214 protein-coding genes and 2 pseudogenes (2 of these 216 only partly in view) are annotated in these 226,882 nt (G+C 72.1%); 77 read left to right on the top strand and 139 right to left on the bottom strand.

The window, feature by feature from the left end; all coding sequences use genetic code 11:
• The 5 genes from pnuC to rpe all read right to left on the bottom strand — a co-directional run.
• On the bottom strand, positions 1–183 hold the start of the coding sequence (gene pnuC / locus AB0B14_RS09155) for a nicotinamide riboside transporter PnuC (protein WP_357522079.1). It extends 507 nt beyond the left edge of the window; 183 of the gene's 690 nt are visible here — the first part of the coding sequence; the start codon lies at positions 181–183; its stop codon lies off the left edge, out of view.
• Entirely contained in the window at positions 183–827 is a 645-nt protein-coding gene (locus AB0B14_RS09150) for a riboflavin synthase (protein WP_357069370.1), read from the bottom strand. Before AB0B14_RS09150 ends, pnuC begins: the two co-directional genes overlap by 1 nt.
• A 1-nt stretch (position 828) precedes the next feature.
• Entirely contained in the window at positions 829–1,890 is a 1,062-nt protein-coding gene (gene ribD, locus AB0B14_RS09145; protein WP_357069368.1) for a bifunctional diaminohydroxyphosphoribosylaminopyrimidine deaminase/5-amino-6-(5-phosphoribosylamino)uracil reductase RibD, read from the bottom strand.
• 444 nt (positions 1,891–2,334) lie between these two features.
• The gene (locus AB0B14_RS09140) at positions 2,335–3,291 is read right to left on the bottom strand and encodes a response regulator (protein WP_357069366.1); all 957 of its coding nucleotides are present in this window, start codon (positions 3,289–3,291) and stop codon (positions 2,335–2,337) included.
• 1 nt (position 3,292) lies between these two features.
• A complete protein-coding gene (rpe, locus tag AB0B14_RS09135) occupies positions 3,293–3,973 on the bottom strand; it encodes a ribulose-phosphate 3-epimerase (RefSeq protein ID WP_357069364.1) in 681 nt (226 codons plus the stop codon).
• A 254-nt stretch (positions 3,974–4,227) separates the two neighbouring features.
• On the opposite strand from rpe, the gene AB0B14_RS09130 reads away from it, so the two are divergent.
• Together AB0B14_RS09130 and AB0B14_RS09125 are read left to right on the top strand one after the other, a co-directional pair.
• Positions 4,228–5,118, top strand: a complete 891-nt coding sequence (locus tag AB0B14_RS09130; RefSeq protein ID WP_357069362.1) for a septum formation family protein — start codon at positions 4,228–4,230, stop codon at positions 5,116–5,118.
• Positions 5,119–5,364: 246 nt separating this feature from the next.
• Entirely contained in the window at positions 5,365–6,255 is an 891-nt protein-coding gene (locus tag AB0B14_RS09125) for a septum formation family protein (protein ID WP_357522077.1), read from the top strand.
• 45 nt (positions 6,256–6,300) lie between these two features.
• On the opposite strand, the gene AB0B14_RS09120 is transcribed toward AB0B14_RS09125, so the two are convergent.
• The 4 genes from AB0B14_RS09120 to AB0B14_RS09105 all read right to left on the bottom strand — a co-directional run bounded on the left by AB0B14_RS09120 (position 6,301) and on the right by AB0B14_RS09105 (position 11,894).
• A complete protein-coding gene (locus AB0B14_RS09120) occupies positions 6,301–7,779 on the bottom strand; it encodes a transcription antitermination factor NusB (protein ID WP_357522110.1) in 1,479 nt (492 codons plus the stop codon).
• Entirely contained in the window at positions 7,734–8,660 is a 927-nt protein-coding gene (gene fmt, locus AB0B14_RS09115; protein ID WP_357069456.1) for a methionyl-tRNA formyltransferase, read from the bottom strand. The genes AB0B14_RS09120 and fmt overlap by 46 nt, the downstream gene beginning before the upstream one ends.
• Before the next feature lie 5 nt (positions 8,661–8,665).
• Positions 8,666–9,223, bottom strand: a complete 558-nt coding sequence (gene def / locus AB0B14_RS09110) for a peptide deformylase (protein WP_357069358.1) — start codon at positions 9,221–9,223, stop codon at positions 8,666–8,668.
• Positions 9,224–9,404: 181 nt separating this feature from the next.
• Positions 9,405–11,894, bottom strand: coding sequence for a tetratricopeptide repeat protein (locus AB0B14_RS09105; RefSeq protein WP_357069356.1), 2,490 nt, complete (start codon positions 11,892–11,894; stop codon positions 9,405–9,407).
• A 253-nt stretch (positions 11,895–12,147) separates the two neighbouring features.
• Between AB0B14_RS09105 and AB0B14_RS09100 the strand changes: the two genes are divergently transcribed.
• The gene (locus AB0B14_RS09100; protein WP_357069354.1) at positions 12,148–13,428 is read left to right on the top strand and encodes a hypothetical protein; all 1,281 of its coding nucleotides are present in this window, start codon (positions 12,148–12,150) and stop codon (positions 13,426–13,428) included.
• 102 nt (positions 13,429–13,530) lie between these two features.
• Here the strand turns inward: AB0B14_RS09100 and AB0B14_RS09095 are convergent, their stop codons facing one another.
• From AB0B14_RS09095 to pyrR, 15 genes are all read right to left on the bottom strand, one after another.
• Complete coding sequence (locus AB0B14_RS09095) at positions 13,531–14,514, bottom strand: AAA family ATPase (protein WP_357069352.1); 984 nt, start codon at positions 14,512–14,514, stop codon at positions 13,531–13,533.
• A 254-nt stretch (positions 14,515–14,768) separates the two neighbouring features.
• Positions 14,769–16,748: a primosomal protein N' gene (locus AB0B14_RS09090; protein WP_357522108.1), complete on the bottom strand. Its 1,980-nt coding sequence runs from the start codon at positions 16,746–16,748 to the stop codon at positions 14,769–14,771.
• Positions 16,745–17,938: a methionine adenosyltransferase gene (metK, locus tag AB0B14_RS09085; RefSeq protein ID WP_357069348.1), complete on the bottom strand. Its 1,194-nt coding sequence runs from the start codon at positions 17,936–17,938 to the stop codon at positions 16,745–16,747. The genes AB0B14_RS09090 and metK overlap by 4 nt, the downstream gene beginning before the upstream one ends.
• A gap of 87 nt (positions 17,939–18,025) precedes the next feature.
• Positions 18,026–19,237, bottom strand: a complete 1,212-nt coding sequence (coaBC, locus tag AB0B14_RS09080; RefSeq protein WP_357522075.1) for a bifunctional phosphopantothenoylcysteine decarboxylase/phosphopantothenate--cysteine ligase CoaBC — start codon at positions 19,235–19,237, stop codon at positions 18,026–18,028.
• A gap of 14 nt (positions 19,238–19,251) precedes the next feature.
• On the bottom strand, positions 19,252–19,515 hold the full coding sequence (gene rpoZ, locus AB0B14_RS09075; protein ID WP_007075826.1) for a DNA-directed RNA polymerase subunit omega: 264 nt from the start codon (positions 19,513–19,515) through the stop codon (positions 19,252–19,254).
• 61 nt (positions 19,516–19,576) lie between these two features.
• Entirely contained in the window at positions 19,577–20,113 is a 537-nt protein-coding gene (locus tag AB0B14_RS09070; RefSeq protein ID WP_357069344.1) for a guanylate kinase, read from the bottom strand.
• Between the two features lie 25 nt (positions 20,114–20,138).
• Positions 20,139–20,456: an integration host factor, actinobacterial type gene (gene mihF, locus AB0B14_RS09065; protein WP_030335662.1), complete on the bottom strand. Its 318-nt coding sequence runs from the start codon at positions 20,454–20,456 to the stop codon at positions 20,139–20,141.
• 178 nt (positions 20,457–20,634) lie between these two features.
• Positions 20,635–21,471 (bottom strand): orotidine-5'-phosphate decarboxylase, encoded by an 837-nt coding sequence (gene pyrF / locus AB0B14_RS09060; protein WP_357069342.1) that lies wholly within the window; start codon positions 21,469–21,471, stop codon positions 20,635–20,637.
• Positions 21,472–21,535: 64 nt separating this feature from the next.
• Positions 21,536–22,810 (bottom strand): adenosylmethionine--8-amino-7-oxononanoate transaminase, encoded by a 1,275-nt coding sequence (locus AB0B14_RS09055; protein WP_357069340.1) that lies wholly within the window; start codon positions 22,808–22,810, stop codon positions 21,536–21,538.
• A gap of 256 nt (positions 22,811–23,066) precedes the next feature.
• Positions 23,067–24,125 (bottom strand): quinone-dependent dihydroorotate dehydrogenase, encoded by a 1,059-nt coding sequence (locus AB0B14_RS09050; protein ID WP_357522073.1) that lies wholly within the window; start codon positions 24,123–24,125, stop codon positions 23,067–23,069.
• Positions 24,122–27,469 (bottom strand): carbamoyl-phosphate synthase large subunit, encoded by a 3,348-nt coding sequence (gene carB, locus AB0B14_RS09045; protein WP_357522071.1) that lies wholly within the window; start codon positions 27,467–27,469, stop codon positions 24,122–24,124. Before carB ends, AB0B14_RS09050 begins: the two co-directional genes overlap by 4 nt.
• Positions 27,462–28,607: a glutamine-hydrolyzing carbamoyl-phosphate synthase small subunit gene (gene carA, locus AB0B14_RS09040; RefSeq protein ID WP_357522069.1), complete on the bottom strand. Its 1,146-nt coding sequence runs from the start codon at positions 28,605–28,607 to the stop codon at positions 27,462–27,464. Before carA ends, carB begins: the two co-directional genes overlap by 8 nt.
• Positions 28,607–29,938: a dihydroorotase gene (locus AB0B14_RS09035; protein WP_357522067.1), complete on the bottom strand. Its 1,332-nt coding sequence runs from the start codon at positions 29,936–29,938 to the stop codon at positions 28,607–28,609. Before AB0B14_RS09035 ends, carA begins: the two co-directional genes overlap by 1 nt.
• On the bottom strand, positions 29,935–30,861 hold the full coding sequence (locus AB0B14_RS09030; protein WP_357069330.1) for an aspartate carbamoyltransferase catalytic subunit: 927 nt from the start codon (positions 30,859–30,861) through the stop codon (positions 29,935–29,937). Before AB0B14_RS09030 ends, AB0B14_RS09035 begins: the two co-directional genes overlap by 4 nt.
• Positions 30,858–31,442 carry a bifunctional pyr operon transcriptional regulator/uracil phosphoribosyltransferase PyrR gene (gene pyrR / locus AB0B14_RS09025; protein WP_357069328.1) on the bottom strand — a complete coding sequence of 195 codons (585 nt, stop codon included), beginning with the start codon at positions 31,440–31,442 and terminating at the stop codon, positions 30,858–30,860. Before pyrR ends, AB0B14_RS09030 begins: the two co-directional genes overlap by 4 nt.
• Positions 31,443–31,730: 288 nt before the next feature.
• On the opposite strand from pyrR, the gene AB0B14_RS09020 reads away from it, so the two are divergent.
• Positions 31,731–32,219: a transcriptional regulator gene (locus tag AB0B14_RS09020; protein ID WP_007458348.1), complete on the top strand. Its 489-nt coding sequence runs from the start codon at positions 31,731–31,733 to the stop codon at positions 32,217–32,219.
• Between the two features lie 72 nt (positions 32,220–32,291).
• On the opposite strand, the gene nusB is transcribed toward AB0B14_RS09020, so the two are convergent.
• From nusB to AB0B14_RS08995, 5 genes are all read right to left on the bottom strand, one after another.
• Entirely contained in the window at positions 32,292–32,702 is a 411-nt protein-coding gene (nusB, locus tag AB0B14_RS09015) for a transcription antitermination factor NusB (RefSeq protein WP_184188983.1), read from the bottom strand.
• A gap of 23 nt (positions 32,703–32,725) precedes the next feature.
• On the bottom strand, positions 32,726–33,283 hold the full coding sequence (efp, locus tag AB0B14_RS09010; protein ID WP_210793018.1) for an elongation factor P: 558 nt from the start codon (positions 33,281–33,283) through the stop codon (positions 32,726–32,728).
• Positions 33,284–33,652: 369 nt separating this feature from the next.
• Positions 33,653–34,120: a type II 3-dehydroquinate dehydratase gene (gene aroQ, locus AB0B14_RS09005; RefSeq protein ID WP_357069326.1), complete on the bottom strand. Its 468-nt coding sequence runs from the start codon at positions 34,118–34,120 to the stop codon at positions 33,653–33,655.
• Positions 34,117–35,196, bottom strand: a complete 1,080-nt coding sequence (aroB, locus tag AB0B14_RS09000; RefSeq protein WP_357522065.1) for a 3-dehydroquinate synthase — start codon at positions 35,194–35,196, stop codon at positions 34,117–34,119. Before aroB ends, aroQ begins: the two co-directional genes overlap by 4 nt.
• 10 nt (positions 35,197–35,206) lie before the next feature.
• The gene (locus AB0B14_RS08995; RefSeq protein ID WP_357069322.1) at positions 35,207–36,205 is read right to left on the bottom strand and encodes a YafY family protein; all 999 of its coding nucleotides are present in this window, start codon (positions 36,203–36,205) and stop codon (positions 35,207–35,209) included.
• 80 nt (positions 36,206–36,285) lie between these two features.
• On the opposite strand from AB0B14_RS08995, the gene AB0B14_RS08990 reads away from it, so the two are divergent.
• Entirely contained in the window at positions 36,286–37,014 is a 729-nt protein-coding gene (locus AB0B14_RS08990) for an alpha/beta hydrolase (RefSeq protein ID WP_357069320.1), read from the top strand.
• 27 nt (positions 37,015–37,041) lie between these two features.
• Here the strand turns inward: AB0B14_RS08990 and AB0B14_RS08985 are convergent, their stop codons facing one another.
• The 22 genes from AB0B14_RS08985 to AB0B14_RS08880 form a co-directional block, all read right to left on the bottom strand.
• Positions 37,042–37,545 carry a shikimate kinase gene (locus tag AB0B14_RS08985; protein ID WP_357069318.1) on the bottom strand — a complete coding sequence of 168 codons (504 nt, stop codon included), beginning with the start codon at positions 37,543–37,545 and terminating at the stop codon, positions 37,042–37,044.
• Complete coding sequence (gene aroC / locus AB0B14_RS08980; RefSeq protein ID WP_357069316.1) at positions 37,545–38,723, bottom strand: chorismate synthase; 1,179 nt, start codon at positions 38,721–38,723, stop codon at positions 37,545–37,547. The genes AB0B14_RS08985 and aroC overlap by 1 nt, the downstream gene beginning before the upstream one ends.
• Positions 38,724–38,823: 100 nt before the next feature.
• Complete coding sequence (locus tag AB0B14_RS08975) at positions 38,824–39,747, bottom strand: glycosyltransferase family 2 protein (protein ID WP_357522063.1); 924 nt, start codon at positions 39,745–39,747, stop codon at positions 38,824–38,826.
• Positions 39,744–40,313 carry a glycosyltransferase gene (locus AB0B14_RS08970; RefSeq protein WP_357069453.1) on the bottom strand — a complete coding sequence of 190 codons (570 nt, stop codon included), beginning with the start codon at positions 40,311–40,313 and terminating at the stop codon, positions 39,744–39,746. Before AB0B14_RS08970 ends, AB0B14_RS08975 begins: the two co-directional genes overlap by 4 nt.
• 98 nt (positions 40,314–40,411) lie before the next feature.
• Positions 40,412–40,891 carry a UDP-N-acetylglucosamine--LPS N-acetylglucosamine transferase gene (locus AB0B14_RS08965; RefSeq protein WP_357069312.1) on the bottom strand — a complete coding sequence of 160 codons (480 nt, stop codon included), beginning with the start codon at positions 40,889–40,891 and terminating at the stop codon, positions 40,412–40,414.
• Between the two features lie 212 nt (positions 40,892–41,103).
• Positions 41,104–42,366, bottom strand: a complete 1,263-nt coding sequence (locus tag AB0B14_RS08960) for a hypothetical protein (RefSeq protein ID WP_357522061.1) — start codon at positions 42,364–42,366, stop codon at positions 41,104–41,106.
• Positions 42,363–43,265: a sulfotransferase domain-containing protein gene (locus tag AB0B14_RS08955; RefSeq protein ID WP_357069308.1), complete on the bottom strand. Its 903-nt coding sequence runs from the start codon at positions 43,263–43,265 to the stop codon at positions 42,363–42,365. The genes AB0B14_RS08960 and AB0B14_RS08955 overlap by 4 nt, the downstream gene beginning before the upstream one ends.
• Before the next feature lie 8 nt (positions 43,266–43,273).
• On the bottom strand, positions 43,274–44,902 hold the full coding sequence (locus AB0B14_RS08950) for a lipopolysaccharide biosynthesis protein (protein ID WP_357522059.1): 1,629 nt from the start codon (positions 44,900–44,902) through the stop codon (positions 43,274–43,276).
• Entirely contained in the window at positions 44,899–46,191 is a 1,293-nt protein-coding gene (locus AB0B14_RS08945; RefSeq protein WP_357522106.1) for an O-antigen ligase family protein, read from the bottom strand. The genes AB0B14_RS08950 and AB0B14_RS08945 overlap by 4 nt, the downstream gene beginning before the upstream one ends.
• 68 nt (positions 46,192–46,259) lie before the next feature.
• The gene (locus AB0B14_RS08940; protein WP_357522057.1) at positions 46,260–47,855 is read right to left on the bottom strand and encodes a lipopolysaccharide biosynthesis protein; all 1,596 of its coding nucleotides are present in this window, start codon (positions 47,853–47,855) and stop codon (positions 46,260–46,262) included.
• Entirely contained in the window at positions 47,848–48,375 is a 528-nt protein-coding gene (locus AB0B14_RS08935; protein WP_357522056.1) for an acyltransferase, read from the bottom strand. Before AB0B14_RS08935 ends, AB0B14_RS08940 begins: the two co-directional genes overlap by 8 nt.
• Before the next feature lie 119 nt (positions 48,376–48,494).
• Positions 48,495–50,432 carry a hypothetical protein gene (locus AB0B14_RS08930; RefSeq protein ID WP_357522054.1) on the bottom strand — a complete coding sequence of 646 codons (1,938 nt, stop codon included), beginning with the start codon at positions 50,430–50,432 and terminating at the stop codon, positions 48,495–48,497.
• 222 nt (positions 50,433–50,654) lie between these two features.
• A complete protein-coding gene (locus AB0B14_RS08925; protein WP_357069298.1) occupies positions 50,655–52,355 on the bottom strand; it encodes a glycosyl hydrolase in 1,701 nt (566 codons plus the stop codon).
• A 101-nt stretch (positions 52,356–52,456) separates the two neighbouring features.
• Positions 52,457–53,296: a shikimate dehydrogenase gene (locus tag AB0B14_RS08920; protein ID WP_357522052.1), complete on the bottom strand. Its 840-nt coding sequence runs from the start codon at positions 53,294–53,296 to the stop codon at positions 52,457–52,459.
• 53 nt (positions 53,297–53,349) lie between these two features.
• Positions 53,350–54,543 carry an endolytic transglycosylase MltG gene (gene mltG, locus AB0B14_RS08915; protein ID WP_357069294.1) on the bottom strand — a complete coding sequence of 398 codons (1,194 nt, stop codon included), beginning with the start codon at positions 54,541–54,543 and terminating at the stop codon, positions 53,350–53,352.
• A complete protein-coding gene (gene ruvX, locus AB0B14_RS08910) occupies positions 54,543–55,001 on the bottom strand; it encodes a Holliday junction resolvase RuvX (protein ID WP_357069292.1) in 459 nt (152 codons plus the stop codon). The genes mltG and ruvX overlap by 1 nt, the downstream gene beginning before the upstream one ends.
• Positions 55,002–55,073: 72 nt before the next feature.
• Complete coding sequence (alaS, locus tag AB0B14_RS08905; RefSeq protein ID WP_357522051.1) at positions 55,074–57,752, bottom strand: alanine--tRNA ligase; 2,679 nt, start codon at positions 57,750–57,752, stop codon at positions 55,074–55,076.
• Positions 57,749–58,054 (bottom strand): hypothetical protein, encoded by a 306-nt coding sequence (locus AB0B14_RS08900; protein ID WP_357069287.1) that lies wholly within the window; start codon positions 58,052–58,054, stop codon positions 57,749–57,751. Before AB0B14_RS08900 ends, alaS begins: the two co-directional genes overlap by 4 nt.
• 29 nt (positions 58,055–58,083) lie before the next feature.
• Positions 58,084–58,548, bottom strand: a complete 465-nt coding sequence (locus AB0B14_RS08895; RefSeq protein WP_357069285.1) for a DUF948 domain-containing protein — start codon at positions 58,546–58,548, stop codon at positions 58,084–58,086.
• A gap of 149 nt (positions 58,549–58,697) precedes the next feature.
• Entirely contained in the window at positions 58,698–59,387 is a 690-nt protein-coding gene (locus AB0B14_RS08890) for a hypothetical protein (protein WP_357522104.1), read from the bottom strand.
• Between the two features lie 2,495 nt (positions 59,388–61,882).
• On the bottom strand, positions 61,883–63,421 hold the full coding sequence (locus AB0B14_RS08885) for a replication-associated recombination protein A (protein WP_357522049.1): 1,539 nt from the start codon (positions 63,419–63,421) through the stop codon (positions 61,883–61,885).
• Between the two features lie 74 nt (positions 63,422–63,495).
• The gene (locus tag AB0B14_RS08880) at positions 63,496–63,717 is read right to left on the bottom strand and encodes a hypothetical protein (RefSeq protein ID WP_357069281.1); all 222 of its coding nucleotides are present in this window, start codon (positions 63,715–63,717) and stop codon (positions 63,496–63,498) included.
• Positions 63,718–63,857: 140 nt separating this feature from the next.
• On the opposite strand from AB0B14_RS08880, the gene AB0B14_RS08875 reads away from it, so the two are divergent.
• The gene (locus tag AB0B14_RS08875) at positions 63,858–64,598 is read left to right on the top strand and encodes a GNAT family N-acetyltransferase (RefSeq protein WP_357522047.1); all 741 of its coding nucleotides are present in this window, start codon (positions 63,858–63,860) and stop codon (positions 64,596–64,598) included.
• A gap of 36 nt (positions 64,599–64,634) precedes the next feature.
• Here AB0B14_RS08875 and AB0B14_RS08870 read toward each other — a convergent pair whose 3' ends face one another.
• The 4 genes from AB0B14_RS08870 to aspS all read right to left on the bottom strand — a co-directional run bounded on the left by AB0B14_RS08870 (position 64,635) and on the right by aspS (position 69,493).
• Positions 64,635–65,921, bottom strand: coding sequence for an MFS transporter (locus tag AB0B14_RS08870; protein WP_357069277.1), 1,287 nt, complete (start codon positions 65,919–65,921; stop codon positions 64,635–64,637).
• 173 nt (positions 65,922–66,094) lie between these two features.
• A complete protein-coding gene (locus AB0B14_RS08865) occupies positions 66,095–66,694 on the bottom strand; it encodes a helix-turn-helix domain-containing protein (protein WP_357069275.1) in 600 nt (199 codons plus the stop codon).
• 85 nt (positions 66,695–66,779) lie between these two features.
• The gene (locus AB0B14_RS08860; protein ID WP_357069447.1) at positions 66,780–67,592 is read right to left on the bottom strand and encodes a sugar nucleotide-binding protein; all 813 of its coding nucleotides are present in this window, start codon (positions 67,590–67,592) and stop codon (positions 66,780–66,782) included.
• Positions 67,593–67,687: 95 nt separating this feature from the next.
• Positions 67,688–69,493, bottom strand: coding sequence for an aspartate--tRNA ligase (gene aspS / locus AB0B14_RS08855; protein ID WP_357522045.1), 1,806 nt, complete (start codon positions 69,491–69,493; stop codon positions 67,688–67,690).
• Between the two features lie 155 nt (positions 69,494–69,648).
• Between aspS and AB0B14_RS08850 the strand changes: the two genes are divergently transcribed.
• Positions 69,649–70,356 (top strand): DUF998 domain-containing protein, encoded by a 708-nt coding sequence (locus AB0B14_RS08850; RefSeq protein WP_357069273.1) that lies wholly within the window; start codon positions 69,649–69,651, stop codon positions 70,354–70,356.
• A gap of 68 nt (positions 70,357–70,424) precedes the next feature.
• Here AB0B14_RS08850 and AB0B14_RS08845 read toward each other — a convergent pair whose 3' ends face one another.
• A complete protein-coding gene (locus tag AB0B14_RS08845) occupies positions 70,425–71,471 on the bottom strand; it encodes a S1 family peptidase (protein ID WP_357069271.1) in 1,047 nt (348 codons plus the stop codon).
• Between the two features lie 276 nt (positions 71,472–71,747).
• On the bottom strand, positions 71,748–72,224 hold the full coding sequence (locus tag AB0B14_RS08840; RefSeq protein ID WP_357522043.1) for a helix-turn-helix domain-containing protein: 477 nt from the start codon (positions 72,222–72,224) through the stop codon (positions 71,748–71,750).
• Between the two features lie 55 nt (positions 72,225–72,279).
• On the opposite strand from AB0B14_RS08840, the gene AB0B14_RS08835 reads away from it, so the two are divergent.
• Entirely contained in the window at positions 72,280–72,786 is a 507-nt protein-coding gene (locus AB0B14_RS08835; protein ID WP_357069267.1) for a PaaI family thioesterase, read from the top strand.
• A 191-nt stretch (positions 72,787–72,977) separates the two neighbouring features.
• On the opposite strand, the gene AB0B14_RS08830 is transcribed toward AB0B14_RS08835, so the two are convergent.
• From AB0B14_RS08830 to AB0B14_RS08820, 3 genes are all read right to left on the bottom strand, one after another.
• Positions 72,978–73,913 carry an acyl-ACP desaturase gene (locus AB0B14_RS08830; protein WP_357069444.1) on the bottom strand — a complete coding sequence of 312 codons (936 nt, stop codon included), beginning with the start codon at positions 73,911–73,913 and terminating at the stop codon, positions 72,978–72,980.
• A gap of 77 nt (positions 73,914–73,990) precedes the next feature.
• Complete coding sequence (hisS, locus tag AB0B14_RS08825; protein WP_357522041.1) at positions 73,991–75,319, bottom strand: histidine--tRNA ligase; 1,329 nt, start codon at positions 75,317–75,319, stop codon at positions 73,991–73,993.
• Between the two features lie 73 nt (positions 75,320–75,392).
• Positions 75,393–76,103 (bottom strand): MBL fold metallo-hydrolase, encoded by a 711-nt coding sequence (locus tag AB0B14_RS08820; protein WP_357522039.1) that lies wholly within the window; start codon positions 76,101–76,103, stop codon positions 75,393–75,395.
• 270 nt (positions 76,104–76,373) lie between these two features.
• Here AB0B14_RS08820 and AB0B14_RS08815 point away from each other — a divergent pair, with 270 nt between their 5' ends.
• Positions 76,374–77,258, top strand: a complete 885-nt coding sequence (locus tag AB0B14_RS08815) for a peptidylprolyl isomerase (protein WP_357069261.1) — start codon at positions 76,374–76,376, stop codon at positions 77,256–77,258.
• Between the two features lie 59 nt (positions 77,259–77,317).
• Complete coding sequence (locus AB0B14_RS08810) at positions 77,318–78,157, top strand: peptidylprolyl isomerase (protein ID WP_357069259.1); 840 nt, start codon at positions 77,318–77,320, stop codon at positions 78,155–78,157.
• A 66-nt stretch (positions 78,158–78,223) separates the two neighbouring features.
• Here AB0B14_RS08810 and AB0B14_RS08805 read toward each other — a convergent pair whose 3' ends face one another.
• The 8 genes from AB0B14_RS08805 to ruvC all read right to left on the bottom strand — a co-directional run bounded on the left by AB0B14_RS08805 (position 78,224) and on the right by ruvC (position 87,790).
• A complete protein-coding gene (locus AB0B14_RS08805) occupies positions 78,224–80,746 on the bottom strand; it encodes a bifunctional (p)ppGpp synthetase/guanosine-3',5'-bis(diphosphate) 3'-pyrophosphohydrolase (RefSeq protein WP_357069257.1) in 2,523 nt (840 codons plus the stop codon).
• 197 nt (positions 80,747–80,943) lie between these two features.
• Positions 80,944–81,510, bottom strand: coding sequence for an adenine phosphoribosyltransferase (locus tag AB0B14_RS08800; protein WP_357069255.1), 567 nt, complete (start codon positions 81,508–81,510; stop codon positions 80,944–80,946).
• 139 nt (positions 81,511–81,649) lie between these two features.
• Positions 81,650–82,843 carry a protein translocase subunit SecF gene (gene secF / locus AB0B14_RS08795; RefSeq protein WP_357069253.1) on the bottom strand — a complete coding sequence of 398 codons (1,194 nt, stop codon included), beginning with the start codon at positions 82,841–82,843 and terminating at the stop codon, positions 81,650–81,652.
• A 1-nt stretch (position 82,844) separates the two neighbouring features.
• A complete protein-coding gene (secD, locus tag AB0B14_RS08790; protein WP_357069251.1) occupies positions 82,845–84,752 on the bottom strand; it encodes a protein translocase subunit SecD in 1,908 nt (635 codons plus the stop codon).
• 276 nt (positions 84,753–85,028) lie between these two features.
• Complete coding sequence (gene yajC, locus AB0B14_RS08785; RefSeq protein ID WP_357069249.1) at positions 85,029–85,367, bottom strand: preprotein translocase subunit YajC; 339 nt, start codon at positions 85,365–85,367, stop codon at positions 85,029–85,031.
• Positions 85,368–85,507: 140 nt separating this feature from the next.
• Entirely contained in the window at positions 85,508–86,578 is a 1,071-nt protein-coding gene (gene ruvB, locus AB0B14_RS08780; protein ID WP_357522037.1) for a Holliday junction branch migration DNA helicase RuvB, read from the bottom strand.
• A gap of 85 nt (positions 86,579–86,663) precedes the next feature.
• Positions 86,664–87,266, bottom strand: a complete 603-nt coding sequence (gene ruvA, locus AB0B14_RS08775; protein WP_357069245.1) for a Holliday junction branch migration protein RuvA — start codon at positions 87,264–87,266, stop codon at positions 86,664–86,666.
• Entirely contained in the window at positions 87,263–87,790 is a 528-nt protein-coding gene (ruvC, locus tag AB0B14_RS08770) for a crossover junction endodeoxyribonuclease RuvC (protein ID WP_357069243.1), read from the bottom strand. Before ruvC ends, ruvA begins: the two co-directional genes overlap by 4 nt.
• 752 nt (positions 87,791–88,542) lie before the next feature.
• Here ruvC and AB0B14_RS08765 point away from each other — a divergent pair.
• Both AB0B14_RS08765 and AB0B14_RS08760 read left to right on the top strand, forming a co-directional pair.
• Positions 88,543–89,325: a 3-hydroxybutyrate dehydrogenase gene (locus AB0B14_RS08765; protein ID WP_357522035.1), complete on the top strand. Its 783-nt coding sequence runs from the start codon at positions 88,543–88,545 to the stop codon at positions 89,323–89,325.
• A 14-nt stretch (positions 89,326–89,339) separates the two neighbouring features.
• A complete protein-coding gene (locus AB0B14_RS08760; RefSeq protein ID WP_357069239.1) occupies positions 89,340–91,259 on the top strand; it encodes a helix-turn-helix domain-containing protein in 1,920 nt (639 codons plus the stop codon).
• Positions 91,260–91,376: 117 nt separating this feature from the next.
• On the opposite strand, the gene AB0B14_RS08755 is transcribed toward AB0B14_RS08760, so the two are convergent.
• The 3 genes from AB0B14_RS08755 to AB0B14_RS08745 all read right to left on the bottom strand — a co-directional run bounded on the left by AB0B14_RS08755 (position 91,377) and on the right by AB0B14_RS08745 (position 94,318).
• Positions 91,377–91,985, bottom strand: a complete 609-nt coding sequence (locus AB0B14_RS08755; protein WP_357069237.1) for a TetR/AcrR family transcriptional regulator — start codon at positions 91,983–91,985, stop codon at positions 91,377–91,379.
• An 11-nt stretch (positions 91,986–91,996) separates the two neighbouring features.
• Positions 91,997–93,565, bottom strand: coding sequence for an MFS transporter (locus tag AB0B14_RS08750; RefSeq protein WP_357069235.1), 1,569 nt, complete (start codon positions 93,563–93,565; stop codon positions 91,997–91,999).
• A gap of 81 nt (positions 93,566–93,646) precedes the next feature.
• Positions 93,647–94,318 (bottom strand): transcriptional regulator, encoded by a 672-nt coding sequence (locus AB0B14_RS08745; RefSeq protein ID WP_357069233.1) that lies wholly within the window; start codon positions 94,316–94,318, stop codon positions 93,647–93,649.
• Between the two features lie 179 nt (positions 94,319–94,497).
• On the opposite strand from AB0B14_RS08745, the gene AB0B14_RS08740 reads away from it, so the two are divergent.
• Complete coding sequence (locus AB0B14_RS08740; RefSeq protein ID WP_357069231.1) at positions 94,498–95,355, top strand: SPFH domain-containing protein; 858 nt, start codon at positions 94,498–94,500, stop codon at positions 95,353–95,355.
• A gap of 194 nt (positions 95,356–95,549) precedes the next feature.
• Positions 95,550–95,990, top strand: a complete 441-nt coding sequence (locus AB0B14_RS08735; protein ID WP_357069229.1) for a DUF5980 family protein — start codon at positions 95,550–95,552, stop codon at positions 95,988–95,990.
• An 83-nt stretch (positions 95,991–96,073) separates the two neighbouring features.
• Here AB0B14_RS08735 and AB0B14_RS08730 read toward each other — a convergent pair whose 3' ends face one another.
• A complete protein-coding gene (locus tag AB0B14_RS08730) occupies positions 96,074–97,348 on the bottom strand; it encodes an FAD-dependent monooxygenase (RefSeq protein WP_357522033.1) in 1,275 nt (424 codons plus the stop codon).
• Positions 97,341–97,904, bottom strand: a complete 564-nt coding sequence (locus tag AB0B14_RS08725; RefSeq protein ID WP_357069225.1) for a TetR/AcrR family transcriptional regulator — start codon at positions 97,902–97,904, stop codon at positions 97,341–97,343. Before AB0B14_RS08725 ends, AB0B14_RS08730 begins: the two co-directional genes overlap by 8 nt.
• Before the next feature lie 204 nt (positions 97,905–98,108).
• On the opposite strand from AB0B14_RS08725, the gene AB0B14_RS08720 reads away from it, so the two are divergent.
• Entirely contained in the window at positions 98,109–98,396 is a 288-nt protein-coding gene (locus AB0B14_RS08720; protein ID WP_357069223.1) for a hypothetical protein, read from the top strand.
• A 93-nt stretch (positions 98,397–98,489) separates the two neighbouring features.
• Here the strand turns inward: AB0B14_RS08720 and AB0B14_RS08715 are convergent, their stop codons facing one another.
• The 3 genes from AB0B14_RS08715 to AB0B14_RS08705 all read right to left on the bottom strand — a co-directional run bounded on the left by AB0B14_RS08715 (position 98,490) and on the right by AB0B14_RS08705 (position 101,868).
• The gene (locus tag AB0B14_RS08715; protein ID WP_357522031.1) at positions 98,490–99,656 is read right to left on the bottom strand and encodes an alcohol dehydrogenase catalytic domain-containing protein; all 1,167 of its coding nucleotides are present in this window, start codon (positions 99,654–99,656) and stop codon (positions 98,490–98,492) included.
• The gene (locus AB0B14_RS08710) at positions 99,653–101,107 is read right to left on the bottom strand and encodes an aldehyde dehydrogenase family protein (RefSeq protein ID WP_357522029.1); all 1,455 of its coding nucleotides are present in this window, start codon (positions 101,105–101,107) and stop codon (positions 99,653–99,655) included. The genes AB0B14_RS08715 and AB0B14_RS08710 overlap by 4 nt, the downstream gene beginning before the upstream one ends.
• A gap of 104 nt (positions 101,108–101,211) precedes the next feature.
• Positions 101,212–101,868 (bottom strand): TetR/AcrR family transcriptional regulator C-terminal domain-containing protein, encoded by a 657-nt coding sequence (locus tag AB0B14_RS08705; protein ID WP_357522027.1) that lies wholly within the window; start codon positions 101,866–101,868, stop codon positions 101,212–101,214.
• Positions 101,869–101,964: 96 nt separating this feature from the next.
• On the opposite strand from AB0B14_RS08705, the gene AB0B14_RS08700 reads away from it, so the two are divergent.
• Together AB0B14_RS08700 and AB0B14_RS08695 are read left to right on the top strand one after the other, a co-directional pair.
• Positions 101,965–103,137, top strand: a complete 1,173-nt coding sequence (locus tag AB0B14_RS08700; RefSeq protein WP_357522025.1) for an acyl-CoA dehydrogenase family protein — start codon at positions 101,965–101,967, stop codon at positions 103,135–103,137.
• Positions 103,138–103,224: 87 nt separating this feature from the next.
• Positions 103,225–103,740, top strand: a complete 516-nt coding sequence (locus AB0B14_RS08695; protein WP_357069213.1) for a peptidoglycan-binding domain-containing protein — start codon at positions 103,225–103,227, stop codon at positions 103,738–103,740.
• A 39-nt stretch (positions 103,741–103,779) separates the two neighbouring features.
• Here the strand turns inward: AB0B14_RS08695 and AB0B14_RS08690 are convergent, their stop codons facing one another.
• Positions 103,780–104,817: an aminotransferase class V-fold PLP-dependent enzyme gene (locus AB0B14_RS08690; RefSeq protein ID WP_357522023.1), complete on the bottom strand. Its 1,038-nt coding sequence runs from the start codon at positions 104,815–104,817 to the stop codon at positions 103,780–103,782.
• Positions 104,818–104,963: 146 nt separating this feature from the next.
• Between AB0B14_RS08690 and AB0B14_RS08685 the strand changes: the two genes are divergently transcribed.
• Positions 104,964–108,368: a COR domain-containing protein gene (locus tag AB0B14_RS08685; protein WP_357069209.1), complete on the top strand. Its 3,405-nt coding sequence runs from the start codon at positions 104,964–104,966 to the stop codon at positions 108,366–108,368.
• An 11-nt stretch (positions 108,369–108,379) separates the two neighbouring features.
• Here the strand turns inward: AB0B14_RS08685 and AB0B14_RS08680 are convergent, their stop codons facing one another.
• The gene (locus AB0B14_RS08680; protein WP_357069207.1) at positions 108,380–110,548 is read right to left on the bottom strand and encodes an FUSC family protein; all 2,169 of its coding nucleotides are present in this window, start codon (positions 110,546–110,548) and stop codon (positions 108,380–108,382) included.
• Positions 110,549–110,711: 163 nt separating this feature from the next.
• On the opposite strand from AB0B14_RS08680, the gene AB0B14_RS08675 reads away from it, so the two are divergent.
• Positions 110,712–111,584, top strand: a complete 873-nt coding sequence (locus AB0B14_RS08675) for a DUF4231 domain-containing protein (RefSeq protein ID WP_357069205.1) — start codon at positions 110,712–110,714, stop codon at positions 111,582–111,584.
• A gap of 25 nt (positions 111,585–111,609) precedes the next feature.
• Here the strand turns inward: AB0B14_RS08675 and AB0B14_RS08670 are convergent, their stop codons facing one another.
• The gene (locus AB0B14_RS08670; protein WP_357522021.1) at positions 111,610–113,436 is read right to left on the bottom strand and encodes an alpha-galactosidase; all 1,827 of its coding nucleotides are present in this window, start codon (positions 113,434–113,436) and stop codon (positions 111,610–111,612) included.
• Between the two features lie 81 nt (positions 113,437–113,517).
• Here AB0B14_RS08670 and AB0B14_RS08665 point away from each other — a divergent pair, with 81 nt between their 5' ends.
• Positions 113,518–113,928, top strand: coding sequence for a hypothetical protein (locus AB0B14_RS08665; protein ID WP_357522019.1), 411 nt, complete (start codon positions 113,518–113,520; stop codon positions 113,926–113,928).
• 14 nt (positions 113,929–113,942) lie between these two features.
• Here the strand turns inward: AB0B14_RS08665 and AB0B14_RS08660 are convergent, their stop codons facing one another.
• The 3 genes and pseudogenes from AB0B14_RS08660 to AB0B14_RS08650 form a co-directional block, all read right to left on the bottom strand.
• Entirely contained in the window at positions 113,943–114,116 is a 174-nt protein-coding gene (locus tag AB0B14_RS08660; protein WP_357069199.1) for a hypothetical protein, read from the bottom strand.
• A 320-nt stretch (positions 114,117–114,436) separates the two neighbouring features.
• Positions 114,437–114,649: pseudogene (locus tag AB0B14_RS08655) on the bottom strand (TilS substrate-binding domain-containing protein); the annotation flags it as partial.
• A 9-nt stretch (positions 114,650–114,658) separates the two neighbouring features.
• Entirely contained in the window at positions 114,659–116,038 is a 1,380-nt protein-coding gene (locus tag AB0B14_RS08650; RefSeq protein WP_357069197.1) for a cation:dicarboxylase symporter family transporter, read from the bottom strand.
• 100 nt (positions 116,039–116,138) lie between these two features.
• Between AB0B14_RS08650 and AB0B14_RS08645 the strand changes: the two genes are divergently transcribed.
• The 3 genes from AB0B14_RS08645 to abc-f all read left to right on the top strand — a co-directional run bounded on the left by AB0B14_RS08645 (position 116,139) and on the right by abc-f (position 120,304).
• Positions 116,139–117,722, top strand: coding sequence for a sensor histidine kinase (locus AB0B14_RS08645; protein WP_357069195.1), 1,584 nt, complete (start codon positions 116,139–116,141; stop codon positions 117,720–117,722).
• Positions 117,722–118,411 carry a response regulator gene (locus tag AB0B14_RS08640; RefSeq protein ID WP_357522017.1) on the top strand — a complete coding sequence of 230 codons (690 nt, stop codon included), beginning with the start codon at positions 117,722–117,724 and terminating at the stop codon, positions 118,409–118,411. Before AB0B14_RS08645 ends, AB0B14_RS08640 begins: the two co-directional genes overlap by 1 nt.
• A gap of 255 nt (positions 118,412–118,666) precedes the next feature.
• Entirely contained in the window at positions 118,667–120,304 is a 1,638-nt protein-coding gene (gene abc-f, locus AB0B14_RS08635; protein ID WP_357522015.1) for a ribosomal protection-like ABC-F family protein, read from the top strand.
• A gap of 57 nt (positions 120,305–120,361) precedes the next feature.
• On the opposite strand, the gene dnaE is transcribed toward abc-f, so the two are convergent.
• Positions 120,362–123,892 (bottom strand): DNA polymerase III subunit alpha, encoded by a 3,531-nt coding sequence (dnaE, locus tag AB0B14_RS08630; protein WP_357069189.1) that lies wholly within the window; start codon positions 123,890–123,892, stop codon positions 120,362–120,364.
• A 149-nt stretch (positions 123,893–124,041) separates the two neighbouring features.
• Here dnaE and AB0B14_RS08625 point away from each other — a divergent pair, with 149 nt between their 5' ends.
• The 3 genes from AB0B14_RS08625 to AB0B14_RS08615 all read left to right on the top strand — a co-directional run bounded on the left by AB0B14_RS08625 (position 124,042) and on the right by AB0B14_RS08615 (position 125,852).
• Positions 124,042–124,662 carry an L-threonylcarbamoyladenylate synthase gene (locus tag AB0B14_RS08625; protein WP_357069187.1) on the top strand — a complete coding sequence of 207 codons (621 nt, stop codon included), beginning with the start codon at positions 124,042–124,044 and terminating at the stop codon, positions 124,660–124,662.
• A 90-nt stretch (positions 124,663–124,752) separates the two neighbouring features.
• Complete coding sequence (locus AB0B14_RS08620) at positions 124,753–125,292, top strand: RNA polymerase sigma factor (protein ID WP_357069185.1); 540 nt, start codon at positions 124,753–124,755, stop codon at positions 125,290–125,292.
• Entirely contained in the window at positions 125,289–125,852 is a 564-nt protein-coding gene (locus tag AB0B14_RS08615) for a hypothetical protein (RefSeq protein ID WP_357069183.1), read from the top strand. Before AB0B14_RS08620 ends, AB0B14_RS08615 begins: the two co-directional genes overlap by 4 nt.
• A gap of 60 nt (positions 125,853–125,912) precedes the next feature.
• Here the strand turns inward: AB0B14_RS08615 and AB0B14_RS08610 are convergent, their stop codons facing one another.
• The 3 genes from AB0B14_RS08610 to AB0B14_RS08600 form a co-directional block, all read right to left on the bottom strand.
• Positions 125,913–126,245 carry a transcriptional regulator gene (locus AB0B14_RS08610; protein ID WP_357069181.1) on the bottom strand — a complete coding sequence of 111 codons (333 nt, stop codon included), beginning with the start codon at positions 126,243–126,245 and terminating at the stop codon, positions 125,913–125,915.
• Positions 126,242–126,976 (bottom strand): hypothetical protein, encoded by a 735-nt coding sequence (locus tag AB0B14_RS08605; protein WP_357522013.1) that lies wholly within the window; start codon positions 126,974–126,976, stop codon positions 126,242–126,244. Before AB0B14_RS08605 ends, AB0B14_RS08610 begins: the two co-directional genes overlap by 4 nt.
• A 76-nt stretch (positions 126,977–127,052) precedes the next feature.
• The gene (locus AB0B14_RS08600; RefSeq protein WP_357522011.1) at positions 127,053–127,319 is read right to left on the bottom strand and encodes a hypothetical protein; all 267 of its coding nucleotides are present in this window, start codon (positions 127,317–127,319) and stop codon (positions 127,053–127,055) included.
• Positions 127,320–127,349: 30 nt separating this feature from the next.
• On the opposite strand from AB0B14_RS08600, the gene AB0B14_RS08595 reads away from it, so the two are divergent.
• Positions 127,350–127,493 carry a hypothetical protein gene (locus tag AB0B14_RS08595; RefSeq protein WP_357069466.1) on the top strand — a complete coding sequence of 48 codons (144 nt, stop codon included), beginning with the start codon at positions 127,350–127,352 and terminating at the stop codon, positions 127,491–127,493.
• Positions 127,494–127,528: 35 nt separating this feature from the next.
• Here the strand turns inward: AB0B14_RS08595 and AB0B14_RS08590 are convergent, their stop codons facing one another.
• On the bottom strand, positions 127,529–129,094 hold the full coding sequence (locus AB0B14_RS08590) for a protein kinase (protein WP_357522009.1): 1,566 nt from the start codon (positions 129,092–129,094) through the stop codon (positions 127,529–127,531).
• Between the two features lie 120 nt (positions 129,095–129,214).
• Between AB0B14_RS08590 and AB0B14_RS08585 the strand changes: the two genes are divergently transcribed.
• The 7 genes from AB0B14_RS08585 (at position 129,215) to AB0B14_RS08555 (ending at position 135,434) form a co-directional block, all read left to right on the top strand.
• Positions 129,215–129,814, top strand: a complete 600-nt coding sequence (locus AB0B14_RS08585; protein ID WP_357069173.1) for a hypothetical protein — start codon at positions 129,215–129,217, stop codon at positions 129,812–129,814.
• 128 nt (positions 129,815–129,942) lie between these two features.
• Positions 129,943–130,284 (top strand): PadR family transcriptional regulator, encoded by a 342-nt coding sequence (locus AB0B14_RS08580; protein ID WP_110564981.1) that lies wholly within the window; start codon positions 129,943–129,945, stop codon positions 130,282–130,284.
• Positions 130,281–131,228: a permease prefix domain 1-containing protein gene (locus AB0B14_RS08575; RefSeq protein WP_357069171.1), complete on the top strand. Its 948-nt coding sequence runs from the start codon at positions 130,281–130,283 to the stop codon at positions 131,226–131,228. Before AB0B14_RS08580 ends, AB0B14_RS08575 begins: the two co-directional genes overlap by 4 nt.
• A 123-nt stretch (positions 131,229–131,351) precedes the next feature.
• Positions 131,352–132,686, top strand: a complete 1,335-nt coding sequence (locus tag AB0B14_RS08570) for a sensor histidine kinase (RefSeq protein ID WP_357522007.1) — start codon at positions 131,352–131,354, stop codon at positions 132,684–132,686.
• On the top strand, positions 132,683–133,402 hold the full coding sequence (locus AB0B14_RS08565) for a response regulator transcription factor (RefSeq protein WP_357069167.1): 720 nt from the start codon (positions 132,683–132,685) through the stop codon (positions 133,400–133,402). Before AB0B14_RS08570 ends, AB0B14_RS08565 begins: the two co-directional genes overlap by 4 nt.
• 80 nt (positions 133,403–133,482) lie before the next feature.
• Complete coding sequence (locus tag AB0B14_RS08560) at positions 133,483–134,376, top strand: ATP-binding cassette domain-containing protein (protein ID WP_357069165.1); 894 nt, start codon at positions 133,483–133,485, stop codon at positions 134,374–134,376.
• On the top strand, positions 134,373–135,434 hold the full coding sequence (locus AB0B14_RS08555; RefSeq protein WP_357069163.1) for an ABC transporter permease: 1,062 nt from the start codon (positions 134,373–134,375) through the stop codon (positions 135,432–135,434). Before AB0B14_RS08560 ends, AB0B14_RS08555 begins: the two co-directional genes overlap by 4 nt.
• Before the next feature lie 89 nt (positions 135,435–135,523).
• On the opposite strand, the gene AB0B14_RS08550 is transcribed toward AB0B14_RS08555, so the two are convergent.
• Positions 135,524–136,144 (bottom strand): DUF402 domain-containing protein, encoded by a 621-nt coding sequence (locus AB0B14_RS08550; RefSeq protein WP_357069161.1) that lies wholly within the window; start codon positions 136,142–136,144, stop codon positions 135,524–135,526.
• 459 nt (positions 136,145–136,603) lie between these two features.
• On the opposite strand from AB0B14_RS08550, the gene AB0B14_RS08545 reads away from it, so the two are divergent.
• Together AB0B14_RS08545 and AB0B14_RS08540 are read left to right on the top strand one after the other, a co-directional pair.
• The gene (locus AB0B14_RS08545; RefSeq protein ID WP_357522005.1) at positions 136,604–139,696 is read left to right on the top strand and encodes an RICIN domain-containing protein; all 3,093 of its coding nucleotides are present in this window, start codon (positions 136,604–136,606) and stop codon (positions 139,694–139,696) included.
• Positions 139,697–139,896: 200 nt separating this feature from the next.
• Positions 139,897–141,372 carry an RICIN domain-containing protein gene (locus AB0B14_RS08540; protein WP_357069157.1) on the top strand — a complete coding sequence of 492 codons (1,476 nt, stop codon included), beginning with the start codon at positions 139,897–139,899 and terminating at the stop codon, positions 141,370–141,372.
• A gap of 246 nt (positions 141,373–141,618) precedes the next feature.
• On the opposite strand, the gene AB0B14_RS08535 is transcribed toward AB0B14_RS08540, so the two are convergent.
• The 10 genes and pseudogenes from AB0B14_RS08535 to pgsA all read right to left on the bottom strand — a co-directional run bounded on the left by AB0B14_RS08535 (position 141,619) and on the right by pgsA (position 149,087).
• Positions 141,619–141,816 (bottom strand): DUF397 domain-containing protein, encoded by a 198-nt coding sequence (locus AB0B14_RS08535; RefSeq protein WP_357069155.1) that lies wholly within the window; start codon positions 141,814–141,816, stop codon positions 141,619–141,621.
• Positions 141,809–141,973, bottom strand: a pseudogene (locus AB0B14_RS08530) (Scr1 family TA system antitoxin-like transcriptional regulator); the annotation flags it as partial. The pseudogene AB0B14_RS08530 and the gene AB0B14_RS08535, both read right to left, overlap by 8 nt.
• 23 nt (positions 141,974–141,996) lie before the next feature.
• Positions 141,997–142,692, bottom strand: a complete 696-nt coding sequence (locus tag AB0B14_RS08525; RefSeq protein ID WP_357069153.1) for a class I SAM-dependent methyltransferase — start codon at positions 142,690–142,692, stop codon at positions 141,997–141,999.
• A 291-nt stretch (positions 142,693–142,983) separates the two neighbouring features.
• The gene (locus tag AB0B14_RS08520) at positions 142,984–143,736 is read right to left on the bottom strand and encodes a YebC/PmpR family DNA-binding transcriptional regulator (protein WP_357069151.1); all 753 of its coding nucleotides are present in this window, start codon (positions 143,734–143,736) and stop codon (positions 142,984–142,986) included.
• A 264-nt stretch (positions 143,737–144,000) separates the two neighbouring features.
• Positions 144,001–144,603: a pyridoxal 5'-phosphate synthase glutaminase subunit PdxT gene (gene pdxT / locus AB0B14_RS08515; protein WP_357069149.1), complete on the bottom strand. Its 603-nt coding sequence runs from the start codon at positions 144,601–144,603 to the stop codon at positions 144,001–144,003.
• Positions 144,604–144,605: 2 nt separating this feature from the next.
• Positions 144,606–145,523: a pyridoxal 5'-phosphate synthase lyase subunit PdxS gene (gene pdxS, locus AB0B14_RS08510; protein WP_357069147.1), complete on the bottom strand. Its 918-nt coding sequence runs from the start codon at positions 145,521–145,523 to the stop codon at positions 144,606–144,608.
• Positions 145,524–145,671: 148 nt separating this feature from the next.
• Complete coding sequence (locus AB0B14_RS08505) at positions 145,672–146,175, bottom strand: hypothetical protein (protein WP_357069145.1); 504 nt, start codon at positions 146,173–146,175, stop codon at positions 145,672–145,674.
• An 84-nt stretch (positions 146,176–146,259) separates the two neighbouring features.
• The gene (locus AB0B14_RS08500) at positions 146,260–147,420 is read right to left on the bottom strand and encodes a glycosyltransferase family 4 protein (protein ID WP_357069143.1); all 1,161 of its coding nucleotides are present in this window, start codon (positions 147,418–147,420) and stop codon (positions 146,260–146,262) included.
• A 58-nt stretch (positions 147,421–147,478) separates the two neighbouring features.
• Positions 147,479–148,411 (bottom strand): phosphatidylinositol mannoside acyltransferase, encoded by a 933-nt coding sequence (locus AB0B14_RS08495; RefSeq protein WP_357522003.1) that lies wholly within the window; start codon positions 148,409–148,411, stop codon positions 147,479–147,481.
• Positions 148,412–148,457: 46 nt separating this feature from the next.
• Positions 148,458–149,087, bottom strand: coding sequence for a phosphatidylinositol phosphate synthase (pgsA, locus tag AB0B14_RS08490; RefSeq protein WP_357069139.1), 630 nt, complete (start codon positions 149,085–149,087; stop codon positions 148,458–148,460).
• A gap of 250 nt (positions 149,088–149,337) precedes the next feature.
• Between pgsA and AB0B14_RS08485 the strand changes: the two genes are divergently transcribed.
• A complete protein-coding gene (locus AB0B14_RS08485) occupies positions 149,338–151,494 on the top strand; it encodes an elongation factor G-like protein EF-G2 (protein ID WP_357522001.1) in 2,157 nt (718 codons plus the stop codon).
• Positions 151,495–151,843: 349 nt separating this feature from the next.
• On the opposite strand, the gene AB0B14_RS08480 is transcribed toward AB0B14_RS08485, so the two are convergent.
• Positions 151,844–152,902 carry an aldo/keto reductase gene (locus AB0B14_RS08480; protein ID WP_357521998.1) on the bottom strand — a complete coding sequence of 353 codons (1,059 nt, stop codon included), beginning with the start codon at positions 152,900–152,902 and terminating at the stop codon, positions 151,844–151,846.
• 98 nt (positions 152,903–153,000) lie between these two features.
• On the opposite strand from AB0B14_RS08480, the gene AB0B14_RS08475 reads away from it, so the two are divergent.
• Positions 153,001–153,483 carry a hypothetical protein gene (locus AB0B14_RS08475; protein WP_357521996.1) on the top strand — a complete coding sequence of 161 codons (483 nt, stop codon included), beginning with the start codon at positions 153,001–153,003 and terminating at the stop codon, positions 153,481–153,483.
• Between the two features lie 48 nt (positions 153,484–153,531).
• Here AB0B14_RS08475 and AB0B14_RS08470 read toward each other — a convergent pair whose 3' ends face one another.
• Positions 153,532–154,044, bottom strand: coding sequence for an HIT domain-containing protein (locus AB0B14_RS08470; RefSeq protein WP_357069442.1), 513 nt, complete (start codon positions 154,042–154,044; stop codon positions 153,532–153,534).
• 177 nt (positions 154,045–154,221) lie between these two features.
• On the opposite strand from AB0B14_RS08470, the gene AB0B14_RS08465 reads away from it, so the two are divergent.
• Positions 154,222–154,950: a D-Ala-D-Ala carboxypeptidase family metallohydrolase gene (locus tag AB0B14_RS08465; protein ID WP_357521994.1), complete on the top strand. Its 729-nt coding sequence runs from the start codon at positions 154,222–154,224 to the stop codon at positions 154,948–154,950.
• 147 nt (positions 154,951–155,097) lie between these two features.
• Here AB0B14_RS08465 and thrS read toward each other — a convergent pair whose 3' ends face one another.
• Positions 155,098–157,107 carry a threonine--tRNA ligase gene (gene thrS / locus AB0B14_RS08460; protein ID WP_357069130.1) on the bottom strand — a complete coding sequence of 670 codons (2,010 nt, stop codon included), beginning with the start codon at positions 157,105–157,107 and terminating at the stop codon, positions 155,098–155,100.
• A 189-nt stretch (positions 157,108–157,296) separates the two neighbouring features.
• Between thrS and AB0B14_RS08455 the strand changes: the two genes are divergently transcribed.
• Entirely contained in the window at positions 157,297–158,283 is a 987-nt protein-coding gene (locus AB0B14_RS08455; RefSeq protein ID WP_357069128.1) for a DUF1775 domain-containing protein, read from the top strand.
• 192 nt (positions 158,284–158,475) lie between these two features.
• Here the strand turns inward: AB0B14_RS08455 and AB0B14_RS08450 are convergent, their stop codons facing one another.
• On the bottom strand, positions 158,476–159,396 hold the full coding sequence (locus AB0B14_RS08450) for an ADP-ribosylglycohydrolase family protein (protein ID WP_357069126.1): 921 nt from the start codon (positions 159,394–159,396) through the stop codon (positions 158,476–158,478).
• A 73-nt stretch (positions 159,397–159,469) separates the two neighbouring features.
• Between AB0B14_RS08450 and AB0B14_RS08445 the strand changes: the two genes are divergently transcribed.
• Together AB0B14_RS08445 and AB0B14_RS08440 are read left to right on the top strand one after the other, a co-directional pair.
• Positions 159,470–160,159 (top strand): response regulator transcription factor, encoded by a 690-nt coding sequence (locus tag AB0B14_RS08445; RefSeq protein WP_030489108.1) that lies wholly within the window; start codon positions 159,470–159,472, stop codon positions 160,157–160,159.
• Between the two features lie 29 nt (positions 160,160–160,188).
• A complete protein-coding gene (locus tag AB0B14_RS08440) occupies positions 160,189–161,592 on the top strand; it encodes a HAMP domain-containing sensor histidine kinase (RefSeq protein WP_357069124.1) in 1,404 nt (467 codons plus the stop codon).
• A gap of 292 nt (positions 161,593–161,884) precedes the next feature.
• Here AB0B14_RS08440 and AB0B14_RS08435 read toward each other — a convergent pair whose 3' ends face one another.
• Together AB0B14_RS08435 and AB0B14_RS08430 are read right to left on the bottom strand one after the other, a co-directional pair.
• The gene (locus AB0B14_RS08435) at positions 161,885–162,907 is read right to left on the bottom strand and encodes an adenosine deaminase (RefSeq protein WP_357069122.1); all 1,023 of its coding nucleotides are present in this window, start codon (positions 162,905–162,907) and stop codon (positions 161,885–161,887) included.
• Complete coding sequence (locus AB0B14_RS08430; protein ID WP_357069120.1) at positions 162,904–163,698, bottom strand: trans-aconitate 2-methyltransferase; 795 nt, start codon at positions 163,696–163,698, stop codon at positions 162,904–162,906. The genes AB0B14_RS08435 and AB0B14_RS08430 overlap by 4 nt, the downstream gene beginning before the upstream one ends.
• An 82-nt stretch (positions 163,699–163,780) precedes the next feature.
• On the opposite strand from AB0B14_RS08430, the gene AB0B14_RS08425 reads away from it, so the two are divergent.
• A complete protein-coding gene (locus AB0B14_RS08425) occupies positions 163,781–164,764 on the top strand; it encodes an aldo/keto reductase (RefSeq protein WP_357069118.1) in 984 nt (327 codons plus the stop codon).
• Between the two features lie 88 nt (positions 164,765–164,852).
• The gene (locus tag AB0B14_RS08420; RefSeq protein ID WP_357069116.1) at positions 164,853–165,047 is read left to right on the top strand and encodes a hypothetical protein; all 195 of its coding nucleotides are present in this window, start codon (positions 164,853–164,855) and stop codon (positions 165,045–165,047) included.
• 123 nt (positions 165,048–165,170) lie between these two features.
• Here the strand turns inward: AB0B14_RS08420 and AB0B14_RS08415 are convergent, their stop codons facing one another.
• From AB0B14_RS08415 to AB0B14_RS08385, 7 genes are all read right to left on the bottom strand, one after another.
• Positions 165,171–165,374 (bottom strand): cold-shock protein, encoded by a 204-nt coding sequence (locus AB0B14_RS08415; protein ID WP_030338233.1) that lies wholly within the window; start codon positions 165,372–165,374, stop codon positions 165,171–165,173.
• Positions 165,375–165,661: 287 nt separating this feature from the next.
• Positions 165,662–165,934 carry a DUF4235 domain-containing protein gene (locus tag AB0B14_RS08410; RefSeq protein WP_357069113.1) on the bottom strand — a complete coding sequence of 91 codons (273 nt, stop codon included), beginning with the start codon at positions 165,932–165,934 and terminating at the stop codon, positions 165,662–165,664.
• Positions 165,931–166,305, bottom strand: a complete 375-nt coding sequence (locus AB0B14_RS08405) for a DUF3618 domain-containing protein (protein WP_357521992.1) — start codon at positions 166,303–166,305, stop codon at positions 165,931–165,933. Before AB0B14_RS08405 ends, AB0B14_RS08410 begins: the two co-directional genes overlap by 4 nt.
• On the bottom strand, positions 166,302–166,736 hold the full coding sequence (locus AB0B14_RS08400; protein ID WP_357069109.1) for a phage holin family protein: 435 nt from the start codon (positions 166,734–166,736) through the stop codon (positions 166,302–166,304). Before AB0B14_RS08400 ends, AB0B14_RS08405 begins: the two co-directional genes overlap by 4 nt.
• 254 nt (positions 166,737–166,990) lie before the next feature.
• Positions 166,991–168,172 (bottom strand): mechanosensitive ion channel family protein, encoded by a 1,182-nt coding sequence (locus AB0B14_RS08395; protein WP_357069107.1) that lies wholly within the window; start codon positions 168,170–168,172, stop codon positions 166,991–166,993.
• A gap of 83 nt (positions 168,173–168,255) precedes the next feature.
• Positions 168,256–169,077 carry a DUF1206 domain-containing protein gene (locus AB0B14_RS08390; RefSeq protein WP_357069105.1) on the bottom strand — a complete coding sequence of 274 codons (822 nt, stop codon included), beginning with the start codon at positions 169,075–169,077 and terminating at the stop codon, positions 168,256–168,258.
• 60 nt (positions 169,078–169,137) lie between these two features.
• The gene (locus AB0B14_RS08385) at positions 169,138–169,503 is read right to left on the bottom strand and encodes a hypothetical protein (protein WP_357069103.1); all 366 of its coding nucleotides are present in this window, start codon (positions 169,501–169,503) and stop codon (positions 169,138–169,140) included.
• Positions 169,504–169,599: 96 nt separating this feature from the next.
• On the opposite strand from AB0B14_RS08385, the gene AB0B14_RS08380 reads away from it, so the two are divergent.
• Both AB0B14_RS08380 and AB0B14_RS08375 read left to right on the top strand, forming a co-directional pair.
• Positions 169,600–170,826: a cysteine desulfurase-like protein gene (locus AB0B14_RS08380; protein WP_357069101.1), complete on the top strand. Its 1,227-nt coding sequence runs from the start codon at positions 169,600–169,602 to the stop codon at positions 170,824–170,826.
• Positions 170,823–171,110: a GNAT family N-acetyltransferase gene (locus AB0B14_RS08375; protein WP_357069099.1), complete on the top strand. Its 288-nt coding sequence runs from the start codon at positions 170,823–170,825 to the stop codon at positions 171,108–171,110. The genes AB0B14_RS08380 and AB0B14_RS08375 overlap by 4 nt, the downstream gene beginning before the upstream one ends.
• A gap of 9 nt (positions 171,111–171,119) precedes the next feature.
• Here the strand turns inward: AB0B14_RS08375 and AB0B14_RS08370 are convergent, their stop codons facing one another.
• Complete coding sequence (locus tag AB0B14_RS08370; protein ID WP_357521990.1) at positions 171,120–172,610, bottom strand: glycoside hydrolase family 3 N-terminal domain-containing protein; 1,491 nt, start codon at positions 172,608–172,610, stop codon at positions 171,120–171,122.
• 216 nt (positions 172,611–172,826) lie between these two features.
• Between AB0B14_RS08370 and AB0B14_RS08365 the strand changes: the two genes are divergently transcribed.
• The 4 genes from AB0B14_RS08365 (at position 172,827) to AB0B14_RS08350 (ending at position 176,269) form a co-directional block, all read left to right on the top strand.
• Positions 172,827–172,952, top strand: a complete 126-nt coding sequence (locus AB0B14_RS08365) for a hypothetical protein (protein ID WP_255421242.1) — start codon at positions 172,827–172,829, stop codon at positions 172,950–172,952.
• Between the two features lie 88 nt (positions 172,953–173,040).
• A complete protein-coding gene (locus tag AB0B14_RS08360; protein ID WP_357069094.1) occupies positions 173,041–173,991 on the top strand; it encodes a TIGR03557 family F420-dependent LLM class oxidoreductase in 951 nt (316 codons plus the stop codon).
• A gap of 75 nt (positions 173,992–174,066) precedes the next feature.
• Complete coding sequence (locus AB0B14_RS08355; protein ID WP_357522102.1) at positions 174,067–175,698, top strand: RecQ family ATP-dependent DNA helicase; 1,632 nt, start codon at positions 174,067–174,069, stop codon at positions 175,696–175,698.
• Between the two features lie 67 nt (positions 175,699–175,765).
• Positions 175,766–176,269 carry a hypothetical protein gene (locus AB0B14_RS08350; RefSeq protein WP_357069092.1) on the top strand — a complete coding sequence of 168 codons (504 nt, stop codon included), beginning with the start codon at positions 175,766–175,768 and terminating at the stop codon, positions 176,267–176,269.
• Positions 176,270–176,393: 124 nt separating this feature from the next.
• Here AB0B14_RS08350 and AB0B14_RS08345 read toward each other — a convergent pair whose 3' ends face one another.
• Positions 176,394–178,016 carry an MFS transporter gene (locus tag AB0B14_RS08345; RefSeq protein WP_357069090.1) on the bottom strand — a complete coding sequence of 541 codons (1,623 nt, stop codon included), beginning with the start codon at positions 178,014–178,016 and terminating at the stop codon, positions 176,394–176,396.
• Positions 178,017–178,107: 91 nt separating this feature from the next.
• On the opposite strand from AB0B14_RS08345, the gene AB0B14_RS08340 reads away from it, so the two are divergent.
• Positions 178,108–178,872: a TetR/AcrR family transcriptional regulator gene (locus AB0B14_RS08340; protein ID WP_357069088.1), complete on the top strand. Its 765-nt coding sequence runs from the start codon at positions 178,108–178,110 to the stop codon at positions 178,870–178,872.
• A 13-nt stretch (positions 178,873–178,885) separates the two neighbouring features.
• Here AB0B14_RS08340 and AB0B14_RS08335 read toward each other — a convergent pair whose 3' ends face one another.
• The 8 genes from AB0B14_RS08335 to AB0B14_RS08300 are packed head-to-tail and all read right to left on the bottom strand — an operon-like array spanning position 178,886 to position 187,480.
• Entirely contained in the window at positions 178,886–179,869 is a 984-nt protein-coding gene (locus tag AB0B14_RS08335; RefSeq protein ID WP_357069086.1) for a DNA topoisomerase IB, read from the bottom strand.
• Positions 179,853–180,806: a glycosyltransferase family 9 protein gene (locus AB0B14_RS08330; RefSeq protein WP_357069083.1), complete on the bottom strand. Its 954-nt coding sequence runs from the start codon at positions 180,804–180,806 to the stop codon at positions 179,853–179,855. Before AB0B14_RS08330 ends, AB0B14_RS08335 begins: the two co-directional genes overlap by 17 nt.
• Positions 180,803–181,504, bottom strand: coding sequence for an SDR family oxidoreductase (locus tag AB0B14_RS08325; RefSeq protein ID WP_357069081.1), 702 nt, complete (start codon positions 181,502–181,504; stop codon positions 180,803–180,805). The genes AB0B14_RS08330 and AB0B14_RS08325 overlap by 4 nt, the downstream gene beginning before the upstream one ends.
• Positions 181,501–182,925: a PfkB family carbohydrate kinase gene (locus tag AB0B14_RS08320; RefSeq protein ID WP_357521988.1), complete on the bottom strand. Its 1,425-nt coding sequence runs from the start codon at positions 182,923–182,925 to the stop codon at positions 181,501–181,503. The genes AB0B14_RS08325 and AB0B14_RS08320 overlap by 4 nt, the downstream gene beginning before the upstream one ends.
• 16 nt (positions 182,926–182,941) lie before the next feature.
• Complete coding sequence (locus AB0B14_RS08315; RefSeq protein ID WP_357522100.1) at positions 182,942–183,634, bottom strand: SIS domain-containing protein; 693 nt, start codon at positions 183,632–183,634, stop codon at positions 182,942–182,944.
• Positions 183,631–184,848 (bottom strand): glycosyltransferase, encoded by a 1,218-nt coding sequence (locus AB0B14_RS08310; protein ID WP_357069077.1) that lies wholly within the window; start codon positions 184,846–184,848, stop codon positions 183,631–183,633. Before AB0B14_RS08310 ends, AB0B14_RS08315 begins: the two co-directional genes overlap by 4 nt.
• Positions 184,833–185,807: a glycosyltransferase gene (locus tag AB0B14_RS08305; RefSeq protein ID WP_357069075.1), complete on the bottom strand. Its 975-nt coding sequence runs from the start codon at positions 185,805–185,807 to the stop codon at positions 184,833–184,835. Before AB0B14_RS08305 ends, AB0B14_RS08310 begins: the two co-directional genes overlap by 16 nt.
• On the bottom strand, positions 185,804–187,480 hold the full coding sequence (locus AB0B14_RS08300; RefSeq protein ID WP_357069073.1) for an HAD-IIIA family hydrolase: 1,677 nt from the start codon (positions 187,478–187,480) through the stop codon (positions 185,804–185,806). The genes AB0B14_RS08305 and AB0B14_RS08300 overlap by 4 nt, the downstream gene beginning before the upstream one ends.
• Positions 187,481–187,634: 154 nt before the next feature.
• Here AB0B14_RS08300 and AB0B14_RS08295 point away from each other — a divergent pair, with 154 nt between their 5' ends.
• From AB0B14_RS08295 to AB0B14_RS08285, 3 genes are all read left to right on the top strand, one after another.
• Complete coding sequence (locus AB0B14_RS08295; protein WP_357069071.1) at positions 187,635–188,081, top strand: SRPBCC family protein; 447 nt, start codon at positions 187,635–187,637, stop codon at positions 188,079–188,081.
• The gene (locus AB0B14_RS08290) at positions 188,078–189,079 is read left to right on the top strand and encodes an SDR family oxidoreductase (RefSeq protein WP_357069069.1); all 1,002 of its coding nucleotides are present in this window, start codon (positions 188,078–188,080) and stop codon (positions 189,077–189,079) included. Before AB0B14_RS08295 ends, AB0B14_RS08290 begins: the two co-directional genes overlap by 4 nt.
• Positions 189,080–189,226: 147 nt before the next feature.
• Positions 189,227–189,994 (top strand): polyprenol monophosphomannose synthase, encoded by a 768-nt coding sequence (locus AB0B14_RS08285; protein WP_357069067.1) that lies wholly within the window; start codon positions 189,227–189,229, stop codon positions 189,992–189,994.
• 171 nt (positions 189,995–190,165) lie between these two features.
• Here the strand turns inward: AB0B14_RS08285 and AB0B14_RS08280 are convergent, their stop codons facing one another.
• Positions 190,166–191,773: an NAD(P)/FAD-dependent oxidoreductase gene (locus tag AB0B14_RS08280; RefSeq protein WP_357069065.1), complete on the bottom strand. Its 1,608-nt coding sequence runs from the start codon at positions 191,771–191,773 to the stop codon at positions 190,166–190,168.
• Positions 191,774–191,845: 72 nt separating this feature from the next.
• Between AB0B14_RS08280 and AB0B14_RS08275 the strand changes: the two genes are divergently transcribed.
• Positions 191,846–193,279, top strand: a complete 1,434-nt coding sequence (locus tag AB0B14_RS08275) for an aldehyde dehydrogenase family protein (protein ID WP_357521986.1) — start codon at positions 191,846–191,848, stop codon at positions 193,277–193,279.
• 70 nt (positions 193,280–193,349) lie between these two features.
• On the opposite strand, the gene AB0B14_RS08270 is transcribed toward AB0B14_RS08275, so the two are convergent.
• Complete coding sequence (locus tag AB0B14_RS08270; RefSeq protein WP_357069061.1) at positions 193,350–193,751, bottom strand: ChaB family protein; 402 nt, start codon at positions 193,749–193,751, stop codon at positions 193,350–193,352.
• Between the two features lie 178 nt (positions 193,752–193,929).
• On the opposite strand from AB0B14_RS08270, the gene AB0B14_RS08265 reads away from it, so the two are divergent.
• The 4 genes from AB0B14_RS08265 (at position 193,930) to AB0B14_RS08250 (ending at position 196,313) form a co-directional block, all read left to right on the top strand.
• Entirely contained in the window at positions 193,930–194,916 is a 987-nt protein-coding gene (locus AB0B14_RS08265; RefSeq protein ID WP_357069059.1) for a YihY/virulence factor BrkB family protein, read from the top strand.
• Positions 194,917–195,017: 101 nt separating this feature from the next.
• Positions 195,018–195,434: a DUF2795 domain-containing protein gene (locus AB0B14_RS08260; RefSeq protein WP_357069057.1), complete on the top strand. Its 417-nt coding sequence runs from the start codon at positions 195,018–195,020 to the stop codon at positions 195,432–195,434.
• A gap of 53 nt (positions 195,435–195,487) precedes the next feature.
• Entirely contained in the window at positions 195,488–195,949 is a 462-nt protein-coding gene (locus AB0B14_RS08255; protein WP_357069055.1) for an SRPBCC family protein, read from the top strand.
• A 103-nt stretch (positions 195,950–196,052) separates the two neighbouring features.
• Complete coding sequence (locus tag AB0B14_RS08250; protein ID WP_357069053.1) at positions 196,053–196,313, top strand: hypothetical protein; 261 nt, start codon at positions 196,053–196,055, stop codon at positions 196,311–196,313.
• Here the strand turns inward: AB0B14_RS08250 and AB0B14_RS08245 are convergent.
• On the bottom strand, positions 196,271–197,668 hold the full coding sequence (locus AB0B14_RS08245) for an MFS transporter (protein ID WP_357521984.1): 1,398 nt from the start codon (positions 197,666–197,668) through the stop codon (positions 196,271–196,273). The genes AB0B14_RS08250 and AB0B14_RS08245 overlap by 43 nt on opposite strands.
• 158 nt (positions 197,669–197,826) lie before the next feature.
• On the opposite strand from AB0B14_RS08245, the gene AB0B14_RS08240 reads away from it, so the two are divergent.
• A complete protein-coding gene (locus AB0B14_RS08240; RefSeq protein WP_357069049.1) occupies positions 197,827–198,036 on the top strand; it encodes a hypothetical protein in 210 nt (69 codons plus the stop codon).
• Here the strand turns inward: AB0B14_RS08240 and AB0B14_RS08235 are convergent.
• On the bottom strand, positions 198,033–198,482 hold the full coding sequence (locus AB0B14_RS08235) for a hypothetical protein (protein ID WP_357069047.1): 450 nt from the start codon (positions 198,480–198,482) through the stop codon (positions 198,033–198,035). The two genes, AB0B14_RS08240 and AB0B14_RS08235, sit on opposite strands and share 4 nt — an antisense overlap.
• Positions 198,483–198,644: 162 nt before the next feature.
• On the opposite strand from AB0B14_RS08235, the gene AB0B14_RS08230 reads away from it, so the two are divergent.
• Complete coding sequence (locus tag AB0B14_RS08230) at positions 198,645–198,998, top strand: DUF6401 family natural product biosynthesis protein (RefSeq protein WP_357069045.1); 354 nt, start codon at positions 198,645–198,647, stop codon at positions 198,996–198,998.
• Between the two features lie 72 nt (positions 198,999–199,070).
• On the opposite strand, the gene AB0B14_RS08225 is transcribed toward AB0B14_RS08230, so the two are convergent.
• Entirely contained in the window at positions 199,071–199,883 is an 813-nt protein-coding gene (locus tag AB0B14_RS08225) for a hypothetical protein (protein WP_357069043.1), read from the bottom strand.
• A 198-nt stretch (positions 199,884–200,081) separates the two neighbouring features.
• Between AB0B14_RS08225 and AB0B14_RS08220 the strand changes: the two genes are divergently transcribed.
• From AB0B14_RS08220 to AB0B14_RS08210, 3 genes are all read left to right on the top strand, one after another.
• Positions 200,082–202,220, top strand: coding sequence for a SpoIIE family protein phosphatase (locus AB0B14_RS08220; protein WP_357069041.1), 2,139 nt, complete (start codon positions 200,082–200,084; stop codon positions 202,218–202,220).
• Between the two features lie 26 nt (positions 202,221–202,246).
• Entirely contained in the window at positions 202,247–202,924 is a 678-nt protein-coding gene (locus AB0B14_RS08215; RefSeq protein WP_357069038.1) for an HAD family hydrolase, read from the top strand.
• A 106-nt stretch (positions 202,925–203,030) separates the two neighbouring features.
• The gene (locus AB0B14_RS08210; protein ID WP_357069036.1) at positions 203,031–204,326 is read left to right on the top strand and encodes a cation:proton antiporter; all 1,296 of its coding nucleotides are present in this window, start codon (positions 203,031–203,033) and stop codon (positions 204,324–204,326) included.
• A gap of 109 nt (positions 204,327–204,435) precedes the next feature.
• Here AB0B14_RS08210 and AB0B14_RS08205 read toward each other — a convergent pair whose 3' ends face one another.
• Positions 204,436–205,395, bottom strand: coding sequence for an FAD-dependent oxidoreductase (locus AB0B14_RS08205; RefSeq protein ID WP_357521982.1), 960 nt, complete (start codon positions 205,393–205,395; stop codon positions 204,436–204,438).
• Between the two features lie 79 nt (positions 205,396–205,474).
• On the opposite strand from AB0B14_RS08205, the gene AB0B14_RS08200 reads away from it, so the two are divergent.
• Positions 205,475–205,699 (top strand): DUF3072 domain-containing protein, encoded by a 225-nt coding sequence (locus tag AB0B14_RS08200; protein WP_357069032.1) that lies wholly within the window; start codon positions 205,475–205,477, stop codon positions 205,697–205,699.
• A 98-nt stretch (positions 205,700–205,797) separates the two neighbouring features.
• Here the strand turns inward: AB0B14_RS08200 and AB0B14_RS08195 are convergent, their stop codons facing one another.
• Both AB0B14_RS08195 and AB0B14_RS08190 read right to left on the bottom strand, forming a co-directional pair.
• Positions 205,798–206,298 carry a metallophosphoesterase gene (locus tag AB0B14_RS08195; RefSeq protein ID WP_357521980.1) on the bottom strand — a complete coding sequence of 167 codons (501 nt, stop codon included), beginning with the start codon at positions 206,296–206,298 and terminating at the stop codon, positions 205,798–205,800.
• Positions 206,299–206,379: 81 nt separating this feature from the next.
• Entirely contained in the window at positions 206,380–208,206 is a 1,827-nt protein-coding gene (locus AB0B14_RS08190) for a glycoside hydrolase family 15 protein (protein WP_357521978.1), read from the bottom strand.
• 110 nt (positions 208,207–208,316) lie between these two features.
• On the opposite strand from AB0B14_RS08190, the gene AB0B14_RS08185 reads away from it, so the two are divergent.
• Positions 208,317–208,904, top strand: a complete 588-nt coding sequence (locus AB0B14_RS08185; protein ID WP_357521976.1) for a general stress protein — start codon at positions 208,317–208,319, stop codon at positions 208,902–208,904.
• A 51-nt stretch (positions 208,905–208,955) separates the two neighbouring features.
• Here AB0B14_RS08185 and AB0B14_RS08180 read toward each other — a convergent pair whose 3' ends face one another.
• Positions 208,956–209,543 (bottom strand): DUF1684 domain-containing protein, encoded by a 588-nt coding sequence (locus tag AB0B14_RS08180; protein WP_357069436.1) that lies wholly within the window; start codon positions 209,541–209,543, stop codon positions 208,956–208,958.
• Positions 209,540–209,944 (bottom strand): helix-turn-helix domain-containing protein, encoded by a 405-nt coding sequence (locus tag AB0B14_RS08175; RefSeq protein WP_357069024.1) that lies wholly within the window; start codon positions 209,942–209,944, stop codon positions 209,540–209,542. Before AB0B14_RS08175 ends, AB0B14_RS08180 begins: the two co-directional genes overlap by 4 nt.
• A gap of 94 nt (positions 209,945–210,038) precedes the next feature.
• Between AB0B14_RS08175 and AB0B14_RS08170 the strand changes: the two genes are divergently transcribed.
• Both AB0B14_RS08170 and AB0B14_RS08165 read left to right on the top strand, forming a co-directional pair.
• On the top strand, positions 210,039–211,046 hold the full coding sequence (locus AB0B14_RS08170) for a hypothetical protein (RefSeq protein ID WP_357069022.1): 1,008 nt from the start codon (positions 210,039–210,041) through the stop codon (positions 211,044–211,046).
• The gene (locus tag AB0B14_RS08165) at positions 211,043–211,456 is read left to right on the top strand and encodes a VOC family protein (RefSeq protein WP_357069020.1); all 414 of its coding nucleotides are present in this window, start codon (positions 211,043–211,045) and stop codon (positions 211,454–211,456) included. The genes AB0B14_RS08170 and AB0B14_RS08165 overlap by 4 nt, the downstream gene beginning before the upstream one ends.
• Before the next feature lie 54 nt (positions 211,457–211,510).
• On the opposite strand, the gene AB0B14_RS08160 is transcribed toward AB0B14_RS08165, so the two are convergent.
• On the bottom strand, positions 211,511–212,080 hold the full coding sequence (locus tag AB0B14_RS08160; protein WP_357521974.1) for a TetR/AcrR family transcriptional regulator: 570 nt from the start codon (positions 212,078–212,080) through the stop codon (positions 211,511–211,513).
• 60 nt (positions 212,081–212,140) lie between these two features.
• Here AB0B14_RS08160 and AB0B14_RS08155 point away from each other — a divergent pair, with 60 nt between their 5' ends.
• Positions 212,141–212,629 carry an FBP domain-containing protein gene (locus tag AB0B14_RS08155; protein WP_357521972.1) on the top strand — a complete coding sequence of 163 codons (489 nt, stop codon included), beginning with the start codon at positions 212,141–212,143 and terminating at the stop codon, positions 212,627–212,629.
• A gap of 49 nt (positions 212,630–212,678) precedes the next feature.
• On the opposite strand, the gene AB0B14_RS08150 is transcribed toward AB0B14_RS08155, so the two are convergent.
• Positions 212,679–213,212, bottom strand: coding sequence for a GNAT family protein (locus tag AB0B14_RS08150; RefSeq protein WP_357521970.1), 534 nt, complete (start codon positions 213,210–213,212; stop codon positions 212,679–212,681).
• 158 nt (positions 213,213–213,370) lie between these two features.
• Between AB0B14_RS08150 and AB0B14_RS08145 the strand changes: the two genes are divergently transcribed.
• Both AB0B14_RS08145 and AB0B14_RS08140 read left to right on the top strand, forming a co-directional pair.
• Entirely contained in the window at positions 213,371–213,853 is a 483-nt protein-coding gene (locus AB0B14_RS08145) for a MarR family transcriptional regulator (RefSeq protein ID WP_357069011.1), read from the top strand.
• Between the two features lie 10 nt (positions 213,854–213,863).
• The gene (locus AB0B14_RS08140; RefSeq protein WP_357521968.1) at positions 213,864–214,850 is read left to right on the top strand and encodes a pirin family protein; all 987 of its coding nucleotides are present in this window, start codon (positions 213,864–213,866) and stop codon (positions 214,848–214,850) included.
• A 64-nt stretch (positions 214,851–214,914) separates the two neighbouring features.
• Here the strand turns inward: AB0B14_RS08140 and AB0B14_RS08135 are convergent, their stop codons facing one another.
• On the bottom strand, positions 214,915–215,043 hold the full coding sequence (locus AB0B14_RS08135) for a hypothetical protein (RefSeq protein ID WP_255508778.1): 129 nt from the start codon (positions 215,041–215,043) through the stop codon (positions 214,915–214,917).
• A 133-nt stretch (positions 215,044–215,176) separates the two neighbouring features.
• Between AB0B14_RS08135 and AB0B14_RS08130 the strand changes: the two genes are divergently transcribed.
• Positions 215,177–216,766, top strand: a complete 1,590-nt coding sequence (locus AB0B14_RS08130) for a phospholipase D-like domain-containing protein (protein ID WP_357521966.1) — start codon at positions 215,177–215,179, stop codon at positions 216,764–216,766.
• Here the strand turns inward: AB0B14_RS08130 and AB0B14_RS08125 are convergent.
• Positions 216,715–217,467 carry a hypothetical protein gene (locus AB0B14_RS08125; RefSeq protein WP_357521964.1) on the bottom strand — a complete coding sequence of 251 codons (753 nt, stop codon included), beginning with the start codon at positions 217,465–217,467 and terminating at the stop codon, positions 216,715–216,717. The genes AB0B14_RS08130 and AB0B14_RS08125 overlap by 52 nt on opposite strands.
• A gap of 373 nt (positions 217,468–217,840) precedes the next feature.
• Between AB0B14_RS08125 and AB0B14_RS08120 the strand changes: the two genes are divergently transcribed.
• A complete protein-coding gene (locus tag AB0B14_RS08120) occupies positions 217,841–218,665 on the top strand; it encodes a SigB/SigF/SigG family RNA polymerase sigma factor (protein ID WP_357069003.1) in 825 nt (274 codons plus the stop codon).
• A 108-nt stretch (positions 218,666–218,773) separates the two neighbouring features.
• Here AB0B14_RS08120 and AB0B14_RS08115 read toward each other — a convergent pair whose 3' ends face one another.
• Genes AB0B14_RS08115 through AB0B14_RS08105 form a run of 3 tightly spaced genes read right to left on the bottom strand, consistent with a single transcriptional unit; the run spans position 218,774 to position 221,538 of the window.
• Positions 218,774–219,364, bottom strand: coding sequence for a GNAT family N-acetyltransferase (locus AB0B14_RS08115; RefSeq protein ID WP_357069001.1), 591 nt, complete (start codon positions 219,362–219,364; stop codon positions 218,774–218,776).
• Entirely contained in the window at positions 219,361–220,866 is a 1,506-nt protein-coding gene (locus AB0B14_RS08110) for an APC family permease (protein WP_357068999.1), read from the bottom strand. Before AB0B14_RS08110 ends, AB0B14_RS08115 begins: the two co-directional genes overlap by 4 nt.
• Before the next feature lie 45 nt (positions 220,867–220,911).
• Positions 220,912–221,538 (bottom strand): GPP34 family phosphoprotein, encoded by a 627-nt coding sequence (locus AB0B14_RS08105; protein ID WP_357068997.1) that lies wholly within the window; start codon positions 221,536–221,538, stop codon positions 220,912–220,914.
• A gap of 184 nt (positions 221,539–221,722) precedes the next feature.
• Here AB0B14_RS08105 and AB0B14_RS08100 point away from each other — a divergent pair, with 184 nt between their 5' ends.
• From AB0B14_RS08100 to hrpB, 3 genes are read left to right on the top strand one after another with little or no spacing between them, the layout of a single operon-like run.
• On the top strand, positions 221,723–222,547 hold the full coding sequence (locus AB0B14_RS08100; RefSeq protein ID WP_357069434.1) for a helix-turn-helix transcriptional regulator: 825 nt from the start codon (positions 221,723–221,725) through the stop codon (positions 222,545–222,547).
• A gap of 41 nt (positions 222,548–222,588) precedes the next feature.
• Positions 222,589–222,789, top strand: a complete 201-nt coding sequence (locus AB0B14_RS08095; RefSeq protein ID WP_357068995.1) for a DUF397 domain-containing protein — start codon at positions 222,589–222,591, stop codon at positions 222,787–222,789.
• A 28-nt stretch (positions 222,790–222,817) separates the two neighbouring features.
• Complete coding sequence (hrpB, locus tag AB0B14_RS08090) at positions 222,818–225,331, top strand: ATP-dependent helicase HrpB (protein ID WP_357522098.1); 2,514 nt, start codon at positions 222,818–222,820, stop codon at positions 225,329–225,331.
• A gap of 9 nt (positions 225,332–225,340) precedes the next feature.
• Here the strand turns inward: hrpB and AB0B14_RS08085 are convergent, their stop codons facing one another.
• Positions 225,341–226,066, bottom strand: a complete 726-nt coding sequence (locus AB0B14_RS08085; protein WP_357068991.1) for a protein phosphatase 2C domain-containing protein — start codon at positions 226,064–226,066, stop codon at positions 225,341–225,343.
• 260 nt (positions 226,067–226,326) lie between these two features.
• Here AB0B14_RS08085 and AB0B14_RS08080 point away from each other — a divergent pair, with 260 nt between their 5' ends.
• On the top strand, positions 226,327–226,882 hold the beginning of the coding sequence (locus AB0B14_RS08080; protein ID WP_357521962.1) for a glycoside hydrolase family 9 protein. Its footprint extends 2,054 nt past the window's final position; only the first 556 of its 2,610 coding nucleotides appear in the window; it begins with the start codon at positions 226,327–226,329; the stop codon falls past the right edge of the window.

Below are 226,882 nucleotides of genomic sequence, written 5' to 3'. Positions count from 1 at the left end.
GCCGAGGAACACGGTGAACAGCAGCGCGTTGCCGATCATCCCGACCGGCCACGCCCAGACCAGCCGGCGCAGCCCGAGCAGCGCGGAGAACAGCCCGAACGCGTTGCCGACGATCTCCCGGGCCAGCACCGGCGAGCCGGCCACCTGCACCTGGGCGTCCAGCAGCCAACCGAGCGGGCCCATCAGGCCACCCCGCCCGTGCTCGAGGCCACCCCGGTGCCGTCGGTGCCGGTGAGCCGGTCGCCGAGCAACCGCTCGACGTACTTGGCCACCACGTCGACCTCCAGGTTGACCGGGTCGCCGACGCCCTTGGCGCCGAGCGTGGTCAGCTTGAGCGTGGTCGGGATCAACCCGACGGCGAACTCGTCCGCACCCACCTCGGCCACGGTCAGCGAGACCCCGTCGATGGTGATCGAGCCCTTCTCCACCACGTACCGGGACAGCGCGGCGGGCAGCCGGAACCGGACGGTTTCCCACTGCTCGGCCGGCTCCCGGGAGAGCAGCTCGCCGACACCGTCGACGTGGCCCTGCACCAGGTGCCCGCCGAGCCGGCTGCCGAGGGCGGCGGCCCGCTCCAGGTTGACCGGGTCGCCGGGGCGCAGCGCGCCCAGCGCGGAACGGCGCAGCGTCTCCCCCATCACGTCGGCGGTGAAGACACCGTCGGTGGCCTCCACGACGGTCAGGCAGACGCCGTTGACCGCGATGGAGTCGCCGTGCCGGGCGTCGGACGTGACGAGCGGACCGCGTACGGCGACAAGTGCGGAATCGCCCGCGGTCGCCGTCACCCGGACGATCTCGCCCAACTCCTCGATAATGCCGGTGAACATGTCAGCCCTCCCTTTTGCGGGGCAAAGCGGTGATCCGGAGATCCGGACCGATCTGCGTAACGTCGACGAACTCCAGATCGATGGCCTCGGCGATGGTGGTCACTCCCGCGTCGACCAGGGCGGTCGGGCCGGCGCCGAGCAACCGGGGCGCGACGTAGGAGACGATCTTGTCGACCAGGCCGGCCTTCAGGAACGCACCGGCCAGCCGGGGGCCGCCCTCCAGCAGCACCGCGCGGACCCCGCGCTGGTGCAGCGCCGCGAGCAGCGCCGACAGGTCGACCCGGCCGTCCGGGTCGGCGCCGACCTCGTCGGCCGTCGCGATCCACGTCCGCGCGGCGCCGTCGCGGACCCGGGCGTCAGCCGGGGTACGCCCCGAGCTGTCCACGACCACCCGCAGCGGCTGCCGGATGGCCAGGCTGCCGTCGCGCAGGTTGCGGGCGGTCAGCCGGGGGTCGTCGGCGAGCACGGTACCCACCCCGGCGAGCACCGCGTCGACGGTGCCGCGCAGGGCGTGCACGTCGATCCGGGCCGCCTCCGAGGTGATCCACATGCTGGTGCCGTCCGCCGCGGCGGAGCGCCCGTCGAGCGTGGCGGCGTACTTCCAGATCACGTACGGCCGGCCGCGGCGCATCGAGGTCAGCCAGGCGACGTTGCCGGCCTCGGCCTCCTCGCCGCGTACCCCCAGGTCGACCCGGACCCCGGCGGCGCGCAGCGTGGCGGCGCCGCCGGACGCGACCGGGTTGGGGTCGGGCACGGCGATGACCACCCGGGCGACCCCGGCCTGGACGAGCGCGGAACTGCAGGGGCCGGTGCGGCCGGTGTGGTCGCACGGTTCCAGAGTGACGACCGCGGTGCCGCCCTTGGCCCGCTGCCCGGCCTGCGCCAGGGCGACGATCTCGGCGTGCGGCCCGCCGGTGTACGCGTGGAAGCCCTCGCCCACGACCTGGCCGTCCTCGTCGAGCAGCACGCAGCCGACCACCGGGTTGGGACTGGTGGTGCCGAGCCCGCGTGCCGCCAATTCGATCGCACGCCGCATCGCCTCGTCGACGGAGACGCTGGCCATCGCCCTGCCCTGCCCTCTCACTCGCCGGTCCGCGCGCGGGCGGTCAGGGAGGCGGTGGCCATGGGGCCACGGGCAGGCGGCGGCGGATCCCGGGAACGGCGCGAGCCGCCCGCGGATTCCGGGAACGGCACAGCCGCCCCCGGAGGGTCGGCACGGCACGCTGAAGCCAGCGGCCGGCTCGAACCCGTCCGTCCCGCGCGCTGTCTCCCATCCGGACTGTCTGGGGGCGGACGAACCGCTCCCAACCGTCGGCCCCGGATTTTCACCAGGTCCACCGGGCGGCGTGAGCCGTCCGGGTCGCGGGCTGACCACGGTTGGACCGTGGATCACCGCCGGTTCGGAATTTCACCGAGTCCCGCCAGCGCGTGGTGGGTACAGGGCAGTCTTACACGCCGACGGGGGTGCGTCGCCACCCCGGCGAGCTACTTCACAGCGTCGTCATGCTCACGTGACACCACGGCGCCGGTCCACGGCGACGTACGACCCCGGTTGGCTCTTGGCCACCGTCTTCATCTCCGAGGCCACCGCGATCGCCTCCAGGGGGTCGGTGAACCGCTTGCCGTCGTCGGAGAGGGACACCCCGATGGAGAGCGTGACCAGGGCGGCGCGCCGGATGGTGCCGCGCCGGTCCTTCAGCTCGACGAAGCCGCGCTCACGGTCGGTCGCGTCGTAGAGCGTGTCGGCGGACTTCTCGAAGTCGACGACCGCACGGGACGTCAGGGGGCGGACCTGGTCCGGGGCGCAGACGATGACGAAGTCGTCGCCGCCGACGTGGCCGAGGAAGGCCGGCGGCAGCCCCACCGCCACCACCGCCCGGTGCAGGCTGCGGGCCAGCGCGGAGATGAAGTCGTCACCGCGGACGAAACCGTAGCGGTCGTTGACGCTCTTGAACCGGTCGATGTCGATGTAGCCGACCGCGTAGTCCACACCGTGGCGGACCCGGTCGCTGATCTCCCGCCGGATCCGGCTGTTGCCAGGCAGCCCGGTCAGCGGGGAGACCTCCCGGAACTCCTTGTTGCGGCGCAGCGTCGACGAGACCCGGGCCACCAGCTCGGCGGTGTCGAACGGCTTGACCAGGTAGTCGTCCGCGCCGGCGCTGAGCCCGTGCACCTTGTCGACGGTCATCCCCTTGGCCGTCAGCATGATCACCGGCAGGGCGGAGGTCATCGGGTCCGCGCGCAGCCGCCGGGTCAGCTCCAGCCCGTCGATGCGGGGCATCATGAGATCGACCACCGCCAGGTCCGGTCGCTGCCGCTCGATGACCTCGAGGGCCTCCTGCCCGTCGCTGGCGTGGATCACCTCGAAGCCGTGCAGCCGCAGGTTGAACTCGACGAAACGAGCGATGTCCTCGTCGTCGTCGACGACGAGGATGACGTCCTTGTGGTCGCCCTCGGGATCCACCTCAGACCTCGCGAGCCGCGCGTTCCGCCAGTGCCCGCAGGTGCCGTACCGCCTCCGCCGGGTCGGCCGCGCCGTACACGGCGGTGCCGGCCACGAACGCGTCGGCGCCGGCGGCGGCCGCCTGCTCGATGGTGTCCGCGGCGATCCCGCCGTCCACCTCGATGCGCAGCTCCAGGTGCCCGGCCGAGACGTGCCGGCGGGCGGCACGCACCTTGTCCAGCAGTTGGGGAATGAACCGCTGCCCGCCGAAACCGGCCTTGATCGTCATGATCAGCAGGGTGTCGAAGCTGGGCAGCAGGTCCAGGTACGGCTCGATCGGGGTGTCCCGGTCGATGGCCAGGCCAGCCTTCGCGCCGGCCGAGCGCAGGTCCTTGGCCAGCGCCACCGGGTCGTCGGACGCCTCCGCGTGGAAGGTGACGTTGTACGCCCCGGCGTCGGCGTAGCCGGGAGCCCACCGGCGCGGATCCTCGATCATCAGGTGCACGTCGAACGGCATCGCGGTGACCGCACGCAGGCTCTGCACCACCGGCAGACCGATGGTCAGGTTCGGCACGAAATGGTTGTCCATCACGTCGACGTGCAACCAGTCCGCGGCGTCCTCGACGGCACGGACCTCTTCGGCGAGGTGGGCGAAATCGGCGGCCAGGATGCTCGGCGCGACGATCGGCGGCGGTACGGTCACGGGGCCAGTGTACGAATGTGGCCACCCATCATCCGCATCGCGGCACCAACTCCGACGCGTTGTGATGCGACAGTGACCGGTGGTGCAGAATTGGTCGCTCCGGACTGCCGAATCCGGACGAACAGACATGAGTGGCTGGCCGATCGACGGAAACGCGACGACACTCCAAGCGGGACGGTGCCGAACGGGGCACGCCCGGCGGGGTCTCGCCGCGGGACGCGGTGACCGGCCGTCAGCTCCCGGAAGGGCGGACGATGCGACGGTGGCTCCCAGCGCTGGTGCTGGCCGGCGTCACGATGATGCTGCTGGCGGGCTGCGCGCCGGCCCGGGGCGCGGACGGTGATCTCACCGACGACTGGCCGGCACTGCGGGACCCGACGCCGTTCACCCCCGCCACCGACACCTGCCTGCCCCGGATCACCGCGGTCGTGCAGGCCAGCACCTACGAGACAGTGGACTGCGCGCGCAACCACCTGGCCGAGGCCATCCACGTCGGCGCCTTCGTCGGGCCCGACGCGCTGACCGAGACCCGACCCGAACCGGGGTCGTCGGCGCTGCGCACGGCCCGCGCCGAGTGCGACCAACGGGCCCGGGAGGTGCTCGGCGGCGACTGGCACACGGCCCGGCTCACGCTGTCCCTCGCGCTGCCGTCGGCACCGGCCTGGGCCGGCGGTGCGCGGTGGTTCCGCTGCGACCTCAGCGAGACCGGCAGCATCGACAACACCCGCCCGGTGAACCGCACCGGCAGCCTGCGCGGGGCGTTGATCGGCGACAACCCGCTGACCCACGGGTGCTTCGACCCCAAGCTGATCGGCGACAACCTCAACTACATGGCGCCGGTGCTCTGCACCGAGCCACACCGCGCCGAGTTCGTGGGCGTCTACCAGGAACAGGACGCCGACTGGGCGACGTTCGCCCGCTCCGCCGCGCGGTCGCACCAACGCTGCATGGAGTTGATCGCCGAGTACGCCGCCGTGCCGAACGACAAGGACCTGCCGTACCGGGCCGGTTCCATCTACTACCCGCCGTCGCAACGGGAGTGGGAGGAGGGTGACCGTGGGGTGCGCTGCTTCCTGTGGAGCGACGACCGCAAACTCACCCGCTCGATGCGCGGCGCCGGCCCCGCGGGACTGCCCGCCGCCTAAGGCCGGTTTCACAAGGGCGGTCGTGCCGAGGCGGAGTCCGGGCGGCGACCCGGCAAGGCGCGGTTTCGTCCGGATACAACACCGGCATCCGGACGAAACCGCAACGTCGCCGGTCGTCGTCCGGGCCCGCCGCAGGCCGGCCAGTTCCTATGAAACAGGCCTTAGGGCCTGTGCCGTATGCTGCTGCGCCGTGGCGCTACCGACCGGCTGGGTCCGGCCGGAGGCCACAGTGGCGGGAGGTCAGGGATGCGACGGTGGTTGGCGGTGTACGCCGGGGGTGCGGCCCTGGCCCTGGTGCTGGCCGGGTGTAGCGCACCCGCCGGAATCGACAGGGACCTCGTCGACGACTGGCCGGCGCCGGTCGCCGCGCAGCAGTTCGTGCCCGCCGCCGACGTCTGCCACCTGACCGCTCAGCAGGTCGGCTTCCTGACCGGCTACAACCCGACGGCGTGCACCGAGTCGCACCTGGTGGAGACGATGCATGTCGGCACGCTCACCGGAGCGAACGCCGAGCCGGGCACTCCCCCGCAGCCCGGCTCGGCCGGCATGCGGGCCGCGCACGCCGCGTGCGGCACGGTGGTCAACAAGGCGGTGGGCGCCGACTGGCGTTCCGGGCGGCTCGGCCTGAGCGTCGTGCTGCCGTCACCGCAGGCCTGGGCGGGCGGGGCCCGGTGGTACCGCTGCGACGTCAGCGAGATCGCCAGCATCGACGACACCACTGTCGGCCTGCGCACCGGCAGCCTGAAGGGTGCGCTGTCGGGCGCGGCGCCGCTGGCGTACCGCTGCTTCAACCCCAAGCTGGTCAAGGACGACATCGACGAGATGCTGCCGGTCTCCTGCACGGCCAAGCACCACGCCGAGTTCGTCGGGGTCTGGCAGGTCCCGGAGATCAGCTACAGCGCGTTTGCCCGCAGTGTGCCGAAGGCCCACCGGGCCTGCCAGACGATGATCGCCAAGTACGCCAAGGTGCCGGACAACTCCCAGCTCGAGTTCCGCGCCGGCACGATCTTCTACCAGCCGTACGAGGAGGAGTGGCGCAACGGCAACCGCGGCGTGCAGTGCTTCCTCTGGATCTCCGACCGGAACCTGACCCGCTCGATGCGCAACGCCGGCACCAAGGGGCTCCCGGTCACCTGAGCGCTCCCGCGTCCGGCCGGTCGGGTGACCGGCCGGAGCGGTTCGTCAGCCTCGGCGCAGGACGGCGAGGAACATCGCGTCGGTGCCGTGGCGGTGCGGCCAGAGCTGCACCGTCGGCCCGTCGCCCAGACCGGGCATGCCGGCCGGCAGCAGCGGCCGGGCGTCCACGAAGTCCACCGCGACACCACTGCGGCGGGCCGCCTCGGTCACCGTCACGTGCGTCTCGACGGTGTGCGGCGAGCAGGTGACGTAGGCGACCAGACCACCCGGGCGGACCGCCCGCAACGCCGCACCCAGCAACTCCCGTTGCAGCCGGGTCAGCGGCGGCAGGTCGGACGGTTGGCGGCGCCACCGCGACTCCGGTCGGCGCCGCAACGAGCCCAGCCCGGTGCACGGGGCGTCCACCAGCACCCGGTCGAAGTGCTGCTCCGGCAGCTTCGGGTCGGCGCCCACGTCGCGGCCGTCCATCGCCAGCACGGCCACCGGCAGGTCACGGGTCGCCAGGGACACCAGCCGGGCGCGGTGTTCGGCCACCTCCACCGCGGTCACCCGCGCACCACGCTGCGCGGCCAGCGCGCCGAGCAGGCCGGCCTTGCCGCCGGGGCCGGCGCACAGGTCCAGCCAACGCCCGTCCGGGCCGTCCAGTGGCGCGTTGGTGAGTGCCGCGGCGACCAGCTGGGAGCCCTCGTCCTGGACGTGGGCACGGCCGTCGACCACCGCCGGGATGTCGCCCGGCGCGCCGCCGGGCAGATAGACGGCGTACGGCGAGAAGGCGCCGGGCGCCCCGCCGACCTGGTCGGCCAGCTCGATCGGGTCGATCAGCCCCGGCCGCGCGCACAGGTGCACCGGCGGGCGCTCGTTGTCCTCGATCAGCAGGCGGGCGGTCTCACCCAGGTCGCCACCGAGGGCCTCGGAGAAGGCCCGCACGATCCACTGCGGGTGGCTGTACGCCAGTGCCAGGTGCCCGACGGGGTCGGTCTCCATCGGTGGGGCGAGCTTCGCCACCCAGGCGTCCGCGTCCCGGGTCGACACCTCGCGCAGCACCGCGTTGGCGAAGCCGGTGGCGCCGGGCGCGACCGAACGGACCAGGTCGACGGTCGACGACACCGCGGCGTGCGCCGGCACCCGGGTGTGCAACAGCTGGTACGCCCCGAGGCGCAGCGCGTCGCGGACCGGTGGGTCGATCCGGGCCACGTCCCGGCCGGCGGCGTCGGTCAGGATCACGTCCAACGTGCCCAGGTTGCGCAGGGTGCCGTAGGTCAGCTCGGTGGCGAAGGCCGCGTCCCGGCCGAACAGCCCCTCGTCGCGCAGGATGGTGGGCAGCACCAGGTTGGCGAACGCGTCGTCGCGGTGCACGGCGGCGACCGCCTCGTACGCCGCGCGGCGCGGTCGATCCAGTGGTGGCCGGACCGGACGGCGGTCTCCGCCACGACCGGTCGGCGGGCCGGAGCGTGTCGGGCAGGTGCCCTCCGGGGCCGTCACGCGAAGTCCTCGCCGGTGCCGACCCGGACGCCGCGCGCCCAGTCGGTCGCGCCCATGGCCCGTTTGCCGGCGGCACGCACCTCACCGAGGCGCACCGGCACGGTCGCCGTGCCGGCCAACACCCGCGACTTCTCCACAAGCAACTCCCCCGGCTTCAACTCGGGGCCGTCGGGCACCGGCACCACCGGGCCGAGCTTCACCCGCTCGCCCCGCAACGTGGTCCACGCACCCGGCGCGGGCGTGCAGGCCCGGATCCGCCGGTCGACGGCGAAGGCCGGGTCACCCCAGCGCACCCGGGCGTCGTCCACGGTCAACTTCGGCGCCAGCGACACCCCGTCGGCGGGCTGCGGCTCGGCCCGGGCGGTGCCGTCGGCGATCGCGTCGAGCACCGCCACCAGCAGCCCGGCACCGGAGTCGGCGAGCCGTTCCAGCAGGTCACCGGAGGTGTCGCCGGCCCGGATCTCGTCGGTGAGGGTGCCGAAGACCGGGCCGGTGTCCAGGCCCTCCTCCAACTGGAAGACGCTGGCTCCGGTCAACTCGTCACCGTGCAGCACGGCATGCTGCACGGGCGCGGCGCCGCGCCACGCGGGCAGCAGCGAGAAGTGCAGGTTGATCCAGCCGTGCCGGGGGATCTCCAGGGCCGCCGGTGGCACCAGCGCGCCGTAGGCGACCACCGGCACGCAGTCCGGTGCGAGCGCCCGCAGCCGGTCGAGGAACTCGGGGTCGCGGGGGCGGGCCGGCGTGAGCACCTCGACGCCCTGCGCGTCGGCCCACTCGCCGACCGGGGAACGGGACAGGCCACGCCCTCGCCCGGCGGGCGCGTCGGGCCGGGTGACCACGGCGAGCAGGTCGTGCCCGGAGGCGGCGACGGCGGCCAGGGCGGGAACGGCGACGGCCGGCGTACCGGCGAAGACCACTCGCATCGGGGTCACCGACCCAGCCCGAAGGGGTCGCTGATGTGCGGGCTCAGCTTGACCGTCGGTGGGGCCGCCGCGTCGTACCAGTCGGCCTGGCGGATCGCCTTCATGGCGTCCTTGCGCCCCTGGGCGTCGAGCCGGTCGAGGAAGAGCACCCCGTCGAGGTGGTCGGTCTCGTGCTGGACGCACCGCGCCATCAGGCCGGTGCCGACGATCTGCATCGGGTCGCCGAACGAGCTGAAGCCCTTGGCGATGACGTTCTGCCGACGCTTGGTGTCGAAGTAGAGCCCGGGGATCGACAGGCAGCCCTCCGGGCCCTCCTGCTCCTCCTCGTCGGGAAACTCGAGCACGGGGTTGACCAGGTGCCCGAGCACGTCGTCGACGTCGAAGGTGAACACCCGCAGACTCACGCCGAGCTGCGGCGCGGCCAGGCCGGCGCCGTTCTGCTCACGCATCGTGTCGGTGAGGTCGGCGACGAGCCGACGCAGCTCGGCGTCGAAGTCGACCACCGGATCGGCCGGCGTGCGCAGCACCGGATCCCCAAAAAGACGGATGGGCTGGACGGTCACGCGGGAAGGCTCCTTCGACAGGTGGGACGGGCCGTGCCGTACCAGTCTACGGAGTGCCCGGCCGCGCGCTGGCCGGCGTACCTCGATCGGCCACCGCCGGTGTGCCAAGCGTCACCGACCGGCCGCCGAGCGCGCCCGGCGGCGGCGCCTCGCCGCCGTCCGAGCAGCTCGCGGGCGACCGTCAGCCCCGCGCCGAGCACCCGTCTGCCGCCCGGCCCAGCAGGTGACGGACCCGCTCGACATCGGGGTGGCCGAGGTCGTCGAGGATGCCCAGGGCCCGCCGCCAGGTCCGTACGGCGCCGGCCGTGTCCCCCGCCGCCTGCCGGCTCTCGCCGAGCCGGGACAGGGTGTCCGCCTCGTCGTAGCGGTCGCTGATCCGCCGGTACAACCCCAGTGCCCGCTGGTAGCAGCGAATCGCCTGGCGGTGGTTACCGAGCTGGGCGTGGATGAAGCCGAGGCTGTCCCAGGTGTTCGCCTCACCGTGCCGGTCCCCGGTCGGGCGCAGCAGCGCCAACGCCTGCCGGCAGTGCACCAGCGCGGGCCCGTACTGGCCGAGCTGGGCGTGCGCCCAGCCCACCGCGTTGCGGGCGCTGGCCTCCCCGGCCGCGTGGCCGGCGGCCCGGTACAGCGCGAGAGCCCGCTGACCGTGCTCCAGCGCCTCGGCGTACCGGCCGAGCCCGTCGAACATCGCACCGAACGCCCGGTGGGTCCGCGCCTGCCCGGTGTGGTCACCCAACGCCTCGAAGATCAGCAGGGACTGGCGGTAGTTCTTCGCCGCCTCGTCCACCCGGCCCAGCCGGGAGAGCACCCGGGCCAGGTCGCGGTGGGCGTTCGCCTGCCCGAGTCGGTCGCCCGCCCGCCGCGCCCCGGCCAGGGCGGCCCGCTGGGCGACGGCCAGATCCGTCCACCGCCCCCGGCGTTGCAGGAAGTCCACGAGTGTCCAGGCCAACTGCCAGGCATGGCCGTCGAACCCGGCACGTCTGGCGTGGGTGACCGCCGCCAGCAGCACCGGGTACTCGACGGTGAACCAGGTGAGTGCCTGACCGTGGTTGGTGATCTCCTCGGGCAGCACACCCGGCGGAGCGGCGGCCAGGGTGACCGGGTCGCGACCCGGCTGCAGCAGCAGCGCCGCCGCGTGCGCGGTGTGCAGGTAGTGATCCAGCCCACGCCGAATCGCGGCCCGCCGGGCCTCCGGCGGCTCCAGACGTTCCGCCTGCTCCGCCGCGTACGCCCGGAGCAGGTCGTGCGCGCCGAACCGGCCGGGGGCATGCTCGGTGACCAGGTGGGCGTGGGCCAGCTCCGCCAGCAGACGAGGCAGCTGCCCCCGGGGCAGCCCGGCGAGGCTGGCCGCCGCCGCCACCCCGATCTCCGGCCCCGGATGGCAGCCGAACAGCCGGAACAGGCGTGCCGCCGCGGGCGTCAGGCTCCGGTACGACCAGGAGAAGACCGCCTGCACGTCGGTGCCGGTGTCACCGCAGTCGAACGAGTCCAGCGGGTGGGGCGCCTCGCGCAGCTCGTCGGCGAGGGTGGCCAGGGGGAAGGTGGGATCGCCCGCACCCCGGGCGGCGAGCACGGCCAGCGCCAGCGGCAGCCGCGCACACCGCTCGATCATCTCGTCCACCGCCCGCGGTTCGGCCGCCAACCGGTCCCCGCCGAGTCGCCGGGCCAGCAGTTGCCAGGCCTCGTCGGTGCTGAGCAGGCCGACGTTGATCGGCCGGGCGCCGTCGGCGGCGATCAGGCCGGCGAGCCGGTTGCGGCTGGTGACCAGGACCAGGCAGCTCGGGCTGCCGACCAGCAGGGGGCGGACCTGGTCGATGTCGCGGGCGTTGTCGAGCAGCACCAGCATCCGGCGGCCGGCGAGCAGGCTGCGATAGAGGCCCACCTGCGCGGGCAGGTGGGTGGGGATCCGTTCCGGCGGCACCTCAAGGGCCTCCAGGAAGCCTCGTACCGCCTCGACGGCCGTCACCACCACTCCGGAGGCGTCGAACCCGCGCAGGTCGACGTAGAGCTGCCCGTCCGGGAAACGGTCGGCGACCCGGTGCGCCCAGTGCACCGCCAGTGTCGTCTTGCCGACCCCGGCCGTGCCGGACAGCGTCAGGACGGTGCCCGGCGCCAGGTCGCCGTCCCCGGACCCGGCGGAGTCGGCGCAGGCGGCATCGAGCTGGGCGAGCTGGGCGGCACGGCCGACGAAGCCCGGCAGCGCCGGGGGCAGTTGCCGGGGCACCGGGAAGCGGGCCGACGCCGCGGCGGGGCGCGGGCCGCCGGCCCTGGCGCGGACGGCCCCGGCGCTCGCCCGCCCGGTGGTGGCGTGGTCCCGGTTCGGGCTCCGACGGCGCTCCTCGATCCGGTCCCGTGCCGTGGCCAGCACTCCCTGCTCGGCGGGAGTTGCCCCGAGCAGCCGGATGAGGGCGTCGAACCGCTCCGGCGGCGGCAGGATGTTGCCGGCGAAATACTCCCCGATGATCCCGCGCGACCAGCCGGTCTTCGCGGCCAACTGCCGGTACGTCAGCTGGGTCTCGCCCTGCTGCCGGGCCTCCCGACGGCGCAACTGGCGCAGCAACCCGGCCAGCTCCGGCAGTGTCTGCGCCTCGGCGCCGCCGCGAGCCACCTCGAACGCCCCGGGCGATTCCTGCGCCGCCTGTCGAACGGGAGGTACCCGTTGGTCGGACATGCGGCTCCCACCCCCCCGTGCACCCAGCCGCCCCGGATGCGCAGGGGCAGGCTAATTCCGCCCGCGCGCCGTTCGATAGCCGAGCGCCGATGTCTGACAGTTCCACGGTGGAGCGTGGACCGTCCGGCGGTGTCCGGCGGTGTCCGGTGGTGTCCAGTGCCGTCCAGGATCCGGCTCGCGGCGCCGACGTCACATGCCACCGTCCTGGTGCGGGTTCGACCCGCTCCATCACCCCTGGGGGAAGAGGTACCTGATGATCCGTCCACATCTGACCGCCCGGCGGTCCCCGTCGCTGCTGCGGCGCGCCGCCGTCGCCGCGTTCGGCCTCACGCTGCTCGTCGCGGGCGTGACCGCCGCACCGGCCACCGCCGCACCCGGAGGCAAGGCCGCCACCACCGGTTCGTTCGTCGACAGCACTCCGGTGCCCGGCGGCTTCACCTCCTGGTCGGAGCTGCTCCGGCTGCAGGAGCGCATGAACACCGCCGCCGCGCGGATCACGAAGGTCGCCGAACGCAGCGCGAACTCCGGCTTCGCCGGAATCGTCGCCGATCCCACCACACGACAGCTCCAGGTCTACTGGAAGGGCGAGCCGCCGGCCCACCTGGTGGCCACCACCCGGGCCACCGTCGCGACGAAGGTGCTGCCCGCCCCGTACTCACAGCGGGAACTCGTCGCCGCGGCCGACCGGCTGCTGGCCAAGGTCGGCAACCAGATCACCACGGTCGGGCCGCGCGCCGACGGCGCCGGCCTGCTCGTCGGCACCCAGGACGGTCTGCTCGGCGCGACGGCACTCGCCGGTGTCCCGGTGACCGTGCAGACCGGCGTCGCCGCCGCGCCGGCCACCCGATGGGACGACTCGCCGCCGTGGTGGGGTGGCGCCGCGTGGCGCAACACCGCCACCGGCGGTGGCTGCTCGACCGGCTTCGGTGTCTACCAGGGCGGGGTGACGCGGGTGCTCTCCGCCGCGCACTGCGCCAACCTGAACGTCCTGGCGACCGACCCGACCGGGCAGACGATCGGCACCGTCGGCACCCGCAACGTCAGCACCGACACCCTGCTGCTCAACGGCAGCGGGGGCGGCCGGGTCTTCAACAACAGCACCGACGCGGCCGGCGCGGTGGTCAGTGAGTTCAACAACCAGGTGATCGGCGCGTCGGCCAGCCAGGTCGGCAACTGGGTCTGCACCTCCGGCGCGTACTCCGGGACCCGCTGCTCGATCCAGGTGAAGGCCCGCAACCTGTGCATCAACGTGCGCAACTTCGGCACGGTCTGCGGTCAGGTGCAGGCCGAGAACACCACCCACACCAACGCCGTCGGTCAGGGTGACAGCGGCGGCCCGGTGGAGATCGTGAACGCGGCGAACACCCTCCAGGTCTGGGCGACCGGAACCAACACCGCCATCGACGACACCAACACCTCGGTGGCCTGCACCGGCTACGTCCCCACCGGTCGGGTCTGCGCCTGGCGGTTCTACTACGAGGACATCCTCTCCGGCATGGCCGGCGTCGGCGCCTCCGGCGTGGTCCTCGGCTGAGGCATCGCCTGAACGCAACGACCGAAGCTGAGGCGTCGCCTCGGCGCAACAGGTGGCCGGGCCGGCGCGCATCCCGCGTGCCGGCCCGGCCCACCGCTGGGCTCAGGCGCTGGCGGCCGGGTCCCCGGCGAGCACCGCGTCACCGCGCAGCAGGGCGGGCTCGGGCAGCGGCAGCTGGATCTTGTGGGCCGCCTCCCAGTCGTAGATCAGGCCGGGGCGGACCTGGGCGGCGAAGTAGTCGATCGCCGTCATGCCACCCACCACCGGCTCGTCGACCTCGGCGACCAGTTGGGCGGGGACCAGCGAGAAGCCGTTCTGCAGGGCGGCGCTGAGCCGGCGGTGACCGTCGACGACGAAGAAGTACTCGCCGGTGAACCCGATCTTCAGCGGTTCGAGGGCCTCGTCACCGGCCTCGGCCACGTCGCCGACGAAGTCGGTGTCCCACAGACCCCGCAGGGTGGCGATGTCCTCGGTCGGGTAGACGCGGGCCGGGTCCAGCAGCAGCAGCGGCGGCCCGTCGCGCAGCACCTCGGCACCGAGCGTGCCCTCGTACGCGGCCACGATGTGCTCGATCACCTCGGCCGCCGAGGCACGGGTGGTGTCACAGATCAGGTCGTAGTTGCGCAGGCGGGCCTTGTCCACCCCGTACCGGACGATGAACCTGCTGCGCTCGCTCGCGCTGCGTTCCCGGAGCTTGGCCTTGGCCTCCTCCAGGGAGGCGTAGCTCTCCGCCGGCCCGGACGGGCGGGCGAGCACCCGGCGGGCCGCCTCGCCCGGCTCGGTGATCATGTGAACCTTGAGCGCGTCGGTGAAGAAGTGCCACGCCAGCCGGGAGTCCATGACGAGGGGCTCACCGGTGGCGGCGATGTCCCGCTGGAGCTGGTCGACGTAGCCGTCGACGGCCTGGTCGAGCTCGGCGTGCAGGTTGAGCTGCAGAGCGGTCATCTGCCGCTGCTGCGCCATCTCCCGATAGAGGTCACCCACACTGACCCGCCGCATGCCGAGCCGCTTGGCGATCTCGACCGACACGGTGCTCTTGCCGCTGCCGAGGTCGCCGTTGAAGACGATCGATTGTCCAACGGTCACGACTGGTCCACCCCTGATCACCGGCTCAAAGACATCATCGACATCGCGTCCGACCGACGCGTTCCCGCCCTCGTCGCGCCATCCCGCGCGGCCCCAGCTCGGCGGCTGTGACGCTCCGTTGCGACCCGGAGCCGTCGTACGCCTGACATGACGGGCGATGCTACCACCTGAGCGCCACCGCTTTGCCGGACGCGGTGTGCGAGGGCCATCCCGCGCGGGCCGGGGCGGCCGACGTCGGCACCGGCCGAAACACCTCAGAACAGGCTCAGCGGATCGACCTGGAGACGAACCGGGTCGGCGGCCTTGCGGGCGGCGCGGGCACCGGCGGCCGAGTGCAGCGCCTCGGCGAGCGCGGCAGCTCGGGACCGGGGTACCCGCACCAGCATCCGTTCCCGGCCCTCCTCGGCCGGCACCGGCCCGAGCACCTCGGCGTCGGTCGGCAGCCGGGCCGCGGCGAGCAGGTCGGCCACCGCCTCGGCCGGGCCGGTGACGCTCGCCATCCGGACGGCCGGTGGGAAACCCAACTCCCGACGCTCGGCCAGCTCCCGGCCGGCGAACCAGGCGGCGTCCCAGCGCAGCAGCGCCTGCACCGGGGCGAGCGCGCCGTCGGCGACCACCACCACCCGGCCGGCCGGTGCCGGACGGGCCAGCGCAGCCGCCGCCAGCCAGCGCCGCAGCGCCTCCTCGCCGGCACGCAGGTCGGCCCGGGTCAGCAGGGCCCACGAGTCGAGCAGCAGCACCGCGCCGTAACCGCCCGCGGCGACCGGCTCGGCGCCGGGTGTGGTCACCACCAGGGCCGCCCCACCGGGTACGTCGGTCAGCACCTCCTCGCGCCCCGAGGTGCGTACCGGCACCCCGGGGAACGCCCGACCCAGCTCCTCGGCGGTCCGCCGGGCACCGGTCACCGCGGCCCGCAGCCGCCGCCCACCGCACTCCGGGCAGGCGTACGCGGCCGCCACCCGGGCGCACCACCGACAGGCCGGGATGCCACCGGCCGAGGGCAGCGCGAGCGGCCCCGAGCAGTGCGCGCAACGGGCCGGGGTGCGGCACTCGGCGCAGGAAATCGACGGCAGGTAGCCGCGTCGGGGCACCTGCACCAGCACCGGCAGGTCCTGCCGGAGGGCGTCGCGGGCGGCCGTCCAGGCCAGGCTGGGCAGCCGGGCGGTGGCGGCCCCGGGGTCACGGGCCAGCTGTGGGTCGTCGCCGGTCGGCGCGATGGCCGGGATCCGGGCCCGCACGGTGGCCCGGTCGGCGACCACCTCCCGAGCCCAGCCGGTCTCCAGCAGCAGCTGCGCCTCGGCGGTGCGGGCGTACCCGCCGACCAACGCACCGGCCTCGGCCAACTGGACGCGGGTGAGCAGCACATCGCGGGCGTGCGGGTACGGCGACCGGGGCTCGGAGTGCAGGTCGTCGCCGTCGTCCCAGATGGCGACGAGGCCGAGCCGGTCCACCGGGGCGAACATCGCCGCCCGGGTGCCGATCACCACCGGCACCTGCCCACGGCGGGCGGCGAGGAACGCCCGGTAGCGCCGGGCCGGCCCGAGGGCGGCCGAGAGGGTGACGTGCCGCCCCGGGCCGAGCACGGCGGTGAGCGCGGCGTCCAGCCGGTCCAGGTCGCGGGCGTCGGGCACCACGACCACCGCTCCGCGCCCACCGGCGACGGTGGCGGCCACCGCGTCGGCGTAGCGGGCCGCCCAGTCCTCGCCGGGCAACGCCGACCAGACCGCGCGGGGCGCCCGGCCGTCGGTGAGCGCCCGCAGCAGCGCCGGGCCCGTCGGGTAGTCCCCCCACCCACGCGGGTCGACCGCTGCGGCCCCGGGCGTGACCGCCAGGGTGGGCTGGTCGCCGCGCGGCTCCTTCTCGACCCGGGCGTGCCGGGGTGGAACGGCGAGCCGGAGCACGTCGGCGAGGCTGCCCGCGTACCGGTCGGCGACCGCGCGGGCCAGCCGGGCAATCTCGGGCGCCAGCACCGGCTCCGGTGAGACCACCTTCTCCAGGTACGCGAGCCGGCCGGTGTGCCCGGAGTCGTCGGCGCGCGACAGCAGCCACCCGTCGACGAGCTGCCCCGCGAAGCGCACCTTCACCCGGGTGCCGGGCACCGCCGCCTCGTCCAGCTCGGCGGGCACCAGGTAGTCGAACGGCCGGTCCAGATGCGCCAGCGGCACATCCACGCAGACGCGCGCGACCGGCGACCCATCCGCGGGTCGCCGGTCGCTACGCCTGGTGGCGGTCAGGCTCCCGCGGCCGACTTGAGGTCGGCGGCCCGGTCGGTGCTCTCCCAGGACAGGTCCGGCAGCTCGCGGCCGAAGTGGCCGTACGCGGCGGTCTGCTGGTAGATCGGGCGGAGCAGGTTGAGGTCCCGGATGATCGCGGCCGGACGCAGGTCGAACACCTCGGTGACGGCCTTCTCGATCGAGGAGACCGGCACGGTCTCGGTGCCGAACGTCTCGATGAACAGGCTCACCGGGTGGGCCTTGCCGATGGCGTAGGCGACCTGCGCCTCGCACCGCTCGGCCAGACCGGCGGCGACCACGTTCTTGGCGACCCAGCGCATCGCGTACGCGGCCGAGCGGTCCACCTTGGACGGATCCTTGCCGGAGAACGCGCCGCCGCCGTGGCGGGCGTACCCGCCGTACGTGTCGACGATGATCTTGCGGCCGGTCAGCCCGGCGTCACCCATCGGGCCACCGATCTCGAACCGGCCGGTCGGGTTGACCAGCAGCCGGTAGCCCTCGGTGTCCAGACCCAGGCTCTCCAGCTCCGGCGCGATCACGTGATCGCGCACGTCGGGAGTGAGCAGCGAGTCCAGCGAGATGTCCGCGGCGTGCTGGCTGGACACGACCACGGTGTTCAGCCGGACCGGGCGCAGCCCCTCGTACTCGATGGTCACCTGGGTCTTGCCGTCGGGCCGCAGGTAGGGAATCGTGCCGTCCTTGCGGACGGCGGCCAGGCGGCGCGCGAGCCGGTGGGCGAGGGCGATCGGCAGCGGCATCAGCTCGGGCGTCTCCGAGCAGGCGAAGCCGAACATCATGCCCTGGTCGCCGGCGCCCTGTGCGTCCAGTGCGCTCTCCGACGCCCCGGTACGCAGCTCGAAGGCGTTGTCCACGCCCTGCGCGATGTCCTCGGACTGGGCGCCGATGGAGACGCTGACGCCGCAGGACGCGCCGTCGAAGCCCTTCTTCGACGAGTCGTAGCCGATGTCGAGGATGGTCCGCCGGACGATGGTCGGGATGTCGGCGTACGCCTTGGTGGTCACCTCACCGGCGATGTGCACCTGGCCGGTGGTGATCATGGTTTCCACCGCGACCCGGCTGTGCGGATCCTCGGTCAGCAACGCGTCGAGGATGCCATCGCTGATCTGGTCGGCGATCTTGTCCGGGTGGCCTTCCGTGACCGATTCGGACGTGAAGAGGCGGCGTGTCACGGCACTCCTAAGCGTGTGAGGTCGTTCCGCGGCAGTCTAATCACCACTGCGGCCGGTGTATGGCCCGGTCGCGCTCCGTTCCACCCGTCAGGAGCGGCGGCCCGGCAGTCGCGCCACGACGAGATCCCAGACGGCGTCGGCCACCGCGTCCTTGGCCTGCTCGGGCAGCCGGCTGACCGAGCCGTCAGCGCCGATGACCGTCACCGTGTTGGTGTCGGTACCGAAGACCAGATCGGGACCGACCTCGTTGACCACGATCAGGTCGGCCCGCTTCCGGGCGAGTTTCGCTCGGCCGTTGGCCTCGGCGTCGCCGGTCTCGGCGGCGAACACCACGAGCAGTTGCTCCGGTCGCTTGCGCTGGCCGAGCTCCGCTGCGATGTCCGGGTTCGTGACGAGCTCGATGGTGGGTGCGACGCCGTCGTCCGACTTCTTGATTTTGCCAGCCGCGTACGTCGCCGGCCGGAAATCGGCCGGAGCCGCCGCCATCACCACGGCGTCAGCCTCGACGGCGGCCTTCAGCGTCGCCTCCCGCAACTCGGCGGTGGTGCCGACCCGGACCAGGTCGACGCCGGCGGGGTCGGCGAGGGAGACGTTTGCCGCGATCAGGGTGACCCGGGCACCCCGGGCGACCGCGGCGCGGGCGAACGCGTACCCCTGTTTGCCCGAGGAGCGGTTGCCCAGGAAGCGGACCGGGTCCAGTGGCTCCCGGGTGCCGCCGGCGGTGACGACCACCCGGCGACCGGCCAGGTCGGCCGGGGCGGAGTCACCCCGGGCCAGGAGCCGACGGGCGACAGCGAAGATCTCCGCCGGGTCGGGCAGCCGACCCTTGCCGGTGTCGGCGCCGGTGAGTCGCCCGACGGCGGGCTCGATGACCCGCACACCCCGGGAGCGCAGCGTGGCGACGTTGGCCACGGTGGCCGGGTGCTCCCACATCTCGGTGTGCATGGCCGGCGCCAGCAGCACCGGGCAGCGGGCGGTCAGCAGCGTGTTGGTCAGCAGGTCGTCGGCGAGCCCGTGTGCGGCCTTGGCGAGCAGGTCGGTGGTGGTCGGCGCGACCACCACCAGGTCGGCCCGCTTACCGAGCCGGACGTGCGGCACCTCGTGGACGTCGGTCCAGACGTCGTCGGCGACCGGTTGCCCGGAGAGCGCCGCCCAGGTCGGCGCCCCGACGAACCGGAGCGCCGACGCGGTGGGCACGACCCGGACCTGGTGACCCGATTCGGTGAAGAGTCGCAGCAGCTCACACGCCTTGTAGGCAGCGATGCCGCCGCCGACACCGAGGACGATCGAGGCGGACATCGGCCGGTGAGTGGTTACGGCTGGTCGGTCGGCTCGGCGGTGAGCAGACCCGCGTTGATCTCGCGCATGGCGATGGAGAGGGGCTTCTCCTGCGGGGTGGTCTCGACGAGCGGGCCGACGTACTCCAGCAGGCCCTCGCCGAGCTGGCTGTAGTAGGCGTTGACCTGGCGCGCGCGCTTGGCGGCGAAGATGACCAGCGCGTACTTCGACGTCGTCTTCTCGAGGAGCTCGTCGATCGGCGGGTTGGTGATGCCTTCGGGGTTGGCGATGGATCCCACGAATTAACCTCTGCGTCTTTCGAGCCGCGCGGACGCGGTGCTGAGTCTCAACGGCCGGCGCTCAGCCGCGCAGCACGCGCGACCAGGCCGGGTCCGGATAAGAAGAACCGAGTAAGCCTACCAGCTCGTCGACCACCCGCTCGGTGCGGTCGTGGGTCAGCGTGTGCTCGACGGCGGCCGCCACGCTGGCGTCGGGTTCGTACCCGGGTGGGCTCAGCAGCACCAGCCGGGCATCGGGCAGGCGCGCACCCACCTGCGCGGCGCCGCGCAGGTCGAGCGGGAGCAGCGCCGGTTGCCCGGCGTCGAGCCGGGCGCGCAGCGGTGGGTACGGAGTGCCCCGGCGGTAGGCACCGACCCGGGACCACTCCAACAGCTCGCCGCCGGCGAGCCGGCGATCGAACTCGGCGGGGGCGAGGAAAACACGGTCTTCCCCGTCGATCTCCGCCTCCCGGCGCGGCCGGGTGGTTGCCGGCACCGGGATCCACACGGACGGAGAACGCGCCCGGACCAACTCGACGACACTCTCCCTGCCGGAACCCGAAGGTCCAGCCAGGACAGTGAGCCGAGCAGCCGGGCGCGCCTCGTCATCCGTGCTCACTGCTTGTTTCTACACGCTGCCAGGTTCAGTTGGCGGCGAACTCTCCAAGCAGTGCCTTGCGCTGCTGCTCGCCGAGGCCACGCAGGCGACGGCTGTCGGCGATCTTGAGCTTCTCCATGATCTGGGTCGCCCGGATCTTGCCGATACCCGGCATGGCCTGCAGGACGGCCGACACCTTGAGCTTACCGACGACGTCGTCGCTCTCGGCGCGCTCGAGGACGGCACCGAGAGTGGTCTTGCCCTGCTTGAGCTGCTCCTTCAGCTGAGCACGGGCCTTGCGGATCTCCGCGGCCTTCTCGAGCGCGGCAGCGCGTTGTTCGGGGGTCAGTGACGGGAGCGGCACCAGTTCTCCTCAGGTCCCTATCGCGGCGGGCGGGGCGCACCGCCGCATCTGTGAAACGTGGTGTCGCTGTGAACCAAGGGGTCCATGGTTCCCAGCGCGGGGAAAACTAGCGGCCAACGGAGCTTTCGGCAACGTGGGGGCCGCATGATCACCGTAAGGTGACCGACCCGTCAGTCAGTCACCGGGCAGGCAGAACGGCCCGGCAGTCGACCAGGACGCGGTCCGCGGCGGCGCGCAGGGCGGCGACATCGGGCCCGGCCGAGAGCACCTCCCGGGAGTACGACGGGAGCACCGAGGCGAGGCTCGAACCGAAGACGGTACGCAGATCGGCCGCACCCGCACCCTGTGCGCCGAGCCCTGGGGCGAGCAGTGGACCCCCCACTCCGGAGAGGTCGTGACCGGTGTCGCCGATGGTCGCGCCGACCACCAACCCGAAGCTCCCGAGCGGGGTCGCACCCCTGTTGAGCTGCGAAATCTCGTCGATCACGGTTTGCGCCACGGTGCGGCCGTCGGCCGTGCGGGCCCGCTGCACGGCCGCGCCCTCGGGGTTGGAGGTGAGCGCCAACACGAACACACCGCCGCCGTGCTCGGCGGCAAGTTCGAACATCGGGGCCAGCGAACCTACTCCCAGGTAGGGGCTCGCGGTGACCGCGTCGACATACATGGGGCTGGATGGATCGAGGTACGCGGAGGCGTACGCGCTCACCGTCGAGCCGATGTCGCCGCGCTTGACGTCGAGGAGAACGAGCGAGCCGGCATCCCGTAACTGTCGGATAGTTGACTCAAGAATCTCCACTCCGCGGGATCCGAACCGCTCGAAAAAGGCCGACTGAGGCTTCACCACCGCAACCCGGTCACCGAGGGCCTCGACGACCGTCCGCGTGAAACTGTCCAACCCGTGGACGTCGTCCGTGAGGCCCCAGCGGGCCAGCAGACCGGGATGCGGGTCGATGCCCACACAGAGCGGCCCCCGCTCGCTCATCGCCCGGTGCAGCCGGGTTCCGAAGCTCTCCATCCGGTACTCCCTCTCTCCTGCCGGGCGGCGGGCCGCCTCCCGGGTGTCCGTTGACGACGGCGGCTCAGCCCGCCGCCACCGCCGCCGCCACCCCGGCCGTGATCCGGGCCAGGTCGGCGTCGTCGGTGACGTACGGCGGCATCGTGTAGACCAGGTCGCGGAACGGACGCAGCCACACCCCGTGGTCCACCGCCGCCGCGGTGGCCGCGCCCAGGTCGACCTCGTGGTCGAGTTGGACCACCCCGATCGCGCCGAGCACCCGCACGTCGGCCACGCCCGGCGTACCGCGCAGGGGCTCCAGGCCGGCGCGCAGGCCGGCGCCGACCCTGGCGACCTGTCCGGCCCAGTCTCCGGCCCGCAGCAGGCCGATGGAGGCGTTCGCCACCGCGCAGGCCAACGGGTTGCCCATGAACGTCGGTCCGTGCGCCAGCACGCCGGCGGCGGAGATGCCCCGGGCGACCTCCGGGGTGCACAGGGTCGCCGCGAGCGTCAGGTAACCGCCGGTGAGGGCCTTGCCCAGGCACAGCACGTCCGGCGTCACCCCGGCGTGCTCGGCGGCGAACAGCTCGCCGGTACGGCCGAACCCGGTGGCGATCTCGTCGAAGATCAGCAGAATCCCGTGCGCACGGGTCACCTCGCGCAGCACCCGCAGGTAACCCGGGTGGTGGAAACGCATCCCCCCGGCGCCCTGGACGACGGGCTCGACGATCACCGCGGCCAGTTCGTCGGCGTGCCGCTCGACGGTCCGCACCAACGCCGCCACGTACGCGTCGTCGGGTGGGTCGTCGAAGCCGCCGGGTGGGACCGGGGCGAACACCTGCCGGGGCAGCACGTCGCCCCAGAGGTGGTGCATGCCGCCCTCCGGGTCGCAGACGCTCATCGGGTGGAACGTGTCGCCGTGGTAGCCGCCCCGCCAGGTCGCCAACCTGCGCCGCTGCGGCCGACCGACGGCCCGCTGGTACTGCAGGCACATCTTCACCGCCACCTCGACGCTGACCGAGCCGGAGTCGGCCAGGAACACGTGCTCCAGGCCCTCCGGGGTCAGCTCGACCAGGGTCTGGGCGAGCCGTACGGCGGGCTCGTGGGTGAGCCCGCCGAACATCACGTGGCTCATCCGGCCCAGTTGGTCGGTCACCGCCGCGTCCAGCACCGGGTGCCGGTAGCCGTGGATCGCCGCCCACCAGGACGACATGGCGTCCACCAGCTCCCGCCCGTCGGCCAACCGCAGCCGCACCCCCGCGGCGCTCTCCACCACGTACGGCGGGTTCGTCGGCGGCAGCGCGGCGTACGGATGCCAGACGTGCGCCCGATCGGCGGTCAGGATCTCCTCGGGTGTCACACGTACTCCTCTGCGCCTCAAGCGGTCCGGACGGCGGACGTCCGGCAGCGGGGTCCAACCCCTCCTCCACCACCACCAGCACCACCACGGCCGCCTTTGCTCTGCACCCGCGGATGCGACACCCGGTGGCCGGGCGTCGCGCTCCGGGTGGTGCAGCCACGGGTGCAGAGCAAAGGGGCAACAGTGGGCATGTGCTCCTCGGCCCGGCGCGGACCCGGCATCCGGCCGCGCCGGGCCAGCACCGGGCCGGAGGCGCTCACCGTCCCGCGACGGGGTCCGGTGCCTGCGACGTGGCAGTCGCGCGGGCGGCGGCGCGGGCTGCGGCGCGGACCAGGGCCGGACCCCGGTAGATGAAGCCGGTGTAGAGCTGCACCAGGGCGGCGCCGGCGTCGAACATCCGCGCCGCGTCGTCCGGGTCCAGCACACCGCCGACACCGATGACCGGCAGCCGGCCACCGGTCTCGGAGTGGACGAAGTCGACCACCTCCCGAGCCCTCCCGGTGAGCGGCCGACCGGAGAGACCACCCGGCTGGGCGCCGCGTTCGGCGTCCACAGTGGCCAGCCCGGCACGCGACAGCGTGGTGTTGGTGGCGATCACCCCGGCGGCCCCACGGGCCAGGCAGACCTCCAGCAACTCGGCGATCGCCGCCTCGGTCAGATCGGGCGCGATCTTGACCAGCACCGGCTTCTCCCCCACCAGCGCGCCGAGCAGCGCGTCCAGGTGGGCACGGTCCTGCAACGAGCGCAGCCCTGGAGTGTTCGGTGAGGACACGTTGACCGCGAAGTAGTCGCCGTGGCCGCGAAGCGCCCGGTACGAGGCGAGGTAGTCCTCGACCGCCTCGTCGAGCGGGGTCACCTTGGACTTGCCCAGCGAGATGCCCAGCGGTACCCCGAGCGGGCGGGGCAGCGCCGCCAGCCGGGCCGCCAGCGCGGCGGCCCCGGCATTGTTGAAGCCCATCCGGTTGACCACGGCCTCGCTGGCCGGCAGACGGAACAGCCGTGGCCGTGGGTTGCCCGGCTGGGCGTGCGCCGTGACCGTGCCGACCTCGACGAAACCGAAGCCGAGGGCCGGCCAGGCCGGCAGCGCCGCGCCGTCCTTGTCCATTCCCGCGGCCAGCCCGACCGGGTTGGGGAAGCGCACCCCGAACACCGTGCGCGGCGCGTCGACCGCGTAGCGGGCCCGCAGCGCCGCCAGCGCCACCGGACGCCGCGACAGCGCGCTCAACCGCCGCAGTGTCCACTCGTGCGCCACCTCGGCGTCCCCACCCCCGAGCCGGAACAACTGGGGCCGTACCACCCGCTCGAACAGGGTCACTGGGCCGCCCGCAGGGTGGCGTGCAGGTCCTGCAGGGGGCGGACCTGCATGTCACCGCGGATCCGCGCCTCGATGCCCATCACGGCCGCGGCGGCGCCGGGAACCGTGGTGATGCAGGGGATGTCGGCGGTGACCGCCGCGCTGCGGATCTCGTAGCCGTCGGAGCGGGCACTGGCACCCGAGCCCTGCGGCGTGTTGATCACCAGGGCCACCTGGCCGCCACCGATCAGCGACACCGCGTCGTCACCCTCGCCAGCCTGGTAGTGCTTGCGGATCTGCTCACAGGCGATGCCGTGTCGACGCAGCACCTCGGCCGTGCCGGCGGTCGCCACGATCTCGAAGCCCAGATCGGCCAGCCGCTTGATCGGGAAGATCATGCCGCGCTTGTCGCGGTTCGCCACCGAAACGAAGATCTTCCCCTCGGTCGGCAACGAGCCGTACGCGGCCGACTGGCTCTTGGCGAAGGCGTGCCCGAAGTTCGTGTCGATGCCCATCACCTCGCCTGTCGACTTCATCTCCGGCCCGAGCAGCGAGTCGATGCCCTTGCCGGCCCGGGTGCGGAAGCGCTTGAACGGCAGCACCGCCTCCTTGACCGCGACCGGCGCGTCGGCGGGCATCGTGCCCCCGTCCCCGGTCGCCGGCAACAGGCCCTCGGCCCGCAGCTCGGCGATGCGCGCGCCGAGGGCGATCCGGGCCGCCGCCTTGGCCAGCGGCACCGCCGTCGCCTTGGAGACGAACGGCACGGTCCGCGACGCCCGCGGGTTGGCCTCCAGCACGTAGAGCACGTCGTCCTTGAGCGCGTACTGCACGTTGAGCAGGCCCCGGACGCCGACGCCACGGGCGATGGCCTCGGTGTAGCGGCGTACCTCGGCCAGGTGCGAGCCCGCGAGGGTGATCGGCGGGAGCGCGCAGGATGAGTCGCCGGAGTGGATGCCGGCCTCCTCGATGTGCTCCATCACGCCGCCGATGTAGACCTCGCCGTCGGCGTCGCACAGCGCGTCCACGTCGATCTCGATGGCGTCGTCGAGGAACCGGTCCACCAGCACCGGGTGATCCGGGGAGATGTCGGTGGCCCGACCGATGTAGTCGCGCAGCGTCGGGTCGTCGTAGACGATCTCCATGCCCCGCCCGCCCAGCACGTACGACGGCCGGACCAGCACCGGGTAACCGATCTCGTCGGCGATCGTCTTGGCCTCGTCGTAGGACGTGGCCATGCCGTGCGCCGGCGCGCGCAGCCCGGCCCGGGCCAGCACCGCGCCGAACGCGCCGCGCTCCTCGGCCAGGTGGATCGACTCCGGGGAGGTGCCGACGATCGGCACACCGGCGTTCTTGAGCCGCTGCGCCAACCCCAGCGGGGTCTGCCCGCCGAGCTGCACGACCACCCCGACCACACCCGGCCCGCCGGCCGCCCGGCCGGACGAGTCCTCGGCGTGCCAGACCTCCAGCACGTCCTCGAAGGTCAACGGCTCGAAGTAGAGCCGGTCGGCGGTGTCGTAGTCGGTGGAGACCGTCTCCGGATTGCAGTTGACCATCACGGTCTCGTAACCGGCCGACCGCAACGCCTGCACGGCGTGCACACAGGAGTAGTCGAACTCGATGCCCTGCCCGATCCGGTTCGGGCCGGAGCCCAGGATCAGCACCTTCGGCCGGTCCGACGGCACGACCTCGGTCTCCAGGTCGTACGTCGAGTAGTGGTACGGCGTGGTCGCCTCGAACTCGGCAGCGCAGGTGTCCACCGTCTTGTAGACCGGGCGCACGTCGAGGCGGTGCCGCAGGGTCCGTACGCCGTCCTCGGCGGCCAGCTCCGGGCGCAGCGCGGCGAGCTGCCGGTCGGACAGACCGGCCCGCTTGGCCCGGTGCAGCAGCTCGGCGTCGAGCACCGGCGCGTCGACGATCTCGGCGCGCAGCTCGATCAGCGCGGCGATCTGGTCCAGGAACCACGGGTCGATCCCGCCGGACGCCTCGGCCACCTCGGCGATCGACGCCCCGAGGCGCAGCGCCCGCTCCACCGTGTACAGCCGGCCGTCGTGCGGGATCCGTAGCGCGGCGAGGGTGTCCGCCAGGGTGACGCCCGCCGGGTCCGGCACACTCCAGAAACCGGCCGACTTGGTTTCCATCGAGCGCATCGCCTTGTTCAGCGCCTCGGTGAAGTTACGCCCGAGACTCATCGCCTCACCCACCGACTTCATCGTGGTGGTCAGCTCCGGGTCCGCGCCGGGGAACTTCTCGAACGCGAACCGGGGGATCTTCACCACCACGTAGTCCAGGGTCGGCTCGAACGCCGCCGGGGTCTTCAACGTGATGTCGTTGGGGATCTCGTCGAGGGTGTAACCGATGGCCAGCTTCGCGGCGATCTTCGCGATCGGGAAGCCGGTCGCCTTGGAGGCCAGCGCCGAGGAGCGCGACACCCGCGGGTTCATCTCGATCACGACGATCCGGCCGTCGACCGGGTTGACCGCGAACTGGATGTTGCAGCCGCCGGTGTCCACCCCGACCTCGCGCAACACCGCGATGCCCAGGTCCCGCAGGCGCTGGTACTCCCGGTCGGTGAGCGTCATGGCCGGGGCCACGGTGACGCTGTCGCCGGTGTGCACACCCATCGGGTCGATGTTCTCGATCGAGCAGACGACCACCACGTTGTCGTGCCGGTCGCGCATCAGCTCGAGTTCGTACTCCTTCCAGCCGAGCACGCTCTCCTCGATGAGCACCTCGTGCACCGGGCTGGCGGCCAGGCCGTCGCCGGCGATGCGGGCCAGGTCCTCCGGGGTGTGCGCCATGCCGGAGCCCAGGCCGCCCATGGTGAACGACGGCCGGATCACCACCGGCAGACCCAGCTCGGCGACTGTCGCCTCGACCTCGTCCATCGAGTGGCAGACCCGGGAGCGGGGCACCAAACCGGTCGGGTCCTCGACGCCCAGGCGTACGCCGGCCTTCGCCACGATCTCCTTGAACAGCTGCCGGTCCTCGCCCCGGTTGATGGCGTCGATGTTCGCGCCGATCAACTCCACGTTGTACTTCTCCAGGACGCCGGCCTCGTGCAGGGCGACTGCCGTGTTCAGCGCGGTCTGCCCACCGAGGGTCGCCAGGATGGCGTCCGGGCGCTCCTTGGCGATGACCAACTCCACGAACTCCGGGGTGATCGGCTCGACGTACGTCGCGTCGGCGAACTCCGGGTCCGTCATGATCGTCGCCGGGTTGGAGTTGACCAGGCTGACCCGGATCCCCTCACTGCGCAGCACCCGGCACGCCTGGGTGCCGGAGTAGTCGAACTCGCAGGCCTGCCCGATGACGATCGGCCCGGAGCCGATCACGAGGATGTGCTTGAGATCGGTCCGCTTAGGCATTGCTGCGCCCCTCGATCAGATCGGCGAAACGGTCGAAGAGGTAGTCCGCGTCGTGCGGGCCGGCCGCCGCCTCCGGGTGGTACTGGACGGTGAAGGCGGGCACGTCCACGGCCCGCAGCCCTTCGACCACGTTGTCATTGAGGCAGACGTGCGACACCCGGACACCACCGAAGTCGGTGTCGATCACCTGGTCGGGAACCAGCGCGCCAGCACCCGCGCCCGGCACCTTGACCGCGAAGCCGTGGTTGTGGCTTGTCACCTCGACCTTGCCGGTGGCCCGGTCGAGCACCGGCTGGTTGATGCCCCGGTGGCCGTAGCCCAGCTTGTAGGTGCCGAAGCCGAGCGCCCGGCCGAGGATCTGGCTGCCGAAGCAGATGCCGAACAGCGGCACCTGCCGCCGCAGCGCCTCCCGGGCCAGCGCCACCGGGGCGTCGGCCGTGGCCGGGTCGCCCGGGCCGGGCGACAGGAAGATCGCGTCGGCGCCGGTGGCGAGCAACTGCTCGATGCTCGACGAGGCGGGCAGCACGTGGGTGGTCACCCCGCGGGTGGCCAGCCGGCGCGGCACGTTGCGCTTGATGCCCAGGTCCAGTGCCGCAACGGTGAACCGGTGCTCGCCGAGAGCCTCGACGACGTACGGCTCGGCGGTGCTCACCTCGGCGGACAGGTCCGCGCCGACCATCTGCGGTGCCTGACGGACCCGGGCCAGCAGGCTCTGCGGGTCGTTGTCGATGCTGGAGATGCCCACCCGCATGGCGCCCCGCTCGCGCAGGTGCCGGGTCAGCGCCCGGGTGTCCACCCCGCTGATGCCCACCACACCCTCGGTGGCGAGGCGGTCCTCGAGACCACCGGTGGCGCGCCAGTTCGAGCCGATCCGGGCCGGGTCGCGGACGACGTAACCCGCCACCCAGATCCGGCCGGACTCGTCGTCCTCGCCGTTGACGCCGGTGTTGCCGATGTGCGGGGCGGTCTGCACCACCACCTGCCGGTGGTAGGACGGGTCGGTCAGGGTCTCCTGGTAACCGGTCATGCCGGTGTTGAAGACCGCCTCGCCGAAGGTCTCCCCGACGCTGCCGTACGCCTCACCGGGGAACGTGCGCCCGTCCTCGAGCACCAGGATTGCGGGTCTGCGCTTGACCATTACTTGACAGCCTTTCCGTCCAGGACCGTCGGCTCGCCACGCAGGAAGGTCGCCACGATGCGACCCGGCAGCGTCATGCGGGCGTACGGGGTGTTGCGACTGCGACTGGCCAGCTCCGCCGGGTCGATGGTGCGGCGCTCGGCCGGGTCGATCAGGGTCAGATTGGCCGGCACACCCGGCGCCGGGTCGACGCCGTGCCCGGTGAGCCCGGCGATCCGGGCGGGGGTGCGCGACATCCGCTCCGCGATCAGATCCCACTGCGGGCCGAGCACGTCCAGCGCGATGGAGAGGGCCGTCTCCAGGCCGAGCATCCCCGGCCGGGCGTACGCCCACTCGCACTCCTTGTCCTCCACGGCGTGCGGGGCGTGGTCGGTGGCGACCACGTCGATCACCCCGTCGGCGAGGGCGGCACGCAACGCGGCGACGTCCGCGGCCGTCCGCAGCGGCGGGTTCACCTTGAAGACCGGGTCGTAAACTCCGGCTGGGCTCCAGTTGTTCGCGAGTGCGGGGCTCGCAAGCTCACTCCTCCCGCTCACGACTTCGTCGGTGAGCAGCAGGTGGTGCGGGGTCACCTCGGCGGTGACGCGTACCCCGCGGGCCTTTGCCTGGCGCAGCACCTCGACGCTGCCGGCGGTGGAGACGTGGCAGACGTGCAGTCGGCTGCCCACGTGCTCGGCGAGCAGCACGTCCCGGGCGATGATCGCCTCCTCGGCGACCGCCGGCCAGCCGATCAGGCCGAGCCGGGTGGAGACCTCGCCCTCGTGCATCTGGGCGCCCTCGGTGAGCCGGGGCTCCTCGGCGTGCTGGGCGATGATCCCGTCGAACGCCTTCACGTACTCCAGGGCCCGGCGCATCAGCTTCGGGTCGGCGACGCAGTGCCCGTCGTCGGAGAAGATCCGCACCCGGGCCGCCGAGTCGGCCATCGCGCCCAGCTCGGCCAGGCGCTCGCCGGCCAGCCCGACGGTGACCGCGCCGATCGGCTGCACGTCGACAAGGCCGGCCTCCCGGCCGAGCCGCCAGACCTGCTCGACCACACCGGCGGTGTCCGCGACCGGGGAGGTGTTGGCCATCGCGCAGACCGCGGTGTAGCCACCGAGCGCCGCCGCGCGGGAACCGGACTCGACGGTCTCGGCGTCCTCCCGGCCGGGCTCGCGCAGGTGGGTGTGCAGGTCGACGAGGCCGGGCAGGGCGACCAGGCCGGTGCCGTCGACGACTGTGGCGTCCGGCGCGGACAGGCCGGGGCCGACCTCGGCCACCACGCCGTCGCGGATCAGCAGGTCGGTCGGCGCGGCGCCGACGACACTCACGCTGGTGATCAGGTACGCGCTCACCGGTTGTTCCCTCCGAGCAGCAGGTAAAGAACAGCCATCCGCACGGAGACCCCGTTGGTGACCTGTTCGACGATTGTGGAGCGGGGTGAGTCGGCGACCTCGGGGGTGATCTCCATCCCCCGGTTCATCGGGCCGGGGTGCATGACGATCGCGTGCTCGGGCAGCCGGCGCATCCGCGGGCCGTCCAGCCCGTAGCGGCGGGCGTACTCGCGCGCGGAGGGGAAGTAGGAGTCGTTCATCCGCTCCCGCTGCACCCGCAACATCATCACCACGTCGATGTTGGGCAGCACGGAGTCGAGGTCGTAGGAGACGTCGGTGCCGGGGGCGAGGGCTCCCGCGATGTCCACCGGGATGAGCGTCGGCGGGCCGACCAGGGTGACCTTGGCGCCGAGGGTGGAGAGCAGCAGCACGTTGGAGCGGGCCACCCGGGAGTGCAGCACGTCCCCGACCACCGCGACCGACAGGCCGGCGAGCCGGCCCAGCCGGGAGCGCATGGTGTACGCGTCCAGCAGCGCCTGGGTGGGGTGCTCGTGGGTGCCGTCGCCGGCGTTGACCACCGACCCGTCCACCCAGTTGGCCAGCCGGTGCGGCGCACCCGAGGCGGGGTGTCGGACGACCACCGCGTCCGCGCCCATGGCCTGCAGCGTCAACGCGGTGTCCTTCAGGCTCTCGCCCTTGGTGACGCTGGACCCCTTCGCGGAAAAATTGATCACGTCGGCGCTGAGCCGCTTCGCCGCCGCCTCGAAGGAGATCCGGGTACGGGTGGAGTCCTCGTAGAAGAGGTTCACCACGGTCCGGCCGCGCAGCGCGGGCAACTTCTTGATCTCCCGGCCGGCGACGGTGGCCATCTCGGCGGCGGTGTCCAGGATCTCGGTGGCGGTGTCGGCGTCCAGGTCGGCGCCGGAGAGCAAATGCTTGATCATGAGGCGGTTCCCCCGTACAGCTTGACCTCATCCGTCCCGTCGGTCTCGGCGAACGTCACCTTCACGCTCTCGGCGAGTGAGGTCGGGATGTTCTTGCCGACGTAGTCGGCACGGATCGGCAGCTCCCGGTGGCCACGGTCGACCAGGACGGCGAGCTGCACCGACGCCGGGCGGCCCACGTCGTTGAGCGCGTCGAGCGCGGCCCGGACGGTGCGGCCGGAGAAGAGCACGTCGTCGACGAGGATGACCCGCTTGCCGTCGATCCCGCCGGACGGCAGCTCGGTCGGGCCCACGGCGCGGGTGGCGTGCCGACGAAGGTCGTCGCGGTACAGGGTGATGTCGAGCACACCGACCGGAACGGCGACGTCCTCGAAGGTGCTGATCCGGTCGGCGAGCCGCCGGGCGAGGGGGGTGCCCCGGGTGGGAATCCCGAGCAGCACCGTGTTGGCGGCGCCCTGGGTCTTCTCCAGGATCTGGTGGGCGATGCGGTCGACCACGCGTTGCACGTCGGCGCTGGCGAGGATCACCTTCACCGAGGGTTGTCGCGGTGGCGACGGATGGGCAGCCGGTGGGTATGCCACGGCGGACCTCCTTCCCCGCCTCACGGGACGGGTCGTTAAAGGATGTCGGGCACCTCCGGCCGGACCGCGCAGCGGACCAGACCGGGGCTTCACGCCACGTTACCAGTGGTCACCGGGCCGATGGACGGCGGCCGCTGACCACCGGATCAGGACCAGGAAAAGGGGATAACTTCCCGGACGCTCCCCAACGGTCGGGTCTCGACCACTTGACCAGGTGTCGCATTCCCCGTACCGTCACGCTCCGTAGCGATCGACGGGAGAACCCCGAGCAGCACTGGGAGTGTCCGAATGCCCTCTGAATACGCCAAGTCTCTGGGCGCCCGCCTGCGCTCCATCCGCCAGCAGCAGGGTCTCTCCCTGCAGGGTGTGGAGGAGAAGTCGAATGGGCGGTGGAAGGCCGTGGTGGTCGGCTCGTACGAGCGCGGCGACCGGGCCGTGACGGTGTCCCGTCTGGCCGAGTTGGCCGAGTTCTACCGTGTCCCCGTCTCGGAGCTGCTGCCTGACGGCAGTGGTGTCCGTCACGAGCCCACCAGCAAGATCGTCCTGGACCTGGAGCGGCTCTACGACGAGGCCTCCGAGGACCTGGCCTACGTTGCCCGCTACGCGCGTGCCATCCAGCAGCAGCGTGGTGACTACAACGGCCGGGTGCTCTCCATCCGCGCCGACGACCTGCGGGCGCTCGCGATCGTCTACGACGCCTCACCGTCGGGGCTGATCGAGCGGCTCACCGAGCACGGTGTGCTGGTGGCCGACCCGCGGGCGTTCTTCGCCTCCTGAGCTGTCGCTGTACCGAAAGGGCCCGTGCCGATCGGCACGGGCCCTTTCGTGTTACGACGTGCGGTGCGACGGTCAGCGGGTGGCGTACTCGGCGATCCGGCCGAGCACCCCGTTGAGGAAGCGCGGCGAATCGTCTGTCGACATCTGCCGGGCCAGCTCCACGGCCTCACTGATCGCCACCGCGTCGTCGATCTCGTCGACGTAGAGCAACTCGTAGACGGCGATCCGGGCCAGATTACGGTCGACGACCGGCATCCGTTCCAGCGTCCAACCCTCGGCGTAGCTGGCGATCAGCTCGTCGATCCGGTTGAGGTGCTCGGCGACGCCCTCGACCAGGCCGACCGCGTAGCCCAGGTGCTCCGGTCGGGGCTGCTCGATCCGCTGCACGTAGCCGGCCAGCACCTCCACCGGAGGCTTGTCCCGCAGGTCGGCCTCGTAGAGGACATCCAGCGCCCGCTTGCGCGCCTTGCGGCGCGCCGGCATCTGCTGCTTGGAACCCTCAGCCATCAGGCGCGGCCGAGGTAACGGCCGTCGCGGGTGTCGACCTTGATCTTCTCACCGGTGGTGATGAACAGCGGCACCGGCACGGTGGCGCCGGTCTCCACCGTCGCCGGCTTGGTGCCGCCGGTCGAGCGATCGCCCTGCAGGCCCGGCTCGGTGTAGGTGACCTCCAGCACGACACTGGTGGGCAGCTCGATGTAGAGCGGCACACCCTCGTGCTGGGCGACTGTCGCCTCCGCCTCGGGCAGCAGGTAGTTGGCTGCCTCGCCGACCGTGCCGCCGAGCACGGTGATCTGGTCGAACGTCTCCAGATCCATGAAGACGAAGTCCTCACCGTCGGCGTACAGGTACTGCATCGTGCGCTTGTCCACGGTCGCGGTTTCGACCTTGGTGCCCGCGTTGAAGGTCTTGTCGACCACCTTCCCGGACAGCACGTTCTTCAGCGTGGTGCGCACGAAGGCACCACCCTTACCGGGCTTGACGTGCTGGAACTCGACGACGGCCCAGAGCTCGCCGTCAAGGTTGAGTACCAGGCCGTTTTTGAGGTCGTTGGTGGAGGCCATTTCCTGCCTTGATCATCAATTGGCGGACAGACCTGGGAAGTCTACTCTCCGCGCCGGAGGTTGGCCGCCACCGTCTCGGCACCGACGGCCTCGCCCGGGTGCGGCACCCTCCGTACCCGCCTGGACAGACCCCACCCACACCGCCCACACCCTTTGCTCTGCACCCGCCGAGGCGACGGTCACGATGAGTGCCGTCCTGGTCTCGACCGCCGCGGGCATCGTCGGGCGAAAGCGCAGTTCAGTCGGGGTGGTGCAGATAGGGCAGCAGAGCAAAGGGAGGCGGTGGGTCGGGATCGACCGGGGCCGTCGCCACTCAGTGTGAGATCAGGGAAACAGGAGTACGTGCGAAGCCGCCGTGACGGTCCGCTGTCAGCTGCCGTCGCCTGGCGCAGCCAAATCCAGCGCAGCCAGATCCAGCGCAGCCAGATGATGCAGAGCGAGGCGGTAGCCGTCCACGCCGAGCCCACAGATCACCCCGGTCGCCACCGCGGACACCACCGAGTGGTGCCGGAACTCCTCGCGGGCATGGATGTTGGACAGGTGCACCTCCACCAGCGGCCCCCGCAGCATGGCGCACGCGTCCCGCACAGCGTACGAGTAGTGCGACCAGGCGGCCGGGTTGAGCACCACGGCGACGCCCTCGTCAGCGGCGGCGTGCAGCCAGCCGAGCAACTCGTGCTCGGCGTCGGTCTGGCGGACCGTCACGTCCAGCCCCAACTCCCGGCCGGTGCTCTCGCAGAGCGCCACCAGATCGGCGTAGGTTGTCGAGCCGTACACCGCCGGCTCCCGGGTGCCCAACCGGCCCAGGTTCGGCCCGTTGAGGACGTACACCCTCACGAGGCGGACACCTCCCGGTAGGCGGCCTCCAGCAGCGCGTCGTCCGGGCCCTCCAACATCGCCGGGCGGGCCAGCCCGTCGAGCACCACGAAGCGCAGTCGGCTGCCCCGTGCCTTCTTGTCCACCCGCATCGCGGCCAGCAGCCGCGGCCAGGCGTCGGCCGGGTAGCTCACCGGCAGGCCCAGCGTGCTCAACGTGGCCCGGTGCCGGTCGGCGGTCGGCGCGTCCAGCCGGCCCGCGAGCCGGGCCAGCGCGGCCGCGTAGACCAGACCGACCGCGACGGCGTGACCGTGGCGCCAGCGGTAGCCCTCGTTCTGCTCGATCGCGTGGGCGAGGGTGTGGCCGTAGTTGAGCACCTCCCGTACGCCCGACTCACGCAGGTCGCCCGCGACCACGTCGGCCTTGACCCGGATCGCCCGCTCGATCAGCTCCCGCGTCGCCGGCCCGCGCACGTCGGTGGCGGCCACCGGGTCGCGCTCGACGAGGTCCAGGATCGCCGGATCGGCGATGAACCCGCACTTGACCACCTCGGCGAGCCCGGCCGCCAGGTCGACCGCGGGCAGGCTGTCCAGGGTGGCCAGGTCCGCCAGCACACCGACCGGCGGGTGGAAGGCGCCCACCAGGTTCTTGCCGGCGGCCGTGTTGATGCCGGTCTTGCCGCCCACCGCCGCGTCCACCATGCCCAACAGCGAGGTCGCCACCGGCACCCAGCGCACCCCGCGCAACCAGCAGGCCGCGACGAAGCCGGCCAGGTCGGTGACCGCGCCGCCGCCCACCCCGACCACCGCGTCGGTACGGGTGAAGCCGGCCGCCCCGAGCCGGTCCCAACAGGCGGCGGCCACGTCGATCTGTTTGCCCGACTCGGCGTCGGGCACCTCGATCGGCAACGGCTCGACGCCGGCCGCGCGCAGTCGCTCGCCGAGCGCGTCCGCGAGAGCCTTCAGCGGGGGCGTGTGCAGCACCGCCGCCCGGGTCGCGCCGGGCAGCAGGCCGGGCAACGCGCCCAGCAGGTCACGTCCCACCAACACGTCGTACGGCCGATCGCCGCCGACCGGAATCCGGGTCACCTCGTCCATCGCCGGCAGCCTAGTCGAGCGGACGGCGCGGCAACGGCGTCTGCCCACCTGCTGGTCGGGTCGCCCAGTCGGCGAGCAGGCGGGCGTGCTCGGCCACCGCGGCACGCAGTGCCTCCGGGTGCCGCACGGTGAACGGACAACCCATCCCGGCGAGCAGCGCGGCCATGCCGGGCAGGCTCTCCGCCCGGGCCCGCAGCAGCACCCCGTCGGTGGTGGCGGTCAACTCCGCCACGCTGGGCGGGATGCGGCGCTGGGCGGCGACCAGGTCGGTCTCCAGCAGCACCTCGACCTCGTGCGTGTACGGCACGCCGGCCAGCGACCTGGTCACCCGGGCCACCGGGTCGAAGCCGTCCGGCACGGTGAACGTCGCCGACGTGGGGGTCACGGTGCCGATCCGGTCCAGCCGGAAGGTGCGGACCTCCCCGCGTCGGTGGTCGTGGCCGGTGACGTACCAGCGGCCGGCGTGGAAGACCAGCCCGTACGGGTCGAGCTCACGGCGCGACTGCTCGCCCCGCCAGGAGCGGTAGTCCAGTGCCACCCGCTGCCGGTGCCGGGTGGCGGCGGCCAGGGTGAGCAGGGTGCCCGACGCCGGCCCCCGTTCCGGCTCCGTGCGCCGCAGGGTGAACCCGAGGTGTTCCTGCACGGCGGTCAGCCGGTCGGCCAGCGGCACCGGCAACACCCGGCGGATCTTGGCCAGCGCGGTGGCGGTGCCCGGCAGCTCGGTGGCCAGCCCGACCCGTTCGGCGACGACCAGGCCGAGCAGCACCGCCAGCGCCTCGTCGTCGGTGAGCATCAGTGGCGGCAGCTTGTAGCCGGAGTGCAGCCGGTAGCCGCCGTAGCGGCCCCGGTCGGCGATGACGGGGATGCCCAACTCCACAAGGGTGGCGGCGTACCGGCGCACGGTCCGCTCGTCCACGCCGAGCAGGCCGGCGAGCTCGACGGCCGTCGACCGGTGCCGGGTCTGCAGCAGTTCGAGCAGGGCCAGCACCCGGCCGGCGGGATGTGACACAGAGCACTCCTTCAAACCGGGCGGATTCTGTCCGGTTGCGATCGTACGGTCATTCCGGTAGCCGAGAGAAGGAGCGACAGATGGCGACGTTCGTGCTGGTACCGGGGTTCTGGTTGGGCGCCTGGGCGTGGCGGGAGGTGACCTCGGCGCTGCGCGCGCAGGGGCACGAGGTCCACCCGATGACACTGACCGGGGTGGCCGAACGCCACCATCTCGCCGGGCCGGAGATCGGCCTGGAGACGCACACCACCGACATCGTCCGGCTGATCGAGGTCGAGGATCTGCGCGACGTGCTGCTGGTCGGCCACTCGGGCGGCGGGATGCCGGCAGCCCAGGCGGCGGACCGCATCCCGGACCGGATCGGCCGGGTGATCTATGTGGAGAGTGGGCCGTTGCCGGACGGCGTCGCGCAGTTCGACACGCTGCCACCGGAGGAGCAGCAGCGGCTACGCGCCGCGATCGGCACCGGTCACCTGCTGCCGCCGCCAGCGTGGGACCCGGCTGCCGACCCCACCAACCTGGCCGGTCTGGACGAGCCGACGCTGGCCCTGCTGCGGGCCCGGGCCACCCCGCAGCCGCTGGCGGCGGCCACCGACCCGGTGCGTCGCACCGGTGGGCGCCCGGTGCCGACCGCGCTGGTCGCCAGCACCTTCCCGCTCAGCGTGGTGCGGCAGCTGATCGGCGAGGGGCACCCGTTCTTCACCGGGTTGGCCGACGGGCAGCTGTTCGAGCTGCCCACCGGGCACTGGCCGATGCTCAGCGAGCCGAAGGCCCTGGCCGAGTTGCTCGACGCCGCCGCCCGAGGCTGAGCAACCCCCCGGCAGGGCCCGGTGGCGTCAGTGGGGGAGCACGGCGGCTACCTCGGCGACCACCTGCGCCGGGGCCTTGCCGTCGGTGACCACCGTCTCGGTCGCCACCTCGACGTAGAGGGGCCGGCGCTGGTCCAACAGGTGCTTGAGCGTGGCCCTCGGGTTGATCGCCAGCAGCGGCCGGCCAGCGCCGAGCCCGACGCGCTTCACCGCGTCCGGCAACTCGACCGAGAGGTACACCACCCGGTGCCCGACCAGGGCGGCCCGGGTCTCCTCGGCCAGCACCGCGCCGCCGCCGAGGGCGAGCACACCGGTGCCGGAGGCCAGCCCCGCGGCCACCGCGGCCCGCTCCAGGGTACGGAAGTGGGCCTCGCCCTCGTCGATGAAGATCTCCGGGATCGGTTTGCCGGCCAACTGTTCGATGTCGAGGTCGGTGTCGCGGAACTCCACCCCGAGGGTGCCGGCGAGCGCCCGGCCCACGGTGGTCTTGCCACAGCCCGGCGCGCCGACCAGCACGACGACCGGTGCCATCAGCGGATCACCAGGGCGTCGAGGTAGGCGGCGAGGTTGCGGCGGATCTCGGCGATCGAGTCGCCGCCGAACTTCTCGGTGGCCGCCTCGGCGAGCACCAGCGCCACCATCGCCTCGGCGACCACCGCCGCGGCGGGCACCGCGCAGACGTCGGAACGCTGGTTGATCGCGGTGGCCGGCTCGCCGGTGGTGATGTCCACGGTCGCCAGCGCCCGGTTCAGTGAGGAGATCGGCTTCATCGCGGCACGGACTCGCAGCGGCTCACCGGTGGTGATGCCACCCTCCAGCCCGCCGGCCCGGTCGGTGACCCGGCGGACACCGGTCGCCGACGGAATGATCTCGTCGTGCGCCTCCGAGCCCCGGGACCGGGCCTGCTGCCAGCCGTCGCCGATCTCCACGCCCTTGATGGCCTGGATGGACATCAGCGCGGTGGCCAGTCGGGCGTCGAGCTTGCGGTCCCACTGCACGTGGCTGCCCAACCCCGGCGGCACCCCGTACGCCAGCACCTCGACCACACCCCCGAGCGTGTCGGCGGCCTTCTTCGCGGCGTCGACCTCGGCGACCATGAGGGCGCTGGCCTCCGGGTCGAGGCAGCGCAGCGGGTCCGCGTCGATGCGGTCGGCATCGGACGGGACGGGACGCAGCCCGGGCTTCGCGGCCACCGGGCCCAGCTCGATGACGTGCGAGACGATCTCGATGCCGAGCGCCTGTCGGATCAGCGCCTTGGCGACCGCGCCGACGGCCACCCGGGCGGCGGTCTCCCGGGCGCTGGCGCGTTCCAGGATCGGCCGGGCGTCGGTGTGGCCGTACTTCTGCATGCCGGCCAGGTCGGCGTGGCCCGGCCGGGGGCGGGTCAGCGGGGCGTTGCGGGCCTGCCGGGCCAGCTCGTCGGGGTCGACCGGGTCGGCGGCCATGACGGTCTGCCACTTCGGCCACTCGGAGTTGCCGACCCGGATCGCCACCGGGCTGCCCAGGGTGACACCGTGGCGCAGGCCGCCGAGCACCTCGATCTCGTCCCGCTCGAACGACATCCGCGCACCCCGGCCGTAGCCCAGTCGCCGGCGGGCCAGCTCGTCGGCGATCACGGTGGTGGTCACCTCGATGCCGGCCGGCACCCCCTCCATCATCGCGACAAGGGCGGGACCGTGCGATTCACCTGCAGTCAGCCAACGCAACACAGCGATCAGTCTGTCACGGCGCGCCACCGACCCGGCACGCTGCCCACCGCGTCCCGCCCTGCGGACGCCGGTGCCCGGTCGCCCGGGCACCGGCGGCAGGTCAGATCCCCCGGCCCCGCTTGTGCAGGGTGCGCAGCACCGCGTCGGCCCGGACCACCCGACCGGCGACGGCGAGGGCCAGATAGGCGCGCGGCTCGCGGGGATTACTCCGCAGGGTGCGCCGGGCCCAGCGCAGCGCGCCCCGACGGTCGCCGGACGCGGCCTGGGCGAACGCGATCTGCCCGGTCACCCGGGCCGCACCGGCCGGTTGGCTGTCGAACTCGGGGTAGCGCCGCAACAGCCACTGCAACGCCTCGGAGATGGTGTCCCAGCGCTGTGAGAAGTACGAGCGCTTGTGCCAGCGCACCAGCACCGAGGGTGTCCGCAGGTTGATCAGCGGCGCGCTGCGTGCGGCCCGGAGCAGGAACTCGTAGTCCTCCGCGTAGCTGCCCGGGATCTCCTCGTCGACAAGCCCGAACCCGTCCCGCAGCGCGCTGGCGCGCATCAGGAAGGTCGACGGGTGCAGCTCCGTCAACCGGTCACGCAGCAGGTCGTCCAGGGTGATCCGGTCCATGTCCAGCACCCGGTCGACGGTGTGCCCGTCATAGCTGACCCGGATGCCGCAACAGACGAACTCGGCACCCGGATCGGCGGCCAACGCGTCGACCTGCACGGCCAGCTTGCCGGCCAGCCACTCGTCGTCGTCGTCGCAGAACGCGACAAGCTCACCCTCGGCGGCGAGGGTGCCGCTGTTGCGGGCGCCGGCCAACCCCGGGGTACGGGTGTTGCCGAGCACCCGCACCGCGCGGGCCGGGCCGTCCCCCAGCTCGGTCAGCGACTCGTCCGGCACGGACCTGTCGAACACCACCACGACCTCGATCCGGCCCGGGTACTCCTGCGCCAGGATCGCGCGCACCGCGGACCGCAGCAGCTCGGGGCGGTCCCGGGTGGGCACCACGACGCTGACGCTCGGCTGGTGGGTCATCGGATCTCCTTCGCACCCCGGCGCGGCCGGGACCAGGCCCGCCGCCGGTGTGGGCGCGGGGTCGAACGGGCCACCAGCTCGTCGACGATCCGCCCGACCCGGGCCACCGCCGCCCGTCGTGCCTCGTGCGCCGCCGGGTCGGCGGCCACCGCGTACCGGGACGGGTCGGCCAGCCCCTCGGCCAACGCGTCGTGCAGCGCCTCCCGGGTCTCGCAGAGGGCCACCAGGCCGGCGGCGCCGAGCCGGCGGGCGAAGAGGAGCTGGTGGTCGTCGACGTGCTCGCCGCGGGCCGGGTCGCGGGGCACCACGATGGGCAGGTGGCCGTGCCGGCGTGCCTCCAGGATGGTCGCCGGGCCGCCGTGACAGACCACCAGGTCGGCCTCGTCCATCGCCTGTTGCAGCGCGTCGTGACCGAGGAACGCCACCGCGCCGGGCAGGTGCGGAGCGGTGGTGTGCCCGTGTTGCAGCGTCAGCCCGATCGGGTCACCTGCCTGCTGGTGCCACTGCGCCAGCCAGTCGACGAGCCGGTCGAAGGGGTGCTTGTCGGTGCCGACCGCGACCAGCAGCCGGAGCTGGCCGGCCGGGGTGTCGCGCTGGCGCGACAGCCGGGCCTCCTCGTCGGACGACCGGGGTTGCGGACGCCGGGCGGTGCCGGCCTCCCCGGTCACAGGAGCGTCCCGACGACAGTCGCCTCGGGATACTGCCGGCGCTGTTCGTCCCACTGCACGAGCATCGCGGACAGGAACGGCCGGCAGAGCCGGGCGGTGAGCGTCGGGGTGTCGATCCGGTCGTACACCTCGATGTAGACGGTCGGGATGCGCCAGAGCCGGGCCAGCACCACGAACGGCACCGCCACCCCGGCGCCGGTGGTGACCACCGCGGCGACCCGCCGTGCCCGCAGCACCCGCCAGGCCAACCGTGCGTTGCGCAGCAGGTTCGGTACGTTGCGGGTGGTCGGGTGGTGCGCAGGCACCAGATCCTCGCCGGTCAGCAGGGACACTGCCTCCGGTGTGTCGAAGGTGACCCAGCAGCGCCGCCACTGTTCGTACCAGGGCCGCAGGGCGAGTAGTTGGGCCAGATGGCCACCGCTGGAGCCGACCAGCAGGAGCACTGGCGCGGCATCGTCGTCGTTCTTCGTGTCCACGCGACTCCCCACAAGTTCGCTTGGAATTCCAGTTCACGCCACGCAGAAGCAGATCACACGTTCTGTGGTCGTTGAATAGCGTGATCGGACGAGACATCGATCTCCATGTCGGACGGTCCTGCACGTCGAACGTCCGAACTTCATCGATCGTCATCACCACCTGCGTTTTTGTCGTCACTCTGCGGCGCCACCGGCACCGCGATTCCTCCGGATCAGCCGCTATGTCTTTTCTCGATGACGTCCAAGAGTGCGGGATGCAGCGCGGCGTTCCAGCCCGCGCCCGCGTCGGCCAGCCGCCAGGTCCGCAACCACATCTCCACCAGGTACGCGTCGGCGACCAGCCGGCGCTGTGCCGCGCCAAGGCCGAGTCGGCCGCCGTGCCGGTCCAGGTACGTGTCGACGGCCGACGCCGCGACGGCCGCCGACTCGCCCCGCAGCACCAGGGCTCGTTGGAACGCGTCGTGCGCCAGGTCGAAGCCGACCGGCACGTCCGCCGCGCTGTGCTCCCAGTCCCAGGCGACCAACCCGCCGTCGTGCTGGCCCAGGTTCCACGGCACCCAGTCACCATGCCAGTGGCCGAACTCGACAGCTGTGTCGCCGTGCCGGCGAGCCAGCGCGGCGACCGCGGCCACCGCCCGCGCACCGCTCTCCCCGGCCGCGGCGGCCCGGTCGGCCTGCCCGGCCAGCTGGGACAGGAAGGTCGACCCGGCGAGTGTTCGGGGCGGGTCCGCCGGGCCGCCGCGTCGGGCGACCGCGAGCAGCGCCGCGATCCGGGGGGCGTCGTCGACCGGCACGCCGCGTACCGCCGGGGGCAGCGGCTCGATCACCGCGACCACCTGGCCCGCCCACGTCGTCTCGGTGAGCAGCCTCGGCGGCGTCGGGTGGTCGGCGACGCCGGCCACCGCGCCCAACGCGCGCAGCGCCGCCGCCTCGGCGGTGACCAACGCGCGGGTCGCGTCGTTCCAGCCGATCTTCGCGTAGCCGCGCGGTCGGCCGTCAGCGCTGAAGAGTTGCAGGGTGGGCTTGACGTTCGGGTCGGGTGGTCGGACCCCGCACGCGGCCAGCAGCGGCGTGCCGCCCAACTCGGCCGCGAGTCGCTCGGTCAGCAGCAACTCCGCGGCCACCGCCCCGGCGGGCACCGAGACGGTCAACGTCGGAAAGGGCGCGAGCCCCACCGCACCGAGCCGGGCCAGCCCGCCGAGCACCGCCCGCAACGCGCGCACCTTCGGTGGTCGCAGGGCGTTGTACGCCAGCAGCGACGCCGCCCCGGCCGCGGGCGCGCCCAACGGCACCAGGAACCGGGCCCGGGCGACCGACGGCACCACCGCGTACCGGGCCACCGCCCGGTGACCGGGCGGTGCGCCACCGCCCACGGTCAGGTTGACCCGCTCGTCGGGGAAGACCGCGCGACTCACCCAGCCCAGGCCGTCCACCCGCGACCGCGGGTCCGTGGCCGAGCCGACCCGTGTCGTCACGCCGGCCGGTCCGCCCAGTCGAGGTCCAGCCCGAGCCGCTGGCGCAGCGCGTCGTTGTGCGGCCGGTAGTAGTCGGTCAGCTCCGCGCGCACCGCCGGCTCCAGCGGCGCCGAGCGCCGGTCGTTGTAGACCTTGAAGTGCGGCAGGTCGTACGCGGGCAGCCCGAGGAAGTCGAGGGTGCGCCGGTAGGTCGCGCGGGAGTCCCGGTAGAGGTCCTCACTGGGCAGGAAGAGGATCTGCTGCCTGTCGAAACGCTCCAACCACGGCTCCAGGTGCTCCAGGTAGCGCCCCCGGGCCCGGTACGTGTACCAGTCGTACGCCTCGCTGAACGACTCCGGCTCGGCGATCAACCGTTCCCGCTCCCCCGCCGTCCGCTCCGGCTCGGCAGCCAGCGCGTCGGCGAAGTCCAGCGGCTCGATGCCGTGCGTGCGGCGCTCCTTCCAGTGCGAGTACGCCCGCTCCACCGGGTCGCGCAGGAGCACGATCAGCTTCACCGCCGGCAGCAGCGCGGCGACCCGCTGGGCGGCGAGCGGGTGGAACATGTACAGCGGTGCGGCCTCGCCGACCCGGACCGGCCCGCCGTGCCGCTTGGACAGGGCGTCACGGTGGCGCTGCGTCGGGAAGTGCGAGCGGTACCACGCCTCGCCGCGCCCCCAGTGCTCCTCGAAGTAGTGCGCCGACTTGGTGTTCCAGGCCGGAAAGAGGCGGGGCACCAGCGGGTGCTGGATGAGGTAGTTCCACAGGGAGGTGGTGCCGCCCCGTTTCGTGCCGATGATCAGGAAGTCCGGCAGGGGCCGCCGGTCACTCGTGCGGACCCCGTAGTCCACCAGGGACTCCTTCACCCGCACGGTCACCTGGGTCGGGACCAACTGCTTGACCCGGTCACGGATGGACGCCACGACGGACCTCACCTGCCTCTCGTCGATACCGGGCCGGGGTCGGCGGCCACGGCCGCGTCGTCCCGTCCACGGACCTGCCTCATGGTCCTCCGGATGCCGGCGCGCACCCGGGGCAACGTCAACATGCCGACGCAGCCGGCCAGCAGTACACCCAGCGCCACCGCCAGGCCCGGTAGGCCGCGTCCGCCCGCCAGCACACCGGCACCGGCGGCCAGGCCCACCCCGGTGGCCGTGGCCACCGCGGCACGCACCGTCGCGGCGTCGAACAGCGGCTCCCGGACCACCGCCCGGGCGAACCCGGCGGCGGTGAGGTTCTCGGTGGCGATGCCCGCGGCCCAGGCCACCGCGGCGCCCGTGGCGCCGTGACCGGGGATCAGCCACAGGCCCAGCGAGACGGTCACCGTCAACCCGGCCACGGTGGCCACCAGGTGCAGACCACTGCGCCCGCCCATCAGCAGCAGGCTCTGCACGTTGCCGACCCCGGTGTTGACGAGCATCGCCAGCGCGAGCACTGTCATCGCCGGCACACCGGCGGTGAACTCCGGCCCGAACAACTGGAGGAAGGCCAACGCGAACACCGCCAGCAGCAGGTACACCGGCCAGGACAGCACCAGACCCCAGACGGTCAGTTGCCGGTGCACGGCGGCCGCCGCGGCCCGCTCGCCGCGCCCGAGCAGCCGGGACAACTGCGGCGACACCGCCACCCGCAACCCCTGCATGGCGAGTTGGCCGGCCAGCACGTACCGGCCGACCGCGCCGAACACGCCGGCGTCCGCCGGCCCGGCCAACACCGAGGTGAGCAGCACACCCACCCACATGCTGCCCGCGTCGATGGCCGCCGACGCGGCCCGGGGCAACGCGAAGCGCCAGAACGTCGACCAGTCGCTCGGGCTCGGCCGCAGCACCGCGCCCCGGCGCAGCCCGAGCGGACCGGCCACGAGGACGAGGCAGACCAGCAGCGCCAACGCCGCCGGCACCAACCAGCCGGTCATGCCGGCGAGCAGACCTCCGCCGGCCAGCGCGGCCGCGCCGACCAGCACCGGCCGGGCGACCGGCAGCAGGAGGAACTGCACCCCGACGTACGCCCGGATGGACCGCACACAGCGCAACGCGGCCAGCAGGAGGGTCATGGCGACCACCACCGGCACCGCCGCGAACGTGACGGTGAGCAGCGCCTCGGCGGCCGTACCGGAGCCACGCAACAGCCGGGGCGCGAGCGCGTCGGCGGCCAGCACGCCGGCTCCGGCGACCACGAACCCGGCCAGCAGCGGCGGGATCAGCGCCACCGGAAGCACCCGGGCCGCGTCCCCGCGCGCGCCGGTGGTACGGCGGGGCAGCGACCACATCAGGCCGGTCTCCGCGCCGAGGGTGCAGATCGCGGTGGCCACGGTGACCACCCCGATCGCCGCGAAGAACGCGCCCGCGCCAGCCGTGCCGTACCCCCGGGTGATCACCACGGCCAGCACGAAGCCAAACAGGCCGCTGGTGGCCGCGCCGAGCAGCCCGGCCACGCCACTGCGCGCGCTGCGTCGGGTCTCGGTCGCGCCCGCGTCCGCGCCCGCGTCCGGCTGGTCCGGACCGGCGGGCACCGGCGTCGGGTGTTCCGGGTCGGCCGGCGGTCGGGTCGCGGCGGTCATGCCGGCACCGCCACGGCGGGTGCCGGCCACCCGGCCACCCGGGGCGGCCCGGTCGCGCGTTCCCGTTCGGTGAGCGCCATCGCGAACCCGACCGCGAAGAACGCGACAGCCAGGTTCTGGTTCGCCATGCCGTAGAACGGGACCTGCACCAGGCAGACCACCGGCACCACCGACAGCCACTGCCCGGCCGCCGAGGTCGCCCGCGCGCAGATCACCGCGGCGGCGACGAACCAGGCGAGGAAACAGACGAGCGCTGGTACGCCATGACTGAACAGCACCATCCAGAGCTGCCCCTGGGTGCCGATCGGCGCGTCCGCCGACACGGTGTCGACGTTCACCGGCGCGCCGTAGCCCAACCACGGCGACTCCTGCACCCGGCGGATCACCTCGCTGTAGAGCGAGAGCCGGTCGGTGTTGGTGTCGCTGGAGTCGACCCGCTTGTTGATCAGCTCGGTGATGGGAATGAACAGTGTGGCCAACGCGCCGATCACCACCACGCCGACGATGGACGCGGCCACCCGGACGTTGCCGCGCAGGCTGGCCCGCAGCCCGAGCACCGCCAGCCCGGCGCCGAGGCTGAGGAACATCGCCCGGTTGAGCGTGAGGAACGCCGGCGCGAGCGACAGCGGCAACGACGCGATGAGCGCCCAGCGCAGGAGACCCCGCCGGCGCAGCATCGTGTAGGCCACCACGCAGGGCAGGGTCATGGCGTACGCGCTGCCGTAGTTGTTGGTGTACGCGAACGGCGCGGCCGGCCGGTAGATCGGGTTGAGCGACCGGGCGCTGTACTCCGCCGTGGTCAGGTGAACCATGTCCTGGATGAACGGGGTGCGGGCCACCCCGGCGGGCAGCAGCACCTCCATCGGGGTGGCCATGGCCAGCCGGGGCACCAGCACCCCGAGCCAGCCGAGCGCCACCAGCGCGAACCAGAACGCGCACAGCGGGCTGAGCACCGCCACCAGGCTCGCGCGTTCCCGGGCGGCGACGTAGACGTAGACGCCGACCACCAGCGCGGTCAGGTAGAACGCCAGGCGCAGGGCGAACGTCAGCAGCGAGGCGGGCGACGGCAGTTGGGTGGCGCTGACCACCACGATGGCGAGGAACAGCAGCCAGATCCCGGCCGCCGGCGGCAGCGGCACCCGCCCCCGGGTGAGCAGCAGCGCGAGCAGCACAGCGCCCAGCAGCGGCCAACCGAGGTAGAACGCGCCGAACAGCCACCAGAGCGGCACCAGGCCGAACATCAAGGACAGGGGCCAGAGCGGCAGCCGGGGCGGCACGGGCAGCGGCACCGGGGCGACGGCGACGGGGGCGCCGCCGGGCGGCGGGTCGGTCGCCGGGGCGCGGGTGACCGACACGCTCAGGCCCGGCCGTTTCGGGTGAGCACGAAGCCCAGCGGGGTGACCCCGGCGGCGCGCAGCCGCTCCACCAGGCGTCGCAGGTCGCTCTGCCGGGTGCGGTCCCGCTCGACGATCACCACCGCGCCGCCCTGCCGGGCGACGGCGACGCCGCGCTCGTCGGACTCCGCGGGCGGGGCGTTGAACAGCACCAGGCCGTGGTCCGCGCCCTGTCGCCAGGTGCCGAACCGGACGCTGCCCACCCCGACGCTCACCTCGTCCGGGTCGACGACCCGACCGTTGTCCGGGCGGGCGGACGACACCCGGGGAATCGTCAGCGTGGCGTCCGCGTCGGTGGACGGGCGGGCGCCGGGCGGATGCGGGGAGGGTCGCCGCGGGGCCGCGGCTTCCCCGCCGGCGGCCGGCGCGGGGCTGCCGGCCGGGCGGGGCTTGGGCACCAGCGGTCGGGACGGATCGATGGGCAGCCGTCCCCGGTCGGCGAGCACCGTGGCGCGCAGCCGTTCGGTGCGCCCGCTGTCGTCGGCGACGAAGACCTCGCGGCCGTCGGCGGCGAGCGCCACCGCGAGCCCGGCGGTGAGCGCGGTGGCGTCCTCCCGGGTGCTGAGCAGCGCCACCCGGGCGGGCGGGCGGACCCGCTCGGCGACCGCCATCGCCACGTACCGGACGTCGGCGTCGACCGCCCGGGGGCTGCCCCGGAACGCCGGCCGACGCACGGTGCCGAGCAGCGGCAGACCGGTGGCGTCCCGGCCGTCGGCGACCGAGCGGACCCTCCGGTCGGCGGACTCCCAGGCGTACGCGAGCACGATGCCGATCAGCGCGCCACCGAGCAGGCCGGCAACCAGGTAGAGCGGCCGGTGCCCGGCGGAGGTGGCAAGCGACTTCTCGGCGGTCTGGGTCACCCAGCCGGGGTTGACGTCGACCGCGGCGATCTCGGTACGGGCGGAGTTGAGCTGGGTGAGCTGGTTGTTGATCCCGGCCAGCTCGGCCACCACCGCGTCGCCGGCAGCGGTGCCCTTGACGGTGCTGGCCCGCTTCTGCAGGGCGGCCTGCTGGGCGGCGACCTTGGTGATGCTGGTGTCGTAGGAGCGCAGCATCTCGGCGCGCTGCTGCTCGTACATCGTGCGTCGCACGTCGAGGTAGGCCTGGGCGGCCAGGTTGGCGCTCTGCACGGCCCGCTGCGCGTCGCCCGCCTGGTAGGTGAAGCGCAGGATCTGCCCACCGGTGGGCACCTCGACCTCAAGCGCGCCACGGACGTCCCGTGGGTGCCCGCCGGCCGCGTCGGCGAGCCGCTGCACGACCTCGGTGCCGGTGGCGATGCCGCTCTCCACGTTCATGTTGACCGCCCGGTCGGCACCCGCACCGCTGGGCGTGAACGCGTCGGTCACCACCGGCCGGACCGCCACCACGGCGTTCGCGGTCACCGCCGCCGGCACCAGCAGCACGTAGCCGAGTGCGGCGAGCAGACCGACCAGGGCCACCGCACCGACCAGCCGCAGCCGGTGCATCGGCACCCGCAGCAGGTCGGTCAGTGTCACCGCGCCGGGGGTCGCGGGGGACGGGCCGCCCGTGGGCCAGGAGCCGGGGGTCGTATCAGTCATGGAACTTCTTCACCGTCTGTTGAGGATTGCCGACGACCACGACGCCGGGTGGGACGTCCGCGCGGACCACCGTCGCCGCGCCCACGACGCTGTCCCGGCCGACCCGCACACCCTTGAGCACCAGGGCGTGCGCACCGACCCACACGTTGTCCTCGAGGACGATCGGGGCGCGGGTGGCCGGGCCGGGCGGTGCGTGCCGTTGCGCGGGCGGCAGGTTGTGGAAGTCGTTGTCGAGCAGTTCACAATCCGACAGGAGGCACCGGTCCCCCACCGTCACCGATGTCCAGGTGCCGATCCAGGTGGCGTTGAGCAGACAGTCGGCGCCGACGCGTACCTCACCGGGGCCCGCGAAGCGGACGAGCTTGTTGATGCGGGTGCGGTCGCCGATGGTCACCCGCACGCCACGGCGCAGCCTGATCCGACCACGGATCTCCACGTCCCGACCGAGCGTCAACCGCCGGTAGCGGACCCTGTACCACCCACGTTTGACCGCGAAGACCAGACGCACGGCGCGTCTCATCCGAATGCCAACGGCGCCGAGCAACGAGCCTCCCCCACGTCACGGGGCCGGTGGCGGTGGTGCCCGCCACCGACCCAACGTGAACAATCTACCGACGCTCCGTTACGAACGCTTGACCATCACTGTACGGAGAAGAACGTCGATGGGGTGGACCAGGACAACTCGGGCGTCGCGGCGCTGATGACCGTCGCCGTCGTGCCATCGACCGCCATGCTCGCCGCGAACGTCGGGTCGAACGGCGCACTGCGCAGGGTGCCGTCGGTGCCACCGTAGACGATCCGACCGCCCACCCAGGCCATGCCACGCACTCCGGACCAGGTCACCCCGGTGGTCGGCAGGACGAACTCGGTGGCGCCGAGATAGTTGCCGTCGATCTCGAAGTAGCGGTAGTAGAGATTGTTGGCCCCGGTGCGGGTGTAGTAGAGCCGGCCATCGAGGAAGAAGGCGCCGGTCAACACCGCCGGGTTGTACCAGTCGTTGTAGCCGGACGCCTCCCACGGCGAACCGATCGCACCGCCGTTGTACAGCGAGACGTCGATCCGACTGCCGGTGGGCGTGCCGGCCACCGTGTGCGCCCAGTAGATCCGGTCGTTCACCCGCCACGTCGCGCCGGCCTCGGTGTAGGCGGGCTGGCTGACCGTGGTCGCGGTGCCCAGCGCGGTGCCGTCGAACGGCACCTTCGCCACCGTGCCCGGGCCGGTGTTCAGGTAGAGGTTGCCGGTGGTGGCCGTGGGCGGGTTCATCGGGGCGAAGGTACGTCCGCCGGCAAGCGGGAACATGCCGAGCCGGCCGTGGTACTCCTCGCCCATGCCGTCGGAGTTGTGCCCGAAGTAGAGGCCGTCCGAGCCACGCCAGAGCACCGGCACCGCCGAGCCCCAACTGCTGGTGCCCGCGGGCATCGAGGCGCCGCCGCTGCGGCGCGGATTCCAGTTGACCGGCATCCCGGTGGCCGGGGTGACGGCGGCGATACCGAGCCGGTCCACCGCACCCGGGCCGGCGACGTCGCTGGCGTTCGGGTTGTTCATCCAGCGGAAGTGACCGCCCAGATAGATCACGTTGTCCGCCACCTCGACCGAGGTGATGGTGTCGTTGCCGGTGAAGTCGGCCCAGGTGGCCACGAGGCCGCTGCCCCGCGCCCCGGTCTCGAACCGGACCAGGACGTCGCAGTACGCGGTTGGCCAGCCACCGCCGCCGTTGCTGCCGACGACGAACCAGCTGCCGTCCTCGCCAAACTTCACGTCCTGCACGTAGTGCACGAAGGTCGTCGGCGACGCGCAGGGCGAGGCGTACTTCTCGGTGCTCCAGTCGTGCAGGGTGGGCGTCGCGGAGACGTCCACGAGCGCGATCTGGTTACGCGCCAGGCCGTTGACGAGCGTGAAGTTGCCACCGACGACGAGCGTGTTGCCGTCCGGTGCGACGTCGAGGGTCCAGACGTACGACGTGGTGCCGTGCCGCCCCACGGTGGCGTCGATGACGAAGCTCGGGTCGATCGCGCCGGTGGTCGCGTTGAGCCGGCCGAGACCGACGTGTGCGGTGCCGTTGAGCCAGTTGAAGGCGCCGGCCACGTACAACCAGTTGCCGTGCAGCGCCAGGTCACGGACCGTGCCGCCGTCGGAACGGCCCACCCAGCTGTCGATGATCGCGCCGGTGGCCGGGTCGAGTGCGACCAGGTTCCTGCGGGAGACCCCGTTGACGTTCTTGAAGCTGCCGCCGGCGATCAGCGTGCCGCCGGGACCGGCGACGAGCGTGTTGACCGCGCCGTCGAGCACCGGCAGGAACGTGGTGGACATGGTGCCGGTGATCCGGTCGTACGCGAAGAGGTAGCGCTGCACGACCCACGCGGAGCTGGCGGTCTGCCGGATCTGGGTGAAGCTGCCGCCGACGAAGACCGTGTTGCCCACCTGGGCGAAAGCGCGGGTCTCACCGTCTCGCGCGTGCGGAGTCACATCGGCGGGGTTGGCCGACACCAGGGTCGCCGTCGTCGGGACCGGCACGACCGCGGCCGACGCGGTGGTGGGTACGCCTAGAACTGCGGCGACGATCGCCAACGCGACCATCCCCGCCCTGGTACGACGTCGTCCTGCGAAACGCCACAAGTGCGAGAGTTTGGGCACGCTGCGCCTCCAAGATGGATGAGAACCCGAGGTAGCGTGCCTCGTCCAGCTTGGTCAACGAAATCCGCCGATTGGGCGGTGCATGAATCCGCTAGCCGACAGAACGCCGGCGGATCGGATGTCCGACCCCCGCCGCACGGCGTTCTGTCTGGCGTGCGTCAGTCGTCAGCGGCTCCCCCCGGTAGGCTGCCGCAGGTACGGGTCCTGCCCCGCCTTCGCGAAGCCGGCCACCGCCGCGGCGTCGTGGTTCATCGTCATGTCGCAGGTCGCCGTGCGGCTGGTCATGCCCGCCGAGTTGAAGTAGATGGCGGCCTTGATCTTCGGGTGTTCCTTCAGCGCGGCCGGGAACTCCTGGAACCAGCGCTGCTTGGCGCCCAGGTCGGCGGCGTTGAAGTTGGTGCCGAACTCGGCGAGCATCCGGGGCTTGCCGGCGCCGATGCCGCTGTCGTCCAACCAGTCGTAGAAGCCACCCACGGTCGTGCTCGGGCTCTTCCACACCGTGCTGCCGTTGCAGACGTGGAAGTTGTACGGGTCGTAGGCGACCCAGTCGACGTAGCGGTCACCGGGGTACAGGCCGGCGTAGCGGGAGTAGTGGCCGGACCAGCCCATCATCGTCCAGACCCAGACCGCGTTGGTCGCGCCGGCCTTGGCGAACCGCTCGTAGACGTAGCGCCAGGCACGGACGAAGTCGGCGTCGCTGCCCTTGTTCGGCTCGTCCTCCGGCTCGTGGTCGAAGCCCATGAAGACCGGCACGCCCGCCGCGCGGATGCGGCCCGCCACCGCGTCGATCGTCGCGTCCTGCCGACCACCGTAGACATCCGACCACTTCAGGGTGGTGCCGGCGGAGAAGTCCCGGGACTCCCAGGCGAAGAACATCAACCGGCCCTCACGCATCTGCTGCGTCTCGTACGCGTCCGGGAAGGCACCGTTGCTGCCGGCGTTGGAGAAGTCGTGGTAGCGGTGCACGATGTCGAACTTGCGCCCGACCTGCGCCTCCACATTGGTGACGGCCTTGCCGTGGTCCCAGCCACCGCCCGCCCCCGCCGGCGAGTACATGCCCCACCAGGCGCCGCAGGACGGCACGAGCTTGTCCGACACGGACCCACACCGACCGGACGGCAGGGTACCGCTAGCACTCGGCGTCGCCGTCCGGCTCGGAGCGATGGTGGCCGACGGCTTCGGCGCGGCGGTGGTCGGCGCGGCGCTCGGCGGCGGCGCGGGTTTGGTGGTCGTCACCGGCGACGGCCGGCTGCCGATGTCGTAGCTGATCAGCAGGTTGGGACGCAGGTCCGCGTTACGGTTGTCGGCCGACGCCCAGTAGACCCGACTCTCCAGGCCGCTCTGGGCCAGCGCGACAGTCCAGGTGCCGTTGCCGGTGACCAGCTTGGAGACGTCCCACTCGTTGAAGCCCTTGGACACACCGGACACGCTGTCCAGTACGGCACCGGCCGTCGCCAGCGGCGGCCGTGATTCGCGGGCGCTCAGCGGTGAGGCGTGCGCCGTCACCGTGGCGGGAAACTGCTGCCAGGCGTGCACCCGCAACGTCGCCCGGACGTTGACCGCGGCGGCCGGCACGGTGGTCACCGCGAACTCGATCACCGCCTCGCGGCCACCACGCGGATTGCCGTCGCAGCGCGTCGGGCAGGTCGCCAACGTCGTCTTGGTCGCGTTGTCGCCGTCCTGCGTCACCGCGGTCGCGGTGGTGTCGGCCGCCGCCCGGATCGACAGGTCGTCGCTGGCCAAGATCGGCATCATGGTCGCCACGATGCCGGCCACCACCGATCCGCCGACCACGCCGATGGCGATCGCCTTGCGCCGGGGTCCGGAGCGGAACCGGGTGATGCGGTGCAGTCCGTGCCTGGTCAAGGAAACTCCCTGTGTCTGCGGCCGTAACGGTGAGCAGCGTATCCATGAGCAGGGCACAACGCAGAGAGGACAGTTTCCCGTAAGCGCGTCTTAACCGTCAGCTAAAGAACGCCGCCACTGGTCGCCCGTCGCATCGCTTCCCGCATCGGCTCGACCGGCGCGGTCACGCCGGTGAACTGCTCGAACTGCCCGACCGCCTGGGCCAGCAGGAGGTCCAGACCGGACACCACCCGCAGGCCGGCCGCGGCGGCGGAGGCGGCCAGCGGGGTGGGCCACGGATCGTAGAGCGCGTCGAAGAACACCGCGCCCGACCGCCAGGCCACCGCGTCGGCCAACGGGTCGGCGACTCCCTTCGGCACGGTGGAGACCGCCACGTCGGCGGCGGCGAGGTGTTGGCGGGCGTCGGCCCAGTCGGCGGGGACCAGCTTGACGCCGAGCGCGTCGGCCACCGGCCGTAGCTCGTCGACCGCCGCCGCCCGACGGGCCACCACGGTGACCGAGGTGCCGGCCAGCCGCGCGGCGGCGGCCAGCGCGGCGCGGGCCGTGCCACCCGCGCCGAGCACCGTCACGGCGGCACCGGGAGGCACCCCAGCGTCGGTGAGCACCTGGACCATGCCGGCGACGTCGGTGTTGTCCGCGTACCAGGAGCCACCCGGACGGCGTACCAACGTGTTGGCCGCACCGACGGCGACGGCGACCGGCGACGCGGTGTCGGCCACAGCGAGCGCCGCCTCCTTGCCCGGCATGGTCACCGACAGACCGGCCCACTCCGGGCCCAGGCCGGCGACCAGATCCGGCAGCTCCGCGGCCCCGCACTCGATCCGGGTGTACGACCACCCGGTCAGCCCGGCGGCGGCGTACCCGGCGTTGTGGATCACCGGGGAGAGGGAGTGCGTGATCGGCTTGCCCAGCACCGCGGCCCTACGGGTCGACACGCCCACCGCCGGTTGTCGTCACTCCCTGCCCTCTCGCGTGTGCGCCGGATCGGATGCCGTCAGATGATGCCGGCCTCCCGGGCCTTGGCCTCGTTGCGCTGGTGCTGCTCGTACGTCTCGGCGAACGCCGAGTGGCCCTGCTTGTCGATCGCCACGAAGTAGAGCCACTTGCCTGGCGGCGGGTCCATCGCCCCGACCAGGGCCTGCTTGCCGGGGCTGTTGATCGGGGTCGGGATCATTCCCGGCAGCTTGCGGTTGTACGGGTTCTTCGGGTCGTCCATCTCGGCCGCCGTCATCTGCTTGGACGACTTGGTCGGCTTGCCGATCGACTCCAGGTAGTAGTTGACCGTGACGTCCATCTCCAGGCAGTTGCAGAAGAACTCGCCGTACACCCGGTTGTAGGCGACCCGGGCGACCTTGCCCAGGTCGTCGGCGTTGCCCGCCTCGGCCTGGGCCAGCGACGCCACGATCAGCGCCTCGTACGGGCTGACCTTGCGCTTCTCCTGCACCGTGTCGGCGAACTTCATCTCACCGGTCACCGAGAGGAAGCGGTTCACCATCAGCTTGAGGATGCTCTCGGCGGTGGACTTCGGCGGGATCTCGTAGGTGTCCGGAAAGAGGAAGCCCTCGACGGACTTGACGACCTTCTTGCCGTCGTCGCGCTTGAACCACCAGTCCGGGACGCCGAGCGCCTCCGGGTCCTTCGCGGCGGTCTGGAAGTCCTTCACCGGGATCTTGGTCTTGTCGGACAGCAGCTTGTAGATGTTCAGGCTGGTGCGACCCTCGGGGATCGTCAACCCGTTGACGATCTTGTTCTTCAGGTCGAGCATCGCGGTCACGGCGCTGGCGCCGCTCATCTGTTTACGCAGCTTGTACGTGCCCGGCTGGATGTTCTTGCTGCGGGAGTTGGCCTCGGCCGCCTCGATGAACGCCTTCTGACTCTTCACCACGTCGGCCGTGACGAGGGCGTCGGCCATGTCGGCCAGCAGCGCGCCGTTCTTGATCTCGACGGTGATCTCACCGGAACCGGCACCGTCGTAGTCGGGGGTGACGAAGTAGTTCTGGATGCGGTCGAAGCCGTAGTAGGCACCACCGCCGATGGCACCCAGCAGGACCAGGGCCATCAGCAGTGCCAGGAACGTCTTGCCCCGGCCACCGCCGGACCCGCCGTTGCGCTTGCGGAAGCTGCGCCGGTGCCGGCCCTTCTCCCCCCGCTCCGCCTCGTCGAACCCAAGGTCCAGATCGTCGATCATTACTGCCGCCTCCGCTGCGCGTCCAGCCAGCTCTGCAGGATCTCCACTGCGGCCGCCTGGTCGACAACCGCACGTTGACGTTTACCTCGGACGCCACGCTCGGCAAGCCTACGAGAGGCGACCACGGTCGACATCCTCTCGTCGGTGAGCGTTACCGGAACGGGCGCTATCACATCGACCAGTCGGTCAGCGTACGCCTTCACGTGGACAGCCGCCGGGCCGTGCTTACCGGCGAGATTGACCGGAAGGCCGACGACGACCCCCACGGCCTCGTGCTCGGCCACCAGGGCGGCCAGCTCGGCGAGATCGCTGGGCACCGCATCCGGCGCGGCCGTGAGGTCCCGGGCCAGGGTGACTAGTGGCGTGGCCAGGATTCCGTCCGGGTCGGAGCGGGAGATTCCCACCCGCACCTGACCGACGTCCACCCCGATCCGCACACCACGTGTCAATTCAGACACCGACTGTCACCACCGAGACCGAACGAGCCAGGGCGGACCAGCTGGTCCGCCCTGGCCGACAATGCTCGTCCATCACGCCTCGGAGATCGCCTTCTCGACGGTGAGCAGCAGGGTCGGCGCCTCGGCCGCGGGCAGGCCACCGCCCTGGGCCAGGTCGGGACTGCCACCACCACGCCCGGAGAACGCCGCCTTCACCAGGTCCGACGCGGCCAGACCCCGGCTGCGCGCGGTCGCGTTGACCGCCACCACCAGGGACGCCTTGCCGTTCGACCGGGCCGCCACCGCGACCACCGCCGGCCGCGCCGGGTCGATCTTGCCCCGGATCTCCTGGGCGAGGGTCCGCACGTCGTTACCGGCCGCGCCCTCCGGCGCCTCGGTGCCCACGTACGCGACCCCGCGCACATCCTTGGCCTGCGCCGCGAGCGCCGACGCCCCGCCCAGCACCAGCTGGGCGCGCAGCTTCTCCAGCTCCTTCTCCGCGTCCCGGAGCTGGGTGACGGTCTGCTCCACCCGGTCGGCGACCTGGTCGTTGGGCACCCGGTACAGCTCGGCCAGCCGGGAGACCAGCAGGTGCTCCTTGGCCAGGAAGCCGAAGGCGTCCATGCCGACAAGCGCCTCGACCCGGCGGACACCGGAACCGATCGACGACTCGGAGAGGATCTTCACGAGGCCGAGCTGGGCCGAGCGGGCCACGTGCGTGCCGCCGCACAGCTCCCGGGCGTAGTCGCCCACCTCGACGACCCGCACCTCCTCGCCGTACTTCTCGCCGAAGAGCGCCATCGCGCCGATCCGCCGCGCCTCGTCCAGCGAGGTGATGAAGGCGTGCACCTCCAGGTCGGCCAGCAGCACCTCGTTGACCTGCTGCTCCACGTCACGCAGGACGCTCGGCGACACCCCGGTCGGGGTGTTGAAGTCGAACCGGAGCCGGCCGGGCGCGTTCAGCGAACCCGCCTGCGTGGCCGACTCACCGAGGAAGTTCCGCATGGTCTGGTGCACCAGGTGGGTGGCGGTGTGCGACCGGGAGATCGCTCGCCGCCGCGTCGTGTCGATCTCGGCGTAACCCGCCTCGCCGGCACGCACCTCACCCCGGATCACCCGGGCCCGGTGCACGATCAGGCCGGGCACCGGCTGCTGCACGTCGAGCACCTCGACCTGCCCGCCAGCAACGGTGATCATGCCCTGGTCGGGCTGCTGCCCACCACCCTCGGCGTAGAACGGGGTCGTGTCGAGCACCAGCTCGATGGTGTCGCCCTCGGTCGCCGCCTGCCGTGGGCCGTCCGCGCCGAGCAACGCCCGCACCGTCGACTCGCGGGCCACCTCGCTGTACCCGGTGAACGTCACCGGGCCACCCGCGTCGAGCACCGACCGGTACGCCGACAGGTCGGTGTGCCCCGTCTTGCGCGCCTGCGCGTCCGCCTTCGCCCGGGTGCGCTGGTCGGCCATCAGCCGGCGGAAACCCTCGTCGTCGACGGTGAGGCCCTGCTCGGCGGCGATCTCCAGGGTCAGGTCGATCGGGAAGCCGTACGTGTCGTGCAGCTGGAACGCCTTCGCCCCGGACAGCGCGGAGCCGCCCGCCGTGCGGGTCTCGGCGATCGCGGTGTCCAGGATCGTCGTGCCGGCACGCAGGGTGGACAGGAACGCCTCCTCCTCCGCGTACGCGTAGTCCGCGATCCGGTCGAAGTCGGTCGCCAGCTCCGGGTACGACGGGGACATGCAGTCCCGGGCCACCGGCAGCAGCTCGGGCAGCGCCCGGTCCTGCCAGCCGAGCAGCCGAATCGACCGGATCGCCCGGCGCATGATGCGGCGCAGCACGTAGCCGCGACCCTCGTTGGACGGCGTCACACCGTCGCCGATCAGCATCAGCGCGGTCCGCACGTGGTCGGCGATCACCCGCAGCCGCACGTCGTCCGGGTGCGACTCGCTGGCCACGTGGCCGGAGTGCGCGCCGTACCGCTTACCGGTCAGCTCCGCCGCCCGCGCCAGGATCGGCCGAACCTCGTCGATCTCGTACAGGTTGTCGACGCCCTGCAGGATCGAGGCCATCCGCTCCAGGCCCATGCCGGTGTCGATGTTCTTCGCCGGCAGATCACCCAGGATCGGGTAGTCGTCCTTCGTCGTGCCCGGACCCCGCTCGAACTGCATGAAGACGAGGTTCCAGAACTCCATGTAGCGGTCCTCGTCGACCGCCGGGCCGCCCTCGCGGCCATACTCCGGGCCCCGGTCGTAGAACAGCTCGGAGCACGGACCGCACGGCCCGGGAATGCCCATCGACCAGAAGTTGTCCGCCTTGCCCCGGCGCACGATCCGCTCGGCCGGCACGCCCACCGACCGCCAGATCTCGTACGCTTCGTCGTCGTCCAGGTACACCGTCGGCCAGACCCGCTCCGGGTCCAGCCCGAACCCGCCGTCGGCCTGCGACTTGGTGACCAGGTCCCAGGCGAGCGGAATCGCGCCCGCCTTGAAGTAGTCACCGAAGGAGAAGTTGCCGTTCATCTGGAAGAACGTGCCGTGCCGGCTGGTCTTGCCGACCTCGTCGATGTCCGGCGTACGGATGCACTTCTGCACGCTGACCGCCCGCTGGTACGCGGGAGTCTGCTGACCGAGGAAGTACGGAACGAACTGCACCATGCCGGCGTTGACGAACAGCAGGTTCGGGTCGCTGATGGCGGGCAGCGGAGCGGACGGCACCACGGTGTGGCCATTCGCCTCGAAGTGCGCGAGGTACCGCCGCTTGATCTCCGCCGTCTTCATCGCTGGTGTTCCTCCGGAAAGATTTCTCGATCGCCGATGCGCGGGTCTTCCCGCAGGTCGGCGAACTGATCGTCGAACGCCTCGCCCTGGGCGAACGCGTGGTGGATCTCCTGCTCGCGTTCGGCCATCCCGACCCGGACGTCCTCCACGAAACTACGCAGCGACTCGACGAGCCCGCCAGCGGATTCCGTCAGCGAGCTGGCGATGCCGGCCGGCGTGTACGCCTGGGCGGTCCGGGTCGCCTTGCGGACCACGATGACACCGACGGCCACGCCGATGCCGAGCCAGAACAAGCGCCTCATGTCTCGCTACCTCCTGGTACGCCGGCCGGTCAGCTGTTGCCGCGCCGCGCGGCCCGTCGCTGCTGCTTGATGGTGTCGCGGACCTCGCGCTCGGTCTCGGCGTGCCGGCGACCGGCGGCGGCCTTGCGCACGCCGTAGCCGAACGCGGCGACCTTCACCAGCGGGTTCGCGGCCGCGGCGGAGACCACGGTGGCCAGGTTGGCGACGTTCGCGGTGACGTTCTGCGCGTGGCTGGTCATCGTGTCGACCTTCGCCAGCTGGAGGTTCACGCCGTCGAGCGAGGTCTGCACCTGCTCCAGCGCGGTGTTGACGTTCTTCACCGTGGTGTTCACGTCACCGAGCAGCGGCCCGGTCCGATCGTTCAGGTCGTTGATCATCCGGGTGGTGGCGTCCACCGTGTGCCGCAGCCGCAGGATGGGCAGCGTCAGGATGAGCACCAGCACCGCGAACGCGCTCGCCGCGATCAGCGCCGCGATGGCTGCAATGTCGCCCACGCCTGTCCTCCTCAAGCAGAGTTCCGCAGGACCCGACGTCCTCGGAACGCAGAACCATGGCACCCGTGCCGGCCGCCGAGCCGTCGGCGGTCACCGGTGGCGGGCGAGCCCGCCAGCCCCAGACCCTACCGTCCGTGATGGAGACCGGCTCACGACGGTGAGGGTGTCAGCTCGCCCAGCGGGTCCCCGCTGACCGTCGGGAACGGGTCCTCTCCGGTCAGTGACGGGTCGGTGGTCGGCTGCGGCCTGGTCCGCTCGTCGTCGATCGCGTTGCGTACCTTCACCGACACCAACGAGCCGGTGCACTCCGTCGCAGCGGCCGACGGTTCGGTGGACGGCACGACGGCCGGCTCACCGTCGACCGGCGGCGGTACGCAGGTCGGCTCGCGGACCCACAGGTCGAGGGTCAACTCGTCGCGACGCCAGCAGGTGTAGCTGCCCTTCGTCTTCTGCTCCGGGCAGCGGTTCACCTTCCACGGCTGCCAGCCGTCCTGGCGCAGCGCGTCCTCGTAGACCTGCGCCGTGTCCTGTGGCGACTTCTCCGAGGTGACGGTGCGCTCCCGCAGCCGGCAGTCGAGCAGGCACCACCGGCTGCCACTGACGTCGTCGACCGTCTTCGCGGCGGCCCAGCCGGGCACGTTGAGTTGATCCAGGTTGTCGAAGACCGGGTCACGGCTCAGCGTGCGGATGCCGAAGAAGAGCGGCACCGCGCCGAGCAGCACGACGCTGACCAGCACCAGCACCGCCGCCCGGAGGCGACGGCGTTCGCGCGACTGCCGGCGTACCTCGGATCGGGCACCGGGCGCGTCGTCGGGCGTGTCCTGCCCAGCCGAGCGCAGCGCGGGCCCGCCGGACGGCTCCGGTGTCGGGTGGTCCACCGGGCCGGACGGGAGCGGCACGGCGGCGGCGACACGGGCCACACCGACGGGCTCGCCGGAGCGGCCGGGCGGTGGCACCGGGGCGACGCCGCTCGGCTCGGCGCGGCCGGGCTCCCGGTGCGGAGGCTGGGCACGCCCGGCGGCACGGTCGGCGGGGGTGGCTCGTCCGGACGCGGCGCCACCACGCGCCGGGGAACCGGGACCGGCACCCGGCTCACCGTGGGTCCGATCGTCGGCGAGGGGCGGTTGCGCGCCGCCGGGTGGCCGGACGGCGGCACGAGCCGGACCATCCGGACGCGAACGCGGCGGGCCGTCCACACCCGCTGCGGCGGCGGCACGAACCGGGCCGTCCACGCCGGCGGCACGAGCCGTACCGTCCGGACGGGCGGCGCCCCGGGGGGCCGCCTCGGCACCCGGGGCGGGGCGGGGCGGACCGTCGGCGCCACGGCGCCCGGCGTCCGGGACCGGTGCGCCGGCCGGGACGGGTCGGGCCCGGCCGGGCGGGGCGGGGCGGGCGGCGCCCCGAACCGGAGCGGCGGGATCGGCGCCGGGCGCGGGTCGTCCGCCGGCGTAGGGGCCGTCGCCGCGGTCGTTCGCCGGCCCGGGTCGACCCGGTCCGTCCGGGCCAGGTTCGGCTGGTGGCCGGCGTCGTCGGCCGGTCGGGTCGGGCGTGGGCGGGGCGTCGGGACCGGGCCCGGCCACCGCACGGGCGCGCCCGCCGGCGGCGTCCCCAACGGGTGCCCCGGCGTCTCGGCCGCGGGCGCGCCCGCCGGTGGGGTCCCCAACGGGTCCCGTGGCGTCTCGGCCGCGGGGGCGCCGATCGCCGGACGTCGGCGGAGGGGGCAGAGCCTGTTCTCCGGTGGTGCTCGGCGCGTCGGGTCGGGCGGCACGGCGACCGGTCGGTGCGTCCGCACCCGGGTCAGCCGGCGGGCCGGCAGGCCGGCGGGCGGCGGTGCGCTCCGCGGCCGGGTCGGGCACGCCGAGGCGACCGGACGCGTGGTCGACGAGCTCGCCGGTGCCGGTGGCCGGTGCCGGACGCCGATCCGTGGCCGGCGGGGTGCCACCGCGGCGGTTGACCACCGGCAGGCCGGGGTCGGTGTGTGGCAGGCGGCCGGCCTGGCGCAGCCAGTCGGCGGGCCGTTCGGGGCGGTCGGTCCGGGCCTCACCGGCGGCCGGCGGCCGGCGCTCGGGCTCAGCGGAGACGGCCCGGCGGCGACCGGTGCCGTCGGCCGGCCCGATGGTGGGCGTGGCACCGCTGTGACCGCCGGAGGCCTCGGGCATCGGCGGCGCGTTGCCCGAGCGGGGCACCGCTACCTCGTCGGGTTCGGCGGCACGGCGGCGTCCGCCGGCTGCCGGACGGGAGCGGTCGGCGGGACGACCGTCGGTGGGCTCCGGGGCTCCCGGGTCGACCGGGCCTGGGCGACGCCGCGCGGTACGCGGGTCGCGGTCGATGGCGGGGTCGGGCCGCAGGCCCTCCGCGGCCGGCGGCACGGCACCGGTCGGTGAGCCGTCCACCCGGGCCGCGCCGGAGGCGACAGGTGGCCCGGCGCCCCGGGTCGGATCGGGTGCCGCCGCGACGCGTCGGCCAGCGGACATTCCGTCGGCCGGCGGCAGTGGACGACCGGGCTCGACGGACTCCGGGCCCGGTCGGCGTCCCGGCGAGCCGGCGTCCGGACGGCGCAGCGGCGGCATCGCGTCCGGGTTCACCCCGGCTGCGGCGGCGTCCGGGCGACGACCCGGCGGAACAGCGGCGTCCGGGCGACGACCCGGCGGAACAGCGGCGTCCGGGCGACGACCCGGCGGAACAGCGGCGTCCGGATGACGACCCGGCGGAACAGCGGCCTCCGGGCGACGACCGGTCGGGGCGCCCGAGGTCGGTGGGCCTGCGGGTGGGCCGGGAGGAGCCGTCGCCGGGCGGGACCGGGCCGGGCCGCCGGGTGCGTCGGCAGCCGGGCGAGGCACGGGCGGGCTGGCCGGGTCGCCGCCAGCCGGGCGGGCAGCGGGCGGTGCCGGCGGTACGGCGGCACGGGCACCGGCTGCCGGCTGCACGCCGCGACGCACGGGCTGGCCCTGGACGGGGGCCGCGGCGCCGGCGACGGGCGGCCGGTCGTCCGGGCGGCGGCCGGTCGGTGGCGAATCCCCCGGCCAGGGGGTGTCGACCGGTCGACGTGCGGCGGTGCCACCGGGGCCGTTCTGGCGCGGGGCAGGCGGCACCGCGGCTTCCGGCGGCATCGCCTGACGCGGCCCGGCCGACTCCGCCGGTGCGCCGTCCGGGCCCAGCTCGCCGCGCTGCTGCTTGGCCGACCGCAGGTCGTCGATCCAGCCGAACTCCTCGCCGGCGACCGGCTCCTCCGGCTCGACCTCGGCCGCCCGGCCTCGACCCCACCGGCGCGTCTTGGCGCTCCGATCGCGCCGCTCGTCCGGGCCCTCGTCCGGGCGGTCCCCACCACGCGATCTCACTGTTGACCCTCTCCTGCGGCGTCAGCGCCGCTGTCCTGCGTCGTGCCGGGGGCGCCCGTGCCCGTCGTCGGGCGACCGACCTCACCGGGTAGCGCCGACGCGGTCCGCGTCGTTACCGGCGGCTCGGCTGTTCCAGTGTCCGGGCGGGCGGCCGGGGCCGGCAGGCCACGCACGATCCGGCGCAGCACCGGCAGCCGGGTGGCCACCGACCGTTCCGCGCCGTGCGGGCTGGGCTGGTAGTAGTCGGTGCCCACCAGGTCGTCCGGGACGTACTGCTGGGTGACCACGCCGCGCTGGTCGTCGTGCGGGTAGCGGTAGCCGGTGCCGTGGCCCAGCCCGCGGGCACCGGCGTAGTGCGCGTCGCGCAGCCCGCGCGGCACCGGGCCACCGCGGCCGGCCCGGACGTCGGCGATGGCGGCACCGATGGCGGTGGTGGCCGAGTTCGACTTGGGTGCGGTGGCCAGGTGGATCACCGCCTGGGCCAGGTTGAGCTGCGCTTCGGGCAGCCCGACGTACTCGACGGCGTGGGCGGCGGCGGTGGCGACGCTCAGCGCGCCGGGGTCGGCCATGCCCACGTCCTCGCTGGCGAAGATGACCAGGCGGCGCGCGATGAACCGGGCGTCCTCGCCGGCGACCAGCATGCGGGCCAGCCAGTGCACCGCGGCGTCCACGTCCGAGCCGCGCATGCTCTTGATGAAGGCGCTGACCACGTCGTAGTGGGCGTCGCCGTCGCGGTCGTAGCGCACCGCCGCGACGTCGACGGCCTGCTCGGCGGTGGCGAGGTCGATCCGCCCGGTGCCCAGCGCCGTGGCCGAGGCCGCCGCCGCCTCCAGTGCGGTGAGTGCCTTACGGACGTCACCGGAGGCGAGCCGGACCAGGTGGTCCTCGGCTTCGGTGGTCAAAGTGAGCACGTCGTCCAGGCCGCGCTTGTCGGCGACCGCGCGGCGCAGCAGGCCCCGCACCGCCTCGTCGTCGAGCGGTTGCAGGGTGAGCAGCACGCACCGCGACAACAGCGGCGAGATGACCGAGAAGTACGGATTTTCGGTGGTCGCCGCCAGCAACGTGACGGTGCGGTCCTCGACGGCGGCGAGCAGCGAGTCCTGTTGGGTCTTGCTGAACCGGTGCACCTCGTCGATGAAGAGCACGGTCTGCGGGCCACCCGAACGGCGCTGGCGGCGGGCCGCCTCGATCACCGCCCGCACGTCCTTGACGCCGGCGGAGAGCGCCGACATGGCGACGAAACGGCGGTCGGTCGCCCCGGCCACCAGGTGCGCGATGGTGGTCTTGCCGCTGCCCGGCGGACCCCAGAGGATCACCGACATCGGGGCGCCGCCGGAGACCAGTTGCCGCAGCGGGGCGCCGGGGGCGAGCAGGTGGTCCTGCCCGACCAACTCGTCGAGGGTCACCGGGCGCATCCGGACGGGCAGGGGCGAATCGTCGGCCACCGCGGTGAAGCCGTCGACACCGGCGGGACCGTCGGGCGCGCTGCGCGACCCGGCGGGTTCACCGAGGGAGAAGAGGGCGTCGGACTCCATCACGAAGACAGTACCGGGCCGGGCCCACGAGGCCGGAATCGCGCCGTGGGCCCGCCACCGGTGATCGGTTCCGGTCAGCCACGACCCGGGCGCCGGCCGCGGTACCAGCGGCCGCCGCCACCGCCGCCACCGCTGCGCGGGCCGCTGCCCACGCCGCCCAGGTAGAGCGCGAGCAGGAACAGGCCGAGGAGCACGAGGGTGTTCCAGTTGAACAGGTCGGGCGCTCCGAAGTCGGTGTCGAGCAGGTCGATAAGCAGGGCGAAGCCAAAAACGATGGCCGCGAGAATGGCGAGCATGTCGGTCCTCCGGTGGGGGTTCCCAGTACGTCGGCGCGTGATGTACCCAATCGGTCGACTCGCCAATCTCCACGGTGGATCTGGTTGCGTCGGAGCTGCCCGACGCGGGCGTCGTACCCCCGGCTTCTAGGCTGGTGAGCATGCTCCTCGACGACCAGGTGCTCCAGGACCGGGCCGCCATCCTGGATGCCGCCGGCCACCACCCGTTCGCCCGCCACGCGCTCGGGCCGGCGTTACCGGCGACGGGATACCAGCGCGAGGGCGCGGTGCTGTGGTTGGTGCCGACCAGGCACGGGCCGACCGGCTGCGCGATCGGCCCGGCCGGACCGGCTCTCGACATCTGTGTCGCGCTCGCCGACAGCGGGAGGCTGCGCCCCGGGCACCGACTGCATCTGCCCCGGCACGATCGCGCTCCGCTGACCGGCCGGCTGGCGGTGGCCGAGCACCACCACTGGGACTTCCACTGGACCGACGCGCCACCACCGGCGCAGCCGGACGAGCAGCCGGTCGTCCGCCTCACCGACGCCGACACCCCGGCGCTGGAGGCGCTCGTCGACGAGGCGTTCCCCAGCACCACCTCCCGCCCCGGCGACCCGCGGGTGATCGACTGGTACGGCATTCGGGCCGGCGGCCGACTGGTGGCGTGCGGCGCGGACCGCAGCCAGAGCGACGTCGGCTTCATCGCCGGCCTGACCGTGGCCCCCGACCTACGGGGTCGGGGTCTGGGTGCGTCGCTGACCGCCGGGATGACCCGGGCGCTGCTGGCCCGCCACGACACCGTGGCGCTCGGCGTCTACACGCACAACGTCGGTGCGGTACGGCTCTACCGTCGGCTCGGCTTCACCAACACCCTGCCGCTCAGCACGGTTCGCCTCGGGTGAACCGGAGCGGGGCCCCTCGCGCACGAGGGGCCCCGCTCAACGGTCGGTTGCGGGCACCGGCACCGCGATGGGCTCGTCGGCGGGGGCAGCCCGACGGCCGGCCAGCCAGGCGGGCAGGTAGAGCGGTGCGGCGACGGCGAGCACCACCGCACCGACCACCATCGCGGTGCTGACGCTGGCGGCGGCGGCGATCGCGGTCAGGACCACCCCGCCGAGGGCCGCGCCCGGTTGCGCCATCATCGAGTTCAACGAGAGCACGCTGGTCCGGTACGGGCCGTCGACCTGCCGGTGCAACAGGCCACTGTGCAGCGGGTTCGACGCGCCGTGCACGGCGTAGCAGGCCAGGTAGGCCACCAGCACCCCGACCGGTCCGGCGAACAGGCCCATCCCGACCACTGTCACACCCTGCAGGATGCGCAGCAGGGCCGCGCCCGGAGCCGCACCCATCCAGCGCAGCAGCAGGGGGGTCAGTGCCGCGCCGGCGGCCGAGGCGAGCCAGGCGGCCGAACTGGCCGGCCCGAGCAGCGCGGCGGCCCGTTCCGGGTTGCCGATCACCTCGGCGAGCCGAACCGGCAGCAACGACTCAAAGGTGATCATGCCGAAGCCCCAGAACAGCTCCACCAACACCAGGGCCAGCAGCACCCGGGAACGGCGCAGCAGCCCGACCGCCTGGCCGATCATCCGAGGCGCCTGGACCACCGAGGCCCGCACCGCCGCGAACCCGGTGGCCGGCCGGTGCTCGACCAGCAGGACGACCAGCGCGACGAGCGCCACCGCCTGCGCGACGATCGCGGCCAGCACGGGCACGGTGAGCGCGCTCACCGGCCCGATCGGACCCAGTGCGACCAGGCCACCGCTGAGCAGCGCACCGCCGCCGATGGCCCCGCCGCTGACGGTGCCCGCGTGCCCGAGGCCGCGTTCGTACTCGGCCTCCGGGTCGACGGCCAGAGTGGCGTCGACGTACCAGGACTCCAGCGGGCCGCTGTCCAGTGCCCGGTAGACCCCCTGCACCGCATAGACCAGGAAGAACACCCAGAACGAGTCGGCCACCGCGAACAGCGTCAGCGAGACGAGACTGAGCGCCCCGGCGACGACAAGCACCGGCCGGCGGCCGAGGGCATCGGCGAGGCCGCCGGTGGGCAACTCCAGCGCGAGCACCAGCAACCCCTGCGCGCTGAAGGCCAAGCCGATCTGCGGCAGTGACAGGCCACGCTCCTGCATCAGCAGGATCATGATCGGGATCATCAGACCCGTGGGCAGCCAACGCAGGCCGTAGAGCGTGAGGTAACGACGCCGAACCTGGCGTACGGTCAGCGCGCTCACGACGCCTCCTCAGTTCGCGACTGCGGGGCTCGCAACCCCGGCGCACTCCTCGCGCTCACGACGCCTCCCTAGTTCGCGACTGCGGGGCTCGCAACCCCGGCGCACTCCTCGCGCTCACGACGCCTCCTTAGTTCGCGACTGCGGGGCTCGCAACCCCGGCTCACTCCTCGCGCTCACCAGCGCTCGTCCAGGCGGGGGAAGCCGGCCAGGAACACGTGCACGGGCTTCGCGTCCGATGCCTCGGTGACGGCCTCGTCGCGGTAGCGCATCAGCACCGCCCACAGGTCCCCACTGAGAGCCCGCAGCCGAGCCGGGTCCAGCGGCAGCACCAGGTCGCTCATGCCGACGGCGTCCCGCCAGGCCCGGGACTGGTGGTGCTCGACGGCCATCCACCGCTCGGCCAACTCGGCCATCAGCCGCACCTGGTCGGTCTGGATCCACTGCACGGCGGCACGGGCGTCCGGATCGTCGTCGAAGTCGGTGGGTTCGAAGTGACTCACGTCGTGCGCGGCCTGCCACCAGCGCTGCCGGCCGGTGCCCCGGTCAGCATCCTCGGACACGAGCCCCACCTCGGCGAGTTGCCGCAGGTGATAGCTGGTCGCGCCGGTGTTGGTGCCCAACTTCTCGGCCAGGGCGGTCGCGGTGGCCGGCCCGTCGATGCGCAGCGAGCCGAGCAGCCGCATCCGCAGCGGGTGGGCCAACACGCGGACCTGCCGGCCGTCCAGATCGACGCGCCGTTGCTCGCCGCGGCCGTCGGGTGGCGGGTTCTCCATGTATGCACACTATCTCTGCACACTTGTTGTGCACAAGAGTTATGCACAATAGGCGTGCACATGCCGAGAGAAGAAGATCGGGTGCTCAGCGAGCCAGGAGTTCGCGCACCCCGCGCAGTCGGGTGCGCAGCAGGCCGGCCGCGCGGGAGCTGTCCAGGCGTACGTCAAGGGGGCGGGACAGGCCGACGGCGGCGCCGGTGGTGGTCCGGAGCCCGGCCGGGTCCAGGCCGAACCGCTCGGCGACGAGGAGACCCAGGTCGGCCCGGCTGACGGCGTCGGGGCCGGCCACGTTGAGCAGACCGGCGTACGGCGAGGTGACCAACTCCAGCACGGCGTCGGCCAGGTCGCTGACGTCGATCGGGCACCGGAACTCGTCGGTGAACAGCGCCGCCCGGCCGGCGAGCGCGTCCCGGCAGAGTTGGATCTGCTTGCTGCCCTCCCCCAGGATCAGCGAGGTACGCACCAGGGCCGCGCCGGGGTCGATCGCCCGCACGGCGGTCTCGGCCGCGGCCTTCGCGGCACCGTACGCGTGCACCGGTGTGGGCGGGTCGTCGTCGGCGTACGGGGTGGGACGGCCGGCGTGCAGCGCGTCACTGGACACGTGCACGAGTCGGGCACCGGTTTCGGCGGCGGCGACCGCCACGTTCGCGGCCCCGTCGGCGGTGACCGCCCAGTCGTCGTACCGATAGGGGGTCCCGATCACGGCGTCCGGCCGCACCTCGGCGACCAGCGCGCGCACGGCGGCCCGGTCGGTCACGTCCAGCCGACGCGCCGCGACCCCCGGCACCGGGATCGCGCCGGAGTGGAAGGTCCCCACCACCGCGAACCCGCGGCGAACCCCCCGCCGACAGACCTCCCGCCCCAGTAGCCCACTACCACCGACAACAAGCACCCGCACGCCAGCCCACTCCCCCACCTAGGTCGATCATGAGGTTAACGAGCCACACGCGGTCACGTGGGGCCCGTCAACCTCATGATCAACGAGACAGGGGGTCAGACCGGGTCGGAGACCGGGGCGGCCGGGCCGGCCGTGCCCGTGTGGGCGGTGGCCGGGGGCTTGGGCTTGGCGTCGATGCCGGCCTCGGTGCGCTGCTGGGTCGTGATCGGGGTGGGAGCGCCGGTCAGCGGGTCGAACCCGCCACGGGTCTTCGGGAACGCGATGACCTCACGGATCGAGTCGGCGCCGGCGAGCAGCATGCACACCCGGTCCCAGCCGAAGGCGATGCCGCCGTGCGGCGGGGCGCCGTACTTGAACGCCTCCAGCAGGAAGCCGAACTTGTCCTGCGCCTCCTCGGGGGTGATGCCGAGCAGGTCGAAGACCCGCTTCTGCACGTCACCCCGGTGGATACGGATCGACCCGCCGCCGATCTCGTTGCCGTTGCAGACGATGTCGTACGCGTACGCCAGGGCGCGGTCCGGAGCCTCCTCGAACCGGTCGACCCACTCGGCGTTCGGCGAGGTGAACGGGTGGTGCACGGCCGTCCAACCGCCCTCGTCCGTGCGCTCGAACATCGGCGCGTCGACCACCCAGCAGAACGCCCAGGCGCTCTCGTCGATCAGCCCGGCCCGCTTGGCGATCTCCACCCGGGCCGCGCCGAGCAGCTCCTGCGCCTCCCGGGCGGTGGCGCTGGCGGCGAAGAAGACCGCGTCGCCCGGCTTGGCGCCGACCGCGTCGGCGAGCCCGCCCAGGTGCTCGGCGGACAGGTTCTTCGCCACCGGGCCGCGCGCCTCGCCGGTCTCGGCGTCCAACACCACGTACGCCAGGCCCCGCGCGCCGCGCGCCTTGGCCCAGTCCTGCCAGCCGTCCAACTCCTTGCGGCTCTGCGCCGCGCCACCCGGCATCACCACCGCGCCGACGTAGCCGCCCGCGTCGATCGCCCCGGCGAAGACCCGGAACTCGGTGCCGCGCAGGTAGTCGGTCAGCTCGGTCAGCTCCACGCCGTAGCGCAGGTCCGGCTTGTCGGAGCCGTACCGGGCCATGGCGTCGTGCCAGGTGATCCGCGGGATCGGCCCGGAGATCTCGTGCCCGGCCAGGTCCTTCCACAGCGTCGAGACGATCGCCTCACCGAGGTCGATCACGTCGTCCTCGGTGACGAAGGACATCTCGATGTCGAGCTGGGTGAACTCGGGCTGCCGGTCGGCGCGGAAGTCCTCGTCGCGGTAGCAGCGGGCGATCTGGTAATACCGCTCCATGCCGCCGACCATCAGCAGCTGCTTGAACAGCTGCGGCGACTGCGGCAGCGCGTACCAGCTGCCCGGCTGCAACCGCACCGGCACCAGGAAGTCGCGGGCGCCCTCGGGCGTCGACCGGGTCAGGGTCGGCGTCTCGATCTCCAGGAAGTCCCGCTCGTGCAGCACACCCCGGGCCAGGTGGCTGGCGCGCGAGCGCAGCCGCAGCGCGTTCGCCGGCCCGCTGCGGCGCAGGTCCAGGTAGCGGTACTTGAGTCGGATGTCGTCGCCGGCCTCGATCTGGTCGTCCACCGGCAGCGGCAGCGGCGCCGCCTCGGAGAGCACCTCCAGCTCGGTGACGGTCACCTCGACCTCACCGGTGGGCAGCTCCGGGTTCTCGTTGCCGGCCGGCCGGCGGGTCACCTCGCCGACGACCTTCACGCAGAACTCGTTGCGCAGCGCGTGCGCGTCCTCCTCGCGGAAGACCACCTGGACGACGCCGGTGCCGTCGCGCAGGTCGACGAAGATGACCCCGCCGTGGTCGCGCCGGCGGGCCACCCACCCGGCGAGCGTCACCGTCGAGCCGGCGTCCGCGGCGCGCAGGCTTCCGGCATTGTGGGTACGGATCACGGCTGGCAACTCCTCATCGTGGAACAGTCCTCACCGGCATTCTGTCAGGGGTGGCCGCCCCGCCTCCGGGGCACCCGGCAGGCCGGCACGATTCGCTGGTGGGGCGGAGCGGCGAACCCGACTCGGCCGACCGCCGCGCCGGTTAACGTGGCGAAATGCGCGCCGTACCGAACTGGGCCGTCGCCACGGCGGCGGCCGCACCCCTGCTGCTGGTGAGCGGCTGGACGGTCGCGGCGGCACGGCAACCCGCCGGGTACGACCCGATTCGGGACACCATCAGCGAGCTGGCGGGGCAGGACGCCACCGACGCGTGGATCATGGTCGTGGCGCTGGTGCTGCTCGGCTGCTGCTACCTGTCGGTGGCCGCCGTCCTGCACGCGGCCGGGCTGCCCAGCCGGTTCCTGCTCGCGGTCGGTGGGGTGGCCACCATCGCGCTCGTCGCGTTTCCCCGGCCGCCGGTGGGTGGCTCGCTCAGCCACGGCGTCGCGGCGACGGTGGCGGTCCTCGCCCTGGCGCTCTGGCCGGCGGGGTCGGCACTGCGGCTGCCGCGGGGCCGCGACGCCGCGCACCCGGCCCGACCGGAGCCACCCTGGGCGTTTCGTCGGGCCGTGGGGCTGGGCGCCACGGTGGTGCTGCTCGCACTCTTCGGCTGGTGCGCCTTCGAGGTGACAGGTGGGTCCCGCACCGGGCTGGCCGAACGGGTGACGGCGGTGGCGGTCTCCCTCTGGCCGCTGCTGGCGGTGCTCTCCGCCCGGCGGGCGCATCTCGCCTGGTCCGTCGGTGCCACGGCACCCGGTGACACCGCGACTGTCGTACCCCCGGATCCCCTGCGGCCCACCCAGCGGCCCGACCGGCTCGCCTGAGCTGCCGGTGCCCGGACGCGCGGCGCGGGCCACCGGAATCCTCCGGCGGCCCGCGGGCGGTGGATCGATCAGAAGACGCTGACGCCGTAGCGGCTCAGGGCCTCGGTGACGGGCTGGAAGAAGGTCGTGCCGCCGGTGCGGCAGTTGCCACTACCGCCGGAGGTCATGCCCAGGGCCGTGGTGTTGGCGAACAGCGAGCCGCCGCTGTCGCCCGGCTCGGCGCAGACGTTGGTGCGGATCAGGCCGGAGACCGAGCCCTCGGCGTAGTTCACCGTGGCGTTCGTCGCGGTCACCGAGCCGGAACGCAGGCCGGTGGTGCTGCCGGAGCGCTGCACCGACTGGCCGACGGAGGCGTTGCCGGCGCCGGTGATGTCCCGGTAGCTGCCGTTGTAGAGGTAGACGTTGCCCGCGGCGTTGGCGGAGTTGCTGTGCCGCACGATGCCGTAGTCGTTGCCCGGGAAGCTGGTGCCGGTCCGGGTGCCGATCAGCGCGGTCTGCGCGGAGTTCGAGTACCAGCTGGCCGAGATGTTGGTGCAGTGCCCGGCGGTCACGAAGGAGTAGGTGCTGCCGCTGCGCACGTTGAAGCCGAGCGAGCAGCGCCCGCCGCCGCCGGCGTAGATGGCCTGGCCGCCGGAGATCCGGGTGCTGAGCACACCGGCCTCGGCCTCGACCCGGACCGCGCCGTTGGCCCGCGCGGCGGCAGCCTTGACCCGCTCCAGCTTGGCGCCGGTGACGGTGCTGTCGACGGAGACGACGACCTGGTTGGTGACCGGGTCGCTCCACCAGGCGGTGCCCGGGATCTTGGCGGAGCGCTCCAGTTCGGCGGTGGCCCGGTTGAGTTCACCGGCACCGCGGGTGACGTAGCGGACGGCGGCGCCGGCCTTGTTCGCCGTGCTGGCGGCGGCCGCGTCGGTCACCGTGACGACGGATTTGCCGCTGGCGTCGATGTACGAGCCGGCCGAGCGGTCGCCGAGTTGCGCGGACAGCGCGGCCGCGGCGTCGGGCGAGGCGGCCGGTGCGGCCTGGGCGGGTGCGCCGATGAGCGCGCCGACGACCAGACTTCCGGAAACGGCGACAGTCGCCGCAACGCGGAACGTGGACCTCGTGGGTCGCATGTAACAACCTCCTGGGCGGGGGAGCGGGTCTCGCCGAGGTCGGCTGACCCGATGGCAACCCGGCCGATCTGGGGAAACCGGCCGACTGCACTGAAGTATTCACATACTTAACTTCGTTGACAAGGCTTGGTTCAGCCCGGGTTCGCCGAACTTGGCGGGGCCACATCGCCGCAACACCACCGACACGTTGGCGAACAGTCACCGTCACACTCAACCCGCCCCGGGTGAGCATGATCGTCGATGCCTTGCGGCGTCGGTCGGTGCGGGTGTCGCGCGTCAGGGGGTCCGGCGGCGGGCGCCGGGGCCGGGGCGCGACACCACGTCGCGCAGCCGCCCCACGTCGTGTCCGTCGGCACAGCGCAGCTCGAGGCGCACCGGCGCATCGCAGTCACGGTGAGTGACGGTCAACAGCGAACCCTCGGCGTCGGCGAGGTACCGGTCACCCCACCCGAGCACGGCCACCAGGACCGGCCAGAGATCCAGGCCCTTCTCCGTCAACCGGTACTCGTGGCGCAGCCGACTGCCCGGCTCCCGGTACGGCTCGCGGCGCAGCACGCCCTGCTCGACCAGGCTGGCCAACCGCTTGGTCAGCACCTGCCGCGGAATGCCGGTGCGCACCCGCATGTCGTCGAAGCGGCGGATGCCGGTGAACACCTCGCGGAGCACCACAACCGTCCACCGCTCACCGAGGATCTCCATGGCGCGGGCGATGGTGCAGTTCTCCACCGACCAGTCCAGTGCTGCGGGTCGCATCCGACCAGGCTAGGTCTCGTTGACAGACTCAGCAACCTGCTGCCAGGCTGCGTCCATGACGCAGACTCAGGAGCCAGCGCGCAGCCGCACCTTCACCTGGGCGGACCCGGCGGTCAACGCCGCCCAGCTCGGTCGACGCAGCGGCCTGGAGATGCTCCGGGCGATGATTGCCGGCGAGCTGGCCGCACCACCGGTGATGCACCTCATCGACATGACCCGGATGGAGGCCGACGAAGGCCGGGTCGTCGTCGAGTTGACCCCGCAGGAGTTCCACTACAACCCGCTCGGCAGCGTCCACGGTGGTGTCCTCTCGACACTGCTGGACACCGCCGCCGGCTGTGCCGTGCACACCACCCTGCCGGCCGGCGTCGGCTACACCTCGCTGGACCTCAACGTGAAGTTCCTCCGCCCGGTCACGGTGGACAGTGGCACGCTGCGCTGCGAGGGCACGGTGCTGCAACGCGGCCGCCGAACGGCCCTGGCCGAGGCCCGCATCACCGACACCACAGCCCGCCTGATAGCCCACGCCACCAGCACCTGCCTACTCCTCCCCCACCCCTGACCACCCCACCCCACCCACCCCCCACCCCCACCCCCTCCCCGGCCCCCACCCCGCCCCACTCCCACGTTGATCATGGAGTTATTGCGCCGACACGCCGATGCGGGTGGCAATAACTCCATGATCAACGGGGGGTGGGGGTGGGGTGGGGAGAGGGGCGGGGAGAGGGGCGGGGGGCCGGCGGGGGGATGCTGTTAGCGGGGGGCTAGGCGGGCGGCTCGGGCTGCGCGCTTTTCCTCGAAGCGGCTTGCTGCCTTGTCCAGGGTGTCCAGTTGGGTGGCCAGCTGTTCGCGGGCGGCTTCGCCGTCGGCGTCGAGGCCTGTCACGTTGAAGACGTCCCACTGGCGCAGCACCGGCTGCAACACCTCGTCGCGGTGCTGGCGCAGGTCGTAGATGCCGGCCAGGGCGATCGCCACCGACTTGCGGGCGAAACCGTCGATGCCGGCGCCCGGCATCTGGAAGTCGGCCACCACGTCGGCGACGGCCCGCATGGCCTGGCTCGGGGCCAGCTCGAACGCGGCGGCGAGCAGGTTGCGGTAGAAGACCATGTGCAGGTTCTCGTCGGCGGCCACCCGGGCGAGCAGCGCCTCGCAGGCGGGGTCGCCGGTGGCCCTGCCGGTGTTGCGGTGCGAGATCCGGGTGGCCAGCTCCTGGAACGAGACGTACGCCAGCGAGTGCAGCACCTCGTCGCCGTGGGCGTTGGTGTAGCCCTCGGACATGTGCGTCATCCGGGCCCGCTCCAACGCCACCGGGTCGACCGCCCGGGTGACGGTCAGGTAGTCGCGGATCGCCACACCGTGCCGCCCCTCCTCCGCGGTCCACCGGTGCACCCAGGTGCCCCACGCGCCGTCCCGGCCGAACAGGGTGGCGATCTCGTGGTGGTACGAGGGCAGGTTGTCCTCGGTCAGCAGGTTCACGATCAGCGCGGTGCGGGCCACGTCCGGGATCGTGGAGTCGGTCGGCGACCACGCCTCGCCGCCCAGCGGCCCGTCGAAGGTCCGGCCCTCGCTCCACGGCACGTACTCGTGCGGGAACCACTCCTTGGCCAGCGAAAGGTGGCGGTCGAGGTTGCGGGCGACCACCGGCTCCAACTCGAGGAGGAGGGCGGTCTGGCTCAGTGCGGTGCTCATGGTCACGAGAAACTCCCTACGGTGGCGTAACTTACGCTACCGTAGGTCCCCGCGACCATGAGCGCCAGTGGGGAGACTCAGCTGACCGTCGGCTTGCGGTCCACCAGAGGTGGCGCCCACTCCTCCGCACCGGCCGTGACCTGCTCACCCGAACGGATGTCCTTCACCTCGTCCGGGGCGCCGTCCGCCCCCGGGAACCACACGTACGGGATGCCGCGCCGCTCGGCGTAACGGATCTGCTTGCCGAACTTCGCCGCGCTCGGCGAGACCTCGGTGGCGATGCCGCGCCGCCGCAGCGCCGCCGCGATCCGGCCACTGGCCGGGCGGTGTTCCTCGTCGGCCAACGCCACCAGGACACAGGTGGGCACCGACCGGGACACCGACAGCTCCCCCGCGCCGAAGAGCAGCCCGAGCAGCCGGGTCACCCCGATCGAGATCCCCACCCCGGGGTACGAGACAGCGCCGGCGCTGGCCAGGTTGTCGTACCGGCCGCCGGAGCAGATCGAGCCGAACCGCTCGTAGCCGCGCAGCTGGGTCTCGTAGACGGTGCCGGTGTAGTAGTCCAGGCCACGGGCGATGCGCAGGTCCGCCACGCAGAGGCCGGGCGAGTGCTCGGCGGCGGTCTGCACCACCCGGACCAACTCCTCGATGCCCTCGTCGAGCATCGGGTCGCTCACCCCGAGCGCGCGTACGGCGTCGGCGAACGACGTGTCCGGTGCGGAGATCTCGGCCAGCGCCAGGCACGCCTTGGCCTGCGCCTCGCTCGCCCCGGCGGTCTCGGCCAGCAGGTCGGCCACCTTCGCCGGGCCGATCTTGTCGAGCTTGTCGATCGCCCGCAGCGCCGCCTCCGGGTCGGTGAGCCCGATGCCCCGGTAGAAGCCCTCCGAGATCTTGCGGTTGTTGACCTGGATGGTCACCGGCGGGATCGGCAGCGACCGCAGCGCGTCCCCGATGACCAGCGGCATCTCCGCCTCGTGGTGCGCGGCCAGGGTGTCCCGGTCGATGATGTCGATGTCGGCCTGGACGAACTCCCGGTAGCGGCCCTCCTGCGGTCGCTCACCCCGCCACACCTTCTGGATCTGGTAGCGGCGGAACGGGAAGGTCAGCTTGCCGGCGTTCTCCAGCACGTAGCGGGCGAACGGCACGGTCAGGTCGAAGTGCAGGCCGAGCTGGTCGTCGCCGCCGGCGCTCTCGGCGTCGGCGTGCAGCCGACGGATCACGTAGACCTCCTTCGAGGTCTCGCCCTTGCGCAGCAGCTGGTCCAGCGGCTCCACGGCGCGGGTCTCCAGCGGCGCGAAGCCGTACAGCTCGAAGGTGGTCTTGATCCTGTCCAGCACGAACTGCTCGATCATCCGCTGTCCGGGGGTCCACTCCGGGAAACCGGAGATGGGCGTGGGCTTGCTCATCGGCGTACTCCTTGCGGTTCCGCGCCCGCGGCGCGGTGGTGTCGTGGGTCCGCGCGCGGCGCGGACGAAAGAACTAGAGGCCCCGGGTCGGTGGGGCCGGCGTCGTGCCGGCCACCTCGATGAGGTACGGGTTGCTGGCGCGCTCGCGGCCGATGGTGGTGCTCGGGCCGTGGCCGGGCAGCACGACGGTGTCGTCGGCCAGCGGGAGGATCTTGTCGCGCAGGCTGGTGAGCATGGCCGGCATGCTCCCGCCCGGCAGGTCGGTGCGGCCGATCGACCCGGCGAAGAGGACGTCGCCGGAGAGGCAGATCTCGTCCGCCTCCCAGCCCGAGCCCGCGCCGGGCAGCCGGAACAGCACCGACCCGCCGGTATGGCCCGGGGCGTGGTCGACGGCGATCTCCAGGCCGGCGAGGCTGAGGGTGGCACCGTCGGTCAGCTCGGCCACGTCCTCCGGCTCGGTGTAGCTCAGTCGGCCGCCGAACAGCGACGTCAGGTCGGTGGAGAGGCCCTTGGCCGGGTCGGCGAGCATCTCCCGGTCGCCGGGGTGCACGTAGGCGGTGATGCCCCGCGCGCCGCAGACCGGCGCGACCGAGAACGTGTGGTCGAGGTGGCCATGGGTGAGCAGCACGGCGGCCGGATGCAGGCGGTGCTCGGCGAGCAGCGCGTCGAGCTGGTCGAGCACCCCGATGCCGGGGTCGACCACCACGCACTGCTCCCCCGGCGCGGTGGCAACCACGTAGCAGTTGGTGCCGAAGGCGTCCGCGGGAAAGCCGGCCACGAGCACGGGCGCTGTCCTTTCGTCGAGCGGCTGGTCGTCCTGCCCAGCAGCCTATCGGGCGCGCCGAGCGAGTTTGCCGCGTCCGTCCCACGCGCCCCGCACGGCACAGTGACGTCGCCCGATAAGCGCTGCTCGGGACGGGGTGGACCTCGTACACCACTTTCCCAGTCACTAGCCGTACACTCTGGCGGGCGTGTGGCGCGGCACACGTGACGCCCGGACGGGCCGGGGTGCCCGGCCGCCGGCGACGACCAGGTAGAGGAAAGGGGAGCACCTGTGGCTTCCAGCAGGGACCGGCAGCGCAAACTGGCGCGGGCCAAGCTCGACCGGCAGTTGGCTCGCCGGGCCGCCGCCACGCGGCGTCGTCGGCAGATCCAGGCCGGTGTCGGCGCCGCCCTGATCCTCGTGTTGGTCGTGGCCGGCTCCGCCTGGGCACTCGGAGCGTTCGACTCCGACTCGAAGCAGAAGACGGCCGCGGAGGACACCTGCCTCTGGACGCCGCAGGACGCGACGGCCAACACCAACCTCAAGGACGTCGGCACCCCGGCGACCAAGGACATCCCCACCGCGGGCACCCGGGCGATGACCGTGACCACCAACCAGGGTGCGCCGATCACCGCGGAGCTGAACCTGACCAACTCGCCGTGCGCGGCGGCGAGCATCGCCCACCTGGCGAGCCGGTCGTTCTACGACAACACCAAGTGCCACGAGATCACCGCCGACGGCGCGCTGCGCTGCGGCGACCCGAGCGGCACCGGGCTCGGCGGGCCGACCTACTCGTTCTACGACGAGGAGCTGCCCACCGTGCCGTCGGCGTCCCCGTCGGCCAGCCCGGCCCCCGGCCAGCCGCCGACGTACCCGAAGGGCACCGTGGCGATGATCGCCAACCCGCCGGGCAGCAACGGCAGCCAGTTCCTGATCTTCTTCAAGGACTTCACCACCACCGACCCGAAGTTCCCGGTGATCGGCCGGGTGACCGGCGGGCTGGACGTGGTGGAAAAGATCGGCGCCCTCCCGACCGTGGACAATGGGACCGGGGCCAAGGTCAAGCCCAGCACCGACGTGACGATCCAGAGCCTCACCGTCGGTGAGCCGGTCACCGGGGCGGCACCGGCGTCGTCGGCCTCCGGCGCGCCGTCCAGCAGCCCGAGCGCCGGTTGACCGGCCGCCACCACCCACCCACACGGCACCCAGCAGCAGACAGCCAGGAGGATCCAGGCGTGACGTCCACCAGAGAGCGGCAGCGCGCGGCGGCACGCGCCCGGCTCGAGAAGGAGATGGCCGAGCGCGCGGCCAAGGCCCGCAAGCGCCGGCAGACGCAGGCGATCGTCAGTGCGGCAGCCGCGCTGGTGCTCGTGGTCGCCGGCACCGTCTGGCTGGCGGTGAGCCTCGGCGGCGACGACGACAAGAAGGACACCGCCGCACCGGCGGCCGGCACGGCCGAGTGCGCGTTCACCACGCTGCCCACCGATCAGCGGCCCCCGCAGATCAAGGACGTCGGGGTGCCGAGCAACCAGCAGTCCGCGACCGGCGTGCAGACCATGACGATCGACACCAACCTGGGCCCGATCACGGCCAAGGTCGACAGGTCGAAGGTCCCCTGCACGGCGGGCAGCTTCAGCTACCTCGCGGAGAAGAACTTCTTCGACAACACCAAGTGCCACCGCCTCGTCAGCGAGGGCATCAAGGTGTTGCAGTGCGGCGACCCCAGCGCCACCGGCAACGGCTGGCGGGACACCGACGGCCAGGGCGGCCCGAGCTACCGCATGGCCGAGGAGAACCTGCCCACCGACAAGCGCCCGCCGTACCCGGAGGGTGTCATCGCGATGGCCAAGTCGCAGGACCCGGGCAGCACCGGCAGCCAGTTCTTCATCGTCTACGGCGACTCGCCGCTGGACCCGGCGTACACGGTGCTGGGCACCATCACCGGCGGCATGGACCTCGTCAAGGACGTGGCCAAGGCCGGCGACGACGGGGCGTTCGCCCAGCAGGCCGGCGGTGGCCACCCGAAGAAGGAGGTCATCATCAAGGACCTCGCGATGAGCCCGCCGCAGGGCTGACACCCGCGCAGACGACCAGGCGCCCGCCGGCTGAGCCGGCGGGCGCTGTCGTGTCCGGGGTACGCGTCAGGCGCCGGAGGTGACCCGGTACGCGTCGAAGACGCCGTCCACCTTGCGGACCGTGGCCAGCAGGTGGCCCAGGTGCTTCGGGTCGGCCATCTCGAAGCTGAACCGGCTCACCGCCACCCGGTCGCGGGTGGTGGTGACGGTGGCGGAGAGGATGTTGACCCGCTCGTCGGAGAGCACCCGGGTGACGTCGGCCAGCAGCTTGTGCCGGTCCAGTGCCTCGACCTGGATGGCGACCAGGAACGTCGAGGCGGAGGTGAGCTTCCAACTCACCTCGACCACCCGCTCGCTCTGGGCCCGCAGGTCCTCGGCGTTGGCGCAGTCGTCGCGGTGCACGCTCACCCCACCGGAGCGGGTGACGAAGCCGAACACCGAGTCCGGGGGGACCGGGGTGCAGCAGCGGGCCAGCTTGATCCAGACGTCGCTGACGCCCCGGACCACCACGCCCGGGTCGTTGCTGCTCTGCCGGCTGCGCGGTGGCCGGGTGGCGACGGCGGTCTCGGCGATGTCCTCCGCCGCGCCCTCCTCGCCGCCGTACGCGGCCATCAGCTTCTGCACCACCGACTGGGCGGAGACCTGACTGTCGCCGACCGCCGCGTAGAGCGAGGCCACGTCGGCCAGGTGCAGGTCCCGGGCGATCGACATCAGCGCGTCGGAGGTGAGCATCCGCTGCAACGGCATGCCCTGCTTGCGCATCGCCTTGACGATCGCGTCCTTGCCGGCCTCGATCGCCTCCTCGCGCCGTTCCTTGTTGAAGTACTGGCGGATCTTCGTGCGCGCCCGGGGGCTCTTGACGAAGCCCAGCCAGTCCTGAGTTGGGCCGGCCGTCTCGGACTTCGACGTGAAGATCTCGATCACGTCGCCGTTGGACAGCGTCGACTCCAGCGGCACCAGCTTGCCGTTGACCCGCGCCCCGATGCACTTGTGCCCCACCTCGGTGTGCACCGCGTACGCGAAGTCCACGGGCGTCGACCCGGTCGGCAGCGGGATGACGTCACCCTTCGGGGTGAAGACGTACACCTCCTGGCTGGACAGGTCGAAGCGCAGCGCGTCCAGGAACTCGCTCGGGTCGGCCGCCTCGCGCTGCCAGTCCAGCAGCTGCCGCAGCCAGGTCATCTCGTCGATGTGCGCGGGCGGGCCGACGATCTGGGTGCCCTTGTGCTCCTTGTACTTCCAGTGCGCGGCGATGCCGAACTCGGCGGTGCGGTGCATCGCGTACGTGCGGATCTGCATCTCCACCGGCTTGCCGGTGGGCCCGATGACAGTCGTGTGCAACGACTGGTACATGTTGAACTTGGGCATCGCGATGTAGTCCTTGAAGCGGCCCGGCACCGGCTGCCAGTTGGCGTGGATGACCCCCAGCGCCGCGTAGCAGTCGCGCACCGTGTCGACCAGGATCCGCACGCCCACCAGGTCGTAGATGTCGTTGAAGTCGCGACCCCGCACGATCATCTTCTGGTAGATCGAGTAGAGGTGCTTCGGCCGCCCGGTGGTCTCCGCCTTGATCTTGGCGGCTTTGAGGTCGGTGCCGACCTTCTGGGTGACCTGCCGCAGCAGCGACTCACGCTGCGGCTGGTGCTCCCCGATCAGCCGGTTGATCTCCTCGTAGCGCTTCGGGAACAACGTGCCGAAGGACAGGTCCTCCAGCTCCCACTTGATCGTGTTCATACCGAGCCGGTGCGCCAGCGGCGCCAGGATCTCCAGCGTCTCCTTGGCCTTCTGCTCCTGCTTGGGGCGCGGCAGGAAGGTCAGGGTACGCATGTTGTGCAGCCGGTCGGCCAGCTTGATCACCAGCACCCGCGGGTCCTTGGCCATCGCCACGACCATCTTGCGGATCGTCTCAGCCTTGGCCGCGTCACCCAGCTTGACCTTGTCGAGCTTCGTGACGCCGTCGACCAGCAGGGCCACCTCGCCACCGAAGTCGGCGCGCATCGCGTCGAGGGTGTACTCGGTGTCCTCGATGGTGTCGTGCAGCAGCGCCGCGACGAGCGTGGTGGTGTCCATCCCCAGGTTGCCGAGGATGGTCGCCACCGCGAGCGGGTGGGTGATGTACGGGTCACCGGACTTGCGGTACTGCCCGGAGTGCCACCGCGCGGCCGTGTCGAAGGCGCGCTGGAGCAGGCGGGCGTCGGCCTTGGGGTGATTGTCCCGGTGGCTCGCGATGAGCGGCTCCAACACCTCGCTGACCTGCGAGGTCTGCCAGGGCGCGTTGAACCGGGCCAACCGGGCCCGCACCCGCCGGCCGGTGGGCGCGTTGGACAGCCCGAAACCACCGCTCGGCGACGGGTCGACGCCGGCGTCACTCGGGAACGGCACCACCACCCCGTCGGCACCGGGGGACGCCTCGACGCTGGGCGGGCCACTGACCGGCTGTGCCAGGCTCTCGCCCGCAGCACTGCCAGAGCCGCTGCCGGCGCCCGTCACCCGGGCCGGCGCGTCGCCTGCCCGGTCGGTCACCGTGCCGTCAGCGTCGCCTGTCGGGTGCACCGTGCCCTCCGCCGGAGGGACGACATCGTGGGACACCGGCCTCCTCACCGCTCGCCGGAAAAACCTGCCGAACAATCGGCCGGCCTGGTCTCGCCCCGCCGGACGGCGTACCGCCGGCGTCAGCAAAGGGCAATGCTACCCGCACGGACGGTCCGCTGCCGCTCCGCCGGACGGCCGGCGCAGGCGCTGTCCGGCACACCTCGGACCAAACGGTCAGTGCGCCACCGATGGGCTCAAACGGTCAGCAGGGCATGGACGGGACGCGGGGCCAGCCGCTCCCGCCCACCCAGGAAACCGAGCTCCAGCAGCACGGTGAAGCCGGCCACGGTCCCGCCGGCCCGCTCCACCAGGTCCAGTGTCGCCTCGGCGGTGCCGCCGGTCGCCAGCACGTCGTCGACCACCAGCACCCGGTGCCCGGCGGTGAAGGCGTCCTCGTGCACCTCAAGGGTCGCCTCGCCGTATTCGAGAGCGTAGGAGACCGAGTGCGCCGGGCGGGGCAGCTTGCCGGCCTTGCGCACCGGCACCACGCCCACCCCGGTCGCGTACGCGACGGCCGCGGCGACGACGAACCCGCGCGCCTCGATGCCGACCACTACGTCGAAGGCGTCCCGACCGTGGTACGCGACGATCCCGTCGATCACCTCACGGAACGCCTTGCCGTCGGCGAACAGCGGCATCAGGTCCTTGAACAGGACGCCGGGCTTGGGGAAGTCGGGCACGTCCAGCACCCGGCTGGCGACGAGTCGGGCGGCCTCCGGGCCGCTGTCCCCGTGCGCCGCGGTGCTGTGGGTCTCCGTCACGGCTGTTGCGTTTCCCTTCGACGACGACGGCGTCCGGCTGGGGCGGTGTCGAGGCTCTCGGTCGAGCCGAGGAGCGTCGACACAGCCCCGGGCTGCTCGCACAGCATGCCGGACGCCGTTCGGTTTGTGACGTTGTGGGTCAGCGCCGCTTGGCGCCACCCGGCCGGTTGCCGCCACCACCGGGGCGACCGCCCCGGGCACCGGTCGGCCGCTTACCCGCCGGACGAGCGCCCACCTTGGGGGCGGCACCGGCCAGCGCGGCGGCGTCCGGGTCGAGCTGCTCGTCGGTCGCCTGGCCCTGGGCCGGGCTCACCGCACCCTTGCCGGTGACCTCGCCCCGGGCGAGCGCGCCCCGCCGGGCCAGGACGCGCTTGTTGTGCGCCTGGATGCGCGGGTCGTAGTTCTTCAGCAGGGCCAACAGCGGCGTGGCCACCAGGATGGAGGTCAGGAACGCCACCGCCATACCGACGAACAGCACCAGGCCGAGGTCCTTCAGCGTGCCGGCGCCGAGCAGGCCGGCACCGATGAAGAGCAGACCACCGACCGGCAGCAGGGCGACCACCGAGGTGTTCAACGACCGCATCAGGCTCTGGTTGACGGCCAGGTTGGCCGCCTCGCCGTACGTCTGGGTGTTGCTGGCGGTGATGCCCCGGGTGTTTTCCTGGACCTTGTCGAAGACCACCACCACGTCGTAGAGCGCGAAGCCCAGGATGGTGAGGAAGCCGATGATCGTCGACGGGGTGACCTCGAAGCCGACAAGCGAGTAGATGCCGGCGGTGAGGAGCAGGTTGGTGACGAGCGACGCGACCGCGGCGACCGCCATCCGCCACTCGAAGCGCAGGATCAGGTAGACCATCACCAGCGCGATGAAGATGACCAGACCGAGCACGGCCCGCTGCGTCACCTGGCTGCCCCACGCCTCACTGACCTGGTTGCTGCTGATCTGATCCTGGTTGATGCCGAGATCCTGGGCGATCTGGCCCTTGACCGCGTTGGTCTTCTCGGCGTCGAGCTGCGGCGTCCGCAGCTCGTAGGTGTCACCGCCGGTGCCGCCGACCTTCTGCGCGGTGGCCACCTCGATGTTGGTGTTCTGGGCGGCGAGAGCAGAGTTGACCTCCCGCTCGGCGTCCTCCAGGGTGCCGACGCTGGCCGGCACCTGGAACGAGTTGCCACCGGCGAACTCGATGCCGAGGCTGAACCCGCGCAGGCCGAAGCTGAGCAGGGCGATCAGGATCAGGGTGCCGGCGACACCGAACCAGAGCTTGCGGCGGCCGACGATGTTGAGACCGGCCTCGCCGTTGTAGAGGCGGCTCGCCAGACCGTTTTGAGCCATCTCAGGCCTCCTTGGCGCGCGGGTTGCGGGGCTGAGTCGGCTGGTTGCGGGCCGGAAGTGCCCGGCCCAGACCGCTGACCCGCGGGGACAGGAACGCCCTGGTGCGGGCGAACATCGTCATGATCGGGTGCCGGAAGAGGAAGACCACGACCAGGTCCAGCACGGTGGCCAGACCGAGGGCGAAGGCGAAGCCCTTGACCGTGCCGACCGAGACCACGTAGAGCACCACCGCGGAGAGCAGGGTGATCGCGTTGGCCGAGATGATCGTGCGGCGGGCCCGCATCCAGGCGCGCGGCACCGCGCTACGTGGGCTGCGGCCCTCGCGGATCTCGTCTTTCAGTCGTTCGAAGTAGATGACGAACGAGTCTGCCGCCACACCGAGTGAGACGATCATGCCGGCGATGCCGGCGAGGGTGAGCGTGAAGCCGATCTGCCGGCCGAGCACCACCAGCGCGCCGAAGACGAGCAGCGCGGAGAGGATGAGGCTCAGGAAGATCACCGAGCCGAGCAGCCGGTAGTAGAAGAACGAGTAGATGATGACCAGCAGCATGCCGATGCCGGCCGCGAGCAGGCCGGCGCGCAGGTGGCTGGCACCCAGCGTGGCGGTGACGTTCTGCGCCTCCTGCTGCTTGAAGGTCACCGGCAGCGCGCCGTAGCGCAGCTGACCGGCGAGCGCGCTCGCGTCCTTCTGGTTGAAGCTGCCGGTGATCTGCGAGTTGCCGGTCAGCACACCCTGGATCTCCGGGGAGGAGACGATCTTGTTGTCCAGCACGACGGCCACCCGGCACTTGCCGTCCTGACCGAGCGCGGTGGCGTCGCAGGCCTGACCCTCGTTGGTGAACGACTCGCGGGTCAGGGCGGTCCACTTGCCCTGACCGTCGCCGGTGAAGTCGAGGCTGACCACCCAGGCGTTGGTCTGGTCGAGCACCGCGTCGGCGTCGGACACGTCGGTGCCCAGCACCTTGGCCTGGTCGAGCAGGTACTTCGAGGCGCCGCCCTCGCAGGAGACGACCTGCTGCTTGGCGTCGGAGATCGACGCCGGGGGGCGCGCGTCGAGCTGCGTGCAGCCGATGGTCGGCACGTTGAACTGCATCTGCGCCGACAGCACGGCGACCTCTTGCGCCGACAGCGTGGCGAACGGCTTGAGCTTGTCGGCGAGCGACGGGTCGGCGGTCAGGTCGGCGGGGGCCTGCAACCCGCTGGCGGCCTGCCAGGCGGCGGCGCCGACCTTCTGCTCGACGGCCTTGCGCTGCTCCTCGATGCTCGCCGACACCGGCTCCTCGCTGGCACTGGCGCTGGGCGCGGCACTGGCCGAGGCCGTGGCGGACGCGGAGGGAGTCGGCGTGGCGCTGGGCGATGCCGGGGCCATCCCGCCCTGACCGCCGCTGGGCGACGAGGTCACCTTCGGCGCAACGCTGCCCGACGGGGTCGGGGCCGCACTGCCGGACGGCGTCGGTGCGGCACTGCCGGACGGCGTGGCCGCCGGCGGCGCGGCGGCCGTCCCGCTGCCGTCGGCACCCTTGAGCACCTTGCGGAAGCGCAGCTCGGCGGCGTTGCCCACGTTGTCCAGGTTGCGGTTCTCACCGGGCAGGGAGATGACGATGTTCCGGTTGCCCTCGGTGACCACCTCGGCCTCGGCCACGCCGAACGCGTTGACCCGGCTCTCGATGATCTGCCGAGCCTCCTCGAGATTCTCCGCCGTCGGGGCCTTGCCGCCGATGCTGTTTCTCGCCTCCAACGTCACCCGGGTGCCGCCGATCAGGTCCAGGCCGAGCCGAGGCTCGAGCCGGTCCTGGAAGCTGCCCTTGGCGCCGCCGGAGAAGAACACCAGTAGGTAGAGGACGACGAAGATGAACCCGAGCACGGCGAGCTGCCGCCCGGGGCGCATCTGTCCCTGAGGTGGTGCCACGGCTGTCCTGTCTCCCTGTGCGGTCGCGCCGCTGTGTGCAGCGGCGGCGGTGTCGGGCCGGGGGTCCCGGCTGACGGGTCTGACCTGAGCCGACGAGATCCCGACACGTGGCCCGGACACCCCGGCGCGCAACGCCGATGGTCAGGAAAACGTGCCGACGCCCGGCGTCGACCCAACTATCCAGTTTTCACGTCTCGTCCGCTGCCCCGTGGGGCGCGGTGGCCCGGAAGCCGGTCGACCGGCCGTACGCCGGACTCGCCACCCCCGGAGAAGACGTCACTCCTTGATGACGTCGGCGTCCCCGCTGATCGGCTCGCTCGGCAGCTCCGCGCGGGTGGTCACCCGGGCGATGGCGGCCCGGGCGTAGCGGGTCTGCACGCCCGGGGCGACCTCGATCAGGACGGTGTCGTCCTCGATGCCGGTGACCGTGCCGTAGAGCCCGCCGATGGTGACGACCTCGTCGCCCGGGCCGAGCCCGGACTGCATCGTCTCCGCCTCACGGCGGCGCTTCTGCTGGGGTCGGATCATCATGAAATACATGACGCCGAAGAGCAGAACGATCATCAGGACCGGCGTGATACCGCCGCCCGTGGCGCCCGCTGCTATGTAATGCACGGTTACTGACCCTCCCACTGGCCGCCGGCCCGGCACCCGGGGTGCCGGAGCGGAGGCGGAATCTCACGTCCTGTACAGACCGCGGCGAAGTCTAAACCCTGCACCTGAGAACACCGAATGCGGCACAGATCACGTTCACATCACGGCTGATCGGTATCCAAGGAGAACAGATCGGGCACAGGTGGACTATCCATGCCAAACGTACCATTCGGTGGAGTGCGCCCCAGATGCCGCCAGGCGGCCTCGGTGGCCACCCGCCCCCGAGGCGTACGGGCCAACAGACCAGCACGGACCAGGAACGGCTCGCAGACCTCCTCGACCGTGTCCGGCTGCTCCCCCACCGCCACGGCAAGCGTGGACAGCCCCACCGGGCCACCCCGGAACGAGTCGACCAACGCGCTCAGCACCGCCCGGTCCAGCCGGTCCAACCCGAGCGCGTCCACGTCGTACACGATCAACGCGGCACGGGCGGTGTCGACATCGACCACGCCGTCGGCCCGCACCTCGGCGTAGTCGCGGACCCGGCGCAACAGCCGATTGGCGATCCGCGGCGTGCCCCGGGAACGACCGGCGATCTCCGTCGCGCCCTCCGGGGTGATCGGCACACCGAGAATCCGCGCCGAACGGTGCAGCAGCGTCTCCAGATCCGCCGGAGCGTAGAAGTCGAGGTGCGCGACGAAACCGAACCGGTCCCGCATCGGCCCGGTCAACAGACCCGAACGGGTCGTCGCGCCCACCAGGGTGAACGGCTCGACATCCAGCGGGATCGCCGTCGCCCCCGGCCCCTTGCCGACCACCACGTCGACCCGGAAGTCCTCCATCGCGCTGTAGAGCAACTCCTCGGCCGGACGCGCGATACGGTGGATCTCGTCGATGAAGAGCACGTCGCCCTCGGTGAGACTGGTCAGAATCGCCGCCAGATCCCCGGAACGCTCGATCGCCGGGCCGCTGGTCACCCGGATACCCGCGCCCAACTCGGCGGCCACGATGTTGGCCAGACTCGTCTTACCCAGACCGGGTGGCCCGGACAGCAGAATGTGATCCGGGGGCGACCCGCGCCGCATCGCGCCCTGCAACAGCAGGTCAAGCTGGTCACGCACCCGGTCCTGGGCGATGAACTCGGCCAACCGCCGCGGCCGGACCGTGGCCTCCGCGTCCCGGTCCGCGTCACTGACGTACGCCGAGACGAGCCCGTCGGTCTCGCTCACCATGCCCTCATCACTCGCGACTGCGGGGCTCGCAACCCCGGCTCACTCCTCGCGCTCACCGTGCCGCCCTCCCGTCGCCGCCGGGCGCTCATCGGGTGCGACCCAGCAGGCGGATGGCCTGCTTCAACAGGACCGGCACCGGCGGCGTCTCGCCCTCGATCGTCTCCGCCACCGCGGCCACCGCCTGATCGGCCTGGCCAGCCGTCCAGCCCAACCCGACAAGCGCCTGCCGAACCTGGTCGGGCCAACTGCCGCGGGTCACCCCGGCGACGCCGTCAACGCCGATCGGCACCGGGCCGATCCGGTCGCGCAGCTCCAGCACCAGCCGTTCCGCGCCCTTCTTGCCGATCCCGGGCACCCGGGTCAACGCGGCCGTGTCGGCGTTGGCGATCGCCTTGCGCACCGCGTCCGGGCTGTGCACGGCAAGCACCGCCTGGGCCAGTCGCGGGCCCACCCCGCTGGCGGTCTGGAGCAGCTCGAACAGCGACTTCGCGTCGTCGTCGGCGAACCCGTAGAGAGTCAGCGAATCTTCCCGCACGACCAGGCTGGTGGCGAGCCGGGCGACCTGGCCGACCCGCAGCTCCGCGAGGGTCCCCGGGGCGCAGTGCACGGCGAGGCCGACGCCGCCAACCTCGATCACGGCCTGGTCCGGACCCGTCGCGGTCACCGTGCCGCGCACGCTGGCGATCATCGTGCTCCTCCTCGTCGTACCCGGTCGGCCGCCGCGGCCAGCTTGGAGCGGGTCCCCCCGCGCCACACGTGGCAGATGGCCAGGGCGAGCGCGTCGGCGGCGTCGGCCGGCTTCGGCGGCTCGGCCAGCCGCAACAGCCGGGTGACCATCGCCGTCATCTGCGCCTTGTCGGCCTGACCGGACCCGGTCACGGCCGCCTTCACCTCACTCGGCGTGTACGTCTGCACCGGCAGACCGGCTCGCGCCCCGGCCAGCACGGCGATGCCGCTGGCCTGCGCGGTGCCCATCACCGTACGCACGTTGTGCTGGCTGAACACCCGCTCGACGGCGACGCTGTCCGGCTGGTGCTCGGTGACCAGCTCGGTCAGCGACCGGTCCAGGTGCAGCAGGCGCAGCGGCAGGTCGTCGGCCGGGTCGGTGTAGACCACGTAGTAGGCGACGAGAGTGCAGGGCCGCCCCGGCACACCCTCGACCACACCCACCCCGCACCGGGTCAACCCCGGGTCCACACCGAGCACGCGCACGCCGCCCCCTCCCCAGCCGTCAGCAGTACGTGTGTTCGACACCCTAACCGGCGCCCTTCCCACCAGCCCCACGGGACACGCCCTCCCGCCCTCCCGCGCCCCCGCGCCCCGATCTACGCAACTTCCCCGATGTCGCTGCCTCCGACGCGCCCGAGCCAGCAACATCCCTGATGTTGCGCGGACCTTGACGACGGGCACCACGCTCGGCCGGCCGGGAGCGGGGGTTCCCGGAGCGCCAGCCGCAAGGTCACGCTCGATCCGGGATGTAGTGGCCACGAAGCACCAGGAGACCATCACATCCTGGACAAAACCGTCGCATTAGGGCTGCAGCCGGTGGGTCAACCCGGACATGAAGTGCAGGATCGCGGAGCGGGGTAGGCCCGGCTTGGCGATCATGGAGTTGTGGTGACGACTTTGGGGGTCTTACGGGCGTTCTGTTACCCACCACAACTCCATGATCGGCGATTGATGAGCAGCCGTTCCCCCTAGCGCAACGATTGACATCTGGATGCTGCGCGATCTTCCGCCGCGAGAACGAGAAGCAGCGGGACGAGGGCCGGGGACGTCCGCGCGCACGACAGAAGCGGCAGACGAAGGCCGGGACGCCCGCCTGCGACAAGGAGCGGCGACGACGGCCCCCCGCCGCCGGGACGAGAGCGGGCGGCGGGGCGGGCGGGCCACACAGCTTGGCATCGGAGTATGTGTTGCTGACCCATGTGCCGGGGAGCACACAGCTCGTAACTTCTTGCGCCATGACGGCAGAACCCGTGGCGGTCCCCCACGTCGTACAGCTCGACCTCGCCGATCGGACCGCCCTGGTCACCGGGGGCGGCGGCGGCATCGGGCGGGCGTGTGCCCTGCGGCTGGGCGCGGCCGGTGCCACGGTGCTCGTGGTGGATCGCGACCTGGAGGCGGCCAGGGCGGTGGCCGCCGAGGTCGGTGGCCGGGCCGAGGGCGTGGACCTGTCCGACGCCGCGGCGGTGGAGCGCCTCGACGTGGACGTGGACATCGTGGTGAACAACGCCGGGCTCCAGCACGTCGCGCCGCTGCAGGACTTTCCCGTCGAACGCTTCGAGTACATCCAGCGGGTGATGGTGGAGGCGCCGTTCCTGCTGATCCGCCGGGCCCTGCCGCACATGTACGCCCGGGGCTGGGGTCGCGTCGTCAACATCTCCTCGGTGCACGGGCTGCGTGCCTCGCCGTACAAGGCGGCCTACGTCTCGGCCAAGCACGCGCTGGAGGGGCTGTCGAAGGTGGTCGCCCTGGAGGGCGCCGCGCACGGGGTGACCGCCAACTGCATCAATCCGGCGTACGTGCGTACGGCGCTGGTGGAGAGCCAGATCGCCGACCAGGCGGCCAGCCACGGCATCGACGAGGCCGAGGTGGTCGAGAAGATCATGCTGGCTCGGGCCGCGATCAAGCGGCTGATCGAGCCGGAGGAGGTCGCCGAACTGCTGGCGTACCTCTGCTCGCCGCCCGCGGCGTTCATCACCGGCACGTCGATCGCCCTCGACGGGGGCTGGACGGCCAACTAGTGGGGCTGAGCACAATGTCGACCATGTCATCGCCGGTGGAGTTCCTGGAGCTGCTCGCCCGTGAGGCCGCGGCGGTCGAGTTCGAGGGACCGCTGGTGGCCGCGCGGGCCGCGGGGCTGCCGCCGGAGCGGCTGACCGAGCTGGAGCAGGCCAGGGCGGTGGCGTTGCGGGTCCGCGCGCTGCTGGAGCGTCGGCGTCGCCGGGAGACCGAGCTGTCCGGCCTGTACGACACGGTCAGCGACCTGGCCGGGTTGCGCGACCTGGACGACGTGCTGCGGGCGATCGTGCACCGGGCCCGCCACCTGCTCGGCGCGGACGTGGCCTACATGACCCTCAACGACGACGAGCGCGGCGACACCTACATGCGGGTGACCGACGGGTCGGTTTCGGCCCGTTTCCAGCGGCTGCGGCTGCCGATGGGCGCCGGCCTGGGCGGTCTGGTGGCCCAGTCCGGCGCGCCGTACGTCACCGGCAACTACGGCGAGGACGCGCGCTTCCACCACACCGGTGAGATCGACGCCGGGGTGGGCGAGGAGGGCCTGGTGGCGATCCTCGGGGTGCCGCTGCGGCTCGGTTCCACCTCGATCGGTGTGCTCTACGCGGCCAACCGTTCGGCCCGGCCGTTCGTCCGGGAGGAGGTGGCGCTGCTGGTGTCGCTGGCCGCGCACGCCGCGGTGGCGATCGACACCGCCCGGCTGCTGACCGAGACCCGCTCGGCGTTGGCCGAGTTGTCGGCGGCGAACACCACCATCCGGGCGCACAGCAGCTCGGTGGAGCGGGCCGCGGCGGCACACGACCGGATGACGGCCCTGGTGCTGCGCGGCGGCGGTGTGGAGGACGTGGCGGCTGCGGTGACCGAGGTGCTGGGCGGTGCGCTGCTGGCGTTGGACGCCGAGGGGCGCCTGCTGGCCCGGGTGGGTGAGATCGACGAGCCGGACCGGGCGGACATCGTGGAGGCGGTGGCAGCCTCCCGCACCGAGGGGCGCAGCGTGCGCCGGGGCCCACTCTGGTACGCGGCCGTGGTGGCGGGCGCGGAGAACCTGGGTGCCCTGGTGCTGCGCCCGGATGACGAGTTGGTCGACGCCGACCAGCGCATCCTGGAACGGGCGGCGCTGGTGACCGCGCTGCTGCTGCTGTTCCGCCGGACGGTCGCCGAGGCGGAGGGGCGGGTACGCGGCGAGCTGCTGGACGACCTGATCGCCCGACCGCTGCGCGACACCGACGCGCTGCGCAGCCGGGCCCGACGGCTCGGGGTGGACCTGGACGCGCCGCACGTGCTGGTGGCGGTGGGCGACGACGCGATCGCCGCGACCGGCTCGGCCCGGCAGCGGGTGCTCTCCTGGGCCACCACGTACGCCTCGGCGCGGGGTGGCCTGGCCGCGGCGCGCGACGGTCGGGTGGTGCTGATGTTGCCGGGGCTGGACGCGGGCGGTAGTGCCCGTGCGGTTGCCCGGGACCTGTCCCGGGTGACCGGCCGTCCGGTGACCGCCGGGGCGAGCGGCCCGACGAACGGCCCGGCGGCGTTGGCCGGGACGTTCCAGGAGGCGGACCGGTGCCTGACGGCGTTGGGTGCGCTGGGCCGGGCCGGCCAGGGGGCGAGCACCGCCGAGTTGGGCTTCGTCGGGCTGCTGCTGGGCACGGTCGGTGACCGGGGCGAGAAGGACGTGACCCAGTTTCTCGATGCGACAGTCGGGCCGGTGGTCGACTACGACGCCCGGCGGGGCACGGCTCTGGTGAAGACGCTGGAGGCGTACTTCGGAGTGGGTGGCAGTCTGGCCCGGGCCGCCGAGCAGCTGCACGTGCACGTCAACACGGTGACCCAGCGGTTGGAGCGGGTCGGGCAGTTGCTCGGCGCGGACTGGCAACGGCCCGAGCGGGCGTTGGAGGTGCAGCTCGCGCTGCGCCTGCACCGGCTCCGCGCCCCGGCCGGCTGAGCGACGCCGGCAAGCGCGGACGCCCGCGAGCGCGGACGCCCGCAAGCTGGGACGCCCACAAGCTGGGACGCCCGCCGCCTCGGACGCGGACGCCCGCGGCACCGAGCGACGCCCGACTCAGCGGACGCGGATGCCCTCCAGCACGGCGTCGACGACCCGCTCGGGCAGGGCCCGCTCGTCCAGCTCCGGATTCCATTGCAGCACCCGCTGGATCAGCATCGGCCCGGTGAGCAGTGCCATCGTCACCTCCACGTCGATGTCGGGCCGCAGCAGGCCCTCGTCGATGCCGCGCCGCAGCACGTCGCGCATCAGCTGCCGCCGGGGCGAGATGATGTTCTGGTAGAGCTGGTACTGGTCCGGGCTGCGGTTAACCGCGGGCACCAGGCAGGGCATGATCTTCGCGGCTCGCGGGTCGATGTTCTTGCCGATCGCACCGACAAGCAGCACCAGGTCGTCACGGACCGAGTGGCCGGCCGGTTGGGCCAGGACGCCCTTGAGCCGACGCAGCGCATCCAGCAGCAGCGCGTCCTTGCCGGCCCAGCGGCGGTAGATGGTGGCCTTGCCGACTCCGGCGCGGGCGGCGATCGCCTCGATCGAGAGTGCCTCGATGGTGCTGCCCTCGGCGAGCAGGTCAAGGGTGGCTTCGACGATCGCCTCGTCGGCGCGGAGGCTCCGCGGTCGCCCGGGCGACCGCGGAGCATCTGCAGTGGACGTCATGTCCGACATCTTTTCCCGACCTACGCCGTTCCGGCCAGCTCGGGTTCGGCGACCGGAGCCACCGGGGCGACGCTGGTCTCCTCCCGGCCCGGCATCCAGCGCAGCACCACGATGATCCCGACCGCGGCGATCACCGCGGAGAGCCCGGCCGCCCAGTGCATGGCGGTGACGAAGGCGTCGTTGGCCGCCGAGATCAGCCCCGGCGCCGCCGGGCCGAGCTGGCCCGCCGCCGCGTACGCCCCGGAGATCGACTCGTTGGCCGCGTCGCGGGCCTGCGTGGGCAGGCCGGTCAGCGCGTCACCGATGTCGCTGCGGTAGACCGCGGAGAGCACCGAGCCGAGGATCGCCACGCCGAGCGCGCCGGCCACCTGGCGGATGGTGTTGCTCACCGCGGAGCCCACACCGGCCTTCTCCCGGGGCAGCGCCGACATGATCGACTCGGTGGCGGGCGGCATGATGTTGGCCATCCCGGCGCCCTGGATGAGGAAGACGAGCAGCACCACCCAGATCGGGGTGGAGGCGCCGATGAACACGAACGCGGCGAGTGACACCACGGTCAGCGCCAACCCGACGGTGGCGACGGCCCGGCCGCCGTAACGGCGGACCATCGCGGCGCTGCGCGGTGCGAAGACCAGCTGGGCGCCGGCGAAGGGCAGGAAGAGCAGACCGGTCTGTAGCGGGCTGTAGCCGCGCACCAGTTGCAGGTAGAACGAGCCGAAGAACATCGAGCCCATCGCGGCGAAGAACACCAGGCCGACGATGGCGACCGGTGCGGCGAAGCGGGGCACCCTGAACAGCCGGACGTCCAGCGACGGGTGGTCGCTGCGCCGCTCGTGCTGCACGAACCACGCCAACACCGCGATGCCGACCAGGATCGAACCCCAGGCCACCGGGCGGTCGAAGCCGTGCTCGCCGCCGTCGATGATGCCGTAGGAGAGGGCGACCAGGCCAACCACGGAGAGCAGCACACCGAGCACGTCGACCCGGCCCGGTCGCGGGTCACGCGACTCCGGGACCAGCAGCGCCACCAGGATCACGCCGGCGACGACCACCGGCACGTTGATCAGGAAGACCGAACCCCACCAGAAGTGCTCCAGCAGCGCGCCGCCGAGGATCGGGCCGACCGCCACGGCGAGACCGACCGCTCCGGCCCACACACCGATGGCCCGACCACGCTCACGCGGGTCGAAGACGTTGGAGATGATCGACAGCGTCACCGGCATGATGGCCGCGCCGCCGACCCCCATCAGGGCGCGGGCCGCGATGAGCTGGCCAGGGCTCTGGGCGTACGCGGAGAGCAGCGACGCCAGACCGAACAGCACCAGACCGATCATCAGGAAACGCTTGCGGCCGGCGCGGTCGCCGAGCACCCCGAAGGTGAACAGCAGCCCGGCGAAGACGAGCGTGTAGGAGTTGATGGCCCACTCCAGCTCGCCCTGGCTGGCCCCGAGACCGTGCGTCGGGTCGGCCAGGGTGCGCAGTGCGACGTTGAGGATCGTGTTGTCGAGGACGACCACGAGGAGGCTGATCACCAGCACCCCCAGGATCGCCCACCTCCTCGGGTGGCCCGTGTTGTTGTGCAGCTCCATGCGTTGTTTCCCCCCACGCTTTCCCCGCGACGCAATACGATACGGGTCAGACTCGTAACGTGGGCCAGCGTACGACGCGCATTAACGATACGGGACCGATCCGTATCGTATGTGGTGCGCATCACGCCCTGGTGGGACGGCCAGGACGGCGGCGACCGCGTCCGACAGCGTGCCGAGGTGGGCCGCCCGCGCGGTGAGCGGCTCGATCCAACCCGGCCCCGCGCCGTACACCCGCAGGCGCGGAAAGTCCCGGGCCAGGCGCACCAGACGGTACGCGCGGCCGGTGACCGGCGTCTGCGACCAGAGCACGACGGTGTGCGGGCGCGCCCGGTACACCGCGCTGGTCAGCGCGGACCAGGGCAGCGCGGGGCCGAGGTGGAGACAGCCACGACCCTGCTCGCGCAGGGCGGCGGCGAGCGCGTGCAGACCCAGGCAGTGCGTCTCCTGCTCGGCGCCGGCCAGCAGCACCCCACCGGCGGGCAGCGGCCGGCCCGGCTCCCTGCGGTGCACGTCCAACCCGACCCGGACTCCCTCGCTGAGGGCGTGCTCGACGGTGACCTCGGCGGCGTCGCGCCCCCGCAGCCGGGCCAACAACGGGTGGCAGACCTGCTCCCAGAGCGCCGGTACGCCCCAGGCGTCGGCCAACTCCAGCACCAGCGTGGCGACACCGGTGCCGTCCAGGTCCTCGGCCGCCAGCGACACCTGCTTGTGCGCGATCTCCACGGCCTCCGCCGGCATCGGATCGGTCAGCACCAGACGTACCCCCGGGTAGACGTTCGCTACCCGGGAGTTCGCTGGAACGACGCCCGGCGGATGCGCCGTGGCGGGATTTCCCGGCGACGGGCCGTCAGGCGGCGAGACCGTCTCCCCTCCGACTTGACCGGACCTCCTAGGTTGAAGATCCACACAGCCCAGCGGAAGGCCCCCACCCCATGCCCGTCGGCTTCACCATGGCGATCGTCTTCGCCGTCGCCCTGGCGGTCAGCGCCGTCCTGGCACTCGCCGCGCCCGCGCGGCCACTGAAGCGGACGGCCGGCCTCGCCGCACTCGTCTTCCTCGCGCTCACCCTGCTCGTCGGCGTCACCTCCAGCGCCCACTCGGTTCCCATCCGCTCGGTCGGCATCGTCACCAGCTTCGGCAAGCCCACCGGCGAGGTGACCGGCTCGGGCCTGAAATGGGTGGCGCCCTGGCAGAAGGTCGGCGAGTGGGACGCGGGCCGGCAGAAGTACGACCACATCGGTGGCGACAACTGCGTACGGGTCCGCACCGGCACACTCGCCGACGCCTGCGTCGAGGTGCTCATCGAGTGGCAGGTCAAGCCGGAGGACGCGCCGAAGCAGTTCATGGACTACAAGGGCGACTTCGACAGCTTCCGGGGCCAGCGGGTGGGTGTGCAGCTCGACAGTGCGACGAACGACGCGTTCGCCGCGTACAACCCGCTGGAGAAGATCGACGCGCGGACCGGTGACCTCAACGTCGACCTGAAACCGTTCGCCGCGAACATCAAGACCAGCGCGGAGACCCGGCTCGCCACCGACGTGGACATCCTCTCGGTGACCATCACCCGGGTGAACCACGACGACAAGACCGAGGGCAACATCAAGGCGTTCCAGGACAAGCTGGCCCAGACCCGCAACCTGGAGCAGGACCGCAAGAACGCCGAGATCTCCAAGCAGATCACCGAGACCAACGCGACTGTCGACAAGGTGACCCGCTGTCTGGAGATCGCCGAGAAGAACGGCGCCAACCCGGGTCTCTGCATCAACCCCGGCATCGTCACCGGCAAGTAACCGCACGCCGCCTGGCGTCGGTTGCCAGCCTCTTCTGAGAGCCCGCTGAGATACCTCTGCCAGTCTGGTCGGTGGGCGGCGCTGTTCGCTGGCGTCCCGTCGAACGGCGGTTGCGGGATCGTCGTCGCACGTCTCGCGACATCGTCATTCGGCGCGCCCGCACCCTTGTCGGTCGCAGAGCTTGGGAGTTGAAGGTGACGTTCTTCCGTACCGCCCGACAGATCGCCGGCGCCGCGCTGGCGACCACGCTGCTCGCCCTCGTCGTCGGCGCGCCAGCCTCCGCGGCACCCGCCACGAAGACCACCGCCACCCCGTCGACCTGGACGCTCGTCGACCTGCCGCAGCGGATCTGCGCCACCCCCGACGATCCGCGCACGCTCTACTACTTCGTCGTTCTCGACGGGACCTGGTCGGCGCCGATCAGCGTCGGCTACACCGGCATGCCCGACGGCACCGAGGTGTACAGCCCGCTGACCGCCCTGCCCGGCTCCGGGGACGGCCACACCGTCCAGGTCCTGGCCGCGTTCCGCCTGCACGACGCCCCGCTCGGCCGGTACGTGCCGCAACTCCGGGCCACCGACGGCGTCGTCACGCAGAGCGTCCCGGTCGTCCTGGACATCCGGTCGTCCTGCTGAGAGCGGCACGGGCCGTCCCGCCATCCGTGCGCAGCCGCGAGAGTGAATGATCCACTCGCCTTGGCGCCGGGCGGATCGGCCGGTCAGCCGGTGGCGGCCCGCTCCCAGTGGCGGGGAGCGCTGATCTTGGCCCAGCTCGCGCCGAACGTCATCCGGCGCAGCGGTGGCGCGATGGTGCAGAGGCTGAACCAGCCACGGGTCAGACCCACGTTCACCGGGTTGCTCATCATGCCCTGCCGCAGGGTCCGCATGGCCAGCTCGACGGCTTGGAATCCGTACTCGCGCATCTCGGTCTCGTAGTCGCCAATCGCCTCCAGCAGCGGCAGGTGGCCGCCGTCGGCCCGAAACAACTGGCGGGTGAGCAGGGCAGCGTCGCGCAGTGCGGTGTTGGCGCCGTTACCGCCGGCCGGCGGCATGCCGTGCACGGCGTCGCCGAGCACGGTGACCCGCGAGGGTGCCCAGGGTGCCAGACGGTCCGACGCCTGGAACGGAAAGGCGCTCACCTCGTCTGGTGGGCACTCGTCGATCAGTCGGCGTAGCGCGGGGTGCCAACCCGTGATCAGCTCGGCGACGTAGGCCTTCAACCGAGGACCGTCGAGGCGCTCCGGACGCGAGGGAAACACGTCGTTACGGCCGACGAACGCGCACAGCAGATAGTCGTCCCCCACCGACATCTGGCGTTCGAACACGGAGGTGAACAGGAAGTGCGGCGCACCGGTGAGAATGAGGTTCATGCCCTCGGTCAGCCGGGCGGGTAACCAGGCTCGGGTGTCGTCGTTCAGCGGCAACTTGAGCCCGACGCCCACCGCACCGGCATCCCGCTGGGTGGCGCTCGGCAGGTACTGCGCGCGTACCCGGGAGTTGATCCCGTCGGCGCCGACCAGGACGTCGCCGGTGGCGGACGTTCCGTCGGCGAAGTGTGCGGTGGGGCGACCGTCGGCGGTGAGCTCGTACCTGTCGAACGCCTTGCCGTAGTGGACGGCGTCGTCGAGTCCGTCGAGGAGAACGCCGCGCAGCGTGGCACGGTCGACCGGGTAGGCCCGTTCGGCGGGGTCGGGAGAGTCAGGATGCATGACCGCGTCCTCCACGAGGACCAGCGGGCGCAGGTCGGCGCCCAGGAACCCGAAACCGCCGCCGGGCCGGCCGGCGGTGTCCGTGAACGCCCGCCAGTGCCGGTCGGGAAGGCAGGCACGCAGCGACCGGCTGCCCGCCGGGTTGATCGCGAGCCGGTAGCGGTCCACCCGATCGTCGCGGCGCCGGTCGCGCTCGTACACGGCGACGGTGATGCCGTGTTTACGCAGGCCCTGGGCCAGAGCGAGGCCGCCGATGCCACCGCCGACGATGAGTACGTCAGTCATGGGTGAACCTTTCTGGTGCGAAGAGGTCGCACAGTTGGTGGACAACCGACTCGGCCTTGTCGGGACGCAGGCGAATGCCCTTGACGGTGGCGATCACCAGCTCGACGCTGGCGGCGACGTCGAGGTCCACCGACCAGACGTGTCGCGCGATGCCCTCGTTGAAGATCGCCGCGAGCGCGTCCCGCCAGCCCTGTTCGTCGCGCTCGATGTCGGCCCCGGTGGACTCGTCACGTCGAGCGCGAAGATCGAGCTCGTCGAGCACGATGAACAACTCGGGCCGTTGCGCGACGGCGGTGGCGATCTCGCCGAGGTGTTGGCGTAACCGGGCGGCGGGTTCCAGATCGTTGTGCATTGTCGCCTCGAATTGGCTGGTGACGTGCTCGAGCACGGCGGCGATCAGGTCGGCCTTGGTCCGGAAGTAGTGGTGCAGGGTGGAGTGGTCGATGCCTGCCGTGGCGGCGATCGGTCGCAGCCGGAACCCCTCGAAGCCGCCCTCGGCGATTGCCGTGAATGCCGCGTGGACCAGCGCCTGCCGACGGTCGAGCCGTTCAGTCATCCTCAGTCATCCTCCACCAACCAGTTGGTTGATAGCTCAGCATCTGTGTGACGAACTGTCAACCAGGTGGTTGATGACCTCCCGGCTCATGTCGGCGACATGGGCAGGACGAGCACGGGCCACCGGGTCGAGGCGTCGACCGAATCGCCGGCACGGGCAGCTGTGGTGCACGAACGCGCACGGTCCGGGTTAGCCTTGGCGCATATGGCTACCTTTCGCAGCGCCTCAGTGCTCCTCTCCGCCGACGGCACCAGGACCCCCGGCACCGCCGCGCTCTTCGCCGAGCCCGCCCGCAGGGGTGGGACCCCACCGTGGGCGGGTGACTTCCGACCCGCCAACAGCGCCGGCAACGGCCCCAAGAACGCGGTCGGAAAGACCTTCACGTTGGAGCTGCCCGACGGCAGCACCGGCAAAGTCGTGGTCCAGGGCCTCAAGAGCGGCAAGGGCGGCGTCGTCCTTGCGCTGATGGGCGAGGACGCGCCGCCCTTCTGACCGTCCACTCGTCTTTCCGGAAGTCGGGGTGTCCTGGGCGTCCCGACACCCCGACTTCACGGAAGCCGAGTCGATCAAGCAGGCCGGGGATGCTCAGTCGAGGGTGACCACCCAGCGAGCGCCCTCGCCCCGGGCCAGCCGATCGAACGCCATAGGGGCCTCGTCCAACGGGACCGTGCCGCTGACCAGCACGCCCAGGTCCAGCGCGCCGCCGGCCAACTCGGCGGCCAGCACGGGCACCTCCCGGTCCGGGTCCGACGAGCCGTACACCGAGGACCGCAGGGTGCGGGCGGAGTGGAAGATGTCCAGCGCGCCGAGGCTGACCATGTCGTCCTTGGCGCCCATGCCGACCACTGTCACCGTTCCCCCGCGTCGGGTCAGTCGCCAGGCCGCCCGGATGGTGGTGGCCCGTCCGACGCACTCGAAGGCGTGGTCGACGCCGCGACCCTCGGTGCGCGCCCGTACCTCCCTGGACAGCCGGTCGTCGGAGAGCAGGAAGTCGGTGGCCCCGGTGGCGAGCGCCAGGTTCCGTTTGGCCCCGGCCACGTCGACGGCCAGGATCGTCGTGGCGCCGGCCCGGCGGGCCGCGCTGAGCACGGCGAGCCCGACCCCACCGAGCCCGACGACCGCCACGGTCTCGCCGGGCGCTACCCGGGCGGTGTTGCGGACCGCGCCGACGCCGGTCAGCACCGCGCAGCCGAGCAGTGCGGCCTGTTCCGGGGGCAGACCTGCGGGAATCGGGATGACGGCGGTCTCGGGCACCACCACCGCCTCGGCGAGCGCGCCGAGGCCGAGGGTCAGGTTCAGCGGTACGCCGTCGTCGGTCTCGCCGCGCGGCACTGTCGGGGCGGTCGTGTCGGCGCAGAGCCACGGCTCGCCGCGCCGGCACCACCAGCAGGCCCGGCACGCCGGTGCCCAGTTCAACACCACCTCGGTGCCGACCCGCAGCCGACTGCCCGGCCCGGCCTCGGCCACCACGCCGGTCGCCTCGTGCCCGAGCACCAGCGGGAACCTCGCGGCGATCGTGCCGTTCACCATGGACAGGTCGGAGTGGCAGACACCGGCCGCCCGGATCGTCACCCGCACCTCGCCGGGGCCAGGCGCGGGCAGGCGTACCCGCTCGATTCGCAACTCGGCGCCGACACCGCGCGCGACAAGCGCGCGGACGGTGACCGGCGCGGCCACCGGCTCGGCACCGACCGTCGGCGCGGCCGGGACCGGCTCACGGCCGCCCGCCGGGACCGGCTCGGTGCCGCTCATCGCTGGATCGCCTTCAGCTCGCAGAACTCGGCGAGCCCGTGCACGCCCAACTCGCGGCCCAGGCCGGACTGCTTGTAGCCGCCGAACGGGGCGAGCGGATTGAACGGGGCACCGTTGATGTCGACCGCGCCGGTGCGCATCCGCCGAGCCACCGCGAGCGCCGCGTCGGTGTCGGCGGACCAGACCGCGCCAGCCAGCCCGTACCGCGAGTTGTTGGCGATCGCGACCGCCTCGTCGGTGTCGCCGAACGGGAGAACGGCGAGCACCGGGCCGAAGACCTCCTCCTGGGCGAGCGCGCTGTCGGGGTGCACGTCGGCGAAGACGGTCGGGGCGACGAAGTGCCCCCGGGCCGGCACCGGGGTGTCCGGGCCGCCGGCGACCAGCCGTGCGCCGTCGGCCAGTGCCCGGTCGACGTGGCCACGCACCCGCTCGGCCTGGGCCGCGGAGACCAGCGGCCCGAGCCGGGTGCCCGGGTCGAACGGATCGCCGAGCCGGTAGCCGGCCACCGCGGTGGCGACCAGGTCGAGTGCTTCGTCGTACCGGTCGCGGTGCACCAGCATGCGGGTCCACGCCGTGCAGGTCTGCCCGGAGTTGAGCAGGGCGTTGCCGACGCCCACCTTGACCGCGGTGGCCAGGTCGGCGTCGGGGAGAATCACGTTTGCGGACTTGCCACCCAACTCCAGCGCGACCCGGGCGATGCGGTCGGCCGCGAGCCGCATGATCCGCGCGCCGGTGGCGGTGGAGCCGGTGAACGAGACCAGGTCGACGTCGGGGTGCCCGACCAGGGCCTCACCCACCACCGGCCCGGTGCCGGGGACCAGGTTGAGCACCCCCGGCGGCAACCCGGCCTCGGCGACCGCGTCGAAGAGGAGGTACGCGGTCAACGGCGTCAGCTCGCTGGGCTTGAGCACCACCGTGCAGCCGGCGGCCAGCGCGGGCGCCAGCTTCGCCAGCACCTGGTGCAGCGGATAGTTCCACGGGGTGATCGCGCCGACCACGCCGACCGGCTCGCGGACGACGAGCGAGTTGCCGATGCTCTCCTGGGCCGGCGGCCGAGCGGCGAGCGCGACGTGGTCGCGCAGGACTGTCAACGGCAGCCCGACCTGGACCCGGGTGGCGAGCTTGAACGGCGAGCCCAGCTCCACGGCGATGGTGCGGACGAGGTCGTCGGCGCGTGCGGCGAGCGCGGCGTGCAACCGGTCGAGGTGGGCGGCGCGCTCACCGGGAGCGGTGGCCGCCCAGCCGGGGAAGGCGGCGCGCGCCGCGGCGACGGCGCGGTCCACGTCGGCCGCCGTGCCGGCGGGCACCTGCCCAATCGACGCGCCGGTGCTCGGATTCTCCACGTCGATCACGTCGGTGCCGGCGGGGGAGATCCACTCGCCGCCGACGTGCAGGTGGTGCCGGAGGCGCAGGGTGTCGGGCAGCTGCGACGGCGGGGCGGCGAGGTCCATGGCGTCCCTTCGGGGGTGGGCGACCGGCGGTGGGGACGGGGTCGCGACGGGCGATGGCGACGGAGTCGCGGCGGGCGATGAAACTAGCGCTGGGAGTTTGGACGCTACCCGCTGGGCCGGGCGGACTCCACCGGGTCGACGGTGCGGGCGTACTCGGCGGCCAGACCGTGCAGCAGCGCGTCCAGGCCGAGGGCGAAGGCGCCCTCGTCCACGCTCTGCTGGTGCTCGGCGAGCCGGTGCGCCTGCCGCAGGTGCGGGTAGTGCGCCGCGTACAGCTCCGGATCCTCGACGAAGCCGCGGGCGAACGAGCCGAGCGCCGACCCGGCCACGAAGTAGCGCAGTGCGGCGCCGATGTGGGTGGCGCGGGCCGGCGGCCAGCCGGCGCGGACCAACCCGCCGTAGACCGCGTCGGCCATGGCCAGTGCGGCCGGTCGACGACCGGGCCCCTGCGCCAGGTACGGCACGATGTTCGGGTGCGCGGTGAGCGCCCGCCGGTACGACCAGGCCCAGTCGTGCAGCGCGGCGGCCCAGTCCCGGCTGGCGAAGCCGCTGGTGTCGACAGCACCGGTGACCGTGTCGGCGACCGCGTCGAGGATCTCGTCCTTGGTGCCGAAGTGGTTGTAGAGCGACGGCCCACGGACGCCCAACTCGGCGGCGAGCCGCCGGGTGGAGAAGGCGGGCAGGCCCTCGGCGTCGATGAGCGCGGTGGCTGTCTCGACGATCAGCTGCCGGGTCAGCCGGGGCTGGCGGGGTCGGGGCACTGCGCTCCTCACGGTCTCGGCCATCAGGTCTGGACGCGACAAAACTTGCACCGCTAGTTTAAAGGTGACCGGCTGCGCCGACGCCAGGAGGACCACGTGGACTTTTCGCTCACCGACGAGGAGCGGGCGGTGCGGGACACCGTCCGATCGTTCATCCGCCGCGAGGTGATGCCGTTGGAGTCGGAGGTGCTCCGGCGGGAGCGGGCGCACCAGCCGGGCCTGGACCACTCCGAGGTGCGCGAGCTGCAACTCAAGGCGCGCAAGTTCGGCTTCTGGGGCCTGGCCACCCCCGAAGAGTACGGCGGGATGAACCTGCCGGCAGTGCTCCAGTCGTTGATCTGGACGGAGCTGGGCCACACCTTCGTGCCGTTCCGCTTCGGCGGCGAGGCGGACAACATCCTGTTCCACGCCACCGAGGAGCAGAAGCAGGAGTTCCTCATCCCGACCATCGAGGGCGAGCGGCGCTCCTGCTTCGCGATCACCGAGCCCGGGGCCGGCTCGGACGCCGCGAACATCCGGCTCTCGGCCCGGCGCGACGGCGACGACTGGGTGCTCGACGGCGAGAAGACCTTCATCACCGGTGGCCACGACGCCGACTTCGCCATCGTGGTCGCGGTGACCGACCGGGAGAGGGGCGCCCGCAACGGCGGGGCCACCGCGTTCCTGGTGGACCGGTCGATGGGCTGGCGCTCGGAGTTCATCCAGACCATGGGCGAGGGTGGGCCCGCATCGCTCATCTTCGACGGCGTCCGCGTGCCGCACCGCAACATCCTCGGCGAGATCGGGCAGGGCTTCACGCTGGGCATGGAGTGGATCGGCAAGGGCCGCTACACCATCCCGTCACACGCCATCGGCATCGCCGAGCGGGTCCTGCAGATGGCCATCGACTACGCCAACACCCGGGAGACCTTCGGCGCGAAGATCGGCACCAACCAGGCCATCCAGTGGATGATCGCCGACTCGGAGACCGAGTTGGAGGCGGCCCGCTGGCTGGTGCTGCGCTCGGCGTGGACCGTCGATCAGGGCCTGGACCCCCGGCACGCGTCGTCGATGGGCAAGCTCTACGGCGCCGGCATGGTCAACCGGCTGGTCGACCGGGTGCTCCAGATCCACGGCGGCATGGGCTACACCCGTGAGCTGCCCATCGAGCGCTGGTACCGGCAGGTCCGGCTCTACCGGATCTTCGAGGGCACCGACGAGATGCAGCGGCTGATCATCTCCCGCGACCTGCTGCGCGGGTACACGAAGATCGGCGGCCACCTGGCCTGAGAACGGATGTCCGCCCGTCGTGAACCACGTGGGTCCGCCGGCCATCTACCCCCATGACAGCTGCCCATCAGCCACAGGGGGATGCTCATGCACCTACGAATCAAGGCCGTTGCGATGGCGATGGTCGTCGCCACAATCGGCGCCGTCGCCATCCCGGCCGCGCCGGCGTCGGCCAACGTCAGCCAGGGCTACGTCACGGGCTCGGGCACCTGGACGGACGACTGGGGCGACGAGGGCCCGATCTCCGCGTCGACCCGCTCGTACAGCAATGTCGTCGCCATGTGGCAGAAGATCCTGGTGGCCGACGGCTATCTCGCCGCCTCCGACGTCGACTGCCGGTTCGGGCCGACGACGACGGCCGCGACCAGGCGGTGGCAGACCGACCGAGGTCTCGTGAGCGACGGCGTCGTCGGCCGCCGGACCTTCGCCACGGCGGCAACCCGCCTCACCACGTACGAGGGTTGGTTCTACTACGACGGGCTGGGCAGCAACTTCATCTACTTCGGGCGGCTCGCGGACGGCAAGTGGGACATGAGCCTGGGGCCTGACCTGGAGTGGCAGCCTCTCTCGTACACGTACGCGAGCTTCAGCATCTGCTCCTGACCGGCCGGCCGGCCGTGCCCCGCAACGGGCGCGGCCGGCCTATCCGACCAGCGCGGTCAACGCGGCGTCCACGTCGGCCTCGGTGGAGTAGACGTGGAAGGAGGCACGGACCCGTCCGGCGCGGACCGCCGCCCGGATCCCGGCCGCCGCGAGGCGCTGCTCGGCGCCGGGCACGTCCACGCTGACGATGGCGCTCTCCCCCGCCGGCCGGCCCAGCCCGGTCAGGAACCGGTTGGCCAGCGCCACGTTGTGCTCCCGGATCGCCGGCACGCCGATCTCGGCGACCACCTCCAGGGCGGGCGCCGCGCCGACCCAGCTGAACCAGGCCGGTGAGATGTCGAACCGGCGGGCGTCGTCGGCCAGCCGCAACGGTGGGCCGTAGTAGGAGGCGTGCGGGTCGCGGCCCGCGTACCAGCCGGCCGCGTCCGGGCGTAGCCGCTCGCGCAACGCCGGGGCCAGATAGGCGTACGCGGTGCCGCGCGGATTCATCAGCCACTTGTAGCCACCCACCGCCACCACGTCGGCCCGGCTCCCGTCGAACGGCAGCCAGCCGCACGCCTGGGTCGCGTCCACCACCACCAACGCGTCGTGCGCGCGGGCGGCGGCCACGATCTCGTGGTACGCCGCCACCGCCCCGTCGGCGGACTGCACCAGGCTGAACGCGACCACGTCGGTGTCGGCGTCGATGGCGTCGACCAGGGCGTCCAGCGGCACCGTGTGCACCTTGACGCCGCGTTCCTCCTGCACCAGCCAGGGGAACAGGTTCGAGGTGAACTCGACCTCGGGAACCACCACCCTCGCCCCGTCCGGCAGGGCGGCCGCGACCGGCGCGAGGATCTGCGACACGGCCGCGCCGACCGCGACGTCACCGGCCGGCACCCCGATCAGGTCGGCGAACGCGGCACGGGACCGGTGCACCGACTCGCCCCAGCCCTCCCACGACGTCCGGCCGACCCGCCACGCGTCCAGGGCCTCCTGAAGTGCCGTCCACGCCGGCTCGGGCGGCAACCCGTAGGAGGCAGTGTTCAACCAGCCGGGCTCCGGCTTCCACAACTGCTGCGCCTGCTCGAACTCCATGCCGTCGACGCTAGGCGGGGCGACGGCGAACGGGCACGGCCAATCGGCAATCGGCGGCCTGTCAGATCCGTACGGCGGCCCAATCGCGCCGAGAGTCGACCCAGCGGGCAATACTGACTGTGCACGGGGGACTACGCTGCTTCGGCATGGATGACGGCACGATTGTCGAGGCCAAAGACCGCATAGCTGCCGCCACCGGCGGGCATGTCGACCTCAGCGGTCTCGCCCTGACCGCTGGCGACCTCGCCGAGCTGCTGCGCGACATCCCGGCTCTCGCTGATGTGACCAGCCTCGATCTAGCTGAGAACGACCTGGACACCCTGCCGGACGCCGTCGCTGCCTGGACCTGCCTCACCACCCTGGACCTGGGTGAGAACCGGCTCACCGTGCTACCCGACGCCGTCGCCGCCTGGACCTCCCTCACCACCCTGCACCTGAGCGACAACCACCTCACCGCCCTACCCGACGCCGTCGCCGCCTGGACCTCCCTCACCGAACTACGCCTGAGCGACAACCACCTCACCGCCCTACCCGACGCCGTCGCCGCCTGGACCTCCCTCACCACCCTGCACCTGATTGCCAACCAGCTCACCACCCTGCCCGATGCCGTCGCCGCCTGGACCTCCCTCACCGAACTACGCCTGGCCGGCAACCGGCTCACCGCCCTGCCCGACGCAGTCGCCGCCTGGACGGGCCTAACCATGCTTCTCGCGTACGAAAACCAGCTCACCGCGCTACCGGACGCGGTCGCCGCCTGGACTGCCCTGACACGGCTCAACGTGGACCGCAACCAGCTAAGCGCGCTACCGGACGCAGTCGCCGCCTGGACTGCCCTGACACGGCTCGATATGGACTACAACCAGCTCACCGCCCTACCCGACGCAGTCGCCGTCTGGGCCCATCTCAATGTTCTGTACCTGGACGGCAACCACCTCACCACCCTGCCCGACGCCGTCGCCGCCTGGACCTCCCTCACCGAACTGCACCTGGACGGCAACCAGCTCACCACCCTGCCGGACGCTGTCGCTGCCTGGACCGCCCTCTTGTCTCTGTCCATGGTCGGCAACCAGCTCACCACCCTGCCCGACGCCATCGCCGCCTGGAACTCCCTCAGCGGGCTGTCCCTGGCCGACAATCAGCTCACCGCCCTGCCCGACGCCATTGGTCGGCTCGCAGAGCTTCGGATGCTTGTCGTAGAGGGCAATCCACTTCCGCCCGAGGTGCTGGCCGCCGAGGTGGAGGGCACGGAGGCGCTGCTGGCGTTCCTCCGGGATGTCGCCACCGACGGGATCTCGATCTCGGAGGCGAAGCTGCTGTTCGTGGGCGCTGGCGAGGCTGGGAAGAGCACCCTGCTCGGGGCGTTGCGCGGCGAGCCCTGGCAGGATCGTCACCAGACACAGGGCATGGAGATCAAGCCGCTGGTGGTGAGCCACGCCGACCAGGAGATCACCCTGAACGGGTGGGACTTTGGCGGCCAGCAGGCCTACCAGCCGGCGCACCAGTTGTTCTTCAGCGCGCCGGCCGTCTACGTCGTCGTCTGGAAACCCCGTCCGGGTGTCGCGGCCGGCATGGTGGAGTCGTGGATCGCCATGATCGCCCACCGGGCCCCGGACGCCCGGGTCCTCGTGGTCGCGTCCCACGGTGGGCCGTCCTCGCGGGCGGACGCCATCGACGAAACGCACCTGAAACAGCGCTTCGGCAGCCTGATCGTCGGTTTCCACGAGGTCGACAGCGCCATCCCGGACGACCGGCTGGAGGCACTGCGGGAGGCGATCGCCACGACCGCCGGCACGCTCCCGCACGTGCACCGTCGCTACCCGGCCACGTGGCAGCGGACGATCGAGGCAGTCACCGCCGGCGGTCGGCAGGTGATCGACTACCGCGGCTACGAAGCGGTGGCCGAAGCCCAGGGACTGAACGCCTTCCAGGCACGGACGCTGGCCAGTAACGCCCACCACCTGGGGAAGTGGATCTACTACGCGGACGACGACGCGCTTGCCGCGTTCGTGATCCTCCAACCGGACTGGCTCAACGTCGCGATCGCCGCCGTCCTCGACAGTCGAGACGCCGTCGACGCCCTCGGTCTCGTCCCACACCGCATGCTCGGGCGCCTGTGGAGTGCCGCCCAGGCTCCCGACGGCACGCGCTACACGAGAGAACAGCAGCGACTGTTCCTGGCGCTCATGGGGCGCTTCGAGCTGACCTACCTGGTCTCCCTCGACGCCGCACCCGAGCCGGTGAGTCTCATCGCGCAACTCGTCCCCGCCGCACAGCCGGACCTGCGCGGGGCCTGGGTCGAGTTCCGCACCGCCGACCGCGAGTACCTGGAGGTGTGCCGGATCTCGGAAGGCCCCGCAGGCCCCGTGGTCATTCCCGACTCCCTGATGTACCGGCTCATCGTCCGCCTGCACCACCAGCGCTACACGGAGCCCGACTCCCTCCAGGGCGTGCACTGGCAGCAGGGCATGGTCCTGCAGAGCCGGTACGGCGCCCGCGCGCTGCTCACCGTGCGTACCGGGGTCGGTGTCCAGGTCCAGGTGCGCGGCCCGGACGCCGTCACCTACCTGCGCCAGGTCACCGACGAGATCCGCTACTGCATCGAACGGTTCTGGCCCGGCCTGAGCACCGTCGCCCTCGTCGCCTGCCGGGACGGGTGCGGCCTGCCCACGCCGGGTGCGGGCCTGTTCGACGTCGACAAACTCATCAAACTGCGCGACGCACACGGGCAGAGCATCGCGCAGTGCCCGATCTCCAGCTGCGACGCCTTCCCCGCCATCAACTCGCTGCTGGGCGGTGCGGGCGCGAGCCAGGACGCGCTCGCCAGTCTGCAGGACGGCGTGGCGCTGATGGACAGTCATGTCCGCGGGCTGAGTCGACGGGTGACCGAGCTCAACGACACCGTCAAGGCCAACCTCGCGGGCGTGAACGCACAGCTCACCGCGTTGATGTGGCAACTCAACGACGAGGCCGCGGACGGCCCACGCCTGTTCACCCTCACCCCCGTCGAGGCGTCCCTTCGCAACCCGCAGTGGACCACCAGGCGGATGCGGCTGACGTTGTACTGCGAGCACTCGCTGCAGCCCGTGCACGTCCTCGAACCCGACCGGCGCGATGCCGGCGTCTACTACCCGGACGTCTCCCGAGAGTGGTGGGCCAGAGCCGTCCCCCTCCTGAAGGCCACCACCATGCTGCTCAAGCCTCTGCTGGGCGTGGGTCTGGCCGAGCTCAAACTCGACTTCAGCGAAGAGCAGTGGAAGGCCATCGAGGAGCAGGTCGCCCTGGCGAACGAGACACTGAACGCCGCGGCGGAGGCCGCGAGCCACCTCACCGCGGACGACCACAGCGCCGGGCTCGCGGAACGGGCCCCCCACGCACCGGCGTCTCCCGTCCACGCCGAGGGCGCCGTCCTCCGGACGCTGCACGTCGTGCTCCGCGCCCAGGACGTCACCATCGCCGACCTCCGCAAGGTGGTACGCCCCGACGGCCGCATCCTCTGGGTCCACAGTCAGTTCGAGCACCTCTACCACAGCGGCCTACCCGTCATCCCCTGACCCGAAGCGGCTCACTGTCGCCCCGCCGAGCCGGGCGGCGGGTGGATCCGGGCGAGGCTGTCGGCGAGGCCGGCGAGCCACCTGTCGACCTCCACCAGGTGCCGCACCGCCGAGGCGTCGACCGCGCCGAGCAACGGGCGGATCCGGTCCACCTCGTCGACACAGTCGGTCGGAGCGGGCACCCGGCCGGAGGCCCGGCCGTGCGCCACCTCGCCGGCCAGGTCGTCGTACGCCGACCGCAGTTGCCCGGCCGCGTCCCGCAGCAGGACCGCCGCGGCCGGCCAGCCGGCGAGGCAGCCGGGCGGGTTGCGGCGCAGCAGCGACTCGGCGCCGGGCACCACGTGCTGCCCGGCGCCCAGGGCGGCGTCCCAGTCCACCCCCGCGTGTCGCGGGTCGTGGCGCTCGGAGTGGTACTGGCAGTACGACGAGTCGACCAGGACCATCCGGCGGCGGACCCGGTCGAGGTCGTCCTCGGGCGGCGGCGCGTCGCCCAGCACCGCCTCCACGGTCTGCTGGACCGCCTCCCCGCTGGCCGTCAGGTAGCGGGCGGCGTTGTGGCGCAGGTCGTGGCCCGCGCCGCGCGGCCACATGGCGACGCCGGCGAGCACACCGATCACCGCGCCGAGTCCGACGTCGACCAGACGTGCCTCGGCGAGCCGCCAACCCTCGGGGCTGAGCTGGCTGAAGACGACAGTCAGCAGCAGGGTGAACAGCGCCTGCTGCCACACCGGGCCCAGCAGCCGACCGACACCGAACGCCAGCAGCAGGGTGACCGGCAGCACGACGGCGTACACGATGGGCTCCTCGACGAGGAACACCAGCAGGCCGCTGACGACGACGCCCGCGATGGTGCCCAGCACGGCGGGCCGCAACGCGGTGCGCGTGTCGGCGGCCGAGGTCCGCAGGACCGTGAGCGTCGTCAGGAGCACCCAGAAGCCGTGGTGGAGCTGCAGCAGCCCGGCGCCCACCCGGGCGACCGACAGTGCCACGGCCAGTCGCAGCGCGCTGTGCAGGTTGGCGGAGCGCGGTGCCAGGTGGGAGCGGAACTGTCGCCAGTACAGCGTCCACGGGCTGTGTCGCGCGTACTCGAAGAGCGTGGGGTAGGCATCGCCCACCGCGGGCCGCGCCCCGGCGGCGACCCGGGCGCCGACGGCGAAGACCCGCACCTGGTCGGCGAGGGCCAGCGCGGTCGCGTCCCGGCACATCCGGGGTACGTCCGCCGCGCCGCCGCCCCGGCCCACCGGGTACGCCGCCTCGGCCGTGCGGATCGCGGCGTCCAGGCTCCCGAGGTCGACCGGAGGCGCCCCCGGTGCCAGGTTCCGGCCGGCGGCCCGGGTCGTGTCGGCGCAGGCGCGCAGCAGCCGCGCCGCCGCCAGGTCCGGGATCGGCTCCGGCGGGGCGTCTCCCGCGAGCCGGTCCGCCTCGGCGAGCACCTCCCGCAGTGCCGCCGCCGAGATCCGCAGCGCCCGGTCCTGGGCGCCCGCCGCGGTGGGCGCCCGCTCCGGCGCACTGCGGCCCAACCCGAGCGGGGCCACCACGTCGTACGCCCGCGCACGCCGCCGGTCCGGACCACCGGGACCGGCGTGCGGGTCGGTCAGGGCGTCGGCGGTGGCGTCGAGGAAGGCCCCGACGCCGTCCGCCGCCCGGGTGAGCAGCTGCCGGTAGGAGACCGGCACCGGATCGGGCCAGAGCAGCACCTCGGCCGCGGCGAGCAGCAGAATGGCGAGCGTGACGCCGCCGAGTCGCTGCGGCAGGGTGCCCGGTTGGTACGGCGGGAAGGACGCCAGGATGTAGAAGAGCTGGAACGCGCTGGCCAACCCCACCAGGCGCGGATTGCCCACCCCGGCGAACGCCACGACGAACCCGATGACCAGCATCCCGCCGGCGGCCGACCACGTGCTCCAGGCCAACAACGAGCCCACGGCGACCAGCGCCCAGATCGCCGGCAGTGCCGTGACGAGGATCCGCGCCCGTTGCGGCGCCGGACCGGGCAACTGCGCGAACGACCCGGCGGCGATCGTGCCGAACAGGCCGTAGGTGGCGAGGACCGAGCTGCCCGCGCCGTAACGGCAGGCGTAGAAGACGACGGACGCGACGAGTGTCAGCCGTGCCGCTCGCCGCAGGACGGCATCCCCCGGGTCACGGCGACGGAGCCGGCCAAGGAGGCTGGTTGCGGGCACGCCTGCTCCCCCGGTCGTCGCGGCACCCCTCCCCGACCAACCATTCTCGCCCCGGGCGTGCCGGCGGTGGCGGGTTTCCCGGCGAATCACCGCCACGAGGGCCGACAGGCCGTAGACACCGCCCTCTATGTTTGGTGAAGGTTCTCCTCGGGAGGTCGACGCCATGCTGAATGCCGAGGACTTTCCGCCGTTTCAGCGGGCCGTGTCCACTGAGTCGCTACGCGGGCAGCGGGTGTTCGCGTCCCTGACCGCCCTGCGGCTGTCGCTGCTCCTGCTGGCCGCGTTGGCGGGGGTCGGCACCTGGAAGCTCGACAACTTCACGGTGGGTCCGGCAATCGCGGTGGGCGCCTTCGCCGCCACCTCGATCGTGGAGGTCTTCCTGCTCACCAACCGTCCCGACGAGCGGTGGTATGTCGGGAGGGCGCTCTCCGAGTCCATCAAGTCGTTGACGTGGCGATTCGCGATCGCAGCCGATCCGTTTCCCCGCTCACGCGACGACTCGGAGTGTGTCGAGGAGTTCACCGGCCGACTGTTGGGCCTGACCAGGGACATGTCCGGGGCCGGGTTGGCGGCACCCGCCCTGGCCGGGCAGCAGATCACGGAGGGAATGCGAACCGTACGGGCCACCTCCCTCGCGGAGCGCCGGGCGTCGTACGTGAACGGTCGTCTGGAGACCCAGCGGGTCTGGTACGCCGCGCGCTCGTTGTCGAACCGCGCCCGAGCGACACGGTGGTCGGTCGCCATGCTGGTCCTGGAGTTGGTGGGGCTGGCCCTGGCGATGTCGAGGGTCGCCGGTTTCACCGACGTCGACCTGTTCGGCGTGGCCGCCGCCGCGGTCGCGGCCGGTGCGGCCTGGACGCAGACGCGGCAACACTCCGCGGTGGCGACCGCCTACGCCCTGGCGAGCCAGGAGCTCGCCGCCATGGGGTCACTGGCCAGCCGGATCACCTCGGAGGCCCAGTTGTCGCAGTTCGTCAACGACACGGAGACAGCGATCTCCCGGGAGCACACGATGTGGCGGGCACGCCGCCGCTGAGTGCCACACGGCGGCACGCCGCTGCCTACACGCCGGTGCGGCGCCACTGCTGGTTGGTGCCGGTGCCGCAGGCCCACTGCCCGACCTGTGCACCGTCCGCGGTGGCGGAGTTCAGCACGTCCAGGCACTTCCCGCTGTGGCGGGCGACGAACCTGACGTAGCCGGTGCCGAGGTCCTCGACCCGCCACTGCTGGTTGGTGCCGCCGTTGCAGGCCCACTGGATGACCCGGACGCCGTCGCCGGTGGCACTCGTGCCGCCGTACACGTCGAGGCACTTGCCGCTGCTGGCACTTGTCACCGTGGAGTAGCCGCCGCCGGCGTCCTGGATCCGCCACCGCTGGTTGGCCTGCCCGTTCGCGGCCCACTGCACGACGTTGGCACCATCCGCCGTGGACGCGTTGGAGACGTCGAGGAACTTGCCGCTGTGCCGGGCAGCCACCGTGTAGGTGGTCGGCGGGGGGACTGTGGTCTGCGGCGCCAGCCGATACAGGCCACTCCCGTGGGCGGGCAGGGAGCGGGTGAGCGTGCCGGTGACGGTGCCGAGGCCGGTGCCGGACCACAGGTCCGTGACGACGGCCGAGCCGATGCCCAGGTCGGCCAGGTTCACCGAGACGTTGGCGGTGGCACTCTCCCGGTTGAACAGCGCCACGTACCGGTGGTCGCTGCCCGGAACGTCGGCGGTCCACACCTGCCGGGTGCCGCCGACGAGCTGGCGGTTGTTCGCGCTGTTCTGGTCGACGGCGAGCACCGCCGCGTTGGTCATCAACGCCAGCTCGGCGGCGCGGTTCTCGACCAGGTTGCCGCCCCACATCAGCGGCGCCCGGTTGATCGCCCACAGGGTCATGAGGGTGCGCTGCTCGTCGGCGGTGAGCGCGGAGTAGCGGGGTGAGCCGACCGGGCCGTACTTCGACAGCCGCCCGATCGGGATCATGTCCGGATCAGGCCAGGCACCCGTTGTTCGGTACGGCGTCCAGTTGCGCAACTGGTCGAAGAGCGCGTCGAGCGACGACCAGTTGTCCCACAGGTCGTTGACGATGCGCCACATGTGCGCGTTGTCCCGCACGTGCCCGCCGCTGGCCAGCGGTGTCGCGCCCGGCGACAGGCTCAGCACCATCGGCCGGCCGCTGTGCTGGATCGCGGTCCGGTAACCCTCGACCTCGGCCTGCCGGTACGTCGGGGCCGCGATGTCGTCCACCTTCACGTAGTCGACGCCCCAGCCGGCCAGGAGCTGGAAGACCGAGTCCAGGTACGCCTGCGCGCAGGCGTTGGACATGTTCAGGCCCCACATCAGGTTGAGCCAGGCCGCGGTGGTGGTGTTGTTGATCTGGTTGGCTCGGCAGTTGGTGCCGAGGATCGGCACGTTGTCGGCGACCGCCTGGCGGGGGATGCCGCGCATCAGGTGGACGCCGAACTTCAGCCCCTGGGCGTGCACGTAGTCGGCGAGAGGCTTGAACCCGTTGTCGCCCGCCGCCGAGGGAAACCGCGTGGTGTCCGGCAGCAGGCGCCCGTTGGCGTCCATCCGCAGCCGGGGATTCAGGTTGGCGTCCTGGTTGGGGCTGTTGTTGTGCTGGCCTGGGTAGTACCAGGCCCAGTCGATGACGACGTACTGCCAGCCGTGTTGGCGCAGGTTGTCGCGCATGTAGTCGGCGTTGGCCCGGACGTCGGACTCGGTGACCCGCCAGTTGAACGAGTCGTAGCTGTTCCACCCCATCGGCGGGGTGTCCGCCGTGCCGTTGTCCCACGCCATGGCCGGCTTCGGGGAGATGACGGTGAGGCCGACGGCGAGCAGCACGACCAGCGCCGTGAGCCCGGCCATCCGACGTGCGGTGGAGCGCGCGAGGACGAGCGTCATCGGACCTCCCGACAGGCAGTGGTGGTTGTCGATGTTAGCGCACACACCGCCTGTCAAGTGCTCCTGGGGTAGACAGAACCCGTGACGTACTTCGCGGACCTGACGCCGTACACGTACCTGGAGCGGCATGAGGAGGACGAGCAAGGGGCATCCGACGAACCGCTGCTCAACGTCGGCTGGCTGGACGCCTCGCATCCGTTCCCGACCGGCGCTCCCCCGAACGGGTTGCTGCCAGCCCTGACCGAGTTGGCCAAGGCCCGGGTCCGCCAGACTCGCGGGCACCACTACTGCGAAATCTGCGTCCGGGACATGGGCGAAGACGCCAGTGAAGCCTATCGGCAGGGCGTGCTCGCCCGCGAGAGCGCCGAATTCGAGGTACGGGGCGACGGCGTCGCGTACGCCGCGCCTCAGCTCCTGCTCCACTACGTGGCCGCCCACGAATACCTGCCACCGGCCGAGTTCTGTGCGGCGGCCCTGCGGGCAACGAGCTGACGAGTGCCGACGCGTCAGACGAGGCGGTGGATGCGGACCTTCGGATGCTCGTTCCGCAGGTGAGCCTGCTTGTGCTGGCGGACCTGCTCGTCCCAGACCTCCTGGTCGTAGTCGGGGCTGGGCGGGATCCACCTGTGTGACCCGTCGCTGTAGTGGAACTTCTCGTCTCCGGCCCGGATGATGCTCACCGCACCCAGCCGAGGAAGCGCCGGTGCAGCGACAGCGGAGCCCCGTCGAACTCTGCACTCAGTTCACGCCGTCGGGTCGGACCGGACCAGCTTCCGGGACCGGGCGCACAGCGGCTGAGGCCCTCGGCACCGGCTCGTACCGCTGAACGACCCGGGCAGGCGGCCGACCGATGCACCACCCACGCCGCCTTTGCTCTGCACCCGCCCGTGCACCGCGCACGGTCCGTAACTGGCGCATCGGCGGGTGCAGAGCAAAGGGTCCGCAGGGTGGTGGGGCAGGTCCTCGGCGAGGTGCGTTCGAGGCGTCGACCGGCGGCGGATCAGCCGGGGCTCAGCGGCGACAGTCGGCCGCCGCGGCGGAGCACCCGAAGACCCCCGGGCAGATCGGTCGGGCCCTGGCCGTGCCAGTCAGTGACCAGGGCGTCCAGGGCGTTGACGTGCCGGTGCGACAGCGCTCCCGGCGAGGCACCCAGCTCACGCGCCCAGGAGTGCAGCAGCACCCGGCCACGCACCGCGGGGGCCAGACCGGCCAGCGTGGACGGTCAGGCGGGGACGCCGGCCGGCGTGGTTGCCTCGTCGGGGCGTGCCGCCGACTCGTCGTCGTGCTCGTCCAGCATGGTGGCCTCGTCGAACGGGTCGTCACCGCGCAGCACGCCGACCGCCCGGTCCCGGTCGAACTCACCGGTCCAGGTGCCCACCAGCACAGTCGCCACGGCGTTGCCGGCGAAGTTGGTGAGCGCCCGAGCCTCCGACATGAACCGGTCGATGCCCACGATCAGCCCGACCCCGTCGACCAGGTCGGGCCGGTGCGACTGGAGGCCGCCGGCCAGGGTCGCGATGCCGGCGCCGGTCACGCCCGCCGCACCCTTCGACGCGATGATCATGAACAGCAGCAGCGACACCTGCTCGCCGATGGAGAGCGGGTTGCCCAGCGCGTCGGCGATGAACAGCGACGCCATGGTCAGGTAGATCGCCGTGCCGTCCAGGTTGAACGAGTATCCGGTCGGCACCGTGATGCCGACGACCGGCTTGCTCACCCCGAAGTGTTCCATCTTCGCGATCAGCCGCGGCAGCGCCGACTCCGACGACGAGGTCGACAGGATCAGCAGGAACTCCCGGCCGAGGTAGCGCAGCAGCGAGAAGATCGAGATCCGGGCCACGAACCAGAGCAGCGCGCCGAGGAACACCAGCACGAAGATCAGGCAGGTCGCGTAGAAGCCCAGCATGATCTGGGCGAGGCTCTTGAGCGCGTCCACGCCTGTCGCGCCGACCACGGCGGCCATGGCACCGAAGGCGCCGAGCGGCGCCAGCCACATGATCATGGCGAGGACCTTGAACACGACGCGCTGGATGACGGCGATCGCGCCGAGCACCGGCTCGCCGCGCCGACCCATGGCCTGCACCGCGAAGCCGACGAGCAGGGCCACCAGCAGCGTCTGGAGCACCTCGCCCTCGGTGAGCGCGGAGAGCATCGTGGTCGGGATGATGCCGAGCAGGAACTCCGTCGTACCCGCGGCCTCGTCACCGGCGGCGGCCTTGCCCGCGCCCGCGAGGTCCGCGCCCAGGTTCAGGCCGGAACCGGGGTGGATGAGATTGCCGACGACCAGGCCGATGGCGAGCGCCACCGTCGACATGGTGAGGAAGTAGCCGAGGGCGAGGCCGCCGACCTTGCCGACCTTCGCGGCCTGCCGGACGGACCCGACGCCGAGCACGATGGTGCAGAAGATGACCGGGCTGATCATCATCTTGATCAGGTTGACGAAGCCGGTGCCGATCGGCTTGAGTTCCTTGCCGAAATCGGGGGCCACCAGGCCAACCACGATGCCGGCGAGCACGGCCACGATGACGGCGAGGTACAGGTAACGGGTACGGTCCCGGCGGACCGCCGGTGCCGGTGAGGTGGTGGATGCGGTGGTGTCCATGTCGACAATGTGAACCGTGTCTCACCCGTTGACAGCCTTGCGGTCATTCTGTTCACCGCGAACCCGACAACGGCGGCGGCGCGACGAGGAGGTGGTGGAGGTGGCCCGACGTCAGTGGAGCATCGCGGGGCAACTCTTCGCCCTCCAGGCGGTGGTGGTGACGCTGCTCGTGCTGGCCGGCGCGGCCGGTGCCGTCTGGCTGGCCCGCAGCGACTCCCGCCAGGCCGCGCAGGAGGAGGTGCTCGCGGTGGCACAGACCGTCGCCGGCTCCCCCGACGTCCGCGCGGCCCTCACGACCGCCGACCCCGCGAGGATCCTCCAGCCGTACGCCGAATCGACCCGGCAGGCGACGGGCACCGACTTCGTGGTGGTGATGGCCCCCGACCGCACCCGTTTCTCGCACCCCACCCGGGAACGGATCGGCGAGCCGTTCGTCGGGGACATCGGGCCCGCCCTGGCCGGCCACGCGTTCACCACCACCAACGTCGGCACGCTCGGCGAGTCGGTGCGCGCGGTGGTCCCGGTGTACGACGAGCGGCGGCGCATCATCGGCCTGGTCTCGGTGGGCATCACCACCAGGGCGATCAACCGCAAGCTGCTGGGCCAGTTGCCGGTGCTGTTCGGTGTCGCCGCGCCGGCCCTGGCGCTCGCGGCGACCGGTTCCTGGCTGCTCAGCCGCCGGTTGCGCCGCCAGACGCACGGTCTCGGTCCGGCACAGATGACCCGGATGTACGAGTACTACGACGCGGTCCTGCACTCGGTGCGCGAGGGTCTCGTGGTGCTGACCACCGACCGGCGGATCGCGTTGATCAACGACGAGGGTCGCCGGCTGGTGGGGCTCGACGTGGACGCGCCGGTGATCGACAGGCCGGTCGCCGGGATCGACCTGCCGCCCGCGGTGGCCGACCTGCTCGGCTCCGGGCGCGACGCCCGCGACGAACCCGTCCTCGCCGGTGACCGGGTGCTCGTCGCCAACCAGCGGACCACCCGTTTCGAGGGCGCGGTGCTCGGCACCGTGTTGACCCTGCGCGACCAGACCGAGCTGCGCACCCTGGCCAGTGAGCTGGACTCGGTGCGAGCGCTGACCGAGGCGTTGCAGGCGCAGACCCACGAGTCGGCCAACCGGCTGCACACCGTGCTGACGCTCGTGGAGTTGGGCCGCGCCGACGAGGCCGTCCGGCTCGGCACCCGGGACCTCGCCCTGGCCCAGCAGTTGACCGACCGGGTAGTCGGCGCGGTCACCGAGCCGGCCCTGGCCGCGCTGCTGCTCGGCAAGTCGGCGCAGGCCAGCGAGCGCGGGGTCGACCTGGTCGTCGAGCCGGACTGCCGCCTCGACGACAGCCCACTGCCGACCGGCGACCTGCTCACCGTGGTCGGCAACCTGGTCGACAACGCCCTGGAGGCGGTGGCCGGCACGTCTGCGCCCCGCCGGGTGCGGGTCCTCGTCGGCACGTTCGAGGACGAGTTGGTGGTCCGGGTCGCCGACAGTGGCCCCGGGCTGGCCCCGGAGCGGGTGGCCGACGCGTTCCGGCGCGGCTGGTCCACCAAGAGCACCGGCCGGGGCCTCGGCCTGGCACTTGTCGGGCAGGTGGTCCGCCGGCACGGCGGCAGCTACCAGGTGGGCCGCTCGGACGACGGCGGCAGCCTGTTCACCGTCCGCCTGCCGAACGGAGGTGAGCACTGATGACCGACATCCGGGTGCTGGTCGTCGAGGACGAGCCGCTGCTCGCCGAGGCGCACTGCGCGTACACCGAACGGGTTCCTGGTTTCGTGGTGGTCGGGGTGGCGCACACCGCGCGGGCGGCGATGGCGGCGCTGCGCGGCGGCGGCGACGTGGACCTCGTACTCCTGGATTTTCGGCTGCCCGACCTGCACGGTCTGGACGTCTGCCGGGCGCTGCGGGCCGCCGGCAGCGACGTCGACGTGCTGGCGGTGACGAGCGCCCGGGACCTGGCGGTGGTGCGCACCGCGGTGTCCCTCGGGGTGACCCACTACCTGCTCAAGCCGTTCACGTTCGCGGCGTTCCGCGACAAGCTGGAACGCTACGCCGACTACCGCGCGCAGGCCCTCGCCGACGGCGAGGTGGCCGCCCAGCACGAGGTGGACCAGATGTTCGCCACCCTGCGCGGCACCGCCGGGCACAGCCTGCCCAAAGGCCTCGACGCGCAGACCCTCGATCGGGTACGCGTGGCGCTGGCCGACCGGACCGACCCACAGGTGGGACTGTCCGCGACCGAGGTGAGCGCGGCGACCGGCATCTCCCGGGTGACCGCCCGCCGCTACCTGGAGTACCTGGTCACCGTGGACCGGGCCGCCCGCAGCCCCCGCTACGGCACCCCCGGCCGCCCCGAGGTCGAATATCGCCCCCGCTGAACGGATCGGCGTCGCCGCGACGGGAACCCGGTGGCGGGGTGGGGATCCGTTGTTAGACTCGGCGAGTTGGGTTGGCGGTACGACTGGGGAGACCAGACATGGCGGGTGACGACGACATCTCCGGGTGAGACCGGACATGTTCGGCCAGCGGTGCGGCGCGCGTGTGCGCGGCCGCCGTGGCCATGCCGTCGTTGCACCGGTCCCGTGTCGTCGGGCGGCTGAGGCGCGCCCACCCCACCCTCTGAGGTCACTCGCATGTCTGATGCGTACATCGTCTGCTCGAACCTGTCCTTCTCCTGGCCGGACGACACTCCGGTCTTCTCGGAGCTGTCCTGCACCGTCCCGGGCGGTCGCACCGGCCTGGTCGCGCCCAACGGCGCCGGTAAGAGCACCCTGCTGCGGTTGATCGCCGGGGAGCTGCGGCCCAGCGGCGGGAGCGTCACCGTCGACGGCCTGCTCGGCTACCTCCCGCAGACCCTGCCGCTGGTCGGCGACCTGACCGTGGCGCAGGTGCTGGGCGTCGCCGAGCGGATCGCGGCGCTGCACGCCATCGAGGCTGGCGACGCCGGCGAGGAGCACTTCGCCACGATCGGCGACGACTGGGACATCGAGGAGCGCACCCGCTCCGAGCTGGACCGCCTCGGCCTGGGCGAGCTGACCCTCGACCGGCGGCTGCACACCCTCAGCGGCGGCCAGGTGGTGTCCCTCGGCCTGGCGGCGCAACTGCTGCGCCGTCCGGACGTGCTGCTGCTCGACGAGCCGACGAACAACCTGGATCTGGCGGCCCGGCACCGGCTGTACGACGTGCTGACCGACTGGTCCGGGTGCCTGCTGCTGGTCAGCCACGACCGGGAACTGTTGGACCGGATGGACCGCATCGCCGAGCTGGAGCAGGGCGAGATCCGCTGGTACGGGGGCAACTTCACCGCGTACACCGAGGCAGTGCGGGCGGCCCGGGACGTGGCCGAGAGCAACCTGCGCAACGCCGAGCAGGAGGTCAAGCGGGAGAAACGGGAGATGCAGCAGGCCCGGGAACGCGCCGACCGGCGGGCCAGCAACGCCTCGAAGAACCTGAAGAACGCCGGCCTGCCGAAGATCTTTGCCGGCACCATGAAGCGCAACGCGCAGGAGTCCGCCGGAAAGTCTCACGAGACACACTCGGCCCGGCTCGGTCAGGCCAAGGCTCGACTCGACGAGGCCGGCCGGGCGGTCCGCGACGAGGACCGCATCGTCGTGGACCTGCCGGACACCACAGTCCCGGGCGGGCGCACGGTCTTCTCCGGCCAGGGGATGCGGGCCCGCTTCGACGACCGGGAGCTGTTCGGCGGCGACGGCGCCGACCTGGTGATCCGGGGGCCGGAGCGGATCGCCCTCACCGGCGGCAACGGCGTCGGCAAGTCGACACTGCTGCGCCTGGTCAACGGCGACCTGCAACCGTCCGGCGGTGAGCTGAAGCGCGGCGACGGGCGGATCGCGTACCTGTCGCAGCGGCTGGACCTGCTGGACCTCGACCGTACGGTGGCGGAGAACTTCGCCGCGTACGCGCCGAGCCTGCCCGACGCCACGCGGATGAACCTGCTGGCCCGGTTCCTGTTCCGGGGCAACCGGGTGAACCTGCCCGTCGGGGTGCTCTCCGGCGGTGAGCGGCTGCGCGCCACCCTGGCGTGTGTGCTCTGCGCCGAACCGGCGCCGCAACTGCTGCTGCTCGACGAGCCGACGAACAACCTGGACCTGGTCAGCGTCGCCCAGTTGGAGAGCGCGCTGTCCGCGTACCAGGGTGCGTTTGTGGTGGTCAGCCACGACGAACGGTTCCTGGCCGAGATCGGCGTGCGGCGCTGGTTGCGGCTGGCCGACGGCCAGCTGCGGGAGATCGGGGCACCCGACCGGGCCTGAGCCTGAGCCCGGCCGTCCGCGGCCCGGCCGGCGCGCGCCGGCCGGGTCGCGGCCCCGTCAGCTCACGTTGGCCGGGCCGAGGACGCTCTTCAGGTCACCCATCAGCGCGGTCGTCGCCGCCACCCGGAACGGGCCCAGCCGCAGGGTGGTGGTGCGCCCGCCGTTCTGCAGCTTGACGTGTACCTCGGTGTCGCCGGGGTGCAGGACCAGGGTCTCCTTGAGGCGCTCCACCAGCGGTGGTGTGCAGCGGTGTACCGGGATGGTGAGGGTGACCGGCTTGTTGGTGGCGCTGGTGCTGACGTCCGGCATGGACATGTCCATCGCCATGATCCGGGGTGTGTCGTCGCGGCGGTCCACCCGGCCCTTGACCACCACGATGGCGTCCTCGGCGATGTACTGGCCGATCACCTCGTAGGTGTTGGGGAAGAACAGCGCCTCCACCCCACCGGCCAGGTCTTCCAGGGTGGCCGAGGCCCAGGCGCGGCCCTGCTTGGTGACCCGGCGCTGCACCCCGGACAGGATGCCGGCGAGGGTGACCACCGCCCCGTCGGGCACCGCGCCGTCCTCGGCGAGGGAGGCGATCGTGGTGTCGGCCGCCGCGCCGAGGATGTGCTCCAGGCCGAACAGCGGGTGGTCGGAGACGTACAGGCCGAGCATCTCGCGCTCGAAGGCCAGCTTGTCGCGCTTGTCCCACTCGCTGTCACCGATTGTCGGCATCACCGTCGTGCTGCCGGTGTCGGCGTCACCGAAGCCGGCACCGAAGAGGTCGTACTGGCCGACCGCCTCCTTGCGCTTCACGTCGGCGTACGCGTCGATGGCGTCGGCGTGCACCGCGAGCAGGCCCTTGCGGGGGTGCTCCAGGGAGTCGAACGCACCGGCCTTGATCAGTGATTCGATCGTCTTCTTGTTGCAGACCACCGCGTCCACCTTGGACAGGAAGTCGTAGAAGTCGGTGTAGTCGCCCTTCTCCTGGCGGCAGCGCATGATCGAGGCGACCACGTTCGCGCCGACGTTGCGCACCGCGGCCAGGCCGAAGCGGATGTCCTTGCCGACCGGGGTGAACGGGCCGGCCGAGGTGTTCACGTCCGGTGGAAGCACCTGGATGCGCATCCGGCGACACTCGGACAGGTACAGCGCCATCTTGTCCTTGTCGTCACCGACGCTGGTCAGCAGCCCGGCCATGTACTCCGCCGGGTAGTGCGCCTTCAGGTACGCGGTCCAGTAGGAGACCAGGCCGTACGCGGCGGAGTGCGCCTTGTTGAAGGCGTACCCGGCGAACGGCACCAGGACGTCCCACACCGCCTGGATCGCCTCGTCGGAGTAACCGCGCTCGCGGCAGCCGTCCCGGAACGGGATGAACTCCTTGTCGAGGATCTCCTTCTTCTTCTTACCCATCGCCCGGCGCAGCAGGTCCGCCTGACCCAGCGTGTAGCCGGCGAGGATCTGCGCGGCGCGCTGCACCTGCTCCTGGTAGACGATCAGGCCGTGGGTGGGGGCCAGGATCTCCCGCAGCGGCTCCTCCAGCTCCGGGTGGATCGGGGTGATCTCCTGGAGGCCGTTCTTGCGCAGCGCGTAGTTGGTGTGCGAGTCGACGCCCATCGGGCCGGGCCGGTACAGCGCCAGGACGGCGGAGATGTCCTCGAAGTTGTCCGGCTTCATCAGCCGCAGCAGCGACCGCATCGGCCCACCGTCGAGCTGGAACACGCCCAGGGTGTCACCGCGGGCCAGCAGCTCGTACGCGGGCTTGTCGTCCAGCGGAAGGGCCAGCAGGTCGAGCTTGAGGCCGTGGTTGAGCTCGATGTTCTTGACCGCGTCGTCGATGATCGTCAGGTTGCGCAGGCCGAGGAAGTCCATCTTCAGCAGCCCGAGCGACTCGCAGGTCGGGTAGTCGAACTGCGTGATGATCGCCCCGTCGGCGTCGCGGCGCATCAACGGGATGTGCTCGATGATCGGCTCGGCGGACATGATGACGCCGGCGGCGTGCACACCGGTCTGCCGGATCAGACCCTCGATGCCCTTGGCCGTGTCGATCACCTTGCGGACGTCCGGGTCGGAGTCGTACAGGCCACGGATCTCGCCGGCCTCGGCGTAGCGGGGGTGCTTGTTGTCGAAGATGCCGGTGAGCGGGATGTCCTTGCCCATCACGGCCGGCGGCATCGCCTTGGTGATCCGGTCGCCGACCGCGTACGGGAAGCCCAGCACCCGGGCCGAGTCCTTGATCGCGGCCTTCGCCTTGATCGTGCCGAACGTGGCGATCTGGGCGACCTTGTCCTCACCCCACTTGTCGGTGACGTACTTGATCACCTCACCGCGCCGACGCTCGTCGAAGTCGATGTCGACATCCGGCATCGAGACCCGCTCGGGGTTGAGGAACCGCTCGAAGATCAGCCCGTGCTGGATCGGGTCCAGGTCGGTGATGCCCAGCGCGTACGCGACGAGCGAGCCGGCGGCCGAACCACGACCCGGGCCCACCGCGATGCCCTGCTTCTTCGCCCACTGGATGAAGTCGGCGACCACGAGGAAGTAGGACGGGAAGCCCATCTGGTTGATGACGCCCAGCTCGTACTCGGCCTGGACGACGTGCCCCTCCGGGATGCCGTTCGGGTAGCGGCGGCCCAGGCCGGCGAACGTCTCCTTGCGGAACCAGGACTCCTCGGTCTCCCCGTCGGGCACCGGGAAGCGCGGCATCAGGTTGTGGAACTCGAACATCCCGGTCGGGTCGACCTTCTCGGCGACCAGCAGCGTGTTGCGGCACCCCTGCTGCCACAACTCGGACGAGTCGACCCCGCGCATCTGGTCGGCACTCTTGATGAAGTAGCCGCCGCCCTCGAGGCGGAACCGGTTGGGGTCGTCGATGTTGCTGGCCGTCTGCACACAGAGCAGCACGTCGTGCGCGGTGGCCTGCTCCTCGACCGTGTAGTGCGAGTCGTTGGTGACCACCGGCGGGATGTTCAGCTTGCGGGAGATCTCGGTGAGACCCTCGCGGACCCGACTCTCGATGGAGAGGCCGTGGTCCATGATCTCGACGAAGTAGTTGTCCTTGCCGAAGATGTCCTGGTAGGTGGCCGCGACCTTGAGGGCCTCGTCGAACTGGCCGAGCCGCAGGCGGGTCTGCACCGCGCCGGACGGGCAGCCGGTGGTGGCCATGATGCCCTCGGCGTACTCGGCGATCAACTCCATGTCCATCCGGGGCCACTTGATGTAGTGCCCCTCCATGGACGCCCGCGAGTTGAGGGTGAACAGGTTCTTCAGGCCCTGCGCGTTCTTCGCCCACATCGTCTTGTGGGTGATCGCGCCGTTACCGGAGACGTCGTCGCTCTTCTGCTCCGGCCGACCCCACTTGACCCGCGCCTTGTGATAGCGCGACTCCGGCGCCACGTACGCCTCGACGCCCAGGATCGGGGTGATCCCGGCGGCCATCGCCTGCTTGTAGAAGTCGTTCGCGCCGTGCATGTTGCCGTGGTCGGTGATCGCCACCGCCGACATGCCGAGCCGGTTGGCCTCGATGAACAGGTCCTTGAGTCGGGCCGCTCCGTCGAGCATCGAGTATTCGGTGTGCACGTGCAGATGCGCGAACGAATCGGCCATGCCTGGCGCCCCCCGGCGGTGTGGATCTTGTTGGTCGGAGCCGACCGGCACCTACCCTACCGAGGTGATCTCGACGGCTCCACCGCCCGCGCCGACGGCCGTGGCCCGCGTCTCCTCGTCGCCGGGTGGGAGCGCCTAGGCTGATCAGCATGGCGAGGTACTACGACGTGCACCCCGAGAACCCCCAGCCCCGGACCATCGGCCAGGTCGCCGACCTGATCCGCGGTGGTGGGCTGGTCGCCTACCCGACGGACTCCTGCTACGCGCTCGGCGTCCAGTTGGGCAACCCGGACGGCCTGGATCGGATCCGCCAGATCCGCCACCTCGACGACCGGCACCACTTCACGCTCGTCTGCCGGGACTTCGCACAGCTCGGCCAGTTCGTGCAGATCAGCAACTCGGTCTTCCGACTGGTCAAGGCGTCCACCCCGGGCAGCTACACCTTCATCCTGCCGGCCACCAAGGAGGTGCCCCGCCGGATGCTGCACCCCAAGAAGCGCACCGTCGGTGTGCGGGTGCCCCGGCACACCGTCACCCAGGCGCTGCTGGCCGAGCTGGCCGAGCCGCTGGTGTCGAGCACCCTGGTCCTGCCCGGCGACGACGAGCCGATGACCCAGGGTTGGGAGATCAAGGAACGGCTCGACCACCAGCTCGACGCGGTGCTCGACGCGGGCGACTGCGGCAAGGAGCCGACGACCGTGATCGACCTGTCCGGCCCGGAGCCGGAGATCCTGCGCCGGGGCGCCGGGGACGTGTCCCGCTTCGAATAGGGCGGGTCGGGTGGCGGACCGGAGCGGTGTCAAACAGCGTCGGCGGTCGTACGCTCGGGGATCGGCACCGGCGAGCATTGGACACCCGGCATGCCCGACGCGGACGACGTCGACGCCCTGGCCCGGTCCGCCGCGCACGGCGACCCGGCGGCACTGGACGCCCTGCTGGTCGCGGTGCGCCCGGAGGTGCTGCGGCTGTGCGCACGGTTCCTGCCCAACCGGGAGGACGCCGAGGAGGCCTGCCAGGACACGCTGTTGGCGCTGGCCAACGGCATCACCCGGTTCGAGGGACGCTCCTCGTTCCGCACCTGGCTGCACCGGTTGACCGCCAACCGGGCCCGCTCGACCTACCGCACGCTGCGCCGCCGCTGGCGGGTGGAGGCTGACGGCGTACCGCTGCCCGACCGGGCCGACCCGCGACGGACGAGCGTGGTCGCGGGCACCCGCCTCGACCTGCTGGACGCCTTCGACTCGGTCCATCCCGACCTCGCCGAGGTGGTGGCCCTGCGCGACGTGCTCGGGCTGAGCTACCCCGAGATCGCCGCCCTGCTCGACATGCCGGTGGGCACGGTGAAGTCCCGGTTGCACCTGGCCCGCCGGCAGGTCCGGCAACGACTCGGCGCCGAATGAGCCGGGCGTCGTTGCGCCGGCTCGTCGTCGTCCTCGCGGCCACCGTGGGGGTTGCCGCCTGCGGCAGCGACGCCGTCTCGCCACTGCCCGTCCAACCGCCCGGCCCGAGCCCGTCGACACCGACGCCCGCCGCGACCGCCGTGTCCTCCGCGACCGCCACGATCCCGGCCCTGCCCGTGCCGGGCGGGTCGCCGTCGCGACCGCCGCCGACAAGCGCACGCCCGGTCGCGACACCGCCCACACCCACCAGAACCAGGGGTACGCCCCGAACGACTCCCCCGCCGACCGACGCGACGCCGGCCTGCCAGGGCGCGGTCCGCTACGACCTGCCGCTCGCCGACACCGAGATCGAGCTGCTGCGATCACTCTGCTTCGCCACCGGTGCGGTGCTGCGGATCCAGGGCATCGGGCCGGGGCTCGTCACCGTGGACCGTCCGGAGCTGGTCTCCCAGCAGTACGAGGCGGGCGTGGTGGACGTCCGCTTCGTCCGCCCCGGCACCGTTGCCGTGACGGTCCCCAAGGACGGCCGGGAGCACACCATCACCGTGGTGGTCCGCTAGGTCCTGCCTCCCGGGTCGTGAATCTCGTTCGTTAGACGGCACACGTCGGCTGCCCGCCGGTCACCGATCGGCGGTCGGCGCCGTCTCCGCTTGTTCGACCTGATGGATGAGTTGCTTGAGGTGGGCGATCTCATCGCGCAGGGCTGCCTGACCGGCAGCGGTGAGAGTCACCCAGGTGCGTGGGCGCTTGCCCTCGTAGCCCTTCTCGATCTCAATCAGCTCGGCCTTTTCCAGGACGGTCAGGTGCTGCCCGAGGTTGCCCGCGGTCAGCTGCAGGGTGGTGCGCAGGAAACCGAACTCGACCTGGCGGGCCTGGTGCGCGATGGCCAGGATGCCCAGTCGGACGCGCTGGTGGACCACGTCGTCGAGGCCGTTGGTGGGATGGTCGGTCATCGCCCCGAAGCCTCGGTGGTCGGCCGGATCAGGGCGAAGGCGGCACTGCCGAGCAGCAGCAGCGCCGCCGGGACGAGCAGGTACTGCAGGAAGAACCACGGCGAGGTCGAGTGGATGACCTGGCCGCCCTGCACCATCACGATCGCCAGGTAGACGAGGCTGTACGCCAGCAGCGCCCAGTTGCGTTCGACCCACGCGAGCACCAGCAGCGCCATCGCGATGACCGCGATGGGACTGGCCAGCCCGTTGATGAGCCATGCCGCCGGCCCGGCCTCGATCTCGACCGGGTCGGTGGAGAAGGGGTCGGCGGGGACGGGGATGAGCGGGTGGAACGTCAGCCAGATCGACACGGCTGCCATCAGTACGGCCAACGCGACGCCGACGACGACGTAGGGGCGGATCGGGGTGCCCACGCCACGGCGTCGGGACTGCCTGACGTAGAAGCCTGCGATCGCCGCGTAGGCGAGCACCAGCGCGACAGTCCAGTACCCGAGCTGCGCGGGGTTGGGAGCCATGCAGACCGTGTGCTGCGGGCGGGATCGGCAGGTGTCGAAGAGGTCGAGGTAGGGGGCGTACCGGTAGACGGGTATCGCGACCAGGGTGATCACCGCGAAGACCAGCAGTGGAAACCAGGTGCCGCGCTGGGCGACACGGACCTGGTGTGTCAGGTCGCGCACGGCCGCCAACAGCTCGTGAGGCCCGTCCGCCTGGGGAGCGGATTCGTGTGTCATGCAGTTAGCTTTGCATTACAGACCTATCCGCACAAGAGAGTCCGACCGCATTTCGCGGTCCGTACCGTGCGGGAGATCAGGCACGGCCGCACCTCGAGCGGCCAGGTTTCCGTTTTGCTCGGCGCCGGGCCCGCAGGAACTCGGTAGCCGCGACCCCCAGCAGCACCAGGCCGGCGGCGACGCTCACCGCCAGACCGGGCAGGTGCGGCGCGACCGGGGCAAGAGCGATCGTCACGACGACACCGAGGACGTGGGACAACGGCAACCGCTCGTAGACCTCGTACTCGAGCACCGCCCGACCGCACAGCACCAGCCCGGCACCGCCCAGGACGAGCGCGGCCATCGCGCGCCCGGCCGCTCGCCCGGTTGCTCGATGATCCGTTCGACACCGGCCGCCGTGCCGACCACCCCGGCGATCATCAGCCAGTGCGCGTACGGGTTGGTCTGCACCAGCCGGGCTGGGTGCGACGACGACTCGATGGCGGCGCGCAGGGTCGCGCCGGCTCCCCGCGCGTAGCTCCGCCAGAGCACCACGGGCGCGTTCAGCCGCACCTACCGCAGGCGCACTCCGGCGAGCAGGGTGTCCACGAAGTCGGGCCCGCTGTCCACCGGCGGGGTGATCTGCGCGTACACCAGGGCGTGTCGGGCGGGATGCAGGCCCGCCGACTCGACGATGCTCGGCCGGCCCCGGTCACAGCGGTACGTCACCACCGTCCACTCGACGTCCGCCTGCCTGGTGGTGCGGGCCGGGGCGGGCGCGCAGTCACCGTGGGTGCGCTCGGCCAGGAACCCGGCCGGGGTGGTGCGTGCCGCAGTGGTGGCGGAGAGGCCCACGAACGCGCCGGGCAGGTGAGGATCGGCGGCCCACCGGCGGGGTTGCGGTGACATCACCAGCGCTGGTTCGGGTTCGCCGTCGGCGCCGTACTGACCGGCCCAGGTCGCCCCCGCGGCGGACCAGCCGGCCGGCAACACCACGGTCAACGGCCCGGTCGTGTACGTGCCGCCGACCGGCCGAGCCGACCCGGCGCCACCCGGCTCGGCGCCCACCGCACCGACTGCGGCGACGGCCACGACAGCGGCCCCGGCCATCCGCAACCGGTACGGGCGACGGTCCCCGCGCCGAGGTGCCGGCCGCTGTCGCGCGGGCCCGCTCGCCGCAGCCAGCCCCACCGGGCCGCTCGCGGGGGTCGGCGCGACGGGCCGCTCCGTCGGGCCGCTCACGGGCCGCCCCACCGGGCCGCTCGCGCGGGTCAGCGCGGCGTGCAGGGTCGCGGCGTCGGAATAGCGGTCGGCCGGGTGGTGGGCGGTGGCCTGGGCGAGCACCGCCGCGACCGCTGGCGGCACGCCCGCCCGCAGTCGGATCTCCGGGGCGTGCCGTGTCGGGTCGGCTCTGGCCGCGTACCGCGGCGGGTCTGGCGCTTGTCCCGGCGGGTCTGGCGCGTGCCCCGGCGGGTCGGGCCGGGACGGATGCCCGTCCGATGGATCGGCGCCCAGCAGACGGATGCCGAGGCGGCCGAGCCCGTACACGTCGGCGCGGGTGTCGACCACCGCGCCCGGGTCGTCCTGTTCGGGGGCCATGTAACCCGGGGTACCGGCTCGGGCGGTCAGCCCGGAGGCGGCGGCGAGCGCCTTGGCGAGACCGAGGTCGGCGATCAGCACCCGTTCGGCGTCCGGGTCGTCCGGACCGGCGGAGTGGAACAGGATGTTGCCCGGGGTGAGATCGCGGTGCACGACGCCGTGCCGGTGCAGCACGGCGACCCCGGCGCAGATCTCGCCGAGCAGCCGCAGCGCCGCCGGCGCGGGAAGCTCACCGGTGGCCAGGCGGTCCCGCAGGCTCCCCCCGTCCGCCCAGGCCAGGACCGCGTACGGTCGGCCGTCGGGCAGCTCACCGACGGCGTGCACCCGCACCAGCCGCTCGTGCTCCAGCCGCCGCAGCAGCCGGGCCTCGTCGCGGAAGCGTTCGCGGACCCGCAGGTCGTGGCTCCAGTTCTCGGCCAGCACCTTGATCGCCACGTGCGCGTCGAGCGCCGGGTCGTAGCCCAGCCAGACTGTCGCGAACGAGCCGACGCCCAGCAGGCGTTCGATGGCGTAGGGCCCGATTCGCAGCGGAGCCGTCACCGCGTCACCCCCGGCCGGCGTTTCTTTGGAGCGTAGACCGGGTCGGTCGGAAACCCGACGAACCGTTGGCCCCGGCGCGGTGACTAACAGGGCAGGAGACCCATCACCGAAGGAGCCACCATGAACCGTCCCACGATCCTCCTCACCACCGCCGCGTTGGCGTTCGGCACGCTGGCCCCGGCGGCCGTCGCCGGTCCGGCAGCGGCGGCAGCCCGGGCCGGCGGCACCGCGCCTGCCTCGGCGCGCGGCCCGCTCGCCGCCGCTGTCGGGCACAGCCACCCGCAGGTGCTCAGCGTCGCCGGCGCCGGTGTGTACCGGATCGGCGCCAGCCTGCGCACGCTCACCGCGGACGGGCACATCGACTGGACCGCGCCGGGCTGTGCCGGGGTGGTGCACGCGGGCGTGACCGGTTCCTGGGCCGGCGTGCTCCTGTTGGCCTTCCGCGACGGGCGACTGGTGGAGGTCGGTACGGCCACCGCACCGCCGCGGTCCCCCGCCGGTGCCACGGTCGGGATGTCGTTCGACGAGTTGGCGGCGATCTACGGCCGGCGCGGCTCGCTGATCCGCAACGACGCGGGGGACGCCGAGGCGTACCTCGTGCGGGTGGGCTCGCGGGTCGAGCTGTTCACCGGGCACCCGATCCGGCCGGGCGTGGGCTACTTCCAGGTCGGGCCGGCCGACTTCGTCGAGCGGAACTTCCGCCAGGGTTCGGCCTGCTGAGCGGTGTCAGGCATGCGGGGCGCCCGGTTCGTGCCGGGCGCCCGCATGCTGTCCGGCGCATAGATCTGTGAGCGGCACGATGATGTGGTTGTAGACAATGCTGTGTGACACACACTATGGTGTGACACATGGTTAGCGAGGACGTTCTACGGACGCACCTACAGGAGTTGCGTCGAGGCACCGTCGTGGTGGCCAGCCTGGTCGCGCTGCGCCGACCGGACTACGGCTACGCACTGCTGCAACGGCTCACCGACCACGGCTTTCCGGTGGACGCCAACACGCTCTACCCGCTGCTGCGCCGCCTGGAGGACCAGGGGCTGCTGACCAGCGAGTGGAACACCGAGGAGAGCCGGCCGCGCAAGTTCTACCGGACCAGCGACGAGGGCGAGTCGATGCTGAGCCGGCTTCTCGACGACCTCGCCGCCGTGCAGACCTCCATCACCGGGCTGATCCAAGGAGTGGACCGATGAACACCCTGACCAACCGCTACCTCGCCGCCACCCTGCGCTCGGTGCCCGCCCAGCGTCGCGACGAGATCGCCACCGAGCTGCGGGCCTCCATCGACGACATGATCGAGGGCCGGACCGACGGTGGCGCAGACCCGGCCACCGCCGAGCGGGAGGTGCTCACCGAGCTGGGCAACCCGGACGTGCTGGCCGCCCGGTACGCCGACCGCCAGCTACAGCTCATCGGGCCGACCTACTACCTGCTCTGGCTGCGACTGTTGAAGCTGCTGCTCAGCTTCATCCCGGCGCTCGCCGGCACGATCGTCACAGTCGTCGAAGCCGCCAGCGGCAAGGGTTTCGGCGCCATCGGGCCAGGCATCGTCGTCGCCCTGCACGTGACGGTGCACATCTGCTTCTGGCTCACCCTGGTCTTCGTCCTCATCGAGCGCTCCCAGTCGGGTGTGGACGTGCCGGAGTGGAACCTCGATGATCTGCCCGACACGCCGGTGCGCCGGGGCATCCCGCTCGCCGACACCATCGCGTCGGTGGTCATGTCGGTGGCGACCATCGGGTACCTCTTCCTGCAGCACTTCCAGTCCTGGGTGCCCAGCACCGACGGCGAGAACGTTCCGATCCTCGACCCGGCGCTGTGGAGTTTCTGGCTGCCGGCGCTGATCGTCGTGCTGGTCGCCAGCGTGGTCTTCGAGGTCGTCAAGTACCGGATCGGGCGCTGGACCTGGGCCCTGTTCGGCACCAAGGCGCTGCTCAACCTGGCGTTCGCGGTGCCGCTGGTGTGGCTGGCGCTCTCCGACCGGCTGCTCAACCCGACCCTGGGCGTGCGCCTGACCTGGCTGGCTGAGTCGGACAACCGCGACGCCCTCGGCCTGGCCATCGCGCTGGGCGCCGCCGTGGTCGTCATCTGGGACCTGATCGACACCGCGATCAAGACCCGCCGTCAGACGGCGTGAGCGAGAACCCACCCGGCGGCCCGGCGCGTACCCCGCGTCGGGCCGCCGCCCGTGGGTCGGGCCCGACCGGCACCCGGTCCGCCCGCTCGATGCCCGCGCCGGGCGGCGTGGCATCGTTCCAGGATGACCGTGGGACAGCCGGAGGAGTGGCGTCGTCCGGGTCCGACGGCGCAGCAGCGCCGCAACGACCTGTGGATCGGCCTGGGAGTGACCGGGCTGGCGCTGGTGAGCCTCACCCTGGCCCGCAGCGCCGGGGCGTTCCTGCTGGGCCCGCCGCCGTCCGGGCCGGAGCAGCTGTTCTGGACCGTCGCGGTGACGCTGCCGCTGATCTGGCGGCGGCGCTGGCCGGCGGCGACCCTGCTGATCGTCTCGGTGGTGTTCGTCGCCGCGCAGGCACGATCGGCGCCGGAGACCCAGTTCTCCGCCTGGGCGATGTTCTGCGTCCTCTACACCGCAGGCGCCTGGGGACAGGACCATCGGCTGGCCCGGCGGCTGCGGATCGGCGTGATCATCACGATGTTCGCCTGGCTGGGGATCTACTACGCCGTGACGATCGACCGCATCCCACCCGACGCCTTCGACGACGCGGTCGGTCCGGTGCCACCCGTGCTCGCCGCGATGGTCAGCGGCGTGCTGATCAATGTGCTGACGCTCGGCTTCGCCTACTTCTTCGGCGAGACCGCCTGGGTGGCCGCGCGCCGCGAACACGAGCTGCGTACCCAGGCCGAGGACCTGCGTCGGTCGCAGGCCGAGTCCCGGGAACGGGCGGTGCTCGGCGAACGGGTCCGGATCGCTCGGGAGCTGCACGACGTGGTCGCCCACCACGTGTCGGTGATGGGGGTGCAGGCGTCGGCCTGCCGCCGGGTGTTCGACCGCGACCCGGGCAAGGCCCGCACCGCGCTCACCGCCATCGAGCAGAGCGCCCGCACCGCCGTCGACGAGCTACGCCGGATGCTGGGCGTGCTGCGGACCTCCGGCACGGCCGACGCCACGCCGCCGGCCGCCGGTGACGTCGATCGGATCGGCGAGCTGGTCGAGCGGGCCCGGGCCGCGGGCCTGACGGCAACCCTCGGGGTGTACGGCGACCCGGTCGCGCTGCCCGAATCGGTCTCGCAGGCGGCCTACCGGGTGACCCAGGAGGCGGTGACCAACACGTTGAAACACGCCGGGGCGGACCTGCTGGACGTGCGGGTCCGCTACCTGGCCCGGGAGGTGGAGGTCGACGTGACAGACGACGGACGAACCGGCGGCCGAGCCGACGCCGTCGGGCTGGGCCTGATCGGAATGCGCGAACGGGTCACCGCGCACGACGGCGACCTGGAGGCCGGGCCGCGTGCCGGCGGCGGATGGCGGGTCCGTGCCCGCTTCCCACTGGCCCCGGCCGACCCGCCGCTGCAGGCGCAGCGGGAGCCGAGCGACGAACGGCAGCCGGCCGCCGACACCAGGCGCACGGCATGAGCGCCTTCCCCGCCCACGAGACGTCGGCGACGGGTCGGGCCGTCCGGGTGCTGCTCGCCGACGACCAGCACCTCGTCCGCACCGGCTTCCGGGTCATCCTCGAGGTGGAGGACGACATCGAGGTGGTCGGCGAGGCGGCCGACGGCGAACGGGCCGTCCGCATGACCCGCGCCACCCGCCCCGACGTCGTACTCATGGATGTGGAGATGCCCGGGATGGACGGCCTGGAGGCCACCCGGCAGATCACCGCCGACGGGCCCGGTGGGCCGGCGGTGCTGATCCTCACGACCTTCGACCGGGACGACTACCTGTTCGCCGCGCTGCGGGCCGGGGCCAGCGGTTTCCTGTTGAAGAACGGCACACCGGAGGAACTGATCGAGGCGATCCGGGTGCTGGCCAGGGGCGACGGCCTGCTCGCCCCGGAGATCACCCGCCGAGTGATCTCCACGTTCGCCCGCCCCGGAGACCCCGCGGGCACCGCCCACCGGGGGCCGGAGGCGGACGCCGCACTGGCCGGGCTGACCCCACGGGAACGGGAGGTGCTGGTGCTGCTCGCCGCCGGATCGAGCAACGCGGAGATCGCCGCGGCCATCCACCTGGGCGAGGCGACAGTGAAGACCCACGTGAGCAGGGTGCTGGCCAAACTCGGCCTGCGCGACCGGGTGCAGGCGGTGGTGTTCGCGTACGAGAACGGGGTGGTCCGGCCGGGCGGCTGACCGCCATCCGCCGCGCGACGGACCGCCCGCTCACCCACCGGGTGGACGGCGGGACACGCTGTTCGATCTAGCGTGGACGGGTGACCAGAACGCTTCGCCTCGACGGCGTCGACCGTAGCTTCGGCGACCGGCAGGTGCTCAAGAACGTGTCCTTCGAGGTGGCGGCCGGTCGGATGACCGGCTTCGTGGGCGCCAACGGCGCCGGCAAGACCACCGCCATGCGCATCATCCTGGGTGTGCTCGCCCCGGACGCCGGCGAGGTGAGCTGGGGCGGCACCACGCTGACCCGGCAGGACCGGCGGCGCTTCGGCTACATGCCGGAGGAGCGCGGCCTCTACCCGAAGATGACCACCCGGGAGCAGGTGACGTACCTGGGCCGGCTGCACGGCCTGGACGCCCCCGCCGCACGGCGGGCCACCGACGCATTGCTGGACCGCGTCGGGCTCGGTGAACGCGGCGACGACCTGCTGGAGACGCTGTCCCTGGGCAACCAGCAACGCGCCCAGATCGCCGCCGCGCTGGTGCACGACCCCGAGGTGCTGGTGCTCGACGAGCCGTTCTCCGGCCTCGACCCCCTCGCCGTCGACACCGTCGTCACCGTGCTGCGGGAACGCGCCGCAGCCGGAGCACCGGTGCTCTTCTCCAGCCACCAACTCGACGTCGTGGAGCGCCTCTGCGACGACCTGGTGATCATCGCGGACGGGACGATCCGGGCCGCCGGCAGCCGCCAGCAGCTCCGCGACTCGTACACCGTGCCCCGCTACGAGTTGGTGGTGGCGACCGACGCCGGCTGGGTACGCGACGAACCCGGAGTGACCCTGGTCGAGCTGGACGGGCCGCGCGTGGTCTTCGACCTGCCGGCCGGCGCCGACGAGCAGCCCGTGCTGCGGGCGGCCCTCGCGCGGGGTCCGGTCCGCGCCTTCCGCCCGGTCAGCCCCTCGCTCACCGAGATCTTCCGAGAGGTCACCCAGTGAACATCACCCAGGCCACGAGGCTGGTCGCCGAACGGGAGATCCGCGTCAAGCTGCGCGACCGCACCTTCCTGTTCGGCACCCTTTTCTTCCTGCTGATCGCCGCGGCGGGCACCATCCTGCCGCCGCTGCTCTCCGGCGGGCCGTCCACGGTGGCGGTGACCGAGAGTGCGGCCGGTCCGCTGCGCGCCGCCGGCCTGGAGGTCCGGGTGGTGCCGGACGACCGGGCCGCCGAGCAGGCCGTCCGCGACGACGACGTGGACGCCGCGGTGGTCGCCGGCCCGAAGGTGCTCGCCATGGACGAGGCCCCGGACGACGTGGTCCGGGCGTTGAGCAGCGCGCCTTCGGTGCAACTGCTCGACCCGGACGCGGTCGACCCCGTGGTGGCGTTCCTGGTGCCGTTCGTCTTCGCGTTCGTCTTCTTCATCACCTCGCAGACGTTCGGTGTGCAGATCGCGCAGAGCGTCATCGAGGAGAAGCAGACCCGGATCGTGGAGATCCTGGTCGCCGCCGTGCCGGTGCGGGCGCTGTTGGCCGGCAAGGTGGTGGCCGGCGCCATCCTGGCGTTCGCGCAGATCGCGTTGCTCGCCGTGGTGGCGGTAATCGGCCTCCAGCTGGGCGACAGCGGCGGCCTGCTCAGCCTGCTCGCCCCGGCGATCGGCTGGTTCGTGCCGTTCTTCCTGCTCGGTTTCGTGCTGCTCGCGGCGATGTGGGCGGCGGCCGGCGCTCTGGCCAACCGGCAGGAGGACATCGCTGCCGTGTCGACGCCGGTGCAGCTCGCCGTGATGCTGCCGTTCTTCGCGGTGATCTTCCTGAACGACAACGACACCGCGATGCGGGTGCTGTCCTACCTGCCGTTCTCGTCGCCCACGGCGATGCCACTGCGGCTGTTCACCGGTGACGCGGCCGGTTGGGAACCGTTCGTCTCGCTCGTCATCCTGCTGCTCGCCGCCGGTGCGTTCCTGCTCGCCGGGTCCCGGGTGTACGAGGGGTCGCTGCTGCGCACCAACGGCCGGACCTCCCTGCGGACCGCGTGGCGGGAGCGGGAGACGATCGGCTGAGCCGGTGGTTCGCCCCACGGGCGTCGGTGTCCTGATCGGGCACCGGCGCCCGTTCGGGGCTCAGCGGGCGGGCGTCACCTGGTTTCAGGTCAGCGGGCGAGCGGCACCTGGTCCCAGTCGGCCGGCAGCGGAGGCACCGGCCAGGCCGGGTCGGGCTCCCACTTCGCCCACGCCGGGTCCCACCAGTGCTCCCCCGCGTCGAGTAGCGCCGCGATCCGGTCGCCCTCGGCTTGGATGGCATCCGCCATGCCCGGGTAGCGCCCCTCGACGAGGCGCTCGGCGAAGATCTCCACGTCCTTCCAGACGTACGTGTCGGCGTCCGCGCCCCACCACAGGTCCAGCTCGTGGTCGAGAGTGTCCACCCCGATCGGCGTACGCCGGAACGGGTCCTGGAGGTTGAAGTACCAGCCGGCGAAGTCGCGCCCGGGGCCGGTCCAGAACACGTCGACCGAGTGCGCCTCGCCGGGGCGGTGCAGCATCAGCTTGCCGTGCCCCGACCAGGAGCGGTGCCCGGCGGTCTGCCACGGGTGCCGCCCGCACGGGAAGGCCCCGGAGGTCGGGAAGCCGAACTCGGCCCCCGGCGGCAGGTAGAGGGCGAGCAGGTCGGCCGAGTCCTCGACGCAGATCGTCGGGCAGCCGAACCACACCTCGCCGCGCAGGATCTCGCGCCGAACGACCACGTCACCCGGTGCGAACCGGTCTGCCGCCACGTGCCCACCTCCACGTTCGACGCGAGCCTACACGTCCCCCCGGAGAGCCCTCCTGAGCAGCGAAGAGGATGCGGTTCGCCCACATCACCGAGCTTCACCGCGGGACAGACCCCGACGCACACCATCGTCACCGTCGCCGGCTCCCGCTGGCGCTTTGCGAACGGTTCTGAACTTTCTTGAACGTCTCGGTCCGGTTCCTGACATCTCTTGATCCGGATGGTATATATATGAATCGATGCGATCAGACGATGACGTGCCACCTCTGGACACCGCATGCCGGCGAGTCCAAGGCGTCGCCTGCCACACCCTGACCGGTTGACTGGAGATCTCATGACCAGCCCTCGATCCGCTCCGCCTCGGCAGACTCCGGGAGCAGCCCGCCCGCGCCGTGCCCGCGTCAGGCCCACCGCGCTGAGCTTGTTGTCGGTCGTCGCGCTTGCCCTGGCGTACGTGGTAGCCATGCCTGTCGCAGCCACGCCAGTGGGCCTGACCATGGAAGCAGCCGCCGCCTACGTCAAACTGGGCAACCGGACCACCGGCAAGTTCATCGACGGCATGGGCCGGACCACCAACGGCGCCGCAGTCGGCCAGTATTCCTCGTCGTCCAGCGACAACCAGCAGTGGACGATCGATGCCGTCGGCGACTACGTCCGGATCAGGAATCGGGCCACCGGCCTGTACCTGGACGGGATGGGCCGCACGACTGGCGGATCCATCTGCGGCCAGTGGAGTGAGAGCGGCAGCACCAACCAGCAGTGGACCCGGGAGGACTCCGGCGGCTACGTCAAGTTCAGGAACCGGGCCAACGGGCTGTACCTGGACGGCGGGGGCAGCACGTCCGACGGCGCCAACCTCGTCCAGTACGCGAACAGCGGCAGCACCAACCAGCAGTGGATCGTCACTGACGTGTCGACTCCGGGATCGGGCACGATCACGGTGGACGGCAACAACATCCGCGCCGGCAACGTCAACGGCCTGACGTTCAAGGGCTTCGGTGCGCTCAGCGCCAACAGCACCAGCGAGTTGCTGATGGACTACAAGGCCCAGAGCCCGACCGCGTACGCGCAGCTGCTGCGGGTCCTCTTCGGTGGGGAGAGTCCGGTCTTCACCAACGTGAAGATCGAGATGGGCAACGACCGCAACAACTCCACCGGACCGGACCCCTCGACCATGCGTTGGGAGTCCGAGACCCCCAACGTCAAGCGTGCGCAGGGCTTCCAACTCGCGGCCGACGCGAAGAAGGTCAACCCGAACGTCAAGGTGTCCCTGCTGCGCTGGAACTCCCCCGGCTGGGTGAACAGCAACGACAAGGTCTACACCTGGTTCAAGAAGACCATCCTGAGCGCGTACCGGACCTACGGGTTCATGGTCGACTACGTCAACCCGGGTCTCAACGAGCGCGGGGCGGACCTGAACTGGACCAAGACCTATGCCAACCGGGTCAGGACCGACAGTGCCGACTTCGCCAACTCGACAGAGCAATCCCGGTACAACCAGCTCAAGGTCGTCATCTCCGACGAGGTCGGTGTCGGGTCGTTCGGCGGCAGCATGATCAGCGACGCCGGCCTGCGCGACGTGGTGGCGGCGGCCGGCTACCACTACAGCCCCGACGACGACAGCGCCGGCAACTTCAAGCGCCTGGCGACGGACTACGACAAGGAGATCTGGAACAGCGAAGCACAGGCGACGTTCGGCAATTCCGCCTTCCGCCCCAACAACAACATGCGGTCCCCGTCGGTGGTCGGAACCGGCTTCGGCGGCACCAACAGTGCGCTGGAGATGGGCAACACCATCATCAAGGGATTCGTCAACTCGCGCCGGACCAACTTCATTTACCAACCGGCCATCGGGTCCTTCTACGAGGGTGGGCAGTACTCCTACAAGGAGGTCGTCAGCGCCCGTGATCCCTGGTCGGGCTGGCTGCACTACGACGCCGCCATCGACGTGCTGCGGCACTTCAGCTGGTTCGCCAAGACCGGCTGGGAGAACCCCAGCAACACGGCCGGTATCTGGCGCGCCGTCCCCGAATCCAGCTATACCGGAGCGACCGGAACGAACCCGGTGGTCGGACGCAACGGCACGCCCAGCTATCTCACGCTCGCCGCGCCCGACCGGCGCAACTTCTCCACGGTCTTCATGAACGACAGCGAGTACACCCAGTCGTACCGCCTCCAGCCGGTGAACATGGCCTACTCCGGCGCTCCGGCCCTACAGGTGTGGGAAACCCGCGCGGCCGACCCCGGCCAGGCGTTCAACGCCAACTACCTGAAGCACCTCGGCAGCGTCCCGGCCGATACCGGCGGGGTGTACACCGTGACGGTCAGGCCGAACTCGGTCGTCACCGTGACGACGCTGGCCAACCACACCAAGCCCGAGTACCTGGAACCCCTGCCGGTGGAGGGCCAGCGCACCGTGCTGGACACCGACATCTCCGGCGACGTGCAGAGCACCAGCGACAACATCCTCTACGCCGACGGCTTCGACTACTCCGGCAAAACGGTCCCGGTGATCGGCAGTGGCGGCACCATCACGGGCACCGAGGACTTCATCACCTCGCGTGGCGGCGCCAAGAGCGTCATCCCGCGCTGCGCCAGTGACCGCAACGGCGCCTTCGAGGCCTACCAGCCGGACGGATCGACCAACTACGTGCTACGCCAGCAGCTGGACGGCCCGAGCCAGGGCCTGGGCGGTGCGTGGAACGGGGGGGACGCGGTCACCAGGATCGGTGACAGCCGGTGGCTCAACTACAAGGCCAGTGTCGACGTCTCCTTCGAGAACAGCAGCACCCAGAACGGCGCCAACCACGCCCGGCTGGGCATCCGCGAGCAGCACGGTGACAACGGTGCGCCGTACTCGGTGAGGTTCACCTTCGACGGGGGCTGGCAGTTGCTGGTCAACAACAGCGCGGTCGCCAGCGGCAACGTGGTCAGCGGCACCGGCGGCGTGCGGATCGCTGGGTTCAACACCGCGCACAACGCGTGGCACAACATCGCGCTGAGGGGCGTCGGAAACACGGTGACCGCCTACCTCGACGGCGTCACACTGGCCAGCTACACCGACCCGAATCCCAAGCTGTCCGGCCGGATCACGCTGGGCAGCGGCTACTACTTCACCCGGTTTGACAACCTCCGGGTGGAGACGGTCGACGGAAGCCCGCCGTACTACTCCGAGGTACTGGACAACCTGGAGATGTCCGACCTGGCCAACCCGCCCGCCAGGAAGCTGGTGTACGGCGGGTCCTGGGCGCACGAAAACGGTAAGGGCATGTACAACGTTCAGCGAAGCCTGTCTACCAGCCAGGGAAGCGGCTCGACGCTGACCTACACGTTCGCCGGCACCGGACTGGACATCCTCGGGCCGAACAACGGCTCGGCCGTCCTGCAGGTCAAGGTGGACGGTGCGGTGGTCAACTCCGCAGCGAGCACGCTCGCCTCTCCCGAGTTCTATCAGACGTACGCCCTGCGCAACCTCAGCGCCGGCACGCACACCGTGGAGATCATGGTGCGCAGCGGCACTCTCGTCGTGGATGCCGTCGGGGCCGTCCGGCCGTGATGCGTCCGTTGGCCATCAGCAGCAAGCGACAGAGGCGGACCACCCGCGCTCGGCTCTGACCGATCCTGGATCAGTCAGCTCATGCCGTAGCGTGCCGCCGCAACAGCGACCAGACACCAATAGGACCTGCATCGTCCCGTCCCCCAACAGAAAGGACGACGCATATGCGATCTGCCATGTTCAGCCGCCCCCTGTCGCGAATGGCCAGGCTCGTGGCCACCAGTGCGGTGATGGCGACCACGGCTGCCGCGGCGGCAATCGCCATCACCGCTACCGCCGGCCCAGCCGCTGCCGCCACCAGCCAGTTCCGAGGCATGAACTGGGCTCAACTGGGTGACAACTTCAGCACCAGCCCGCTCGTCGTGCAGGGCTTGAGCCAATCCGACAGCTACGCGACAGTGCAGGCCAAGGCCAACGCCCTCTACGACGACATGGCCGCCACCATGGGGATCAACACCGTCCGGCTGCCGATCAACACTCAGACGGTGGCCAACACCACCTGGTGGAACGCCTACCGGGGCGCCATTGACGCCGCTACCGCCCGTGGATTCAAGGTCATCCTCGCCTTCTGGACGGACCATAACTCCGGCGCGAGGATCGCGAACCTCGCCGCGTGGAACACCATGTGGTCCAGCGTGACCAGCGCCTACGGCTCGAACACCAACGTGTACTTCGAGCCAATGAACGAGCCGGGCGGTTACAGCTCGGCACAGTGGCGCGACATCGCCGCCAACTGGCTCAGCACCCACTCCTCGGCCGTGCCCAGCCGGGTGCTCATCGGCGGCACTGGCGCAAGCCAGGACCTGCGCGACGTCTGCAACGACAGCCGCTTCAACTCGACCCTGCTGTCCTTCCACCACTACGCGTTCTTCTACGGCTCGATGACCTACGACGCCTGGCGAAGTCACATGCAGACGCGTCTGGGCAACTGTGCCTCCCGGGCGGTCGCGACCGAGTTCGGCGGGCCCATGGACAACGGCCTCAACTACGCCGACGCGAACAGCACCGACAACTTCGTGCGCCACATCCGCGCCATGGCCCAGGTCATGCGGGACAACCAGATGGGCGGCACCTACTGGCCCGCCCTCGGCGGCAAGAACTCCGGCTCCGGTCACGACTGGTACTCGATGTTCGCCCTCACCGGCAGCGGCACCAACCTCAACCTGACCATCCGCAACACCTCCGGCGCCGACCGGATCCGGTATGCCTATGGCGACACCATCGGCGGCGGCGACCCGACGACGCCCCCGCCCTCGGGAACCCATTACCGGATCAACAACGTCAACAGCGGCAAAGCGATGGACGTGACCGGGCAGTCCACGGCCAACAGCGCCGAGATCAAGCAATGGAGCTACCTGGGCGGCAGCAACCAGAAATGGCGCTTCGAGGACGCCGGTAGCGGCTACTTCCGCATTGTCAACCAGAACAGCGGCAAGTGCCTCGACGTCGCCTCCGCCTCCACCGCGGACGGTGCGAACATCGTCCAGTGGACGTGCGGCAACGGCCAAAACCAGCAGTGGCAATGGCAGTCCCAGGGGAGCAACTTCCGGCTCGTGGCCCGGCACAGCGGCAAGTGTCTGGACGTGTACCAGTCAGGGACCGGAGACGGCGTGGACATCCAGCAGTGGACCTGCGGAAGCGGCAACAACCAGCGCTGGACAAGAACCGCGGTCTGACCGGGGCTCACCGAGGCGGTGTGGCAGACCGTGCGGCACGGTCTGCCACACCCGGTTGTCGATAACCGTGACCGCACAGGCGTGGGAACGTGCCACAGGTAGAGCCGACCGGGTGGCGGGTCGTCCTGGACGAGCATTCTCGGAACCGAACAGGCGAAACCCCCCACCCATCTCGGGTAGGGGGTTTCTTTGTATCTGGAGTCGTTAGCCGGAGCACCCTGGTAGGTCGTCCTCTCCGGAGCGCGGTCAGCTCAGGGCATCAGCCCGGAGTCCGCCAATAAAGGTCTGCCACTGGTCGGGGCCGAACATCAGGGCCGGACCCGTGATGTTCTTGCTGTCCCGTACACCGACCACGCCAGACAGGTTGTCGGCAACTTCGACGCAGTTGCCCTGGTTCCCGCTACGAGTGCTCTTGCGCCAGATGGCGTCAGTCAGGTCACGCATGACTCTCCCTGAGATCGTGCATCAACTTCCGTGACTCTTCTTCGGTCAGCGCCAGCGCGACCAGCTCTGACCATGCTCCAGCGTACGCATCCACCTCAGCGGGCTTGTCTAGATATAACGCGCCCGTCAGCGATTCGCTGTAGACCGTGCTCGGCTCGGCCGCAAACCGCTCACGGTTGGCTAGCCCACATCACCGAGCTTCACCGCGTCAGTTGCGGGTTCTTCGGCTGGGTTGGTCGGCGGTTCTGCAATTCCGATGAAGTTCCCGCCCATGGGTCGGATGCCGACCGACCACCCCAGCGCTGTGAGGACGTCCGTGAGGGTCTGAGCGTCGTGGAATACCTTCACGATGCGGTACTGGCTGCCGTCATCGAGCCGGCGCAGCACCGCCGGGGTCGGCTGGTTCGCGAGGACTTCTTCGCTGGCGGCTACGGCGGGGCCGTCGTCGATGAAGACTGCTTTGCCGCCCGGCGCGAGCGCGGTGGCGACGGTGTTCCAGAAGTCGGGCAAGCGTGTCGGCGGGACATGGGAGAGCCAGAAGGCGAAGAACACGGTGTCGTAGCGTCGTGGTGGCTGCCACTCAAACAGGTCGGCCTCAATGAACTGCACGGTAGGGGATGCGGTGCGCGCCCGAGCCAGGGCTAACACTTCGGTTGCCGCATCGACAGCTGTCACCGAATGTGCCCGCGCGGCGAGCAGCGAGGTCCACTGACCCGTTCCGCAGGCCAACTCGAGCACATTCCCGGCGATCGGAAGTTCATCGACGACAGCCAGCAGCCTCTGCAGGTCTTCGTGCTCTGTATAGGGCCGGTCGTATTCGGCCGCACCGGCCCGGTAGTAGGCCATCTGTTCTGCCAGGAGAACGTCGTCATCCATACAAGCCCCTCTCCTTGGTGTTCGGTCAGCGACAAGCGCTCACCTCGCTCGCCACAGACAGTGGGCCTTCACCTTGGGGCAAGGTCAACAGTCATGAGCACCTCGGCCGTCCTCGTCGACTGATCCCGCACCCGGCTGTTGCCAGGCGGCACAAGCCGTCCGACGTGTCTGAACCCGGCAAACGTTCGTGGACAGCCCACTAGACGCAGGGGAGCCCCAGCCTCGGTGTGAGGCTGGGGCTCGCTGCTGCATCTCCCGGAACTCAGCCGTACCTTGCTCGCCTCGACAGGCTCAGGCGTCGACCGCTGCCATCACGTCGTCGCTGACGTCGAAGTTGGCGTAGACGTTCTGCACGTCGTCGCAGTCTTCGAGAACGTCGATCAGCTTGAAGATCTTGCGCGCGCCCTCCTCGTCCAGCGGGATGTTCATGCTGGGGACGAGGGAGGACTCGGCCGACTCGTACTCGATGCCGGCGTCCTGGAGCGCGGTCCGCACTGCGATCAGGTCGGTCGGCTCGGAGACCACCTCGTACGCCTCACCGAGGTCGTTGACCTCCTCGGCGCCAGCGTCGAGGACGGCCAGCATCACGTCGTCCTCGCTGGTGCCCTCCTTGGGGACGATCACCACGCCCTTGCGGGAGAACATGTACGACACCGAGCCGGCGTCGGCGAGCGAGCCGCCGTTGCGGGTCAGCGCGGTGCGCACCTCGGTCGCCGCCCGGTTGCGGTTGTCGGTGAGGCACTCGATGAGCATGGCCACGCCGTTCGGGCCGTACCCCTCATACATGATCGTCTGCCAGTCGGCGCCGCCGGCCTCCAGGCCGGAGCCGCGCTTGACGGCACGGTCGATGTTGTCGTTCGGGACCGAGCTCTTCTTCGCCTTCTGGATGGCGTCGTAGAGCGTCGGGTTGCCGGTGGGGTCACCGCCGCCGATCCGCGCGGCCACCTCGACGTTCTTGATCAGCTTGGCGAACATCTTGCCGCGCTTGGCGTCGATGACGGCCTTCTTGTGCTTGGTCGTCGCCCACTTTGAGTGGCCGGACATCTTCTACCTCCGTCTGTCATTCCACGCCTGCATCGACTGCCGCACGAATTACGCGCCACATCCGGCGGGTCGGCGGCCGGTCGGCTCCGCGGGAAATGCCGCGCCGGGCGACGGCCCTGCCGAACCGCGGCAATCTTACCGAGGTCACACCCGGGCGTGTCACATCCGGCACCGGCTCGGGGTGCCGCCGGGGCACCCGGGCCACCCGAAGGACAACCACGCGGGGGCGGAGAACATGCCCGGGCGGCAGCGTGGCCGGACCGCTCAGGCGGCGCGGACCAGATCCACGAAGTACGCGTGCACGCGCAGGTCACCGGTCAGCTCCGGGTGGAACGAGGTGGCCAGCAGGTTGCCCTGCCGGACCGCCACGATCCGGTCGGCCGCCGGCCCGCCGGCCACCGAGCCGATCACCTGGACGCCGGCGCCGACCCGCTCGACCCACGGTGCGCGGATGAAGACCGCGTGGAACGGCTCACCCGGCACCCCGGTGATGGTCACCGGCGCCTCGAACGAGTCGACCTGCCGGCCGAACGCGTTGCGCCGGACGGTCATGTCGATGCCGGCGAAGCCCCGCTGGTCGGATCGACCGTCGAGCACCTCGGTCGCCAGCATGATCATGCCGGCGCAGGAGCCGTAGACCGGCATGCCGTCGGCGATCCGCTTGTCGATCGGCTCGCGCATCTCGAAGATGTCGGCGAGTTTGCTGATGGTGGTGGACTCGCCGCCGGGAACGACCAGGCCGTCCACCGCGTCCAGCTCCGCCGGACGGCGGACCGGGCGGGCGTCCGCGCCCGCCGCCGCCAACGCCGCCACGTGCTCGCGGACGTCCCCCTGGAGCGCGAGCACACCGATGGTGGGCGCGCCCATGCCTACCAACCCCGCTCGGCCAGGCGGTGCGGCTGCGGGATCTCGTCGACGTTGATGCCGACCATGGCCTCGCCGAGACCACGGGAGACCTTCGCCAGCACGTCCGGGTCGTCGTGGAAGGTGGTGGCCTTGACGATCGCGGCGGCCCGCTGCGCCGGGTTGCCCGCCTTGAAGATGCCGGAGCCCACGAACACGCCCTCCGCGCCGAGCTGCATCATCATCGCCGCGTCGGCCGGGGTGGCGATCCCGCCCGCGGTGAACAGCACGACCGGCAGCTTGCCGCTCTCGGCGACCTCCTTGACCAGCTCGTACGGGGCCTGCAGCTCCTTGGCCGCGACGTACAGCTCGTCGGCCGGCAGCGAGGACAACCGGGCGATCTCCTGGCGGATCCTCCGCATGTGGGTGGTGGCGTTGGAGACGTCACCGGTGCCGGCCTCGCCCTTGGAGCGGATCATGGCCGCGCCCTCGGTGATCCGCCGCAGCGCCTCGCCCAGGTTCGTCGCGCCACACACGAAGGGCACCGTGAACGCCCACTTGTCGATGTGGTTCGCGTAGTCGGCCGGGGTCAGCACCTCGGACTCGTCGACATAGTCCACGCCCAACGACTGGAGGATCCGCGCCTCCACGAAGTGACCGATGCGGGCCTTGGCCATCACCGGGATGGAGACCGCCTGGATGATCCCGTCGATCATGTCGGGGTCGCTCATCCGGGACACCCCGCCCTGCGCGCGGATGTCGGCGGGTACCCGCTCCAGGGCCATCACCGCGACCGCGCCGGCGTCCTCAGCGATCTTGGCCTGCTCGGCGTTGACCACATCCATGATCACGCCGCCCTTGAGCATCTCGGCCATGCCGCGCTTCACGCGGGCGGTGCCGACGACGGGGGCCGTACCGGGGTTCGAGACGGTGTTTTCGGGCACGGGTCATCGCTCCTTGGACGTGCTCTGGGTGGTGGCAGCGAAAATGCTACGCGCGGACCAACGCCGTACCGACAGCCAATCAGACCCCCGGTGGCCTGCACTGTGGCCCTGGTCACCGACTCCCGAGCGACCGCAGCGACCGCCCGGGTCAGCTCGTGGGGACGTCCGCCGGCACCGTGAGGGTCGGGTCGTCGATGTCGAAGTAACGCGGCCACTCCCGACCCCGCCCCATCCGCAACACCCGCACCAGCGGGCGGCTGCGCGCCGAACGGGCATCCCGGACCAGGTCGGTGTGCACCTGCCGGGACAGCGCGAGCCGGCGACTGGCGGCGATGACCGCCGCACAGTCCGGATCGCCCGGATCCAACTGGACCACCCGCAACTGCCGGGTCAGGTCGTTCTCCGCCGCCTCCCGCTCGTCCGGGCTGGCGTCCAGGGCGATGCGGGCCGCCGCGTACAGCTCGACACCGAAGCGCCGCTCCGCCAGCACGGCCGCCGCCGCGGCGCGGCGCAGCAGGTGGGCGTCGAGGGCCCGGGCCGCCAGCTCCGCGCGGCCCTGCAACCGCTGCACCCGGCCGGCGGTCCAGATGAGGTACGCCCCGACCAGCCCCACGACCACGATCGCGGCCACCACCCACCACATGTGCGGCATCGTAGTGCTGCTCCGTTCCGCCTCCGATTGGGCGCGGCCACGCCGGTCACTCCGGTCGTCGTCCGCACCATGCGTCACACCGGCTCAGCCCAGCCCCACCCACTCCTGGTCGATGACCCGCCCGTCGGTTGCCTCGATCGCCGCTGCGTACACCTCCAGAACGCGGCGAGCAACCACCGGCCAGTCGAAATTCGCCACCACCTGATCGCCGCACGCGCTCAGCGTGGCCCGCCCGGCCGGGTCGTCCAGCAACTCGGTCACCGCGTCGCGCAGCCCCACCGGGTCACCTGTGGGAAAGAGCCGACCGGCGCGCCCGCCGTCGAGCACCCGCCGGAACGCGTCCAGGTCGCTGGCGATCACCGTGGTGCCCGCGGCCAACGCCTCGGTGAGGATCATGCCGAACGACTCGCCGCCGGTGTTCGGTGCCACGTAGAGGTGCACACTGCGCAGCATCCGCGCCTTGTCCGGTTCGGTGACCAGGCCGAGGAACGTGACCCGCTCGTGCAGCTCGGCCGGGAACTGGTCGTACAGGTCGTCGGGGTCCCCCGGGCCGGCGACGAGCAACCGCAGCCCGGGCCGGGTGGCGGCCAACGCCACGAACGCGTCGCGCAGCACCGGGAAGCCCTTGCGCGTCTCGGTGAACCGGCCCAGGAAGCCCAGGGTGCCGCCGGTGCCCGGGGCACACTCCCCCGGCCAGCCCGACAACGGCTCGGCGTCGGCGAACTTGGCCACCGCCACCCCGTTGGGGATCTCCACCGCCCCGCCGTCCATGTGCTCGACCTGCACCTTGCGGGCCAGCGCACTGACCGCGATCCGGGCGGTGATCCGCTCCAACACGATCTGGAGGACACCCTGCGCGGCGGCGAGGACCCGGGACCGGGTCATCGCGGTGTGGAACGTGGCCACCACCGGGCCGCGCGCGGAGAGCACGGCCAACAGCGACAGGCTCAGCGTGAGCGGCTCGTGCACGTGCAGCACGTCGAAGTCGCCGTTGATGATCCAACGCCTGACCCGGGCGGTGGAGACCGGCCCGAACGCGATCCGGGCCACCGAGCCGTTGTACGGCAGCGGCACGGCACGACCGGCGGACACCACGTACTCCGGCAGCGGCGAGTCCTCGTCGGCCGGTGCGAGCACGCTGACCTCGTGGCCGAGCGCGATCAGCGCCTCGGCCAGGTCCATCACATGGTTCTGCACCCCACCGGGGACATCGAAGGAGTACGGGCACACGATGCCGATCCGCATGCGTCAGCGCCTCCCGCCCACGACCGCGGAACACCGTCCCACCGTGCCCCCCACCTCCTCAGGCCCGATCGGGGGCCGACGAGGGCAGCGCCGTGCCGTCCCCCGACCCCCGCTGGTCCAGCCACATCCGCTGCAACATGTGCCAGTCTTCCGGATGCCGGGCGATGCCCGCCGCCAGACCGTCGGCGATCAGCTGGGTCAGCGACCGGACCCGCTGGTCAAGGGGCCCCGCCTCGGGCCCCGGCACCGGCAGCGGGCCGGCGAGCGACGCACACGCCGCATCCGATTCGTACCACATCGAGGCCACGTAGAGCGGCGCACCGGTCTGCAGGGCGAGCAGCGCCGGCCCGCCCGGCATGCGGGTCTTCCCGCCGAAGAAGTCCACCTCCACGCCGCGGGCGGAGAGATCCCGGTCGGCCAGCAACGGCACCACCGCACCGGCACGTAGGCGTTCCAGCAGCACGTCGAACGCCGGACGCGGCCCGCCGTGGGTCGGCAGGATCTCCATCCCCAGACCCGCCCGGAAGGCCATGAAACGCTTGTACACGCCGTCCGGTTTGAGCCGTTCCATCACCGTGGTGATCGGCCAGCCGTTGGTCGCCACCCAGGCGCCCGCAGCGTCCCAGTTACCGGCGTGCGGCAGCGCCACCACGGCGCCCCGGCCGGCGGCCACGTCGGCGGCGAGCAACTCCGCGCCGTCGATTCGGAAGCCGGCCATGATCTGCGCCCGGCTCAACGCGGGCAGCCGGAACGCCTCCATCCAGTACCTGGCGTACGAGCGGAGCCCGCGCTTGACGAGATCGTCCAGCTCGGCCTCGGGCAGCTCCGGCCCGACCACCCGGCGCAGGTTCGCGCGCAGTCGGGCCGTACTCCCGCCGGGGCGGCGGTGGGCGCGGTCGGCGCCCGCCTGGAACGCCGCCGCCACCAGCGGCCGGGGTAGCGCGCGGACCACCCGCCACCCGGCGACGTAGCCCAGCTCGGTGAGGTTCACGCGGCCCGGCCGCCGGTCGTCCGGCGCCGGGCCGTCGACGGGCCGCTCACGCCTGGCCGTCCGGCTGGAGCTGCTGGGCCTGGCGGTAGACGTGCGCCATCCGCTGCCCCACCGTGAAGATCGACACCGCGGCGAGCAGCCAGAGTGCGATCTCCAGGGCATGATCGACACCGACGCCGGTGAGGATCCCGCCGACCCCGACGATGAGCAGCCGCTCGGTGCGTTCGGCGATGCCCACGTTGCAGGTCATGCCGAGCCCCTCGGCGCGGGCCTTGACGTAGGAGACGAGGCCACCGACGGCCAGGCAGACCAGCGCGGCGGCCACCCCGGAGTGGTCACCCTGGGTGGCCAGCCAGTACGCGACCGCGCCGAAGACGGCGCTGTCGGCGACCCGGTCCATGCTTGAGTCGAGGAACGCGCCGAACTTGGTGGAGCCGCCGCTCATCCGGGCCATCGTCCCGTCGAGCAGGTCGGTGAGCGCGAAAAGGGTCACGATCAACGCGCCCGCGACCAGATGGCCGCGGGCACCGAAGCCGAGCGCGCCGACGAGCACACCAACGGTGCCCGCGACGGTGACGGCATTGGGGGTTACGCCCGCGCGCAGCAGGGCACGGGCGATCGGCTCGACGACGCGGGTCATCCCCGCGCGGGCCGACACTTGGAAGATCTTCGCCATGGCGGTCCCCACGATAACGGTCCGCCCAGGTCCGCCGATACGGCCGCCCCTCCGACCCGCCCGGGAGAAGCTTGTGCCTACCCGACAACGGGTGTGAGATCGAGCCGGAGGGTGAGCCAGCTCACCCGTCCGCCCGTCCCGTTCCCGTTGTCCAGCAGACCACCGGAGGATACTGCCGCGCACTCGCCCCGGGCCGCTTCCACCTCGCGCGGCAGTCGCCACCCACCACCGGCTGAGGGAGGTGCGCCCCATGGCGCAGAAAAGTCAGGAGAAGGGTTCCACCGGCGGCACGCCGGTGGTGACCGAACCCGAACGGGTTCGCAACGTGGTGCTCGTCGGGCACTCCGGAGCGGGCAAGACGACACTTGTCGAGGCCCTGCTCGCGGCCACCGGCACGATCGGCCGGGCCGGCGCCGTGGTCGACGGCACCACGGTCGGCGACCACGACCCCGCGGCGGTCCGCCAACAGCGCTCGGTGAGCCTGTCCTGCGCACCGCTGCTGCACAACGGCATCAAGGTCAACCTGCTGGACACCCCCGGGTACGCCGACTTCGTCGGTGAGCTGCGCGCCGGGCTGCGGGCCGCCGACGCCGCGCTCTTCGTCGTCTCCGCGGCGGGCGGCATGGACGCGGCCACCGTCGCCCTGTGGGAGGAGTGCGCGGCGGTCGACCTGCCCCGCGCGGTCGCGGTGTCCCGCCTGGATCAGCCCCGCGCCGACGTCGACGAGACGGTAGCGCTCTGCCAACGCCTCTTCGGCGACAACGTGATGCCCCTCTACCTGCCGATGCTCGGCGACGACGGGGTGTCCACCGAGGGTCTGCTCGGCCTGATCACCCGCCGGGTCTTCGACTACTCCGCCGGGCTGCCCGCCGACGTCCGCGATCCCGACCCGGAGCACCAGCGGGCCATCGACGAGTCCCGCGACGAGCTGATCGAGGGGATCATCGCCGAGAGCGAGGACGAGACCCTCATGGACCGCTACCTCGACGGTGAGGAGATCAGCGACGAGGTGCTCATCGACGACCTGGAGAAGGCCGTCGCCCGGGGGCACTTCTACCCGGTGGTGCCGGTCTGTGCCGAGACCGGGGTCGGGCTGGACGTGCTGCTGGAGGTGCTGACGGCCGCGTTCCCGTCGCCGCTGGAGCACGAGCTGCCGGCGGTCACCGGCGTGGACGGCTCGCCCCGCCCGCCGCTGACCTGCGACCCGGACGGGCCGCTCGTCGCCGAGGTCGTCAAGACCACCGTCGACCGGCACGTCGGGCGGGTCTCCCTGGTCCGGGTCTTCTCCGGCACGCTGCGCCCCGAACAGACCGTGCACATCTGCGGGCACGGGATGGCCGAACGCGGCCACCCCGACCACGACGCCGACGAGCGGGTCGGGCACATCTACACGCCGCTGGGCGCCACCCTGCGGGAGGTGCCGTTCTGCGTGGCCGGCGACATCTGCGCGATCACCAAGTCGGGCACCGCCGAGACCGGCGACACCATCGCGGCCAAGGACGACCCGCTACTGATCGCCCCCTGGGAGATGCCGGAACCGCTGCTGCCGGTGGCGGTCGTCGCCCGCAGCCGCGCCGACGAGGACGCCCTGGCCCGCAACCTGGCCCGGCTGGTCGCCGGTGACCCCACCCTGCGGCTGGAGCGCAACCCGGAGACCCACCAGCTGGTGCTCTGGTGCATGGGCGAGGCGCACGCCGACGTGGTGCTCGACCGACTGCGCGTCGGCGGCGTCGAGCTGGACACCGAGCCGGTCAAGGTGTCGCTGCGCGAGACGCTGACGGTGCCCGCGAAGGGGCACGGCCGGCACGTGAAGCAGTCCGGCGGGCACGGCCAGTACGCGGTCTGCGACATCGAGGTCGAGCCCCTGCCCCAGGGCAGCGGCTTCGAGTTCGTCGACCGGGTCGTCGGCGGCGCGGTGCCGCACAACTACATCCCGTCGGTGGAGAAGGGCGTCCGCGCCCAACTCGAGCGCGGCCTGGTCGCCGGCCACCCGGTGGTGGACCTGCGGGTGACCCTGGTCGACGGCAAGGCGCACAGCGTCGACTCCTCCGACGCGGCCTTCCAGACCGCCGGCGCGCTGGCCCTACGCGACGCCGCCGACCGTGGTCAGCCGGCGCTGCTGGAGCCGATCGACGAGGTCACCATCCGGGTATCGGACGGCTCGGTGGGCGCCGTGCTGGGCGATCTGTCCGGCCGCCGTGGCCGGGTGCTCGGCACCGAACCGGACCCGGACACCGAGGGCCGCACCCTCGTCCGTGCCGAGGTGCCGGCCACCGAGCTGCTGCGTTACGCCGTCGAGCTGTGCTCCATGACTGCCGGCACCGGCACCTTCCGCCGCCACTTCGTGCGCCACGACACCATGCCCGCGCACCTGGCCGACCAGATCCGCAAGGAACAAACCCCGTAACCCCGGCCGTCCCGGGCCCTTTGCTCTGCTTCACTCGACGCGACGAGAACAGCGTCATGGTTGTCGCACTCGTCGAAGCAGAGCAAAGGGCGAACAACTACCCCGGCCAACCCAACTCCCCAGCGCACCTGATCGACGACCCCGACCCTGAGCCCCCGACCCGACCCGACCCGGCTCGGGCCCGGCCCGACCCGACTCGCGCGTCGATCATGGAGTTGCGGTGGGCAGAAGATGCTAGTTATGCCTGATTCAAGGGGAACCACAACTCCATGATCGACACTGACTAGCGGCGCAGTGCGGGCATGGACGGGCATGGGGCGGTCGGGCATGGGCGGGGTGGGGGGTTTGGTCAGGGGTGGATGGTGGGGTGCGTGGAAGAGGGCCGGTGGGGGCGGTCGGCGTCGCGGAGGGCTGCGGTGCGCAGGGCCGCCAGTTGGCGTTCCACCTCGACGAACTGGTCCGCCGGCAACGGGCCCCGGTGCAGCGCGGCGGCGTTCTCCTCGACCTGGGCCACCGTACGGCAGCCGGGGATCGGGATGGTGCGACCGCTGCGGGCCCAGATCCAGCCCAGCGCCCCCTGGGCGAGGGTACGCCCGTCGGCGGTGAGCGCGGCGCGAACCGCGCCGACCCGGCGCAGCCACTCTGGCGCCGGCCGGCCACCACGGAACCATTCCAACCAGCCGGGGGCCAATCCGCGTACGTCGTCGTGGGGCAGCACCGACCCGGCCGAGTACTTGCCGGTGAGCAGCCCCATCCCCAGCGGGCCTCGGTTGACGCTGGCCAGGTCGTACTTGTCGCAGACGGCGAGCAGCTCCGGGGCGTCCCGCAGCACCGACAGGGTGTGCTGCACCGCGGTGGCGCCGGCCGCGGCGTGACCGAACGCGGTGGCCCGGTCGGGGCGGTCGGTGCTCCATCCATACGCCCGGATCAGGCCCTCGGCGACCAGGTCCTCGCAGGTCCCGATCAGTGCCTGCGCCCGCGGCACCGACAGGTCGGCCAGGTGCAGCTGGTAGAGGTCGATCCGGTCGGTGCCGAGCCGACGCAGGGAAGCCGTCACGGCCCTGCGCAGGTACGCGGGCGACGCGTCCTCGCCGGTGGCCTGCCGGCTGGCCTCGTCGAAGGTGTAACCCCACTTGGTGGCGATCACGGCGTCGTCGCGGCGGCCGGCGAGCGCTCGGCCGAGCACCCGCTCACCGTGCCCGGCACCGTACGTGTCGGCGGTGTCGAAGAGGGTGATGCCCAGATCGAGCGCCCGGCGTACCGCCCGCACCGACTCGTCGTCGTCGACCGCGCCCCAGCCCAGCGGTTGGGCGCCCTCTGCCCAGGGGCCGCCGATCGCCCAGCACCCCATGCCGAGGGCGCTGACCTCGATGCCGCTGCGCCCCAACGTCCGTGTCGTGACTGCCATCGGCCGATCGTGCCACCTCGGGAGGGCCGGGGCGTAGCAGATCCGGCGGCGGACACGCGGGTGCCCGGCGACGGTCGGGGTGCGGCATGATCGGCGCCATGCGACGGCTGGGTGTGGATATCGGCGGCGTGCTCATCGAGCCGGCCGACGACGACGCGGACACGTCGTTCTTCGGCGCGCACTACCTGCGTACCCCCGCCGTCGCCGGGGCGTTCGACGCGCTCGCCGCGCTCGGTCCGGCGTTCGACGAGGTGCACCTGGTGTCCACGTGCGGCGCGTCCACCGAGCGGCGCACCCGGGAGTGGCTGGCCCACCACGACTTTCCGGCGCGCACCGGCATCGGAGTGCAGCGGGTGCACTTCTGCCGCACCCGACCGGACAAGGCACCGATCGCCCGGCGACTCGGGCTGACCCACTTCGTGGACGACAAGCTGGAGGTGCTCGGCTATCTCGACTCGGTGCCGCACCGCTTCCTGTTCCGGCCCCGGCCGGCGGAGGTCGCCGCACACGTCGCGCTGCTGCCCCGCGTACACCGGGTGGAGACCTGGCCGGAGCTGACCACGCTGCTGCGCGCCGACTAGCAGGCCCGGCGCGGACGCCCGCGCGGTCGGACGCCGCACGGCCGGCGGTCAGGACGCCCAGGCGCGGGCGAGCAGGTCGCGGGTGTCGCCGAGCAGTTGCGGCAGGACCTTCGTGCGGCCGATCACCGGCATGAAGTTGGCGTCGCCGCCCCACCGGGGCACCACGTGTTGGTGCAGGTGCGCGGCGATGCCGGCGCCGGCCACGCCGCCCTGGTTCATGCCCAGGTTGAAGCCGTGCGCGTTGCTCACCTTGCGGATCACCCGCATCGCGGTCTGGGTGTACGACGCCAGCTCGGTCGTCTCCGGGACGTCGAGGTCGGTGTAGTCGGCGACGTGCCGGTAGGGGCAGACCAGCAGGTGCCCGGGATTGTACGGATAGAGGTTGAGCACCACGAAGACGTGCTCACCGCGGGCCACCACCAGGCTCTCCTCCGGCGGCAGGTTGGGTGCCCGGCAGAAGGGGCAGCCGGTGGGCTTCTCGTAGCCCTCGGCCGGGCGGTCCTCGCCGGATATGTAGGTCATCCGGTGTGGCGTCCAGAGCCGATCGAGGCCGTCCGCCATGCCGCCGATGTCCGTGTGCCGTTCCGCCCCTGTCACGAGCCGATCCTACGGAGCCGCCCGGTCGGGCCGCGACACCCGCCGTCGGGAAAACTCGTTGCCGCACATTCTTGACGGATGATCGCCAAAGCCTGAAAGATCCATCCATCTACAAGCATGCATGCATCGATGGAGGGCTTCATGATCCAACGGCTCGGCCGGCTCCTCGCGGCACTTGCGCTGACGGCCGCCACCACAGTGGCCGGCGTCACCCTCACCGCCGGTGCGGCTCAGGCGGACGGTTGCTACACCTGGGGTCGAGCCCTGTCCCAGGGAGCGTCCGGCGAAGACGTCCGGCAACTCCAGATCCGGATGGCCGGCTACCCCGGCTACGGTGCCGTGCTCACCATCGACGGCGCGTTCGGCCCGGCCACCCGTTCGGCGGTGATCCGCTTCCAGCAGGCGTACGGCCTGTCCGCGGACGGCATCGCCGGCGCGCAGACGTTCAACCGGCTCTACGCCCTGCAGGACGACGACTGCACGCCGGCCAACTTCAGCTACGCCGAGTTGAACAAGTGCAACAGCGACTGGTCCGGTGGCGCGGTCGCGGCGAGCACCGCGCGGGCCAACGCGCTCGTCTCGATGTGGAAACTCCAGGCCCTGCGGCACGCCCTCGGTGACGTGCCCATCTCGATCAGCAGCAGCTTCCGCAGTTACGCCTGCAACAGCGCGGTCGGCGGGGCGTCGAACAGCCGGCACCTGTACGGAGACGCGGTGGACCTGGTCGGGTCACCGTCGTTCTGCCGACTGGCGCAGCAGGCCCGCTACCACGGCTTCGGACAGATCCTCGGCCCCGGCTACCCGGACCACAACGACCACACCCACGTCGCAGCGGTCGGGGGCTGGTCGGCGCCGAACTGCGGCATCTGACCCGCCGCCGCCGGGCGCCACCGCCGGGCAAAGATCGCGCTCGAACATGGAAGTAGTGGCCTCCCACACGAGGGAGGCCACTACTTCCTGGATCGAGCACGATCAAGCGGCAGGGCCACGCACGACCGCGACGAGCCGGCGCGGGTGTTACTCCGCGGCGGCCGAGGGGCCGACGTTGCTGCGGGAGCTGACCACGTCCAGGACGTGGGTCACCGCCTCGGCGATCGGCACCCCGTTGCGCTGGGAGCCGTCGCGGTAGCGGAAGGACACCGTGCCGGCGGCCACGTCGTCGTCACCGGCGATCACCATGAACGGGATCTTCTGCTGTTGGGCCGTACGGATCTTCTTCTGCATCCGGTCGTCACCCGCGTCCACCTGGGCCCGGATGCCCTCGGCGCGCAGTGCCGCGACGAAGCCGTGCAGATAGTCGGTGTGGTCCTCACGGATCGGGATGCCCACCACCTGCACCGGCGCCAGCCAGGCCGGGAACGCGCCCGCGTAGTGCTCGGTGAGCACCCCGAAGAACCGCTCGATCGACCCGAACAGCGCCCGGTGGATCATCACGGGCCGTTGCCGGCTGCCGTCGGCCGCCTGGTACTCCAGGCCGAACCGCTCCGGCTGGTTGAAGTCGACCTGAAGGGTGGACAACTGCCACGTCCGGCCGATCGCGTCCCGCGCCTGCACGGAGATCTTCGGCCCGTAGAACGCCGCGCCGCCCGGGTCGGGCACCAGGTCCAGGCCGGAGGTCTCGGCGGCGGTGCGCAGCGCCTCGGTGGCCTCCGCCCAGTCCTCCGCGGCGCCGATGAACTTGGGCGAGTCGTCCCGGGTCGACAACTCCAGGTAGAAGTCGTCCAGGCCGTAGTCGCGCAGCAGGTCGAGCACGAAGCTGAGCAGCGTGGACAACTCGTCGGCCATCTGCTCACGGGTGCAGTAGATGTGCGAGTCGTCCTGGGTCAGGCCACGCACCCGGGTCAGGCCGTGCATCACACCGGACTTCTCGTACCGGTAGACGGTGCCGAACTCGAACATCCGCAGCGGCAGCTCCCGGTACGACCGCCCGCGCGCCCTGAAGATCAGGTTGTGCATCGGGCAGTTCATCGCCTTGAGGTAGTAGTCCGCGCCCTCCAACTGCATGGGCGGGAACATGGTGTCCGCGTAGTACGGCAGGTGACCGGAGGTGTGGAACAGCTGCGCCTTGGTGATGTGCGGGCTGTTGACGAACTCGTACCCCGCCTCCTCGTGCCGCCGCCGCGAGTAGTGCTCCATCTCGCGGCGGATGATGCCGCCCTTGGGGTGGAAGACCGCAAGGCCCGAGCCGATCTCGTCGGGAAAACTGAACAGGTCCAGGTCCGCGCCGAGCTTGCGGTGGTCGCGCCGGGCGGCCTCCTCCAACAGCTTCAGGTACGCCTTGAGCTCGTCTCGGGTCGGCCACGCGGTGCCGTACACCCGCTGTAGTTGGGGGTTCTTCTCCGACCCGCGCCAGTACGCGGCGGCCGAGCGCATCAACTTGAACGCGCCGATCAGGCGGGTGGTCGGCAGGTGGGGCCCCCGGCACAGGTCCGACCAGCAGACCTTGTCCTCCTTGGCGTCGAGGTTGTCGTAGATGGTCAGCTCGCCGCCGCCCACCTCCATCACCTCGTCGGTGTCCAGGCCCTCGCCCTTGACCTCGATCAACTCCAGCTTGAACGGCTCGTCGGCCAGCTCGGCGCGCGCCTCGTCCAGGCTGCCGAAGCGGCGGCGACGGAACCGCTGCCCGGACTTGATGATCTCCTGCATGCGCTTCTCGAGCTTGCTGAGGTCATCGGGCTGGAACGGCTTGTCGACGTCGAAGTCGTAGTAGAAGCCGTTCTCGATGGGCGGCCCGATGCCCAGCTTGGCCTCGGGGAAGATGTCCTGCACAGCCTGGGCGAGCACGTGCGCGGTGGAGTGGCGCAGCACGGTGAGCCCGTCCGGCGAGTCCAGGCTGACCGGCTCGACGACGGTCTCCTCGGTCGGCGCCCAGTCCAGGTCGCGCAGCTGACCCTGCGGGTCGCGGACCACGACGATCGCCTTGGGGCCGTTCGCGGGCAGTCCGGCCGCGGCCACCGCGTCGGCCGCCGTGGTCCCGGCGGCGACGACGACGGGGTCGGCCACGGCGGGGGTACGGGGTGCGGACACGGTGACTCCTCCAAGCGGTACGAAACGGTGCCGATCCTCGGCTCCTGCCGATGCTATCGGTCCACCCACCCACGGTCGGGAACGGCACCTTCCTGTCGGTTGGCGTTGAACCTTTCGTGCCCCGGAGCCGAACTAGAGGGTGTGGTCGGAAACCGGTGCCGGTCGCGTCGACAGGGATGGGGGCACAAGATGACGAGCACGCACGGCGGTGGACGTCGGCGGCGGATCGGGGCGGTGACCGCGCTCGCCGCGGCCGGGTTGCTGCTCTGGCCCGGTACGGCGCAGGCCGTGGACGTGACGACCACCCCGACCGAGGCACGGCAGGGCGACGCCGTACGTCTGGAGTTCACCGTGCCGGAGGAGCGGGCCGGCACGAGGACCAACCAGATCGAGGTGCGGTTGCCCGCCGACGCGCCGATCGCCGAGGTCTACCCGATGTCGGTGAACGGTTGGGCACCCAAGATCAGCTCGCGCACGCTGGACAAGCCGGTGGCCGGTATCCACTCCTCCGGGGTGAGCACGGTGACCACGGCGGTGACCTGGGTCCGGGTCGGCGAGAGCGACCCCGGGCCGGCCCGGCTGGCGCTGTCCATGGGCCCGCTGCCCCAGGCGGAGCGGCTCACCTTCGAGGTCGTCCAGACGTACGCCGATGGCACGGTGGTCCGGTGGGCCGACGCCGCAGGTCCGCACCGGGCCCCGGCGCTCAACCTGCTGCCGGCGGCACCCGGTGCGGCGGGTCCGGCCGCCCACGGCGGGCACGGCGGCCCGGCCGCCGGCGCGCCAGCCGCGGACGGCGGTGTCGACGCCCCGGCCGCCGATGCGGGCGGCGCCGACGAGGAGTCCGGCAACGCCGACGGGATGCTGGCCGCCGGCCTGCTGGCCGGGCTGGGCGGCGGTGCGGCGATCGGCTGGCTGGTCAGCCGGTGGCGCCGACGCGACCCGGCCGAGGCCGCCGCGCTCGCCGAGGTCACCGGCGGCCCGGACGAGGACGAGGCCGCCACCCTCGCCGAGATCACCGGCCGCGCGGACGACACCGCGACGCCCGCCAAGAAGACCAGCCGCGCGAACGAGCCGGCGACCCCCACCACGATCACCAGCCGCGTGAACGACACCGCGACGCCGGCCGACCGCCAGCCCGCCGATCCTCAGCCCGCCGTTCCCGCAGCATCGAGGTGATCCACTCGGGTTCCCGGAAACCGTGGCATCCAGGCCGCACGGACAGCCCGATGTGGCGCTGATCCACTCGGCTTTCCGGAAACCGTGGCATCCGAGCCGCGCGGAGGCCCCGACTTGCGGGAAGCCGAGTTGACCTTGGGGCAGGGCGTCCAGCGCAGCACGGCTAGCACGGGCACAGGGCCGCCCGGGTGGTCAGGCTGCCCAGGTGGGTAGCGGTTCGCGGGCGGACAGCCACGACTCGGGTACGCCGCCGGGGGTGCCGACACCCGTGTACGCCGCCACGATCGCTCCGGCGATGGCGGCGGTGGTGTCCAGGTCACCGCCGGCCTGGACGCACCTCTGGATCGTCGCCGGGTAGTCGTCGAGGTGGGTGGCGGCAACCCAGAGGGTGAAACCGACGGTGTCCTGGGCGGTCACCCGGGAGCCGTTGCCGAGTTCGGCCACCACCCGATCCAGTGGCCGGCCGAGCAGCCCCGCTGCCCGGCTCACACTCCGGTGCACCTCGGTGCCCGGGTCCAGCGCGGCGGCGATCCCGGCGAGCAGTCGTTCCGGGGCCGGCCGATGGCCGTCGAGCCGGGCCCGGGCGGCCAGCGCGGCGGCGACGGCCACCGCGACCGCACCGGCGATTCCCTCCGGATGCGCGTGCGTCACCTCGGCCGAGGCGCGGGCCTGCGCCGCGGCACGCGCGGTCGAGTCGGCGAAGTACGCGCCAAGCGGGCCGACCCGCATCGCCGCGCCGTTGCCGCAGGAGCCCTGGCCGTCGAAGGCGGAGGCGGCGGCCAGCGGCCACGGGGTGCCGGTGCGGATCAGCCGCAGGATCGTCATCGCGCCAACGCCGTAGCCCCGGCGCGGAGAACACCGCCCGGCGAAGGCCAGGGCCAGCCGGTCGGGGTTGATGCCGCCGGAGTGGGCCAGTTCGGCGAGGACCGAGCAGGCCATCTCGGTGTCGTCGGTCCACTCCCAGGGGGCCGGCGGCAGTGCGCCCCCGGCGAGATCCGGGGGCCCAGCCCTCGGCAGGAAGAACTGTGCGCCGAGCGCGTCGCCGGTGGAGAGACCGGCGAGGCTGTCCCGGGCGAGCGCCAGGCGGGCATCGGCGAACAGGGTGAACGACATCGTCGTACCAGCTTGCCCCCTCGCCAGGCACGTCGCAACGCGATCAACTTGCCAGGCCAAGTACGGTCTTGTCGTGGCCTCCGTGCTCCTGGTCGAAGACGATCACGTCGTACGCGGTGCGATGCTGCGGTCCCTCACCGACCGGGGGCATGCCGTGCACGCCGTGGGTACGGCGTTGGACGCGTTGCGCCGGGTCGCCGCGGAGACACCCGACCTGGTGGTGCTCGACCTGGGCCTGCCGGACCTGGACGGCTCGGACGCGCTGCGGATGCTGCGCGGCATCACCGACGTCCCGATCATCATCGCGACCGCGCGGGACGACGAGCAGTCGGTGGTCAAGCTGCTGCGTGCCGGCGCGGACGACTACATGGTCAAGCCGTTCACCGGGGCGCACCTGGACGCGCGGATCACCACCGTGCTGCGCCGGGCCGGACGGGCCAGTCGGACGGTGCAGCCGGCGGTGCACAGCGTCGGCGGGCTCCGGGTGGACGTGGGCGAGCGCAGCGCCCAACTCGACGGGGAGCCGCTGGCGCTGACCCGTAAGGAATTCGACCTGCTGGCGTATCTCGCCGCACGACCCGGGCGGGTAGTGTCCCGCCGGGAACTCTTGGAGGAGGTATGGCGGCAGCCATCGGTCGGCGAGGATCAGACCATCGACGTTCACCTGTACTGGCTCCGCAGAAAGATGGGCGAGTCCGCGGCGAAGCCGCGCTACCTGCGCACCGTGCGGGGGGTCGGGTTCCGGCTGGTGGCACCGGACTGAGGACGGCGCTGGCCCTGCTCACGGCCGGCATGTGCAGCCTCGTCGCGCTCGCGTTCCTGATTCCCCTCGGGCTCAGCCTGCGGGAGCAGAGCCGGGACAAGGCGATCGCCGACGCGGCCCGGCGCAGCGCGCTGGTGACCGGCGCGCTGGCGGTGAGCACCGACCCGGCGGTGGTCGAGCGGGCCGTGGTGGCGAGCGCCGAGGGCGCTCCGACCCGGCCGGTCGTACACGGCCTGGGGCTGGACGAGTCCGCTGGTCAGGCCAGCGGCGCCGACCTGGACCGGGCCCGTGCCGACCGGCGGTCGCTGGTCGTCGACGTGGACGGGGGCGTGGTCCGGCTCGACCCGGTCGTCCTCGGTGACCGCACGGCCGTGGTCGAGGTGTTCCTGCCGGACTCGACGCTGGGCGAGGGTGCCGGCGGCACCTGGCTGCTGCTGTTCGCGGTCGGGGCGGCGATGGCCGGCGCGGCGGTGCTGGTGGTCGACCGGGTCGCCGCCCGCGCGGTGGACTCGACCCGAGGTCTGGTCAAGGCCGCGCTGTCCATCGGCGACGGCGACGTGGGCGTACGGATCGAGCCGACCGGTCCCCGTGAGCTGGCCGAGGCCGGGTACGCCTTCAACCGGATGGCCGACCGGCTGGACGCGGCCCGCACCGACGAGCGGGAGTTGGTGGCCGACCTGTCGCATCGTCTGCGTACCCCGTTGACCGTGTTGCGGTTGGACGCGGAGGCGTTGGAGTCCGACGACACGAGCGTGGGTTCGTTCAGCCCGGCGGAGCTGGACCGGCTTCGCGGCATCCGGCGAATCCGACAGGCGATCGTCACCCTGGAGGGTGAGATCGACGTGTTGATCAAGACGACCCGCAAGTCGGTGGCGCACGAGGCCGGGCCGGCGATGTGCGACGTCAGCGAGGTGGTCCGGGATCGGATGGTGTTCTGGGCGGCCCTCGCCGGCGACCAGAACCGGCCGCACCGGGTCAACGGCGCGCAACTGCGCATCCCCGCGCCGGTGCCCCGGGCCGAGCTGGCCGCCGCGCTGGACGCGGTGATCGGCAACGTCTTCCGCTACACCCCGCAGGGCACCGCGTTCGAGGTGGCGGTGTCCCGGCGCGACGGTTACGTGGCGATCCGGATCGACGACGCCGGTCCCGGCATCGCCAACCCGGACCGGGCGCTGCGCCGGGGCGCCAGCGACCAGGGCTCGACAGGGCTCGGCCTGGACATCGCCAAGCGGGTGGCGTTGCAGGCCAACGGGTCGGTGAGCATCGACCGCGCCCGGCTGGGCGGGGCCAGCGTGGTGATGTTGCTCGCCGATCCGGAGGCGACGCCGCGGCAGGTCAGCCGATTCGGTCTGGTCGGGCGGATGGCCCGCGACGCCCGGGACACGAAGGCCGCCGGCCGTCGGTGGCCGCGCCAGCGTCCCACCGACGACTGACCGGGTTGTGGGCCGTCGCAAGTCTTCCTTAGATCGCGGTTAACGATCGGGCTGGACCGGTCGCCGACTGACAGGATCAGAGCAGGAACCCACCAGTTTCACCGGCCGAGCGGACACGCGCCCACGGCAGGTGAAGCCGCGCGCGCGGCGGGAGTCACAGGTCCCCCCACACCCACGCTCCCGCCGCGCGCCCTGCTCCCCACGCGATCGCACCGCGCCGGGCCCGACGGGCTACCGCCGTCGCCGGGCCCGACGGGCTCAGCCGGCGCCGGGCCCGACGGGCTCAGCCGGCTCAGCCGGCGGCGGCGAGGTACGCGTCGATCTCGGCCGCGATCCGCTGCTTGCCGGCCGGGTCGAGGAAGGACACGGCCACCGCGTTGCGGGCCAGCCCGGCCAGCCCTTCGGCGCCGACGCCGAGCAGGCGGGCCGCCACCGCGTACTCGTCGTTGAGGGTCGTGCCGAACATCGGCGGGTCGTCGGAGTTGATGGTGACCAGGAGCCCGGCCTCGACCAGCCGGGGCAGCGGGTGCTCGTCGAGGGTGGCCACCGCCCGCGTCCGGATGTTCGACGTCGGGCAGATCTCCATGCCGATCTGCCGCTCGGCCAGGTACCTGAGCAGCTCCGGGTCCTGGGCGGCGGAGATGCCGTGCCCGATGCGCTCGGCGCCCAGCTCGTTGAGCGCGTCCCAGATCGTCTGCGGCCCGGTGGTCTCCCCCGCGTGCGGCACCGAGTGCAGCCCGGCGGCGCGGGCCTGGTCGAAGTAGGGCCGGAACTGCGGCCGGGGTACGCCGATCTCCGGGCCACCCAGACCGAAGCTGACCAGCCCCTCCGGGCGCTCCTCCAGCGCGATGCGCAGCGTCTCCTCCGCCGCGGGCAGGCCCGCCTCGCCGGGGATGTCGAAGCACCACCGCAGGTCGAGGCCGAAGTCGGCCAGGGCGCGCTTGCGGGCGTCCTCGATCGCCTCGCAGAACGCCGGCGCGGGGATGCCCCGACGCACGTGCGAGTACGGGGTGATGGTCAGCTCCGCGTACCGGACCTGCTGGCGGGCCAACTCCCGGGCCACCTCGTGGGTGAGGAGCCAGACGTCCTCCGGGTCGCGGATGAGGTCCACCACGCTGAGGTACACCTCGACGAAGTGCGCGAAGTCGCGGAACTCGAAGTAGCTGGCGAGCGCCTGCGGGTCGGCCGGCACGGGGGTGCGGCCCTCGTGGCGGGCGGCCAGCTCGGCGACGATCCGGGGCGAGGCGGAGCCGACGTGGTGCACGTGCAGCTCCACCTTCGGCAGGCCGGCGATGAAGGCGGGCAGGTCGGTCACGGGCTCTCCTCTGCACGGTCGCCGGTGCGGGCGACGACGAAGACACGGCGGAACGGGAAGTACACCTGACCCTGCCGCACGGGGTAGGCGGCGCTGAGGCGTACCCCCAGCTCGGCCCGGAAGGCCGACCAGCCGGCGTCGTCCAGCGCGGCCCGGACCGGGCGCAGCGCCGTGCCCTCCATCCAGGCCAGCACCGGGTGCTCCCCGGCGGGGCGGGCGGGCAGCAGGTGCACGTAGGTAGTCTCCCAGGCGTCCACCGCGCAGCCGGCGGCGGCCAGCAGCGCCGCGTAGTCGGCCGGGTCGTCGACCGGGTCGGCGCGCAGCAGCGGGGCGACGTCGGCCCGCCAGGTCGGCTGGTCGGCGACCGCCCGCAACGCGCGGTGCGATGCGGCGGCGAAGTTGCCGGGGACCTGCATGGCGAGCCACGCCCCGGCGGGCAGCTGGGCGGCCCAGCGGCGCAGCAGCTCCTGGTGCCCGGGCACCCACTGGAGTGCGGCGTTGCTGACCACCACGTCCTCGTCGCCGGTCGGTTGCCAGTCGCGCAGGTCGGCGACGGCGAAGTCGACGGGAGCGCCGAGGGCGGCGGCCTGGTCGATCATCTCGGGCGAGGAGTCGAGGCCGCGCACCCGGCTCGTCGGCCAGCGCTCGGCGAGGGTGGCGGTGAGCTGGCCGGGGCCGCAGCCGAGGTCGACCACCGCCCGGGGGTGCTCGGCCGGGATCCGCGCGACCAGGTCGTGAAACGGCCGGGATCGTTGGTCGCCGTAGCGCAGGTAGGTCGTCGGGTCCCACATCACTGCCTCCCAAACCGTACGTCCGTCTTGCAACGGTACGGCTCGCCTGGCAGCGGGGCAACCCGATCACTAGGCTCGGGGCATGGAACAGCGCAGCTTCAACCGGCTCGGCCGGACCGTCGGGGCAGTCGGCCTGGGCGCCTGGCAACTCGGTGCGGACTGGGGCACCGTCAGCGAGGACGACGCGATGGCGGTGCTCACCGCCGCCGTGGACTCCGGGGTCACCTTCCTCGACACCGCCGACGTGTACGGCGACGGTCGCAGCGAGCAGCTGATCGGCCGCTTCCTGCGGTCCCGGCCGGACGCCGGGTTGACCGTCGCCACCAAGATGGGTCGCCGCGTCGAGCAGCGGCCAGAGGCGTACACCCTGGACAACTTCCGGCAGTGGACCGACCGGTCCCGGGCCAACCTCGGCATGGACACCCTGGACCTGGTCCAGCTGCACTGCCCGCCCACCGAGGTCTTCTCCTCCGACGAGGTCTTCGACGGCCTGGACACCCTCGTCGCCGAGAAGGCCATCGCCGGGTACGGGGTCAGCGTCGAGACCTGCGACCAGGCCCTCACCGCCATCGCCAGACCGGGGGTGGCCAGCGTGCAGATCATCCTCAACGCGGTCCGGCACAAGCCGCTCGAGCGTGTCCTGCCGGCGGCCGCGGCGGCCGGGGTGGGCATCATCGCCCGGGTGCCACTGGCCAGTGGCCTGCTCTCCGGCCGCTACGACGAGCACACCGAGTTCCCCGCCGACGACCACCGCAACTACAACCGGCACGGCGCGGCCTTCGACGTCGGGGAGACGTTCTCCGGAGTCGACTACGAGCGGGGCCTGGCCGCCGTACGCCGGCTGGCCCCGCTCGTCGACGCGGACCGCACGATGGCGCAGTTCGCACTGCGCTGGGTGCTGGACCAGGCGGGCGTCACAGTCGTCATCCCCGGGGCCCGCGACGCCGACCAGGCCCGGCGCAACGCCGCGACGGCGGCCCTCTCGCCGCTCACCGACGGCCAGTTGACCGCCGTAGGCGAGATCTACGACGAGCTGATCCGCCCGCAGGTGCACGACCGGTGGTGACTCGCGCACCCGGTGTGCTCGCGTCGCGCCGCCCGGCCGGCGATGCTGGAGGGCGGCGTGCCGCACCCGGCGGCGGAGAGGGGACGCGATGAGGGGCTGGCTTGCGCTCACGCTCGGCCTGTTGGCCGTCGTGATCGGTGCGGTGTGGACGGTGCAGGGCCTCGGCTACGTCAGCGGCAGCGTCATGACCGACGAGAAGATCTGGGCGGTGCTCGGCCCGCTCGTGGCGCTGGCCGGGCTGGTCGTGCTCTGGTTCGGCCTGCGCTCACGCCGCCGCAACTGACCCGCCGGTCCACACTGGCGCCCGACCCCGCCATGAGCGAAGCCCCGCATCCCGGACGGGATACGGGGCTTCGCATCGACCCTGGCCGGGTCATCCCACTGGCCGGCGAGCCGGCCGTCTCACTCAGATGGGACGGACCTGCTCGGCCTGCGGGCCCTTCTGACCCTGTGCAATCTCGAACTCCACCCGCTGGTTCTCCTCCAGCGAGCGGTAGCCGCTGGTCTGGATGGCCGAGAAGTGGACGAACACGTCAGCACCCCCACCATCGACGGTGATGAAGCCGAAGCCCTTGTCAGCGTTGAACCACTTCACGGTTCCCTGAGCCATGTGTATCTCCTTCTAACAACTGGTGGCCGTGCACGCCGTGCGGCCAATTGGCCGTTTTCGAGCAGCGGCGTCTGAGGCGGCCCCACGAAGGAGACTTCTCTCAACCCACGCCATCTCGCAACAGCGTGGACCAGCAAATCACGTACGCAAAAAGTCTGTCACGACCCCTGGAACGAATTTCTCCGACATGTGACCTGACGGATGCCTGAGATCCGCTGGGCGGCGTCCGATGTCATGCGAAAGCCCCCTTCCCATCGATGCGGGGAGGGGGCTGAAGTCGCCGGCGATCAGTCTGGCCAACTGCCGGTCATCCGTCGGACGCCGACCGCGCCACCGCGGTCCACAGCAGCCCGGACCACGGCGAAGATGGCGCCCTGCAACGCCGCGGCGGCCAGCACCTCACCCCAGCCGCGATCCTCGTCCGTCGCGCTGGGCGCCTCACCGTCGCCCGCGGTGACCTTCCAGACCTGCCGGAAGATCGCACCCGCCACCGTGCCCGCGGCGATACCCAACAACACGCCGACCGGCCGGTACGCGACCCTACCGATGCTCTTGCTCACCTACGCCTCCCCCGCACGATCATCAGCACCACCACGGTGGCCACCGCACCGGCCGCGATGGCCGCCCACGGCACCGGGTTGCGGCGCACCAACTCACCCTTGTCATACGCCTGCGCGCGTACCAACCCACCCTTTTCGTAGGCCTGTGCCCGCGCCATCCCGACGCCCCGCACGGCCTGCCCGCGAACCCGGGCCACGGTCTGCGCCGCCTGCTCGCGCATCCGCTCCTTGGCCTGCTCGGCGGACTCCTTCAGGCGGGCCTTGACGTCGGCCTTGGCGGCCAACGCCTCCATCGTCTCGCCCAACTCGACCCGGGTGCGGCGGATCTCCTCGCGGAGGGCCTCCGTGTCGCCGGTCCCGTTGCCGGTCATTGCCGCCCCCTGTCCTTCACCGCGGCGGTGACGGTGTCCACGTCGGCCCGGAGGCTGCGGACCGTGGCCGCCGGCACCGGCGGGACGGCCCGACTGACCTGCTTCTTGCCCACCAGGGCGAGAACGCCGGCCACCAGGAAACAGGCCACCGCCACGATCAGCGCGGCGGCCCAGGCGGGCAGCACCAGGTCGAGCAGCAGGATCGCCGTGGCGACCAGGGCACCCAGGCCGAAGAACGCCAGCGCGCCGCCGCCGCCGAACAGGCCGATCCCGATGCCCGCGTGCTTGCCCTTCTGGGTCAACTCCGCCCGGGCCAGCGCCAGTTCGTCCCGAATGAGACGGGAGACCTGCTCGGTGGCCCGCTGCACCAACTCGGCGGTGGAGGGCTCGCTCCCGTTGTGGGATGTGCGGGCGTTCGCCACGTCAGCCATGCTGTCCTCCTTTCCCTATCACCGCGCTGTATGCCCGGAGTTGCCGCTCGTCAATCCTAAAACGCGGCGAGCGGCCCACCGTTCCCGTTGTCCGACGCCGCGCCGAAGGTTCGGCTTCCGGGCGATCACGCCAGAGAAGTCCGGCAGCACATCCCCCACCCAAGCCCAAACAAACCTCCCAACCCACCCCACCGAGCTGCTGATCATGAGGTTATTGCCCCGACACGCCGGGTGGGATGGCAATAACCTCATGATCAACGCTCTTCGGGGCCTACGAAGGCTTCGCTGCGGGCGTCGCCGTCGTCGCTGCCGCCGAAGACGCGGGCGTCGTCGGGCGCCTCGGTGTCGGACAGGCGGCGCGGCGGGCGGCGCGGCTGCACCCACTGCCAGGGCAGGTTGCTGTTGGCGTCGCCCAGCTCGGTACGCAGCCGGGGCATCACCGTCGGGCGGTTGTCCCGGATCCAGGCCACCAGGTGCTCGCGGACGAGGCAACGCAGGTCCCACAGACTGCCCGCGTCGGCGGCGCTGACCAGGGCACGCAGCCGCACCATCCCGCCGGTGGCGTCGGTGACCTGCAGGACGCAGACCCGCCCGTCCCACAGCTCGGTGCCCTCGACCAGGCGGCGCAGCTCCTCCCGCATGGTCTGCACCGGCACCGACCAGTCCACGTCGAACTCGGCGGTGCCGAGCACCGCCGACTCGGTCCGGGTCCAGTTCTGGAACGGCTTGCTGGTGAAGTACGAGGTGGGCAGGATCAACCGCCGGTCGTCCCAGATCTGCACCACGACGTAGCTGAGGGTCAGCTCCTCGATCCGACCCCACTCCCCCTCGACGACGACCACGTCGTCGAGCCGGACGGCGTCGCTGAAGGCGAGCTGAAGGCCGGCGAAGACGTTGCCGAGCAGACTCTGCGCGGCGAGCGCGGCCACCACACCGACCACACCGGCCGAGGTCAGCACACCGGCGCCGATGCCCCGCACGCTCGGGAAGGTCATCAGCATCACGCCGACGGTCAGGATGACGATCACCGCGATGGTCAGGCGACGCAGCATCACCACCTGGGTCCGGACCCGCCGGGCGTGCCGGTTGTCGGGCACGTCGACCCGGAACCGGGCCAGCGCGGTGTCCTCGACGACGACCAGCAGGGCGGCGACCAGCCAGGCGGTGGTGGCGATGACGGCCAGGATGAGCAGGTGCAGGAGCTGCCGGCGCCAGGTCTCGCCAACCGCGTACCCGGTGCTGAACCGGACGGCGAACTGCACGGCCAGGACCGTCCCGGCCACCTGGAACGGGCGGTGCGCGTGGTCGGTCAACTCGGTCAACAGCTGGGATCGGCGGCCGAACCGCCGGGTCAACCGGTGGACGACCTCGACCAGGAACAGGGCGACCGCCGCCGCGACCAGCGCGGCGACGGCCGTTTCGAGATAACTCTGCACGGTTTCGGTGCTTCCCTTCGACAGAGCGTCGGGCACTTCGGGCAAAAGCCCAAGAGTGCCCGACGTTCCTGGAATCGACCAGCTCAGACCTTGCGGTACCGGGACTGGAGGAAGCAGTAGACACCGAAGGCGGCGATGCCCAGGGCGACCAGGGTCAGCAGGAACACGCCGTACGACTGCTCGCGCAGCGCGTGCAGCGCGGCGTCCAGACCACGGGCCTTCTCCGGGTCGTAGTTCACCGCCGCCACGATGACCAGCAGACCGGCGATGCCGTACGCGACGCCCTTGGCGATGTAACCGGCCATGCCCAGCCGGCGGGCCAGCGTCCGGGTCTTGGCGCTCATCTCGCCGGTCTTCAGGTGCTTCTCGAACCGCTTGACGGCCCCGTAGATGACCAGGCCGACACCGATCGCGGCGAGCACCAGCCCGGCCAGGCCGACCAGCCAGCGGCCGCCGCTGGAGGTCATCAGTTTGCCGGTCAGGGCCTCCTGCTGGTCGGCGCTGTTCGAGCCGACATCCTTGAAGACCTTGAAGGCGGTCCAGGCGAAGTAGAGGTAGACGATGGTCCGGCCGGCCGAGGCGAGTCGCTCGATGACCCGTTCCCTGCCGCGCTCGGCGCGGTGCCCGACCGCCGCCTCCAGCGCCTGCCAGATCGCCATGGCGAGCAGGCCGACCGCGACGGCGATGACCAGGAACTTACCCAGGGGCTGTGCGGAGAGGGTACGCAGCGCGCCGGACTGGTCGCCGTCGTCGGACGACGTGCCGAACGCGATCTGCAACGCCAACCAGGCGAAGAGGAGGTGGACGATGCCGTAGCCGATGAAGCCGGCCCGGGCGAGAACTTCCAGCCACCGGCTGTCCGCCGTTCGGGAGGCGGTGGCTTCGGCGCTACGGGTAAGTGACATGCCGCCACAATCTCCGATTCTGGAGATCCCCAAACGTCTACCCGCCACCGCCCGCCCAGGTCAACTGCCCGGGTTGCGCGCCACGCGGATCTTGACCTGCTGGTCGGTGACGCTGTCCAGGGTGACGGCGAAGCCTCCAGCCTCGGCGGCCTGCTGCCCGGTGGTGAGGGTGAGCTGCTCACCGGCGACCTCGACGGTCACCTGGTCGCCCTCGGCGCCGACCAGCTTGGCCTCGACGCCCAGGATGGTGGCGCTCGCGTCGACACCCCGCTCGAAGGTGACGGTGCAGGCGTCCAGACCGCAGTCGGTGGAGGCGCCCTGCGAGCTGCAACCGGCGAGCACGGCGAGGCCGAGCGCCAGACCGGCGAACAGACCGGCGGCGCGGCGGGCGGGGGGCAGGGAGATGGTGGCGGGTCGGTTCGTCACCCCGCCAAGAGTACGAGACGTCCGCGACGCCCTCACCCGATGGTGATCCACCGCCGGCTGACCAGGGCACCAGGAGCACCGGCTAGGGTCCGGGACATGCCCTTCGACATCGCCCGCACCCGGGCCGCCTACCCCGCCCTGACCGAGGGTTTCGTGCACTTCGACGGGGCCGGTGGCACCCAGACCGCCGCCGGCGTGATCGACGCGGTCACCGACGCCATGCGGACGGCGGTCGGCAACCGCAGCGCCGCCAACGTGCCGGGTCGCCGGTCGTTGGAGCTGGTGGCCGAGGCCCGCGCGGCGGTGGCCGACCTGCTCGGCGCCGACCCGGCCGGGGTGGTGCTGGGCCCGAGTGCCACCGCGCTGACGTACACCCTGGCCCGCACGCTCGGCGCGACCTGGCGCCCGGGTGACGAGGTGGTGGTGTCCCGGCTCGACCACGACGCGAACGTCCGTCCGTGGGTGCAGGCCGCCGAGGCGGCCGGCGCGACCGTGCGCTGGGCCGAGGTCGACCGGCAGACCGGCGAGCTGCCCGCGGCCCAGTACACCGACCTGGTCGGTGAGCGCACCCGGCTCGTCGCGGTGACCGCCGGCAGCAACGCCATCGGCACCATGCCGGACGTGCCGGCGATCGCCAAGATCGCCCACGCGGTCGGCGCGCTGGTCTGCGTCGACGGGGTGCACTCGGTCCCGCACGGGCCGACCGACCTGAGCGCGCTCGGTGCCGACGTGCTGGTCACCAGCGCGTACAAGTGGTCCGGGCCGCACCTGGCGGCGATGGTGGCCGACCCGGCCCGCTGGGCGGCGCTGCGCCCGGCGAAGCTGGTGCCGTCCTCCGACGCGGTGCCGGACCGGTTCGAGTACGGCACGCCGAGCTTCCCGCTCCTGGCCGGTGTGACCGCGGCGGTGGACCACCTGGCGGGCCTGGACCCGGACGCGGTCGGCGACCGGCGTACGCGGCTGCGGGCCGGGCTGGCCGCCGCCCAGGCGCACGAGGAGGCGCTGCTGGATCGGCTGCTCGCCGGGCTGGTACGGCGGCCGGCGATCACCGTGTACGGCTCGCCGGCCCGGCGCTGCCCGACTGTCTCGTTCCGGGTCGCCGGGATGTCGCCGGCGGCCACCCAGGAGGCGTTGGGCGCCGCCGGGTTCTGCCTGTCCGTCGGCGACTACTACGCCTACGAGTACTTCCAGCTGATGGGTCTGCGCGACAGCGGCGGCGCGGTGCGGGCCAGCATCTACCACTACAACACCACCGACGAGGTGGACCGCTTGCTCACCGAACTGGACGCGCTGGTCGACGGCGCGGGGAGAATGGCCGGATGAGCACCCTGGTCGAGGACAACCCGGCGAAGCACCGCTTCGAGATCCTGGTGGACGACGCGCTGGCCGGCTTCACCGCGTACCTGATGCGGGGGGAGGTCCTGGTCTTCACGCACACGGAGGTGGACCGGGGCTTCCAGGGCAAGGGGGTGGGCGGGGCGTTGATCCGGGGCACCCTGGACCAGGTCCGGGCACGCGGCACCACAGTGGTGCCGCAGTGCCCCTTCATGGCCGCGTTCATCGAGAAGCACCCGGAGTACGCCGACCTGGTGGCCGACCTTCCGTAGGCGGGCCGGTCAGCGGGCGCCGGTCAGCACCTCGGCGGCGGCCCGTCCACTGGCCCGGGTGGCGCCGTGGGTGGCCAGGTGCACCGCTCCGGTGACCACCTCGGGCACGCCCAGCTCGACCACCACCGCGTCCGGTCGGGCGGCCAACGCGCGCCGCACGGCGTCGCGCATCCAGTCGTGCCGGTGCAGGTCCCGGACCACCAGCACCAGGGGACGCTCGCCCGCCCCGGCGCCCGGGTCGGCCGGCACGTCGGGTTCGGCGTAGCGGACGGTGCTCGTGCCGGGCAGCAGCTCGCCCAGCGGCGCGCCGATGCCCCACGGGGTCTCCGCGCCGATGGCGATGTTGCGCAGCGGCTCGAACTCGACGACGTACGCCGCCCGGGTCAACGGCAACGCGACCGTCGCGGCCCGGTCGGCGGTGACCCGGACGGCCCGGCGGGCGGCGACCAGCCCGACGTCGGCGGCGTCGCGGGCTCCGACCGAACCGGCCGTGCGGGCGGCCACCGTCCAGGCGGCGAGTTGACCGACGCGCTTGGCGGCCTCGGCGAGGCGTTCCTCGGGCAGTTCCCCGGAGACGACGGCGGCCACGATGGCGTCGCGCAGCTCCAGGGCCGACTGCTCGTCGGCCCGTTCGCCGCCGATGCAGATGGCGTCGGCACCGGCGGCGAGGGCGCGGACCGTCGCACCGGCGAAGCCGTACCGGTCGGCGACCGCGCGCATCTCCACCGCGTCGGTCACCACTACCCCGGAGAAGCCCATCTCGTCGCGGAGCAGCCCACCCAGGATGCGCTGACTCAGCGTGGCCGGCAGGTGCGGGTCGAGCGCGGGCACCAGCAGGTGGCCGGTCATCACCGCCTGCACTCCGGCCGCGACGGCGGCCCGGAACGGGACCAGCTCGCAGGTGTCCAGCCGGTCCCGGTCGGCGGTGATCCGGGGCAGGTCGAGGTGGGAGTCGACGCGGGTGTCGCCGTGCCCGGGGAAGTGCTTGGCGCAGGCCGCCACGCCACCGGCCTGGAGCCCGCGCACCCAGGCGGCGGTGTGCCGGGCGACCAGCGCCGGGTCGGCGCCGAACGAGCGGACACCGATCACCGGGTTCGCCGGATTGGAGTTGACGTCGGCGTCCGGTGCGTAGTTGAGGGTGACCCCCGCCGCGGCCAGCTCGACGCCGAGGTCCCGGGCGACCGCCTCGGTCAGCTCGGGGTCGTCGACCACGCCGAGGGCGAAGTTGCCGGGCCGGGAGCTGCCGTGGACCGACTCCAGTCGGGTGACGTCGCCGGCCTCCTCGTCGATCGCCACGATGACGTCCGGGCGTTCGGCGCGCAGTGTCGCGGTGAGAGCGGCCACCTGCTCGGGGTCGACGACGTTGCGGGCGAAGAGCACCACCGAGCCGAGGCCCGCACCGAGCCAGCGGCACACCCACGGTGGCGGGGTGGTGCCGACGAACCCGGGCTGGAGGACGGCGGCGGCGAGGGCCGGAAGGTGCCCGGTGGGTGTGCTCACGCCACCCCCTCCTGGCACTCGGCCTTGATCACCGGCGTCGGTGCACCCCCGTCGACCCGCTGGTTGCGCTCGCTCATGCGGCCCCCGTACCCCATCTCTCGCGCGCCCTCGGCGCACCGCCACCGGCAGGCGGTCATGCCATGGTCACACCGAGCGATTCAATAGTCAATAAACCTTACAGTTGCCCGACGGCCCGCTCGGCGGGAGAGTGCGGGGATGGACCCCGCCCTGCTGGCCGACGCGACGAGCCCGGCCGACATCCCCGGTGTACGCCTGCTCGGCCTGGTGGTCGGCGCCCTGCTGCTGCTCGCCGCGATCCGGGCGATGTTCGGTCGACGCTGAGCGCTTTCGGCTCTTCGAGCCGGGTGTGACCGACCCCGACCGGGGTACGGCTTTCCCATCAGCAGGTCCGCGCGCCGAAGGGAAAGCGATGAAGATCGGATACTTTCTGTCCAGTGAGGAGTTCACACCGGCCGAGCTGCTGGAACAGGCACGTGGTGCCGAACGGGCCGGCTTCGAGGCGCTGTGGATCTCCGACCACTACCACCCCTGGGTGGACGCACAGGGCCAGAGCCCCTTCGTCTGGTCGATGATCGGCGCGCTCAGCCAGGTCTGTTCGCTGCCGGTGACCACCGCGGTGACCTGCCCGACCGTGCGGATCCACCCGGCCGTGATCGCCCAGGCGGCGGCCACCAGCGCGGTGCTGCACGGCGGGCGTTTCGTGCTCGGCGTCGGCACCGGCGAGGCCCTCAACGAGCACATCTTCGGCGATGCCTGGCCGCAGGCCGACGTCCGGCTGGAGATGCTGGAGGAGGCCGTCGAGGTGCTGCGCGAGCTGTGGGGCGGCGGCTTCGTCAACCACCGCGGCAAGCACTACACCGTGGAGAACGCCCGGATCTACACGCTGCCCGACACGCCACCGTCGATCTACGTCTCCGGCTTCGGCCCGAAGGCCATCGACCTGGCCGCCCGGATCGGCGACGGCTACGTGAGCACCATGCCCGACGGCGACATGGTCCGGCGCTTCCGCGAGAACGGCGGCGGCGACAAGCCGTGCCAGGCCGGGTTCAAGGCGGCGTACGCCGACAGCGAGGACGAGGGCGTGCGCATCGCGTACGAGCGCTGGCCCAACGCCGGGGTGCCGGGCGAGTTGTCCCAGGTGCTCCCCTCACCGCGACACTTCGAGCAGGCCGCCGAGCTGGTCGAGCCGGAGATGGTGCAGAAGGCGTTCGTCTGCGGCAACAGCGTCGACGCCCACCTGGAGATGATCGACAAGTACGCCAAGGCCGGCTTCGACGAGGTCTACGTCGCCAACACCGGCCCGCACTACCAGGGCCTCTTCGACCTCTACCAGCGCGAGGTCCTGCCCAGGCTGCGCTGACCCGCGGATCACCGAGAGCCCATGATCGTCCGGATGCGTTTCGGCGGTCATGGGCTCGGGTACCTCCGGCCCTCGATGAAACTGTCCACGCACTCGATGACGTTGCGCCGCGCGGCCCGCAGCCTTTTCGGCTGGAAGGCGCTGCGGCCCAACCAACTGGCCGCCATGCGCGCGGTGATGAAGCGACGTGACGCCCTGGTGGTGTTGCCCACCGGTGCCGGCAAGTCGGCCATCTACCAGATTCCGGCCAGTCTGATCCCCGGCCCCACCGTGGTGATCTCCCCGCTGCTGGCCCTCCAACAGGACCAGATCGCCTCGCTCAACGAGCGGCAACGCCCGGAGCTGCGGGCGGTGCGGATCAGCTCGAACGAGTCGCCCACCCAACAGGCCCAGGCGATCACCGAGATCCGCGAGGGTCGGGCGGAGTTCCTGTTCATCACACCGGAGCAGCTGAGCAACCCGGACCGGATGGCCGAGGTCGCCGCGCTGAGGCCGGCGCTGGTGGCGATCGACGAGGCGCACTGCATCTCGGCCTGGGGACACGACTTCCGGCCGGACTACCTGGCGCTCGGGCACCTGATCGAGGGCATCGGCCGGCCGCCGGTGGTCGCGCTGACCGCCACCGCCTCCCCGCCGGTACGCGACGACATCATCGCCCGGCTGCGGCTGCGCGACCCGGAGGTGGTGGTCTCCGGGCTGGATCGGCCCAACCTGTTCGTCGAGGTGACGCACTGCCCCGACGAGGACTACCGGTGGCGGCGCCTGATGACGATGCTGCGCGACGAGGGGCGGCCGGGCATCATCTACGTGCCGACCCGCCGCGCCGCCGAGGAACTGGCCACCCGGTTGACCGACGCCGGCTTCCCGGCGCAGTTCTACCACGGCGGCATGCCCGCCGGAGCCCGCGCGGAGCTGCACGAGGCGTTCCTCGCCGACGAGGTCCCCATCATGGTGGCGACCTCGGCGTTCGGCATGGGCATCGACAAGCCGAACATCGCCTGGGTGGTGCACATGGCACTGCCGGACTCGCCGGACAGCTACTTCCAGGAGATCGGCCGGGCCGGGCGCGACGGGCAACCGGCCCGGGTGCTGCTGCTCTGGCGGGCCGAGGACGTGGGCCTGCAACGCTTCTTCAGCGGCGGCCTGCCGGACGCCGACGAGCTACGCGACCTGGCCGCGCTGCTGCGGCGCAAGCCGGCCACCAAGACCGAACTGCGCGAGACCACCGGCCTCGGGCCGCGCAAGCTGGGCCAGTATCTCTCCCTGCTGGAGCAGATCGGCGCGGCCGAGCCGCGGGCCCGGCAGCGCGTCGGCGCGCCCCGCTACTCCCCCAACCCGACCGAGGCCGCCGCGGCGGCACTGGCCGAGGCGGAGCGCCAGCAGACGGTGACCCGGTCCCGCACCGACATGATGCGGGCCTTCGCCGAGACCAGCGCCTGCCGGGGGCAGACCCTGCTGGCCTACTTCGGTGAGCAGATGGCCGAGGTCTGCGGGCACTGCGACAACTGCCACGCCGGCACCAGCGTCGCCGACCAGGGCGCGGTCGGGCCGTTCCCGGTGCACAGCCAGGTGCGTCACCCGGAGTGGGGGCGCGGCATGGTGCTCTCCTACGAGGACGACAAGATGACGGTTCTCTTCGATGAGGTCGGGTACAAGACGTTGTCGGTGCGCGTGGTGTCCGAACAGGGCCTGCTGACCCTGGACTAGCCTGACCCGGGCACCGGTGCGGGGCCCGTGGATTGACCACACTGAGCAGGGCGGAAGGGGCGTTGCCGTGATCGAGCAGCCGGCGTACACCGGGTTCGGTTTCTCCGACGGGGAGTGGGGGCTGCTGGTCGGCCTGCCGCAGTCGGTGCTGACCGCGGCGAGCGCCGCCGAGTCCGACGGCACCCGCCGGACCATGGCGGAGACCGCGGCCGGGTTGGAGACCATCTCCGCTGGTCGGGAGTCGGCCAGCCCGCTGGTCGCCGCCGTGGCCGGCGAGATCGTCACCCGGGTCGGTGACCCGGACACCGGCGAGGAGTTGCCGGCCATCGCGCCCGCCGACCCCGCGGCGTACATCGACGACGTGCTGCTGCGGGCCGGCGAGGCCGGCGCGTTGCTGGCCGCGCGGGTCGACGAGGGCGAGGCCGGGGCGTACAAGCACTGGCTCGTGAAGATCGCCGAGCAGGTGGTGGGCGCCGCGTCCAGCGGCGGGCTGCTGGGCATCGGGGGCGAGACCGTCAGCGATTCCGAGCGGCGCTTCCGCGACCGGCTCGCGCACGTGCTCACCGACTGACCGACCGGCCTGTCGACTCGGCCGGCCTCCTGGCGCTTGATCGACTCGGTCTCCTGAAAACCGCGGCTTCCCCACGTCTGGGACGGCCCGCTTTTCAGGAAACCGAGTCGATCATGTCGGTCGGCTACGCCTCGGCCGACGCCCCGGCGCGCGACGCCGAAGCCGCGCCCGGCGCCGAAGCCGCCGGCAGCGCCCCGGTCGCGGGCGGGTCGGCCGGCAGCGCCCCGGGTACGTCGGCCGGTCGGACGCCGCGCAGCGTGGTCAGCGCGGCCACCGCGCCCAGCAGCATCGCCAGCATTGCCGCGATCGCGGCCAGGTGCAGACCGTCGGTGAAGGCGACCCGGGCGGCGTGCAGTACCGCGTCGCCCAGGTCGGCGGGCAGCCCGTTGGCCACGGCCAGGGCACCGCCCAGCGTCTCCCGGGCCGCGTCGCGGGCGCCTTCCGGCAGCCCGGCGGGCAGCCCGTCGAGCACCTCCCGCCGGTAGACCGCCGCGCCCACGCTGCCGAGGAGGGCCATCCCCAGGGCGCCGCCCAGTTCGCTGCTGGACTCGGTCAGCGCCGACGCGACGCCGGCCTGCTCGGGCGGTGCCGCGCCGAGGACCAGTTCGGTGACGAGCGACATCACCAGCACCAGGCCGCCCGCGTAGATGCTGGCGCCGACCAGCAGCACCCACAGCGCCGAGTCCGGCGTGACCTGGGTCAGCACCGCGAAACCGAGCACCGCGATCGCGAAGCCCGCACCGATCAGGTACGCCCGTTCGACGCGCTGGGCGAGCGCGGCGGCGGCCGGTGCGACTCCGCCCACCGCGAGGGACGGCACCAGGCTCCACAGTGCCGCGCGCAGCGGGCTCAGGCCGAGCACCAACTGGAGGTGTTGGGTGGTGAAGATGGCGAAGCCGACGATGGCGAACATCGCCAGCACGTTGACCGCGAGCGACCCGGCGAAGCCGCGGCGGCGGAACAACGCGAGGTCGACCATCGGGTACGCCCGGGTCCGCTGCCGGTGCAGGAACAGCGCGCCCACCAGCAGGCCGGCCACGATGACGAGCACCCGTGGCGCGCTGACCCCGTCGCGGGCCATCTCCTTGATGCCGTAGATCACCGGCAGCAGCGCGCCGAGCGACAGTGCGGCGCTGAGCAGGTCGAACCGCCCGGTCGCCGGGCTGCGGAACTCGGGCACCAGGAACGGGACGAGCAGGAGCAGCAGCAGCATCGCCGGAATGTTGATCAGGAAGATCGAGCCCCACCAGAAATGCTCCAGCAGGATGCCGCTGAGCACCGGCCCGATGGCGATGCCGCCGGTGAGGGTGGCGGTCCAGATGCCGATCGCGGTGCCGCGCTGCTTCGCGTCGTGGAACATGTTGCGGACCAGGGCGAGCGTGGAGGGCATCAGGGTGGCCCCGCCGATGCCGAGGACGGCGCGCGCGGCGATCAGCGTCGCGGCGCTGTCGGCGTACGCGGCGAGCAGCGACGCCGCCCCGAACGCGGTCGCGCCGAGGAGCAGGAGTCGGCGGCGGCCAATCCGGTCACCCAGTGCGCCCATCGTGATGAGCAGCCCGGCCAGTACGAAGCCGTACGTGTCGAAGATCCACAGCTGTTGGGTGGCGGTGGGACGTAGTTCCTCGCTGATGAACGGGACGGCGAAGTAGAGCACCGAGACGTCCATCGAGACCAGGAGCAGCGGCAGCATCAGCACCGTGAGCCCGATCCACTCCCGCCGGCCCGCCCGCGGTGCCGGTGTGGTCATCGTCGTCATGATCCAGCCCCCTTCTGCGTATGGCATACGCTGTTATGCGTAGACCATACGCAGAACTAGGATGGCGAGGCAAGGAGGAAAAGTGGCGGCGAAGACAGACGACAGCGGGCCGGTTCTACCGCCGGCCATCGAGTACGCCTGGGGACTGCGGGACCGGCCCCCCAAGGGCCCCCGGCCCGGCATGAGCGTGCCCGCCATCGTGGACGCCGCCGTACGCGTGGCCGACGCCGACGGGCTGGCCGCGGTCTCGATGAGCCGGGTGGCCAAGGAGTTGGGCGCCGCCACCATGGCCCTCTACCGCTACGTCGGCTCGAAGGACGAGCTGCTGACCCTCATGGTGGACGCCGGGTACGGCCCGTCGCCCGGCCCGCCCCCGCCGGACACCGACTGGCGCGCCGGGCTGACCCGGTGGGCCTGGGCCGAGCACGACGTGCTGCGGCAACGATTCTGGCTGCTGCACGTGCCCATCACCGGCCCACCGATCACCCCGCAACAACTCGGCTGGATGGAGGACGGGCTGCGCTGCCTCGACGGCACCGCGCTCGCCGAGGGCGAGAAGATGTCCACGCTGCTGTTGCTCACCGGATACGTGCGCAACGAGGCCACCCTCGCGTCCCAGATCGCCGAGGGCAGCCAGGCCACCGGCGCCAAGCCGAGTGAGATGATGCCGGCGTACGGCCGACTGCTGGCCCAGCTCATCGACCCGGCCCGCTTTCCGGCCCTGCAACGGGTGCTGGCCGCCGGGGTGCTCAACCAGGACGACGACCCCGACGACGAGTTCACCTTCGGCCTGGACCGGATCCTCGACGGCGTCGACGCCCTGATCCAACGGCGAGCGGCGACCTGAGCCCGCGGCCCGGTCAGGCTTTCTCCAGCAACTCCAGGACGACCCGCTCGGCCTCCTCGCGGGGTGCCCGCGGGTCCACCGACGCCACCACCCCGTCGTGGTAGAGGTCGACCACCCGCGGGTCCACGTACGACGCACGGGCCACCGTCGGGGTGTTGCCCAACAGGCCGGCCACCTCGCGCATCACGGCAACCACCGCCTTGCGCCGGGCCGTCACCGAGCGAGCCGGGCCGGCGGTGGCCAACTCGGTGGCGGCGAGCACCGTGGCGTGCCAGGTGCGGAAGTCCTTGGCGGTCATCTCGCCGCCGCTGGCGTCGCGCAGGTAGCCGTTGACCTCGTCGCTGCGCACGTCGCGCCACTCCCGGCCGTCCCAGTAGCCGAACAGCCGGTCGGCCCGTCGCCGGCGGCTGCGCAGATTGAGCAACACCTGGCACAGCTCCGGGTCCTCGATCCGGCGTACCTGCTCGATGCCACCCTTCGCGGGAAACACGAAGACCACGCAGCCGCCCCGGGACCGGGCGTGCTCGGGGCGCAGGGTGGACACCCCGTACGTCGGGTCGTCGCCGGCCGCGTACTGGTCGCTGCCGACCCGGAACATCCCCATGTCCAGCAGACGGGCCACCGTGGCCAGCACCCGGTCCCGGCCCAGCCCCCGGCCGTCCAGGTCCCGCCCCACCCGCTCGCGCAGCGCCGGCAGTCGTCGGGCCACCTCCAGCATGTGGTCGAACTTCGCCTCGTCCTGCTTCTCCCGCCACCGTGGGTGGTAGACGTACTGCTTGCGCCCGGCCGCGTCGATCCCGATCGCCTGGATGTGCCCGTTGGCGTGCGGCGCGATCCAGACGTTCTGCCAGGCCGGCGGGATGACCAGCTCCCGCAGCCGGGCCAGCACCTGCGGGTCCCGAACCGGATCTCCGGCCGGGTCGACGAAGAGCCAGCCCCGTCCGCGCCGGCGCCGTCCGTACCCCGGTCCACCCGGGTCGCTACGCCGCAACCGCACCGGAGACCCGCACCACCCATTCCACCTCGGCCACGGCGGCCAGCACCTCGTCGGTGCGCAGAGCCGCCATCGTCGGGTGGCTTCCTACCCCGTCCCACCCCGGCCAATCGCCCTCGCCGGCCCAGAGCACCCGGTGCCGGGGGCGGTCCACCGGCGGCCCCCAGTGCGCCGGCGGCACCGGCCCGAACAGCACGACCGACGGCGTACCGAACCCGGTGGCCAGGTGGGCCACCCCGGTGTCCGCGCTGACCACCAGACGGGCACCGGCCACCAGCGCGGCGAGCGCGCCGAGGTCGGTCCGCCCGGCCAGCACCTGGTCGGGCCCCAGGCCGGCCGCGTCGGCCACCCGCGCCGCCAACGCCCGTTCGTCGGCCGAGCCGGTGAGCAACACCCGGTGGCCCTGCTCGGTGAGCGCCCGGGCCAGCGCGGCGAACCGCCGCGCGGGCCACCGCTTGGCGGCGATCTTGCTGCCGGGGTGCAGCACTGTGACACCGGTGGGCAGCCCGGTCGCCCCGGGCCGACGCAGACCGAGGTCGGTGCGGTCGGCCGCGATGTCGTACCAGGACAGCAGCCGACACCACCGGTCCACCTCGTGCTCGTCGACGGACCACCGCGGACCGTCGACGTGGCCGGCGTCGGCGTTGGCGAAGGCGAGCAGCCGACCGGGTCGGGTGGTCGCCAGCACCCGGTGCGACCGCGGGCCGCGCCCGTGCAGGTTCACCGCGACCGACACCGCCGACCCGACCCGCGGCGGCCGGTCCAGCCCGGCGGTGTCCACCAGCCGGTCGACACCGCCGACCAGGTCGACGAGCGGGGCCAGCCAGGCGGGCGCGGCGAGCGCCAACTCCCGACCGGGGTACGCGGCCCGCAGCGCCCGCAGCGCGGGCACCGCGGTCACCAGGTCGCCGACGCCGAGGGCGCGCAGCACGAGGATCACGGGTACGAGGTCTCCTGCTCGGCGCAGACCACCAGCTCCCGCACCGCGCAGCCGGGCGGCTGGTTGAGCGCGAACATGATCGCGGCGGCGGTGTCGGCGGGATCGTTGAGGATCGCGTCCGGCCCCGGCTTGTACTGCGGGTCGCGCTCGTCGAAGAAGGACGTGCGCATCCCGCCGGGGATGAGCAGCGTGACGCCGACCTGACCGGCGAGCTCGGCGGCGAGGGCGCGGGTGAAGCCGACCACACCGAACTTCGCCGCGCAGTAGGCGGTGGCGTCGCTGACCGCCTTGACGCCCAGCGTGGAGGCGACCGTGACGATGCGGCCCCGGGACGTCAGCAGGAACGGCAGGGCGGCCCGGATCACCGCCGCGGTGGCCAGCAGATCCACGGCGATGATCCGGTCCCAGGTCTCCCCCGGCACGTCGGCGAGTCGACCCGGGACGTCCGTTCCCGCGGCGGTGACCACCGCGTCCAGGCCGCCGGCCTGCTCGGCGAGGTGCTGGGTGGCCACCTCGGCGGCCCGGGTGTCGGCCAGGTCGCACTCGGTCCAGGACACCCCGTCGGCCGGCGGTTGCCGGTCCAGGACGACCGGCCGCCCACCGGAGGCGGCCACCGCGGCGACCACCGCGGCACCGAGCCCACTGGCACCACCGGTGACCAGGACGGTGGGCCCGGCACCCGGCCGCGTGGCGGTCATCGGGTCCGCTCCGCGAGCGTCCGGACGATCATGTCGGTGGTGGAGCGACCGTCCAGGTAGGGCACCACCACCGTGTTCCCGCCCCACCGTTTCAGGACCTCCGCCTCCGGCAGGGTGGCGGCGGCGTCGCCACCGCCGGTGGCGTAGTCGCCACCCTTGACCCAGAGGTCCGGTCGGACCCAGGACAGGGCCGCGTCCGGGGTCGGCTCGTCGAAGATGAGGACCGCGTCGACACAGCTCAGGGCGGCCAGCAGCCGAGCGCGGTCGCCCTCGGACATCACCGGTCGATCCGGCCCCTTCAGCCCGGCCACGCTGGCGTCCGAGTTCACGCAGACGATCAGGCAGTCGCCGAGTTGTCGGGCGGCCTGCAGGGTGGCCACGTGCCCGGCGTGCAGCAGGTCGAAGCAACCGCCGGTGGCCACCACCGTGCCGCCGGTGGCCCGTACCTCGGCAAGCAGCGTGGCGACCGGCGCGACGCCCACCCGGTCACCTCCCAGGCCGACGACGCTCGTCGGCATGGGCCGTGCCGGCGGCGGCAGTGCCGCCGCCACTCCCCCACCGGCGACGTACGCGGACGCCTCGGCGACCGCCGCCTGCACCGCCTCGGAGACCAGCGCGCCCTGGGCCAACGCCAGACTGGCGGCCGCCGCGAACCTGTCGCCGGCCCCGCAGGTGTCCCCCTCGGCGCTGCCCGGGGTCGGCACCACCAACGGCGTCGACCCGGCATGGCAGAGCAGCGCGCCGTCCCCGCCCAGCGTCACCGCCACCGCACCGGCCCGCCAGCGTCGCCGCAGCCCCTGCGCACCGCGCGACGCGGCGGCCAGCCGGGAGGCACCGGGCAGTGCGGGGACCAGGTCACGCACCTCCGACTCGTTCGGGGTGGCCAGATGGACGCCGGGGATCGCCGCCGGGCCACGGGGGTGCGGGTCCCACACCACCGGCGCGCGGGTGGCGGACAACGCGTCACGCAGCGCGGGCTGCCGGGCCACCCCCCGGCCGTAGTCGCTGACCAGCACCGCGGACGCCGCGCCGATCACCCGCAGCACCTCGTCGGAGGGCTGACCCGGCTCCCCGGACGCACCGCCCCGGTCGTGGCGCAGCAGCACCCGACCCCGCGCCCGCAGCCGGATCTTCTCCGGCGTCGCACCAGACAGGGCCAGCGGAAACACCTGCACGCCGGCCGCCGCGAGCAGCGCGCTCAGTCGGGCCCCGCCGGCATCGTCGGCGAGCGCGGTCACCAGCACCACCTCGGCGCCCTGCGCGGCGGCGAACACCGCCGCCAGACCGGCGCCACCCGGTCGGTCGCTGGCGGCGGTCTCGTCCAGGACCGGCACCGGCGAGTCCGGGCAGAGCCGGTTCACCACCCCCTCCACGTCCCGGTCGAGCAGGGTGTCCCCGAGCACCACCACCGGTCCCCTCACGCTTGCCTCCCCATCCTCACGCGTCGACCTGCTGTCCGGGCCCACCGTCGAGCACCACCTCGACGCCAGTGCGCACCGGTGCCGGCTGCCCCGCCGCGGGGTGGACAGCCACCGGATCGGCGACTGCCGCCAGCGCGGCGGGCAACTCCTGTTCGAGGTACTCGCAGAGCAGATGACTTGTCACCAGGTGCAACTCCTGGACGACCTGGGTGTCCGGCGACGCCACGGCCAGCACCTCGTCGCAGGCGTCGGCGAGGGAATTGGGAGCCCCGCCGGTGAGGGCCCAGGTCGTCAGGCCGACGTCGCGGGCGGCCTGGGCGGCACGGACCAGATTGGGGCTGGTGCCGCTCGTGCTGAGCAGCAGCAGGACGTCGCCGCGACGACCGTGTGCGCGCACCTGACGGGCGTACACGTCGGTGTAGCCGTAGTCGTTGGCGATGGCGGTGAGCGCGCTCGTCTCGGCGTGCAGCGCGATCGCGGACAGCGGCTGACGGTCGTGGTGAAGCTTGCCGACCAGCTCGGCGGTGAGGTGCTGGGCCTCCGCCGCGCTGCCGCCGTTGCCGGCCACCAGCAGCCGCCCCCCGGCGGCCAGCCGGTGGGCCAGGTCCGCACCCCAGCGCGCCAGCTGCGACTCACACCGCCGGTACGGCACCAGCGCCGCCGCGAGGTTCGTCAGGTGGGTGTCGAGCAGGCTCCCCGCCGGCATCAGGCCACCACCCGGGCCGGCCGGCGGACGGCGGCCACCTCGCTGTAGACCTCGACCAGCCGCTCGGCGGTGGCCGCCCACGAGTACCGCGCCCGTGCCCGCTCACGCGCCGCCGTCGCGTACGCGAAGCGCCTGATCCGGTCGTCGAGCAGGCCCTGGATCGCGGCGGCCAGCGCCTGCGGGTCCCGGGCCGGCACGAGGTCACCTGTCGTCCCGTCGACCACGGTGTCCCGGATGCCGCCCACGGCGGTGCCGACGACCGGCACCCCACAGGCCATCGCCTCCAGCGGGGTCAGCCCGAACGGCTCGTACCAGGGTGCGGCGACCAGCAGGTCCGCCGAGCGGTACCAGCGGCCCATCTCCTCCCGGGGCACCGCGCCGACCAGGTGCACCCGGTCGGTGACCCCGCACGACTCGGCGAGGGCCCGCAGCCGCCGGGCGTACGGGTCGGTCTCCAGCAGCCCCTCGGGTGGGCCGCCGACGACCACGCACTCGGCGTCCGGCACCAGTGCCATCGCCCGGATCACGGTCTGGAAGCCCTTGCGTTCGACAAGCCGGCCCACGGTGAGGATCCGGGCGCGTCCCGGATCGCGGTCGGCGGCGGGCCCGAGCGGGGCGAACGTGCCGAGGTTGACCCCCGACGGCACCACTGTCATCCGGGACCGGGGCACCCCCATCCGGACCAGTTCGCCCACCTCGTCGCGGCACTGCGCCACGATCCGGTCCACCGAGCGGCCCAACTCGCGCTCGTAGGACACCCGCCGGGCCGGGCTGGTGTCCTGTACGCCCTGGTAGCGGCGCTTCACCGTGCCCAACGCGTGGTACGTCTGCACCACCGGCACCCCGGTCTGCCGACCGGCCGTCAACGCCGCCAGACCACTCATCCAGAAGTGCGCGTGGATCACCTCGGGCACCCAGTCCCCGCCCCGCCAGCGCTCGATCAGCCACCGACTGAACTCCCGCATGTGCGGCAACAACGCGTCCTTGGCCACCGGCTCGGCCGGGCCGGCCGGCACGTGCACCACGTCGTACCCGTCCGGGCTGCGTACGGTCACCGGCAGGTCGAACGCGTCCCGGCGGGTGTAGACCCGCACCTCGTGCCCCGCGGCGGCGAGCGCGGCGGACAGCTCCGCGACGTGCGTGTTCTGACCGCCGGCGTCCTCCCCTCCGAGGACGGCGAGCGGGCTGGCGTGCTCCGAGATCATCGCGATCCGCATACTTCCTCCTCCAGCAGCCGGTCCCAGTCAGCGAGGAAACGGTCGAGGCCGTACCTGTCCCGCGCGGCGGTTCGCGCCGCCGCGCCGGCCTGGCGCGCGGTCGCCGGTTCGGCGATGAACCGGCGGGCGGCGTCGAGCAGGGTGTCGGTCCGGGTGGCGAGGGCCCCCGCCTCCGGGGGCACCGCCGTCACCGCCTCGGTGGTGGCGAGCGCGACGACCGGCATGCCGATCGCCATCGCCTCGATGAGGCTGAGCCCGAGCGAGGTCCACCGGCACAGGTGCAGGTACGCGCGCCGCCGGGCCAGTTCGGCGTGCATCCGGTCCTGGGGCACGTCGTCGTGGCTGGTGAGCCGGTCGGCGGGCAGCCCGAGGTGGTCGGCCAGGCCGGCGACGCCCATCCCGAACACGTCCAGCGGCGCGATCTCGGCGAACTGGGGCAGCAGGTCGGTGCCGGTGACCCGACCTCGTCGTACCGGCTCGTTGATCACCACGGCGAGTCGGTCGAGCTCGCCGGTGTAGGTCGCCGAGGGAGCGACGATGCCGTGGTCGACCACCGTGGTGCGGGTGGCGCCGGTGTCCCAGAAGATCTGGTTGAACCCGGTGACGTGGGCGATGAGCAGGTCGTCGCGGTCGGCCATCGGGTGCCGGGTATTCGGCACGTCGCCCTTCGGGGTGTTGTGTTCGACGTAGATCGCGGGCAGGTCGCGGCCGGGGCGGCGGCGCAGCCACTCCTGCGCCCGGTCGATCTCCTCCGGCCGTTGCAGGATGACCAGGTCGACGTCGGTGTCCGGCAGGTCCTCCGGGGTGACCTCGACCGCGCTGTCCGGCCAGGGGTAGGTGCGGGCCCGGCCGAGGCCGTACGGGCCGCGGTCGGGTGTGGTCGGAATCAGGTAGCGGTGACTGCCGTGCACGAACGACGTGGTCCAGGAACCGTGCACGTGCCAGAGCAGGATGTTCATCGTCGGCCACCACCGCTGACGGCGAGCGTCCGCAGCGCGTCGACCACCTCGTCCGGGTCGACACCACTGAGGCAGGGGTGCCCGGGGACCGGGCAGCTGGCCGCCCGGGTGTCCCGGCAGGGCGCGGCGGCGTCGCCGAGCCGGACGGTGGGCACCCGGTAGGGCCCCCACTGGCCGAACGGCACGGTCGGCGCGAACAGACTCACCACCGGTACGCCGGTCGCGGCGGCCAGGTGCGCGGGGCCGGTGTTGCCGACCACGACCGCGCTGGCGTCCGCGACGATCGCGGCCAACCCGGCCAGGTCGGTCCGACCCCCCAGGTCGGTGCCGCCGGCAGCCGCCACCCGGGCGGTGATCCCACGCTCGTCGGGGCCGCCGGTGACCAGCACCCGATGCCCGGCGGCGGTCAGCGCCCCGGCGATCCGGGTCGCCACCTCGGGCGGGCAGGCCCGGCTCGACGCGGCCGAGCCCGGGTGCAGCACCACGTACCCCGGGTCGCCGAGCTCGGCCGGGCGCGGCGCCACGGCGTCGCGGCGCAGCCGGAGCACGGGCTCGTCGCCGTCGGGCAGCCGATGGCCGGCGGCGGCGGCGAGGGAAAGGGCCCGCTCGGGTTCGGGCACACCCACCGGCACCCGGTGCCGGATGTCCAGCAGCGAGCCGGGGTAGTCGTCGCTGATCGCCGCGATCCGGCCGATCCCCGCCATCCGCAACAGCAGCGCCAGCGGCAGGGCGGACTGGTGGAACGAGGTGAACACCACCGCCTGGTCCGCGCCGACCGCGCCGAGGCGGGCAGTGAGGCTCCGCACCGACTCCGGGTCGACCGGCCCCGGCGTGCTGTCGATCCACGGCAGCGGGTACTCGATGATCTCGTCGATGCCGGGCAGCAGGTCGGCGGCGGCACGGCCGCGTGGCCCGCACAACAGCACCACCCGCTGCGCTCCGGCCGCGACGGCGCGGATAGCCGGCCCGGTGACCAGCACGTCCCCCGCCGAATCCGACCGGACCACCAACGCGGTCCGCACCGGGTCCCCCGACGCGGTCACCGGTTGCACGGCCTGTTGGCGGCGCAGGATCTCGTCCACCGCCGCCGGCAGATCGTGGGCCACCCAGCCGGCGGCGGCGATCTCCTCCGGCCGGGTCACCGGGGTGGGCACCAGCACCCCGGCGGCGCCCGCGGCCAGCGCGGCGGCGACGTCCCGGCCGATGTCGCCCACCATCGCGCACCGGGACGCGGTCGTGCCCAACTCGCGGGCGGCGGCGTGCACCAGGCCGGGTGCCGGCTTGCGGCAGGTACAGCCGTCGGCGTCGTCGTGCGGGCAGATCAGCCACGCGTCGAACCGACCCAACAGCTCCTCGACGCGGGCGTGCACCGCCCACATCTGCTCGGCGCTGAAGAAGCCCCGGGCCAGGCCCGACTGGTTCGTCACGACCGCCAGGCGCAGCCCGGCCGCCCGCAGCCGGTCCAACGCCGCCCGCGCCCCCGGCACCGGCCGCACCTTCTCCGGGTCACCGTTGTACGGCACGTCCTCGATCAGGGTGCCGTCACGGTCGAGCAACACCGCGTCGTACAGGACTCCCGCTGAGCTGTCGACGGACCTGGAACCGGCGCGGTCAGCAGTGGCGTATGCCCGGGCTGACCTGCGCTGATACGGATCCTCCTGGTCCTGTCGCACAGCCGGCGGGTTCCCTGCGCCCCGAGGAGTAAACGTCGCCGCGGAGGCGCCGGACCGGTGCCGCCGGCAGTGCCCGTGTCGGCCTTACCCGCCGTGCCGGAGAAGCTAACCCGCCAGCCGTTAGCCCCTGCCGTGCTCAGGGTATGGGAGCCCAGTGGCGATTGTGGAGAAAGTGATCGACGCTCCCCCGCAGCAGGTGTTCGACGTGCTCGCCGACGGGTGGACGTACAGCGACTGGGTGGTCGGGACAGCTCACGTACGCGACGTGGACGACGCCTGGCCCCGGGTGGGCAGCCAACTGCACCACCGCGCCGGACCGTGGCCGTTCTCCCTGCAGGACGCGTCGACGGTGTTGGTCTGCGAACCGCCGCACCGGCTCGTGCTGAAGGCCGGTCTCTGGCCGGCCGGCGAGGCGATCGTGGCTTTCACGCTGCAACCTGTCGACGGGGGCGCCACCCGGGTCCGCCTCGGGGAGGACTTCGCCGCCGGTCCGCTGCGCTGGGTCCGCAACAAGGTCAACGACCTGGTGCTGCACCTGCGCAACCGGGAGACGCTGGACCGGCTCGCCGACATCGCCACCCGACAGAAGGGGACATCGTGACGCAGACCGTGGTGGTGACCGGGGCGAGTGCCGGCGTCGGTCGGGCCGTCGCGCACGCGTACGCGGCCCGGGGCGCCCGGTTGGCGCTGCTGGCCCGGGGCGAGGCGGGTCTGGCCGCCGCAGAGCGGGAGTGTCGCCTGCGCGGTGCCGCCGACGTGCGCGGGTACCGCGTCGACGTGGCCGACGCGGGTGCGGTGCAGCAGGCCGCCGACGACGTGGTGCACCGGTGGGGCGGCATCGACCTGTGGATCAACAACGCGATGGCGTCGGTGTTCGCCCCGGCCTGGGAGATCCCGGCGCGTGAGTTCCGCCGGGTCACCGAGGTCACCTACCTGGGCACCGTGCACGGCACCCTGGCCGCGCTGCGGCACATGCGGGCGCACGGGCGGGGCACGATCGTGCAGGTGGGCTCGGCGTTGGCCTACCGGGGGATCCCGCTGCAGTCGGCGTACTGCGCGAGCAAGCACGCCGTCCAGGGGTTCAACGACTCGCTGCGCGCCGAGCTGCTGCACGACTGCCCCGGGGTGAAGCTGTCCATGGTGCAGTTGCCCGCGATCAACACACCGCAGTTCTCCTGGGTCCGCACCCGGCTGCCCCGGCACCCGCAGCCGGTGCCGCCGATCTTCACGCCGGAGTTGGCCGCCCGGGCCATCGTCTGGGCCGCCGACCGTGGCACCCGGGAGCTGAACGTGGGCGGCCCGACGTGGCAGGCCCGACTGGCGGACATCCTGTTTCCCGGCCTGCTCGACCGGAAGTTGGCCCGCGACGGCTACGAGAGTCAGCAGACCGGCGAGAAGATCGATCCGCGTACCTGGCGGGACAATCTCGACAAGCCCGGCGACGACGACACGGACCGGGGCACCGAGGGCGTGTTCCACGACCGGGCGCGCAACCGGTCGGCGGCGCTCTGGGTCGGCACCCACAAGCCGGCGCTGTCCGGTGTCGCGCTCGCCGCGGCGGCACTAGCCCTCACCGCCGTGGCCCGTCGCCGACGCTGACGCAACGCCTGCGACCAGCGGGATCGATGCCCACACCCGGTACGGCACCGCCGTGCGCAACGCCCGGTAGGGGTGCCTCTTCAACCCGAATGTGACAACTGGATACCCTTTCCGGGAGCCCCCTGTCCGCAAACCGAGGATGTCCGCATGATCGTGCCTGTGCAGCTGCCGTCGCCGTGGCGGGACGCACGCCTGACCGTCGTCGTGCCCACCTACAACGAAGCGGGCAACCTGCCCACGCTTGTGGAGCGGCTGCTCGCCCTGCCACTGCCCGGCCTGCGCATCCTCGTCGCCGACGACAACTCCCCCGACGGCACCGGTGACGTGGCCGACAAGCTGGCCATCGAACATCCGGACCGGGTGGAGGTCGTGCACCGGGCCGGCAAGGAGGGCCTCGGTCGGGCGTACGTCGACGGGATGACCCGGGCGATCGAGGGCGGCGCCGAGTACGTGGCGCAGATGGACGCGGACCTGTCGCACCCGCCGGAGGCGCTGCCGGGGATGCTGGGCGCGCTGCTGTCCACCCAGGCGAGCGTGGTGATCGGTTCCCGCTACGTGCCCGGTGGTGAGCTGGACGAGAACTGGCCGCTGTACCGTCGGGCCCTCAGCGGCTGGGCGAACCTCTACGTGCACACCCTGCTGCGGGTACGCATCCGGGACCTGACCGCCGGCTTCAAGATCTGGCGGGGCGACGCGCTGCGCGACATCGGTCTGAACCGGGTGCAGTCCAACGGCTACAGCTTCCAGGTGGAGATGCACTACCTCGCCACCAAGCTCGGGCACACCATCCTGGAGGTGCCGATCCGCTTCGAGGAGCGCCGCGACGGCATCTCCAAGATGACCACCGCGACCAAGGTCGAGAGCGCCCTGATGCCCTTCCGCCTCCGCAGCAAACACCGCAACATAACCCGCTAACACCCCCGCTGACCCCCTCCCCTCCCCTCCCCTCCCCACCCCCACCCCCCACCCGTCCGTTGATCATGGGGTTATAGCCACTCGCATCGGCGTGTCGCCGCTATAACCTCATGATCAACGGGACTCGGCGGGGGGTGGGGGGCAGGGGTGGGGGTGGGGGGTGGGGGTGGGTTAGGTGGGGTAGATGGTTTTGTGGGCCTTGGCTATGGCTGCGGCGTAGGCGGGGCCGGTGAGGGCACGGTCGCGGGCCAGCGCCGCGCGGGCCGCGTTCGCGCCCGGTGCGCCGTGCACCCCGCCGCCGGGGTGCGCCGAGGCGCTGGCCAGGAAGAGCCGGTCCACCGGGGTGTCCGCCCGGCCCAGGCCGGGAATCGGGCGCAGGAAGAGCTGCTGGTACGCGGCGGCGGTTCCGCCGCCCAGCGCACCGCCGACCAGGCTCGGGTTGTCGCTCTCCAGGTCGGCGGGCCCGGCCACGTGTCGGCCGACGACACGTTGCCGGAACCCCGGGGCCGCCGCCTCCAGCACCTCCTCCATCCGCTGCACGTGCCCGGCGACGTCCTCGGCGCGCCAGTCCCGGCGAAACGGCAGGTGGGTGTACGCCCAGAGCGACTCGGTGCCCGGCGGAGAGTGGCTGGGTTCGGCCACCGACATCTGCCCGACCAGCAGGAACGGGTCGCGGGGCAGCTCGCCACGGGCCAACTCGCCCGCGTAGTAGGTCAACCCGTCGAGGTCCGCGCCGAGGTGCACGGTGCCGGCGCCGGCCAGCTCCCGGTTGGTCCAGGGCACCGGCGCGGAGAGTGCCCAGTCCACCTTCAGCGTCGACCCGTCCCACCGGAAGTGCGCCAGGTCCTCCACCAGCCGTGACGGCAGGGCCGCCGCGCCGACCAGGTCGAGGAACAGCGCTGGCGCGGGCACGTCGGCGAGCACGGCCCGGCGGGCCCGCCAGAGCGAGCCGCCCTGCGTGCGTACCCCCATCGCCCGGCCCCGGGCGGTGAGCACCCGGTCGACGCGGGCGCCGTAGAGGATCGTCCCCCCACGTTCCTGTAGCCGGGCCACCAGCGCGTTGGTGATCTGCTGCGCGCCGCCCTCGGGCACCGGCCAGCCGATCTGTTGGCCGAGCATGGCCAGCAGCCAGCCGTACACCCCGGAGCCGGCCTCCTCCGGGGACAGGTCGGTGTGCAGGGCGCAGCCGGCCAGCAGGGCCGGCCCGCCGGCGCCGTCGAAGAGTTCGTCGCCGAGCTTGCGGACCGGCACCACCAGGCGTCGCGCCAGTCGCAACGCGCCGGCGACACGCAGCCGACGCAGCAGACCCAACCCGCCGCGGACCGGCGGGAACGGCGAGGTGATGGCCGTCAGCATCGGCTCGGCCACCTCGACCCAGTCGGTGTACGCGTTGAGCCAGCGCTTGCCGTCGCCGGGCGCGAACTGCTCCAGCGAGGCGGCGGTGACGTCCGGATCCCGGTTGATCACCGCGGCCCGGCCGTCCGGCAGCAGGTGCGCCAACACGTCCGGCGCGTGCCGCCAGGACAGGCCGTGCCGACCCAGGTCGAGGTCGCGCAGCACCGGTGAGGCGTACCCGAGGGGGTAGAACGAGCTGTACAGGTCGCTCAGGTAGCCGGGCGCGGTCACCTCGGCGGAGCGGATCGCGCCGCCGGGCACCGCTGTCGCCTCCAGCACCACCACCTCCCAGCCGGCGTCCGCCAGCAGGTTGGCCGCCACGAGACCGTTGTGACCGGCCCCGACGATGACGGCGTCCACGCTCGGCGCGGCGGTGGTAGTCATCCGATCCGCCTACCCGGGGCGCGACCGGGCGAAACGCGTTTGCCGCGCCGAGGCCGGGGCATCCAGCGCCGCATGTACACGGTTGCGCAGTTGGTGGGCGGGGTGTGGGGCGCGGGCGGCGACGGCGGCGAACTTGTCGTGCGTGATCCGGCGGACGACACGCCGGTCAGCACGGTGCCGGTGGCCACCGCCGACGAGGTCGGCAAGGCGACGCAGGCGGCCCGCAACGCGGCGGCTCAGTGGGCGGCGACCGCCCCGGCCGAGCGGGCCGCGGCGCTGCATCGAGCCGCGGACGCGGTGGCGGAGGCCGTCGAGGAGTTGGCCGCGGCGGTCACCGCCGAGATGGGCAAGCCGTTGGCGGACGCCCGCGGCGGCGTCGAGGCGGGCGTCGGCACCCTTCGACAGTACGCGGAGCTGGCCCCGCTGCGCGGTGGGCGCACGCTGAACGGCGCGGCGGACGCGCTGGACTTCCTGACCCCCCAGCCGCGCGGTGTGGTGGCCGCGATCACGCCCTGGAACGACCCGGTGGCGATCTCCTGTGGGCTGCTCGGCGCCGCCCTGGTGACCGGCAACGTGGTGCTCTACAAGCCGAGCGAGCGGACCCCCGCGACCGGTTGGCTGCTGACCCGGGCCCTGGACCAGGCGTTGCCGGCCGGCGTGTTGTCGCTGCTCACTGGTGGTGGTGCGGTCGGTGCGGCGCTGGCCGCCCAGGACGTCGACGTGGTGGCGCACGTGGGATCCACGGCGACCGGGCGGGCCATCGCCGCCGCCGCGGCCCGCACCGGGGCGAAGGTGCTGCTGGAGAACGGGGGCAGTGACCCGATGATCGTGGACGCGGGCGTCGATCCGGAGTGGGCGGCCGGGCAGGCCGCGCTCGGCGCGTTCGCCAACGCGGGGCAGATCTGCGTGGCGGTGGAGCGGATCTACGTACACCGGGAGGTGGCCGACGACTTCGTGGCCGCGCTGGTGCGGCGCGCCGACGCCCTGCGGGTCGGGTCGGGCCGGGCACCGGACACCGACCTGGGCCCGTTGGTCGACCGGCGGCACCGCGATCAGGTGCACGGGCAGGTGGCGTCGGCGGTGGCGGCCGGCGCACGGGTACGGACCGGCGGCGAGGTGCCGGACGGGCCGGGTGCGTTCTACCCGGCCACGGTGGTCACCGACTGCCGGCACGACATGCCGTTGGTGCGGGAGGAGACGTTCGGGCCGGTCGCCCCGGTGGTGGTCGTCGACTCGTTCGACGAGGCGCTGCGCTGCGCCGCGGACTCCCCGTACGGACTGGCCGCCACCGTGTTGACCTCGTCGATGAGCCACGCGCAGCGGGCCTGGCGGGAGCTGCCGGTGGGCACCGTGAAGGTCAACGCGGTGTTCGGCGGGGCGCCGGGGGGTGCCGCGCACCCGCGCCGGGCCAGTGGCCAGGGCTTCGGGTACGGCCCGGAGTTGCTGGACGAGTTCACCGCCACGAAGGCGGTGCACATCGAGGCGCCGGGCGGCGGTCACTGGTGAACAGCACGGGCGGACGCAGGGGTGGCGCGTCCGCCCGTACCGCGTCGGTGGTGCTCCTCGGTGGCGGCGGTCAGTCGCCGCGAGCCTTGCGGGTGGCCCGGTCGTTGGCCTTCTCGATCGCCTTGACCAGGTCCGGTTTGGTCATGCTGGACCGACCGGGAACGTCGAGTTTGCGGGCCACCGACATGAGGTGGTCCTTGGTGGCGTTGGCGTCCACGCCACCGGCGGTGGGTGCGCGCCGTTCCGGCCCGCCGCCGGCGGCCTGCTGATCGCTGGGGCCCTTGCGGCCCTTCGGCTCCCAGTGGTCGCCCACCTTCTCGAACTGGTGCTTCACCGCGGCGAAGGCGGTGCGGTGCGACCGCTCCCCCTCGCCGTAGGTCTCCACCGCCGAGTCGTGTGTCTTCTCCCAGGTGCGCTGCGCCTTCTCCGGGGAGCGTCGCAGCGTGCTGGGCAGGTCCTCGCGCCCGGGCATCTCGTCCTCCTCCGTGTCGACTGGGGTCACCCTGCCCGTTCCCCGGTGACGCGGCGGCAAACCGTAGCGGTACGGGTACGGCGACGAGCGGGTTTGTCGATTTCGTGATCCGGGTACCGGCCGCCGCAGGCCCGACCGGACGACCGGTCATCCGGTGGCCGGGACGCAGGGAGCGGGCATGACGACCACGGAGCCCGACACGACGCGTGACGGCGGATCCGGCACCCCCGTGCCCCGGCGGATGCGGCAGTTGAGCTGGCGGACCTGGCGTGGGGTGCTGGTGCGCAGTGTGCAGAACTTCGTCAACGACAACTGCTCCGACTGGGCCGCGGCGCTCACCTACTACGGGGTCCTGGCGCTCTTTCCGTCCGCCATCGTGGTGGTGGCCCTGGTCGGTCTGGTCTCCGACGGTGAGCGGACCCTGGACACGGTGGTCGACCTGGCCAACCAGGTGGGTGCCGGGTCGGTGGTGACCGGCGACGACGGCGGCGTGGTCGGGGTGATCCGCACCGTGGTGCTCGACCAGAGCAACCCCAAGCTGCTGCTGAGCTTCGGCCTGCTCGGTGCGCTGTGGTCCGCGTCGGGTTTCATCGGCGCGTTCACCCGGGCCTCGAACTCCATCTACGGGGTGACCGAGGGCCGGCCGGTCTGGAAGTTGCGGCCCATCCAGATCGTCCTGGCCGCGGTGACGCTGGTGCTGCTCGCGGTGGTCGCCCTCGCGCTCATCGTCAGCGGTCCGGTCACCGACGCGGTCGGCGAGCTGATCAACGCCGGTGGCCTGGCCCGCACGGTGTGGAGTGTGGCGAAGTGGCCGGTGCTCGCCATGGTCATGATGGTGCTGCTGTCGCTGCTGTTCTGGATCGCGCCGAACGTGCGTCAACCCCGCTTCCGTTGGCTCACCCCCGGCGGCGCGGTGGCCCTGGTGTCCTGGACGGCGGTCTCCTTCGGCTTCGGCTTCTACGTGGCCACCTTCGCCTCGTACGGGACGACCTACGGCAGCCTGGGCGCGGCGATCGCGTTCCTGGTCTGGCTCTACCTGTCCAACTCGGCGCTGATGCTGGGCGTCCAGATCAACGCCGAGGTGCAGCGCGGACGTCAGTTGCAGGCCGGCGACCCCGACCCGGAGGATCCGGTGCTGCCGCCACGCAAGCCTGCGACCTCCTGACCGACGGTTCCCGACCGGATGTCCGGTGCCGAGCCCGACCGAGGGCCGGTTCGTGGCCGGGTGCCGGTTTAGCGGGCGGGGTGCCGGGTAGCGCAGAAGGCATGGAGCGTGGCAACAGCAAGCACGGACCCAGGATCGACGAACAGATGAGTCAGGAGGTCAGCGGCCTCGTGCAGGGGCCGGGGACCGGTGGCTCCCGGGTCGACGAGTCGCGGGTGCCGGAGCCGGCTGGCGAGGACCAGCCGGAGACGACCACCGCGCCGGCCGGCGACCTGCGCACCGGCACCCCGCAGGGGATGAGCTCCACGGACGTCGAGCAGCGCAGCCGGCTGGGCCGGTTCATCTCGATGAGCGCGCTGCCGGGCGACCGGCTGGTGCTCATCGCCAGCGCCCGCGAGAACGAGGCGCCGGACGACATCGTGGCGTCGCTGGAACGACTGCCCGAGGGCACCCTCTACCAGACGGTTTCCGAGGTGTGGGCCGCGCTCGGCAACAAGAACGAGACAACTCGCTGGTGAGCGGGATCGCCCCCGATCCGACAACCACCAGCGACTGAAGGAGGTTCTTTCCGATGAGTGGCGTTACCGAACACGTCGAGGTTTCCGTACCCGTGCGCACCGCGTACGACCAGTGGACGCAGTTCGAGGAGTTCCCCGAGTTCATGGAGGGCGTGTCGGAGGTCAAGCAGCTCTCCGACACGATGACCCACTGGACTGTGGACATCGCCGGGGTGAAGCGTGAGTTCGACGCCGAGATCACCGAACAGCTCCCCGACGAGCGGGTCGCCTGGCGCTCGACCGACGGCACCCAGCAGGCCGGCGTGGTGACCTTCCACCGGCTCGACGCGGACAAGACGCGGGTCACCCTGCAGCTCGAGTTCGAGCCGCACGGGGTGGTCGAGCAGGCCGGCGACAAGCTCGGCATCGTCGACCGGCGGGCCAAGGGCGACCTGGAGCGGTTCAAGACCTACATCGAGCGGCGCGGTCAGGAGACCGGTGCCTGGCGCGGCTCGGTGGACCGTCCGCAGCCGTGAGGATGAGCAGTGACACCGATGGCCGCCAGAGTCCTGGCGGCCATCGCCGTGTCCGAGCCTCGTCGCCCGTTTGCGATCATCGCGCCCGGGTACCGCTGAAGACATGACCGACGACAACATCAGGGTGTGGCGGGACGAGGAACGGCTTCCGTTGGAAGAGCTGGAACAGGCGGTGTCCGGCTCCAGCCTCGACGGGCAGGCCGACGACGTGACGGCCAACGACGCCGGCGAGGAAGCCGCGTTCGGGCACGGGCCGGCCGCCTCGGACCGCGACGGAGAGGCCCGGGGCACGGCCCGGGAGGCGACCGACCCGCAGCGCGCCTACCGCCCCTCCACCACCGGCCGGACCGGGCCGGACGTCTGATCCTCCCCGCCGGGCTGAGCCGGCACCGTTGGCACCGGCCGCCCGGCGGTGGGTCGACGGGCACCCCACTCGTACAGCGCGATCAACGCCAGCGCGAGCACCAGCAGGGCCGCGCCCAGCACCTGCACCGACGTGTGGCCGATCAGCACACCGAGCCCACCCGGGACGAGCGCCGCACCGATGCCGGAGGCACCGATCTGCAACCCGATGGCCCGGTCCGCGTGCGCCGCGCCGACCCGGTCGGCGGTGGTGAGGGTGAGCAGTGGGAACACCGGCGCGGCGGCGAAACCCACCACGACCAGGCCGAGCACCGCCAGCGCGGCCGGCCCGGGTACGGCGATCAGCGCCGCACCCACGGCCATCCCGACCAGGCTGGCGCGCAGCACCTGCGTGGCACCCAGGCGCTCGGCCACCACGCCCTGCACCACCCGACCCACGAAGAGACTCCCCCAGTACGCGGAGACGCAGCCGCCGGCCACCGCCGCGCTCACGCCGCGCCCCTCGGTCAGCAGCAGGAACGCCCACAGGCCGGCGGACACCTCGATGGCGACGTACAGCGCGAAGGCGAGCGTCCCGGACCACACCGCCGGCAGCCGCAGTGTCGCCCCGACCGGCAACCGCACGGCCGCAGAGGTCCCGGCAGCAGCGGCCGCGGCGTCCTTGGCGGGATTTGTCCCGACAGCGGCGGCACCGGCGGGCGCCGTGCCGCTGGCGGCGGCCCCGGTGGGCGCCGTGGCGGCGGCGTCCGCGGGCAGCGTCCTGCCGACGGCGGCCCCGGTCGGCGCCGGCTCGCGGTGCCAGGCCCGCATGGTGAGCACGAACGCCACGGCCAGGGCGAGCTGGGCGGCGGCCACGATGCCGTAACCCCAGCGCCAGGCCATCCCGGCACTGAGCACCCCCGTCATGATCAGCGGACCGATCGCCACGCCCAGGCCGAAGAAGGCGTGCAACCAGTTCATGTGGCGCGGCCCGAACGCCCCGGCGGCGTACGCGTTGAGCCCGGAGTCGACCGCGCCGGACCCGAGCCCGAGCAGCAGCGCACAGCCCACCAGCACGGCCAGCACCGGGCTCAGCGAATAGCCGGTCAGCGCCAGGCTGGCCAGCACGGTGCTGCCGGCGAGCAGCGCGCCCACGCCGATGCGGGCCAGCGTGAACCCGGCCACGACGCTGGAGGTCAGATAGCCGACGGTGCCCGCGGTGAGCACCAGACCCACCGCCTCGGTCGGTACGTCGAAGTCACTTCGCGTGGAGGGCCAGGCGACACCGAGCAGGCCGTCGGGCAGGCCGAGGCTGACGAACGCGAGATAGGCCAGCAGGAGCAGCGAGGCGCGGGGGCGCACGGGCGTGGTGGACACGAGACACCATCCTGCCGCAGGGGCACCCTAATGCCGTAGGCCACCTATCGCGCGTGGCGCGAAGAAGTCGTGTCCGGACGGTCGAGAAAACGGACAGCTCATCCAGAATCGGCCGATCGGAGGACGGCAAGCGGGCTTGTTCGCGTAAGAATTTCGGGATGCATCAAGGCTCCGGAATCCTCTCGACGCGTCAGCGCCGGCTCGCCTGGCTCGGCTTCCTGCTCGCCGCCCTCCAGGCGCCCGTGTCCGCCCGGCTGGTCGCCGACGAGTCGTGGCTGTTCAGCCTCTGCGTCGCACTGATGGTGGCGACCGTGATCATCGCCGACGACGCGGCCCGGCGTCGCCCGGCCGACGCGACAAGCGACTAACCCTCGCCGCCCGGTCGGGCCTCGTGGCCCGGCCGGCCCCGGCTGCGGCGGCGTTCCTTCATCTCCGCCTCGTAGAGGTGGCGTCGCCCGCCCACCAACTCGTCGCGGGCCTGCTGGTCCAGCTCCCGAAACAGCGCATGGTAGCCGTCGTCGAAGTCCTCGACGAGCTGGAACGTCCACCGCCCGGCGATGACGTTGCGACCCACCAACTCCGTGTCGATCCGGTCGGCGAGGCGCGAATGCCCGGCGGCGCGCAACTGCTGCACGGCGTCGCCGAGCGTGAGGTCGGCGTGCCCGATCAGCTGGTGCATCGAGTACAGGTGCCCCCGGGCCCGCTCCACGCACTCCAGCGCCTCGCTGAGCTTGCCGAGCGCGTCGACCGTCGCGTCGCTCACCCCGGGCGGTCGCCGGTGCCGCTCGTCCGGTCCGTCCGGCTGCTGTCCCATCGCCTGCCTCCGTGCCGTGTGCCGCGAAACGCTCGTGGTTCTCCTGCTGCCCCGTCTGTGGCGGATCAACCCTCGCGGTCAGCACCTGTCGCCAGTGGCGCAGCCGACATCCGCCGAGTGGCCGACGGCGACACCGTCACCTGTCGGTTAGCCTCGGTCACCATGCGTGTGCCGTTCAACCGGGTCGCCTCCCGTACCGCCGTCGACTCGGCGCGGTCCACCCTGGCTGCCCTCACCGTGTCCCTCGGCACCGTCGGGCTCGCGGCCGCCGCCGCGCGACCGGGGCTGTTGGCCCTCGTCGACCAGCACGCGGCCGCCGTGCGGGACAGCCTCGACGGTGACCGTCAGCCGTTGACCGCCGCGACACTCGCCGGCTACGCCGAGGGAGTCCGGGCCGCCGCCCTGGAGCACGGGTGGGCTGCACCGGACGGGCCGGTGGACTGGAGTCGCCCGGAGTGGCTGCTCACCCGACTGCTCGCGGTCTGCGCGCTGGCCCGCTCGCTCGACCGGGCCTGACACGCGCGGGGAGGGCGCCCCGCGCACCGATGCGCGGACCACCCTCCCCACCTGCCGTGCCGTTGCGCCTCGTTAGGCGCGGTACTGCGGAGCTTCCTCGTCCACCCGAGGCATCGCCTGGGTACGATCGCCGCCGCGGTCGGCCATCTGCCGCTCCACGTCGCTCCGCCCGGCCGCGTTGGCCTGACGCTGCTGCTGCACCGCCCGAGCTTCCCGGGCGGCCCGGTCCAGCCAGCCGTCCCAGCGGTTCTGCATCGGCTTCACGAGACCGCCACCGACGCCGACGATCAGGATGCCGGCCACCGTGGCGAGCACCGCGATCAGCACCGGGGTCGTCACCGTGGTGGCGATACCCACCTGGTTCAGTGCGGCGATCACACCGAGCGCGATGACGAAGATCGCCGCCAGGTCGGCAAGCACCTTGCCGTACGAGAGCCCGCCCAGCGCCCCGGTGACCAGATCCCGGACGGCGTTGGCGATCGCGGCCGCCACCACCACGATGATGATCGCGACGAACGCACGCGGCAGCCAGGACACCACCCCGCTGATCAGGTCACTGATCGCGTTGGGCCCCCAGACTCCGAACGCGAACTGCAGCGTGAACAGCAGTACGGCGTAGTACGCCAGTCTGGCCAGAATGTCGGAGGCGTCGTACTTCGTTCTCTCCAGGGCCCGTTTGATACCGCCACGTTCGACCGCCTGGTCGAAGTGCACCCGTTCCAGCACCGTATCCACGATCTTGAGGACGGCTCTGGCGATGAGCCAGCCGACCACCAGGATGACGATGAAGGCCACTGCCTTCGGGATGAAGAGCAGCACCGACCTCCAGGTGTCGGCGATGGCATCGCCGATGTCGGCCTGCCGGACCGCGAGGGTCTTCAGCATGATGTCCCTCCTGTCGCATGGACTGCGCCGGGCGCATACCCGGCTACCGGTCGGGCAGTCCGCGCAACGCGCCGCGTTTTTCCCGGCCGGCCGACGATCAGGGGCCCGGACCTGCCCAAATGGGCATCGCGGCGATGACGGCGACGGGCCACGGCCATGATCGGATGCCTTTTTCGGTGGGCCGACTAGGCTGCGAACATGCCAGGAACGGTCGGGCGAGTCCCCACGCCAGCAACTCCGGCCCCGGGTGCGTCCACCGGCCCCGGTGCGGCCGCTGCCGTGCTCGCCCACGACTGGGCCGGCACCCCGCTGGGCCCACCGGAAAGTTGGGACGTGGCGGTCCGGGCCGTGATCGAGCTGATCCTCGCCTCGCCGATGCCGATGGCCCTGGCGTACGGCGACGACCTGGTTCTGCTCTACAACGCCGGCTACGCCGAGCTGCTGGGCACCAAGCACCCGCGCGCCCTCGGCCGCCCGGCCGCCGAGGTGTTCGCCGAGATCTGGGCGCTGCCCGGCGTCGGTCAGGTGTTCGAGCGCACCTACCGGCAGGGGGTGCCGTTCCTGGAGAAGGAGTCGACCCTGCCGTTGGTGCGTGGGCACTCCGCCACGGTGGAGCAGGCGGTCTTCACCCGGGGCTACTCACCGGTGCGGGACAGCACCGGCACGATCGTCGGCATGTTGACGGTCGCGGCCGAGACCACCCACGTCACCGAGCAGTTGCAGAGCCTCAGTGAGGTGGCCGCGGCGCTGGCCGGCACGCTCACCCTCGACGACGTGGCCCGGGTGGCGCTGCGGTACGCGATCACCACGTTCGACCCGGACCAGGCCTCGTTCGCGGTCGACGAGGGGGGCGGTGGTTGGCGCATGGTGCGCCGGGTCCGCGGCGAGTTGCTGGACGAGGCCGACGAGCGGCTTCCCCCGCTGTGGCGGCGCGCTCCGGCGGACTGGTCGGCCCCGGTGGTGCAGGCGGCCGGCTCCGGCCGCCCGTCCTTCGTCCGTGACGGGCAGCCGCTGCGCGAGATCGCGGTGGACCGCCACGACCAGAAGATCCGCTCGATGGCGGCCCTGCCCCTGGGCACCTCGGTGGTGCGCGGCGGGCTGGCGGTCGGCTACCAGGTGTCGCACACCTGGTCGCCTGCCGAGCGGGCGCTGCTGGCCGCCTCGGCCGAGCTGATCGGCCAGGCCGCGGAGCGGGCCCGCCGGTTCGAGACCCAGCACGGCACCGCCCAGTTGTTGCAACGCAGCATGTTGCCGGAGCACCTGCCGGACCTGCCCCGGTTGCGGGTCGCGGCCCGCTACGACCCGGGGGTGGACGGCAACGCCGCCGGCGGTGACTTCTACGACGCGTTCCTCCTGCCCGGCGGCGCGCTCGGCGTGGTGCTGGGCGACGTCGCGGGCCATGACGTGCAGGCCGCCGCGCGGATGGGCCAGGTCCGGGCCGCGCTGCGCGCGCTGGCACTTGCCGACCCGGCACCCGACGCGGTGCTGGCCGGGTTGGACCGGCTGGTGACCAGCCTGGGCGCGGAGGCCAGCACCCACGAGCTCTTCGTCACCGTGGCGTTCGGGGTCATCGACGCGGAGCGTCGAGAGCTGACCCTGGCCAGCGCCGGTCACCCCGCGCCGCTGATCCGCCGCGGCGACCCGGAGGGCCGCTCCTTCGCCGAGTACGTCGACGTGCCGGCCGGCCCTCCGCTGGGCCTGGGCGGCCGGCCGGGCACCGTCACTGTCGCGTTCCGCCCCGGTGACACCCTGCTGCTGTTCAGCGACGGGGTGGTGGAGCGTCGGCGGCAAAGCCTCACCGCCGGGCTGGCCACCCTTGGCGACGCCGTCGCCAAGGCCGGCAGTGGCGACCCCCGCGCGCTGTGCGCCGTGGCCACCGCGGCGGTGCCGGGCAGCACCGAGGACGACGTGGCGGTGCTGGCGGTCGAACACGCGCTCAAGCCGAGCCGCTCGGCGAGCATGGAGGTGCCCGCCGAACCCACCGCACCCAGCCGGGTTCGGCACTGGATGACCGGCCAGCTCACCGAGTGGCAGGTGGCCGAGTCGGTGATCGGGGCGGCGGTGCTGTGCACGAGCGAACTGACCACCAACGCGTTGCTGCACGCCGGCACCGCCGCCCGGGTGGAGATCGATCTCAGCCCCGAACGACTCCTGGTCTCGGTCGCCGATTCCGGTACCCGAGGCACCGTGACCCGGACCCGCACCGACACGTTGAGCAGTCGGGGGCGCGGCCTCGGCCTGATCGAGGAGCTCAGCGACGCCTGGGGCACCGACCCGTCGGTCCGCGGCTCCACGGTCTGGTTCGAGATTCTCACGCCACCGGCCGCGCATCCCTGAGACGCCCGAGGGGTAGGAGGACGCCCATGCGTACCGACGAGCCCTCCGGAGTCCTCTTCGACGTCGACGGCACCCTGGTCGACACCACCTACCTGCACACGGTGAGCTGGTGGGAGGCGCTGCGCCAGACCGACCAGCCGGTGCCCATGGCGACGGTGCACCGGTCGATCGGGATGGGTTCGGACAAGCTCCTCGACCACCTGCTCGGCCCCGAGCGGGACCGGGACGCCGATCCGAAGCTGCGCGACGCGCACGACACCCTGTACGCCGAGTACTGGGAACGACTCACGCCGCTGCCCCGGGCCGCCGACCTGCTGCGCGCCTGCGCCGAGCGCGGGCTGCGGGTGGTGCTCGCCACCTCCGCCTCCGGACCGGAGGTGGACGCGTTGCGCCGGGCGCTGGCCGCCGACGACGTGATCGACACGGTCACCTCCTCCGAGGACGCCCAGCAGAGCAAGCCCGCGCCGGACATCCTGGTCGCCGCGCTGGAGCAGTCCGGGTTGACCGCCGAGCGGGTGGTCTTCGTCGGTGACTCGGTGTGGGACGTCGTCGCGGCTGGCAAGCTGAGCATTCCGTGCGTGGGCGTGACCTGTGGCGGCACCAGCCGCGGTGAGCTTGCCGGCGCGGGCGCGGTGGCGGTGTACGACGACCCGGCCGCACTGCTGGGCGAGTTGGCCGACTCGCCGTTGACTCGACCCAGATGAGGTTCACTCCGGTTCACCGGCCTGCGCGCGCATAGCCGGGGCCTCGCCGGGGCATGGTCTGTCACCACCTGCCCGCGCCCCGCGGGTGCGGCGGAAAGGTGGTGCCGTGGAGCCGGTAGACGTGGCGTTCGCGCTGGTGGGCCTGGGCGCTCTGCTCGCGGGCATCCTGCCCCGGTTGCTGGAGCAGCGCCCGCTGTCCATGCCGATCGCCTTCCTCGCCCTCGGCATGCTGGTGTTCCTGCTGCCGGTCGGGCTGCCGACACCCGACCCGCTGGCCCACCCGGAGCTGACCACCCACCTCACCGAGATCGGCGTCATCGTCGCGCTGATGGGCGCCGGGCTCAAGATCGACCGACCGTTGAGTTGGCGGCGGTGGTCGTCCACCTGGCGGCTGCTGGCGATCGCCATGCCACTGTGCATCGCGGCGGTGGCCCTGCTCGGCTGGTGGTGGGCGGGGCTGGTGCCGGCCGCCGCACTGTTGTTGGGCGCCGCGCTGGCCCCGACCGATCCGGTGCTCGCCGCCGACGTTCAGGTCGGCGAGCCGACCGACGTGGAGGACTCCGAGGACGAGGTCCGCTTCGCGTTGACCTCGGAAGCCGGCCTCAACGACGGGCTGGCGTTCCCGTTCGTCTACGCCGCCATCGCCATCGCCTCGACAAGCCTCGCCCCGGGCGACTGGCTGGCCGAGTGGTTCACCGTGGACGTGCTCTGGAAGGTGGGCGTCGGGGTCGGCGGCGGGCTGCTGATCGGCTGGTTGCTCGGCAAGTTGTTCTTCCGCGCGCCCAGTGAGCTGCGGCTGGCCCGGCACGCCGAGGGCTTCCTGGCGCTGGCCGCCACCTTCCTGGCGTACGGGTTGGTGGAGGTGGTCGGCGGGTACGGCTTCCTGGCGGTGTTCGTGGCCGCGCGGGCCATCCGGGCCGCCGAGCGGACCCACGAGTTCCACTCGGTGCTGCACGACTTCGCCGAACAGGTCGAACGGTTGCTCACCCTGGTGCTGTTGCTGCTGCTCGGCGGCGCGATCGTGGGTGGCCTGCTGGCCCCGCTGACCTGGCCCGCGGTCGCCGTCGGGCTGGCCCTGGTGTTCCTGATCCGGCCGCTGTTCGGCTGGTTGTCGCTGCGGGGCGCGCCCGGCCGGCCGGCCGAGCACTGGGTCATCTCGTTGTTCGGCATCCGCGGTGTCGGCTCGTTCTACTACCTCGCGTACGCCACCACGAAGGCCGACTTCCCGCAGGCCGAGTTGCTCTGGGCGACCGTCGGGCTGGTGGTGCTCGTGTCCGTGGTGGTGCACGGCATCACGGCAACGCCGGTCATGCAACTGCTCGACCGGGAGGGCGAACGCACCTCCGACCCAGCCGAGCGGGACCCCGACGCCCGGCCGGTAGCCGCCGCCGGCCACGCCTGAACGAGCAGGTCAACGGCCACCTGAACGCACGCCGACCGCGCCGATCGCAACGGCCAGGACGGCCGCCCGAACCCACCGGCCGGCAGGCCGGCCCTGCCAGGCGGGCGGGTCAGGCCAGGCGGGCGGCGATGGCGCGGCCCAGGTCCCGACCGGAGCGCCAGGCGCTCTGCACCCGGGGTTTGCCGAACGCGTCACCGGCCAGGCCGATCCCGTCGGCATCCAGGTGGTGGGTGTCAGCGGTGGGACCGCCGGTCGGCTTCGCGTACGTCCAGCGGTGCACACGCACGTCGAGGGCCTGCGCCGGCAACCCCAACAGGTCCCGGACGGCCTGCTCGACGGCCGGACCAGCACCGCTGGGCTGGGCCAGGTGCCCGGCGGCGAACTCCGGCGTGGTGTGCGCGACGAGCACCGGAGCGCCGTCACCGCGCCGGTCGCCGTCGTCGCAGACGAGGTTGACGACCGGGTGGCCGTTGACGAACGCGCCCCGGAAGTCCGGCCAGCGCCGGGTCGGGAAGCGCAGCACCACGGCCAGGGACGGTGACCAGCGTTGTGCCTGCACGACCCGGGTGGCGTCGGTGAGCGCCGGGTCGAGCAGCAGGGCGGCCTGCGGGCCGGGCATGGCCAGCGCGACCGCCGCACAGGCCTCGCCGTCCACGGACGGTCCGGCGTCCACGCTCAGCACCAGCCGGTCGACGGTCACGGGCACCGCGCTGGCCAGGTGTTCGACTAGTGAGCGCAGCCCGCGCGGGGCGGCGAAGCGCATCGGGCCGGGCACGTCGTGTCGCCCGTCCTCGTCGTACGCCTGGAAGGTGTCGGTCCATTCCCGGACCAGGCCGGCGGCGCGCCACTGCTCGACGACGGCGACGAAGTCCGGGTCGGTGGCGGTGAAGTACGCGGCACCGATGTCCGCGGGCCGGCCGTCGAAGCGTTTGCTGGCCATCCGGCCGCCGCAGACGTGCCCGCGCTCCCGGACCTGCACCGGCACCCCGGCCCGCGTCAACTCCACCGCACAGGCCACCCCGGCGATGCCCGCCCCGACCACCACCACCTTCGACCGGTCCACGTCCATTCGGTGATCGTAGGTGGCGGCGAGCGGACAGGCATGAACCCTGGAGATCAGGGTACTGGCACACCTGTTCGAAGAGAGGATGACGACGATGACTGACCGCGCCAACGAGCAGGCCGACCAGCATGCCGCGATCAAGGACCCGGACGAGTGGGTCACCGGCGACGAACCGCCCACCGCGGCGCAGGAGTCCTATCTGGGCACCCTGGCCCGGGAGGCCAACGCGGAGTTACCCAGCAACCTGACCAAGGCCGAGGCGTCCAAGCGCATCGACGAGCTACAAGCCGAAACCGGCCGAGGCCAGTAACCCTGCCCCATCCCGCCGCGCCCACCCCGCGCCGCGCCCCACCCCCACCCGCCCACGCGGGCGGGGCGCGGCGCGGGGTGGGGCCGGCGGCCCGACCGTCAGGGGCGGGGCAGGCGGCGCAGCGTGACCTTGGTCAGGCGACCTGCGTCGATCTCGGCGGTCAGGTAGGTGGCGTACGGCTGGGAGCGGCGGTCGGTGGGTGAGCCGGGGTTGAGCAAACGCAGCCCGCCGGGCGCCCCGGTGTCCCACGGGATGTGCGAGTGCCCGAAGACCAGCAGGTCGACGTCGGGAAAACGGGCCGCGCAGCGCTGCTCACGACCGGTCCGTGGCCCGGTCTCGTGCACCACGGCGACCCGCAGGCCGTCGAGGTCCACCCGGGCCACCTCCGGCAGCCGGGCGCGCAGGGCCGGGCCGTCGTTGTTGCCGTACACGCCGACGAGTCGGCGCGAACGCGCGCTCATCGCGTCGAGCAGCGACTCGTCGACCCAGTCGCCGGCGTGCACCACCACGTCCGACTCGTCGATGGCCGCCCAGAGCGGCCCGGGCAGGTCGCGGGCCCGCTTGGGTACGTGGGTGTCCGCCGTGACCAGCAACCGCATCCCGCCATTCTTCCCGGCCCGCGGCTGCCCCGTGCGCGCGGCCCGCCGCCACTACCGAACCGCGCACGCGCGGCGGCGGCACTACCGGACCGGGGAGAAGTACGACGGCGGCATGCCCTGAGCGCGCAGTGTCGGGTCCTGCTCCACGTCGGTGAGCACACCGGCGGCGTTGATCAGGCCGATGTGGGAGAACGCCTGCGGAAAGTTGCCCAATTGCTCCCCGGTCAGCGGGTCGATCTGCTCGGCGAACAGGCCGAGGTCGTTGACCCGCTCCGCCAACCCCCGGAACAGCTCGTGCGCCCGGTCCCGCTCACCGGCCAGCGCCAGGCAACACACCAACCAGAACGAGCAGATGAGGAACCCCGCCGGGTCGCCGTCCCAGCGCCGCAGCAGGCCGTCGTGCGACAGCCGCTGCTCCACGGCGCGGATCGTCGACCGCATCCGCGGATCGTCGGCCGGCAGGAACCCCACCAGCGGCATCACCAGCACCGACGCGTCCAGGTCGTCGGATTCGAAACTCCCGGTGTACGACTGGAGCCGCTCGCTCCACCCTCGCTCGAGCACCTGCGCGCGGACCTTGTCGCGGACATCCGCCCAGCGTGCCACGTCCTGCGGCTCGCCGAGTTGGTCACCGAAGCGGACCGCCCGGTCCAGGGCGACCCAGCACTGCACCTTCGAGGACACGTGGTGGTGTTCGACGCCGCGTTCCTCCCACATCCCCGCGTCGGGCAGCTCCCAGTCGCGGGCGGCCTGGTCGGCGAGCAACCGGAGGACGTGGCGTACCTCCTGGTCCATCGGCTCCAGCTTGTCGCGCATCAACCAGGCGGCGTCCAGCGCCTCGCCGAAGATGTCGGTCTGCCGCTGTTGCCAGGCGTCGTTGCCGATCACCACCGGCGGGCTGTCGCGGTAGCCGCCGAGCTGTTCCAGGCGGTGCTCGGTGAGATCCCGTTCCCCCAGCACCCCGTACATGATGGGCACCGGTTTGTTGTCGACGCGGCCCATCGCCCGTCCCAACCAGGCGAACTGCCGCTGCACCTCGTCGAAGCACGCCGTTCGCCACAGCGCTCGCAGGGTGAGACTGAAGTCGCGCACCCAGACGTAGCGGTAGTCGTAGTTGCGGTCCCCGCCGAGCTCCTCCGGCAGGGACGTGGTCACCGAGGCCACCACCGCCCCGCTCGGTCGGTACGTCATGCCCTGCACCACCAGCCGACTGCGCCGCACCTGCTCGGCGTAGAGCCCGTCGTATCCATGTTGCGCGGTCCAGGACCGCCAGCCGGCGACGGTGTCGGCGATGGTCTGGTCGGCGTCCGGCACCTCCGGCAGCGGGGCGTCGTAGGTCGGGGCGTACCCGAGGGTGAAGTTGTGTCTGGTGCCGGCGCGGACGGTGAACGTCGCGGCGGCCTCGCCGTCGCCGGAGGTCAACCGCACGCTGCCGCGCAGGGTGAGCCGGGCGGCCCCGGCGATCGCCTCCAGCATGTCCTCCCGCTCGATCAGGTACGCGATGGTGCGGCCGTACTCGAAGCGCGGCCGGTAGTGCACGCGCATCGGCACCGCACCGGAGAGCCCCTCCACCGAGCGAACCAGCACCTGCGGGGAGTGCAGGCCGATGTCGTGACCGCGGGAGCCCGGCTCGAAGGCGAGCGCGTCGGTCAGGGCGACCTCCCCCTGCGCGGTGCGGAAGACGGTCCGCAGCACCAGGGTGTCCTCCAGGTAGCCGCGGTGCACGCTGTAGTCGCCCTCGGGCCGGATCGACCAGTGCCCGGCGCCGTCGTCGAGCAGCCGCCCGAACACCGACGGGGCGTCGAACCGGCCCGGGCACCACCAGTTGACCGAGCCGGTGGCGTCCACCAGCGCCGCGCTGCGGCCGTCGGCGAGGAAACCGTAGTCGCTGATCTGTCCGTTCTTCACCTGGCTGCCTACCCGGGCCGCCCGTGCTCATTCCCCTCCGACGCCCGGCGGACACCGCGTTACCGGTCGGCCTGGAGGGGAAGCCGGGGAGCTGACGAGGGAGGATGCTCATGACGTCAGCTTCGGGGCCGACCGCCGCGTGGCGGCCCGGCACACAGGATGGCGACCTGCTTCCATCCGGGCCGGCCGGCCGCCTGTCGACGGCGGGCGGTGACGGCCACGGGCCGCAGACCGGTTCGCCGACCGTGACGATCGGTTCGTACCCGGACTATCCGGCGGCACAGCGGGTCGTCGACTATCTGGCCGACAATCGCTTCCCGGTGGAGCACACCGCCATCGTCGGCACCAACCTCACCCTGGTGGAGACGGTGCTCGGGCGGATGACCACGGGTCGAGCCGGGCTGCTCGGCGCCGGTACCGGCGCCTGGTTCGGGCTCTTCATCGGCCTGCTGTTCGGCATCTTCACCGTCGGCAACTGGCTGGCGGTGATCCTGGTCGGGCTGGTCATCGGTGCGATCTGGGGTGCCGTGTTCGGCGCGGTCGCGCACGCCATGACGGGCGGGCAGCGGGACTTCACCTCGGCCAGCTCACTGCGCGCCGGCCAGTACGCGGTGACGGTGGACGCGCAGCTCGCCGACCAGGCGCGGCAGCTGATGGGTCGGATGCAGCTGCCCGGCCCCGCCACCAACGCCCGCTGAGCGCCGATCGACCGGCCGTCCGTCCCGGCAGCACTCGGGGCGGGCGGCCGTTCAGTCGTGGTACGTCAGCTCGCCGGCACGGATGTCGACCTCGACCCGGTTCTCCGGCGGCGCCAGGGGGCACGCCCAACGGTCGTCGTACGCGCAGCTCGCGTTGTAGAGGTAGTTGCCGTCCAACCGGACCCGGTCGCCGGGCAGCAGCTCGACGCCCCGGCCGAAGGTGCCCTTCACCGTGTCGGTGAGGTACCGGCCTCCCCCGTACGTCTCCCGACCGCTGGTGCCGTCGCGAACCGGCACGAACAACCCACCCCCGTACGCCTCGATCCACCACAGGGTCAGCGACCCCCACGGCGTCTCGGCCACCGCCACCCGCCGGTACGCCACCACCCCGTCCGGACCGCCGGTGTCGATGCGCAGCTCACCACTGGCCGGCCGGAGCGGCGCCTCGACCACGGCATCCGGGTTGGCCGGGAAGTAGCGCACCCCGGTGAAGTCGGCCCGCTCGGCCGGCGGGATCGGGCTCTGCGGGTGGGTGGCGAAGAGTTCGTCGCGGCCGGCACGGAACCCGGTCAGGTCGACGTCGGACAGGTACAGCCGGGCCACCCGTTCCCGCCAGTCGGCCAACTCCAGGTCGCTCAGCATGCCGGGGACTCCTGATCGAATGACAGCTCTCCGGACCGGACGGGCTTGCCACACGCCTGACAGCGCACCTCGGCGACGAAGACCTGGCCGCAGAGCTCGTGGATGAAGTCGACCCTGGGCACGTCGCCCTCGCTGTAGGTGTCACCCCAGCGCTTGAGCACGAGGATGACCTGCCCGAGGTCCTTGCCCTTCTGGGTGAGTTCATAACCCGCGACCTTGCCGGTCTCGGTGGCACGGGCCTGAAGGATGCCGGATTCGCCCAGTTTTCGCAGTCGGGCGGCCAGAACGTCCCTGGGCGCGCCGACGGCGCGAAGGATCTCGGTGTAGCGCGAGGCGCCGAACGCGAGCGCTCGCACGATATGCAGCGACCACCTGTCGTTGACTGCGTCGAGCGCCACAGCGAGAGTGTCCCGCTCTGGTTTGGTTTTCAAACCGTCAGTGCTACGGTTCGTTTGGTTGGACATTCAAACCACACTACCCGAGGAAGCACCCATGACGTCGCCATCCGATCCACGTACCGACGGAGCGTCGCCCGTCGTCACCCAGCGCCGAGCCTGGACAACGCTCGTGATCACCGGGCTGATCATCGGCACGGCGTTCATCGCGGTCTATGTCGGACTGCAACGCAGCCCTCAGCCGAGCCAGCTGCCGATCGCCGTGGCCAGCGCGCGGCTGGCGCACACCGCACAGGCCGGATTTGGTAACGCGGTGGCCGTCACCGAGGTCGCGAGCGTCGCGGACGGCGAGGCCATGGTGCGCCACGGCGACGCCGTCGCCGTCCTCGGCGAAACCTCCCCCACCACGCTGACACTCGACTATGCCGGCGCGAGCGGGTTCAGCGAGAGCGGCGCCGCGCGTCAGCTCGCCGCCGGTCTCGCCGCGAAGACGGGGGCCACCGTCCAGGAAAACGACATCGTGCCGCTGGCGGCCTACGACAGCCGAGGGCTGTCCGCGTTCTACGTGGTGTTCGGCGTCACCCTCGCGTCGTTCGTCCTCGCGCAGGGGCTCACCGCAGCCACCGCGAAGGTGCGGCTGCGGCACCGCCTCTACGCGATGGGCGGATTCGCCGTCCTGATCGGTGTGATCGCGGCGACCGTCGCGGGTCCGGTGTACGGATCACTCACCGCACCATTCCCGCTGCTCGCCCTCTCGCTCATCCTGCTGTCCGCCGCCAGCGCCTTTACGACCAAGGCGCTGGGGGCCTGGCTCGGCCCGGCGGGTATCGCCCTGGCCGTCCTCACCCTCACGACCATCGGCAACGCGACGAGCGGAGCGACGATCGGGGTCGATCTGTTGCCGGAGTGGGCACAGGCGATCTCGGGGAAGCTCCCACCGGGCGCGGCGGTACGAGCGGTCAACAACTTCGGCTACTTCGACGGCGCACACACCCTGGCGCCCCTCGGCATCCTCGCGACCTGGTTCGTGGCGGGCCTCGGATTCGTCCTGCTCCGGCAGCGCAGCGCCCAGCGCCGCCCGCTCACCGCCGAGGTGGGACGGTGACCGCCCGGGTCAGCCCGTACCTCAGCTTCACCGGCAACACTCGCCAGGCGATGTGGTTCTACCAGTCGGTGTTCGGGGGCAACCTGGAGATCACCACCTTCGGCGATCTCCAGGGGTCGACGGGTACGGCGCAGGACGAGCTGATCGCCCACGCGACGCTCAGGGGGACGACTGGGGTCGTGCTGATGGCCTCCGATCGGACGCCGGGCGACGACGCGGTCAGGGGCAGGTCGTCGATCACCCTCGGCGGCGACGAGGCGGAACTCGTCACCTACTGGGAGCGACTGTCCGAGCGAGGGACGGTCACGGTGCCATTCGCCAGATCGCCGTGGGGCGCGCTCTACGGCAGGTGCACCGACAGGTTCGGAACCGACTGGCTGGTGAACGTCACCGCGCCGGCGGCGCCCTGATCCGAGCACACCCTCAGCGCCGGCCGGGTGGGTGGACGCAGGCCCGCTCGGCCGTCAGCGCGACGGCCAGTTGGTGAGGACGGCGTCGAGGGCGTCCAGGGTGCGCGACCACGAGTCGTCGGTGGGGCGCGGGGTGTGCCGGAAGCCGCCGGTCCGTTCCAGGCTCACGAACCCGTGGAACGTGCTGTGCATCATCCGCACCGCGTCGGTCTGGTCGGGCTCGGAGAGCCGGTAGCCGCGCAGGATGGCCCGGGTCATCTCGGCGTGTCGGACGCCGGCGCTGGTGGCGGCGGTCTCCGGGTCCAGGTCGATCTGCATGGCGGCGTAGCGGCCCGGGTGCTCGCGCGCGTAGTCGCGGTACGCGTTGGCGAAGGCCACCAGCGCCTCCTTGCCGGCCCGGCCGGCGAGCGCGGCGCCGACCCGGTCGGCCAGTTCGGCCAGGGCCAGCAGGGCGACCCGGACCCGCAGGTCCTGCGCGTTTCTGAGGTGGAAGTACAGGCTCGCGTCCTTCACCCCGAACTGGCGCGCGAGCGCGGCGACTGTGACGTTCTGCATGCCCACCTCGTCGGCCAGCTCGGCCGCGGCCAGCGTCAGGCGTTCGACTGTCACTCCTGCACGTGCCATCCACCACACCCCAAACCTAGCTTCCTTATTCGTTTGCCTAGGCGAGCTAGGCTACTCCCTATGCTAGCCCTGACCGAATCCGTCATCCGCGCCTCCTTCGTCAATTGCAGCCGAGGCGAGGCGAAGCGGCTGACCGTACCCAATGATCTTGCGATGCGTCCCTGGGACGACCTCGACTTCCTCGGCTGGCGGGACCCCTCCGCGCCGCAGCGGGCCTACCTGGTCGCCGAGACCGACGGCAAACTGGCCGGGGTGGTGCTGCGGGCCGCGGCGCACCAGACGGGGCGCGTGCGGCACAGCATGTGTTCGTTCTGCCTGACCACGCACCTCGGCGGCGGCGTCTCGTTGATGACCGCCCCCAAGGCCGGTCCAAGCGGACGGCAGGGTGACTCCGTGGGCACGTACCTGTGCTCCGACCTCGCCTGCTCGCTCTATCTGCGGGGCAAGAAGCACGCCGGGCCTCCCGCGCCCGAGCCGCTGCCCCTGCCGGAGCGGATCGAGCGCATCGAGACCGCCCTCGCGGCGCTCCTCCGCAAGGTCACCGAGTGACGGTTCGCGGGCGGCCGGGGCCGAAGCGTGTTCGGACCCCGGCCAGGCCCTAACTGTCGGTCGACAGGCGGGCGTGCAGGTGCTCGTCGTAGCGGCGGCCGTCGCCGTACCGGTACGACTCGCGCAGCGTCCCCTCGGCGCGGTAGCCGGCCCGGTCGGCGACCCGGCAGGAGGCCGGGTTGGCCACGGCGTGGCACAGTTCCACCCGGTGCAGCCGCAGGTCGGTGAACGCCCAGTCGGTGAGCCGGACGACGGCCCGCACCGCCACCTGACGCCCACGGGCCGCCGGCGCCGTCCAGTAACCGATGGACGCGTCGCCGTGGTGGATGTGGTGCAGCGACACCGAACCCAGCAGCTTCCCGTCGGCCGCCGAGGCCACCGCCATGGAGACGTGGTCACCGGCGGACCAGTCGGCCCGGCGGCGGACCCAGAGCAGCGCGGTCGCGTCGTCGATCGGGCCGCCACCCTGCGGGTTCCACTGGGCGATGGCCGGATCGAGCAGGGCGTCGCGCACCGCCGGAGCGTCCTCGTCTCGCCAGGGACGCAGCAGCAGGTCGGCGGTGGTGAGCTCCACGTGTTTCACGAGGCCGGAGTCTGGCACACCGCACCGCCGTCGCACCGCTGATTTCACGGCCACTTCCTTCAAAGTTGCAGAAGCTGGCCGCTCGACGGCCGAAAACGTGACTCAGGCAACGCTCAACACCGGTAGTTAAATTTTGAAGTAGTGCTATCGTCGTGGACATGACCGAGAGCCTGGACCGCACCCGAGAGGCCGCCTGGCGCGCCTACATCGAGGCCAGTCAGCGTCTCTACACCCAGTTGGAAGAGGACCTGCGCGCCGACAGCGAGCTCAGCTTCGCCGACTACCACGTGCTGGTCCTGCTCTCCGAGGCACCGGGGCAACGGTTACGGATGGGCGAGCTGGCCAACCGGCTCATCTTCTCGCCCAGCCGACTGACGTACCAGGTCTCCTCCATGCAGCGCCGCGGCCTGGTCAGCAAGGAGCCCTGCCCGGACGACCGGCGCGGCAGCGAGGCGGTGCTCACCGCCGCCGGGCTGCTCGCCCTGTCCGAAGCCGCACCGCACCACCTGGCGTCGGTACGAGCCCACCTCATGGACGACCTCGACGACGACGAGGTCGCCTGCCTCACCCGGGTCTTCGACCGGCTCGGCCGCCGCCTGCGAGCGGCCCGGACCGCCTCGTCCACCCACGCCACCCGCTAAGGAGCCCCCGATGCCCGCGATCACCGTCGACAACGTCGTTGTCCTGCCGCGCCTGCCCCACCTCGGCGAGAGCACCGCATTCCGCAAGGTCCGCACGGTGACCACCGCGCCCAGCGGCTTCGAGGGCGAGGGCTTCCCGGTCCGTCGCGCCTTCGCCGGGGTGTCGACCACCGACCTGGACCCGTTCATCCACCTCGACCAGATGGGCGAGGTCGACTACGCGCCGGGCGAGCCGAAGGGCACCCCGTGGCACCCGCACCGCGGCTTCGAGACCGTCACGTACATCATCGACGGCGTCTTCGACCACCAGGACTCGAACGGCGGCGGCGGCACCATCACCGACGGCGACACGCAGTGGATGACGGCGGGCAGCGGCCTGCTGCACATCGAGGCGCCGCCGGAGCACCTGGTGGTGAGCGGTGGCCTCTTCCACGGCACCCAGCTCTGGGTCAACCTCCCGCGCTCGGCCAAGATGAACCCGCCCCGCTACCAGGACATCCGGGGTCGGGAGTCGGCCCTGCTCAGCACGCCCGACGGCGGCGCGCTGATCCGGGTCATCGCCGGCGAGGTCGCCGGGCACCGCGGCCCGGGGTCGACCTTCACGCCGATCACCATCACCCACGTCACGGTGCAGCCGGGGGCGCAGGTCGACCTGCCCTGGCAGCCCGACTTCAACGCCCTGGTGTACGTGCTCGGCGGTCGCGGCACGGTCGGCACCGAGCGGCGGCCGGTCCGCACCGGCCAGCTCGCGGTGCACGGTTCGGGCGACGCGTTGCGCTTCGCCGCGGACACCGCGCAGGCCAGCAACACCCCGGCGCTGGACCTCTACATCATGGGTGGAGAGCCGATCCGGGAGCCGGTGGCACAGTACGGCCCGTTCGTGATGAACACCCGCGACGAGCTGCTCCAGGCGTTCGACGACTTCAAGGCCGGCCGGCTCGGCGTGATCCCCACCGAGCGGCTGCCGCACACCGGCGGCCAGGGCACCCGGCCCTGACCCTTCGTCGGCACTGAGTTCGGCGCCGGCGCCCCCGGTTCACCACGGGCGCGCCGGCGCCGCCTCAGGAGACCGCAAAAATCCCGGCGACACCAAGAATCACCATCACCAACACCGCTACCAGCGCACCCCGTTCGCTCTCCACCGCCGGCTCGCGGTACTCGGTCACGGGATTCGTCGTGTCGCGGGGCATGGTGTGGCCTCCTCGGCTGTTGTCGTGTCGCTTCGATGGCGTTGGCCAGGTCACCGGTCTGCCGGGCTGGCGTGCGGACCCTCGTCCGGGGTCCTACCGTGAGGACGTTGCCGACCTCCAGGGGGGCTGGACGTTGCCGTCGCAGGACTGGTTCCTCACCGCGCAGGAACGCGCCAACCCGGTGTCTGGGTTACCCGTCTGGACCACGGGAAACCTGGCCGAGCCGTTGATTCACGGTGCCGCGTACTTCGACCGGCTGGTCGACGAGGTGCAGGCGCTTCAGGCCGGTGACCACCTGTTCTTCACCGACTGGCGGGGTGATCCGGACCAGCGGCTGCGCCCCGACGGCCCGACCGTGGCCCAGCTCTTCGCCCAGGCCGCCCAGCGCGGCGTGGTGGTCAAGGGCCTGATCTGGCGCTCGCACCTCGACGTGCTGGCCTACAGCGAGGCGGAGAATCGCGACCTCAGCGAGACGATCTCCGCGGCCGGCGGCGAGGTGCTGCTCGACCAGCGGGTCCGGCGCGGCGGCTCGCACCACCAGAAGCTGGTGGTGCTGCGACACCCGGGCGCACCCGAGCGGGACGTCGCGTTCGCCGGGGGGATCGACCTGTGCCACAGCCGGCGCGACGACGCCGCGCACCACGGCGACCCGCAGCCGGTGCAGATGTCACAGCGGTACGGGCCCAACCCACCCTGGCACGACGTGCAACTCGCGGTGCGCGGTCCGGTGGTCGGCGCGTTGGACACGCTGTTCCGGGAACGCTGGACCGACCCGATGCCGCTGGACTCGGAGAACCCGATGGCCTACCTGCGGGACCGGTTGCGCGGCGCGGACCTGCGGCCGGACCCGCTGCCCGAGCAGCCCGCCGACCCGCCCGAGTGTGGTCCGCACCAGATCCAGGTGCTACGCACCTACCCCGCCGTCCGCCCGCGTTACTCGTTCGCACCCGACGGCGAGCGGACCGTGGCCCGCGGTTACACCAAGGCGGTACGCCGCGCCCGCCGACTCATCTACCTGGAGGACCAGTACCTGTGGTCGTCCGAGGTGGCGGACCTGTTCGCGCACGCGCTGCGCGACAACCCGGAGCTGCACCTGATCGCCGTGGTGCCCCGGCACCCGGACGTGGACGGCAGGTTGGCGCTGCCACCGAACATGGTCGGCCGCGAGCAGGCGCTGTCGCTGTGCGAGCGGGCCGCACCGGACCGGGTGCACGTGTTCGACGTGGAGAACCACACCGGCAACCCGGTCTACGTGCACGCGAAGGTGTGCGTGGTCGACGACGTCTGGGCCAGCGTGGGCAGTGACAACTTCAACCGCCGGTCCTGGACGCACGACAGCGAGTTGTCCTGCGCGGTGCTCGACGACACCCGCGACCAGCGGGAGCCCACCGACCCGGCCGGCCAGGGCGACGGTGCGCGCGTCTTCGCCCGGGACCTACGACTTCGTCTGTGGCGCGAGCACCTGGACCGGGACCCGGACGGCGCGGACGACGCCGACCTGCTCGACCCGGCGGACGCCGTCGCGGCCGTCACGGCCGCCGCCGACGCGCTCCAGCAGTGGTACGACGACGGCCAGGTGGGCGAGCGACCGCCCGGCCGGCTGCGCCCGCACCGCCCCGAGCGGCTGCCGTGGTACACCCGTGCCTGGGCGTTGCCGGTGTACCGGCTGGTCTACGACCCGGACGGCAGGCCGCTGCGGGCGAGGCTGGCCGGCACCTGGTGAGCCGGCCGGGGCGACTCCGCCGGGGCGGCGACCGGGTGCACGCTCAGCCCACCCGGGTAGGCGAACGAGGAGCGCGGCGAGTAGTAGCCGAAGCCGATGGTCAGCGGGTTGGCCGGGCGGAGCGCGTACAGCGGATGCTCGGGTTGCGGGAACTCCACCCACTCGACCTCGAACGGGGCGACCGGCTCGGCGACGAACGGGTAGACCGAGCTGAGCAGTTGCCCGTCGCGGCGGGTGAAGTAGCGGTGGTGCCCGCTGCTGATCGCGTGGCCGGTCTCCCCCACTCGGCACCGGGCCCGGATCAGCGTCGTCCCGTCGATCTCCGTCTCGGAGAGCAGCGCCTCGCCACTCACCTCGATCCGGGTCCGGCCGGTGCACACCGGGGCACCGCGAGCGGCGGCGTAGTCACGGACCCGCCCACTGGAGGCCACGTAGGTGGTCCACCAGCCGCCCGGGTTGAGGCCGCCGGGCGCGTCGACGCCGAGCAGCGAGACGCCGAGGTAGGTGAGTGAGTACGCGCCGAAGCCGGAGGTCTGCGTCTCGTCCTCGACGACGTACTGGTTGAGGAACACCTGGTGGTCGGGGCGGGGGCACAGGCCGGGCGGGACCAGTGCGGCGACCGCGTCCGGGTCGGCCGGAACCCAGCTGAAGTAGAGCGTGCGGCTGTTCACGACGAGCTGGGGAGCGGCGGGATCGAGCACGGTGCCTCCGAACCGGGTGTGTACAGCGACGCTACGGCCGGTCCCACCAGCGGGACAACGACGGATAGTCGACACTCCTGTCCACATGTCGGATTTCGTATTGACCCATCGGTGGAGCCGGAGGGGCTGACCGGACGAGTCCGGGTGCTGGTCGATGCCGAATGCCGTCCGGAAACGGGTAAGGGTGATCACACACCTGCCAACCTGCGCCCTATTTGCACCTTTCGCACCTCGACACGCCTTAAGTACATCAGCCTTTCGGCTAGATTTCCGGGAGACGATCAGGTTAAGGTGAGTCCCGAACGGCCCATTGAAAGCTAAACCAAAGTGCCACACCTTTTTGTCCGCGGACGAGGTGCAGGGAGGACCACCCATGACCGCGCCAACGATCACCGAGCAGCCGAGCACCACTGCCAAGGCCACCACCAAGCTCGACCCGCGCGCTCTCACCGACAGCGCCGCCGATCTGCTCAACGCCATGGCCGCGCTGCCCGCCAACCACCCGTCGCGGGCCGCCCTGCGGGACCGGGCGATCGAGGCCTGGCTGCCGCTGGCCAACCACCTGGCCCACCGCTACAGCGGGCGCGGCGAGCCGACCGACGACCTGGCCCAGACCGCCGCGGTCGGCCTGATCAAGGCCATCGACAAGTTCGACCCGTCCCGCGGTGTCGACTTCGCCGGGTACGCGATCCCCACCATCATCGGCGAGCTCAAGCGGCACTTCCGGGACCGCACCTGGGACATCCGGGTGCCCCGCCGGCTCCAGGAGCTGCGGCTGGCCATCTCCGACGCCAACAGCTCGCTCCTGCAGACCCTCGGCCGCTCGCCGACCGTCGCCGACATCGCCGCCCACCTCAAGCTCACCGAGGAAGAGGTGCTGGAGGGTCTGGAGGGCGCCCGCGCCTACAACGCGGTGTCGCTGTCCACCCCGACCGGTGACGGCGAGCGCGCCACCGAGCTGGGCGACATGCTCGGCGGTGAGGACAACGAGTTCGAGTTGGCGGAGCTGCGGGTCGCCCTCGGCCCGGCGCTGGCCACCCTCGACGAGCGCGAGCAGAAGATCCTGACGCTGCGCTTCTACGGCAACCTGACCCAGTCGCAGATCGCCGACCAGATCGGTGTCTCGCAGATGCACGTCTCGCGGCTGTTGACCCGGGCGCTGACCAAGCTGCGCGGGCAGCTCGACGGCACCTACTGAGCCAGTCACGACAGAGGGCCGGGTCGACGGACCCGGCCCTCTGTCGTACCCCCGTTGTCACGCTCGCGTGACACGTGCGGAGGTCCCTTCCGCACGTCGGTGGTGGGGTCAGCCGTCGGCCGGCTGCCGCCACATCGGCCAGAACGGTGTGCCGTCGGGCACCCGGAACGGCTCGCCGGCCAGGTAGCCGTGCTTCGCGTACAGGTCCCGGCTGCGCGGGCTGCTCGCCTCGACGTACGCCGGCATCCCGTTGGCGTCCAGCCAGGCGTGGTGATGCCGCATCAGCGCGCTGCCCAGCCCCTGCCCCTGCCGGCCCGGCTGGGTCGCCAGGAAGGCCAGGTGGTGGTGGTCCGGGTGCGGGTGGTTCGCCGCGAACAACTCGTCGAGATGCTGGAACCGGTCGGTCCACTCGCCGCAGGCGGCGGCCAGTCGGGCGTCGTAGTCCTCCGGCGGCGGAGCGGGCTCGCCGACCGACGGAAACCACACCGCGACCGAGGCCCGGTCCGCGGTGGCGTGGACCATGCCGTGCCGCATCGCGTGGCCGACCAGGATCTCGAAGTCCCCGGCCAGCACGGCCTCCCGCTTGCTCGCGTCGGGCACCAGCCAGTACGTCACCCTCAGGGCGGTGAACGCCTCGGCGATCCGGTTGGCCACGAGGGTGGTCTCCTCCGGCCCGAGTCGCTCGATGGTCACGCTCATCGGGTCACCCCCACCGTGGCCGGCGTCTCCGGCTTGACGGCGGCGCTCGCCGCGCCGAGGCCGATGCGGGCGTACGTGTCCGGTCGGTTGCCGCGCAACACCAGCGCCCAGCCGACGCCCAGGAGCGCCGCCACCGGGTAGACGGCGGGCAGTGCCCAGCGCAGGGTGGAGTCCGGCGCGACGCCGAGCAGGTTGGCGAAGTTCGACACGGCCAGCCAGATGATCACGAAGAGCGCGATGGTGGCCAGGCCGGGCGCGATGGCCCGCCGCCAGAGGTTCTCGCCGCCGCCGGAGCGGGCGAAGTAGACGATCACCGCCACCGAGGTGGTGGCGATCAACAGCAGGACGCCGAACCCACCGGTGGTGCCGCCCCAGAAGAACAGCTGGACCACCGGGTCCCAGCCGTTGACCGCGTACAGCAGGATGACCGCGAGACCGAGGACGCTCTGCGCCAGCGAGGCGGCCCGGGGCGCCCCGCTGCGGGGCGAGGTCTGCCCGAACACCGCCGGCAGCACCCGCTCCCGACCGAGCGCGAAGGCGTAGCGGGCCGTGGTGTTGTGGAACGAGATCATCGCGGCGAGCACCGAGGTCAGGAAGAGCACCTGCCCGATGGTGACTGCGGTGTCGCCGAGGTGCGCGGCGGCCAGGTTGAAGATCAGTCCGACGCTCTGCTCGCCGGCCTCGGCGACGATCTGGTCCGGCCCGACGGCGACCGTCATGGTCCACGACGACAGCGCGTAGAGCCCGGCGATGATCACCACCGAGAGGTACGTCGCGAGCGGCACCGTCCGCTTCGGGTCCTTGCTCTCCTCGCTGAAGACCACTGCGGACTCGAAGCCGACGAAGCCGAGGATGGCCAGCACCAGCACCGCTCCGACGCCCGGCACGAAGAGGTTGTCCGGCGAGAACGTGGCGAAGCTGACCTGGTCGCCGGCCGGGTTGCCGAGCTGTCCCAGGTCGAAGACGAGGATCACGACGATCTCGGCGACCAGCAGCGCGGCCAGGACCATCCCGTTGATGTCCACCCGGAGCATGCCGAGCAGGCCGACCAACGCCCACGCCACCAGGGCCACGACGGCCCAGTGCGGGTGCCCGCCGAAGATCCGGTCGAGCACCGGCTCGGCCGCCACACCGATGGTGCCGTACAGGCCGACCTGCAACGCGTTGTACGCGACGAGCGCGACCCAGGCGGCGCCGACGCCGGCCGGTCGGCCCAGTCCGCGGGAGATGTAGGCGTAGAAGGCCCCGGCGTTCTCCACCCGCCGCGACATCGCCACGTAGCCCACCGAGAACAGGGCGAGCACCGCGGCCACCAGCAGGAAGGCCAGCGGGATGCCGGTCACCCCGATGACGCCGTAGCCGGTGGTGACGACGCCGGCCACCACGGTCAGCGGCGCGGCGGCGGAGAGCACGAAGAAGATCACCGAGGGGATGCCGAGGCGGCCTCGGGCCAGGGCCTCGGAGACGTTGCTGGGTCGGTCGACTGTCGATGTCGGGGGCATACGACTACTCCGGTTGTCGAGGGGAGGGTAGGGGTTACCGGGGGGTCAGGGGAGACCGCGCAGCACGGCGGCGCCGACGGCCGCTTCGGTGTGTCCGACGAGTTCCTTCAGGGGTGCCGGCAACGCGGGGATGAGGACGTTCAGCCGGTGGTGCGCGCGGGGGCCGGCGCTCCACAGCACCTCGCGGGTCAGCCCGGCGGCCACGACCAGGCCCAGCAACAGCGCGTCCGGCACGCTCGGCGGGTCCGGCCGGTCCAGCAGGGCCCGCAGCCGGGTGGCCGGCCAGGCCACCGCGTTCAGGTCGATCGGCAGGTAGGTGACCGAGGTGCGCAGCAGCCGGCGGCTCTCCTGGCGGCGCAGCACCCCGGCGCGGGCCAGCCGCTCCCCCACCGAGGCCGTCGCGGTCTGCGCCAGGAAGCTGAGCCAGGTACGCAGTTCCTGGTGTTGGGACTCGCCGATGAGCTGGTCGAGCACGGTGTGCGCGAGGGCGTCGGCCGGCGGACGCCTGTCGATGACGGTGACCCGTCCGGCCGCGACGTGGATGTGTCCGTAGATGAGCAGCTCGCCGAGCAGCCCGCCGGCCAGTCCGAGGCCGGTCGCCGCCGGATGCAGTTTGGCCTTGCCACGACTGTCGTTGTGTGCGATCAGAAAGAACTCGTCGGCGATGAGCAACGGCCCTCCCGCACAGGTGTGTCCACAAGTGATCGCGACCGGGCAAGGATGCACCGACAGCTACTGCAACGCAACTCCCAGATTTGAAAGTTGCACTGCGTGCTGGGGCGACCTGCGGATCTTGTCGTGGCAGACTCGGACGGTGACCGCCACCCCCACCACCGGGCCCACCGCCAGCCCGACCGTGCGCCGTCGACGCATCGCCCGGGAGCTCCGCCAGCTACGGGAACGCGCGGGCATGACCCTCGATGTGGCCGCCCGTCAGCTCGACATGTCCAAGAGCAACCTCTCCCGGATCGAGACCGCGCAGATCGGCATCAAGCCACGCGACGTCCGGGCGGCGCTCGCGCTCTACCAGGTGACCGGATCGGACGCCGAGGCGCTGATCGAGATCGCCCGAGGGGCCCAGCAGCGCGGCTGGTGGCAGAGCTACAGCGACGTGCTGCCCGAGTGGTTCGAGTTCTACGTCGGGTTGGAAGCCGAGGCCGCGGCGCTGCGCACGTACGAGGCCGAGTCGGTGCCCGGGCTGCTGCAGACCGAAGCGTACGCCCGGGAGATCTTCCGGCGCACCGCCGGCGAGGACGGCCTGGAGCGCAAGGTCGCCGCCCGACTGCGCCGACAGGAGGTGCTGCGCCGCGACGACCCGGTCCACCTGTCGGTGGTACTGAACGAGGCGGTGCTGCTGCGCCCGGTGGGCGGCACCGCGGTGATGGCCGACCAGTTGGTCCACATGAGTCGCATCGCGCAGCTACCCAACGTAATAGTTCAGGTACTTCCATTCGCGGCCGGCGGGCATCCCGCGATGAGCACCCCATACGTGCTCCTCAACTTCGCCGACACCGCCGACGCATCCGTGGTTTACCTGGATAACCTATCGATGGGACTGGCGCTGGAGGATGTCGACCAGGTGCTCCGGTATAGCCTTCTCCACGAGGAGCTGTGCCGTCTGGCGCTCGATCCGGCGGCATCGTTGATCCGCCTGGAGGACGCTTCTCGTTACTTTGCGTGACCGCTTCGGCGGCATGCCGACGCAGACGAGGGGTACCGCAGATGACGGCGCACGACCTGACCCGGCTGGACTGGCGCACCAGCACGCGCAGCAGCGGCAACGGCAACTGCGTGGAGGTCGCGACGGCCGCTGGCCAGGTCGCCGTCCGGGACAGCAAGGACCGCTCCGGTCCCGCGCTCGCCTTCGGCCCGACGGCCTGGCGGGCCTTCGTGCTCGGCGTCGGCGAGGTCCGTCGCCCCTAAGGCGCCCGCGCCGGTGCGAGACTGGGCCGTGCTCTCCGACGTAACCCTGGACCTGCCGGTACGCCCGGTGCTGCCGGCGCTGGTCGCGGCACTCGACGCGGCCGGGGCCGGCGTCCTGGTCGCCCCGCCGGGCACCGGCAAGACCACCCTCGCGCCGTTGGCCGTGGCCGACCAGGTGAGCGGTCGGGTGGTGATCGCGCAGCCCCGCCGGGTGGCCGCGCGCGCAGCCGCCCGCCGGATGGCCGAGTTGCTCGGCGAGCGGGTCGGCGAACGCGTCGGCTACGCGGTGCGCGGCGAGCGCCGGGCCAGCCCGGCCACGCGGGTGGAGGTGGTCACCACCGGCCTGCTGGTCCGCCGACTGCACCACGACCCGGAGCTGCCCGGCACGGGCGCGGTGCTGCTCGACGAGTGCCACGAGCGGCAACTCGACGCCGACCTGGCGCTGGCCTTCACCGTGGAGGCGCGGGCCACCCTTCGCCCGGATCTCTGGCTGCTGGCGATGTCCGCGACTCCGGACACGGACCGCTTCGCCGCGCTGCTCGGCGGGTCCGTCCCGGCCCCGGTGGTCCGGGCCGACTCGGCGCTGCACCCGGTCGAGCGGATCTGGGCGCCACCGGCGCGTCCGATCGCCCCGTCCGGAGCCGGGCCGGTGGATCGGGCCCTGCTCGACCACGTGGCCGCCACCGTCCGGCGGGCGCTGGCCGAGCGTGCCGGTGACGTGCTGGTCTTCCTGCCCGGAGCCGGCGAGATCGCGGCGGTCAGCGGCCGGCTGGCCGATCTGCGGGACACCGTCGCGCTGCTGCCGCTGCACGGTCGGCAACGCGGCTCCGAGCAGGACGCGGCCCTGCGCCCCGCCGATCGCCGCCGGGTCGTGCTGGCCACCGCGCTGGCCGAGACCAGCCTGACCGTGCCGGGCGTACGGGTGGTGGTGGACGCCGGGTTGTCCCGGGTGCCCCGCATCGACCTCGCCCGTGGGCTGGGCGCGCTCGTCACCGTGCCGGTCTCCCGAGCCGCCGCCACCCAGCGGGCGGGCCGGGCCGGCCGGGAGGCCCCCGGCTACGTCTACCGCTGCTGGTCGGCCGCGACCCACGAGCGGCTGCCCGCCCGAGCCGAGCCGGAGATCGCCACCGCCGACCTGACCGGCTTCGCACTGGAGCTGGCCGCCTGGGGCTCGCCGGACGGCGTCGGGCTCGCGCTGCCCGACCCGCCACCGGCCGCCGCGCTCACGGTGGCCCAGGACACCCTGCGCACCCTGGGCGCGGTCGACGTCGACGGTCGGATCACCGCGCGCGGGCGGGCGATCGCCGCCGCCGGCGCGCACCCACGGCTGGCCCGGGCGCTGCTCGACGGCGCCGGTCGGGTCGGCGCCGACCGGGCGGCCGAGGTGGTCGCCCTGCTCGCCGAGGAGAGCGCTGCCGGCCCCGGTGACGACCTGGTCGCCGGCTGGCGTCGGCTGCGCACCGGAGTCGACGCGGGCGCGACCGCCCGCTGGCGCACCGAGGTACGCCGGCTGCGCGCCGCGTTGCCCTCCCCAACCGCCGCCACCGGCACGGGTGGCCTGAGTGACGATCTCGCCGCCGGGTTGCTCGTCGGTCTGGCGTACCCGGAGCGGTTGGCCCGGGTGCGGCGGCCGGGCGGCTCGGCGTACCTGATGACCGGCGGGACCGCCGCGGAGCTGGCGGCCGGGTCGGGGCTGGCCGGGTCCGACTGGCTGGCGGTGGCCGTCGCGGACCGCACCCCCGGCGCGCCGTCGGCCCGGATCCGCCGGGCCTCGCCGGTGGACGAGGCGACGGCCCGGGAGGCGGCCGGGCCGCTGCTGCGCACGAGCCGCGAGGTCGGCTGGTCCGACGGCGACGTGGTGGCCCGGGAGGTGACCCGACTGGGCGCGATCGAGCTGCTCCAGCGGCGACTGGACCGGCCGGAGCGGGCGGAGGTGGCGGCGGCGGTGCTGACCGGCCTGCGCCAGGAGGGGTTGGGGCTGCTGACCTGGACGCCGGCGGCGCGGGCACTGCGTGAGCGTCTCGGATTCCTCCGGCACCATCTGGGCGCACCGTGGCCGGAGGTCGGCGACGAGGCGTTGCTCGACGCCGCGCCGACCTGGCTGGGCCCGGAGTTGACCGGGGCCCGGCGGCGGGCCGACCTGGCCCGGGTGGACGTGACCTCGGCGCTGCGCCGGCTGCTGCCCTGGGCGCAGGCCGCCCGCCTGGACGAGTTCGCCCCGGAGCGGATCGAGGTGCCGAGCGGTTCCCGGGTCCGGGTGGACTACACCGACCCGGCCGCACCGGTGCTCGCGGTGAAGCTCCAGGAGACGTTCGGCTGGTCGACGGCTCCCCGCGTCGGTGCCGGGCGGACGCCGGTGCTGCTGCACCTGCTCTCCCCCGCGGGCCGGCCGGTGGCGGTCACCGCCGACCTGGAGTCGTTCTGGCGTACCGGCTACCCGCAGGTGCGCGCCGAGTTGCGCGGGCGCTATCCCCGGCACCCGTGGCCGGAGGACCCCGCGACGGCGACGCCCACCCGGCGCGTCACGCCACGCCGACGGTGAGCGGCGGCCCTACTCCTGCAGGACGTCGGCCACCACGACACTCACGTTGTCGGGTGCGCCGGCGTGCAGTGCCAGATCGATCAGCTTGGCCGTGCAGGCCGTCCGGTCGGGATAGTCCCGGAGCACCTCGGCGAGGGTGTCCGGGCGGACGACGTTGGAGAGCCCGTCGCTGCACAGCAGCCACCGGTCGCCGACGCGGGGCACCATCGTCGAGTAGGACGGGGTGACCTCGTCACCCTGTAGGGCCTGGGTGACGACGGCCCGGCGCGGATGGCTGCTGGCCTGGTCCGCGGTGATCACACCCTGGTCCACCAACATCTGGACGAACGTGTCGTCCCGGGTGACCTGCTTGAGCACGCCCTCGCGGAACAGGTAGGCCCGGGAGTCGCCGACGTGCGCGAGGGCCAGGCAACTGCCGGTACGGGCGAAGAGCAGGGCGGTCAGTGTGGTGCCCATGCCCTGACGCTCGGGATCCTCGGCGACCGCCTGCCGGATCCGGGAGGTGGCCAGCGCGATGCCACCTTCGAGCGCGGCCACCAGAGCGTCCTCGGGGGTCTCCACGTCCAGCGGGGCCACCGCGTCGATGGTGAGGGCGCTGGCCAGGTCGCCGGCGGCCATCCCGCCCATGCCGTCGGCGACGGCGACGAGCCAGTCGCCGGCGTGCAGGGCGTCCTGGTTTCCGCTGCGGATCAGCCCACGGTCGCTCGTTCCGACGGAACGCAGCTTCAGGGTCATGGGAGGCAGCCTGCCAGGCGAAGGGCGCAGTTGTCTCTAGGAGATCAGGACGACGGCGCGTGGCGCGGTGAATCTCACGTCCGCACGCCGGTGTCCCGGGATGCGGCGGCCGCCGCACCCGCCCTCGTCACACGCCAGAAACCATCCAGTCAGATCAATTGACACGGCGTGCCGCCGCTGGAAACATCGAGCCGATACCTGGGAGCGCTCCCAGGAATCCGCCACCACCACCGTCCCCCACCCGTCCGGAAGGACTCCCCGTGACGAGATCCCGACGCCGCCTCCTGTTGGCCGCGGCGACCACCCTGGCCCTCACTGGCGCGGGCGCCGGCGCGGCCCACGCCGAGCCACCACCGGACGCCCCCGAGCAGATCGACAACGGCGACTTCAGCGAGGGCGTGAGCCCCTGGTTCTCCTTCGGCACCGGCGCGCTCGCGGTCACCGACGGCCAGCTCTGCACCACAGTGGCGGGTGGGTTGGCCAACCCCTGGGACGCCGGCATCGGCCAGGACGGGGTGCCGCTGATCGCGGGCGCCGAATACACCCTCGGCTTCGACGTCTCCGCCTCCCCCGGCGCCTCCCTCAAGGCCGTGCTGCAACTCGGCAGCGCCCCGTACACCACGTACGCGGCGGTGGATGCCACCGCGACCGGCACTCTCCAGCGCGTCGAGCAGACCTTCACCGTCCCGGAGACCAACCCCGGCGCCCAGCTGATCTTCCAGGTCGGCGGCTCCGCCCAGACGCAGACCATCTGCCTCGACGACGTCTCGCTGCGCGGCGGCGAACCGCCCGAGCCGTACGTGCCGGACACCGGGC

This window comes from Micromonospora sp. NPDC049171 (assembly GCF_040648275.1).
In the GTDB taxonomy this organism is placed as follows: domain Bacteria; phylum Actinomycetota; class Actinomycetes; order Mycobacteriales; family Micromonosporaceae; genus Micromonospora.
This window is presented reverse-complemented; position numbering and strand designations above follow the sequence as displayed.

What these genes read in the sequence shown, in the direction of transcription:
- AB0B14_RS08275 (WP_357521986.1), top strand. Translation starts at nt 191,846, where the DNA reads ATGTACACGGTTGCGCAGTTGGTGGGCGGGGTGTGGGGCGCGGGCGGC.
- AB0B14_RS08720 (WP_357069223.1), top strand. Translation starts at nt 98,109, where the DNA reads ATGGCTACCTTTCGCAGCGCCTCAGTGCTCCTCTCCGCCGACGGCACC.
- pdxT (WP_357069149.1), bottom strand. Translation starts at nt 144,603, where the DNA reads ATGGGCGCGCCCACCATCGGTGTGCTCGCGCTCCAGGGGGACGTCCGC.
- aroB (WP_357522065.1), bottom strand. Translation starts at nt 35,196, where the DNA reads ATGGACGAGGTGACCCGGATTCCGGTCGGCGGCGATCGGCCGTACGAC.
- AB0B14_RS08755 (WP_357069237.1), bottom strand. Translation starts at nt 91,985, where the DNA reads ATGTCGGACATGACGTCCACTGCAGATGCTCCGCGGTCGCCCGGGCGA.
- AB0B14_RS08325 (WP_357069081.1), bottom strand. Translation starts at nt 181,504, where the DNA reads ATGACCGCCACGCGGCCGGGTGCCGGGCCCACCGTCCTGGTCACCGGT.
- AB0B14_RS08505 (WP_357069145.1), bottom strand. Translation starts at nt 146,175, where the DNA reads ATGCCGCACATGTGGTGGGTGGTGGCCGCGATCGTGGTCGTGGGGCTG.
- AB0B14_RS08430 (WP_357069120.1), bottom strand. Translation starts at nt 163,698, where the DNA reads ATGTGGGACCCGACGACCTACCTGCGCTACGGCGACCAACGATCCCGG.
- AB0B14_RS08170 (WP_357069022.1), top strand. Translation starts at nt 210,039, where the DNA reads ATGACGTCGCCATCCGATCCACGTACCGACGGAGCGTCGCCCGTCGTC.
- AB0B14_RS08470 (WP_357069442.1), bottom strand. Translation starts at nt 154,044, where the DNA reads ATGGCGGACGGCCTCGATCGGCTCTGGACGCCACACCGGATGACCTAC.
- secF (WP_357069253.1), bottom strand. Translation starts at nt 82,843, where the DNA reads ATGGCTCAAAACGGTCTGGCGAGCCGCCTCTACAACGGCGAGGCCGGT.
- AB0B14_RS08260 (WP_357069057.1), top strand. Translation starts at nt 195,018, where the DNA reads ATGGAGCGTGGCAACAGCAAGCACGGACCCAGGATCGACGAACAGATG.
- AB0B14_RS08200 (WP_357069032.1), top strand. Translation starts at nt 205,475, where the DNA reads ATGACGACGATGACTGACCGCGCCAACGAGCAGGCCGACCAGCATGCC.
- ribD (WP_357069368.1), bottom strand. Translation starts at nt 1,890, where the DNA reads ATGGCCAGCGTCTCCGTCGACGAGGCGATGCGGCGTGCGATCGAATTG.
- AB0B14_RS08835 (WP_357069267.1), top strand. Translation starts at nt 72,280, where the DNA reads ATGACGCAGACTCAGGAGCCAGCGCGCAGCCGCACCTTCACCTGGGCG.
- AB0B14_RS08585 (WP_357069173.1), top strand. Translation starts at nt 129,215, where the DNA reads ATGAACCGTCCCACGATCCTCCTCACCACCGCCGCGTTGGCGTTCGGC.
- mltG (WP_357069294.1), bottom strand. Translation starts at nt 54,543, where the DNA reads ATGATCGACGATCTGGACCTTGGGTTCGACGAGGCGGAGCGGGGGGAG.
- AB0B14_RS08765 (WP_357522035.1), top strand. Translation starts at nt 88,543, where the DNA reads ATGACGGCAGAACCCGTGGCGGTCCCCCACGTCGTACAGCTCGACCTC.
- AB0B14_RS08575 (WP_357069171.1), top strand. Translation starts at nt 130,281, where the DNA reads ATGAACACCCTGACCAACCGCTACCTCGCCGCCACCCTGCGCTCGGTG.
- AB0B14_RS08525 (WP_357069153.1), bottom strand. Translation starts at nt 142,692, where the DNA reads ATGGATGACGACGTTCTCCTGGCAGAACAGATGGCCTACTACCGGGCC.
- AB0B14_RS08875 (WP_357522047.1), top strand. Translation starts at nt 63,858, where the DNA reads ATGCTCCTCGACGACCAGGTGCTCCAGGACCGGGCCGCCATCCTGGAT.
- AB0B14_RS08710 (WP_357522029.1), bottom strand. Translation starts at nt 101,107, where the DNA reads ATGGACCTCGCCGCCCCGCCGTCGCAGCTGCCCGACACCCTGCGCCTC.
- AB0B14_RS08640 (WP_357522017.1), top strand. Translation starts at nt 117,722, where the DNA reads ATGACCGACATCCGGGTGCTGGTCGTCGAGGACGAGCCGCTGCTCGCC.
- AB0B14_RS08500 (WP_357069143.1), bottom strand. Translation starts at nt 147,420, where the DNA reads ATGCGGATCGGCATCGTGTGCCCGTACTCCTTCGATGTCCCCGGTGGG.
- AB0B14_RS08455 (WP_357069128.1), top strand. Translation starts at nt 157,297, where the DNA reads ATGACGAGCACGCACGGCGGTGGACGTCGGCGGCGGATCGGGGCGGTG.
- AB0B14_RS08230 (WP_357069045.1), top strand. Translation starts at nt 198,645, where the DNA reads ATGCGTGTGCCGTTCAACCGGGTCGCCTCCCGTACCGCCGTCGACTCG.
- AB0B14_RS08425 (WP_357069118.1), top strand. Translation starts at nt 163,781, where the DNA reads ATGGAACAGCGCAGCTTCAACCGGCTCGGCCGGACCGTCGGGGCAGTC.
- AB0B14_RS08155 (WP_357521972.1), top strand. Translation starts at nt 212,141, where the DNA reads ATGCTAGCCCTGACCGAATCCGTCATCCGCGCCTCCTTCGTCAATTGC.
- ruvA (WP_357069245.1), bottom strand. Translation starts at nt 87,266, where the DNA reads ATGATCGCCAGCGTGCGCGGCACGGTGACCGCGACGGGTCCGGACCAG.
- AB0B14_RS08270 (WP_357069061.1), bottom strand. Translation starts at nt 193,751, where the DNA reads ATGCCCGGGCGCGAGGACCTGCCCAGCACGCTGCGACGCTCCCCGGAG.
- AB0B14_RS08115 (WP_357069001.1), bottom strand. Translation starts at nt 219,364, where the DNA reads ATGAGCGTGACCATCGAGCGACTCGGGCCGGAGGAGACCACCCTCGTG.
- AB0B14_RS08185 (WP_357521976.1), top strand. Translation starts at nt 208,317, where the DNA reads ATGACGTCAGCTTCGGGGCCGACCGCCGCGTGGCGGCCCGGCACACAG.
- AB0B14_RS08675 (WP_357069205.1), top strand. Translation starts at nt 110,712, where the DNA reads ATGCTGAATGCCGAGGACTTTCCGCCGTTTCAGCGGGCCGTGTCCACT.
- AB0B14_RS08140 (WP_357521968.1), top strand. Translation starts at nt 213,864, where the DNA reads ATGCCCGCGATCACCGTCGACAACGTCGTTGTCCTGCCGCGCCTGCCC.
- AB0B14_RS08450 (WP_357069126.1), bottom strand. Translation starts at nt 159,396, where the DNA reads ATGTCGTTCACCCTGTTCGCCGATGCCCGCCTGGCGCTCGCCCGGGAC.
- AB0B14_RS08360 (WP_357069094.1), top strand. Translation starts at nt 173,041, where the DNA reads ATGAAGATCGGATACTTTCTGTCCAGTGAGGAGTTCACACCGGCCGAG.
- AB0B14_RS08730 (WP_357522033.1), bottom strand. Translation starts at nt 97,348, where the DNA reads ATGACTGACGTACTCATCGTCGGCGGTGGCATCGGCGGCCTCGCTCTG.
- AB0B14_RS09100 (WP_357069354.1), top strand. Translation starts at nt 12,148, where the DNA reads ATGATCCGTCCACATCTGACCGCCCGGCGGTCCCCGTCGCTGCTGCGG.
- AB0B14_RS08565 (WP_357069167.1), top strand. Translation starts at nt 132,683, where the DNA reads ATGAGCGCCTTCCCCGCCCACGAGACGTCGGCGACGGGTCGGGCCGTC.
- AB0B14_RS08685 (WP_357069209.1), top strand. Translation starts at nt 104,964, where the DNA reads ATGGATGACGGCACGATTGTCGAGGCCAAAGACCGCATAGCTGCCGCC.
- AB0B14_RS08305 (WP_357069075.1), bottom strand. Translation starts at nt 185,807, where the DNA reads ATGAACATCCTGCTCTGGCACGTGCACGGTTCCTGGACCACGTCGTTC.
- AB0B14_RS08865 (WP_357069275.1), bottom strand. Translation starts at nt 66,694, where the DNA reads ATGGAGAACCCGCCACCCGACGGCCGCGGCGAGCAACGGCGCGTCGAT.
- AB0B14_RS08580 (WP_110564981.1), top strand. Translation starts at nt 129,943, where the DNA reads ATGGTTAGCGAGGACGTTCTACGGACGCACCTACAGGAGTTGCGTCGA.
- pyrF (WP_357069342.1), bottom strand. Translation starts at nt 21,471, where the DNA reads ATGGAGAGCTTCGGAACCCGGCTGCACCGGGCGATGAGCGAGCGGGGG.
- AB0B14_RS08250 (WP_357069053.1), top strand. Translation starts at nt 196,053, where the DNA reads ATGACCGACGACAACATCAGGGTGTGGCGGGACGAGGAACGGCTTCCG.
- AB0B14_RS08930 (WP_357522054.1), bottom strand. Translation starts at nt 50,432, where the DNA reads ATGGTCGCGTTGGCGATCGTCGCCGCAGTTCTAGGCGTACCCACCACC.
- AB0B14_RS08215 (WP_357069038.1), top strand. Translation starts at nt 202,247, where the DNA reads ATGCGTACCGACGAGCCCTCCGGAGTCCTCTTCGACGTCGACGGCACC.
- AB0B14_RS09130 (WP_357069362.1), top strand. Translation starts at nt 4,228, where the DNA reads ATGCGACGGTGGCTCCCAGCGCTGGTGCTGGCCGGCGTCACGATGATG.
- AB0B14_RS08935 (WP_357522056.1), bottom strand. Translation starts at nt 48,375, where the DNA reads ATGAGACGCGCCGTGCGTCTGGTCTTCGCGGTCAAACGTGGGTGGTAC.
- AB0B14_RS08850 (WP_357069273.1), top strand. Translation starts at nt 69,649, where the DNA reads ATGCGCGCCGTACCGAACTGGGCCGTCGCCACGGCGGCGGCCGCACCC.
- AB0B14_RS08145 (WP_357069011.1), top strand. Translation starts at nt 213,371, where the DNA reads ATGACCGAGAGCCTGGACCGCACCCGAGAGGCCGCCTGGCGCGCCTAC.
- AB0B14_RS08605 (WP_357522013.1), bottom strand. Translation starts at nt 126,976, where the DNA reads ATGACACACGAATCCGCTCCCCAGGCGGACGGGCCTCACGAGCTGTTG.
- AB0B14_RS08240 (WP_357069049.1), top strand. Translation starts at nt 197,827, where the DNA reads ATGCATCAAGGCTCCGGAATCCTCTCGACGCGTCAGCGCCGGCTCGCC.
- AB0B14_RS08095 (WP_357068995.1), top strand. Translation starts at nt 222,589, where the DNA reads ATGACGGCGCACGACCTGACCCGGCTGGACTGGCGCACCAGCACGCGC.
- AB0B14_RS08610 (WP_357069181.1), bottom strand. Translation starts at nt 126,245, where the DNA reads ATGACCGACCATCCCACCAACGGCCTCGACGACGTGGTCCACCAGCGC.
- AB0B14_RS08285 (WP_357069067.1), top strand. Translation starts at nt 189,227, where the DNA reads ATGATCGTGCCTGTGCAGCTGCCGTCGCCGTGGCGGGACGCACGCCTG.
- AB0B14_RS08570 (WP_357522007.1), top strand. Translation starts at nt 131,352, where the DNA reads ATGACCGTGGGACAGCCGGAGGAGTGGCGTCGTCCGGGTCCGACGGCG.
- AB0B14_RS08880 (WP_357069281.1), bottom strand. Translation starts at nt 63,717, where the DNA reads ATGCTCGCCATTCTCGCGGCCATCGTTTTTGGCTTCGCCCTGCTTATC.
- AB0B14_RS08985 (WP_357069318.1), bottom strand. Translation starts at nt 37,545, where the DNA reads ATGGCACCGGTCGTCGTGCTGGTCGGCGCGCCGGGCTGTGGCAAGACC.
- AB0B14_RS08465 (WP_357521994.1), top strand. Translation starts at nt 154,222, where the DNA reads ATGATCCAACGGCTCGGCCGGCTCCTCGCGGCACTTGCGCTGACGGCC.
- AB0B14_RS08540 (WP_357069157.1), top strand. Translation starts at nt 139,897, where the DNA reads ATGGCCAGGCTCGTGGCCACCAGTGCGGTGATGGCGACCACGGCTGCC.
- carB (WP_357522071.1), bottom strand. Translation starts at nt 27,469, where the DNA reads ATGCCTAAGCGGACCGATCTCAAGCACATCCTCGTGATCGGCTCCGGG.
- abc-f (WP_357522015.1), top strand. Translation starts at nt 118,667, where the DNA reads ATGTCTGATGCGTACATCGTCTGCTCGAACCTGTCCTTCTCCTGGCCG.
- AB0B14_RS09030 (WP_357069330.1), bottom strand. Translation starts at nt 30,861, where the DNA reads ATGATCAAGCATTTGCTCTCCGGCGCCGACCTGGACGCCGACACCGCC.
- fmt (WP_357069456.1), bottom strand. Translation starts at nt 8,660, where the DNA reads ATGCGAGTGGTCTTCGCCGGTACGCCGGCCGTCGCCGTTCCCGCCCTG.
- AB0B14_RS08380 (WP_357069101.1), top strand. Translation starts at nt 169,600, where the DNA reads ATGCCCTTCGACATCGCCCGCACCCGGGCCGCCTACCCCGCCCTGACC.
- AB0B14_RS08475 (WP_357521996.1), top strand. Translation starts at nt 153,001, where the DNA reads ATGCGACGGCTGGGTGTGGATATCGGCGGCGTGCTCATCGAGCCGGCC.
- AB0B14_RS08355 (WP_357522102.1), top strand. Translation starts at nt 174,067, where the DNA reads ATGAAACTGTCCACGCACTCGATGACGTTGCGCCGCGCGGCCCGCAGC.
- AB0B14_RS08110 (WP_357068999.1), bottom strand. Translation starts at nt 220,866, where the DNA reads ATGCCCCCGACATCGACAGTCGACCGACCCAGCAACGTCTCCGAGGCC.
- AB0B14_RS08520 (WP_357069151.1), bottom strand. Translation starts at nt 143,736, where the DNA reads ATGTCCGGCCACTCAAAGTGGGCGACGACCAAGCACAAGAAGGCCGTC.
- AB0B14_RS08310 (WP_357069077.1), bottom strand. Translation starts at nt 184,848, where the DNA reads ATGCGGATCGCGATGATCTCGGAGCACGCCAGCCCGCTCGCCGTCCTC.
- hisS (WP_357522041.1), bottom strand. Translation starts at nt 75,319, where the DNA reads ATGAGCAAGCCCACGCCCATCTCCGGTTTCCCGGAGTGGACCCCCGGA.
- AB0B14_RS08265 (WP_357069059.1), top strand. Translation starts at nt 193,930, where the DNA reads ATGACGACCACGGAGCCCGACACGACGCGTGACGGCGGATCCGGCACC.
- AB0B14_RS08420 (WP_357069116.1), top strand. Translation starts at nt 164,853, where the DNA reads ATGAGGGGCTGGCTTGCGCTCACGCTCGGCCTGTTGGCCGTCGTGATC.
- AB0B14_RS08615 (WP_357069183.1), top strand. Translation starts at nt 125,289, where the DNA reads ATGAGCCGGGCGTCGTTGCGCCGGCTCGTCGTCGTCCTCGCGGCCACC.
- AB0B14_RS08975 (WP_357522063.1), bottom strand. Translation starts at nt 39,747, where the DNA reads ATGACCCACCAGCCGAGCGTCAGCGTCGTGGTGCCCACCCGGGACCGC.
- pgsA (WP_357069139.1), bottom strand. Translation starts at nt 149,087, where the DNA reads ATGGCGAAGATCTTCCAAGTGTCGGCCCGCGCGGGGATGACCCGCGTC.
- AB0B14_RS08715 (WP_357522031.1), bottom strand. Translation starts at nt 99,656, where the DNA reads ATGAGCGGCACCGAGCCGGTCCCGGCGGGCGGCCGTGAGCCGGTCCCG.
- AB0B14_RS08670 (WP_357522021.1), bottom strand. Translation starts at nt 113,436, where the DNA reads ATGACGCTCGTCCTCGCGCGCTCCACCGCACGTCGGATGGCCGGGCTC.
- AB0B14_RS09125 (WP_357522077.1), top strand. Translation starts at nt 5,365, where the DNA reads ATGCGACGGTGGTTGGCGGTGTACGCCGGGGGTGCGGCCCTGGCCCTG.
- AB0B14_RS08885 (WP_357522049.1), bottom strand. Translation starts at nt 63,421, where the DNA reads ATGGAGTCCGACGCCCTCTTCTCCCTCGGTGAACCCGCCGGGTCGCGC.
- AB0B14_RS08440 (WP_357069124.1), top strand. Translation starts at nt 160,189, where the DNA reads ATGTGCAGCCTCGTCGCGCTCGCGTTCCTGATTCCCCTCGGGCTCAGC.
- AB0B14_RS08220 (WP_357069041.1), top strand. Translation starts at nt 200,082, where the DNA reads ATGCCAGGAACGGTCGGGCGAGTCCCCACGCCAGCAACTCCGGCCCCG.
- efp (WP_210793018.1), bottom strand. Translation starts at nt 33,283, where the DNA reads ATGGCCTCCACCAACGACCTCAAAAACGGCCTGGTACTCAACCTTGAC.
- AB0B14_RS09020 (WP_007458348.1), top strand. Translation starts at nt 31,731, where the DNA reads ATGCCCTCTGAATACGCCAAGTCTCTGGGCGCCCGCCTGCGCTCCATC.
- AB0B14_RS08690 (WP_357522023.1), bottom strand. Translation starts at nt 104,817, where the DNA reads ATGGAGTTCGAGCAGGCGCAGCAGTTGTGGAAGCCGGAGCCCGGCTGG.
- coaBC (WP_357522075.1), bottom strand. Translation starts at nt 19,237, where the DNA reads ATGTCCGCCTCGATCGTCCTCGGTGTCGGCGGCGGCATCGCTGCCTAC.
- AB0B14_RS08600 (WP_357522011.1), bottom strand. Translation starts at nt 127,319, where the DNA reads ATGGCCGCGCTCGTCCTGGGCGGTGCCGGGCTGGTGCTGTGCGGTCGG.
- AB0B14_RS08950 (WP_357522059.1), bottom strand. Translation starts at nt 44,902, where the DNA reads ATGACCGCCGCGACCCGACCGCCGGCCGACCCGGAACACCCGACGCCG.
- AB0B14_RS08535 (WP_357069155.1), bottom strand. Translation starts at nt 141,816, where the DNA reads ATGCGTGACCTGACTGACGCCATCTGGCGCAAGAGCACTCGTAGCGGG.
- AB0B14_RS08900 (WP_357069287.1), bottom strand. Translation starts at nt 58,054, where the DNA reads ATGAGGCGCTTGTTCTGGCTCGGCATCGGCGTGGCCGTCGGTGTCATC.
- AB0B14_RS08205 (WP_357521982.1), bottom strand. Translation starts at nt 205,395, where the DNA reads ATGGACGTGGACCGGTCGAAGGTGGTGGTGGTCGGGGCGGGCATCGCC.
- carA (WP_357522069.1), bottom strand. Translation starts at nt 28,607, where the DNA reads ATGGTCAAGCGCAGACCCGCAATCCTGGTGCTCGAGGACGGGCGCACG.
- AB0B14_RS08345 (WP_357069090.1), bottom strand. Translation starts at nt 178,016, where the DNA reads ATGACCACACCGGCACCGCGGGCGGGCCGGCGGGAGTGGATCGGGCTC.
- AB0B14_RS08650 (WP_357069197.1), bottom strand. Translation starts at nt 116,038, where the DNA reads ATGGACACCACCGCATCCACCACCTCACCGGCACCGGCGGTCCGCCGG.
- AB0B14_RS08840 (WP_357522043.1), bottom strand. Translation starts at nt 72,224, where the DNA reads ATGCGACCCGCAGCACTGGACTGGTCGGTGGAGAACTGCACCATCGCC.
- AB0B14_RS08405 (WP_357521992.1), bottom strand. Translation starts at nt 166,305, where the DNA reads ATGACCGGCAACGGGACCGGCGACACGGAGGCCCTCCGCGAGGAGATC.
- AB0B14_RS08235 (WP_357069047.1), bottom strand. Translation starts at nt 198,482, where the DNA reads ATGGGACAGCAGCCGGACGGACCGGACGAGCGGCACCGGCGACCGCCC.
- AB0B14_RS08375 (WP_357069099.1), top strand. Translation starts at nt 170,823, where the DNA reads ATGAGCACCCTGGTCGAGGACAACCCGGCGAAGCACCGCTTCGAGATC.
- AB0B14_RS08845 (WP_357069271.1), bottom strand. Translation starts at nt 71,471, where the DNA reads ATGCGACCCACGAGGTCCACGTTCCGCGTTGCGGCGACTGTCGCCGTT.
- AB0B14_RS09150 (WP_357069370.1), bottom strand. Translation starts at nt 827, where the DNA reads ATGTTCACCGGCATTATCGAGGAGTTGGGCGAGATCGTCCGGGTGACG.
- AB0B14_RS08390 (WP_357069105.1), bottom strand. Translation starts at nt 169,077, where the DNA reads ATGTCACTTACCCGTAGCGCCGAAGCCACCGCCTCCCGAACGGCGGAC.
- AB0B14_RS08225 (WP_357069043.1), bottom strand. Translation starts at nt 199,883, where the DNA reads ATGCTGAAGACCCTCGCGGTCCGGCAGGCCGACATCGGCGATGCCATC.
- AB0B14_RS08695 (WP_357069213.1), top strand. Translation starts at nt 103,225, where the DNA reads ATGCACCTACGAATCAAGGCCGTTGCGATGGCGATGGTCGTCGCCACA.
- AB0B14_RS08160 (WP_357521974.1), bottom strand. Translation starts at nt 212,080, where the DNA reads ATGGCACGTGCAGGAGTGACAGTCGAACGCCTGACGCTGGCCGCGGCC.
- AB0B14_RS08725 (WP_357069225.1), bottom strand. Translation starts at nt 97,904, where the DNA reads ATGACTGAACGGCTCGACCGTCGGCAGGCGCTGGTCCACGCGGCATTC.
- AB0B14_RS08990 (WP_357069320.1), top strand. Translation starts at nt 36,286, where the DNA reads ATGGCGACGTTCGTGCTGGTACCGGGGTTCTGGTTGGGCGCCTGGGCG.
- AB0B14_RS08085 (WP_357068991.1), bottom strand. Translation starts at nt 226,066, where the DNA reads ATGACCCTGAAGCTGCGTTCCGTCGGAACGAGCGACCGTGGGCTGATC.
- AB0B14_RS08940 (WP_357522057.1), bottom strand. Translation starts at nt 47,855, where the DNA reads ATGACTGATACGACCCCCGGCTCCTGGCCCACGGGCGGCCCGTCCCCC.
- AB0B14_RS08545 (WP_357522005.1), top strand. Translation starts at nt 136,604, where the DNA reads ATGCCTGTCGCAGCCACGCCAGTGGGCCTGACCATGGAAGCAGCCGCC.
- AB0B14_RS08750 (WP_357069235.1), bottom strand. Translation starts at nt 93,565, where the DNA reads ATGGAGCTGCACAACAACACGGGCCACCCGAGGAGGTGGGCGATCCTG.
- AB0B14_RS08400 (WP_357069109.1), bottom strand. Translation starts at nt 166,736, where the DNA reads ATGGCTGACGTGGCGAACGCCCGCACATCCCACAACGGGAGCGAGCCC.
- alaS (WP_357522051.1), bottom strand. Translation starts at nt 57,752, where the DNA reads ATGAAGACGGCGGAGATCAAGCGGCGGTACCTCGCGCACTTCGAGGCG.
- AB0B14_RS09105 (WP_357069356.1), bottom strand. Translation starts at nt 11,894, where the DNA reads ATGTCCGACCAACGGGTACCTCCCGTTCGACAGGCGGCGCAGGAATCG.
- AB0B14_RS08195 (WP_357521980.1), bottom strand. Translation starts at nt 206,298, where the DNA reads ATGCGGTTGCTGGTCACGGCGGACACCCACGTACCCAAGCGGGCCCGC.
- dnaE (WP_357069189.1), bottom strand. Translation starts at nt 123,892, where the DNA reads ATGGCCGATTCGTTCGCGCATCTGCACGTGCACACCGAATACTCGATG.
- AB0B14_RS08365 (WP_255421242.1), top strand. Translation starts at nt 172,827, where the DNA reads ATGGACCCCGCCCTGCTGGCCGACGCGACGAGCCCGGCCGACATCCCC.
- AB0B14_RS08830 (WP_357069444.1), bottom strand. Translation starts at nt 73,913, where the DNA reads ATGAGCACCGCACTGAGCCAGACCGCCCTCCTCCTCGAGTTGGAGCCG.
- AB0B14_RS08135 (WP_255508778.1), bottom strand. Translation starts at nt 215,043, where the DNA reads ATGCCCCGCGACACGACGAATCCCGTGACCGAGTACCGCGAGCCGGCG.
- AB0B14_RS08280 (WP_357069065.1), bottom strand. Translation starts at nt 191,773, where the DNA reads ATGACTACCACCGCCGCGCCGAGCGTGGACGCCGTCATCGTCGGGGCC.
- AB0B14_RS08485 (WP_357522001.1), top strand. Translation starts at nt 149,338, where the DNA reads ATGGCGCAGAAAAGTCAGGAGAAGGGTTCCACCGGCGGCACGCCGGTG.
- AB0B14_RS08625 (WP_357069187.1), top strand. Translation starts at nt 124,042, where the DNA reads ATGGCGAGGTACTACGACGTGCACCCCGAGAACCCCCAGCCCCGGACC.
- AB0B14_RS08255 (WP_357069055.1), top strand. Translation starts at nt 195,488, where the DNA reads ATGAGTGGCGTTACCGAACACGTCGAGGTTTCCGTACCCGTGCGCACC.
- AB0B14_RS08120 (WP_357069003.1), top strand. Translation starts at nt 217,841, where the DNA reads ATGACCGCGCCAACGATCACCGAGCAGCCGAGCACCACTGCCAAGGCC.
- ruvB (WP_357522037.1), bottom strand. Translation starts at nt 86,578, where the DNA reads ATGGTGAGCGAGACCGACGGGCTCGTCTCGGCGTACGTCAGTGACGCG.
- AB0B14_RS08415 (WP_030338233.1), bottom strand. Translation starts at nt 165,374, where the DNA reads ATGGCTCAGGGAACCGTGAAGTGGTTCAACGCTGACAAGGGCTTCGGC.
- nusB (WP_184188983.1), bottom strand. Translation starts at nt 32,702, where the DNA reads ATGCCGGCGCGCCGCAAGGCGCGCAAGCGGGCGCTGGATGTCCTCTAC.
- AB0B14_RS08740 (WP_357069231.1), top strand. Translation starts at nt 94,498, where the DNA reads ATGCCCGTCGGCTTCACCATGGCGATCGTCTTCGCCGTCGCCCTGGCG.
- AB0B14_RS08760 (WP_357069239.1), top strand. Translation starts at nt 89,340, where the DNA reads ATGTCGACCATGTCATCGCCGGTGGAGTTCCTGGAGCTGCTCGCCCGT.
- AB0B14_RS08480 (WP_357521998.1), bottom strand. Translation starts at nt 152,902, where the DNA reads ATGGCAGTCACGACACGGACGTTGGGGCGCAGCGGCATCGAGGTCAGC.
- AB0B14_RS08595 (WP_357069466.1), top strand. Translation starts at nt 127,350, where the DNA reads ATGATCCGTTCGACACCGGCCGCCGTGCCGACCACCCCGGCGATCATC.
- AB0B14_RS08620 (WP_357069185.1), top strand. Translation starts at nt 124,753, where the DNA reads ATGCCCGACGCGGACGACGTCGACGCCCTGGCCCGGTCCGCCGCGCAC.